Source organism: Mucilaginibacter sp. GW822-FHT03E02, from assembly GCF_058801545.1.
The window spans coordinates 4958281-5188966 of sequence record NZ_JBXANJ010000001.1 but is presented as its reverse complement, the minus strand read 5'-3'; the positions used below and the strand labels follow the sequence as shown (position 1 = coordinate 5188966).

At 46.4% G+C, this 230686-nt stretch carries 191 protein-coding genes and 1 tRNA gene (2 of these 192 running past the window's edge); 125 read left to right on the top strand and 67 right to left on the bottom strand.

The features are described from left to right. From AC1RM2_RS21495 to AC1RM2_RS21470, 6 genes are all read left to right on the top strand, one after another. Positions 1 to 509, top strand: the end of a protein-coding gene (locus AC1RM2_RS21495; protein WP_492987216.1) for a FecR family protein. The gene continues 658 nt to the left of window position 1, outside the view; only the last 509 of its 1167 coding nucleotides appear in the window; its start codon lies beyond the left edge, outside the window; it ends in the stop codon at positions 507 to 509. A gap of 224 nt (positions 510 to 733) precedes the next feature. Continuing rightward, positions 734 to 4207, top strand: coding sequence for a SusC/RagA family TonB-linked outer membrane protein (locus tag AC1RM2_RS21490; protein ID WP_492987215.1), 3474 nt, complete (start codon positions 734 to 736; stop codon positions 4205 to 4207). A 12-nt stretch (positions 4208 to 4219) separates the two neighbouring features. Then, on the top strand, positions 4220 to 5629 hold the full coding sequence (locus AC1RM2_RS21485) for a RagB/SusD family nutrient uptake outer membrane protein (protein WP_492987214.1): 1410 nt from the start codon (positions 4220 to 4222) through the stop codon (positions 5627 to 5629). A gap of 144 nt (positions 5630 to 5773) precedes the next feature. Then, positions 5774 to 8164 carry a zinc-dependent metalloprotease gene (locus AC1RM2_RS21480; RefSeq protein ID WP_492987213.1) on the top strand — a complete coding sequence of 797 codons (2391 nt, stop codon included), beginning with the start codon at positions 5774 to 5776 and terminating at the stop codon, positions 8162 to 8164. A gap of 23 nt (positions 8165 to 8187) precedes the next feature. Further along, positions 8188 to 8784, top strand: coding sequence for a hypothetical protein (locus tag AC1RM2_RS21475; protein ID WP_492987212.1), 597 nt, complete (start codon positions 8188 to 8190; stop codon positions 8782 to 8784). Between the two features lie 28 nt (positions 8785 to 8812). Continuing rightward, positions 8813 to 11260, top strand: a complete 2448-nt coding sequence (locus tag AC1RM2_RS21470; protein ID WP_492987211.1) for a zinc-dependent metalloprotease — start codon at positions 8813 to 8815, stop codon at positions 11258 to 11260. A gap of 376 nt (positions 11261 to 11636) precedes the next feature. Here the strand turns inward: AC1RM2_RS21470 and AC1RM2_RS21465 are convergent, their stop codons facing one another. The 6 genes from AC1RM2_RS21465 to AC1RM2_RS21440 form a co-directional block, all read right to left on the bottom strand. Further along, positions 11637 to 12347 carry a hypothetical protein gene (locus tag AC1RM2_RS21465; RefSeq protein ID WP_492987210.1) on the bottom strand — a complete coding sequence of 237 codons (711 nt, stop codon included), beginning with the start codon at positions 12345 to 12347 and terminating at the stop codon, positions 11637 to 11639. Next, entirely contained in the window at positions 12344 to 12670 is a 327-nt protein-coding gene (locus tag AC1RM2_RS21460) for a hypothetical protein (RefSeq protein WP_492987209.1), read from the bottom strand. Before AC1RM2_RS21460 ends, AC1RM2_RS21465 begins: the two co-directional genes overlap by 4 nt. Positions 12671 to 12893: 223 nt before the next feature. Next, on the bottom strand, positions 12894 to 13556 hold the full coding sequence (locus AC1RM2_RS21455; RefSeq protein ID WP_492987208.1) for an N-acetylmuramoyl-L-alanine amidase: 663 nt from the start codon (positions 13554 to 13556) through the stop codon (positions 12894 to 12896). A gap of 252 nt (positions 13557 to 13808) precedes the next feature. Further along, entirely contained in the window at positions 13809 to 16682 is a 2874-nt protein-coding gene (locus tag AC1RM2_RS21450) for a hypothetical protein (protein WP_492987207.1), read from the bottom strand. 16 nt (positions 16683 to 16698) lie between these two features. Next, the gene (locus tag AC1RM2_RS21445; protein WP_492987205.1) at positions 16699 to 17505 is read right to left on the bottom strand and encodes a S1/P1 nuclease; all 807 of its coding nucleotides are present in this window, start codon (positions 17503 to 17505) and stop codon (positions 16699 to 16701) included. A 225-nt stretch (positions 17506 to 17730) separates the two neighbouring features. Next, on the bottom strand, positions 17731 to 18309 hold the full coding sequence (locus AC1RM2_RS21440) for an N-acetylmuramoyl-L-alanine amidase (RefSeq protein WP_492987204.1): 579 nt from the start codon (positions 18307 to 18309) through the stop codon (positions 17731 to 17733). Between the two features lie 497 nt (positions 18310 to 18806). Here AC1RM2_RS21440 and AC1RM2_RS21435 point away from each other — a divergent pair, with 497 nt between their 5' ends. After that, positions 18807 to 20372, top strand: a complete 1566-nt coding sequence (locus AC1RM2_RS21435; RefSeq protein WP_492987203.1) for an NUMOD1 domain-containing DNA-binding protein — start codon at positions 18807 to 18809, stop codon at positions 20370 to 20372. 394 nt (positions 20373 to 20766) lie between these two features. On the opposite strand, the gene AC1RM2_RS21430 is transcribed toward AC1RM2_RS21435, so the two are convergent. The 3 genes from AC1RM2_RS21430 to AC1RM2_RS21420 form a co-directional block, all read right to left on the bottom strand. After that, complete coding sequence (locus AC1RM2_RS21430) at positions 20767 to 21843, bottom strand: acyltransferase family protein (RefSeq protein WP_492987202.1); 1077 nt, start codon at positions 21841 to 21843, stop codon at positions 20767 to 20769. Positions 21844 to 22071: 228 nt separating this feature from the next. Continuing rightward, positions 22072 to 28047: a DUF2341 domain-containing protein gene (locus AC1RM2_RS21425; RefSeq protein ID WP_492987201.1), complete on the bottom strand. Its 5976-nt coding sequence runs from the start codon at positions 28045 to 28047 to the stop codon at positions 22072 to 22074. Between the two features lie 386 nt (positions 28048 to 28433). Beyond that, complete coding sequence (locus AC1RM2_RS21420) at positions 28434 to 28799, bottom strand: hypothetical protein (RefSeq protein WP_492987200.1); 366 nt, start codon at positions 28797 to 28799, stop codon at positions 28434 to 28436. Between the two features lie 64 nt (positions 28800 to 28863). Here AC1RM2_RS21420 and AC1RM2_RS21415 point away from each other — a divergent pair, with 64 nt between their 5' ends. Beyond that, positions 28864 to 29475, top strand: coding sequence for a SipW-dependent-type signal peptide-containing protein (locus AC1RM2_RS21415; RefSeq protein WP_492987199.1), 612 nt, complete (start codon positions 28864 to 28866; stop codon positions 29473 to 29475). Positions 29476 to 29494: 19 nt separating this feature from the next. Here AC1RM2_RS21415 and AC1RM2_RS21410 read toward each other — a convergent pair whose 3' ends face one another. Together AC1RM2_RS21410 and AC1RM2_RS21405 are read right to left on the bottom strand one after the other, a co-directional pair. Further along, complete coding sequence (locus AC1RM2_RS21410) at positions 29495 to 30751, bottom strand: type II toxin-antitoxin system HipA family toxin (RefSeq protein WP_492987198.1); 1257 nt, start codon at positions 30749 to 30751, stop codon at positions 29495 to 29497. A 1-nt stretch (position 30752) separates the two neighbouring features. Beyond that, entirely contained in the window at positions 30753 to 31073 is a 321-nt protein-coding gene (locus tag AC1RM2_RS21405; protein ID WP_492987197.1) for a helix-turn-helix domain-containing protein, read from the bottom strand. 135 nt (positions 31074 to 31208) lie between these two features. Between AC1RM2_RS21405 and AC1RM2_RS21400 the strand changes: the two genes are divergently transcribed. Together AC1RM2_RS21400 and AC1RM2_RS21395 are read left to right on the top strand one after the other, a co-directional pair. Then, positions 31209 to 31967 (top strand): DKNYY domain-containing protein, encoded by a 759-nt coding sequence (locus AC1RM2_RS21400; RefSeq protein WP_492987196.1) that lies wholly within the window; start codon positions 31209 to 31211, stop codon positions 31965 to 31967. A gap of 191 nt (positions 31968 to 32158) precedes the next feature. Continuing rightward, complete coding sequence (locus AC1RM2_RS21395) at positions 32159 to 34120, top strand: PKD domain-containing protein (RefSeq protein WP_492987195.1); 1962 nt, start codon at positions 32159 to 32161, stop codon at positions 34118 to 34120. A gap of 740 nt (positions 34121 to 34860) precedes the next feature. Here the strand turns inward: AC1RM2_RS21395 and AC1RM2_RS21390 are convergent. From AC1RM2_RS21390 to AC1RM2_RS21355, 8 genes are read right to left on the bottom strand one after another with little or no spacing between them, the layout of a single operon-like run. Further along, positions 34861 to 43794, bottom strand: a complete 8934-nt coding sequence (locus AC1RM2_RS21390; protein WP_492987194.1) for an RHS repeat-associated core domain-containing protein — start codon at positions 43792 to 43794, stop codon at positions 34861 to 34863. Between the two features lie 10 nt (positions 43795 to 43804). After that, positions 43805 to 44596, bottom strand: coding sequence for a hypothetical protein (locus tag AC1RM2_RS21385; protein WP_492987193.1), 792 nt, complete (start codon positions 44594 to 44596; stop codon positions 43805 to 43807). 17 nt (positions 44597 to 44613) lie between these two features. After that, positions 44614 to 51255: a hypothetical protein gene (locus tag AC1RM2_RS21380; RefSeq protein ID WP_492987192.1), complete on the bottom strand. Its 6642-nt coding sequence runs from the start codon at positions 51253 to 51255 to the stop codon at positions 44614 to 44616. After that, a complete protein-coding gene (locus AC1RM2_RS21375) occupies positions 51252 to 51707 on the bottom strand; it encodes a hypothetical protein (RefSeq protein ID WP_492987191.1) in 456 nt (151 codons plus the stop codon). Before AC1RM2_RS21375 ends, AC1RM2_RS21380 begins: the two co-directional genes overlap by 4 nt. Next, positions 51707 to 52789, bottom strand: coding sequence for a DUF928 domain-containing protein (locus AC1RM2_RS21370; RefSeq protein ID WP_492987190.1), 1083 nt, complete (start codon positions 52787 to 52789; stop codon positions 51707 to 51709). The genes AC1RM2_RS21375 and AC1RM2_RS21370 overlap by 1 nt, the downstream gene beginning before the upstream one ends. Before the next feature lie 3 nt (positions 52790 to 52792). Next, positions 52793 to 55309 carry a hypothetical protein gene (locus AC1RM2_RS21365; protein WP_492987189.1) on the bottom strand — a complete coding sequence of 839 codons (2517 nt, stop codon included), beginning with the start codon at positions 55307 to 55309 and terminating at the stop codon, positions 52793 to 52795. Between the two features lie 60 nt (positions 55310 to 55369). Further along, positions 55370 to 56917 (bottom strand): DUF8693 domain-containing protein, encoded by a 1548-nt coding sequence (locus AC1RM2_RS21360; RefSeq protein WP_492987188.1) that lies wholly within the window; start codon positions 56915 to 56917, stop codon positions 55370 to 55372. Between the two features lie 10 nt (positions 56918 to 56927). Beyond that, positions 56928 to 58901 carry a phage tail-like protein gene (locus AC1RM2_RS21355; RefSeq protein ID WP_492987187.1) on the bottom strand — a complete coding sequence of 658 codons (1974 nt, stop codon included), beginning with the start codon at positions 58899 to 58901 and terminating at the stop codon, positions 56928 to 56930. 132 nt (positions 58902 to 59033) lie between these two features. Here AC1RM2_RS21355 and AC1RM2_RS21350 point away from each other — a divergent pair, with 132 nt between their 5' ends. Together AC1RM2_RS21350 and AC1RM2_RS21345 are read left to right on the top strand one after the other, a co-directional pair. After that, entirely contained in the window at positions 59034 to 59264 is a 231-nt protein-coding gene (locus AC1RM2_RS21350; protein ID WP_492987186.1) for a hypothetical protein, read from the top strand. Positions 59265 to 59511: 247 nt separating this feature from the next. Further along, entirely contained in the window at positions 59512 to 60606 is a 1095-nt protein-coding gene (locus tag AC1RM2_RS21345) for an acyltransferase family protein (protein ID WP_492987185.1), read from the top strand. Between the two features lie 33 nt (positions 60607 to 60639). Here the strand turns inward: AC1RM2_RS21345 and AC1RM2_RS21340 are convergent, their stop codons facing one another. Together AC1RM2_RS21340 and AC1RM2_RS21335 are read right to left on the bottom strand one after the other, a co-directional pair. Beyond that, positions 60640 to 61743, bottom strand: a complete 1104-nt coding sequence (locus tag AC1RM2_RS21340; RefSeq protein ID WP_492987183.1) for an MraY family glycosyltransferase — start codon at positions 61741 to 61743, stop codon at positions 60640 to 60642. A gap of 77 nt (positions 61744 to 61820) precedes the next feature. After that, the gene (locus tag AC1RM2_RS21335) at positions 61821 to 62558 is read right to left on the bottom strand and encodes a glycosyltransferase family 2 protein (RefSeq protein WP_492987182.1); all 738 of its coding nucleotides are present in this window, start codon (positions 62556 to 62558) and stop codon (positions 61821 to 61823) included. A gap of 204 nt (positions 62559 to 62762) precedes the next feature. Here AC1RM2_RS21335 and AC1RM2_RS21330 point away from each other — a divergent pair, with 204 nt between their 5' ends. From AC1RM2_RS21330 to AC1RM2_RS21145, 38 genes are all read left to right on the top strand, one after another. Continuing rightward, positions 62763 to 63437 (top strand): polysaccharide biosynthesis/export family protein, encoded by a 675-nt coding sequence (locus AC1RM2_RS21330; RefSeq protein ID WP_492987181.1) that lies wholly within the window; start codon positions 62763 to 62765, stop codon positions 63435 to 63437. Then, a complete protein-coding gene (locus AC1RM2_RS21325) occupies positions 63437 to 65857 on the top strand; it encodes a GumC family protein (RefSeq protein ID WP_492987180.1) in 2421 nt (806 codons plus the stop codon). The genes AC1RM2_RS21330 and AC1RM2_RS21325 overlap by 1 nt, the downstream gene beginning before the upstream one ends. A 21-nt stretch (positions 65858 to 65878) precedes the next feature. Beyond that, positions 65879 to 66391: a UpxY family transcription antiterminator gene (locus AC1RM2_RS21320; protein WP_492987179.1), complete on the top strand. Its 513-nt coding sequence runs from the start codon at positions 65879 to 65881 to the stop codon at positions 66389 to 66391. A 168-nt stretch (positions 66392 to 66559) separates the two neighbouring features. Next, on the top strand, positions 66560 to 68350 hold the full coding sequence (gene asnB, locus AC1RM2_RS21315) for an asparagine synthase (glutamine-hydrolyzing) (RefSeq protein WP_492987178.1): 1791 nt from the start codon (positions 66560 to 66562) through the stop codon (positions 68348 to 68350). After that, the gene (locus AC1RM2_RS21310) at positions 68343 to 69461 is read left to right on the top strand and encodes a glycosyltransferase family 4 protein (RefSeq protein WP_492987177.1); all 1119 of its coding nucleotides are present in this window, start codon (positions 68343 to 68345) and stop codon (positions 69459 to 69461) included. The genes asnB and AC1RM2_RS21310 overlap by 8 nt, the downstream gene beginning before the upstream one ends. Next, on the top strand, positions 69458 to 70321 hold the full coding sequence (locus AC1RM2_RS21305) for an ABC transporter permease (RefSeq protein WP_492987176.1): 864 nt from the start codon (positions 69458 to 69460) through the stop codon (positions 70319 to 70321). The genes AC1RM2_RS21310 and AC1RM2_RS21305 overlap by 4 nt, the downstream gene beginning before the upstream one ends. Beyond that, positions 70321 to 71589 (top strand): ABC transporter ATP-binding protein, encoded by a 1269-nt coding sequence (locus tag AC1RM2_RS21300; protein WP_492987175.1) that lies wholly within the window; start codon positions 70321 to 70323, stop codon positions 71587 to 71589. Before AC1RM2_RS21305 ends, AC1RM2_RS21300 begins: the two co-directional genes overlap by 1 nt. After that, positions 71573 to 72301 (top strand): FkbM family methyltransferase, encoded by a 729-nt coding sequence (locus AC1RM2_RS21295; RefSeq protein WP_492987174.1) that lies wholly within the window; start codon positions 71573 to 71575, stop codon positions 72299 to 72301. The genes AC1RM2_RS21300 and AC1RM2_RS21295 overlap by 17 nt, the downstream gene beginning before the upstream one ends. Before the next feature lie 127 nt (positions 72302 to 72428). Beyond that, positions 72429 to 73181 (top strand): DUF268 domain-containing protein, encoded by a 753-nt coding sequence (locus AC1RM2_RS21290; protein WP_492987173.1) that lies wholly within the window; start codon positions 72429 to 72431, stop codon positions 73179 to 73181. Continuing rightward, complete coding sequence (locus AC1RM2_RS21285) at positions 73178 to 74074, top strand: alpha-1,2-fucosyltransferase (protein ID WP_492987172.1); 897 nt, start codon at positions 73178 to 73180, stop codon at positions 74072 to 74074. The genes AC1RM2_RS21290 and AC1RM2_RS21285 overlap by 4 nt, the downstream gene beginning before the upstream one ends. A gap of 40 nt (positions 74075 to 74114) precedes the next feature. Beyond that, entirely contained in the window at positions 74115 to 74864 is a 750-nt protein-coding gene (locus AC1RM2_RS21280; RefSeq protein ID WP_492987171.1) for a class I SAM-dependent methyltransferase, read from the top strand. Further along, complete coding sequence (locus AC1RM2_RS21275) at positions 74861 to 75847, top strand: glycosyltransferase (protein WP_492987170.1); 987 nt, start codon at positions 74861 to 74863, stop codon at positions 75845 to 75847. The genes AC1RM2_RS21280 and AC1RM2_RS21275 overlap by 4 nt, the downstream gene beginning before the upstream one ends. Before the next feature lie 19 nt (positions 75848 to 75866). Continuing rightward, positions 75867 to 76703: a glycosyltransferase family 2 protein gene (locus AC1RM2_RS21270; RefSeq protein ID WP_492987169.1), complete on the top strand. Its 837-nt coding sequence runs from the start codon at positions 75867 to 75869 to the stop codon at positions 76701 to 76703. A gap of 12 nt (positions 76704 to 76715) precedes the next feature. Then, positions 76716 to 77471 (top strand): FkbM family methyltransferase, encoded by a 756-nt coding sequence (locus AC1RM2_RS21265; RefSeq protein ID WP_492987168.1) that lies wholly within the window; start codon positions 76716 to 76718, stop codon positions 77469 to 77471. A 26-nt stretch (positions 77472 to 77497) separates the two neighbouring features. Further along, positions 77498 to 78430 carry a nucleotide-diphospho-sugar transferase gene (locus tag AC1RM2_RS21260; protein WP_492987167.1) on the top strand — a complete coding sequence of 311 codons (933 nt, stop codon included), beginning with the start codon at positions 77498 to 77500 and terminating at the stop codon, positions 78428 to 78430. After that, positions 78420 to 79199, top strand: a complete 780-nt coding sequence (locus tag AC1RM2_RS21255) for a DUF5672 family protein (RefSeq protein ID WP_492987166.1) — start codon at positions 78420 to 78422, stop codon at positions 79197 to 79199. The genes AC1RM2_RS21260 and AC1RM2_RS21255 overlap by 11 nt, the downstream gene beginning before the upstream one ends. A gap of 30 nt (positions 79200 to 79229) precedes the next feature. Next, on the top strand, positions 79230 to 80168 hold the full coding sequence (locus tag AC1RM2_RS21250) for a glycosyltransferase family 2 protein (RefSeq protein WP_492987164.1): 939 nt from the start codon (positions 79230 to 79232) through the stop codon (positions 80166 to 80168). A gap of 51 nt (positions 80169 to 80219) precedes the next feature. Further along, entirely contained in the window at positions 80220 to 81101 is an 882-nt protein-coding gene (locus tag AC1RM2_RS21245) for an alpha-1,2-fucosyltransferase (protein ID WP_492987163.1), read from the top strand. 31 nt (positions 81102 to 81132) lie between these two features. Continuing rightward, positions 81133 to 82218 (top strand): acyltransferase family protein, encoded by a 1086-nt coding sequence (locus tag AC1RM2_RS21240; protein ID WP_492987162.1) that lies wholly within the window; start codon positions 81133 to 81135, stop codon positions 82216 to 82218. Further along, positions 82202 to 83155, top strand: coding sequence for a glycosyltransferase family 2 protein (locus tag AC1RM2_RS21235; protein WP_492987161.1), 954 nt, complete (start codon positions 82202 to 82204; stop codon positions 83153 to 83155). The genes AC1RM2_RS21240 and AC1RM2_RS21235 overlap by 17 nt, the downstream gene beginning before the upstream one ends. Continuing rightward, positions 83152 to 84312: a glycosyltransferase family 61 protein gene (locus AC1RM2_RS21230; RefSeq protein ID WP_492987160.1), complete on the top strand. Its 1161-nt coding sequence runs from the start codon at positions 83152 to 83154 to the stop codon at positions 84310 to 84312. Before AC1RM2_RS21235 ends, AC1RM2_RS21230 begins: the two co-directional genes overlap by 4 nt. After that, positions 84306 to 84842: an acyltransferase gene (locus AC1RM2_RS21225; protein WP_492987159.1), complete on the top strand. Its 537-nt coding sequence runs from the start codon at positions 84306 to 84308 to the stop codon at positions 84840 to 84842. The genes AC1RM2_RS21230 and AC1RM2_RS21225 overlap by 7 nt, the downstream gene beginning before the upstream one ends. Continuing rightward, complete coding sequence (locus tag AC1RM2_RS21220; protein ID WP_492987158.1) at positions 84835 to 85764, top strand: glycosyltransferase; 930 nt, start codon at positions 84835 to 84837, stop codon at positions 85762 to 85764. Before AC1RM2_RS21225 ends, AC1RM2_RS21220 begins: the two co-directional genes overlap by 8 nt. Further along, the gene (locus AC1RM2_RS21215) at positions 85751 to 86746 is read left to right on the top strand and encodes an acyltransferase family protein (RefSeq protein WP_492987157.1); all 996 of its coding nucleotides are present in this window, start codon (positions 85751 to 85753) and stop codon (positions 86744 to 86746) included. Before AC1RM2_RS21220 ends, AC1RM2_RS21215 begins: the two co-directional genes overlap by 14 nt. Positions 86747 to 86867: 121 nt before the next feature. Next, positions 86868 to 87677, top strand: a complete 810-nt coding sequence (locus AC1RM2_RS21210) for a glycosyltransferase family 2 protein (protein ID WP_492987156.1) — start codon at positions 86868 to 86870, stop codon at positions 87675 to 87677. 23 nt (positions 87678 to 87700) lie between these two features. Further along, on the top strand, positions 87701 to 88630 hold the full coding sequence (locus tag AC1RM2_RS21205) for a glycosyltransferase family 2 protein (RefSeq protein WP_492987155.1): 930 nt from the start codon (positions 87701 to 87703) through the stop codon (positions 88628 to 88630). Next, complete coding sequence (locus AC1RM2_RS21200) at positions 88630 to 89622, top strand: glycosyltransferase family 2 protein (protein WP_492987154.1); 993 nt, start codon at positions 88630 to 88632, stop codon at positions 89620 to 89622. Before AC1RM2_RS21205 ends, AC1RM2_RS21200 begins: the two co-directional genes overlap by 1 nt. Positions 89623 to 89627: 5 nt before the next feature. Further along, on the top strand, positions 89628 to 90656 hold the full coding sequence (locus tag AC1RM2_RS21195) for a glycosyltransferase family 4 protein (protein ID WP_492987153.1): 1029 nt from the start codon (positions 89628 to 89630) through the stop codon (positions 90654 to 90656). Then, the gene (locus AC1RM2_RS21190; RefSeq protein ID WP_492987152.1) at positions 90653 to 91870 is read left to right on the top strand and encodes a glycosyltransferase family protein; all 1218 of its coding nucleotides are present in this window, start codon (positions 90653 to 90655) and stop codon (positions 91868 to 91870) included. The genes AC1RM2_RS21195 and AC1RM2_RS21190 overlap by 4 nt, the downstream gene beginning before the upstream one ends. Before the next feature lie 4 nt (positions 91871 to 91874). Then, the gene (locus tag AC1RM2_RS21185) at positions 91875 to 93158 is read left to right on the top strand and encodes a glycosyltransferase (protein WP_492987151.1); all 1284 of its coding nucleotides are present in this window, start codon (positions 91875 to 91877) and stop codon (positions 93156 to 93158) included. Continuing rightward, positions 93145 to 94038, top strand: a complete 894-nt coding sequence (locus AC1RM2_RS21180; protein ID WP_492987150.1) for an FkbM family methyltransferase — start codon at positions 93145 to 93147, stop codon at positions 94036 to 94038. Before AC1RM2_RS21185 ends, AC1RM2_RS21180 begins: the two co-directional genes overlap by 14 nt. Before the next feature lies 1 nt (position 94039). Beyond that, the gene (locus AC1RM2_RS21175) at positions 94040 to 95194 is read left to right on the top strand and encodes a glycosyltransferase family 4 protein (protein ID WP_492987149.1); all 1155 of its coding nucleotides are present in this window, start codon (positions 94040 to 94042) and stop codon (positions 95192 to 95194) included. Further along, a complete protein-coding gene (locus AC1RM2_RS21170) occupies positions 95184 to 96593 on the top strand; it encodes an exosortase Y-associated Wzy-like protein (RefSeq protein ID WP_492987148.1) in 1410 nt (469 codons plus the stop codon). Before AC1RM2_RS21175 ends, AC1RM2_RS21170 begins: the two co-directional genes overlap by 11 nt. Beyond that, positions 96590 to 97729 carry an XrtY-associated glycosyltransferase XYAG1 gene (locus tag AC1RM2_RS21165; RefSeq protein WP_492987147.1) on the top strand — a complete coding sequence of 380 codons (1140 nt, stop codon included), beginning with the start codon at positions 96590 to 96592 and terminating at the stop codon, positions 97727 to 97729. Before AC1RM2_RS21170 ends, AC1RM2_RS21165 begins: the two co-directional genes overlap by 4 nt. Further along, the gene (gene xrtY / locus AC1RM2_RS21160; protein ID WP_492987146.1) at positions 97726 to 99141 is read left to right on the top strand and encodes an exosortase Y; all 1416 of its coding nucleotides are present in this window, start codon (positions 97726 to 97728) and stop codon (positions 99139 to 99141) included. The genes AC1RM2_RS21165 and xrtY overlap by 4 nt, the downstream gene beginning before the upstream one ends. Beyond that, entirely contained in the window at positions 99134 to 99688 is a 555-nt protein-coding gene (locus AC1RM2_RS21155) for a putative colanic acid biosynthesis acetyltransferase (protein ID WP_492987145.1), read from the top strand. Before xrtY ends, AC1RM2_RS21155 begins: the two co-directional genes overlap by 8 nt. A gap of 17 nt (positions 99689 to 99705) precedes the next feature. After that, complete coding sequence (locus tag AC1RM2_RS21150; RefSeq protein ID WP_492987144.1) at positions 99706 to 101277, top strand: hypothetical protein; 1572 nt, start codon at positions 99706 to 99708, stop codon at positions 101275 to 101277. A 133-nt stretch (positions 101278 to 101410) separates the two neighbouring features. Next, positions 101411 to 101599, top strand: coding sequence for a hypothetical protein (locus tag AC1RM2_RS21145; RefSeq protein WP_492987142.1), 189 nt, complete (start codon positions 101411 to 101413; stop codon positions 101597 to 101599). A gap of 334 nt (positions 101600 to 101933) precedes the next feature. On the opposite strand, the gene obgE is transcribed toward AC1RM2_RS21145, so the two are convergent. The 4 genes from obgE to AC1RM2_RS21125 all read right to left on the bottom strand — a co-directional run bounded on the left by obgE (position 101934) and on the right by AC1RM2_RS21125 (position 105471). Further along, the gene (gene obgE, locus AC1RM2_RS21140) at positions 101934 to 102941 is read right to left on the bottom strand and encodes a GTPase ObgE (protein ID WP_492987141.1); all 1008 of its coding nucleotides are present in this window, start codon (positions 102939 to 102941) and stop codon (positions 101934 to 101936) included. Between the two features lie 191 nt (positions 102942 to 103132). Next, positions 103133 to 103714: an adenylate kinase gene (locus tag AC1RM2_RS21135; RefSeq protein ID WP_492987140.1), complete on the bottom strand. Its 582-nt coding sequence runs from the start codon at positions 103712 to 103714 to the stop codon at positions 103133 to 103135. A gap of 96 nt (positions 103715 to 103810) precedes the next feature. After that, a tRNA-Arg gene (locus AC1RM2_RS21130) sits at positions 103811 to 103884 on the bottom strand. A 510-nt stretch (positions 103885 to 104394) separates the two neighbouring features. After that, the gene (locus AC1RM2_RS21125) at positions 104395 to 105471 is read right to left on the bottom strand and encodes an IS110 family RNA-guided transposase (RefSeq protein WP_492987139.1); all 1077 of its coding nucleotides are present in this window, start codon (positions 105469 to 105471) and stop codon (positions 104395 to 104397) included. A 232-nt stretch (positions 105472 to 105703) separates the two neighbouring features. Between AC1RM2_RS21125 and AC1RM2_RS21120 the strand changes: the two genes are divergently transcribed. The 21 genes from AC1RM2_RS21120 to AC1RM2_RS21020 all read left to right on the top strand — a co-directional run bounded on the left by AC1RM2_RS21120 (position 105704) and on the right by AC1RM2_RS21020 (position 128811). Then, positions 105704 to 106039, top strand: coding sequence for a hypothetical protein (locus AC1RM2_RS21120; RefSeq protein WP_492987138.1), 336 nt, complete (start codon positions 105704 to 105706; stop codon positions 106037 to 106039). Between the two features lie 1096 nt (positions 106040 to 107135). Then, the gene (locus AC1RM2_RS21115) at positions 107136 to 107615 is read left to right on the top strand and encodes a hypothetical protein (protein ID WP_492987137.1); all 480 of its coding nucleotides are present in this window, start codon (positions 107136 to 107138) and stop codon (positions 107613 to 107615) included. A 217-nt stretch (positions 107616 to 107832) separates the two neighbouring features. After that, positions 107833 to 108162 carry a DUF4134 domain-containing protein gene (locus tag AC1RM2_RS21110; RefSeq protein ID WP_492987136.1) on the top strand — a complete coding sequence of 110 codons (330 nt, stop codon included), beginning with the start codon at positions 107833 to 107835 and terminating at the stop codon, positions 108160 to 108162. A 92-nt stretch (positions 108163 to 108254) separates the two neighbouring features. Next, entirely contained in the window at positions 108255 to 108686 is a 432-nt protein-coding gene (locus tag AC1RM2_RS21105) for a hypothetical protein (RefSeq protein ID WP_492987135.1), read from the top strand. A gap of 29 nt (positions 108687 to 108715) precedes the next feature. Next, complete coding sequence (locus AC1RM2_RS21100; RefSeq protein WP_492987134.1) at positions 108716 to 113170, top strand: helicase-like domain-containing protein; 4455 nt, start codon at positions 108716 to 108718, stop codon at positions 113168 to 113170. A 363-nt stretch (positions 113171 to 113533) separates the two neighbouring features. Then, positions 113534 to 115528, top strand: coding sequence for a reverse transcriptase/maturase family protein (locus AC1RM2_RS21095; protein WP_492983872.1), 1995 nt, complete (start codon positions 113534 to 113536; stop codon positions 115526 to 115528). 64 nt (positions 115529 to 115592) lie between these two features. Then, positions 115593 to 116816, top strand: a complete 1224-nt coding sequence (locus AC1RM2_RS21090) for a hypothetical protein (protein ID WP_492987133.1) — start codon at positions 115593 to 115595, stop codon at positions 116814 to 116816. Beyond that, positions 116813 to 117316 carry a hypothetical protein gene (locus AC1RM2_RS21085; protein WP_492987132.1) on the top strand — a complete coding sequence of 168 codons (504 nt, stop codon included), beginning with the start codon at positions 116813 to 116815 and terminating at the stop codon, positions 117314 to 117316. The genes AC1RM2_RS21090 and AC1RM2_RS21085 overlap by 4 nt, the downstream gene beginning before the upstream one ends. Positions 117317 to 117404: 88 nt before the next feature. After that, entirely contained in the window at positions 117405 to 117737 is a 333-nt protein-coding gene (locus AC1RM2_RS21080; protein WP_492987131.1) for a DUF4133 domain-containing protein, read from the top strand. Further along, on the top strand, positions 117734 to 118537 hold the full coding sequence (locus AC1RM2_RS21075; RefSeq protein ID WP_492987130.1) for a hypothetical protein: 804 nt from the start codon (positions 117734 to 117736) through the stop codon (positions 118535 to 118537). The genes AC1RM2_RS21080 and AC1RM2_RS21075 overlap by 4 nt, the downstream gene beginning before the upstream one ends. Before the next feature lie 89 nt (positions 118538 to 118626). Beyond that, positions 118627 to 121080, top strand: a complete 2454-nt coding sequence (locus AC1RM2_RS21070; protein WP_492987129.1) for a TraG family conjugative transposon ATPase — start codon at positions 118627 to 118629, stop codon at positions 121078 to 121080. A gap of 38 nt (positions 121081 to 121118) precedes the next feature. Next, entirely contained in the window at positions 121119 to 121268 is a 150-nt protein-coding gene (locus AC1RM2_RS21065; protein ID WP_492987128.1) for a hypothetical protein, read from the top strand. A gap of 5 nt (positions 121269 to 121273) precedes the next feature. Beyond that, positions 121274 to 121957 (top strand): conjugal transfer protein TraI, encoded by a 684-nt coding sequence (locus AC1RM2_RS21060; protein WP_492987127.1) that lies wholly within the window; start codon positions 121274 to 121276, stop codon positions 121955 to 121957. A gap of 160 nt (positions 121958 to 122117) precedes the next feature. Next, positions 122118 to 122762 carry a hypothetical protein gene (locus AC1RM2_RS21055; RefSeq protein WP_492987126.1) on the top strand — a complete coding sequence of 215 codons (645 nt, stop codon included), beginning with the start codon at positions 122118 to 122120 and terminating at the stop codon, positions 122760 to 122762. Position 122763: 1 nt separating this feature from the next. Then, complete coding sequence (locus AC1RM2_RS21050) at positions 122764 to 123408, top strand: TerB family tellurite resistance protein (RefSeq protein WP_492987125.1); 645 nt, start codon at positions 122764 to 122766, stop codon at positions 123406 to 123408. Positions 123409 to 123418: 10 nt separating this feature from the next. Continuing rightward, positions 123419 to 124558: a conjugative transposon protein TraJ gene (gene traJ / locus AC1RM2_RS21045; protein ID WP_492987124.1), complete on the top strand. Its 1140-nt coding sequence runs from the start codon at positions 123419 to 123421 to the stop codon at positions 124556 to 124558. Between the two features lie 51 nt (positions 124559 to 124609). Then, the gene (gene traK, locus AC1RM2_RS21040; protein ID WP_492987122.1) at positions 124610 to 125227 is read left to right on the top strand and encodes a conjugative transposon protein TraK; all 618 of its coding nucleotides are present in this window, start codon (positions 124610 to 124612) and stop codon (positions 125225 to 125227) included. A gap of 93 nt (positions 125228 to 125320) precedes the next feature. Further along, positions 125321 to 126466, top strand: a complete 1146-nt coding sequence (gene traM, locus AC1RM2_RS21035; protein ID WP_492987121.1) for a conjugative transposon protein TraM — start codon at positions 125321 to 125323, stop codon at positions 126464 to 126466. 4 nt (positions 126467 to 126470) lie between these two features. Continuing rightward, a complete protein-coding gene (locus AC1RM2_RS21030; protein ID WP_492987120.1) occupies positions 126471 to 128228 on the top strand; it encodes a hypothetical protein in 1758 nt (585 codons plus the stop codon). 16 nt (positions 128229 to 128244) lie between these two features. Further along, positions 128245 to 128529: a hypothetical protein gene (locus AC1RM2_RS21025; protein WP_492987119.1), complete on the top strand. Its 285-nt coding sequence runs from the start codon at positions 128245 to 128247 to the stop codon at positions 128527 to 128529. Between the two features lie 30 nt (positions 128530 to 128559). After that, complete coding sequence (locus tag AC1RM2_RS21020) at positions 128560 to 128811, top strand: helix-turn-helix domain-containing protein (RefSeq protein ID WP_492987118.1); 252 nt, start codon at positions 128560 to 128562, stop codon at positions 128809 to 128811. 41 nt (positions 128812 to 128852) lie between these two features. Here the strand turns inward: AC1RM2_RS21020 and AC1RM2_RS21015 are convergent, their stop codons facing one another. Both AC1RM2_RS21015 and AC1RM2_RS21010 read right to left on the bottom strand, forming a co-directional pair. Continuing rightward, positions 128853 to 129959, bottom strand: a complete 1107-nt coding sequence (locus AC1RM2_RS21015) for a Fic family protein (protein WP_492987117.1) — start codon at positions 129957 to 129959, stop codon at positions 128853 to 128855. A gap of 217 nt (positions 129960 to 130176) precedes the next feature. Beyond that, on the bottom strand, positions 130177 to 131433 hold the full coding sequence (locus AC1RM2_RS21010; protein ID WP_492987116.1) for a tyrosine-type recombinase/integrase: 1257 nt from the start codon (positions 131431 to 131433) through the stop codon (positions 130177 to 130179). 293 nt (positions 131434 to 131726) lie between these two features. Here AC1RM2_RS21010 and AC1RM2_RS21005 point away from each other — a divergent pair, with 293 nt between their 5' ends. Beyond that, entirely contained in the window at positions 131727 to 132923 is a 1197-nt protein-coding gene (locus AC1RM2_RS21005) for a tyrosine-type recombinase/integrase (protein ID WP_492987115.1), read from the top strand. Positions 132924 to 132926: 3 nt separating this feature from the next. Here AC1RM2_RS21005 and AC1RM2_RS21000 read toward each other — a convergent pair whose 3' ends face one another. Together AC1RM2_RS21000 and AC1RM2_RS20995 are read right to left on the bottom strand one after the other, a co-directional pair. Then, positions 132927 to 133229, bottom strand: coding sequence for a hypothetical protein (locus AC1RM2_RS21000; protein ID WP_492987114.1), 303 nt, complete (start codon positions 133227 to 133229; stop codon positions 132927 to 132929). Between the two features lie 72 nt (positions 133230 to 133301). Further along, the gene (locus AC1RM2_RS20995) at positions 133302 to 133646 is read right to left on the bottom strand and encodes a hypothetical protein (protein ID WP_492987113.1); all 345 of its coding nucleotides are present in this window, start codon (positions 133644 to 133646) and stop codon (positions 133302 to 133304) included. 193 nt (positions 133647 to 133839) lie between these two features. On the opposite strand from AC1RM2_RS20995, the gene AC1RM2_RS20990 reads away from it, so the two are divergent. From AC1RM2_RS20990 to AC1RM2_RS20925, 14 genes are all read left to right on the top strand, one after another. After that, positions 133840 to 133995: a hypothetical protein gene (locus AC1RM2_RS20990; protein ID WP_492987112.1), complete on the top strand. Its 156-nt coding sequence runs from the start codon at positions 133840 to 133842 to the stop codon at positions 133993 to 133995. A gap of 187 nt (positions 133996 to 134182) precedes the next feature. Then, positions 134183 to 134590 carry a mobilization protein gene (locus AC1RM2_RS20985; protein WP_492987111.1) on the top strand — a complete coding sequence of 136 codons (408 nt, stop codon included), beginning with the start codon at positions 134183 to 134185 and terminating at the stop codon, positions 134588 to 134590. Further along, positions 134575 to 135870, top strand: a complete 1296-nt coding sequence (locus AC1RM2_RS20980) for a relaxase/mobilization nuclease domain-containing protein (RefSeq protein ID WP_492987110.1) — start codon at positions 134575 to 134577, stop codon at positions 135868 to 135870. Before AC1RM2_RS20985 ends, AC1RM2_RS20980 begins: the two co-directional genes overlap by 16 nt. A gap of 31 nt (positions 135871 to 135901) precedes the next feature. Continuing rightward, complete coding sequence (gene mobC / locus AC1RM2_RS20975) at positions 135902 to 137962, top strand: conjugal transfer protein MobC (protein WP_492987109.1); 2061 nt, start codon at positions 135902 to 135904, stop codon at positions 137960 to 137962. Positions 137963 to 138153: 191 nt separating this feature from the next. Then, positions 138154 to 138528 (top strand): hypothetical protein, encoded by a 375-nt coding sequence (locus tag AC1RM2_RS20970; protein ID WP_492987108.1) that lies wholly within the window; start codon positions 138154 to 138156, stop codon positions 138526 to 138528. A gap of 244 nt (positions 138529 to 138772) precedes the next feature. Further along, a complete protein-coding gene (locus AC1RM2_RS20965; RefSeq protein ID WP_492987107.1) occupies positions 138773 to 139342 on the top strand; it encodes an RNA polymerase sigma factor in 570 nt (189 codons plus the stop codon). A gap of 125 nt (positions 139343 to 139467) precedes the next feature. Then, positions 139468 to 140607 carry a FecR domain-containing protein gene (locus tag AC1RM2_RS20960; protein WP_492987106.1) on the top strand — a complete coding sequence of 380 codons (1140 nt, stop codon included), beginning with the start codon at positions 139468 to 139470 and terminating at the stop codon, positions 140605 to 140607. Between the two features lie 200 nt (positions 140608 to 140807). Continuing rightward, the gene (locus AC1RM2_RS20955; RefSeq protein WP_492987105.1) at positions 140808 to 144407 is read left to right on the top strand and encodes a SusC/RagA family TonB-linked outer membrane protein; all 3600 of its coding nucleotides are present in this window, start codon (positions 140808 to 140810) and stop codon (positions 144405 to 144407) included. 20 nt (positions 144408 to 144427) lie between these two features. After that, positions 144428 to 145807 (top strand): RagB/SusD family nutrient uptake outer membrane protein, encoded by a 1380-nt coding sequence (locus AC1RM2_RS20950; protein ID WP_492987104.1) that lies wholly within the window; start codon positions 144428 to 144430, stop codon positions 145805 to 145807. Between the two features lie 36 nt (positions 145808 to 145843). Continuing rightward, the gene (locus AC1RM2_RS20945) at positions 145844 to 147181 is read left to right on the top strand and encodes a TlpA family protein disulfide reductase (protein WP_492987103.1); all 1338 of its coding nucleotides are present in this window, start codon (positions 145844 to 145846) and stop codon (positions 147179 to 147181) included. Next, positions 147181 to 147639 (top strand): protein-disulfide reductase DsbD domain-containing protein, encoded by a 459-nt coding sequence (locus AC1RM2_RS20940; RefSeq protein WP_492987102.1) that lies wholly within the window; start codon positions 147181 to 147183, stop codon positions 147637 to 147639. The genes AC1RM2_RS20945 and AC1RM2_RS20940 overlap by 1 nt, the downstream gene beginning before the upstream one ends. A 328-nt stretch (positions 147640 to 147967) precedes the next feature. After that, positions 147968 to 151096 (top strand): lantibiotic dehydratase, encoded by a 3129-nt coding sequence (locus AC1RM2_RS20935; protein ID WP_492987101.1) that lies wholly within the window; start codon positions 147968 to 147970, stop codon positions 151094 to 151096. 86 nt (positions 151097 to 151182) lie between these two features. Beyond that, positions 151183 to 151329, top strand: a complete 147-nt coding sequence (locus tag AC1RM2_RS20930; protein WP_492987100.1) for a hypothetical protein — start codon at positions 151183 to 151185, stop codon at positions 151327 to 151329. 760 nt (positions 151330 to 152089) lie between these two features. Beyond that, the gene (locus AC1RM2_RS20925; RefSeq protein WP_492987099.1) at positions 152090 to 153259 is read left to right on the top strand and encodes a hypothetical protein; all 1170 of its coding nucleotides are present in this window, start codon (positions 152090 to 152092) and stop codon (positions 153257 to 153259) included. Here AC1RM2_RS20925 and AC1RM2_RS20920 read toward each other — a convergent pair. Continuing rightward, the gene (locus AC1RM2_RS20920) at positions 153249 to 153473 is read right to left on the bottom strand and encodes a hypothetical protein (RefSeq protein ID WP_492987098.1); all 225 of its coding nucleotides are present in this window, start codon (positions 153471 to 153473) and stop codon (positions 153249 to 153251) included. The genes AC1RM2_RS20925 and AC1RM2_RS20920 overlap by 11 nt on opposite strands. A gap of 452 nt (positions 153474 to 153925) precedes the next feature. Between AC1RM2_RS20920 and AC1RM2_RS20915 the strand changes: the two genes are divergently transcribed. From AC1RM2_RS20915 to AC1RM2_RS20835, 17 genes are all read left to right on the top strand, one after another. Further along, entirely contained in the window at positions 153926 to 154828 is a 903-nt protein-coding gene (locus tag AC1RM2_RS20915) for an RteC domain-containing protein (protein ID WP_492987096.1), read from the top strand. Between the two features lie 112 nt (positions 154829 to 154940). After that, positions 154941 to 155459 (top strand): hypothetical protein, encoded by a 519-nt coding sequence (locus AC1RM2_RS20910; RefSeq protein WP_492987095.1) that lies wholly within the window; start codon positions 154941 to 154943, stop codon positions 155457 to 155459. A gap of 62 nt (positions 155460 to 155521) precedes the next feature. Continuing rightward, positions 155522 to 155869: a DUF4134 domain-containing protein gene (locus tag AC1RM2_RS20905; RefSeq protein ID WP_492987094.1), complete on the top strand. Its 348-nt coding sequence runs from the start codon at positions 155522 to 155524 to the stop codon at positions 155867 to 155869. A 106-nt stretch (positions 155870 to 155975) separates the two neighbouring features. Continuing rightward, complete coding sequence (locus AC1RM2_RS20900; protein ID WP_492987093.1) at positions 155976 to 156299, top strand: DUF4133 domain-containing protein; 324 nt, start codon at positions 155976 to 155978, stop codon at positions 156297 to 156299. After that, entirely contained in the window at positions 156299 to 158764 is a 2466-nt protein-coding gene (locus AC1RM2_RS20895) for a TraG family conjugative transposon ATPase (protein WP_492987092.1), read from the top strand. The genes AC1RM2_RS20900 and AC1RM2_RS20895 overlap by 1 nt, the downstream gene beginning before the upstream one ends. Positions 158765 to 158786: 22 nt before the next feature. Further along, positions 158787 to 159167, top strand: a complete 381-nt coding sequence (locus tag AC1RM2_RS20890; protein ID WP_492987091.1) for a lipoprotein — start codon at positions 158787 to 158789, stop codon at positions 159165 to 159167. Between the two features lie 64 nt (positions 159168 to 159231). After that, positions 159232 to 159912, top strand: coding sequence for a conjugal transfer protein TraI (locus tag AC1RM2_RS20885; RefSeq protein WP_492987090.1), 681 nt, complete (start codon positions 159232 to 159234; stop codon positions 159910 to 159912). Further along, the gene (locus tag AC1RM2_RS20880; protein WP_492987089.1) at positions 159899 to 160567 is read left to right on the top strand and encodes a hypothetical protein; all 669 of its coding nucleotides are present in this window, start codon (positions 159899 to 159901) and stop codon (positions 160565 to 160567) included. The genes AC1RM2_RS20885 and AC1RM2_RS20880 overlap by 14 nt, the downstream gene beginning before the upstream one ends. Continuing rightward, on the top strand, positions 160554 to 161195 hold the full coding sequence (locus AC1RM2_RS20875; protein WP_492987088.1) for a TerB family tellurite resistance protein: 642 nt from the start codon (positions 160554 to 160556) through the stop codon (positions 161193 to 161195). The genes AC1RM2_RS20880 and AC1RM2_RS20875 overlap by 14 nt, the downstream gene beginning before the upstream one ends. Further along, positions 161192 to 162385 carry a conjugative transposon protein TraJ gene (gene traJ / locus AC1RM2_RS20870; RefSeq protein WP_492987087.1) on the top strand — a complete coding sequence of 398 codons (1194 nt, stop codon included), beginning with the start codon at positions 161192 to 161194 and terminating at the stop codon, positions 162383 to 162385. Before AC1RM2_RS20875 ends, traJ (AC1RM2_RS20870) begins: the two co-directional genes overlap by 4 nt. Positions 162386 to 162439: 54 nt before the next feature. Then, entirely contained in the window at positions 162440 to 163057 is a 618-nt protein-coding gene (gene traK, locus AC1RM2_RS20865; RefSeq protein ID WP_492987086.1) for a conjugative transposon protein TraK, read from the top strand. Between the two features lie 2 nt (positions 163058 to 163059). Further along, entirely contained in the window at positions 163060 to 163281 is a 222-nt protein-coding gene (locus AC1RM2_RS20860) for a hypothetical protein (protein ID WP_492987085.1), read from the top strand. Positions 163282 to 163322: 41 nt separating this feature from the next. Further along, entirely contained in the window at positions 163323 to 164396 is a 1074-nt protein-coding gene (gene traM, locus AC1RM2_RS20855) for a conjugative transposon protein TraM (RefSeq protein WP_492987084.1), read from the top strand. A gap of 4 nt (positions 164397 to 164400) precedes the next feature. Continuing rightward, complete coding sequence (locus AC1RM2_RS20850) at positions 164401 to 165747, top strand: hypothetical protein (protein ID WP_492987083.1); 1347 nt, start codon at positions 164401 to 164403, stop codon at positions 165745 to 165747. A gap of 62 nt (positions 165748 to 165809) precedes the next feature. Beyond that, positions 165810 to 165986 (top strand): histone H1, encoded by a 177-nt coding sequence (locus AC1RM2_RS20845; protein ID WP_492987082.1) that lies wholly within the window; start codon positions 165810 to 165812, stop codon positions 165984 to 165986. Positions 165987 to 166210: 224 nt separating this feature from the next. Further along, positions 166211 to 166888 (top strand): PP2C family protein-serine/threonine phosphatase, encoded by a 678-nt coding sequence (locus AC1RM2_RS20840; protein ID WP_492987081.1) that lies wholly within the window; start codon positions 166211 to 166213, stop codon positions 166886 to 166888. Then, positions 166866 to 167525: a helix-turn-helix domain-containing protein gene (locus tag AC1RM2_RS20835; RefSeq protein ID WP_492987080.1), complete on the top strand. Its 660-nt coding sequence runs from the start codon at positions 166866 to 166868 to the stop codon at positions 167523 to 167525. The genes AC1RM2_RS20840 and AC1RM2_RS20835 overlap by 23 nt, the downstream gene beginning before the upstream one ends. On the opposite strand, the gene AC1RM2_RS20830 is transcribed toward AC1RM2_RS20835, so the two are convergent. From AC1RM2_RS20830 to AC1RM2_RS20820, 3 genes are all read right to left on the bottom strand, one after another. Then, positions 167507 to 168667 (bottom strand): hypothetical protein, encoded by a 1161-nt coding sequence (locus AC1RM2_RS20830; RefSeq protein ID WP_492987079.1) that lies wholly within the window; start codon positions 168665 to 168667, stop codon positions 167507 to 167509. The genes AC1RM2_RS20835 and AC1RM2_RS20830 overlap by 19 nt on opposite strands. Then, complete coding sequence (locus tag AC1RM2_RS20825) at positions 168664 to 169452, bottom strand: serine/threonine protein kinase (protein ID WP_492987078.1); 789 nt, start codon at positions 169450 to 169452, stop codon at positions 168664 to 168666. Before AC1RM2_RS20825 ends, AC1RM2_RS20830 begins: the two co-directional genes overlap by 4 nt. Before the next feature lie 77 nt (positions 169453 to 169529). After that, entirely contained in the window at positions 169530 to 170408 is an 879-nt protein-coding gene (locus AC1RM2_RS20820) for a hypothetical protein (RefSeq protein ID WP_492987077.1), read from the bottom strand. A gap of 437 nt (positions 170409 to 170845) precedes the next feature. Here AC1RM2_RS20820 and AC1RM2_RS20815 point away from each other — a divergent pair, with 437 nt between their 5' ends. The 6 genes from AC1RM2_RS20815 to AC1RM2_RS20790 all read left to right on the top strand — a co-directional run bounded on the left by AC1RM2_RS20815 (position 170846) and on the right by AC1RM2_RS20790 (position 172849). After that, positions 170846 to 170974, top strand: coding sequence for a hypothetical protein (locus tag AC1RM2_RS20815; RefSeq protein WP_492987076.1), 129 nt, complete (start codon positions 170846 to 170848; stop codon positions 170972 to 170974). After that, a complete protein-coding gene (locus tag AC1RM2_RS20810) occupies positions 170946 to 171503 on the top strand; it encodes a hypothetical protein (RefSeq protein ID WP_492987075.1) in 558 nt (185 codons plus the stop codon). The genes AC1RM2_RS20815 and AC1RM2_RS20810 overlap by 29 nt, the downstream gene beginning before the upstream one ends. Positions 171504 to 171578: 75 nt before the next feature. Further along, the gene (locus AC1RM2_RS20805) at positions 171579 to 171713 is read left to right on the top strand and encodes a hypothetical protein (RefSeq protein ID WP_492987074.1); all 135 of its coding nucleotides are present in this window, start codon (positions 171579 to 171581) and stop codon (positions 171711 to 171713) included. Then, a complete protein-coding gene (locus AC1RM2_RS20800) occupies positions 171703 to 171870 on the top strand; it encodes a hypothetical protein (RefSeq protein ID WP_492987073.1) in 168 nt (55 codons plus the stop codon). The genes AC1RM2_RS20805 and AC1RM2_RS20800 overlap by 11 nt, the downstream gene beginning before the upstream one ends. A gap of 10 nt (positions 171871 to 171880) precedes the next feature. Next, entirely contained in the window at positions 171881 to 172372 is a 492-nt protein-coding gene (locus AC1RM2_RS20795) for a J domain-containing protein (protein WP_492987072.1), read from the top strand. Between the two features lie 39 nt (positions 172373 to 172411). Next, complete coding sequence (locus AC1RM2_RS20790; RefSeq protein ID WP_492987071.1) at positions 172412 to 172849, top strand: DUF6908 domain-containing protein; 438 nt, start codon at positions 172412 to 172414, stop codon at positions 172847 to 172849. Between the two features lie 294 nt (positions 172850 to 173143). Here the strand turns inward: AC1RM2_RS20790 and AC1RM2_RS20785 are convergent, their stop codons facing one another. From AC1RM2_RS20785 to AC1RM2_RS20690, 20 genes are all read right to left on the bottom strand, one after another. Next, positions 173144 to 174457, bottom strand: coding sequence for a nucleotide-binding domain-containing protein (locus tag AC1RM2_RS20785; RefSeq protein WP_492987070.1), 1314 nt, complete (start codon positions 174455 to 174457; stop codon positions 173144 to 173146). After that, positions 174454 to 174975, bottom strand: a complete 522-nt coding sequence (locus AC1RM2_RS20780) for a Pycsar system effector family protein (protein WP_492987069.1) — start codon at positions 174973 to 174975, stop codon at positions 174454 to 174456. The genes AC1RM2_RS20785 and AC1RM2_RS20780 overlap by 4 nt, the downstream gene beginning before the upstream one ends. Positions 174976 to 175005: 30 nt before the next feature. After that, positions 175006 to 176256 (bottom strand): hypothetical protein, encoded by a 1251-nt coding sequence (locus tag AC1RM2_RS20775; protein WP_492987068.1) that lies wholly within the window; start codon positions 176254 to 176256, stop codon positions 175006 to 175008. Between the two features lie 305 nt (positions 176257 to 176561). Continuing rightward, positions 176562 to 177161 (bottom strand): RloB family protein, encoded by a 600-nt coding sequence (locus tag AC1RM2_RS20770; RefSeq protein WP_492987067.1) that lies wholly within the window; start codon positions 177159 to 177161, stop codon positions 176562 to 176564. Then, on the bottom strand, positions 177142 to 178446 hold the full coding sequence (locus AC1RM2_RS20765) for an AAA family ATPase (RefSeq protein ID WP_492987066.1): 1305 nt from the start codon (positions 178444 to 178446) through the stop codon (positions 177142 to 177144). The genes AC1RM2_RS20770 and AC1RM2_RS20765 overlap by 20 nt, the downstream gene beginning before the upstream one ends. Positions 178447 to 179193: 747 nt before the next feature. Next, positions 179194 to 180207 carry a LacI family DNA-binding transcriptional regulator gene (locus tag AC1RM2_RS20760; protein ID WP_492987065.1) on the bottom strand — a complete coding sequence of 338 codons (1014 nt, stop codon included), beginning with the start codon at positions 180205 to 180207 and terminating at the stop codon, positions 179194 to 179196. Positions 180208 to 180356: 149 nt separating this feature from the next. Beyond that, positions 180357 to 183062 (bottom strand): family 78 glycoside hydrolase catalytic domain, encoded by a 2706-nt coding sequence (locus AC1RM2_RS20755; protein WP_492987064.1) that lies wholly within the window; start codon positions 183060 to 183062, stop codon positions 180357 to 180359. A 36-nt stretch (positions 183063 to 183098) separates the two neighbouring features. Beyond that, positions 183099 to 184385 carry an MFS transporter gene (locus AC1RM2_RS20750; RefSeq protein ID WP_492987063.1) on the bottom strand — a complete coding sequence of 429 codons (1287 nt, stop codon included), beginning with the start codon at positions 184383 to 184385 and terminating at the stop codon, positions 183099 to 183101. Between the two features lie 306 nt (positions 184386 to 184691). After that, positions 184692 to 185861, bottom strand: a complete 1170-nt coding sequence (locus AC1RM2_RS20745) for an amidohydrolase family protein (RefSeq protein WP_492987062.1) — start codon at positions 185859 to 185861, stop codon at positions 184692 to 184694. 38 nt (positions 185862 to 185899) lie between these two features. Continuing rightward, positions 185900 to 187012, bottom strand: coding sequence for an acyltransferase family protein (locus AC1RM2_RS20740; RefSeq protein ID WP_492987061.1), 1113 nt, complete (start codon positions 187010 to 187012; stop codon positions 185900 to 185902). 22 nt (positions 187013 to 187034) lie between these two features. Continuing rightward, positions 187035 to 188120: an acyltransferase family protein gene (locus tag AC1RM2_RS20735; RefSeq protein ID WP_492987060.1), complete on the bottom strand. Its 1086-nt coding sequence runs from the start codon at positions 188118 to 188120 to the stop codon at positions 187035 to 187037. A gap of 3 nt (positions 188121 to 188123) precedes the next feature. Beyond that, positions 188124 to 189254 carry an SGNH/GDSL hydrolase family protein gene (locus AC1RM2_RS20730; protein ID WP_492987059.1) on the bottom strand — a complete coding sequence of 377 codons (1131 nt, stop codon included), beginning with the start codon at positions 189252 to 189254 and terminating at the stop codon, positions 188124 to 188126. 10 nt (positions 189255 to 189264) lie between these two features. After that, positions 189265 to 190458 carry a glucuronyl hydrolase gene (locus tag AC1RM2_RS20725; protein ID WP_492987058.1) on the bottom strand — a complete coding sequence of 398 codons (1194 nt, stop codon included), beginning with the start codon at positions 190456 to 190458 and terminating at the stop codon, positions 189265 to 189267. A 104-nt stretch (positions 190459 to 190562) separates the two neighbouring features. After that, positions 190563 to 191984, bottom strand: coding sequence for a RagB/SusD family nutrient uptake outer membrane protein (locus AC1RM2_RS20720; protein ID WP_492987057.1), 1422 nt, complete (start codon positions 191982 to 191984; stop codon positions 190563 to 190565). Between the two features lie 12 nt (positions 191985 to 191996). Beyond that, on the bottom strand, positions 191997 to 195113 hold the full coding sequence (locus tag AC1RM2_RS20715; RefSeq protein ID WP_492987056.1) for a SusC/RagA family TonB-linked outer membrane protein: 3117 nt from the start codon (positions 195111 to 195113) through the stop codon (positions 191997 to 191999). 78 nt (positions 195114 to 195191) lie between these two features. Beyond that, on the bottom strand, positions 195192 to 197300 hold the full coding sequence (locus AC1RM2_RS20710) for a glycoside hydrolase family 20 zincin-like fold domain-containing protein (RefSeq protein WP_492987055.1): 2109 nt from the start codon (positions 197298 to 197300) through the stop codon (positions 195192 to 195194). A gap of 45 nt (positions 197301 to 197345) precedes the next feature. Next, positions 197346 to 198125 carry a glucosamine-6-phosphate deaminase gene (locus tag AC1RM2_RS20705; RefSeq protein ID WP_492987054.1) on the bottom strand — a complete coding sequence of 260 codons (780 nt, stop codon included), beginning with the start codon at positions 198123 to 198125 and terminating at the stop codon, positions 197346 to 197348. Positions 198126 to 198293: 168 nt separating this feature from the next. Next, entirely contained in the window at positions 198294 to 199676 is a 1383-nt protein-coding gene (locus AC1RM2_RS20700; RefSeq protein WP_492987053.1) for a Gfo/Idh/MocA family protein, read from the bottom strand. A 441-nt stretch (positions 199677 to 200117) separates the two neighbouring features. Further along, positions 200118 to 201467, bottom strand: a complete 1350-nt coding sequence (locus tag AC1RM2_RS20695; protein WP_492987052.1) for a Gfo/Idh/MocA family protein — start codon at positions 201465 to 201467, stop codon at positions 200118 to 200120. A gap of 58 nt (positions 201468 to 201525) precedes the next feature. Continuing rightward, entirely contained in the window at positions 201526 to 203445 is a 1920-nt protein-coding gene (locus AC1RM2_RS20690) for a glucosamine-6-phosphate deaminase (RefSeq protein ID WP_492987051.1), read from the bottom strand. Between the two features lie 1009 nt (positions 203446 to 204454). Here AC1RM2_RS20690 and AC1RM2_RS20685 point away from each other — a divergent pair. From AC1RM2_RS20685 to AC1RM2_RS20670, 4 genes are all read left to right on the top strand, one after another. Continuing rightward, entirely contained in the window at positions 204455 to 205678 is a 1224-nt protein-coding gene (locus tag AC1RM2_RS20685; protein WP_492987050.1) for an MFS transporter, read from the top strand. A gap of 188 nt (positions 205679 to 205866) precedes the next feature. Then, on the top strand, positions 205867 to 206040 hold the full coding sequence (locus tag AC1RM2_RS20680; protein ID WP_492987049.1) for a hypothetical protein: 174 nt from the start codon (positions 205867 to 205869) through the stop codon (positions 206038 to 206040). A gap of 36 nt (positions 206041 to 206076) precedes the next feature. Then, the gene (locus AC1RM2_RS20675) at positions 206077 to 206205 is read left to right on the top strand and encodes a hypothetical protein (protein ID WP_492987048.1); all 129 of its coding nucleotides are present in this window, start codon (positions 206077 to 206079) and stop codon (positions 206203 to 206205) included. Between the two features lie 39 nt (positions 206206 to 206244). Then, entirely contained in the window at positions 206245 to 206409 is a 165-nt protein-coding gene (locus tag AC1RM2_RS20670) for a hypothetical protein (RefSeq protein ID WP_492987047.1), read from the top strand. Between the two features lie 78 nt (positions 206410 to 206487). Here the strand turns inward: AC1RM2_RS20670 and lpxB are convergent, their stop codons facing one another. From lpxB to surE, 3 genes are read right to left on the bottom strand one after another with little or no spacing between them, the layout of a single operon-like run. Next, entirely contained in the window at positions 206488 to 207600 is a 1113-nt protein-coding gene (gene lpxB / locus AC1RM2_RS20665) for a lipid-A-disaccharide synthase (protein WP_492987046.1), read from the bottom strand. Continuing rightward, positions 207597 to 207866, bottom strand: a complete 270-nt coding sequence (locus AC1RM2_RS20660) for a hypothetical protein (RefSeq protein ID WP_492987045.1) — start codon at positions 207864 to 207866, stop codon at positions 207597 to 207599. Before AC1RM2_RS20660 ends, lpxB begins: the two co-directional genes overlap by 4 nt. Positions 207867 to 207888: 22 nt before the next feature. Continuing rightward, positions 207889 to 208662, bottom strand: coding sequence for a 5'/3'-nucleotidase SurE (surE, locus tag AC1RM2_RS20655; protein ID WP_492988263.1), 774 nt, complete (start codon positions 208660 to 208662; stop codon positions 207889 to 207891). A 26-nt stretch (positions 208663 to 208688) separates the two neighbouring features. Here surE and AC1RM2_RS20650 point away from each other — a divergent pair, with 26 nt between their 5' ends. Then, positions 208689 to 209234 carry a Uma2 family endonuclease gene (locus AC1RM2_RS20650; RefSeq protein ID WP_492987044.1) on the top strand — a complete coding sequence of 182 codons (546 nt, stop codon included), beginning with the start codon at positions 208689 to 208691 and terminating at the stop codon, positions 209232 to 209234. A gap of 31 nt (positions 209235 to 209265) precedes the next feature. Here AC1RM2_RS20650 and AC1RM2_RS20645 read toward each other — a convergent pair whose 3' ends face one another. The 3 genes from AC1RM2_RS20645 to acs all read right to left on the bottom strand — a co-directional run bounded on the left by AC1RM2_RS20645 (position 209266) and on the right by acs (position 212166). Continuing rightward, positions 209266 to 209451 (bottom strand): CsbD family protein, encoded by a 186-nt coding sequence (locus AC1RM2_RS20645; RefSeq protein ID WP_090641334.1) that lies wholly within the window; start codon positions 209449 to 209451, stop codon positions 209266 to 209268. A 157-nt stretch (positions 209452 to 209608) separates the two neighbouring features. Beyond that, the gene (locus AC1RM2_RS20640; RefSeq protein WP_492987043.1) at positions 209609 to 210178 is read right to left on the bottom strand and encodes a hypothetical protein; all 570 of its coding nucleotides are present in this window, start codon (positions 210176 to 210178) and stop codon (positions 209609 to 209611) included. Between the two features lie 86 nt (positions 210179 to 210264). After that, entirely contained in the window at positions 210265 to 212166 is a 1902-nt protein-coding gene (gene acs / locus AC1RM2_RS20635; RefSeq protein ID WP_492987042.1) for an acetate--CoA ligase, read from the bottom strand. A 215-nt stretch (positions 212167 to 212381) separates the two neighbouring features. Here acs and AC1RM2_RS20630 point away from each other — a divergent pair, with 215 nt between their 5' ends. From AC1RM2_RS20630 to bshC, 7 genes are all read left to right on the top strand, one after another. Further along, on the top strand, positions 212382 to 213104 hold the full coding sequence (locus AC1RM2_RS20630) for a hypothetical protein (RefSeq protein WP_492987041.1): 723 nt from the start codon (positions 212382 to 212384) through the stop codon (positions 213102 to 213104). Positions 213105 to 213227: 123 nt separating this feature from the next. Next, positions 213228 to 213461, top strand: a complete 234-nt coding sequence (gene rpmB, locus AC1RM2_RS20625) for a 50S ribosomal protein L28 (protein ID WP_090641306.1) — start codon at positions 213228 to 213230, stop codon at positions 213459 to 213461. A 106-nt stretch (positions 213462 to 213567) separates the two neighbouring features. Beyond that, the gene (rpmG, locus tag AC1RM2_RS20620) at positions 213568 to 213750 is read left to right on the top strand and encodes a 50S ribosomal protein L33 (RefSeq protein WP_067063463.1); all 183 of its coding nucleotides are present in this window, start codon (positions 213568 to 213570) and stop codon (positions 213748 to 213750) included. 95 nt (positions 213751 to 213845) lie between these two features. Beyond that, a complete protein-coding gene (locus AC1RM2_RS20615) occupies positions 213846 to 214004 on the top strand; it encodes a DUF4295 domain-containing protein (protein ID WP_090641302.1) in 159 nt (52 codons plus the stop codon). 229 nt (positions 214005 to 214233) lie between these two features. Further along, a complete protein-coding gene (ftsY, locus tag AC1RM2_RS20610; RefSeq protein WP_492987040.1) occupies positions 214234 to 215199 on the top strand; it encodes a signal recognition particle-docking protein FtsY in 966 nt (321 codons plus the stop codon). 271 nt (positions 215200 to 215470) lie between these two features. Then, entirely contained in the window at positions 215471 to 216805 is a 1335-nt protein-coding gene (gene rimO, locus AC1RM2_RS20605; protein ID WP_492987039.1) for a 30S ribosomal protein S12 methylthiotransferase RimO, read from the top strand. A gap of 138 nt (positions 216806 to 216943) precedes the next feature. After that, complete coding sequence (gene bshC, locus AC1RM2_RS20600; RefSeq protein WP_492987038.1) at positions 216944 to 218617, top strand: bacillithiol biosynthesis cysteine-adding enzyme BshC; 1674 nt, start codon at positions 216944 to 216946, stop codon at positions 218615 to 218617. Positions 218618 to 218915: 298 nt separating this feature from the next. On the opposite strand, the gene AC1RM2_RS20595 is transcribed toward bshC, so the two are convergent. Further along, positions 218916 to 220919: a M1 family metallopeptidase gene (locus tag AC1RM2_RS20595; protein ID WP_492987037.1), complete on the bottom strand. Its 2004-nt coding sequence runs from the start codon at positions 220917 to 220919 to the stop codon at positions 218916 to 218918. Between the two features lie 212 nt (positions 220920 to 221131). On the opposite strand from AC1RM2_RS20595, the gene AC1RM2_RS20590 reads away from it, so the two are divergent. Further along, positions 221132 to 221293, top strand: coding sequence for a hypothetical protein (locus AC1RM2_RS20590; protein WP_492987036.1), 162 nt, complete (start codon positions 221132 to 221134; stop codon positions 221291 to 221293). Then, positions 221277 to 221774, top strand: a complete 498-nt coding sequence (locus AC1RM2_RS20585; RefSeq protein WP_492987035.1) for a DUF6169 family protein — start codon at positions 221277 to 221279, stop codon at positions 221772 to 221774. Before AC1RM2_RS20590 ends, AC1RM2_RS20585 begins: the two co-directional genes overlap by 17 nt. 37 nt (positions 221775 to 221811) lie before the next feature. Here AC1RM2_RS20585 and AC1RM2_RS20580 read toward each other — a convergent pair whose 3' ends face one another. The 5 genes from AC1RM2_RS20580 to AC1RM2_RS20560 all read right to left on the bottom strand — a co-directional run bounded on the left by AC1RM2_RS20580 (position 221812) and on the right by AC1RM2_RS20560 (position 227313). Then, complete coding sequence (locus AC1RM2_RS20580; protein ID WP_492987034.1) at positions 221812 to 222162, bottom strand: Spx/MgsR family RNA polymerase-binding regulatory protein; 351 nt, start codon at positions 222160 to 222162, stop codon at positions 221812 to 221814. Positions 222163 to 222171: 9 nt separating this feature from the next. Further along, on the bottom strand, positions 222172 to 224610 hold the full coding sequence (locus tag AC1RM2_RS20575) for a TonB-dependent receptor (RefSeq protein WP_492987033.1): 2439 nt from the start codon (positions 224608 to 224610) through the stop codon (positions 222172 to 222174). Between the two features lie 105 nt (positions 224611 to 224715). Continuing rightward, on the bottom strand, positions 224716 to 225276 hold the full coding sequence (pth, locus tag AC1RM2_RS20570; RefSeq protein WP_492987032.1) for an aminoacyl-tRNA hydrolase: 561 nt from the start codon (positions 225274 to 225276) through the stop codon (positions 224716 to 224718). Positions 225277 to 225426: 150 nt separating this feature from the next. Then, the gene (locus tag AC1RM2_RS20565; RefSeq protein ID WP_492987031.1) at positions 225427 to 225879 is read right to left on the bottom strand and encodes a nuclear transport factor 2 family protein; all 453 of its coding nucleotides are present in this window, start codon (positions 225877 to 225879) and stop codon (positions 225427 to 225429) included. A gap of 444 nt (positions 225880 to 226323) precedes the next feature. Further along, positions 226324 to 227313, bottom strand: coding sequence for a glycosyltransferase family protein (locus AC1RM2_RS20560; protein ID WP_492987030.1), 990 nt, complete (start codon positions 227311 to 227313; stop codon positions 226324 to 226326). 199 nt (positions 227314 to 227512) lie between these two features. On the opposite strand from AC1RM2_RS20560, the gene AC1RM2_RS20555 reads away from it, so the two are divergent. Further along, positions 227513 to 228385: an ABC transporter ATP-binding protein gene (locus tag AC1RM2_RS20555; RefSeq protein WP_492987029.1), complete on the top strand. Its 873-nt coding sequence runs from the start codon at positions 227513 to 227515 to the stop codon at positions 228383 to 228385. 5 nt (positions 228386 to 228390) lie between these two features. Further along, positions 228391 to 229968 carry a hypothetical protein gene (locus AC1RM2_RS20550; RefSeq protein ID WP_492987028.1) on the top strand — a complete coding sequence of 526 codons (1578 nt, stop codon included), beginning with the start codon at positions 228391 to 228393 and terminating at the stop codon, positions 229966 to 229968. Between the two features lie 7 nt (positions 229969 to 229975). Here the strand turns inward: AC1RM2_RS20550 and AC1RM2_RS20545 are convergent, their stop codons facing one another. Together AC1RM2_RS20545 and AC1RM2_RS20540 are read right to left on the bottom strand one after the other, a co-directional pair. Beyond that, a complete protein-coding gene (locus AC1RM2_RS20545; protein ID WP_492987027.1) occupies positions 229976 to 230194 on the bottom strand; it encodes a hypothetical protein in 219 nt (72 codons plus the stop codon). A gap of 160 nt (positions 230195 to 230354) precedes the next feature. Further along, positions 230355 to 230686 carry the final stretch of a gliding motility protein RemB gene (locus tag AC1RM2_RS20540; protein WP_492987026.1) on the bottom strand. The gene runs 1255 nt beyond the window's last position, so 332 of the gene's 1587 nt are visible here — the last part of the coding sequence; its start codon lies beyond the right edge, outside the window; its stop codon occupies positions 230355 to 230357.

Below are 230686 nucleotides of genomic sequence, written 5' to 3'. Positions count from 1 at the left end.
TAACAATTACAGGCGAGGCGTATTTTGAAGTGGCCAAGGATAAAGCGAAACCTTTTCATGTAAAATCAGGAGAGCAGAATATTGAAGTTTTAGGAACCCATTTTAACATCAATGCTTACCCTGACGAAGAGGCCATTAAAACAACTTTATTGGAAGGTTCAATCGCTGTATCCCGCGCAGGGAGCGCAGAAGCCAAACGCGTAAGCCCCGGACAGCAATCTGTTATCAGGCCGTTTGAACATGCAATTACCATACAACAGGCAAATGTAGAAGAAGCCGTGGCATGGAAAAACGGCAGCTTTTATTTTAATGGTGCCGATTTGCAAAGTATTATGCGGCAAGTGGCAAGATGGTATGATGTGGAAGTTGTGTATGAAGGAAAGATCCCTGAGGGGCATTATAAAGGAAAGCCATCCCGTAATTTAACTGCGGCCCAAATGCTGAAGGTGCTGGAGTATAGCGGTGTGAAATTTAAGATAGAAGATAAAAAAATTATTTTAATACCCTAAATAAAAATAAATAACTATTAATTAAACTAAAAAGAAGGGAGCCAAACGGAAAAAACTTTACAAAAGGAAAGCTGAATGCAGCAGGTTGACCAATAAGAGAGCACAGAAGCGTTTGCCCCGCTCCTGTGCATATTATTCGGGTTAACCCTTTCGCCGCCATGCTTGCCGGCGAATAAATAATTGGACAATCACTCTTACGTATCAACCCAAACATTGCAAAAGTAATGAAATTTAACTTTGTTGCAGCAGCTATGCTCAAATCATGGCTGCCTCCTAAATTCTTATTGGTTATGAAGCTGATAATGCTCCTTACTACCATAGCCTTCCTGCAGGCCAGCGCTAAAAGCTTTAGCCAAACGGTCTCTGTTTCAGAAAAAAATGCGCCGCTCGAAAAAGTGTTTGGCATTATCGAAAAGCAAACCGGCTATACCTTTTATTATAAAATTGAACTCCTGAAGCGTTCAAAAAATGTAGACCTTTCGCTTAAAAATGCTCCGCTGGAAAAAGCATTGCAAATAGTATTTAAAGACCAGCCTTTAACATATAACATTGTCGAAAAAAACATTGTTGTAATGTCAAAGGAGCCGGCGGCAATTGGTATAAAGGATGCCGATACTCCACCCTCTCCGCCGCCAGGACAAATCAAAGGTAAGGTTTTCGGAGAGAGTGGCCCGCTTTCTGGGGCATCGGTACAGAGTAAAAAAACACGTAAAGGAACAAATACCGATGTGCAAGGTAACTTTATGCTGTCCGGGATTCCGGATGCCGATACGCTGCTGGTTAACTTTATTGGATATGAAGAATATAAAATCCCTGTAAAGGGTGCTGTGAACGGCACTCTGGTTGTAGTTTTGAAAGTTAGCACCATAGCGCTGGATGAATTACAGGTTATCGCCTATGGTACGTCTACCAGGCGTTACTCGATTGGTTCGATGGCTACCGTCAGTTCCAAAGAGATTGAGCAACAGCAGGTGAGTAACCCGCTGGAGACACTTACAGGAAGGGTGGCCGGATTGCAGGTAACAAGTACCAGCGGTGCCCCCGGCTCAATGGTGTTAGCGCAGATTCGTGGGCAGAATACGCTCGCTACTTACGCAATTGGAGGCCTCAGTACCACATTGCGCGATTATAATCAGCCGCTTTACGTTATTGACGGCGTACCGTTTGCAGCGCAGAACAACAGTCTGTCGGGAAGCCAGTCAAGTTTGTCTGCCGGGCCCAACTCAGCTTTTTATAACAACCCATTAGGCGGTGTCAGCCCATTAAATTCTATCAACCCGCTGGATATTGAAAGCATTGCGGTGTTAAAGGACGCAGATGCTACAGCCATTTACGGATCAAGGGGCGCCAATGGCGTAATTCTTATCAATACCAAAAAAGGAAAACCCGGCAGAACTGCCGTGAATGTAGCTATTCGTACGGGCCCAACTACAGCTGCACGGCACGTGGCCATGATGAATACGCAGCAATATTTGCAAATGCGTAAAGAGGCATTAAAAAACGACGGTAAGGTGCCATCCATTATCAATGGAGATTATGACCTGCTCCTTTTGGACAGCACTAAGAATAACGATTGGTATAAGCAATTATTGGGAAAAACTGCGCAAAATACCGATGTGCATGTCGGCTTATCGGGCGGCTCCAACCTCGTTTCCTATTCGCTCGGGGCGGGATTCACTAAAAATGAGTTCAATTATCCTGGCAACTTTGCCGACCACCGCTACTCGTTTAACAACAACGTCACTACCCGGTCGGCCAATAATAAACTAACCCTTTCTCTTTCTTCCATGATAAGTTACGACGATAACAAGAACAGCAGCGGCGTAAACACCTTTGGCCTGGTGAGTCTGCCACCCAATTTTCCGGATCTTGTGGATAAAGCCGGCAACCTGGTATGGTCGTACGGAGGCTATGCCTTGACTAGCATGACAAAGAACAGACTCCCGAATTATTACGCCGGGCTGCGGCAGCCACACCGCGACCAGAGTTATGCATTAAATGAATCATTGCATTTTAGTTATTCGTTATTAAAAGGCCTCAACATGGAAGCGAACATCGGTTATAGCCGCGTACAAGCCGATGGTTATAGCGCCATGCCAATTTCCAGCCAGGCGCCTGCATCATACGCTGTGTACGGTAATGCCAGCTTCCAGACAAATACAAGTCAATCATTTGATATCGACCCGCAACTTTCCTATAATAGTACGTTTGGCCGCGCCAGGTTAAGTGTGCTTGTTGGGGGGACTTACCAAAAAAATGCAAATGCAAAGGGGTATATAACCGGGAGCAACTATTTGAACGATGCTTTACTGAATTCATTGGCAGGTACATCTACAATTTCGGCAACCTCATCTAATGTTGTAGACAAGTATGTGGCCATGTTTGGCAGGGCTACTCTGGCATGGGATAACCGTTACATCCTAAACCTCACCGGAAATATCAACGGTTCGTCCCTATTTGGACCCGATCATCGCTTTGGCAATTTTGGTTCGGTGGGTGCTGGTTGGATTTTCAGTGAAACACAATGGGAAAAAAATGTAACGCCTTGGCTGAGCTTTGGAAAAATAACGGCCAGCTATGGTGTTACCGGCAGCAGCGGTGGAATATCGCCCTACCAATACCAGCCCAATTGGGCGGCATCGGGGTCAGCCACTACATACCAGGGCTCACTAACCTATTATCCGCGTAACCTGCTTTCTCCCGACTTTCATTGGGCCAGCACAACCAATTATAATGCCGGTTTATCGCTTGGTTTTTTTAACGACTGGCTGTTAATAGATCTGGGTGGCTACCTGAACCAGACTGCCGACCAGTTGATGACCATTCAATTACCTTCTCAAACGGGGGATGTTGGCATAACAGCAAATGCGCCCTTTACCGTTCAAAACAAAGGATGGGAAATATCTATATCTCCTGGCCATACCGGCCCGCACGGCGGCAACCCCGACAAGTTTACCTGGTTTGCCCCCAGTTTTAACATAAGCCATAACTATAACAAAATCACAAAAGTTGATCCCAATTCGCCGTATGCCTCCTATTTCCTAAAGGGGTACCCAAGCTCGGCAACCGTGCTGGTAAAATATGCGGGGGTTGATCCTGCTACCGGTTTGTTCCAATACTATAAAGCAGATGGCCATACGCTTACAAATACACCTGTCCCATATTCGATGTATCAAATTAGTACTGGTGATGGCAATCAGATAGTAGATTTTACACCATCTGTCAATTTTGGATTTGGGGACGGCTTTTCATGGAAAGGCATAATGGTAAATTTTCACGGATCTTTTGTTAAACAAAAGGGATTGAGCTATTTATACTCCGTATACGGCGCATTCAATGGAAGCCCGGGCGTACCCTCTACAAATATGCCGGCCATCATAGCTGGCAAAGAATGGCAGAAACCAGGCGATGTAGCTACCTTTCCGCGTTATTCTACCACCTATTCGGGAAGCGCCTTTACCAGATCTACCGGTATTGTAACGGATGCCTCCTACTTGCGCATCAACAACGTCAACATCAGTTATCAGCTTCCCAGCCAGTTGCTACATAGGCTGAACCTGACGAACGGTAGTATAAATATCGGTTGCCAAAATGCGCTGACCATTACGCCTTACAAAGTAGGCGACCCAGCTACACAAAATATTTACAGTATTCCACCGCAACGGGTTTTTACCTGCGGGGTTAACCTAACTCTTTAATTGATAAGCGCCATGAGAAAGAATTTTATATTTACGTTTGCGGTGATAGCCGGTATTGCAATGCTCTCGTTGCAAGCTTGTAAAAAGCTGATTGAAGTCCCGGACAACGTGGCCGGGCAAATTGTTACTTCCCAGGTGTTTACAGATAGCGCCAATGCTACTCAGGGTGTTATCGGTATGTATACCACCTCGGCACTGACCGGTTGGTACCCGGATATTTATATGGGTCTGGGGGCCGACGAACTATTGATAAACGGTGCAGGGGATATATATACCCTACCCGTTTACCAGAATGCGCTTACAGCCGGCAGTGCCGATGTTCCACCCTCCAGCGCTAATTTCTGGAGCCCGTATTATAGCAATGCTGCTATTTATCGGGCCAATGCGGCGCTCGAAGCATTGGACGCCGATAAACTGCTGTCAACATCGGCACGTAACCAACTGGTAGGCGAGTGCAAATTTATCCGGGCATTTTATTATTTCTACCTGGTAAATTTGTTTGGCGATGTACCTTATGTAACGTCAACCGACTACCGTGTAAGCGGGCGTATGCCCCGTACTGCCGTAAATACCGTTTACAACAACCTGGAACAGGATCTGCTGCAAGCAAGCAAGATACTGCGGCCAACTTATCCGTCTGCAGGTCGGCAACGCCCCAACCGTTATACCGCCGATGCCTTGCTGGCCCGGCTGTACCTGTACCGGCAGCAATGGAGCAACGCCCAGGCGCAGGCCGACTCTATCCTGAACAGCGGCTTATATTCGCTGGTGCCTAATCTTGATAATGTTTTCCTCGACAAAAGCAACGAGGCCATTTGGCAGGTGGGAAGCAATTCACCCTCCCGACCAAAAGTTGCTCCAGGCAGTGGGTCGCCTTTCGTATCCTCGTACAGTTTTATCGTGCCCCCGTATTCTATTTCACCATTTGTGTTAAATGCATTTGAACCCGGCGATTTGCGCCGGGCACGTTGGGTAACCAGTTCTAAAGTAGGTACCGTTACATACACCTATCCATACAAGTATAAAAACACTATTTCTGTTAATCCGTTGAACACCACCGAAGATTTGATGGTGTTCCGCCTGGCAGAAATTTACCTGATCAGGGCCGAGGCCCGGGCGCAGCAGGGCAATATTGCAGGGGCCATGCAGGATGTAAACCTTATCCGCAGCCGGGCCGGGCTTGGCGCTGCAACAGCCGGTAGCCTTGCTGAAGCAATGACGGTGATACTGCACGAGAGGCAAACGGAGCTCTTTACAGAATGGGGCCACCGCTGGCTCGATTTGAAGCGGACAGGCACCATCAATGCCGTGCTGGGAAGCGAAAAACCATCGTGGCCTGCGGATGGGCACCAGGCGTTATACCCCATCCCTTATAACGAATTGATCTATAATCCTACGCTAACACAAAACCCAGGTTACTGATGTCGGGTCAATCGTGAAATAACGGATAGTGTTTAATCGGCAGTCTTAAGTTCTAAGTCAGAAATAACAAATCAGACCTGGAACTTAAGACTAAAGACTATGCACTTATAACTTAACACGTATCAGCGACATAATTTATTCATCATGAGATATTTGGTTTTTATTCTCTTGGGCATTGCCTGTGGCAACGCCTGGGGGCAAGCTGCGCCTGTGGCTTCACACAAAGGCCGGCGACCGTACGAAAAAGTGATTACAAAGGATGCTATTGCCTGGCGTGGCCTTTTTACTGTATACCAGGTGAATGATTCATTCTTTTTTGAGATCCCCGATACGCTGCTTAACCGCGATATGGCATTGATTAACCGCTATGTGCAAACGCCGTACTCAAAAAACGAAGGTTTTATAACGCGTAAGTATCCCGGCGAGGAAACAGGTTTGCTTCCCTCGGGCCCGAGCGAGGTTTATTATTTTACACAGGGAAGGGATTCTTCCATCAACCTGTGTAAGGATGATCAAACAACACAAGCGGCCCCGGGGAACCGCCTGGCCGCGGCTGTGGAGCAATCAGAGGCGGGCCACGTTGTTGCCAGTTTCCCGGTTGCGGCTATCGGCCGGTCTGGTAAAAGTTATGTGATAGATGCCGGCGATTTTCTGAAAACGTCCCCTGTTGTCAGTTCTGTCCCGGATCCGTCTGGCAAAAGACCTTTTCATCTGGATTATGTACATACATATCCGATGAATGTGGAGATTGGTATTTACAGGGAGGATAAGGATGGGCATACGGTTATCAATACTTCCTTTATAGCACTGCCAAAAGTACCCATGCAGCAGCGGCTGTTTGACCGCCGCATTGGCTTTTTTACCGAAAAAGCCAACTATTTTTCCGACAGTCAGCAGTCTGTTGAGAAGAGGGAATATATACAGCACTGGCGGCTGGAGCCCCGGCCCGAAGACAGGGAACGGTACCTGCGCGGCGAACTGGTGGAACCGCAAAAACCGATAGTCATCTACATCGATCCGAATACGCCCAAACAGTGGGTAAAATACCTGATTTTGGGCATCAACGACTGGCAAAAGGCTTTTGAAGAGGCCGGGTTTAAAAATGCCATTACGGGCAGGGAGTGGCCATACGCCGACAGTGTGAGTCTTAACGATGCGCGATACTCCCTCGTCTGTTACCTGCCCTCCGAAAAAGCCAATGCCTATGGCCCCAATATACATGACCCGCGCAGCGGCGAGATTATACAAACGCATATTGGCTGGTATCATAACGTGATGTCGCTGGTGGATGCCTGGTACCGGACACAGGCAGGTGCCACTGACCATAATGTGCGCCGCCCTGTGTTAGATGATGAACTGATGGGCCAGCTTATCCGTTTTGTTTCTTCTCACGAGGTGGGGCACACGCTGGGGCTGCGGCACAATTTTGGTTCCAGCAGTCAAACCCCGGTCGAAAAAATGCGCGATAAGGCATGGCTGCAACAGCATGGCCATACTGCATCTATCATGGACTATGCCCGTTTTAACTATGTAGCACAACCCGAAGACAGCATTGCGCAGGAACGCCTTTGGCCGCATATTGGCGAGTATGACCGCTGGGCAATCAAATGGGGATATAAGTATACCGGTTTGAGCGCGGAAGAAGACAAAAAAGTTTTAAGCCACCTGGCTACCGACAGCCTTGCAGCCAACCCGAGGCTTTGGTTTGGCAGCCAGGAAGCCGAGAAGCAGGACCCGAGGGCGTCATCGGATGACCCGCGTTGCCAAAGTGAAGACCTGGGCGACAATAACATGACTGCCAACGCTTATGGTATCAAAAACCTGAAGCGCGTTTTGCCTAACCTGGCCGCATGGACCAAAGAGCAGGGAGGTTTGTATGATAACCTCGGCGTTGCATACGGGGCGTTGCTTGACGAATTTACTCGTTTCGTGAAGCATGTACTGAACAACATAGGGGGAGTGGAACGCACCTATCGCTGCGAGGACACGGGTGGCGACGTATATGCCCCTGTTTCCCGGGTACAGCAGCAGCAGGCCCTGGCTTTCATCAATGAGCAGGTTTTTACCACGCCGGTTTGGTTGCTCAATAACAGTGTAACCAATAAAGTGGCAGATTTGGAGAGTACAGACGCGGTTAGCAAACTTCAGCGAAATACGCTGGAGAAACTGCTGAGCCCTGAGATTTTTAGCCATCTGCGGGCCGGTAGCAGCCAGTTTGGAGATAGCCTGTTCTACCCGCCACAACAATACCTGGCCGACCTGCACCGCTATATCTGGGCCGGGCTGCAAACCGGAAAGCCAATGGATGCGTACCGGCGCAACCTGCAAAAATGCTATATCCATGCACTGGGCCAGCTGATGACAATCCCCGATCCGGCTATAAAGGGAACCGACATCTGGTCGGTTGCAAAGGCCGACCTGGATCAAATTTCCAGGGAGGTAAGGACCACTTTACCAAAATATCGCCCCGGAGCAGATCAGGATCACCTGAAAAGTGTATTGTACCGGATTCGCAGCATCAATAATTTCCATTAAACAATCTTTTTTAATTAATAAACATGCAAAACAAACAATCCCACTTTTTTATTACAGCCAAAATTGCAATGCTTTTGTTGCTGTGCAGCGGCCTGGTTACCGGTTGCATGCCCTCGGCTCCCGGGGGTAAGCAACGCCCCGAGCGAAAAAAAATGTTTACGCTCGATGGAGCAGATGGCAGCTGGGAAGGTTACAGTCTCTCCGCATCCAGCGGCCAAAGCGGTGCCGGCAATCCCGGCGCGGCTAACGTTCCGCAATTGCCCTTTTCGGTTGGCGATACTGTGATGCGTGCCGGGCTGCGGCCTTATATGTTAGTGCGCCTGCCTTCGGCCGATTATGATTTTTTATTGCCCGGAGCAAAAAACTACGAAGCCTTGTTTCCCGGCTGGTTAAAAAACCTGCCGCAAACAGGCAGGGAGGGCCTGGTAATCGATTTGTCGTCTGGTAAGGCTTCCAACCAGAGCGTTTTTCAACTCGGGGCGCCCGGCCTTGGTAATCCGGTTCCGTTGATACTGCTTTGGGATGCCGCCGCAGAAAAGCGCGTTGGCTTTTATAAGCAATTACTGCAAAGCTTCACAACCATACGGTGCGAAAATATCCAATCCGGGAAATACCATTAATTCATTTAAATAAATGCTCAATAAAGCAATGAAGAAGTTATTTTTAATAGTCTTTTTATTAACTGCCTCGTATACGTTGCGGGCGCAGCTGCCGATACCTTTGCCCGGTCAGGACACGAAGAAGCAACAAGAGCAAGCAAACAAGATAGATTCGCTGCAATCGCTGTTGAATAAGAAAAAGAACAAAATACGGCCCTTTAAATCGGTTATTACCAAAAACGCGGAGGCACATATAGGCCTGTTTTCAGTGTATATGGTACGCGACTCTGTGTTTCTTGAAATCCCGGATACCTTACTGAACCGGGATATGCAAATGGTTACGCGTATAGTTCAGGGAAAAATAAGCGCCACCCCGTTAACCGGTGCCAAATACCCTGGCGAGAGCCTTGATGAAACGGCCGTTTATTTCAGGACAGCACCCGACTCCACCATCAACCTGTTGTCTGATCTCCAGGTTAACCAGGCCGCAGCGGGAAGCCGCATTGCAGCCTCGGTTGCAAATGCCAATACAGATCCCATTGTTCAAACATTCCGGATTGTGGCATTGGGAAAAAACAAGTCTTCTTTTGTGGTAGATGCAACAGCTTTTTTTAAAAACCCCGGCCCGATTACCAATATCGGAAAGGCAGTTGCCAAATCTGTTAATGTGGAGTATGTGCATGCATACCCGATCAACGTGGAGATAGGCCTTTACAGGATCTCGGGTGAGATGCCAATGACTACCAACACCTCATTTATTTTGCTGCCTAAAGTACCTATGCAGCAGCGGTTGTTTGACCGTCGCGTGGGTTTCTTTGCCGATTATGTGAATTACTTTTCCGACGATCAGCAAAAAGTAGAAAAGCGTGAGTTTATCCTGCGCTGGCGACTGGAACCCCGGCCTGAGGATGTTGAGCGCTGGAAACGCGGCGAACTGGTGGAGCCGGCAAAGCCTATTGTTATTTATGTTGATCCGCATACGCCGAAGCAATGGGTAAAATACCTTATTTTGGGCATCAACGACTGGCAGAAGGCTTTTGAGCAGGCGGGCTTTAAAAATGCTATTACCGGCAAAGAGTGGACATACCCCGACAGCGTTAATTTAGACGATGCCCGTTACTCGTTTGTACGCTATTTGCCCTCTGAAGAGATGAACGCTTACGGTCCCAATGTGCATGACCTGCGCAGCGGCGAAATTATACAAACCCATGTTGGCTGGTATCATAATGTAATGGCCTTGCTTCATAACTGGTACATGATCCAGGCAGGTGCAACAGACCCACGGGCCCGCAAAGCCAGATTTGACGATGAACTAATGGGGCAGCTTATCCGTTTTGTTTCCTCGCACGAAATTGGACACACGCTGGGCCTGCGGCATAACTTCGGCTCCAGCAGCATGACCCCTGTAGAAAAGCTTCGTGATAAAAACTGGCTGAAAGAGCACGGCCATACCGCCTCTATCATGGATTATGCCCGCTTCAACTACGTAGCACAGCCGGAAGACAATATCCCCGAAGAACAACTTTGGCCGCATATTGGCGAGTATGACCGCTGGGCCATTGAGTGGGGATATAAATATTCGGACGCACAATCGGCAGAAGCGGACCGGAAAATATCCCGAAAGCTGACCACGCAAAGGCTGGCAGCCAACCCACGGCTTTGGTTTGGAAGCCAGGAACAGGAAAAAAGAGGTAAATCGGCACGTATGGATGATCCACGCTGCCAGACGGAAGACCTGGGCGACAACAACATGACGGCTAACGCCTATGGTATCAGGAACTTAAAACGTATTTTACCCAACCTGCCGGCCTGGAGCAAGGAAGAAGGCGGTTTTTATACCAGCCTTGGGGATGCCTATCGGGCGCTTACAGTTCAGTTCAAGGGCTATATGAGCCAGGTGATCACCAATATCGGCGGGGTAAAACGAACATATCAGAACGAGGAGACGAACCTTGACGTATATGCGCCGGTACAGCGCGCCAAACAGAAGCAGGCGCTTGCCTTCCTTAACCAGCAACTCTTTACAACGCCGCTATGGCTGCTTAACCCTTTAGTGACAAGTAAGGTTGTAAACCCGCTGGGCCAGAATTTTGTAAGCGATCTGCAGGTCAGGACATTGAATACTTTGCTGGACACCGGTACGTTTGCGAAACTGGCAGCAAACACCGCCCGGTTCGGACGGACCGCTTCCTATCCCGCCGAAGAATTTCTCTCTGATCTGCACCGCGATATCTGGGGTGATCTGGCTGCCGGCAAGCCCATGGATACTTACCGGCGCGATCTTCAAAAAACGTATATAGGAGCGCTCGCAGATGTAATGGCCTCCCTGGACGCAAATGTTACGGAAACGGAATTCTACGGACTGGCCAGGACTGACCTGGAGCGTGTGCTCAGTAATATGACAACATCCCTGCATAAATTTTCAGGGCTTGACAGGGTGCATTTAAAAAGCCAGATAGCGGTTGTTCGCAAGATACTGACCGCCAGACAGGAATAATTATGCTGAACTTTTGGGCAAATATGATTGCAAAAGCAATGAAATCAAATCAGGATATGGAAGCGCCAAACGTTTGGTTTCCATCGCGCTGAATGCAAAAGCTTCTGCCGGACAATGGTCAGAAGCTTTTGTATTGTAAGTTAGCCCTGCTTTTTTTATTTACAAGGTTTCAAGCCGGTCGTTGGGTTTTTCAATACAATAACCGGCTTTAAGTCCCGTCCAATGGCTGATTATACAAATTCCGGAATTAACCGCAAGCGCCCGCCCGATTCTGATACATCAAAATACCGTATCAATCTTAATTTTCGGCACAAACTGATTAGGGTCCTAAAGTCTTACTTTTATATGACCGCGATCCTGTGCTTTTTTAAGTTACTTAGAACCTGATGGAAGAACTGATCATTGAATTTAAACAAATAATTGGTCTTACTGATTTTGAAGAAAATCTTATCAGATCGGCATTCATACGGCGAAAATTACGCAAGCGGCAATATTTACTACAGGCAGGTGATGTATGCAGATATTTAGCCTTTGCTACCAGGGGCTGCTCACAGGAGAATGGCGTATTCGTGTAGCAGGCTTTGACACGAATTGCTTGCTGGCGTTTGTCCAGATCGAGTAAAGTAAAATAGATATGCCCGACTTGTATGGCATAGCCCTTCTTGAACCATTGTACAGGATAAAAAGTGGCGGCTGATTCTACAGGCTTGTCAGGCACCAGATCTATCCGTTGTTTGACGATACCACTGATACCCGCGCTGGCGTCGGAAGCGGCCTGCAGGGGTGACGGGGCATTTTTCAGCAGGCCGTCCGTTTGCTTGCTGATGGCCAGGGCTTCTTTGCGGCCGGCAGCTGTTTTTGCGTAAGCATCATTTTGTAACCTGGCCTCTTGCTGATCACTTTGGTCCAATGCGGCCAAACGGTTTTTTACCTCTACGCGTGTGGTATCGATTGTTTTGAAATTGCGTTGTGCAGTGGCGCTCTTCTTTTCAATCTGGTCCTGGAACTTTTTGCTGTCTTCACATTTTTTTTCGTAACCCGCTACTGCATTGATAAAGGAAGTGTCGGCTTCTGCCAGCACTTTCAACCGGCTGATCTTGCAGATGATTCCATACTTGGCTTGCTGGGTGATCGAATTATCTTCGAGGGAAAGAACAAGTTTTGCAGCATACTTTCCTGGTCGTCGACTTTTTTTAACCTGCGTTCCGTATTCTTCTGAACGTATGTGCTGCCGAAGGTGATAAATCCGGACAAAACGGCGATGATGAACAGGCGGAGCGTTTCCTGCCGGTAACGTACGCGGTCGCTCTTTTGTTTTTCTTTAAAACCGGCGATATCGAGGATGACCTTTAATTTATCTAATTCGGCTTTATCTTTCGCGAGCAGTTCGTTATCTGAAGGAATTTCCATATGGTTTGGTTATTTCGGCATTACCGGTAAGGATAAATGGCCGATGGTTAACAAAAATCAGGGGGAGCTGACTTGTATTTATTGAGTTGCAAACGGAGAATTTTAGATTTGCCCCCAACTGAAGCTTTTTTATCAGGGAACAGTGGCATGCAACAAAGCACGGGGCTGACTAAGCCCCTGTCCGGCGTACTCCGGCCGTGAAAATGCCCGTTCTGATAAAATATTAAACGTGGTCCAGCGCCTGCAGGAGCGCGATCAGTTCAGGCTGGGGATGGCAGTCCTGCTTATCGCCGGGAATGCGGTAAGAGGTATGTGTCCATATCCCTTTGACGCCGCCTATGGCATCTTTGCTTACATCCCACATACCGGGGTGGTAGGTTTTAGGAATGCCGTATTTACCACAAAGGTATATCAGGAGTTCCTTTACAGCGGTCAGCTGTTCCGGGGAATACTTTTCAAAGGCCGCATATCCCCTGAAGGGCGGATTATATAGCTGTACGTTAGCATCCGGGATGGCACCGCCCAGGTAATTTACCCAGGTACCGTTCTTTTTGGTCAGGCCGCCCCAGCAGGTTATTTCAATGCCGATGCTTTGTTTATGGAGCGTATCGCAACGCGTTGCATAGTCATTGAACCCAAGGCCGTGAATTAGCGCTGCCGGTACCCCGAGGTGGGCAGCATAATACCTGGAGTCGAACGCGTTCTGGATAATACCATCTTTCCCGATAACGAAAGCTGTGGCGACGGCGACGGCGTCAGTTTTCCAATAGTCGATGTTGCCCTTCGCTGATGGGCCGCTGGCGGTATGATGGATGACGATTTGACTCTTGGGGAATACCAGTTTATGGTACTGGTTTTCAGGTAGCGGGTACTGTTGGATGTCCATGATTAGATTTTTTTTATATGTATGATTTTAATTACCTCGTACTCAAAGTGACCATATTGATAATAAGTAACTTTCGTGCTATAAAAAAAGATAATCAGTATTCACTGCTCCGTTGGTTATCATGACCGCACAGGCCTTTCATATTTTAAGCGATACAGGGGCCTTACGCCTGTCGCGTACTTTTTCATTGCCTGCTTTTTGAGCCGGGCTTTTGGATTACCTGTATTCCACCGGCTTACGAGGCCGCTGGTCTTACTTCTTTTTCCGTTTTATCCCGAATTGCTGAAAGACGGGGTCCAAAGCGGAGGGACTAAGCTCGGCGCTGTGTGCCATGGCTTCGAGGGCCACGTCTGAAATTTGCCACCCCAGGGGAAGCACGGGCCAGAATTTTCTGTTGCTGAGTTTATATGGCCGGGGCTCGAACCGGACATAGTTGTAGCCGGCAGCCTTCAGGCGGCTGTTGACCAGGTCGGCCCGTTTGGCGTTGGCACCGCCCAGGTTCAGGGCTCCCAAAGGCGGGCCCAGCGGCTCATAAAAACTTTTGTCATAAACCGGGGTTGCTATTTCCGGGATACTGTTGGGCAGTGACAGGATATTGATGCTGATGTTGGCCAGCGCCGGGTGGCCTGCCAGGAGTTTTTGCCGTACCTTTTCAAATACCCGGATGACCTGCAGGGAGGTTTCCCCGCCGGAGTTTTCAATCGTACCGCCGTCTGTAAAATGCCGGTTATGATTCAATTTGGCGGTCGGGCTGACATAGGGAAACCGGGCGCTCAGGAAACCGGCAGTGCTCAGGCGCATGCCGCCCCTGCCCGGGATTTCCTGTTCCGGGAATATCGCCGACGGAAAATCAAGGCTGTCCAGTAATACCGGTGCAACAATCCCCTTGTTGCCGGAAGTGATGTCATAGGTATTTGAAAACAACAGCGGAAGTTCCGTATGGCTGCCCTTCCACATATCGGCGATTTTATTTTTCAGGTTAACATCATGATCCCCAGCATTCTTTTCCCAATCCATTTCCATTAACCTTGCCCTGTCCGGTATGCCGGACAGCCCGAAACTGGAGTAAACGAGGTCCCGCCCTAACAAGGCGATAATATCTGACGTCAGGTTATCCGTGCTATAAAGACGGAAGGATGCCTGGGGATAGAAGGCGCTGTCCCTGCCGGTATCATCGAGGTGGCGGTAGCGGGTGCCGGATAGTAACATCAGCCCTACTGTACCGCCCGACGCCCCTGAATAGGAAAATGCATAATGCTGAAAACCCAGTTTACTTGCTTTAGCGGTGTCAGCCCTCATTTCTTTGTCCAATTGCCCGATGGCCATGGTCGCCCATATGGAAGCCCTTATGCCTCCGCCGTAAGCGTTGACAAAATAAACCGGGTATTTCCGTTTTCCCGACCCGGCGTAGGCGGCGATCTCCTTTTCCCGACCGAGCAACCATTTTTCGGTGTACGTACGGAGCGAATCCTGGGTCCTGGCACAGGAGGTGTCCCTGCCCGATGCTGTTTTACACCGTGAGGTGTCTGTCAGAACTGCGACGCCATGGTAATTGGTAATGCTGCCGGCCGCGCCCAGGAAGGCAACGGTTAACAGCAGGCTTATCCAGGTAATGCCTGTCTTTTTCCCGATAAACATCAGATAAGAAAAAAAGAGGAGGTAGCCGGCTACCGCGAAGAACACGAAAGGCATTGTATAAAACCGGGACTTATAAATAAACAGGTGCAAAAAGGACGGCCAGTTACAGGCGATAAAAAAGATGAGGCACGCCAGCCCTGTCAGGGTGATGAAGGGCGCAACGGGCCACCGGGCAATGGCGGCGCTGCAGGTCCTTAAGGTAGTGGTGATCAAAAATATAACCGAAAGGATGAACAGGTCCAAAGCGAGATGGATAATGGCATAGGGCTGCGTATTTTCTTTGTCCATACCCCATATGGCGATCGGGACGAGCAGGACTGTGATGGTGATGGCATATCTGGCGATATGGATGCCGCCGCCCGGTTTTTTAAAAAAATGATCTATCCAGTGGTGCTCCAGGATGATCTTGTACAGGATGAGGATGACGGCCATAACGGCGATTGGCGGGATACCGCTAAGCCAATAATCCATGTGGTAATTATCCATTACCTTTAGGATGCCGGTGGCAGGAACGAGAAACCCGGCGGCGCCCAGCAGACGGCTGAGATCTACTTCCGCCTTTTTCCGGTTACCGGTGGCGGGGTCAACCTCGAAATCGACCGACCTGAAAAAAAACTGGGCGTAATTCAGCGCGCCTTTGTATTCCAGTACCTTTGGCAGGTACCAACACAAAAGCGCGATGACCGTCGTGGAAAAAAGAAAAAGGGATACCCCCGTCTTGCTGGCGTTTAGCGATAGCAGCAGGTCCTGCCCCTGGTCGCTGACATACAATACGGCAAAGACGATGAGCAGTGTAAGCAGCATGACGCGGAAGCGCCAGAATAACTGCACGCCTTTACGTAGAAAACCGGTGGCCAGTTCCAGCCACCATAATGCGAGATTGGTTACGATAAACTGCCATAACAATGCACCTGCGACAATAAACAGGACAAGCCATTTCAGACGGCCGGGATAGCCGACGATGGCCGCATCCGGTAAGTTCAGACGATGGTACTGCTCCCAGAGGTTTAATATTTTCGATGTGCCCAAATCTTCTATTACGTCGAGCAGGCCGGCGAGGATCGTCAAAACGGCTGCGACACGATAAAATATGTCCCATTTGGCATTGTAGCCCGCATTCCTAACCAGGCGGGAGATCAGCAGCAACAAAAATGCGACGTAAAATGCGATAAAAGCGTAATCGGCACGATTCTCATCCAGAACGGCCTGTGTTCCCTTAACCCGAACAATATCGGGCTGGTCGTTGTCGCCGTACATAATAAGGTTCTTATACGTAGCGTCCCAGTCCCGTAACATGGCGTTCCTGGCCGTATTATCTATATTCACTTCCCAGTTCAGAATCCCTTTCGGCGCATTCAAAGTGGTGACCAGGAATTTATCTTTCTGGGTCAGCGTCCCGGATATCAGGAGTCCTGCCGTTACCAGTAAAAATACCGGGCGAAAATTAGGGGTCAGCCAGCTGCTGATTTTTTGATAGATCGTTTTCATAAAATGGGGGCTGAATTCAGTTTTTAGCGAATGCTTTTTCAAGGACGCCGGCTAACCTGATGGAGGCGCAGACCAGCTGTTGCCGGACTACGGACACGTTGGTGTCAAGGTAAGCGATGGTTAGCGGGGTTGTTTGGTGCAGGCTGGGATGGCAGGCGTATACTGCAGGCAGGCAGCTGCGTGCCTGGGCAAGCCATGCCTTGGTATCACCCCGGGCAATCATTTGCCGAGCCGGAACGGATAGGGTTTTATAGTAGGCGGTGCAGGTTTGCAGGTTGATTTTTCCTTCCTGTATGATGACGTCATCCCAAACGTGGTGAAGGTTGTTACCGGCAACGTTGAACTTTGGGGTGGTGACGGCATCTGAATTGCCGCCAAGGTCATAACCGTAGCCCACGTGGAGGGGCTGGGTGATATCGCCCATCAGGTGGAACAGGATTCTGAGGTTTTGTTTAAGGCTGTCCGCGCTGTAGGCGTGGATATTGCTGAAGGCCCCGATCACCCGTTTGAGGTTATAGACCGCATCGTTCCTGCCGGCGACCTGGGCATAGGTTTGGTTGGCTTCCATGTTCACAAAATGCCATTTTTTCATATACTTATATTTCAGCACATAGTTAATCCGGACGGAATCCATCCAGACCGCGGCGAGGTCTGCTGTATAGTGAGGGCCTAAGGCGTTTAATACTTTTTGCCTGGCCTGGGGGCTGAGGATGGAGAGGGCGGTTTCTACGACGAGGCGGTGGCCCTGGGCACCCCAGGCGATGGAAGCTGCGGGTTTGATTAAAGTCGAAAGCAATGCGAGGATGACGATGAACTTTTTCATAGCTACTGTTTAGTTTGGTTGAACCGGAGGATTAACGTTTTCCAGTTTCCGGACAAGGAACTGAAACCAATTTTTTCGTCCTAACTTTTAAAGTCCCGGCAAACATTATTTTCCATAATATTTGCCGGTTGAGGGGTTAGCAACTTGTTCTTCATCAAATTTAAGGCATAGCCTGGATCCCCCCTACCGTATTTTTACGGTAATACGTAAGTATTTTTAACTTATTTATACTTCCGCATTGACGGCATGTTCACCGGGTTCTATATGGTGCAGGGCCTCTGTGACTTCCAGGATGACCGCAGCTTTGACGACGTGTTTTCCAGGGCATCCTTTGTGGGTTGTTTTTGGGTCTTCCTTGTGCAGGCGGATGGTCCCGGGGTCAAACCCGAGCGTCCGGCACAGGATGCTCATGGCAGCTACGGCATTCTGCCGTACGGCAAGGCCCCGGCCACTGTCGAAGGCTTCGGTTTCATATTCACCTAACATTTCAATACCGAATGCCATGCTGTTCCAGGAGGGCGAGTGGACGCCGGGTGTCGTCAGGGGCGTAAAGGCCCATATTTGTTTGTCGTCTATAAACAGGTGCGGGCCGGCACTCCAGTGCTGGTCGTCGCGGTAATACGATTGCAGGCCGAGTATGTTGGCTTTGCTAAGGCCGTTCGGGCGCTGGGCAAGGCTTGGCACGCTGGTGTTGTGCAGCACGATGAAGGAAGGTCTCCAGGTGGTCCAGTGGAGTGATTGGCAATAAGTGGCGAATTCTTCCGGTTGGAAGCTTTGTCCTACAATGGGTTTCCAGTTTGGCATAATTGGTAAGGATCAGGAGGTTAATGGTTTGTCTAATTTAACTATTTAAATATTAATAAGTTAAGTATTTTTAATAATTATTTTTCAATATTTATCAGCGATAATTATTTAACTGGGCACGGATTAATTTTTCCGGAGCATCGGGAAATTATTCGTTATTGTTAAAGCGAGCAGAATTTTTGAGGTGGACCCCATGGCCACAGCGGCTGCGGAGCTTGGTGATCGTTAGGTATCAAACCTGCCGGTACCCCGTTTAGCAAGCTGCGGCAAAAGCTTCCTGCCCCGCGCCCCGGGAAGAAATGCCCCTGCCGGCTGTTGGGTTTTGACCACCATTAGCATTTAACATCAAGCTGTTAACTGCCAATAAAACCGGCGAAGCGTGGCCGGCCAGATTATTTTCTCCACCTGACTGCAAAAATCTGGGGCTGTATTGTTTTATTTTTACATGGAACAGGATAATTTCATAGCTTTATTAACAGTGGACCAATTACCGCCAGATGTCTGAAAAACAGTTAACAATCAATATCCCGCATTACCAGAATAAGCAACTGGAAAATATCGGCGGCGAAATATGGAAAGATATTCCGGGACTGGAAGGCTATGGCATGATCTCTGATTTGGGCCGCGTCAAAAGACTGGCCTATGAATCCGTCGATGAATCGGGGCGGCTGATGGTGTATGAAGAACGGATACAGGCCCAAAAGGTCCAGCGAACTTTTAATAACTTCAAGGAGGATTACAAAGTGCGCCTTCAATCGCGGATCCAGGTGGAGAAAGTATCCCATTCCATCTCCGTGGGCCGGATAGTTTATTATTGTTTCGTAGCGGAATTTGATCTTTCAGACCAGGCTATGTACGTATCCTACAAAGATGGTAACGGCCTTAATGTGTTACCGGGCAATCTTTTCCTGACAGACCTCTCCGGCCTTCAGCAGCGGATCATGAAGGCAGAACGGAAAGACCTCCACTTCGGGCACAGCGAGGAAAACCAAAAAGTGTTTACCCAATTGGGCCGGGAGGTTAATATTAAACGGGTGAGCCAGTATGATATGGACGGGAAGTTTGTAGCTGCCCATGAAAGCATGGCAGCTGCGGCAAAAGCTACAGGTATTACTATCTCTGCCATCAGCAACGTGGTTCGCAGGAGAGGAGGCTTGCTTACAGCGGGGGGATTTATATGGCGCCTGGGCAGCAGTAAAAAAATGATCCCGGTAAAAAGAATACACCAGGCGATCAGGGCGGCAAAAGGGTCCCCTGTCAGTCAGTATGACCTCGATGGAAAGAAAATAAACACGTATGACAATATTACACAGGCTGCAAAAGCTGTTTCCATGGATCGGAAAGCGATTAGTGATGCCATCAATGGCGGTGTTCTGGTTACGGCAGGATCGGTCTGGCGGAAAGGAGAAGCGGAGCAGATTGATACCCATAAAGAACGTACCTCTCTTTCTTTACGAAAGGGATATACCATCAGCCGTTACGATCAGGATGGAGCCAAACAGGCTACCTATACCAGCAGTAAGGAAGCCGGTGCTTCCATAGGAGTACCGGTAGAAAGGATCAACGCTATGGCCATACGGGATGACCTGTTGCTGGATGGTTCCATATGGCGGTATGGAGATGCGCCGCATCTGCCACAGGCAGAGGTAGACCAGGTAAGGAAAAATCTCCGGGAGGAAAAGGCCAAAGAAATTACCCAATATGATTTGGAGGGGAAACGGCTTGCTTGTTTTGCCTCTGTAACAGAGGCCTCCCGGTTGACAGCCATTGCTGTATCTGCCATTACCGGCTGCACCAACGGATATAAGGCAACAGGAGCTGGATATCTCTGGAGGAGAGGCTTGGGAGATGTCCGGCTGGTGTTGCCCGGTATGCCCCGCCCCTTAGGCAGTAAACAAAGAAAGGCAATAAGTCAATTTGATCAAAAAGGTATACTGATCCGCCACTTTAAAAGCATTAAGGAGGCTTCCGAAAGCCTGGGTATCCATCATACGACGATCTCATCAGTATTGAGAGGAGATAACAGGACAGCAGGCGGCTTCATATGGAAGAGAAAGCGTTGAGCAAAACAGCGGGCTTGTATACGCCAAAAGGCGCTTTATCAACCTGCCCGGCATAATCGTTTACGTACAAAATCCGCAAATTAAAATTTTGTTCCGCAGCAGGCGATCCCTCGTTAATGGATATCCCGGGAGGCTGTCCATGCCATTCCGTACCAGACAAGTAACGCTTTTGTAGGATGAAATGATGTATCGGCTGTTCCCGGCTTAAGTCCTGAATGTAAAAAAACTGTTACCGTTCTGCTCCCGGGAAATGAAGCCGGCAGAACAGGTACAAATAAAGCATAGAAACCCTATATTTGATCTTCATTGCAGGCATCTGCCTGTAATTGTGATAAGGTTTAGGTTTAAATCCCCGGGCAGCGAGTGCGAGGGGATTTTTCATTTTTGAGCGGGTTTACCTGAATTTTGCTTTCAGCTTTAAGAACCTCAGCTCGAAGTAGTAATAGGATAAAAAGGCCGTCAGGAATAAGGCGGGAACGTTGAACCACGGGGAATCACTGTACTTAAACGTGTTGGCCCAAGGCTGACGGTACAGGAAAATCTGCTGCCAGATATACAGGCTGTACGACAAAACACCCAGCCGGGTCAGTATTTTCGTGTTCAGGATTTTGCACAGGAGGTCGTCCGGGTTACTGACCACCAGGTAAATAGCGGCAGCGATCAGCAGGGCGGAAAGCAGGGACATCGCGTAACCCGTGTCCCCGGCTATCCAGCCGGAGAGCCTGAGGGCTGTGGCGGCGGCCAGCAACGGTAAACTGGCATAACGGTTTAATTTCGCGGACAGCTGCCCTTTAAGCACCAGGATCGACAACACCGAGCCCGCCAGGATGGATGTCGTGCCGTTTTCCAGCAAACCGCGCAGGAAATAAGCGGATTCAAAAAGCAAATGATGAGCCGACAACCCGCGGCCCTGCCGTATCGTCAGGTATTGCAATGCGGGTACAAGCAGGATAACCGCCACGACCAGCCAGGTGTACGTCCGCACATCACGGACAAGCACAAGGGGAAAGATCAGGTAGAACTGCTCTTCAACCGACAGGGTCCAGAAGTGCCCGCTGAACCAGTTGGCAGTATAATGGAAGCGGATATTCCCGATGTACAATGCCGCCGCTGCAAAGGAACCGGCCGAAAGCCGCAGGTCAAACAGGAAATTGCACAAAAGCAATACCGCCAGGAACAGGTAGGCCACCGGCATGATCCGCAGCGCTCGCCTGATATAAAACCGGCGGAGGGAAACGCGCCCGTTTTTTTGCTTTTCCCGGAGCAGGAGCGTCGTGATCAGGAAGCCGCTCAAAACAAAAAAGATATCGACGCCCGCGCTGCCCAGGGCAGGCAATGCCATCCGGGTGTTTAACAGCAGGTGGCCGGCCAATACCATCAGGATCGCTAAACCCCGCAGGCCGTCGAGCCCGGGAATATGAGGCTGGTCCAAAACTCCGGGGACAGCTGTTCGGTCTTTTACAGGAAGCATTTCCAATGATACGCATTTCCGGCTGTTCCGCTATGGACATGGCCGGAGAATAGCTAAAACCAGGCATTTTTTTAGGTGCAGGGCCGGAAATCTTCGCATCAATGAAGCCCGGACCATCCCCGGCAGTGCTCTCTTTTAGTTGAGCAGGTGGCTGTTCAAGAACTAGCCGGCCTGCCAAATCCCCCCCATGCTGTGTACAGGGCATGCTGCTTTACTTGCTATCCGGCCCTATCTTTTGATAAACTTTTTTGTACCGACCAGGTTCCTGGTCGCTTTATCGGTAATTTCTACAATATAACTTCCGGGTACCAGGCCGGTAACCGGTTGCTGTATATTATTTCCATCGGATTCCCTGAAAATTACTGTTTGGCCTATAGCATTAGTTACGCGCAATAAAACTTTGGCCGGTATACCTGTATTTATCTTGATGGTAAATTGCGTTGATACCGGGTTGGGGTACAGGGTAAGCGGATCGCTGTAGCTGTTATTGGACTGGGTATTTATCGCTATCACCTTACTGTAGGTAACAGCGCCGAAAGGATCGGCTTGCTGCAAACGGTAATAGTTGATACCGGCGGCGGGCGACCTGTCCAGATAGGTATACACGCCGCTCCCGTTGCTTTGCATCGATTGTAACGAAACAAAGGCGCCCGAACCGTCCTTTCGTTCGATGTTAAACCCGGTCAGGTTTCCTTCGTTTTCCGTTTTCCAGGTTAGCAGTACCCCTTCTTTTACGATCCTGGCCGAGAATCCAAGCAGGCGGTAGTTATAGGATGCCTTTTTATGAAACACCAGTTCAAACCTGTTCGCGCCAAAACTTGTAGTATCGGTTTTATCAATATTAAACAAATACTGGCGGTACTTGCTGAAAAAGAGCGAATCTTTTTTGTAGTGGTCAATCAGGTAAACATCGTAGCGGGGATCAAGGGAGTCAAAGCCTGTTGCCGACAGGGTATCGGCGTTTTTGGAATTGGTTACGTTCACGTACAGCTTAATCCGCGTTGCCGAATCAACCGCATGCATGCGGTTAATGGAAAGCATAGTTGAACTTAAGCTACCATAACTGGCCAGGGTAGATATATTCCCGATACCTTTTAAACGGTCTACGTCATGAAACGGCTCATATTCATTTTTCGAATCGGGGTCGAAAAGGATCATGATATCGTCGGTATTCACCTGGTCGGCAGCTAGTTTCACCCGCAGGAGCTGTGTTTTGGTTTCCTTAGGGAGCCCCATCAGTAAATACAAGGTGTTGCCCAGCGAATTAGGCTGTACGGTAGTTTTGGCGACTTCGTTAAAGGTTAATGCAGCGCCTGATCCGGTGGCCTGCACAAAAAAGCCCTGGCCGCTGGCGATGTAGCGCGTGGCGTTGTTGGTGCCGATCCCGCCGGATGTTAACGCCGTGTAAGCACCGAAGTTTTTACTGGTATAATTAAACACATACATGGTGGCGGAAACTGATGGACCGTAAATACCATTGGTTGAACTGCTCTGCGAAAACGTATCCCAGTCAATCGATGAGGCGTAAGGGTTGCCAACCAGGTTGTACCCGGTCTGGACTTTGCTCAGGGTGGTGCTGCTGTTCCACCATAGTTTTACGGGTATGCTGCCCTGGTTAAGGGTGCCAACCGCGACTGACGTAGAGGCATCCGGGTCGATAAAGTTGCCGCCGTAGGGATATTGTTTATTCAGTGCGGTGACAGAGCTCACATTACTGACATTGTTCCCAATGTAATATAACAGGTAGCCGTTACCTACCGGGAGGGTTGTGGTCGCGGTCGTGGTGCCGGTTCCGGTGTAATAGGAAAGGGTATTGCCCAGGATATTGGTCAGCCCCTTGTAATTTCCCGAATTGAAGGTCGAATTGCTGGCAGGCAGATCTTCCCGGTATAAATAAACCGAGGGGTTGGTATTGGTCACGGTAAACCCGCCGCCTGTTCCGGTGGGCCCACCGGTCATGACGCCCGAGAATACCCCCGAATTGGTATTCAGGTAAGCCAGGTTATAAACTCCGGTTGCCGTATTGACGGGCGAGGACAAAATCCGGTAGTTCCGGGTATTGGCGGCGATGGTACCTGCCTTAAAATATCGTTCGGCGTAGACGTTGCCGGTAATACTGTAGCCGCTGGGTATCGCATCAACAGACGCGGTTTTCGAGCTGCCGCTTTTAAGTACCATGATGGCCCCGGACGCCACCGCGAGGTTTCCTTTGGTGATTTTGAGCTCGCTGTAAATATCCAGGGTATCGCTGTTGATCGTTACTGTCCCGCCCGCCGAATTATTCAGTTCCATCGTGCCTACGTGGGCGTAACCGGTAGAGGTTGCACCATTATAGCTTTGCGCGGTGCTGCTTCCGTTCCAGGTTATTTTTGAGGTGTTTAAATTATTCCAGTCTATTTTCCCGGTGCCCTGGTTATAAATATTACAGGCAACACTTAAATTGGCGCTCAGGCTTACGGTAGCTGTGCCGCTTAGGGTAAGCCCGTAAACAGCAGCATCGGAATTAATGGCAATGTTCATTCCTGTAGGTATGACCAGGGTAGCTGTACCATCAAAGGCCGGCGCCTGGTTGGTTGTTCCGGCAGTCGTATTATCCCAGTTGCTGGCATCAGTATAGGTACTTGTAACCCCTTTATAGGTATAAGTCAGCGCACCCGGTATCGCCGCGGCGTTGGTGGTATTGGTGATGGTGGTGCCAACCGTCGTAAATGTTGCCGGGCTGTTTTGATTGCCGTATTCCGCTTTCAGCCAGTCGGCGGTTTTGGCCACATTGCATACCCGCGGCTCGTCGATGATACCATTAAAATAAAAGCCGGTCCCCCCTTCGCCAACGCCGATGTACATGTTGGTGTTCCCGGTCGGGTTGGTACTGGTTGTTAAAATTTTATATTGCGTTCCGTCGACATAAGTACTCAGGGTGGAACCGGTATAGACGCTCTGGATATAATGCCACACCCCGGTGGTAAAGGGCGTTGGATTGGGCGTGCTGCTCCTGTTGGCCGCGACGCCCCCTTCAGATTCCGGGATATTCGTTGTAAAAACAGACATCTTGTACCCCCCGCTGGAATAACCGCTGGCATCCTGGTTGGTCATGACTTTCTGATCCAGGCCAGTCGCGCCCAATTTGACCCAGGCCGATAGTGTAAATGGCCCGGTAACCGAAACGGCATTGGTGGTGATTTTTTTACTGGAGCCGTTAAAACTGTAAGCGGTACCGATTTTGCCGGTAACCAGGTCGGCAGAAGTCATCCCGCTGGTCGTGCCGGTATGCCCGCCCGCGGTGCCGTCGGCCACCGAACCGGTATAGCTTGCCTCGTTAAAATGAAATACGGCCAGGTAGTTACTCGCCCAGGTATTGGCAAAGAACGCGGTATTATGGGTAACCGTGGGCGATTTGGACCCGTAATAAAATGTGATGGTATTGTTTGCCGCATAAGTTAAAGAGGGTATCTGTACCCAAACCAGCAGGGTGCCGGTCGTCTGGTTATAACTTTCGACCTGGTAATACAGTTCGCTGCCGCCGCTTACAAAGGCAAAATCATAATTGGGGCCGTTGGGATTTTGAACTTTGTCGGTACAGGTATTGGCAATGATCAGGTTGTTATCCTGGATGCTCAGCAGGGCCGGGAAATTGCTCAGATTGGAGGTAATCCCGAGGGAAGTGGTGTTTAACGTGACGGTTTCCCCGAAAGCGTAATTGCCGTAAGTGGCCAGGCCGACGGTCACATTTTGCGTGGAGGAGGATGTACATCCCGCCGCATTGGTGATATTGAGGGTGACTGTTTTGGTGCCGGTTGTCGTCCATTGTACCGAAAACGGGCCCTGCCCCGTGCCGGTGGAGGGGCTGCCGCCATTGAAATCCCAGCTGTACGTAGAGGTAGAAGGGTCTGTTCCGGTATAGGTAATGGTGGCATTCGAATTCGTATTCACCGACGCCGTTGCCGTAAATGTGGCCGAAGGCAGACTGCTCAATGTTGCGGTTACGTTTAATTGTGATGTGCAGCCATTGGAGCCGGTTACCGTCAGTACATAGGTACCGGCGTTGACTGCGGCGGCATTGGCGATGGTGGGATTTTGCAGGGCTGATGTAAAACTGTTGGGGCCTGTCCAGGCGTAGGTGGCCCCGCTTACCGTGTTGGCCTGAAAAGTCAGCGTGCTGCCGGGGCATACCGGGGCGCAGCCGGCGCCGTATAACGTATACACCTGCGCGGCGGTCAGCTCGGTTTTGTAAACAGCGATATCATCCAGAGAGCCGTTAAAAAAATAACTGGCCGGGGCGCCTGGCCAGCTTGCTAAGTTATCATAAGCAACCCTCCAGTAACCAACATATGATCCGGCTGATGTCATGGTGGCATCGCTTGCTTGTAACGCGCCATCGACATACAGGTTGGCCCCGTTCGTGGACGACAGCGTGACTACGGCATGGTGCCAGGCGCCGTCAGCGTAGGACGCTGTTGTATTGATCGTTTTATAAGTAGTGGAAGGCTTGACGCCAAAGTAGAGCTGCCCGCTGTTGTTCATATAAATATGCCGGTCGTAGGCGGTAACGCTGGAGCCCACCTGCGACGAGCCAAAACCGACCAGCTTCCCCCCTGCCGAGCTGGTTTTGAACCAGACACTGATGGAGAACAGCTGCGGATTCGTGGCGATGGGCAACGATGTGGCGATATACTGGCTGGAGCCGTTAAAAGTATAGGCGCCGCTTGCGGCCGCATACCGGTCAGCAGCCAGCACGGGGGCGTTCTGAAGCACGCCATTGTTAAGGTTACCCGAGATATCATTGGCATTCCCGCTAAAGGAATAGGAAAGGAACAGGTTGGCCGTCGGGCCGGTTGGTGCAGTCGCCATGACCGGCGCGGCATTGACCGTAGCCGTTACCGCCGTACGCGGCGTGCTGGTCGCGCCGTTTTGGGTATAACTGACGTAATAGGTGGTGGTGGCGGTTAGTGTTGGCGTAGTAAACGTGGCAGTCGCCGCCAGTGATGAGCCCCCGGTGAGGGCGGCATACCAGTTATACGTCCCGCCGGAAGGTGAACTTCCTGAAGCGGAAAGCAGTACCGTACCCGTGCCGCAGGTGGAGCCGCCGGCCCCTGTGGGGGCAGTGGGATTCACCGTAATGGTCACCGTCGTGCTGACCACCGTGGCGCCATTATAAGCGGTGACCGTATAGGTCGTTGCCGCCATGGCCGCCACCGGCGTACCGCTGATACTGCCCGTACTGCTGTTAAAACTCAAACCGGCGGGCAAAGCGGCGCTCAGAAAGTAGCCGCCGGTTGGGGTGGTTTTATTCATCACGTTGCTAAAATAGGCCGAGGTAAACAGCACGCCCTTGCTGTCTACGGCCATCCCCTGAGGGTCGTTGATCGCTTTGCTGGTCAGCAGGGTGCCGCCCGGATTATAAACGTAGACGGTATTGGTCGTTGCATTGTCGCTAATGTAGAAATTCCCGGCGCCGTCAATGGTAATGGCCTGCGCGGAAGTATAGCCGCTCAGGAAAGTAGATTGAAATGTCCCAGCAGCGTTGTATTTGGTGACGTTCCCGGAACCGTTGTTTAACACATAAATATTACCCGATGCATCCACCGCTACACCAAGCGGAGTGCTTAAATTAGTAGTAGGTAACGATAGTAAAAGCGCACCGCCGGTGCTGTACTTTTTTACCGTGACAGCGCCCTGATCGGCAACGTAAAGGTTATCTGAATTGTCCATAGTAAGCCCTAAAGCATAATTCAAGCCGCTGAGTATCGTAGACTGGTATGCACCCGCCGAATTGTATTTAAACACGCTGCCGGTACCAGGTGTTGCACCCAAGTTCAACACGTAAGCATTGCCCGAGGAATCAAAAACCAGGTCTTTGGGAAAAGACAGGGTTGCGCCCGTCCCAAAGGTGCCCAGGTAGGTGCCGCCGGCATTGTATTTACTGATGGTATTATTACCGCTGTTGGTTACATAAATATTGCCAGAAGCGTCGATGGCTATACCCCGCGGGTTGTTTAACGTAGCGCCGCTAAGTGCGGCGGCTGTTCCAAAGCTAACGGCGGCAACCGTCCCGCCGGAAACCGTTGGTGTCAGGGTCGTAATCGTCGTACCCGTCGTGTACACATTGGTTGAGGGCGAATAAGAAATAGAAAGGGCCGCGAGAACACGGTTATTCTGCAGCGCCAGGGCAAGTGATAAATAAAGACAAATGAAACGGGCGCTCATAGACTCTGGGTATAAGGTAAGAGGTGGCTTTACATCATAAAGTCTTTATACGAATACCCGCAGTAAAAGGTTTAATTATTATGTATTATTAAGCCATTTTCAGCAACACTGTTTAAACCCGGAGTTAAACAGCACCAGCTGGCTCCCAGCGGGCAGGAGCCGGATAAGCCGGCCCGGAGCCCCGGGGTAAAATCACGCTGTTGAACCGCCCCCTGCCGGCACCGGTATCAGGCCCGGGAGCACAGTTGGTGGCAGGGATGTGAAAAAAAATGACGATACCTGTGGTTTCGCAGGCCGGCCTTTGAACCCGCAGGTCAACGTGAAAATTGGTTTTACCGGCCGGTGGCTGTGTTTGAAGAAGCCGTGGACTTTTGATGCTGCCGGGCTTAAAGCGCCCCGGTAACAGCGGGTGCTGGCTGGGACTGGTCCTGCCCATACAGGCTGGACGCCTTGGGCACCGAAGCCAGGTAGTATTCGGTATCGAGCACCGACCGGAAAAAGAAGCCGATGGCTGCCCTGAAGTCCCCGGCGGAAACCCGGCTGACGGGCCGGTTATCCCGTCCGAGCGCTTCAAACAGGTAGCGGCAATGCTCGACGAACAAGCCTTCCTCCCGGTAAAGCACGGCCTCCATCAAAGCCGTACCCGTTCCGGGCGCGGCCTTCATACCCTTGATGACGCTCATTTTAAACGGCGGTTCAATTACCTCCACGGTCGTGAACCCGATTTCTATATGTACCCTGTATGCTTCCATTCCTGTTTGATCCAGGCATAAAATTACTAATATTATTAGCAAATAAAAATGATTTTTGTTAATTTTGAAAAAATCAACAGCGATGGCAGATTCCCGTACACTTATCGAAGTCAGCGCGTTTTCCGGACTGGCGGGCGCCTTGCTGACGCAAATCATCACGGGGACTTTTGCGTTTTTCACCGACAGGAGAAAGTACCGCAACGAGGCCAGGAGCCTTTACCGTGCAAAAAAGACCGAGATCGGCGAAAACTTCTTTTACATGACCGGTGAGAAAATGGCGGTGATCAAGAAGAATATCGATCACTGGAAGAACTGGAACGATTCGAGGTCGGAATCGAGCCTGGAGTTTCTGAATAAAGAACTGGCCCGGCTGAACGCTTATATTGCAAAGCTGGACGCGGAAAACTGGAAATTTAACCTCATCGGCCTCTACTTCGATGTTACGCTCAGCCATAACGAGGTGATCGAAGCGAATGCCCGTTCACAGCAGCGGTACCTGAAATTTCTGGATATTGCTCACCAGATCAAAAATGCGGCTGAAACCGAAAAGGAAGCCTTATACGGGGATTATGCGCTGGCGCTTTTTGACATGTGCGCGCAGTATGAAGACCTCTATGCCAAAATGGGTAAAGACATGCAGATGGTCAGGACGGCCCTGCTCAGAGATATGGCCTGAGGCGATGGAGCCGGGCTGTTTATACCGTTAAAAATGCGCCCGCCATGAGTTCCTTTTCTTCCTGCGGGATGCCGTACTTATGGGCGGCCTGCCGCCAGGTTTTAACGGCTGCCCGGACCTGCCCGTGGATGGCGTTTGCTTTTTTGGCGGTCAGGCGGTACAGGCCGGCGGTTCGCAGGGCCAGTTCGGGGTCCGGGGTGTTATCATCCCCGGTAATATTCAGGTGCAGTCCCTGACCGCCGCTTTCGGCGTTCAGGTCATAGGCCGGGGACAGGTGCCAACCAAAGGCGTCCAGCAGGAAGCCGTGGTTACCAGGGTGGTCATTGGTATTGCTGATGTAAATACTGAACATGATCCGCCGCCAGAGTTCTTCGAGGTCCCGGTCGGTGCTTCCCCCGTTCCTGGCCAGGAATTCGGCGAGTGCGAGGTAGCTCAGGCGGTCGGTACCACCGGGGAGGCTTCCCGCATAACCGAGCAGTGTCCGGGCGGAGGAAAAATGGAGGCGGCGGCCGACAGGGTTCCGGTCAAAACGTTTGGTCAGAAAAATATGTTTGCCGGAAGCGCAGCACAGGGCCCGCGATTCGGACATCCGGAGGCCCGAGGCGATAGCGAGCTCATAGGCCACCATTTCCCAGGCGCCGATATCCCGCCGGTCGTCCAGGGCCGGGAATTTCGCGATCCAGAGTGCGCCCTTTTCATCGGCAAAACCGGCCTTGGGGCGGGTGCCGCCCAGGGACATGCCGGCTGACAGCAGCAGTTCCGGGGGGGTCCTGCTGCCTTTCTCCAGCAGCAGGCTGGCTTCAGCGAGTACGCTTACCTGGGCAAGGGTAGGAACGGTAGCGCCCTGCATATCATTACAGAACGGTTCTTCGGAACCGGGTTTAAACCGCAGGCCACCGGCGCGTGCGTGGTCGCTCACCCCGAGTAAATAATCAATATCGGTCAGCTGCCGGGCTTGCCGGTCTTCCTTTCCGGCCTGCAGCGCCTCCCTCCTGTCCATCAGGAGCCTGCCCCAGCTCCCCGGGACGGAATCCAGCAACAGGCCGGGGCCCTGGCTGTCCCTGCCGGGCACATGCAGTGCGGCCTGGCAAAGGCGCAGCTCGGGGTCCAGGATTTGGGCAAACAGAACCGGCAGCCAGGTACTGGCATAGGCGAAGGTCAGGCTTTCCAGCCCGGACTCGTTAGCAATGTCCATGGTGCCTACCAGTGCCGGCTTCCGGATTTTCGGCCAGTCAGCGTAGACAAAAACCTTTCGGTTCCGTGTTTCTCCGTCCATATTATCGTTTGATACTGTGTTGCGGAGCCCTTTCTTTCACTTCCATCCCGAGTTCCTGCAGTTGCTGTTCCAGGGTCTCATCCCGCCCGACCAGCAGCAGGTCATTCTCGAGGTTAAGGACGGCGAGCACCTTCAGGTAATTACCGATCGACACGGTGTATTCGCCCTGTTCGATCCGGTAAACAGTGGGGCGGCTGACCCCGGCCCGGTCGGCGACCTGCTCGGAAGTTAATTTCCGCCGGAGCCTGGCCATCTGGACATTTTCGCCGAGTTCAGTGATAATTTTTTCCCAGGAAGGAAATAGCTTGGATGAGGCTGACATAAGGGTTACTCTTTTTTACAATGATAGTATTATTTACTATAAAAACCATAAAGCAGGCAGCCCTGCCCCTTTCGGTTATATGGGGAAAATTCCGCAAATAATGTTAATTTCGTTCATGAATTCAACAGCCGCGATATGGGCAAAGTCAAAATAGCCGCTATACCTGTTATTCTTCTTTTCCTGGTTTTCCTGGGCTGGGATAGTTGTAATAACTACATTAAACGCGGGAACAGTGTTTACTATGTGTACGAAGAGGAACTGACCGGCAGGCGCGACCGTGCTGTTAAAGGTGCAGACCCGCAGAGCTTCCGGGAGCTGAAAGGTAATTCCTACGGTAAGGACCGGCGCCAGGCCTATTTCCAGGGCGTACCGGTCCCCGGCGCTGACGCGGCTTCTTTCGAATCCCTGGGTAATTTTTATGCGCGTGACAAGTTCCGGGGTTACTACGAAGACACGCCCGTTAAAACGGCCAACGGGCGGAATTTCCGGGTCATCTCCACCTATTATACCACGGATGGCAGGGACGTATTTTATAAAACGAATCCACTGCATGTCGCATCCGTTAAAAATTTTCGTTTCGTTTACCCCTCGGGTGAAGATGACTGGGACAGGTGGACAACCGACGGCGTATCCTATTTTAACCAGGATCGCAGAATCCCTTCCAATGACTACCGGCACCTGGTGTTATATCCCAGCAGCGGGGGTATTGCCCGGGACAGCCGCTGGGCCTATTACGGGGACCATAAGCTCAACGATGACGAACAGGGGCGAAAGGTAATCGATACCATTGATATCGCCAGCTTCCGGGTATTGTACGGGGACAGGTGCCAGGACAAATACGGTGTTTTTGAGGCTGGCCTGGGCAGGCTGGCGGCTGACAGCCCGGCAAAGTGAGGGGTACTGTCTATTTAGTATAGCGTACCGCGCTGTCCTCCTGGTGACTTAGGCGAAAAATCACTTTCGTCCGGACAGGCTAAATTCAAAAAAACGGATTTGCGTTCCGGCATATTTTATTATCTTCAAAAAATATGTTGCCGAGGCCAGTCACAACCATCTTATGGGTTATCGTATTCGTTATCACTGCGTTGAAGGCCGGTGCCGATTGCGGTAATGCACGGCTTTTGAGCGAGGTCAGCTCCTATTGTTCCGGCAGTACGGAATTCAGCAATGATAATACCGAAAAAACAAGCTGGTTTAAATTTGTGGCCATTGCCGCGGATATTAACATCAATGTGAGCGGAAAGGGCTCCGGCGGGACGCTGTTAGCCCCGGTTATCCGGATCTACAGCGACTGTAACGGTACGGAACTGGTGGGTACGGGTATATCCGAGAATAACGTGACCAGTCTCTACAAGGGCGGCCTGGTCACCGGGGCCACGTATTTTATCGCCGTTAGCGGGGAGAACAAAACAACGGGCAGTTTCCAGCTCTGCCTCAACAACTATAACCCGGTGCTCAAGGCCGGGCAGGACTGCGCGACGGCCTCCTACCTCTGCTCGACCCAGGCCATTTCGCAAAGTAATGTCAGCGGTGCAGGGACGAACAGTAACGAAGCCGCGGGCACCTGTCTCAACGCCGACGGGCTCACTTCCGAATCCAACAGTGTCTGGTACAAATGGCAGGCGGCCAACAACGGCACGCTGGTCTTTACGATCACCCCCAACAGCATCCATGATGATATCGACTGGGTGCTTTTTGACCTGGGTACCACCGGGGACTGCGCCAATGTGAAAGCGGTCAACGCCATCCGCTGCAAAGCGGGCTATGGGGTTGACAATATCGACTGCCCCGGGGACAGCATTTATTTTAAAACGGGGCTGGATTTCAAAGAGACGGACCTGTCTGAGCCGCCAGGCTGCGGCAAGGGGCAAAACGGTAAAGTAAAATTTATCACGATGCAGGCGGGCCATGTGTATGGCCTGCTGGTCAATAATTTTTCGAGCGGGAACAATGGTTTTACGCTCGCCTTTACAGACCAGGCGGGTAAAGCGGGCACGGGGGAATTCGTGGGCCCGAGGCCGGTGATCGCCTATAGCGGCAGCAATGATTGTACGGCTGCGCAGGCGTATACTTTTAGCAGTCTGTCCACGGGTTACGAAACGCTCCAGTGGTCCTTCGGCGAGGGGGCCAGCATGGCATCGGCCAGCACGCCGGGGCCGCATAGGCTTACTTACGCTACGCCGGGTGTTAAGACGATTACGCTTACGGCGCAGTCCGCAGGCGGCTGCCAGGTTATCGCCACCAAACAGATCACGGTTGGCTTTACCCCTTCTTTGCCGCAGATCCAATTGAGCAAGCCTGCTTATTGCCTGAACGACACCGCGAGGTTAAGCGCCCAACAACCCGCAGGTACAGGCTATCACTGGACGGGGCCCAATAATTTCCGGTCGGATTCGACGGTGGCGGTTATACCGGTTACGGGCAGTGAAGTGGCCGGCACCTATAACCTGTCGGTCACTTACAACCAGTGCAGCAGCGCGGCAGCCAGCATTGAACTTCCCGCTCCCCTACCCAGCCCTGTTGCCGCCTTTGATACCGATCCGTCGAACACGACGGCGCTTTACGGCCCGCTGGCTATACAGTTCAAAAACCGGTCGGTCAATGCAGATAGCTATCTTTGGGATTTCGGTGACGGCAGCACTTCCACGGAAAGCGAGCCGGGGCATACGTACAACAACAAGGGGGAATACACGGTGAAGCTGACTGCAACCAAGAACAATTCCTGCTTTTCTTCGGTCAGCAAAGCGAACCTGGCCATCATCCAGCAGGACAACTATATCTTCATCCCGAACGCCTTCAGCCCAAACGGCGACGGCATTAACGACACCTTTAAAGTGACGATCACGAATATCAAAAGTTATCATATCCGGATCTTCAACCGCTGGGGCCAGGAGTTGTTTGAATCAAATGATATTAATCAAAGCTGGGATGGGATGTATCAGGGGCGGGCGGTGCCGTTTGGTGTATTTTATTATGAAGTTAAAGCCACAAGCACCGTCGGAAAAAAAATTAATCAAGGGGGATACGTCATTATAATAAAGAACTGAGCAATAAAGATATAGATTGACTGAAAATCTATGGATATCTTTATCTCGTTTAATAAATTGTTTTTGTTTTATATAATTAATCATCAAATAAATAAACCACATCTTTGTTTTGTTGTGCGGATTAAGTTTAATATTTGTTTAGTACTGCGCGTTTTTTATCCAGATTTTGATCGGGAATCAATTTTACTTTTTCTTAAACAATTTCATCTTTGAAAATCCCATCACTTATCCATAAATATTTTTGAAATTTTCTATTTTATATTTGTAAGCACAAATAATAACTTCCATTTAATTACTTATCATTCTATCGTATGAAAAACACTTTATCAATAATCATAGCTATCCTATTATTTAGTTGCAATAACATCAACTGGGTTTCTGACGAAAAATTTTACGGAGAATGGGAAATAGATAAAGTTTATTACACTAAGGGCACTAATATTTCCCAACGCTTAATTTTACCGGCATTGCTATTAAACAAGGACCATTCCTGTTTTTTACCCGTTTCGCGACCTATGCTCGAAGATTCGATATACAACAAAGGTATTTGGTCCATTTATATAAAAGAAAATTTTATGTACATAAAGATCGAATCGAAAAATTATATTTTTAATAAAAGCTTCCAAATCATAAACTACGAAGGTGCTCATGAAACATCACATGGTCAGCAAAGTAAAATGACTTTGTTATCCGATAGCCTTAAAATAGACTTTACCAAGAATACTTTTTAATGCTATTCTTTATTCACTAGCAGCAGCTGGTTTGCTTGAAACTTTTTTCTCTGTGTAAGTATGATCTCTCTTTGGTAACGCTGATCGTTTATGTGCACCGTTATATGTTCTTAAATTTTTTGAAACTTGTTTCACAATTTTCATTCCGGTATCATAGATACCTTGGTCATCTGTTAAATTTATACCAGTAAGTACGACATTTGCAATATCGCCGAGACTACTATTATTTTGGTATTTGGATGGTACTAATCCTTTGTTGATTGCTATTCCAATATCACGATACACTTTATTCAGCAATAGTGACTTGTGTTCCTCTATCAATTGGCGGTCTTCGCCCGTTTTATAGTTTGCAAACTGTTCTAGTCCCCAGTTAATTACATCAAATGCTAAAAACCCTTTGGCCGTAGCACGTGACCCTTTCCCGCTTGAAAGCCCGATTGGATCACGCTTAACCGTGTATCTCTGATCTTCCACCCCATAGGAATTAATCGGGTTCTCTATTTTGAATTGTGAGGGATTTACCCATGCATCGATTCCGTAGCTATTTGTAGTCCTATCCATATGTATATAGCCATCTGGGCTAGTCTGAAAAAGTGGAAAAAAGTCCAATTCACCTACATCCTTCGAGAGTCCAACCGTATAGTCCGACCAATTCTTCTGATCTTGAGCAGCAAGGTTCCAAATGTTTTGTGTGACTTGATTAAAATTCGCAAGATTTAGCGAAACCCTGTAACCGTCTATCCTTATCCGAGACTCGTTTAGCCCCAAATATTCCTTTCCATCCAAATCGATACCATCGATCGGCCTATTGGAAGCAAACTGATATGGTGTTAGTTCAGGATAAGATTTTGCAATAGGATCTACACTCAAAAATCTAGCTACTCTCGGATCATATATCCGCATTCCATAATCCTGCTCACCGCCCGTACCCTTTCCTATATCATTATCATTTTCCTTCCCATTAAAGCCATATCGATATACTTTTCCTAAATCGTAGTTTCTGTTTGGTATCAGCGCACCAAAAGCGAAATACTCCTGCGCGGTGGTAACTTCCGGTTCATAATAATCAATGGTGGTTCCGTTGGTGCTATGGGCTAACCGTTTATCGGTTATTGTGGCCAGCACATTCCCCAGGTGATTGGATAGCTCGTACTGTTTGTGCCCGATGGTATCCCAAACGGTTGCAGCGTTGTTGTTGTTGCTGAGGTTCACATTGGGTTCCCAGGTTCCCAGGCGGCTGCTGCCGTACAGGTTCTGTTCGCGCCAGTTGACCTGGCTTTGTTTATTGTCATAAACGGCCATGGCATTACCCTGGGCGTCCCTAACGTACCAGGTGGTGATCCCGTTGACTATTTTGCTGGCGCGCTGGCCGGCAGGGTCGTAGTTATAGGCGATGTTTGGACCCTCGGTTTTGGTGATGGCTTTGATCTTGCCGTAAACGGTCCAGTCTATGTTAGAGATACTGGCCTGCTGGTCTTTGGTCAGGTTGCCGATGAGGTCGTACTGGTAGTTATCGGTGACCTGGTCGTGGAGGTCCTGCGGGTTACCGGCACTGTTGTAAGGTACGGCGTCGCTGACATGCCTTAATTTATTATTGACCAGGTTGCCGTTGCCGTCGCGGTTATAGTTATAGGACAGGTCGTCCATGGCTTTCGGGGCGGCAAAAACGTCGCCCTGGCGGAAGGCGGTTTTGATATTGCCGTTGCCGTCATAGCTGAACCGTTCGTTCATGCCGTCGTAGGCGGTCAGGGTACCCGGCAGCGTGTTCTGGTGCGGGGTATTGGCCGTGATCCTGTTCAGCTGGTCATACCGATAGGTATTCAGCATCGGCGGCTGTCCGATGGCGGGCAGGCTTTGGGCGATACCGGCGATATTGCCGTTATACAGCGGGTAAAAATCGGGCTGGGTCTCCAGTACCTTGTCAAAAGGGTTGACCCCGCCGATGGGTTTGTAATCGTTCGGGTAATAATACAGGTTATAGCTGAAGGCGTCCTGGCCGACGCCGTTGGCCCCATCGTTGCCGATGTCGGTGGTCAGGGCGGGCTGCGCGCCGTTCACGGTCCGGTTTACCCCTTTGACCCAGCCCTGCAGGGTATAAGCATGGTCGATACCCTGCACCTTGTTATTGATATCGCCGAGCTCATACCTGGCCAGCGGACCGTGCAGGTAATACTGATAGGAGGCGTCCATCCGTTTTTTGTCAGGATCGAGCTGGCTGCCCCTGCCGGTGGCGTTGATATCGGCCAGCGGGCTGGTCCAGGCTTCGGTGAGGCGGTTTTCGGCATCGTACCGGTAATCATAATAAAACTGGTCGGGCTGGTTCTTTTGGTAGCTGACAAAATTCACTTTGCCGCTTACCAGGTCGTATTCATAGTCGATCCGTTTAAGTTCGAGGCCGGCAATTTGCTGGTACAGCGTTTTGACGTTACCGTCCAGGTCATAGTTATAATAGGTCGCCTGCTGTACGGGTCCGGCCTGGGTATCCCGGTAGGCGGACGCGGCGACGCGTTTGCGGAGGTTATCCTGGCTGACGGACTGGATGCCGTTGCCCGTTGGGGCAGGCACGTCGTAATAGGTATTGGTGATCTGCACATTGGTACCGGCGGCCAGGAAGGCGTTATAGGTGCTGTCGCTGAGGTAATCCGGGTTCCCCATGTTGACGGCAGTTTGCTTTTTCTGCCCGACCTCGGTGATCTTGCCCAATGGTTCGTAAACGGTATAGCTGTAGTCGTTATTCGGCAGCTGTTTGTCGTTCTGCGAGGTGACCAGGCGGCTGAGCAGGTCGTACCAATAGCGGTTGATGCCGCCATCGGGGCTTTGCTGCTTGTTGACCTGGTTAGTGCTGTTGTAGGCATAGGTCGTCGGCATCCGGTGGTTCGGGAATACCGGGGCATAGGCGAACTCGTCCGTATTCAGGTTATCGATGGAAGTGACGGAGTTCGGGTCCGGGATATTGGCCCGGTACCAGTACATGGCCGTGTCATTGGTCGGCAGGAAGTAGGGGTTGGTTGCATTATGGTAAACCTCTGCCGAATCCATGATCCGGTTATACATTCGCAGGTGCTTCAGCGTGCCGAAATTATCCGGCACATTGGCCGCCAGGCCGCCGGGGCCGATATTCAGACCGCAGCCCGCATAAGGCGCACCGGACACCGCCGGCATCAGCTTACCGTTATAATAGGCTTTAATCGTATCTGTTAAAAAATTGCCACTGGTCAGCACAACATGCTGCCAGTTGGTAAAGGGTGTTTGTTTGGCCACGCTCACGGTATAATGGCTGGCCGCCAAAACAGACACTGAATTGGTAGCGGCTGAATCCAGCTTATACACATCCACGCTCATCAGCGTGTCATGGACGCAGGTCTGGAACAGGATCTTGTGGTCGGGCGTGGTGGCCACCAACTGGTTGCCATTTTGGTGATTATTATAGAACCACATTTCGATACTGCGGCCTGCGGTATCTCTGGCGGCCAGCATGTTGGACAGGGAATCCAGCGCGGCCGGTTTGTCGGTGTGGACCATCGCATGGTCGTACACGTCATAGTCTGCCGCGACGGCGAATTGCTGCCGGTAATTGTCAACCGCCGGAAAAGCGGATTCATCCAGTAAAGAAACGCCTTCGGGCGGTACGGTCCGCACGAGGTTATCCGCCTGGTCGTAGTAATACAGCGTATAGTGGTATACTTTCTGGGCGGCGAACAGGTTCAGGTTGGCCCGGGCCGCGGAGCAGGTACTGATATAGCTGGCCCGGAACAGGTTTTTTTGTTCCTCGATATAGGCCAGGTAATCCCGTTTACCGTTGGCGACTTCGGCGGCCATCTGCCCGGCGATGCAGTCAAAGGTATTGACCGGCTGCGCTGCCGCGGCTCCCACCTGGTTACAAAGCGTTTTGCCGGGATTGGCAGCAAGGGAAGTTTCGTAATCCATGTACTGGTCATAGGTCAACACGAAACCCCAGCGCTGGTTCATAAAATTGGCAAAGATCAGCCGGTAATTGGCGTCGGTTGTGTCCAGCCCGCCTGCAAACCGGGTTTGCAGGTCGGCCTTGGCCGCCGTGTAATCGGTTGACATTACGCAACCGCTGGTACCCGGCTGCATAAACACCGGCAGCGTCATATCGTAGGCCAATAAAAACCGGCATTGCGTACAGGAGTTTTGCAGGGTAGCGAGGTCTGCTGCCGATAAGTTCATGGCTGCGCCATACAGCTGGCTCAGGTAATCAAACAGCGACAGGGAACTACTGTGTGCGGTATTATACGCGTCTTTTTGTCCCTGCAACTGCTGCAGGCGGTCGCAGATATCGCTGCTGCTGGCCGAAATGCTCATCGGGCTGCTTTGCTGTTTCGCGGCATACGGGTAGGGCGAACCGATCAGCCAGGGGTTGAGCCGGCTGCTGAAGCTGCCGATGTGCAGCGTCCCTTTGATCGCATCGCCGAAGCTGGCGTAGCCGGAGGCGGACAGCCGGCCCGGGGGCAGTGTACTGGCGCCGAAAGGATGGTCGAGGTCGCCGCCCGCGGCGCAGATCTCGATCAGTTTCGCCCGAAGGGCGGTGGTATCCGCGGTGGCGTAACCGGTCAGGCCGGGCCGCAAGGCGGCCATCCAGCCGTCGGCATTGGCTTCGCAGGAGCTTTGCACCTGCTGCACCGCCTGGTCTTTGTTCTGCTGTACCTCGCTGGTTACATCGCCGGTAATCATATTACGGTTTATTTCGTTAAACCGGGATTCTTTGACAAGCAGTACCGCAGGACAGCTGTTCGGCGCCGCGTCGTAGACCATGTCGAACAGCCAGACATTCTGCCGGTTGACGGTGGTATTATTGGCCTGGTGGATGCTCAGGCAGGTATAGAACGTGGCGGTCGCGGCGACAGCCTGGCCAAGGGCGTTGGTACCGTTAAAAACAGGCTGGCTGCCTGCAGTTCCCGGTGCCACGGTCAGCAAATGCCGCTGGGGGAAGGTGCCGCTGAAGTACGTGTTATTACCTGCTACCGATACGGCCTCCACCACGACGGGGTTACTGCAGCTGGTCAGGTCCGCCGTGCCGTCGAAATACCAGGTTTCCTCGGTATTACCCTCGCGGTGGCCGAGCACCAGCTGATGATCGGTCACGCTGTACAGCGTATATTTTACGCCGTTGCTGTAGAGGGCGAAACTGCAGTGCGGGTCCATTTCCCAGTTGGCGGAATAGTTATGGATGTTACCGGCTACGTCGTAGGTATTGTCCGGCTTAATCGTGAGCGTACCATAGAAATAGGAGCCGCTGCCTGGCTGCAGGGTCGTGGTCCCGGTCAGCTGGTTATTGCTGTCGTAGGTTTTTTGTACAATATGCGCGTTGTTCCAGGAATTGAACAGCAGCGGGTTGGCCAGGCAGTCCGGGCAAACGATCGACTGGATGCTCAAACCCTGCACAGGGATATGTTCCGGGATACAGAAGGTCTGCTGACCTTGTCCGGCCGCGAACTGGAACACGGTCTGCAGGCCGGAAATATCCGTTCCCGCGGGATAGGCGATGGTTACCGTAACCGCAGTACCGAGTTTGCCGGGTACATAAGACAGGGAAATCGTCTGCTGCGGTGCCGGGCACTGGCTGGTTGGCGGGCCGTCCACGGCGGAATAGGTAGCTATAGTAAAATCAGACGGTACCGGGCAGGGGTTATTCGGCGGCATGGCCAATGGGGTACCGACCGGGCAGGCGCCGGCACAGGTGGTTGTCGCCCGGAGCCTTTCATAATAAACCTCTTTCAGGGAAAAATAAAGTTCTTTATAGCTGCTCCACTCCCGGTCCGGAACGCGGCAGGAGCTCACCGGCGAACAATTGTCCCAGCTGTTGCTGGGGTCGTTCAGCGTGTTGGTGCTGACCTGGCTGCCGCTGCAATACAGGAGGTAGTCGATAAATGCGGTAAGCCCTTTTGTCGTCGAGGCCTGGTTACCGGCTACATTCAGCGAATAGTTCAGCAGGTCGGCCTGCATCGCATTTTTGAGTGCTGCCCCGGGCCCGTCCGCCTGGAAAAAAGGGTCGGCATTCAGCAGCCAGGCCGCGTTGGCATGGTCATATTGAAAATTCGCAGGTGCGCCGGGGATCGTGCTGATGTCGGCCGTTTTGGCGATATTGTCCTGCACCTGCTGGTCCCAGCTTTTATAGGCCGAGTTGGCGATACAAAACTGTAGTTTACAATATTCGGGGTGGTATTGCAGGAACCTGGCCGCCCAGCTGTCTTTCCAGTAGTGTACCAGTTGCGGCAGGGTAAAGGACGCATCGTACGGCGAAGTGACCGTGCCGTCGGGCAGGGTGATCAGTTCATCCTGGTAGCGGCTGTCTGTACCGGCCAGCACGGGGAACTGGGTCCTCCAGTTGGTATAGAGCACATTAGTAACCTGCTCCAGCGCCACGCCGTTTTTATCAAACAACGCATATTGACCGCCGGGCGAAACATCGGCCAGCATCAGGGTCTCGTACTGTTCGCAGGGGGAAACGCTCGGATGCAGGTTACAGGTGGCCGCCAGGGAATCACAATACAACTTCAGGTAATCGTATTTGGCGTTTACCCAGGTTTGAAAAACGGAACCTGCCACGTCGGCCGAATCCACGTCCAGCGCCTTCAAACGGGCGGCAAACAGCCCGGTAAAATCAGTTTTGGCGCCCAGGGTTTGCACACAGGTTTTACAGTCACTCAGGCAGCCTTTAAAATCGATGCTGTCCAGGTAGGGCAGGATAAAGCCGAATTCCTTTTTCAGCGCGCCGTTCTGTTGTCCTTTGATCACAAACTGGTCGACATAATCCTCCATTACGGTCTTACTGAAGGCCAGTTCGAAACTGACATAATACTCGCCGATCGCGGGGAAAGTAACATGCATGGAATCCGTAGCCATGCCCTGCCCGTTACAGTCGGCGGTCTTGGAGCCGATCTGTATAGGCGTGGTGTTGGCATAGATCACGGTATTGCAGTCATTGACGATTTTGATACGGAGATCATAATAGCAATTGCTGCAGATGGCTTTCGCTCCGCCGGGATACTGGTCAACCAGCTTTTGTATGTTGTAATTCAATATTACAGGTCCGTTAACCGGGGCCAGGTAGGTCGTGTTCGCCGAAATTTTAAGCGCCGAATTATCAAACGTGAATTTACTTTGGTCAAGCAGGTTGATCGCCTTGTACTGCGCCGGAACGATAGAGCTCAGCGAATCCATACCGGCAGGCGCCGGGCCGGTCAGGGCGGTGGCGATGGTCTTGCCGCTGGCGTTGACATAACTGATACTGGTCTGCCCGTTCGGGTCGACGGTCATATTCTTGAGGTAATGGCTGGCAAAGCCTACATCGTTGCCAAACAGCTGGTCCAGCTCCCATTGCTCGGGCTTCCCGTAATAGAATTTCGTGGTCTTGCTCGGGTATAAATTGCCCGGCTGGAAGATTTTTCCTACGCCGCCCTGTATCTTGAGCCGGCCGGTATTATCCGCGGTGTATTCATTGACGGACAATGGAAAACCTTCGGCGTCGGGGATATACTTATTATAGTTCTTATCGCCCATAAAAGGGTTCTGGGGCGAATAATACAGCGAAGCGCCGGAGGAGGTCTTCAGCGGGTCGGGGTTGAACTCGCAGGAAGCCGCCGGGACCGCGCCCTTAATATTGGCCGCGTTATACGACGAATCGTTCGCGTTCAGGTTGAAATCTTTGAAATAATGCAGGTAAGGATTGCCGGTCCCGCTCTCTTTGACGGGCGCGGGCAGGATGCTGGCCGCCGGACGGCCGAACTCGTCGTAAATATTCTCCTGTACGACCGCGACATTATCGGAATTGTTGATCGTTACCGTCTGCCGACCGCGGAGCGAGCCGTCGAAATAGCTGACCACTTCTTTTTTCTTGCCTTCCTCGGCAAAACTGGCCGAATACTGCCAGTTCAGGCTATTTTGATACCAGTTGAGCGCCCATGCTGCGTAGCTGTTGTTATCCTGGCGGTAATCCCAGTCACCGAGCAGCCGCGTGCCGTCCGCGGCGTATTGCACCTGCCGCATGCGCACGAGGATATAATCGTCGTTATAAACCAGGGAAAGCAGGTAAGCCTGGTCATGGGTGGTGATCCTGGAGGCATTGTGCAGGAAAAGCTTGCCGAGGATACCCGGGCTGACATTGCCCGCCGTACCGGCGGCCATCTGCTGTACCGTGCTGAAATAAGGGTTGCCGTTATTGACTGTAGTCCATTCGATATCGTATTCCTCTGCACCCGTAATGACGGCCCAGGTCAGCTGCAGCTGGTTACCTCCATTGACTAATCCGGTACCGGTACCTGCTGTAAGCGCGTTCGTTTTCAGGCTCATCAGCAGCTTTGATTTCATGGCAGATGAAAAGCCCGGTGAGGACGAAGCTGAGGAGGTGGATTGGGTTGTATTATCCGCACCGCTAACCAAAACGGCGCTTGGTTTAATAACCTGGTGCGGTTTAAACAGGTACTGGCGGTCAATCACGATATGGCTGCTCAGCAGGAAGGCTGCGGGCAGGTCGTTCCCGTATTCCGGGCTGTAGATATTTTCCACAATCACCCGTACCCAATAAGCATTGGCAAATGAATAGGAATCGGTTATTTTATAATTGCTTCCTTTTTTTACCGAATAATTGACATTTAGCCCGATATTTTTAACCTCGGGTACCAGCTGGTCCGGGGAGCTCAGGTATTCCACCTTCAGTTTAAGCTGGCAGCTGAAATCTTTGGTCAGTAAAGCCTCGTCGGTAATGCGCAGGGCGATAAAGTCCTTCACCGAAATATTGGTGATATCGTTCCAGTTGTATTTGGCATTCTTGAACTTTTCGTCCTTAACGATCAGCGTATCGTTGCGTTTGATCTTGCCCTTGATAAAATTTTCATAGGGCTCGGTACCCGCGGAGGCCGCCAGCCGGAGCAAAAAAATACAAATAAACGTAGCGGTAATAAATTTCAGCGTTCTGGTCATCGGTTCAGGTTTACAGGATGATCAATTCATAATTGGCGTACTTTTCGCGGAGCGCCCATTTTCCGTTTTCTTTCCGCACGATATCACCGGGCAGGGGGTACAGGCCGGATTCCGCCCGGTCCTCCTGCCGGTCAACCCGGATCAACACCTTTTTTTCAGTGGCCTTATTGGGGATATCGGTAATATCCGTAAACCGGCTGTAGATCTGCTGCAGCTTATTGGACAGGGTATCATAGGTCACGGACAACTCCTTGCAGGTCACGTGCCTTTCGTTCCGGATGGAAATCTTTTTTGTACTGCCCTGCGGTACGGCCTGGAGGCTGTAATTTTCCGAACGCAGCTGGGAAATGATCAGCCTGGTACTTTTTACCGGCGGGGCGGCCTCAAACTGCCCGGCGGACAGGGCGATCTTTTTGTTGTCATGATCAATAAAAATGTTCAGGCCGTCCTGGTTGACGGTCTCTGTTCTGCCGAGCAGGTAATAAATGCTTTTGCCCCGTTTGTTAAACAGGAATTTCAGGTCGCGGATATTATTAGCCGAGTCTTTGCCGTCCGTCACATTGATGCTGCCGGCGTACAGGCAGTTGACTTTACTAAAATCCATAGACCGCAGCAGGCTGTTGAACTTTCCGACCGCCAGGGTATCATATACCAGGACGGGCAGGGTACCGGACTGTGCTGTTTTTCGCGGCGCGGCCGACCGGCCGCTGACAGCAAGGCCGACGGCGCGGCCCAGCAGGGCAAGCCCGGTTAAAGCGATGGCAATCAATAGGGTAATTTTAACTTTAGCTATTTTTTTCATAACAAACTCGGAATAAATCAGGAACCGCTTTTTTTATAGGAGGAGCGGGTCTCCTTAATCGTCATGATCCCCCGCTCGGTTTCTTTCTTGACCCGGATCAGCAGGCCTTCATCGTCATACTCGTAAAAGGTCGCGAAGCCGTTTTCATCCAGCTCAGCCATCAGCCGCATCGTTTGATCATCGTAGACATAAGTCTTCATATGCGAATCAAAAGGGTGCATCCGGATATCATCAATGTACACGGTTGCGTCAACGGGACTGATCAGTACATGAAAGCCGTTATCTGCACCAAGGGTTGGTGTGGTAATGGTCCCTTCAACCAGCTTCCAGTCTTCAACCAGTGCTTTACAGGTCAGCGGCACATTCGTTCCGTTTACGGACAAGGTCAGGTTAACCGACTTGTCGGCGGGATGGGTATCCTTCACCCAGGCATTGAAAATATATTTTTTGGAGGGCGCCGGCTCAAATCCATTTGGGTAAATGCCGACATCCTTCCGGGTATTGTATTCGCCATATGCATTGATGGTGAGCAGGCTGTCTATCCCGAGGTTTTTATCATGCACCCGGCTGTTCAGCTGTATCCCGGCTGCGGGCAGCAGCAGGCTGTAATTCCCCGAGTGCGCGGTATCGGCGACGATCAGCGGCTTGATAGAAGCCATCGTGCCAGCCTGCACGAATTCGAAGGACTTCGTACTATCCGGCACGGTGCCCGGGGTAAAGAAACTATCCTCGAAAGCGCCGGCATAGATCTCCCGGTTCATCGCGTTGGAGGCCACCGCCGCGGGCTGCTCGCCGTTAAATACGAATTTCGCCGCGCTGTACCGGTTCAGGGCATCTTTATTTTCGAGCTGCTGGCTGAATTTGTCATACGAGGTAACGGTATTGGCCGTCACCCAGCGGGCCCGGTTCCCAATCTGGTTGCTTTGCCAGCCGGGTGTCTCTCCTTTCGTGATATCCCCGTAGAACCAGTAAGAAGCAAAATTATTGATGTAACCGCCGGACTTGACGTCCACCCCTTTTTCGGGTAAATTGGAACTATACCGGGACTGCTGGAAAACCTTGCTTTGGTAGGTACGCCAGTTGCCCAGGTAACCGCCGATATAGGGGTTGGTGAACCGGCGGTAGGTAAAGCGGTAGGTTTTGACACCGTTAACCGTCCGGAAGCTCTGCAGGTCGGGGTCATTCACGAGGTTTCGGGTAGTAAACAACACCTGGATGCCCGAACCGTCGGCAGGCGCGTTTTCGAGCTGGCTGAGCGTATTGTGGTACAGCTCGATACCGATCCCGCCAGGGTTGGTGGATGGATTATCCGGGTGGCCCGCAGGCAAGGGCTGATTGGTACACTCGGCCGTTAAATAATGCTTCCCTGCGGTCAGGTGCAGCGGCAGTACCGTCCAGTACAGCGAGCTTTGGGCGGGGTTGGGCAGGGGTATGTTGTCCAGGGAATAGTGGAAATCATCATCGCCCGAATAGCCAAGGGTATACATGCCCTCAGTGGCTACGCTGAAGGTAGTTTCAAACCCTAAGCTGACGTTCAGGTATTGGGTATTCGGCGGATTAAGCCAGATACCGGAGCGGTCGAGCCCGCCCTTTAAAAAGGCGTTCTGTACGACCCTGGTGACCGGGGTATCCAGCAGCATGGCGCCGTCCTGGCCATGATTGGAATTGCCTGTCGAAGCGGTAAAGGTAAATACCGCGGAGGTATTTTCCACCCGGGTACTGTCGGAGGGGTTATTGCTCAGTTCCACCGGCCAGTTCTGGTTAAACGTGGCAGCAGATGCATTGATCACCCCCAGGCCTGTCATATCTTCGTTGGCGGTAATACGGAGCTTCCCGTTCTGGATCGGGTTATTGAGCGAAACGATCGCTGCTGCCTCCGCGTCCAGCAGGTTCCGGAAGCCCGAACGTACCAGCTTGACCAGGCCCGCAGCGTTGAAATAGGAAACGAGCTGGCCTTTGCGGTTGATGAGCTTTTTGGAACTACCGGTTGACTGGCCGGCCCGGTTATCGATGACCCAGTACCGGGTACCGGTCGTGAGATCCGCGATCTCGTCGCCCGCCTGTAAAAACCCGCTGTAACCGGCCGGCTCCCCGTTGGCGTTGGTGCTGAAATTTTTCAGCACGATGCCCATATTCTGGTAAGCAGCCCCCATGCCTTTGTAAGCCCAGTAGGCCGGCATGTTCAGCGAATAAATGTTTTTATTGAACTCGTTCTGGGTTTTGGTGACCAGGGCTTTACCGGTCAGCCCGTCATAGGCCAGGTTCTGGGTGGTAATGGCTGACCCGTTCTGGGTCTTCACTACCCGGTCTACGATGCCGTAATAGGTGCTGACCTTGACCGCGCAGACCGAGCGGAACAGCTTGTAGTCGGAATTATCCGCGTTCGGAAAGTGCGGCAAAGGGAAGATGAACCAGCCCAGGCCGACCATGTCAAAACCGAGGTTATAGGAATGGCCCGCGTTCCGGGATTCGTTTTCCCGGAAGTCGGTAAAAAACTCGATATCGCGGCCGATCACCTGGTTGGGAGAAACCGTACCGTCGGGGTTGACGATATTGACCAGGTTTTTCAGCCGCAGCTCCGAGGCTCCTTTTGGCTCCGCATTGTAATAATAAATGGTCGAGGCGATCTCGGAACGGGCCGAATTGTAGGTCTTAACGGCCTTGGCCTTGCCGTGCATATCGTTGAGCTCCACGGCATAACCCTGCGACATGCACAGCTCGTCTATGCTCGTTGCCCCGATGAAGGACAGGTAGTTGACGGGCTTGTTATGTTTGGCTGCGATCGGCAAAACGGTAACCTGTACCGGGAAGTCCTTCGCCGTGTAGAACTCGTTAACGGTATAACCAGTGCGCAGGCCGGGGTCCGGGTCGCCGTAGCGGTCCAGGTCGGTCACCGTGACCTTGCTGTACCCGACCGTCGGGGCCGGGAAGAAGGATTCGCCGAAAGGCTCCTCGAGGTCGAAGAAATTATCGATGGCGCCCTTGATCTTCTGGATATAGGGCACGGGCTGTTTCAGCGGATTCTCATCATTGCCGATGGAAGGCTCATAAGCGGCCACGCCGCTGCTGACCGTGCCGGTGTTATCGGTGGTGGTATAGTCATAGGCCTGGCCGTAGCTGGCGGTAAACCCTTTGGTATTGCCCGACATCTCCTGCCAGTCGTCGCTGATCTGCACTTTTTTGACCCGGACACCGCCGCCCAGCTTAAAGCCATCCTGTTTGACCAGTTTGACGAATGACCTGTCCAAGTGTACCCGGGCGCCGAAATTCCGCTTGAATGATTTCTGGTAAAAATTCTGGGCCAGCTCGCTGAGGTTCCCGAAGGCACTGAAAATGGCCGAAACCGCCTTCGTGACCGAGGACTGCGCGGCTTCGCTGCCCGCCCGTTTATCAAAGCCCGGGTAAGCGAACCTGGGGTACTCGTTCTTCAGGGTCTGCCAGGCGGAAAAGATCATCGGGTTGGCGGTCACCCCTCCGTCGCTCCTGTCCTCCAGCATGACCTTGGCGTACCCGCCGGAAACCGTTACCGAGGCCACCTTCGAGTAACAGGGCACGAAGTCGTAATCCGTTTCCGGCGTACTGAAGCTGTAGGGGGTCGACATTTTGGTAAACACCTTGGTATAAATATAGTCTGCACCGTTCAGGTAGTTCTTTTTGAACCACTGGGTCTGGTTTTCCGTACTGCCCGGGGCCGTCGAAACGCTGACCTTGAACCCTTTGGCATCTTTCAAACAGCTGACGGAGGCGGAGTCCAGGTCGTTGCCTTGTGCGTTAATGAAGGACTGGATGCCCGACATGGCCATCGCCCGCTTGTTTTGCACATAGGCATAATCATCGGATTCGTAATTCACACTGATCGCCCCGCCTGTGGGCAGTTTAATCGTATTCAAATGCCATAAAGCGGCATTCTGGTCCACCCGGTCCTTCACCGAATGACTGCCCGGCTGGTCCTGGTTGGTGTAGGGATATTCGTCGTTTTTGAGGGGCAGGTTATTTTCGTCAGCGGATTTATATACCCCCCAGCGGTCGGTCAGCATATCGCCGTAGCCGATTTCCTGGCCGTTAACCGATTTGTTGTAGGTAAAAACATAAGGGTGGTTCACGCCCCTGGTGCTGTTGCCATATTCGAAATAAACCCGTTTCAGGGTCAGTTTTCCTCCTTTGGCCGGGTCGGCCGACAGGCCTGACTGGTTATCCGCCGAATTGGGCACCCCCCGGCAGAGTTCATAGCTATAGTCAAATTTCACGACCTTGATGGGCCGGCTCCGGTCCGCCTTGGAATACAGCCGGATCTCCCTCAGGCATTTCTGGCGGGTCCCCAGGTCGGTATTCGCCCCAGTATAGTTGGTCACGCCGAGTGCGTCGCTCCGGTCCTGGGTAATAAAATAAGCGATCTTGGTCTTGGTTTCGATGGTATGAATATACCAGAGTTCCTTCTCCCCGTACACGATACTGACTTTATCGTCATCCGGGTCGGCGAGCAGGCCGCGGTTGAGGGTGGCATTATGAAAGGGGGTCCGCCATTTGAAAAGGCCGGGCACCTTGGAGTAATTGAATTTAATGGCTGTTCCCATGTCGTCATCACTGATGCCGTCACCGGTACGGTCGGTATAATCGGGGGAGAGTATCGAGGTCAGCAGGAAACTGGAAGCATAGGCCGGGCTGGTCCTTTTCTGGTAATAGTTATCGATGCCCTTGGTATGGTTGATGCCGGAACCGTCGAGCTGTACAGGCACCTGGTTGTTGGTACCTGCAGCGATCTGGTAAACTTTCCCGTGCGCGCCAACGGCATAGCTGTATTCCGCTTGCGTCGCGTTGTAAACCGGCAGGCCGTACACCAGCCGCTTGCCTTCCGGACTGGTCACCGTAATCTCCGAGAGGTGGTGTTTCCGGTGGTAGTCATTGTCTACCCGCGGCAGGCGCGAGGCCGGAACGGGGTGATGGTTAACCGCCGGCCCGAACCCGGAAATATCATTAAACGCGTAATTGCTGATGTCCTTATCCAGGCCCGTTTTAGCGGCCTCTTCAGCGGTCAGGTAAGAGATCACATCGCTGCTTTTCTGGCGGCTGTGTTTCTGCAGGGGACTCAGCGAGGCATTGGTAAAGGCCGCGTTGGCGGTTTTGCCGCTGATACTGACTTCCAGGGGCTGGGTCCCGTGCAGCTTCGACACCATGTCGTTATCTTCCGCAGTCTTTTCGCCGACCACTTTAAAATAGGCATGCTGTGCATTCGGGTCGGTCAGTGAAGCGTCCTGGAAATCGGCCTTGGCCAGGTAATTGTTATTGTCCACCCATTTGCGCGTGGTGTTTTTCGTGTGTTGCTTAAAGTAGGTCACCCCGGCATGGAAATTCTCGCCGTAGCCGACATCCCCGCCGATCGTGGTCACCCCGTCATCATCCGTGACCTCGTTGTCAAAAAAAGCACCCGAGCCGCCGCGGTACAGCCGGAACTGGCCCGAGCCGCCCTGGCTGGTATAGGAAAAAAGATCGGGTGTGTGCACCGGCAGGGCCAGGTTCGGGATATCCGGGATCACCGGGTTTTCTTTTTCCCGGATAAAATCCATCATCGCGTCTTTCTGGTTCTTGCCGCGTTCGGCGTATAAAAAGCCGTAAGCGGGGTTAAAGAGCTGCTGCTGGGCGATCTCCCGGACGCTTTTATAGCCAGAGCCGCCGAAGCCGACAAAAAACACTTCGGCGGCCGGCCCCAGGTCGATACTGAAGGAACCGTACCTCGATTTATACGGGAACTGGATATTCGGGCTGATCGGCTCGGTATTGAAGGACATAAAGGAACCGGAGGAACTCGTGGAACCGGACAAACCGCCACTCTTCGTTTCCACGTTGGTCACGGATAAAGTGTTGTCAACAGTAACAGTCGTCTGCATCTTGGTTGTTTCCGACACGCTGAAACTGGAGCCTAAGGTCAAACTTTTCATGCCGGACCTGCTGTTAAAGCCCAGCGAAGCACTGAGGCCGGCCCGCTCCGTTACCTTGGTATCGGTGCCCTCCTTAATACCCAGGCTCAGGTAGGGGGTCACGTCAACCCCGCTCGCTGTGCTGGAAGTGATCCCAACGCCCAGGCCGGCGGACATCGGCCCGCTGTTGGGGCCGCCGAAGGAGATCCCGGCGTTGACGCCCACGGTGGCCCCGATCCCGGTATAATTGTCGCTGAAAACGCCCAGGCTAAGGGAGCCTGAACCCGTCAGGTTCTTGCCCAGGCCGACCAGTTCGGCTTTGATGGAAACGCTGCCGCCTACGGTTACCTTCGGCTTGGTATAATGATCGGTTTCCACCTGGTCGCCCGACATGTCGTCCGGTATGCCGCGTACCTGGCGGTTAATCGCGCCAACATTAACATTCCAGCCTAAGCCGGTCCAACTGGCCTCGTCATCCATGCCGCTGCCGGAATCATAGTTCAGGTTAAGGGGATAGCCGTCCACGTCCATCAGCGGGATATTGTATTTAAAATCCCCGGTGAACAGGTCCACCATATCGGAGGTACTGGCGGGGGTAAATGCCGTCGTTTCGGGCTGCGTCGGCCCGGAGGTCAGCGCATAGCTCAGGCAGGGCGTCAGGATATTGGTCACCATCAGGCAAAGCAGGCCTGCCGCGATTTTCTTTTGATATCTTCTGTTCATATTCATCCGGCCGTATGTCATGGCCTGTTTAAATTCATTTCGTATTGTTTCCCGTCAATAAACCGGTCCTGGTACAGGATACTGACCGTTTTCATTTGAATCCGGGGCGTGACGGCGATAGTCACCATATATTCAAAACAGGTTGACATGCCGTTCGCAACGGGCTGCACAAGTTGCGGCTGCATGGTCCGGTTGCCGTATTTGATACTGAACGCGCTGTCCATATGGTAATAGAAATCGGCTGCGCGGCCATTACGGTTATTCTCCGCCAGCCAGGCCTTCGAGGGATAGATCCTGATTTTATAGTTCAGCTCGGCCGTATCGCCCGCGGCCTCCTTCATCCGCATGGCCTGCAGGCTGAGCGTGGCGGAGCGGACCTCCCTGAAATCTTCCATGCCCGCTAACCACCGTTCCCCCGGTGTTTTACAGGCTGCCAGGGACAGCAGCGATAAAAATAAATACAGCTTTCTCATCAGTCTTTATATATAAACCTTAAATTCTTAACCGTTCCGTCGGGCAGCCATACCTTCATGATATAGGAATTGCCGTCGGTAAAGGCATCGGTGTTGGCCAGGTCGATCAGTACCTTATTTTTTCCTTTCAGCAATTTGATCCCGGGCAGGCCTTTGATCTTTTTCCCGGGATTGTTCAGGTTCTCTACCTGGTATTTGAGCGCCTGCGCGTTATAGGGGTTCTGCAGGGCGAACTTGATGGTCTCCACGGCCACATAATAATTGCCCCGGGCCAGGTCCTCGATGTCCCGGTAGCCGCCTTCCTCGGGGACGGGCGCTTTTTTTGTCTCCCTGCAGCCCACGTGGAACGACCATATTTCAGAACGGTTCAATACCGTCTGGTCTTTATAGGCGGTCACCTGCCAGGCATAGTTTTTACCTTCCTCCAGTTCCCGCGCGATAGACGGGTAAGGCAGTACCGGTGAACTGATCATCGACTGGTTCACCACCGGCAGGTTATAGTTCAGCGCTTCCACGGCATTCTGCCCGCTTTTGATTTCGGAGATCACCAGCTGGTAAGCGGAACCGGAGATGCCGGGCAGCAGGGGCTGCCAGCTCGTCAGCGGCCGTTTTTCACAAATGGTGTCCCGGTCGTAGGGCTCCGAAAGGTGCAGCTCCGAAAAAGGGATCAGCTCATAATTGAAACATTGCTCAACGGGGAGATCGGCGCCGCTGCCGGAAAAGCTCAGCGTAAAGCAGTATTCGTAATCGCCGGCCGGGAAATTATGATCATGCCGGGTAATGACCGAAACGGTGTTGTTATAAAACTGGATATTGGAACTCTTCAGGGAGCTCCCCGGTATCGAATTAAGGCCTGGCGACAGGTTAAAATTGGTCGTGGTCAGCGTCACGACACTACCGCTTTTGCGTTCGTTTACCGATACGGTCAGGGTAGCGGACCTGTTGCCCGAGGCATTTAATATCCTGCAGTTCAGCAGGCCGTCGACGCTTCTGCCGTAAATATCCGGCGCGAACTGGAAGGTGACCTGGCCCATGGCCGGTACCGAAAAAAGCAGTGCGATGAGGATAAAGATTTTTTTCATGGCCTAATTGGTTTTCAAATAATACCGGAATAAAAGCTCGCCCCGGGTCGAAGCATACAACGCCGGGTTCTGTGGCGTGACCAGGTTTTTCCGCAGGTCGACTGCCGCGTTCACGTCAAAGTTTTTCCCGGCCAGTAGTTGGAGGCTTTGCCTGATACCCAGCTGCCTGGCGATATCGACATTGTTCAGGTAGGTGACACCGGACGATAACTGGAACTTTTTGAACAGCTGGTACTGGTAGGCGATATCGGTGGTCAGCAGGTTACCGATCAATTTAAACCCGGACAATTCCTTATTGTAAAACAACGTCCCGGTAACCGAGCTGCTTTTGAAGGCTATGCTTTGAATATAGCTGACATTTAACAGGTTACTCCTGAAATCGGAAACATAACTGTTATTCAGGCTCTGGTTACCGATACTGAGGTGGCTGGTGGTATAATATTTACCGATCTTATAAGTGTCGTTGGCATCCAGCTCAAACTTTTGGGTGCTGTATACGGGTACGGAGACACCGTCTGAAACCTTGCCGGTACCGCCGGAAAGGTATTTCAGGCTAAAATTCAGTTTATTGCTGACCTGGTAGCGGCCCGTGAACTGCAGCTGGTAGTTCTTCCATTTGTCATTGGAAATATAACTCAGGGGCATCTGCCTGAAATCGCTGCGCAGGATGAACTGGAGCTTGTTGCGGTACATCGCTTTCCGGACACTGCCGCCGAATTTGATGGTCGAACCCGAATTACCGTTATTGGACGGATTCTGGTACCCCAATCCACCATAATTGAAATAAACATGCTCGGTGGCGTTCAGGCTTGTACTGTTCAGGTCATGGGTAAAACCGACCGCCATGGATTGAAAAAGGTCATTGTTCAGGGTATTGGTAACGCCCGCCTTTTGCTGCAGGATGGCCTCGCTGCCTACCTGGTAATTGTTATTGTATAAAGTCGAAGACTTGGATACATTGACCGCGAGATTTCCCAGGTCGCCGAAATTCAAAAATTTGGTCAGCGTGAACGCTACGGCATTGGACGGAATGGACGGGTTACTGTAACTATAAGCGCTCTGGCCGCTGAACGAGCTGACCACCGAAAATTTAACTCTGCCAAAAACGCTGCGCCTGATCTCGCCGCCGATATAGGTAACATCTTTTGTCGCCGAATAGACCGAGTGCTGGTAGCCGGCATCTTTCAGCGAGCTGATATCGTCCAGTTTACCGTAGCCGAAGGTTAAGGGATAGCCGCTGACCTTGATACCGAGGTTGGCGCCATTGACCAGCCGGCCTTCGTTGTCGGTGGCGCCGGGCAGCTGGCTGCCAAAGGACCCGATCCTGAAATCCCTGATACCGGTCAGCAGGGATTGCAGACCGTTGACGGGCCTTTTATCCATCAGCGCGGTCAGCTGTTCCGAACTGTTAAACGCAGCGCTGCTTTTCCCGCCGAGGTAATTTTCCTCCTGCAGGAGCCGGACCGGGTCTATCCCTTTTTTCTGCAGCTGGGTTTTGATCTCGGTGATGACCAGGGCGATACTATCGGCCTTCCGCTGGTTCTGTTCCCGCAGCGTATTGGCCAGCGCGGTGTCCCCATGGGCCATCCGGCTGGTCTGCCGGTCGGCGACGGCGGCAAGCTTACTGCGCAGCTCCCCCCTGGATGACTGGATCAGTCCCTGGAGGTTAGCGGCATCGCCGAGGTACTGGTGAAAATCGGCGTTCTGCAGTCCCTCCCGCTCGCTGACCGAGCGGACCTGTTCGGAAAGCGTCTGGTGTACATATTCCGTAAAATCAAAGCCGTGAAAGGCGGTGTTCTTCAGATCGGTATATTGCTGGAGCTGGTTCTTGAGCAGGCCGGAAAACATGTCCGGGTTAAGCCCCACCTTATAAAGGTTTGCCGCGGAACGGTTGTCGCCGTTAAAAACAGCCTGGTTATTCGATATACTGATACTGACCGGGAAACCGAAGGCGACCACATTCCCGCGGACGCCGACCACATTTTCTATTTTATTCTGGGTATAAAGACCGGGTACCGGATGGTACCGGAAATCGTTTTCGAGGGACAGCCCTGCGCTGACTGAAGGCATTTTTACATCTCCGAGTTTTTTGGCGATATTGTCGTTTATTGTGGCGGCGTTGACGGGTCCCGTATTTTTAACAGCAGTCATGGCCGCTGCCGGCTGTGCAGTACTGCCCTTCAATATGGCGAGCGGCTTTTGAAAGTTACTTTTGATCAGATTAGTGTCGGGCCGGGGAGTGTTGAGCGCAAAACCGGTCCGGGGAGCACGTATGACCGGGAACGACGGCAGACCCGCGTTATTTCCGGGTACCTGCGCTCCAGAAGACGGCACCGGAAATAACGAACGCAGTATGTTTTTCAAAAAAACCGAATCCGCCTTCCGGTGACGGACGTCCGCCGTGTCCCGGCTGGCCGCACCTGCCGTCCTGCAAAAAAGTACCGCGGGCCTGGCACTCGTTTCGAGGGTGCCACAGGCGAGCAGGATGACGCTAAGAATACCTATACTAAACTTTCTCATTAAAGCACCTGTTTTGCGGGTCAATTATATTTTTAGCGGGAGATTAAGCCCGGTTCTGCATTATTTTACCTTCCGGACAGCTGGTTTGAGCTGGCGGGCCGTTCCTTTCCGTCCTGAAGTACCCACCCGGATGGGAAGACGCCTGCCCTGCGCCGGCGGGACGGCATTGACCTTGATACCGCCGGGCCGCCGGACGGTCTCAATTCCGGGCCTGCTGTTCTGCCCGGAAAATACCAGGCTGGACTGGGCGCCGGCGTCCGAGCGGAGCAGCAGCTCAGCCCCCGGGGAAATGCCGACCATGGTGGAATTGTCGACCGCCCGCCATTCTCCTCCAGGCGGGATAATAAATCCCCCGCTGGCGATCGTTTTGGTCCCGGAAATCAGCCGCACGTTTTTCAGGGCAGTACCGTCTGCCGTCGTATCGCTCAGTACCTGGTCCCCGCCGCGAAAACGGATCGTATCCTCACCGCTGCTTATCATGGCCGTATTACTGAATTTGCCGCCGGTGAAAAGCGCCCTGTTCAAACGGACGGTCCCGGCATTGCTGAAATTGCCGCCGACGCTCAGGTAAGCGTTATTGGTCTGCAGATCGAGGGTACCGGTGTGTACGGTCAGGTAGCCGTCTACATTCAGGCTGTCCCCGCTTAGGGCAGCCGTCTTTTTTAGCCCGCTGCCTGAAATAACCAGGTTCTGGTAGGGTTTGGGCTGGAGATCAAGGCCAGCCAGCGAACGGGTGGCCACAATCTGGTCGCCACCGCCGTATTCCACTACGCCGATGCCGGTACCCACCAGGTTATAAAGGTCCACGGTATCGAAGGCCGGGTTGGCGATGACAAAAGAAATATTACCGAAGAGCTTCAGTCTCGGGTGTTGCCCGGCTGTGATATCGATGTGGAACATCGCCGCAGGCCCGGAGTCCGCAAGCAGGCCCGATAGGAATACAGGGACGGAATTTGTTAGCCTGACCTGTCCGTAGATGTTCATTTGCCCGGCCGCCAGGGAAAAATAGCCGTCGTTATGGGACAACCCGCCGGACAGCAGGAAAGAGGTCACCGAATTAACCAGCAGGTCGCCCGAGACCGTCAGACTGGCGATCATGGAAATGAGTCGGGTAGTTTTAACGGCGACAATTTTGCCCGGAATGCCGTCTCCAACGATCAGCGAGCCGCAGGTCAGGCTCCCGCCACCAGTAAAAATCGTGTAACCGCTGGCATCGTCCCCGCCGTGTCCCTGTTTGATAAAACCGCTCACCGTCATGACGGCGCCGGGGCTGACGGTCAGGGTTACGGGCTGCCGGTTGCCCAGCAGCATACTGGTGCATTGCACTGCCGTGCTGACCAGGGGCTGGTAGCCGAAAGCGCTGATGCCGACCTCCACCTCGTCTGTGGCTCCGGGGACCTGGGCCGGGCTCCAGTTGCCGGCGTTATTCCAGTCGGTACTGAGCGCACCGGTCCAGGTCAGCGTCGTTTTCGCCGTACATGTCCGTACGGAGACCAGTAAAAGAAGCAGGTAAACTGCCAGCCTGCCGCATGCCTGCGCCGCCCGGAACAGTAACCCGGGCCGGGAAATAGCCTCAGGAGCTGCTATTAATATTATTTCCTGGTTCATGATAACCGGTTTAAGGAATGGTTACATAGGCGTTGTTGTCACTATCAAAAGTGACCGTCGCATTGTCGACAAGACGGGAACCGTCATCGCCGACATGTACATACTTCCAGCTGCCGTTTGGTGTCTTAAATATCTCTTTACCATCCGCGGTCATCACCTTGTTGGCGGTAACAATGCAGCCGTTGCCGTCTGCGACTACGATGGTGCCCGAACGGTCGGGAAATACCACGTTCCGCTGCTTGGTGAAATTCGGGGCCTGGATAATGAAATCATGACCACCGTTATTCCAGTTAATGGCAGCTTTGCCATACCTTGAATAACCACCATCCACGTTGGTGTTGTAAACAACATAACCGTTGTAGGTATTATCAGTAAACATCGTACCGTCAAAATTCTTCACCCCCACTGACCCGACACCGGTTATTGTCAGATTTGTTGCAGCTATCCCTCCTGTAATCATCCCAACATCAGCCCTGATCATGCCGCTGACCCAGGCATTCCCTGTCTGTGGCCCCCCGTATTGGTTTTGGATCCCTGCCGGCGGGATAGTACCGTTACTCAGGTCGCTGGTAGTGAGTATCCTCTCCCATTCGCGCCCGGTCTTAACGGTATACAGGCCCTTCCCCCTGTCTCCCGGGTCCTGCTGGTAGACCATCAGACCTGTATTGCCATCATAATTATCCAGGTTGATCGCGTTACGCTGTGCATAGCTCATGCTCGAGGTCTGGAAGCCCTTGGTGGTCGACATCAGCTGTATGCCGGCATTTGCACTCGGTGTTCCGGTGTACGAGTCGGCTATAAGGAGGTTACTACTACCCGTAATCGCGCTGGAAAAGGTTTTCGCACCGGTAATGGTTTCGGTGCCAGCCAGGTGGACGACCAACCCGTCAGCCGCCGGGCTCGCGCCACCCAGGCCGCCCAGGTCGGCAGTGGTCAGTATCCTGTCCCATAGCCGTCCCGACATAACGGTGTACAGGCCCTTACCCTTATCGCCGTCGTCCTGCTGGTAAACCGTCATCCCGGTATTGCCATCGGAATAATCCAGGTAGATCGCGTTACGCTGTGCATAGGTCATGCTGGAGGTCTGGATACCTTTCGTGGTCGATAGCAGCTGGATGCCGGCATTTGGGCTGGGCCAGCCGGTGTACCAATCGGAGATAAGCAGGCTGTTCTTCATCTTCACGACGGTAGAAAAACTTTTCATACCAGTAATCGTCTCCGTACCATCCAGATGGACTACCGTATTGTCGGCGGCAGGTGCCGAGGCGCCGCCGCCGGCCAGGTCTGCGGTGGTCAGTATCCTGTCCCAGACACTTCCCGAAAGCACGGTGTACAATCCTTTCCCTTTATCGCCGGCGTCCTTTTGAAAGACCAATAGGCCGGTATTCGCGTCGTAGGATTCCAGGCCGATGGCGGTACGCTGCGCGTAGGTCATATTGGAGGTTTGGATACCTTTCGTGGTTGAAAACAGCTGGATACCCGCGTTGATGCTCGGCACACCGGTAAAGTCATCTGATACGGCGAAGCCGGACTTTACTTTCGTATATCCCCAGGATGTTAAAAAATGTGCGTCGGATATATTGGCGGAGCCTACACCGAACGCGGCGTAAGCACCGGTTGATACAAAAACCGCGTTACCGATCGGGCCCATACCGCTCAGTCCCGTCAGGTAGTTCAGCCCGGCCACATCGGTATTCAGGCGAAGGCCGCTGGTAAAGGTTGCCTGGCTGGTAAAAGTTTTCGCGCCGGTGATCGTTTCGGTCCCGGCCAGGTGGACGAACAGGCCCTCGTTCGGGACCTGCCCGGTGCTTGATTTTAAGAAATAATTTCCCAGGTTGTCCCGGATATCATTCCCGATGATATTGATCCCCTGCCCGTCTTTGGATATGGACAGCCGGTCGATCATGTTTTTAAAGACAAAGTCCTGGGCAGACGCGCCGCTGAAAATAATGGTCAGTGTAAACAGCAGTAATAATTTTTTCATAATTATTCAAAAAGGGTTTGATCTTGCTTTTATATACGGTATACGCAGCGATGCTGCGGGCAACGTTAGGGCAGCCCTGCAATCCGTTCCTTACCCGTTCCGGTACCGCAAAAAAACGGCAACAGTCCCCGCATGTTCAGCAAACTCGTATTGACGGTGCGCAAATACGGCATAGCGCCTCAGGCGGGTATCCGGGAAATAAGTGGTGTGGGCTTTATAGCGGCTTACCGTTCCGCCAGGGGAATCATCAACCACGGCGAAATCCCCGTTAATGATAACCGGGCGGCCAATGGCACCATAAACGCACTACAGAAAGTCACGCGGCGCAAAAGCCGGAAAAATCCAAAGGGGGTAATAAAGTAAAATTGCTTCATATGGAAAGTGATATTGTTAGATTGATTACAATAATAACACATGCTTTTGAATAATACAAATACTTAATCAAATTAATAATCAACAATTATTGGCTTTTGATTCACATCATGTTAATAATAATTAACCGTAAATGACCCGGCAGGTACCAGCGAAGCGGGATGCCGGGCCGGACAGGTGCTGACCAGGTGCAAAATGATTTGCCGATAAAATCCCGGTTTAATTATATTTGCCCTGCATGGCCAGTATCAAATCTTTGGATTCGGGGAGGAATAATAATTTCGATCTTATCAGGTTCCTTGCAGCCACGATGGTCATCTTCTCCCATTCCTTCTGGCTGACCGGGCATCTGTCGGCTGAGCCGCTGCGGAAGTTTTGCGGGCTGGTTGACTTTGGCAGCCTGGCGCTCAAAATATTTTTTGCCGTCAGCGGTTACCTGATTACCAGAAGCCTGTTCCGGCAGCCGACGCTGAACCGCTTCGTGCTGGCGCGGGCGCTCCGTATATTCCCGGGATTAATCCCGGCCGCTGTCTTTTGCGCCCTGGTAATCGGCCCGCTTTGCACCACGCTGCCCTTACGCCGGTACCTGGCCCACCCTGATGTGCTTCTTTTTGTGTGGCGGATGAGTACCTTACAAGGTAATTTTTACGAATTGCCCGGTGTATTCACATCCAACCCGGGGTCAGGTAGTGTCAATGTGCCGCTCTGGACGTTACCCGCGGAGCTGTTCATGTATTTTTGCATACTGTTGATTGGCGCGGTATTATTGCTGCTGAAAAAGCAGTTCAAAAGCCTGGGTTTGCTGCCGCTGACGGTCATTATTTATGCGGCCTGCTGGGGTATCCCGTATTTGCCACATGTCGGCACTTACCTTTCCAGCTGGGGGGTGTTGTTTTTTGGCGGAATGTGCTGTTATGTATGCAGGGATAAAATCCGGCCCAGTATCCCGCTGCTGGCTGTGATGACGGGCTGTTTCCTGGTTTTATTTCATTACAGGTGCCCTTTTATCGAATCCATCTTTGACCTCGTGCTGCTATACGGCGTGCTGGTGTTCGCCTACCATCCCCGGTTGCAGCTCAAGGGTTTTCATCAGCTGGGGGATTTTTCGTATGGGCTTTATATTTACGCCTTCCCGGTGCAGCAGCTGCTGGCCCTGAAATTTCCGGGGCTGTCGGTCGCCGGGCATTTTTGTTGTTCATTTGCCGTCACCCTGGTATTGGCCGCATTGTCCTGGCATTTTGTGGAAAAGCCGGCGCTTGCCCTGCAATCCGGGAAGCAGGATCCGGCAGGTATACGGCCCGGCGGCACGGTGGGGAAAGAATTGACCGGCTGAATTGCCGGCCGGGCACTTCCAGCAGCCGTCCTGTCAGGCAATAAAGTTCCGGAGACTCAGGTGTTCCCGCTCCTTTGACCGCAGGCTGAAAGTAATAACCCAGTTGGCAATTACCGAAACTGCGAGAATAAGCACGATCAGTAAGGAATTACTCAGGCCGTTAAACAGGAATACCATGCCGATGGACAATAAATTGATTGCAGATAAACACAAGGTGGCCTGCAGGTGATTAAGCCCTAACCGCAATATCCGGTGATGGATATGGTTCCTGTCGGCCTCGAAAGGTGATTTACCGCCCGCTATCCGCAGGGTAAAAACCCGCAGGGTATCAAATACCGGGCCTATCAGTATGGCAATGGTCAATGCGGGGGCGCAGCCGATAGCCGGTACACTGATCCGCGCAATTTTGGTAACCTCTATAAATTTCACGGCCATGACCGCCGATATCAAGCCAATGAGCAGGGCGCCGGTATCGCCCATGAATATTTTGGCAGGCGTAATATTATATTTCAAAAATCCGATAATAGCACCCACCATGGCCAGCGAAACAGCAGCGAGTTCATACTGCCGGATATACATAAATAAAAAAGCAAATGTGCTGTTGACAATGATGCCCGTCGTCGCGGCCAAACCGTCTATTCCGTCAATCAAATTAAAGGAATTGACAATGAGCATGATCAGCAATACGGAGAGGGCGGCGCTGGGTATATAAGGCAATTGCGTAATACCAAATACACCATACATGCTGGTTATGCGGATATCGCCCAGCAATACCAGGATCAGGGCCACCACAAACTGGATAAAAAACTTAGTACTTGAATTGACGCCGGAAAGATCGTCCTTCAGCCCCATGGCAAAAAGAATGATGCAGGAAATCAGCAGGTAACTGACAGGCAGTGCCTTATCAATGATACTAAACAACAGGGTCGTGATGGTAAAGCTTACAAAAATAGCTACGCCGCCCAACCGGGGAATTCCATGATCATGTTGCTTCCTGAAATGGCCAACATCGTCATACAAATGCCTGGACCGGGCTACATGTAAAATGGACGGAATACATAACAGGGTGATCAGTCCTGCAAACACAAGAATTAAAATATCGTAAAGAACATGTGAAGAATGTAAAAATTCAAGCATTGTGTTGGGGCATTTTGATTATTATTATCATTATTAAGCTGTTATACGCAAGCGAAAAAAAAAAGTTTAATTGCAAATTAAAAAAATTGGCCAATTTTCCGCAATGGTTTTAACATAAGGGCAAGCAGGGGAATTAAAATATGATTTTGATGCATTGCTTTTAAATCAAAGGCCCAGGCCTTCAGTCTGTTTTTGAAGCTGCGGTTACTGACGCCGCCATCCTGCATCACCACCAGCACTTTATTTAAATAAGCATTTCTTACCTGGTGGTAGTGCATAAACCTGACCATTAATTCATAATCTGCGGCAGAACCGTACGCAAGATTGTAAAAACCTAATTTGGCAAACAATTCGCGCCTGCAATAAAAGGTGGGATGCGGGGGCATAAAACCCCGGTTAAAGGAATTTACGCCACATGGTTTCGACTGCCATCTGCGTTTAATTCTCCCGTCCGGATGCACATAGATCAGGTTCCCGTATACAGCCTCCGCATCGCTTTCTGTAAATACCTGGGCTACTGCCGATAAAACATCCGCTGCGGCCAAACGGTCGTCGGCATTCAGGGTTCCTATGATTTGCCCGGTAGCGAGCCTGATCCCTTTATTCATGGCATCATATATGCCTTTATCCGGTTCGGAGACCAGGATATCGATGGAAGAACGGTATTGAGTGATTATCTGCAGGGTGTTATCCGTTGATCCGCCATCGATGATGATATATTCAATTCCGGGGTATTTTTGGCTGATGACGGATTCGATACATCTCGCAATGGTATCCTGGGCATTATAAACAACAGTAATCAATGATATTCTCAAACCCTGAAACTGAAAAAATACACTGCGGTTATACCCGCAAATTGTGTAATTTTGAAATTATATACAATTATAACACATTAAATATAAGTTATCGTCGCGATGCGTATAATAATCTATTTTTTTTCTTTCTTTTTAATAACGCTTGTTTTAACCTCCTGTTCGGGTAAACAATACCAGTCCCTTTTCGAACAGAAAAGAGCGGTTATGGATACATCACAAATTACCGCTAAAGATTTACGAAGTTACCAGATCAAACAGCAGGACCTGCTCCAGATCCGGAACCTGCAGAATATCAGGTATGTAGTAGATGAAGCGCCTTCGGCTTCAGGCAGCGGCGGCAGCGGAGGCGGCGGAGCAGCACAAATCTACCAGGTGGAGGAAGACGGAACGGTGGCCCTGCCGGTCATCGGTCATGTTGCCGTATCGGGCCTGACCCGCTCCCAGGCGGCTAAACTTATTGAAGACCTTTACCGTAAAAACCTGTTAAAAGATCCCATCATCGAGTTGAAAATTACAAATCTCAAGGTCACGCTCCTTGGCGAAGTCAGGGGGCAGGGCAGTTTCCCGCTGGTCAAGGACAGGACCACACTGGTTGAAATGATCGGCCAGGCAGGTGGCCTCACCGACCGGGCCAATGAAACCAATATTAAAATTATACGGGGCGACCAGTTAAATCCGCAGGTGACCTATATCAACCTGAGAGATATACAATCGATCAATGATCCCAGGGCCATACTTCAGAATGGCGATATTGTCTATGTATCCCAGAACAAACGCGCGGTACGGAACGATAACCTACAAAATGTATCCACCCTGGTTCAGCCGATATTACTTTTATTTAATACGGCCCTGGTCATTTTATCCCTATCCCGCCACTGATGGAAGAGACAGAAAAAAATCAACGAAAACTACCCAGCCAGGAAATTGATTATATTAAGATCGGCAAGATCATATTAAGCCGCTGGTACTGGATAGCCGCATCAGTGGGCATCGCCGTGTTAATATCCTATACTTATTTATGGTATACGCCAAAAACCTATGCGACATCAGGTACCTTGAAAATCGAAGAAAAGAAATCGGAAGTCTCTGATATTATTGCGGTAATGACCGTTCCTGACCGGGGACCCTCAAAAATACAAAGCATTACCTCCGTGCTGCAAAGCCGCGGCGTGATCCTCAGCGCGGTCAAAGATATGGATTACCGGGTCGGTTTTTATTTGTCCGGGCGGGTACGTACCACCGAAATCTATCCTTCAAAGCCGTTAAACATACTACTGATCAAGTTTGACAGCCTGAATTTTTTCCATGGACTAATGAGTTTCCGCCCGGTAGACAGGAAAACGTTCAGCCTGTCCTATAAGTCCGGCAAGAAAGAAATTAAAAACAATTACACGTATAATGCCCCTGTAACCATCGGCAATACCAGCTTTAGCATCAGGTATCCCGGGATGATTGATAACAATACCATCTATATGTTCAACTTCAACATCCCTGAAGACTATGTGGGCAGGGTCCAGGGAGGTTTAAGAGCAGGCGAAACCGGAAAAAATACCAATATCATTTCTTTACAGGAAACGGACTCCAATCCCCAGTTTGCAGCAGATGTGCTGAACAACATTATGAAGGAATATGTGATCTTCGACCGCAACCAGAAAGCGCAGTCGGCATCGCAAATGATCGAATTTATCGACAGCCAGCTGTCCTTCCTGTCCAACGAGGTTAAAGGATCGGAAACCTCGATCGAGAAATATAAAAACAAGACCAAAATACTTGATGTCAGCGCCGCCTCGACCACCTCGGCTACCAAGGCCGCCGAAATAGAAACGAGCAGGTCCTTACTGAAAATCCAGCTGATTGCGCTTGACCAGCTGAAAGAGCAGATCACCAGGGAAAAGGATAATGTTACCGTCAACTTCAGCGCGGGCGGGACAGATTTACCTGCGTTAAATGCACTGATCAGCAAGCTGGACGCACTGATATCGGAAAGATCGGGCTTGTTAAAAACTTTCACCGCAAACTCACAGCCTTTACAGGAAGTCAACCAGCAGATCCTGCAAACGAAACTTACCGCACTTAACAACATCAAGGGCATCCGCAGCGGCCTGGAAAAAAACCTCTCGTATTTGGACAGCCAGCTGGCACAGGTTAACCAGACGATCATGGCGCTGCCCGCCGCCCAGCGCGACATGGTAAGCTTACAAAGGGATTTTGAAATTAATGACAAAGTTTACTCTTTCTTATCTGAGAAAAAGCTGGAGGCCCAGATCAGCCGCGCCGGAATTTTGCCCGGAGCCACCGTTATAGAATTTGCACAGCCCAATTTTAACGCGGTATCGCCCAATGAGCATGACATCCACCGTTCCGCTATTATTTTCGGCCTGGCTATCGGACTGGGGCTGATCATCCTGATTCGCGTGTTAAACCCCTATATCTATGATAAGGAAACTATTGAAAGCCTGACAGCGATACCCATATTGGGAGTGATCAGGAAATACCCCGAAGCCATTGACGAAAACAGCAGGCAAATTTTAGCGCTCAGCAAACCCCGGTCAATTTTTGCCGAATCTGTGCGCTCGGTACGCACCAACCTGAGTTTCCTGGCTTCCGAAAAATCGAGCAAAATTATCTGCATAACCTCTGAAGTGGCGGGTGAAGGCAAATCGTTTGTGGCGGTTAACTTATCAAGCACCTTATCGCTTATCGACAAAAAAGTAGTCCTTATCGGGGCAGATTTAAGACGCTCCAGGTTGCACAAAACATTCCATGTGCCCAATGACCAGGGTTTAAGTAATTATCTTGCCCACCAGACCGGGATGGAAGAAATTATATTGCATTCCGACCAGTCTAACCTGGATTTTATCGTTTCGGGACCTGTTCCACCTAACCCTTCCGAATTACTGCACAGTGACCGCATGGTCGCGCTGATCGGCCAGCTGAAACTCCGGTATGATATCATTATGATCGACACCGCCCCTATCGGGCTGGTCTCCGATGCCATCCCGCTCATCCGGATCAGCGATATCAATGTTTTTGTAATCCGCTCGGGCAAGTCGAGGTATTATGCAGCCTCGGTACCGCAAAGGGTAGCCCAGGAGTATCACCTGGATAATACGGTCATTGTATTGAATGCTTATGAAGAAGACCTTTTACATTCCAGATATTATACCACCAAATTTACCGGAGACAGCGCCGGGTCCAGGTATTACTACTACTCCGATTACAGCGGTTACTCGGGATCCGGATATTACCTGGATGATAATAAAGAAAAATGGTGGGATATCAGGAAATGGTTTAAATAAAAACACTGTTTAATTAAAAGGATGGATTTGAATGCAGGCTTAACAAAAAAATGGTATCCTGTTTATACGCAGCCACGGGCCGAAAAAAAAGCGTACCAGGCATTGACTGACAAGGGAATTGAAGCCTACCTCCCCCTGCACCGCCAGCTCAGACAATGGAGCGACCGTAAAAAATGGGTAGAAGAACCCTTTCTTAAGTCATACATATTTGTTAACATTGCCCAACATGAGCAGGCTGATATATTGATGACAAAAGGTATATCAAGGTTTTTATATTTCATGGGGGGGCCTGCGTCAATGCCCGGCCGCCAGATAACGGAGTTAAAGTTACTTATGGCCAGCCCCTTTGAATTAGAGGTAACCGAAGAGAACCTTCAACCCGGGGAAAAAATCATCATCAAAGCAGGACCGTTAAAAGGCATGACCGGTGAGATCATCGCACAACGGTCTCAGAAGCAATTGATATTGAGGCTCGAAAGTATCGGATGCTCCATCATCGTACATGTTGCGGCATCATACATTGAACGATTTTAACTGAAATTATTTATTTTTAAACAAAAAGTATATACCGGCCATTACAGGCCGGTATATATATAAGATAACAGAGGCTGATATTTAAAAAAAACAAGCAGCTGTTTTACAATAAGTTACAGACAAACCCTGTGACTTACGGGGCGAAGCTATGAACAGACAAGATTCTATATGTGCCGGATCGCAGGCGTAATTAACACGGGTGCCCCAGCAGCGGTAATTAGCAAACAGGTTAAGGCCATGTGCCGGGTCCTGCAGCACGGCGGCCCTGATGATGAGGGTATTTTTGCTGACGAAGAGCACCACCTTGCTTTTGGCCACCGGCGGCTATCAATTATCGACCTGAGCGCAAACGGACACCAACCCATGTCCGATGTAAGGCAGAAAACATGGATAACTTTTAACGGGGAAATTTATAACTACCTCGAACTTAGGAATGAGCTTATAAAACTTGGGGCGGTATTTACCTCTGTTACGGATACGGAAGTTATCATCGCCGCCTACCTGCAATGGGGGACTGATGCCTTCGCCAGGTTTAGGGGGATGTTTGCCTTTGCCTTATTTGATAGCCTTAAAAAACTCACTTATCTTGTGCGCGATACTGCCGGCATAAAGCCTTTGTATTATTTTACCCGGTCCGGCCAGTTGAGTTTTGCATCAGAAACGAGGGCTTTCCCTGCGGCCGGCATAGCTACGGAGCAGGATGCTGCGTGGCCGGTACGTTTTTTAGCTTTTGGTCATGTACCAGAACCTTATACTACCCTGAAAAATGTTTTCAGTCTTCCCAAAAGCCATTATTTATGCTGGGACCACGTCTCTTCCACCCACATTATAAACGCTTATAAAATAAAAGGGCAACCTAAAGATCAGATAACCGATGCTGAAGAAGCAAAGTACCTGATAAAAGAGGCTTTGACAAAGGGAGTACACTGCCAGCTTATAGCTGATGCACCCTTAGGTGTATTTTTAAGTGGCGGCACGGATTCCAGCCTGATCACCCTCCTGGCCGATAAAGAAAAAAAGGAGCAGCTTAAAACGATATCCATTTTTTTTAATGAAAAAAGCTACGACGAACAAGCCTATCAGCGCCTGGTACTGGATAAAGTAAGTGGTCAGAATTTCCCCCACCTGGTACGGCAACAGGATTTTGAAAACCACCTGCCGCAAATTATCAGCGCGATGGATATGCCAACTACAGATGGCATTAATAGTTGGTTTATCAGTAAATACGCGCATGAGGACGGCTTAAAAGCAGTGCTGTCGGGCGTTGGGGCCGATGAATACTTCGGCGGCTATCCTTCATTCAACCGGATCAGGTACATCAGGCATTTAAAAAGAATTCCGCCACTCCTTTTTTCCGCCGCTCATGATTTACTGCCAGATCCGTACAAAAAACTTACCTTTCTGGCTAATGAGCACCCCATAGCCGATTACCTGCTGTTGCGGGGATTATTTTCGCCGGGCGACATCGCCCGCGCGCTTGATATCAGCGAAAACGAAGTGAGAGATATCCTTTTCAACGGCATCGAAGTACCCCAAAATTATAATTACGATGCCAAACAAGCATCATGGTTTGAAGCAAACATTTATATGCAAAATCAGTTACTAAGGGACACTGATGTAATGAGCATGAACCACGGTCTGGAAGTAAGGGTGCCCTTTTTAGATGAAGATTTTACAAATCTGGCTGAACACATTTCTCCTTCAATACGCTTCAGTCAGCAGCAAGCTAAAAAGGTACTTATAGATAGCTTTAGCGATTTACTGCCGCAAGCAGTTTGGAACAGGCCCAAAATGGGGTTTAGCTTTCCTTTACAACGCTGGATGGGCGAATACAGCCCCATAAGCGACAGCGCCCTGTATAAAGGCAAGCTGGCACAAAACACGATTAAAAAGTTTAAGAACAACCAAATCCACTGGTCTAAAGCTTTTGCACTTTACCAGATACAACCTTATGTCTAAAAAAGTAATCTTATTTACCTTGCAGACGTTTAGCAGTACAGGTGGTATCCAAAAAATGACCCGCACACTGGGGCATTCTTTATATCAGCTGTCACTGAATATTAACTGGCACTTTGAGTTATGGTCGGCATACGATAAACCGGACGACCTGATGCCTCAATACCTGCCAGCCAGTGCGTTTAAAGGCTTTGGTGTAAACCGTATAGGCTTTGTTTTAAAAGCCATAGGCAGGTCTGTAAAACCCGACATCATTATTTTAAGCCATATCAACCTTGCGGTTATCGGCTTATTTATAAAATTAGTTAACCCCCAATGCAAAGTATGGGTAATTGCACATGGCATTGAGGTTTGGCGGCCGCTTTCGCTGGTTAAGGAATATTTGCTGAAACGTTGCGACAAGGTGATATGCGTAAGTAATTTTACCCGTGGGCAAATGATCGTGAGGCATAACCTTAATCCCGCAATTTGCGATGTACTAAATAACGCCATCGATCCTTTTATGAAATTGCCCGCCAGTTTTCAAAAACCGGACTATTTATTGCGGCGCTATAAACTAGATCAAATCCAACCGGTGATTTTTACTTTAACCCGCCTGGCATTCACCGAGCAATACAAGGGTTACGAGCATGTGATACAGTCCGTAAGTAAAATCAAAAGCAGCTATCCCGACATTAAATATATTCTGGCAGGAAAATACGATGACGAGGAGGAGGATCGGATAAAAAAGCTGATAACGCAACATGATGTAGCCGGACAGGTCATATTGACCGGTTTTATTGATGAGCATGAGCTTTCCGACCATTTTTTACTGGCCGATATGTTTGTACTGCCAAGTAAAAAAGAGGGGTTTGGCATTGTGTTTATTGAAGCCCTGGCCTGCGGCTTGCCTGTTATTTGCGGCAATGCCGATGGCAGTATTGACGCCATCAGGAACGGCGAGCTGGGCAAAGCCATTAATCCCGATGACCCGGACCAGTTGTTCGACTGCATTACCGGATATTTAGAGAGCCCCCTGACGCCGGCAATACGTGAGAACCTCCAAAAAAAATGCCTGCTGTATTTTAACGAAACCGATTATATGCAAAAACTACACCTGCTGCTAAACGAATGAGTATGCATGACGACGAAAAGTGGGACATCGAATTGACCCCGCACAGCAGTTTGCTCGACTTAAAGCTGAATGACGTCTGGCATTACCGCGACCTGCTGATACTGCTGGTGCGGCGAGATTTTGTTTCATTTTATAAGCAAACGATCCTCGGGCCACTCTGGTTTTTTATCCAGCCCTTGTTTACCACCATCATTTACACTTTTATTTTTGGCAACCTGGCCAATATATCGGCCGATAACCTGGACAAGCCCCTCTTCTACATGGCCGGTATTACGGCCTGGAATTACTTTGCCGATTGCCTCACCAAAACCTCGACCGTTTTTACAGCGAATGCCGGGCTTTTTGGCAAGGTTTACTTTCCCAGGCTAATTGTTCCGCTCAGTATCGTGGTTTCTAACCTGATCCGTTTTGCGGTGCAGATGGCCCTTTTTTTTATGACGATGGGGTTCTACGCCATCAAGGGATCCAATGTACACCCCAACATTTACCTGTTGTTGTTCCCTTTTTTACTGATCCTGATGGCGATGCTTGGCCTTGGACTTGGCATGATCATTTCTGCAATGACCACCAAATACCGCGATCTGAGCTTCCTGATTACGTTTGGTATCCAGCTGATGATGTATTTAACAACGGTTATCTACCCCTTATCCACGGTAAAGGAGAAATACCCGAAATACGAATGGCTGGTGGAATATAACCCGATGACCCCGATCATCGAGGCCTTCAGGTATGGTTTCCTGGGCAAAGGCACCTTTACGATGCTCTCCTTAGGGGTGACCGCGGTGATCACCACCATCATCCTTTTAGCCGGCATCATCATTTTTAACCGTGTTGAACGCACATTTATTGATACTGTATAATGGCCACGGTAATTAAAGTAGAAAAACTTTCCAAAGCCTACCAACTGGGAGAAATCGGAACGGGGACTATTTCCCGGGACCTGGAGCGCTACTGGGCCAGGGTCCGGGGCAAAGAAGATCCTTTTTTGAAGATCGGCGAGGTTAATGACCGTTCTAAAAAAGGTGAAAGCGATATCGTATGGAGTTTAAAGGATATCAGTTTTGAAATTGGCCAGGGGGACGCTGTTGGCGTTATCGGCCGGAATGGTGCCGGAAAGAGCACCCTGCTCAAAATTTTAAGCCGGGTGACGGCACCGACTTCGGGATCTGTCAAGATACGGGGCCGGATAGCCAGCCTGCTGGAGGTCGGCACAGGCTTTCATCCTGAGCTAAGCGGCAGAGAAAACATTTACCTGAATGGTGCTATCCTGGGTATGAGAAAAGCCGAAATCAAACGAAATTTCGACGAGATCGTCGATTTTTCGGGCGTGGAGAGATATATTGACACCCCGGTAAAACGTTATTCATCCGGCATGTATGTCCGGCTGGCCTTCGCCGTAGCCGCCCACCTTGAAGCCGAGATCCTGATCGTTGATGAAGTTCTGGCCGTCGGTGACGCCGACTTTCAAAAAAAATGCATTGGAAAAATGGGTGAAGTGAGCAAGGGGAAAGGCCGGACCGTGTTGTTCGTCAGTCATAACATGGCCAGTATCAGCCAGCTCTGCCAGCAGGCGATTTTACTGAACAACGGCCAGCTTGAGCGGCTGGGGCCTGCAGCTCCGGTCATCAATGAATATCTGAAAACGGACAACAGCCAGCCAGGTGCCTTATTCAAAGTGAATAAAGGTTTATCCATATCGCTCCTGGCGGCGGATATCATCAATGAGGCCGGCAACCGTACCAATGAGATCAGCATGCAAAGCAATTTCACGATCAAAGTAACCTACCATGTACGTGTACCTCAAAAAGATATCATATGCGCGGTGGGCATTATGCACCAAAGTATCCCGGTCACTACCACCTGGACAACGCCCGCCAGCCTTTCCGAAGGCAGCTACCACAGTTTTTTTCATATGGACACCCTGCGCCTGGCGGTCGGCACCTATACGATCGGGATCGGCCTGTCCATCGCCAAAAACACGATACAATATGTCGGTGACGCCCTGGTATTTACCATCGGGCTGGATCAGTCTTCGAACCCGGAGATCATCAGCTACGAGGTCAATACCGGTATAATTATCAATCAGATGAAATTTGAAACAATCAAGGCCCATGAAGCGCATTTTTAGAACTGCCCGATCGTATTTTCGTGCATTGCTGCGCAAAAAACCGGATACTTTTCAGCGGACTTATGCGCAGTGCGGCGAAGACCGGATACTGCTGGCCATTTTCCAGGCGCTGGGCATTGAAAAACCGTCCTATATTGACGTCGGCGCCAATCACCCGACCAACCTGAGCAATACTTACCTGTTTTACCTCCAGGGATCAACCGGCATCAATGTGGAAGCAGACCCGGATTTAATAGCCGAATTCAACAGATGGCGGCCCGGCGATGTGAACCTCAATGTCGGCGTCGGCCTGGAAGCAGCAGAGACACTGGATTTTTACGTGATGTCCAACAGGGTGCTCAATACGTTTTCAAAAGAAGAAGCCGACCGGATAGCCGCTTACGGAACCTATTCGGTCCAGTCAATCAGAAAAATCAAAGTGATACCGTTACAGGCCATCGTTGAAACCTATTTCACCGGGGCAAACGGGCCGGATTTTATTTCGATCGATGTCGAGGGCCTGGATTACCAGATCCTGAAGACCTTAAATTTAGCGCAATATACCCGAACCGTTTTCTGCGTGGAAACGCTCAGTTACACGGAAGACCTTTCGGCACCAAAAAATGAAGCGATTTTTACGTATTTCGAGGCCAACGGCTTCTTCGTATATGCCGATACCTATATCAACACGATTTTTATCAACAGCACGTATTGGGGCAACAGGGGAAAATAACAGGCGCTTCCAAAACAAAACAGTGCCGGCATTCGTTAAACACTTATGGCCGCTTTCCTGTGTTCCGTCAAAAGCTTCGCTTCAATAAAACCAATCCAGACACCCGAGATCCCAATAAATGATTAGCATGACCATTGTCCTCGACCGGCTGAGGGGTTTTTACCACGCGAAAAAAGACAAAACCGATAAATGGAAGTCCTTTAAAAAAGAGTTTGCCCTGCTGAAGAGTCTCGATAAATCCGGGCGTTTTAAGCAGGACTGGGCGGATATTTACCCTTGCCTTAATGATAAGACGGATTTAACCTATTTTGAAGGCCATTATACCTATCATCCGGCCTGGGCTGCCCGGGTGGTCAAAAAAATCGGGCCGGCAGTACATGTTGATATATCGTCGACGCTGCATTTCTGTACGATGGTTTCGGCCTATCAGCAGGTAGAATTTTATGACTACCGTCCCGCCCCTTTACAGCTGGAAGGCTTGACAACGGGAAAAACGGACCTGACCAACCTCCAGTTTGAGACCGGCAGTATCCATTCGTTGTCCTGTATGCACACGATCGAGCACATCGGACTGGGCAGGTATGGCGAAAAAATTGATCCGGATGCCGATTTGAAGGCGATCAGGGAACTAAAAAGGGTAGTATCCCCCGGCGGAAACCTGATCATCGTCGTGCCGACAGGCATTCCGAAACTGGCTTTCAACGCACACCGGATCTATTCGTACCAGCAGATTTGCAGCTATTTTGATTCATTTACGCTAAAAGAGTTCTCGCTCGTCCCGGATAATTACCTGGAAACGGGCATGATCCTGCATGCATCGCCCGAAGATGCCGATAAACAGCACTGGGGCTGCGGGTGTTTTTGGTTTGTTAAACCATGATAGGGATAAAGATACAAGGTAGGTTAGGGAATCAATTGTTTCAGTATGCCTTCGCCTACGCGGCGGCGAAAAGATTAAGAACCGCTTTCTTTATGGACCAGCGTGAACAGGAACTGATGATACAGGATTATTTTGATATTCCATTCAGTTTCAGTGTTTTTTTCGAAAGCCGGGTATTCCGTATCAGGGGGTACCGCAATTTTTTTTCTGTCTTTCTGCAGCAGCAATTTTACCTGCTGCTGCAACGCTATATGACGTATGGCAAGGCCTCCTTTCCTGCGGATGCCGAAAAATCCGGGGTCATTTCCGGTATACAGAACAAAACCCTGTTCGAAGGCTATTTTCTTTCCGAGGATTACTTCCTGGAGTATAGCGATGACCTGCGAAAATTATTCCAGGTAAAACGGCAGTTCAGTGCCGCATATCATGAACATTACGGGCAGCTATTCAGCGGTAAAAAGATCATTACGGTCCATATCCGCAAATCTGATTACCTGCATCTAGGCCATCTGAATCTCGGCGGCAATGACCTGTCTTTACCAATGAGCTATTATCATCATATCCTTGGGCCACTACGAACTAAAGACGCCCTTTTTGTTTTCGTCAGCGACGACACCACGGACATCGCCCTCGAATTCAGCTATATCCAAAACAAATTAATTTCCGACGGCGATATGATCAGCGATTTTCAACACCTGCTGAACGCCGACGTCTGCGTGATTGCCAACAGTACCTTTAGCTGGTGGGGAGCATGGCTGAACACCCGGCCGCATAAAAAAATTTTCGCCCCCGAACATTTCATGGGGCATATCATCGACAAGCCATGGCCGGACGGTATCTACCCCCCGGACTGGGAACTGGTCAATGTGAACAAAACGATTAAACCATGCTAAATTATCCGCGTTTTACAGATCCGCCAGGGAGCCGCGCCAAATGAAAATTAACTATATCCACACCGAAGCTATCCACAACTCAGCCGCAGCGGCTGAGGTACTGCCCTACCTATTCCAAATATTAAAGCCACGTTCCGTCGCTGATATCGGTTGCGGCACCGGGAGCTGGCTCAAGGTTGCGCGGGAATTAGGCGCCGCGAAAATCCGGGGGATTGACGGGATCCATGTGGACCGCGGGATGCTTTGCATACCCGAAGATACATTTGTACAGCATAACCTGACACTCCCGATACAGGCCGATATGAAATACGACCTTGCGATTTGCCTCGAGGTGGCCGAGCATCTCCCGGAAAAAGACGCGGACCATATCGTCCGTATGCTGACAGACTTCAGCGACATTATTTTGTTCTCCGCCGGCATACCCGGCCAGGGTGGGCAGTTCCATATCAACGAGCAGTGGCCTGCCTACTGGCAGGCTAAATTTAGAGCCATTGATTTTTTACCGGTTGACAACCTGCGGCCCGTTTTTTGGAACAACCCCCGGGTGGACTGGTGGTACAGGCAAAATATGCTCCTGTATGTAAAAAAAGAGCTTATACCGCAGCTGGGTTTCCCGGTTTCAGAACTTGTACCCGCCTATGTCCACCCGGAATTACTCCAGTTAAAGCTGGACGTGCAACTGGAAAGTCAGCGGCACATCTCCTACCTGGAGGACATAATCAACAGGGAACTGAACCATCCCCGGGTGCTGCCGGCACTCCGGCGGCTGATCAAGTCCATTATCAGATGAAAACGGAGGAAGACGGTATTTCTGTCATTGTTTGTTGTTACAACAGCGCTTTGCGCCTGCCGCAAACGTTAAAACACCTGGCCTTGCAGGAAATTCCGCCCCAGGTACCATGGGAGGTTATCCTGGTAGACAATGCCTCAGCTGATCTTACCGCGACGGTGGCCATCCGGGAATGGCAACAATATCAAGTCCCCCGGGTCCGGTTTGAAATCGTCACTGAAACCAGGCCAGGCCTTAGCCATGCAAGGGATAAAGGTATTCAGTCTTCCCGCTTCCCGTACGTTGTCTTTTGCGATGATGACAACTGGCTGGATGCCGCCTATTTAAAAACCGCCTATGCTGCTATGCGCATCTATCCCGGAGTAGCCGCGCTGGGCGGCAGGAGCACTGCGGTGGCAGACATCCCCTTACCCGGGTGGTTTAACGGCTCCGCGAATAATTATGCAGTCGGTCAGCAGGCGGACATTTCGGGAGACGTATCCCGGCGGAAGTATTTATGGGGCAGTGGCCTGGTGGTCAGGAAAGCCTTATATGATAAAGCATTCGAAGAATTCCCTTCGCTGCTGACCGGTCGCAAGGCGGATGAGCTTAGCTCCGGCGAGGATTCCGAAATGTGCATGCGTTTTCTGTTAATGGGCTACCGGCTATACTACCTCGATACGCTCCTTTTTAAACATTTCATCACCGCAGAACGCCTAACGGCGGAATACAATCAAAAACTCATGGAGGGCTTTATCCGGGCACATGATGTATTGAAAACCTACGCTAAAGTCATTGATTTTGGAAACCTGCCTTTTACCCGGAAATTCAGCATCCTGACAAAATCGGCCATCCGGTTATGCATCAAAGCGGCCACGGGGGCAAAACGGTGGAACTCCGCTGAGGAAAAGGAAAACATCTTCCTTACCAGCGGTTACCGGTTTAAATCAATAGCGCCGGGCATTGTCCGCATCAAAGCCCTGACGAGCCGGCGATACCGTTAAACTGCATTTAAAACTACATTTGGCCGGCGATATCTTTTTTTCGATCATTATCCCGACCTATAATTCCGGGCGGACACTCAACCGCTGCCTGGACAGTATCGTCAGCCAGGATTATGGCCGCTTTGAAATATACCTGATAGACGGTGTTTCTACTGATGACACGCTGGAGATTATCGCCGGTTACCGGCAACGATATCCCTTCATTCATTACCGGTCCGAACCGGACCGGGGAATTTATGACGCAATGAACAAGGGCATCGATGAAGCCGGGGGCGACTGGCTGTATTTTTTAGGCAGTGACGATACCCTGTATCATAACGGGGTGCTGGCTGCTGTCGCCGCCAGGATTCGTGAAGGGCATGCAGACGTGATATACGGCAACGTGGTCATGCGTGGCCGGAATAAATGGAACCTGGACAATGTTGTTTTTGACGGAGAGTACACGATGCCGAAATTCATCGACAGGAATATCTGCCACCAGGCCATTTTCTACAAAAAGACACTGGTAAAAGCGGTAGGTTATTTCAGTTTAAAATACGTCACTAACGCTGATTTTGACTACAATCTCCGCTGTTATGCCAGGTCAGCCTTCGTGTATGCCGATTTGATCATGGCCAATTTCCATGTCGGCGGTCAAAGTTCGCATACCGAGGATCATCTTTTTCACATGGACCGCGGAGCGCTGCTGATGAGGTACTTTGGCGGCAGGATCTACAGCGCTGTGTTTGCCGGGGCGAGGTTATACCTGAAGCGGGCAGCGTTGTCCCCCTCCTCTCCCCTGAGCTTTCCGGGACGCATTTATTGCCTGGGGGCTTACCTGGTGCTGAAGCTCCGATCCATGTTTCGCCCCGGCTAGCCTGCTTTTGTTATGCATAAAATCCGACATTTCTACCTGTATTATTTTTTAACCAAGCTTGAAAAAATCATTGCCGCCGGCCTGGGGAAGGGTTACGGCGCGGTAAGTATAATGCAGGAAACCCGGCTGCTCCGGAATTTCCTGGCCAGTCCGGGCCTGGCGATCGATGTCGGTGCCAATATCGGCGAATACACTGCGCAACTCAGGTCACTTTTCCCGGGGACGGAGATACATCTTTTCGAACCTTCGGCACTCAACCAGGAAAAGCTGCGGAATCGTTTTGAGAAAGACGGCAACATCATCCTGAATCGGGTGGCCTTGTCTGATCATCAAGGCGATGCAAGGCTTTATTACGACATCCCGGGCTCCGGCTTAAGCAGTTTGAGCAAAAGAGACCTCAGCCATTTCAATATTCCCTTTGATTTATCCGAACCGGTGCAAACCATACGATTTGAAGATTACTGGACCGTTCAGCTCATGTCCAGGGACATTGACCTGGTGAAAATAGACGTGGAAGGACATGAACTGTCCGTACTGGCGGGCTTTGGCGCTGCTATTCGCCAAACCCGGGTGATCCAGTTTGAATTTGGCGGCTGTAATTTAGACACCCGTACTTTTTTCAGGGACTTCTGGTATTTTTTTAAAAATCATGCATTTAAAATATACCGGGTTACCCCCTTCGGGCTGCAATACCTCGCCAACTATGCGGAAAGCGAGGAAACATTCCTGACAACCAACTACTTATGCATTAACGAGTTTTTAAAATAAGCCCCTTCATTTTAGCAGAAAGCCCATTGAAAACTACGCCTGTACTCCTGCTCATCTTTAACCGCCCGGACACCACCCAGCGGGTATTTGAGGAAATCCGCAAGCAGCAGCCGAAATATTTGTTTATCGCTGCTGACGGCCCGCGGGCGGATAAAGCCGGTGACGTCCTGCTTTGCGCGGAAACGAGAAAGGTTGTTTCAACAATCGACTGGGATTGCGAGGTAAAGACTTTATTCAGGACTGAAAACCTGGGCTGCGGCGCAGCGCCGGCAAACGCCATCAGCTGGTTTTTTGAACAGGTAGAAGAAGGGATCATTTTAGAGGATGACTGCATTCCCAACGCCAGTTTTTTCGGATTTTGCGGGACCCTGCTGGAGCAGTACCGGACCGACCCGCGCATCATGATGATATGCGGCACAAGTTACCAGGTAAAGACGCTGAATTCCGATACCTATTATTTCTCCAGATACCCTCATGCCTGGGGATGGGCCACCTGGAGAAGGGCCTGGGCACATTACAACTTCAAACTTGACGGGGAAAGTGAAACGACAAGGGCTGCGGTCATCAGGCAAACTTTTTCACACTGGCGGGAGCGTAAGCTCTGGATCCATAACCTGGAACATATTATCAACGGGCTTGATGCATGGGATTACCAGTGGATGTACTGGATGTGGAAGAACGGTGGCCTTTGTATAACACCATGGAAAAATATGGTTTCGAATATCGGTTTTGGTCCCCAGGCGACACATACCTATGATGCGGGCTCGGCACAGGCGGGCATGAAGCAGCATGTTATTGCCGCCATCACGCATCCGAAAACCATCCATGTCCACAACGCAGCAGAACGGTACGAGCGGTTTCATATCCTGATCAATTCCGACGGGCAGTACTTCAGGCGGCGCTTTTCAGCGGCAGTTACACGGGTTCTGCGGATGATGTTTAAACGAGATGGGAAATAAGCCGGCCGCCATTATCATACCAGTCTACAAACCGGAGCCCGATGGGAACGAAATGCGCTCTTTAAGGCAGTGCCTCAGCATCCTGAAAGCACACCCCATCATTTTTGTTGCGCCGGAAAGTTTAAATATGGCAGCCTATAACCAGATATGTACCCGTTACCAGGTACCCTTTAAACAGGTCCGTTTCGGCGACCGGTTCTTTGCCGGGATTGCCGGTTATAATCAACTTATGCTTTCCCCCTTTTTTTATAAAACATTTATCGGTTACCCCTTCCTGCTGATCCACCAGCTCGATGCTTTCGTGTTTAAGGACGAACTGGCCTACTGGTGCCGGCAAAACTATGACTTTATCGGGGCCCCGCATCTGCCCCACGAAAACGCACCGGAGGAGATCCGTTTCCTGCAGGGCTATTCCCGGATACTCGGTCGCCTGAACAGGCTCTTCCACACGAACCACCGGATCAGTAATGTCGGTAACGGCGGCTTTTCACTCAGAAAGACCAGGTCCTGCTACTGGCTGCTCCGGATGCTGCCGGGGAAAGTGAAGCGCTGGGGGACCAATAACGAGGATGGCTTTTTTAAATACTGGGGAAACCTGTTGTATCCGCTTTTCAGGCTACCCGCCGACGAGGTCGCCCTGCATTTTTCGGTAGAGGTATCCCCGCTGGAATCACTGAAAAAGCTCCATTTTGTACTCCCCTTCGGCTGTCATGCTTTTGAAAAGCATGAGCCTGAAACCTGGCGGCCTTATATCACTGTTGAGCCATGATTTCCCTCACCACAAACAACATACAATCCATTGAAAATTAAACTGCCGGACCTCGTTGTTTACCGGGCTGAATTTATACAAAAAGGTATCGCTTACCCGCTGCCGGCTGCAGGATACCGCCCGGAAGGGTTACTGCCGCACTTACCCGAACCGGGACTGGGCAAATCAGGCTGGCCCTGGACAGAAGAGGTCAGCCCCGCACAATACAGTAAGGAATTACACTGGCCCAAACTGACCATTGTGACGCCGTCCTACAACCAGGTCGGTTTCCTTGAACAAACCATCCGGGCCGTCCTGTTACAAAATTATCCTAACCTCGAATATATTGTGATAGACGGCGGCAGCACTGATGCGTCTGCCGGTATCATTAAAAAATATGCACCCTGGCTGAGTTACTGGCAAAGCGAAAAAGACGGGGGGCAGGGCAACGCCATCAACCTGGGATTTAGCCTGGCCTCCGGCGATTACCATGCCTGGATCAACAGTGATGATTATTATTTGAAAGGGACCTTTACCAAAGTCATCCGGCGTTTCCGGGCAACCGGGGCCCAGTTTGTCTATGGCTATACCTTAGACCTGGACTCCGCATCGCAGCAATTTAAAAAACTGGCCAAAGTACTCCCTTTTTCAGACTATTTTAACCGGCTCCCGGGGCTTCCGCAACCCTCGTGTTTCTGGGCTGCCGATATCCACCAGCCCATCTGGGAGGAGCTGCATTGCGCGCTGGATTACGAGCTCTGGTTACGTTTGGTCAGGGGCAGGAAAAGAAGTCTGATCAAAGAGCCCTTATCCGTGGCGAATTCGCACGCTGATGCGAAGACCTCTGATCCGAAAATGAAAGAAAAATGGCTGCACGACCATGAGCTGATCTGCAGTCCGGAGGCGCATGGGCCGGTACCGGACTGGAACAGAATTGTATTTATCAACCGCATACGCGTAAAACTATACCAATGGCTGGGTTTAAACTGAGCGCCGAGGCCCGGACCAAATGAAGAACGTTTCAAACCCTAAGATAAGCAGATGATAGGTATCACCATCGATTGCCGGCTGGGCAACCAATTGTTTCAATATGCATTTATTAAAGGCCTGTCGCGGCAGCTGAACGCTTCGTTCTTTGTCAACGAGGCCATGGTGGAATTTACTGCAGCCGGGTACTTTGAGCTCGACGGCTATCACCCGGCCGCGAACTTTTGCAAAAAATGTTATTTCAAGCTGCGGTACGGCAGCCCGTTTACCAGCCTGCAGAGCATACCTGTGGACAATTACTCGGAAGAAGGACCGGATGCATTGCCCGATGGCCGTATCTACCGCGGTTATTTCCAGTCGGAATTGTTTTTTAAAAATATCCGGGCCTCCATTCCGGATTATATCAGGATCAAAACGCAATATGCCGCGCGCTTTAAAAATAAGTACGCCCGGCTATTCAAAGAGGGACCGGTCATAGCGGTACATATCAGGAGGGGCGACTATTTAAGCCTGAATAGCTGGTGGGAGGAAAATCTTGGCAGTAAGGACCTGACGCTGCCCGTCAATTATTACCGGCAGTGCCTGAACCTGATCAGCGACGCCGGCAAATACCGCGTTATCTTTGTCAGCGATGACATCGAATTTGTACGTTTGAATTTTGGAGATATCCCCAATGCGGTATTCGCAGGGGACGACCTGATGACGGATTTTCAGGTCCTGATGAATGCCGATATTTGTATCATCGCCAACAGTTCTTTCGCCTGGTGGGCGGCCTATTTAAACCCAGGGGAACACAAAAGGATTTATTGCCCGCGGTACTGGCTGGGCTTTAAAATCGGTAAAGAATACCCTGCCGATATCATTCCTCCGGAATGGATCCAGGTCGGCGTGACCACGGATCAAACAGCTTACCATGCAGGAGGTACCGAAAAATGATTGTATTCACCTTCATACTACGGATAAACAAATGGGATTTATAAGATTTTTACTGGCCTGTGCTGTGGTTCTCTGCCATACCAGTACGATCATGGGCTATTCGCCGGTATCCGGTAACCTGGCGGTACAGTGTTTCTATATTATTTCGGGCTTTTATATTGCCATGGTACTGACCGAAAAATATGACCGGCCCGGCGGCAATTACCAGTTTTACGTCAACCGTGCGTTGAAGATCTATCCGGCATACTGGCTCATCCTCATATTGCTGATTGGCTGGAGTGTCGCCGTTTACTATTTTCATTACCCGAGCACGCTCGATTTTTATACCCGGTATGCCCACCCTGCGCCGCTGACCCTGTTGTATCTCGTACTGGCCAACCTGCTGATCATCGGGCTCGACTGGACATTCTTTTTCGGGATCCGTCAAAACGGCCAATTGTATTTTACCAATGACTTTAACAAAACACGGCCCTCAGTTTATAATTTCGGTTTCAACAGCATCGCCTGGACCGTCGGTGTGGAGCTGGCCTTTTACCTGTTCGCGCCCTGGCTCAGTAAACGCAAATACCCGATCCTGCTGGTGTTATTTTTGGCGAGTTTGGGGCTGAGGTGCTTACTGGCCTGGCAGTACACAGACCGTATGCCCTGGAACTATATGTTTTTTCCAACCCAGCTGATGTTTTTTATTGCGGGTATCTTCTCTTACCGCTTTTACACCACCTATGTTAAAAACAAAGCGGGTCTTTTGATGCAATTTGGACTGTACGGGCTTTTGATAGCCGTCGTATTATTTTATTACCAGTTTTTCCAGGAAACTTACCTGAAACAATCGCTGTTATTCCTCAGCGTGGCCGTGTTCATGCCATTTGCCTTTGAAGCCACCAGGAAAAGCCGCGCAGACCGTTTTTTAGGGAACCTGTCGTACCCGATTTATATCAGTCAAAGTTTCGTAATCAAATTTGTTTTTGCCCGACGGTTTCCGAAGGTTATCGACCTGGGGTTTACTTCCCTGCTAACCGTGGTCCTGCTGGCCCTGTTGATCAATATTTTGCTGATGGAGCCAATTGAAAAGCTCAAGGCAAAAAGACTAAACCGTTTGCATGCCCCTGCTGCCTAGCCCCAACAACGTTCCGGAACAACTGCCATGCGCCCTGCTCGTGCCCTGCTTTAATGCAGCGCGTTATGTCGACCGGTTCTTACAAGACCTTTCGGCATTGCATACCCCTTTTGATGAAGTTATTTTTTTTGACGATGCCAGTACGGACGACACCGCGGCGTTATTAACAGCCCGGGGCTTCCGTGTCATCGCCGGTAAAGAGAACCGGGGCCCGGGGTATGCCCGTAACCGGCTTGCCGAAGCGGCCTCCTGCCCCTATATTCACTTTCACGATATCGATGACGAATTCAACCCGTCCTTTTTATCACTGACCGGCGGTAAAATGGCAGCGGCCGATGTTGTTTTGGGGTACGCAGACTGGATCGACGCGGTGAGCAGGCAGCCCGTTATTCAATGGCGGTATGATGAGGGCGGGATCTCAGCCGCTCCGCTGGCTTATTTTATAAGCCACCCGCTGGGCGTTATCAATACCGTCTATAAGAAATCGGCGTTCCTGGAAGTGCAGGGTTTCAGCGAACACATCAACTGCTGGGAAGACGCGGATCTGCATATCCGCCTGGCGGCTTCCGGGGCAAGGTTCGCGCTGGTCAGTGAAGTTCTGGCCTATTCCCTGCGACATGAACAGGGCATCAGCCGGGACCAGTCCCGCTGCTGGCATTGCCGGATGCTGTTCCTGGACAGGTACCTGGCCGCTTACCGCAACCAGGTCAGTGACGATATTTTTAACGATGAACTTCAAAGAGCCAAAAACGGTTTGCTGCACAACGGGGCGTACCGGTATCTTGGTGAACTGATCGCCTTAAAAAAACGGTATAACCTGGCCTTAAAAACGGCTAACATCTCGTTCATTTACCTTTTGAGCAGGTGCCTGCCGGCTGCTGCCCTTACGGCGCTGATCCAATCTTCCGTTTACCTGAAAAAAAAGTTCCGGCCTTGATACGCAACATTTTTTATTGGAGCAAAAGGTGGCTGATCGCCTGCCTGACCCGCAATCCTTACCGTGTTGCCGCTTTTAAGCAATTGTATGCCGCAAAACCGGGTACACAGCTGGACCTTCCGGAAACCAGCAACGGCATTTTACTGACCCAACCGGGAGGTCTTACCTGCTATTACCGGGAGCCCAGGTGCCTCAATGGGGAAATCCTTTTACGGTACATAGGCAAAAATCCAAGGTACCTGTCCACAGGCATTTTCAGGGAGCCCGACCGTTATGTTTACAGCCTGGCAGGTGCGGGCATTATCGGGCAGCTGGGATTGGTCTATGACGGGGAAAAAAGGAGTTTTATTGATGAATCTGCACGGGAATGGCTGGACAATATCCGGTTGTCTCCCTATGTAAATGCCTTTCGTTTACCGGTTAAAACGTACCTTGACGGCATAACACTTTCTTTCCTGACCATCGGCGCCGACGGCGGGTTTTATCATTTCCTGCTGGAATCCATGGTGAAAGCAGGCCTGTACGGCTCCCTGCTGGCGCAGGCCGATCACCTGCTGTTCAACGGACCGGCTGTAGATTGGAAACTAAAATGGTTAAAGAGGGCCGGGATCGATACAGCGAAGATCATCTGGATGGATGGCCGCAGTCATTATGAATGCCGGCAGCTCCTGTTTACGAACCGGCTGATCGCCGACCAGCAGATCGGCCGGTGGTGCCTGGATACCTTGAAAAAGCTATTTGACATTCCCGAAGGACATGCCTCCGGGCCGCAGGGACAAAAAATAATCATGATCAGCAGGAAAGGACTGAAAGCCCGGGAACTAGCCTGGGAAAATGAGATCATTACCCGGTTCCCGGGAATCGAAAGTGTTGATTTCTCACGGCTTGATCCTGCTGAAACAATCGCGGTAATGCAAAATGCCACCCATGTGATCGGCCCCCACGGGGCTGGTCTGTGCAATATCTATCTTTGCAGGCCCGGCACAAAAATCCTGGAGATTTATCCCGATGACGTAAGCTATCAGCCTTGCTATCACCGGATCGCCACGATCTGCGGTCTGGACTATGTGCTGATGTACCTCGATTTCAACAATAAACACAACCCGGTAAAGGGATTGACCGCCTTTGCAGAACAGTTTTTAAAATTCACATGCTAAAGCTCCTGTCACAATTGCGCGTAATGGTCCTGAGAAACTTCGGGATCATCATTAAAAAAGAGACGACGCTTTGGCCCCATACCTTTATCAGCAAAGGTTTCGCAAACGGGAAGAAAGGCTGCGTCAGCATCGGCGACCGGTGCGAACTGTCCCAGGGAACGGTCTTAAAAGCTTACGGGGGAAAGATCGAAATAGGTAGCAATACCTTCCTGGGCGAATATGTCATCATTTATGGCCATGGCGGGGTGGAAATCGGGGACAATACGCTGATCGCCATGCATACCTGTATTGTCAGTGCCAACCATACTATTCCGGACAGGAAGACCCTGATCCGTTCGGAAAAGGATATTTTATTGCCCGTAAAAATCGGGAATGATGTGTGGATCGGCGCGGGCGCCAGGATCCTGGGGGGCGTGACGATCGGAGATGGCTGCGTCATCGCTGCCGGCTGCGTTGTATCGAAAAGCTTACCCCCTTACGCTATTGCCGCAGGCGTCCCGGCCAGGATAATCCGTTTCAGAAATGACTGATTTTATCTCGGTAATTCTCCCGACCTATAAACCCGAACCCGACCGGCTCCGGCAAACCATCGCGGGCCTCCGGGAGCAAAGCCTTCCACCCGGGGAATGGGAGCTGATCATCGTGGATAACAATTCACCGGTGCCCGTAACGGCTGATCTGAGCTGGCATCCGCAAAGCATGATCATCAGGGAAAAAAAACAAGGTCTCGCTCATGCCCGGCTGAAAGGGTTTGACCAGGCCAGGGGCAATATCATTATCATGGTGGATGACGACAATATTCTTAACCGGGACTACCTCAGCAATACCCTGGCCATATTCCGGGAAAACAGCGACCTGGGTGCCATCGGGGGAAGAACATTGCCACATTTTGAAGCCCGGCCGCCCCACTGGATCGGTGAATTTTACGGAAATCTTGCCCTCCGGGACCTGGGAACAGCTCCTTTGATCAGCGGCTGGGACTATACCTACCCGGCTTCGGCACCTATCGGTGCCGGGATGGGTATCAGAAAAGCCGCGCTGGGCACCTACCTCAATAACCTACATGCAGGCAGGGATGTTATCCAGGACAGGACCGGTAACGCGCTCAGCTCCGGGGGGGACAATGACCTGGTGCTGGAAATCTTAAAATCGGGCTGGCAGGTTGGTTATTTTCCGTCCCTGTCCCTGGTCCATATCATTCCGCAGCAGCGGGTTCAGGCCGCCTACCTGGCGCGGCTGCTTAACGATACCAACCGGTCCTGGATAGAAGTACTGGAGAAACACCGGATCAATCCCTGGGAAAGCATAATCCCCTGGACGCTGCCTTTCCGGAAAATCAAGGCATGGTTCAGCTACAGGGCCTGGCAGAGCCCGTCCACCTATATCAAATGGCGGGGAGCATGCGGGTTATTTGACGGATTAGCTATCATAAAAAAAAATGCCCAGACATAACCAGGCGATAGACATGCTCAGGTTTTTTGCCGCTTTAGGTGTAGCCCTGTTTCACCTGAACCAGGCGATAGCAACGCAGGACAACTGGTACCGGAACACCGTCAGGCACGGCTCCCTCGGTGTTCCCGTTTTTTTCGTCGTCAGCGGTTATTGTATCATCCTGTCCGCTCAAAACGCCGGTAATACCCGGGATTTCCTTTGCAGGAGATTTTTCCGCATTTACCCGGCTTACTGGGTCAGCCTGGCCGTTGTATTGGCGGCTGCTTTTTTTCAAAAGCTTTATATCGGTGCAAACGCTGTTCATTTCCTGCCCAGAAACCTGGCCGGGGTTGTAGCCGCGATCACGCTGACAACAGCGCCGCTTTCTCCCATCCCGACGATCAACTGGGTCTACTGGTCCTTAAGCTGCGAGCTGCTTTTTTATCTTGTCGTTTCCCTGATTATCCCCTTTGATAAAAAAAGGATGATTTATTTCCTGGCCGGTATTTCCCTATTATCAGCCGTACTGCCCGAACAGCATACCGGGCTGCTGTTTTTTTTAGATCACTGGCCCGCATTCGGGATGGGCATCAGCATTTATTATTTGACCGGTTCTGCAAATTTATTGTCCTGGTCCCAGGCCATCGGGTTAACCCTGATCAGCCTCTTCGGATTATGGAGCAAGTTTGGCCCGCAACCTGAATATATCGCGGTAGCCTTGTTCACTTTTGGCCTGATCATCCTCAGCAATAAAATCCATATCCCCGGGAACCGGTTTGCAGCCTGGGGGCGGTATTCCTATTCGGTATATTTAATCCATGTACCCGTGGGGGTATTCCTTTTAGGACTCTTCGAAGCGAAAGCTATTCAACAAAATCCTTTTTATAACCTGGTGTATGACCTTTCGGTCTTCACCCTGATTACGATCCTGGCCAGGGTCATGTTTAACCGGGTTGAAATGCCCGCGATAGCCTTCGGCAAAAAAACAGTTCAAAAAAAATAAAACGCGCTTGATTCAATCCGTTATTGACACCCTCTACCGCCATCCCCTGTCCGCATTAAAACGATTGGCAAAATTCGGTGGGTACTTCAGCTACAGGCGAATGATGTACAACCGAAGTCTAATGGAAAAAGCAGCGATGTTGTTACCTCCCGTCCATTCGGTAGCGGATGGTTTGCCGGTTTACTTTCTCACCGGCAAAAAGTACCTTTACCAGACTTTGTTTTGTATCCGGTCATTATCCAGCAACAGCACCGAGCATTTCCATTTTATCTTAGTCGATGACGGAAGTTTTGACGCCCCTTTCATCCACCTGATCAACAGGCAGCTTCCGGGCGTAACGGTCATTTCCAGGGATAGCGTCGAACAAAACCTGGAACAATACCTGCCGGAGAGCCGTTATCCCGCCCTGAGAAATAAGCGGGCGGAGTACCCGCATATCAAGAAGCTCACCGATATCCATACGCTGCCCGGCGGAAGCTGGAAACTGGTGATCGATTCTGATATGCTGTTCCTGGACGAACCTGCAGCCATGATCGGCTGGCTGAAAAATCCCGGTATACCCATACACATGCAGGACTGTAAAGAGTCCTATGGTTATTCGCAGGAGCTTATGGAACAATTGACCGGCGCCAGGATACCCCCATTGCTGAATGTAGGGATCATTGGCCTGAACAGCGCACAGGTCAATTGGGACAAGCTGGAGACCTGGGTCAGCATACTGGAAGAAAAAGAAGGAAAAACGTATTACCTGGAGCAGGCGCTGTCCGCGATGCTGGTCAGTGCCGGCCCCGCAGTCATCTTACCTGCGGACCGTTATATCGTTAACCCCGGAACCCCGGAAATCATCCATGGTTCCGGCATTTTACATCATTACGTCGACCTTTCGAAAAAAGGTTATTATAACCTGGCCTGGAGGAGGTTTATGCCGTGAACGAGCGCTTAATCTCTATCTGCATGCCCGCTTATAATGCCGGGGACTACATCCTGCAATCGGTCGGCTCGGTCCTCGGCCAGTCCTACTCCAACTGGGAGCTCATTATTGTCAACGACGGCTCCACGGATCAAACGGCAAAGGTCCTGGAGGGTATTTCAGATCCGCGGGTAAAGGTTTATCACCAGGAAAACCGGGGACAATGCGCAGCGGCAAACCGGGCATTCCGTCTTTCAGGCGGCCAGCTGATCAAGTTCATGGATGCCGATGACCTGCTCTCGCCGGATTTCCTGCATGCGCAAGTGGCAGTTCTGCACAATGCCGACAGCGATATTGCCTATGCCTGCTGGGGCAGGTTTTATCAGGACGACCTGTCAACGTTTAAACCGGATACCGGGACTGTCCGGGGGAATATGCAACCTTTCGCCTGGCTGACGGCATCGATGGCCGGCCGGGAAGTCATGCTGCAATGTGCCCTGTGGCTTATTCCCAGGTCCTTGCTGGACAAAGCCGGGCTGTGGAATGAGGAGCTTTCCCTGATCAATGATTTCGAATTCTTTATCCGCGTACTGCTCAGCGCAAATAAACTGAAGTATGCCGGGACGGCCATATTGTATTACCGCAGCGGCGTATCCGGCTCCTTGTCATCCGGAAATTCGGCCAAAGCAGCCTGCTCTGCTTTCCGGTCTATTGACCTGGGCACAAGCCACCTCCTGCGCTACTCCGGTGCCCCGGAAGTCAAACAAATAGCGGCCGACTGTTTCCGGCGCTTCACTTTTGCTTTTTACCCGGATTACCCGGAACTCATCAACCGGGCGGAGCAGCGGATAAAAGAGCTCGGCGGTTCGGACATCCTTTTTCCCGCGGGCGGCGTTACCTGGGTGCTGGCTGCGCTGCTGGGCTGGAAAAATGCAAAAAAAATCAAAAAACTACTTCAGCAAAAATTTTCCTGATGGCTGCCTGCAGGATATATCTTTTCACTTATAAAAGAAATCATTTGCTGCCCCGTGCGGTAAGCAGTCTGCGCAACCAGACTTTTACAGACTGGGTTTGCGAGCTGCACAATGACGACCCGGCCGACCGGTTCCCCGCGGAGTATATCAGGTCCCTGCAAGACGACAGGTTCATGGTGCACGACCACGCGGTCAATATGGGCGCTGTCCGAAGCTTTAACCTCGCGTTTGCAGGCTGCCGGGAATCTTACGCCAGCATACTGGAAGATGACAACTGGTGGGAACCGGCGTTTTTATCCGTAATGATTGCTTTACTGGACAAAGAATCTGGTATAAATGTCGCCTGGAGCAATATGCGCCTGTGGCGGGAAAAGAGCGGTAACCGCTGGGAAGATCTTAAGCAGACGATCTGGCCCGCCGGAGATCAAACCAGCCTGATTTTATGGCCCTCAGAAAAGCAGGCCATGGCGGCGCTTCATTCCAACAGCGGCCTGCTGTACCGGGGGGCCGGTGCCGCAGCTTATATTGTACCGGAAAATGTGCTGCTAAACGCCGTAGAACTGGTACGGGAACGGTCATTCGAACACCCCCTATGCCTTTGTCACCAGCCGCTGGCAAATTTCGCAGTTACTCTTGAGACCAACCGGACAAATGACCCGTATACCTGGATAGCGACGCAGGTCATGCTGCTGGCCAGTTTTATCGAAGCCGCCGGTGACAGAACGGCGGCATTTCAGGAAAGCTTAAAGTTCCACCGCCGGCTAAAACCAAGCCCGGTAGCTAACTTTTTTTTGGCGAATACGCTTATTATCCGTGATAAAAAACTAAACCGGCTACTGACTTTCTCCGACTGGTTACGAACCGGCAAATGGCTGTTAAGAAATGGGCACCGGTTATCCTATATTAAAAATTACCTCAGCTCCCAGGCAGGCACCTATGATTTTCTTTTGCAGAAAACCAGGATGCGGTACCGGGAATCAAAACCAAAATAATCGCATTGAAAATTGCCATCATCGTTAATCCACTTATTCCTGTTCCCCCGGAGCAATATGGCGGGATAGAGCGTATCGTCTATATGCTGATACAGGAACTGACAAAAAAAGGCCATGCCATTACCCTCTATGCCCACGAAGATTCCAGGCCCAATTGCCGGCTCGTCGGCTACCGGGAGTCTGCGGCCTATGGTATAAAAGATTTCATCCGGGTCAACAGCCTGACAGCTGGAATTGCGCTTCAGCGGTTCGACCTGGTGCACACTTTCGGCCGGATGAGCAATATTGCTTTACTGATGCTGTTCGGGCTGCCCAAAGTGGTATCCTACCAGCTCCCGCCGACGATTGCACAGGTCAAAAAGGCAAATCAGATAGCCCGGAAAAACTCGCTTTATTTTACCGCCTGCAGTAATCATATTGCCCGGCAGCTTGAGGGCATCGCCCACGTGACGACCATCTACAATGGGGTCGGGATGAAAGACTATGCTTTTAACGGCCAGGTTCCCCCGGATGCACCGCTTGTATTTCTGGGCAGGATACAACAGGAAAAAGGAACGGATATTGCCATTCAGGTTGCCTTAAAAACGGGGCGGCAATTAATTATCGCGGGTAATATCCCTGCAGAGCCGCATCACCGGCTGTATTTTGAGGAACAGGTGGCCCCCTTTATTGACCAGCAACAGATCCGGTATATCGGCCCTGTCAATAATGCCCAGAAAAACGATTTGCTCCGGAACGCAGGGGCGATGCTGATGCCGGTGACCTGGGATGAACCTTTTGGCATCGTCATGGCCGAAGCGCTGGCCTGCGGCACGCCGGTTATCGGTTTCAACCGTGGGGCGATACCGGAAGTCATTACCGATGGCATCAACGGTTTTGTATGCGAAACCCTGGAAGAAATGATTGCGGCGGTTGAATGTTCGGGCGAAATAGACCGGCGGAATTGCAGGGCTGTTGCCGAAGAAAGGTTCAGTTCAGGTGTATTGGCCGGGCAGTATCAACAGCTTTACCGCGAAATTACAGCCAGGCATTGACACATATCACCTTAATTACGACAGGCCAGCCAACAACTAACCCCAGGCTGGTTAAGGAAGCTGAAACCTTGCGCGGACTTGGCTACCAGGTAAAAGTCATCTATTGTTTTTACCAGGCCTGGGCACAAAAATTCGACGGGGAAATAACTGCACGCGAACCGGGCATGTACATTTGCTGCGGCGGTGACCCTGTGGAGCAAAAATGGCTTTATTTTAAAACCCGGCTTCGTCAGAAACTTTGCACCTTGCTTTTTAAATACAAAAAGAAAACTTGGATAGCCGAAAACGCGATCAGCCGTACACACGCGGAAGCACTTGCCGAAGCAAAAAAAACCAGGTCTGCTATTTATATAGCACATAACCTGGGCGCCTTGCCGGCTGCCATCCGGGCGGCAACATACTGGCAAGCAAAAGCTGGATATGATGCAGAAGATATGCACTCCGGGCAGTTTAGTTCCATGAAGGATAACCTGTATCTGCTCAATAAATATATTGAAGAAAAATACTTCCCGCAGACAGTCTATTTCAGCGCGGCTAGTCCGCTCATCGCCCGTAATTATTTGCGTTTGTATCCCTACCTGAAGCCAGTCGTTATCAATAATGTATTCCCGAAAACAAAACTTGCTATCCGGGAAAATTATAAGAACGGCGGGCCGCTTAAACTATTTTGGTTTTCGCAAACCATCGGCGGAGACCGGGGCATTGAACTTATCATTAAAGCCATCAGTCAAACCGGAGACTTTGTTGAGTTACATTTATTGGGGAACTGCGCTCCAGCTGACCGGAATTTGCTGCTCATCTTCGCCGGGGAACAGGGCCTCGGTGACAACCAGTTGCACTTTCATGAGCCCGTCGCTGCCGATGAACTTTTTACCTTCGCCGCTCAGTTCGATATCGGAATGGCCAGTGAAACCGGTTCAACGCTGAACCGGGACATTTGTCTTACCAATAAAATATTCACCTACCTGCAATCCGGACTGGCCATCCTGGCGAGCGACACCCAGGGTCAGCAGCTTTTTATGCAGCAACACCCGGCATCAGGTCACATATACGACAAAAACGACGCAGCTGCCTTAACGGGGCTGCTAAAGCATTATGCGGAAAACCCGGCTTTGTTATACCACACGAGGCTGGAGAATTACCGCTTAGGGCAAACGGCATTAAACTGGGAGACCGAAAGCCGGATATTTATCCACCAGATCCGGAACAGCTAGCATATTGAAAAAACGCCTCCTCATCGTCTCCCCATACTTCCCCCCTGTAAATGCAGCGGATATGCAGCGGGTACGTATGAGCCTGCCCTATTTTGAAGCCAGCGGCTGGGAAGCCGAAGTCATCACCGTGGATGATCGGCACAGCGACCTGCCCGCGGATGAATTGCTTTTACAAAGTATCCCAACGGAGGTCGGCATCCATAAAGTTAAAGCGCTGAAAAAAAACCTGACATCCAAACTAGGGCTGGGCAGCATTGCTTTGCGGTCGTTATGGTTTTACAGGCAAAAAATAAAGGAACTTTTAAAAACACAAGCCTACGACCTGATCTATTTTTCGACTACCCAATTCCCGGTTTGCATTTTGGGCGCTTATTTTAAAAAACGCTATGGTATCCCCTACGTCATTGACATGCAGGACCCCTGGTTTTCCGATTATTATGAGGATAAACCCAAAGCTCAAAGGCCACCCAAATACTGGTTCTCCTATCGCCTGAACAAATACCTGGAGCCTGTAGCGATGAAGCATGTGGACGGCCTGATCAGCGTGTCTGATGATTATATCAGCGACCTGAAAAAACGCTACCCGGTAATTAAGGCCATTCCGTCAGCAACCATAACTTTCGGGGCGTTTGAGCCAGATATACAGATAGCAGAACAGAACAGGAATGCCTTCCCCAATCTGCTCGACTCCAAATACACCAATGTCGTATACATCGGTCGCGGCGGTGTCGATATGCATCGCGCAATTATTCCGCTGTTTAAAGCCATCAGATCAGAATTGGATAAAGGCAACGAAGCTTTAAAATTATTACAGTTATATTTTATAGGTACAAGTTATGCCCCCAACGGACAGGGCAAGCCAAGCATTTTACCACTTGCCCGGCAACTGGGCGTTGCAGACAATGTAATTGAAATTACAGACAGGATAAGCTACTATCATACACTGATCACCCTGCAACAGGCCGATGGCTTGTTTATTCCAGGCTCGGACGACCCTAAATACACGGCCTCAAAAATTTATCCGTATCTGCTTACCAAAAAGCCTTTACTGGCTATCTTTAACAAGGCAAGTTCGGCTGTAAATATTATGAAGGAGTACGGTGTTAAATCGGTTTATGACTATGATACCGTTAGCGATGCCAATATCAACCTATTCCTGCTATCTTTAATCAGCGGCCACGTTGAACCGCCTCCATATCATCCCGAAGTTGTAAATAAATATTCGGCAAGGCAAATGACCATACACCAGTGCAAACTTTTTGACAGCGTTATCAGTGGGAAAAATTAAAAGAACATTCGGTTTTATATTAAACCATCCTTTAGGTAAAAGGCATCCGCTTAAAACGTTTATCCGCTTTTTAACCTGGCAGGTTCAAAGCAGTATACAACCGGCTAAGTTTATGGTAAAGCCTTTTATTGCCGGTATCCGTTTTTATGCGCGCAAGGGTTTAACAGGTATTACCGGCAATATTTACACCGGCCTGCACGAGTTTGATGACATGGCGTTTCTGTTGCATTTATTACAGCCCGGCGATGTTTTTTTTGATATTGGCGCCAATGCCGGCTCGTATACTTTATTGGCTTCGGGCGTTTGCAAAGCCAAAACCATTGCCATTGAGGCCTCTGCAAATACGGCAGCGATAACTGCCAAAAACATCAGCCTGAATAAACTGGAGGATAAAGTTACTTTGATAAACGCTGCAGCAGGCGCAACAGCAGGCTTGTTAAACTTCTCCAGAAACGAAGATACGACCAACCACATTATCAGCCCCGGCGAAAGCGCAGAAACCGATGTGGAAACGGTAAATGTCATCAGTATTGATTCCCTGATCTTTGCTGATAAACCCGCCCTCCTGAAAATTGATGTGGAAGGCTTCGAAACTGAAGTGTTAAAAGGGATGATTGACACCTTAAAGCTGCCGATACTTAAAGCCATTATTATTGAACTGAATGGCAGTGGTTTACGCTACGGTTTTAATGAAGATGATATCCACCAAACACTTTTGTCGATCGGTTTTAAGCCATACCAATATGATCCTTTTAAACGGGAACTGCAGTTGATGGATTCATTTGGCAGTTATAATACCATTTATTGCCGCGATGAAGCATTTATAAAATCGCGTGTAAAAGCATCCAAAGGATTTAAAATTATGGGCGAAATTATTTAAGATGCGTTTAGCGATCATTACTACCCATCCCATCCAGTATTATGCCCCGGTATTCAAATTATTGGCCGGGCGAATAGACGTTAAAGTGTTTTATACCTGGGGCAATGGGGCGCAGAAAAAATTTGATCCGGGCTTTGGCAAAACCGTTACCTGGGATATCCCGCTGCTGGATGGCTATACATACGAGTGGGTTAAAAACACAGCCCCGAATCCGGGTTCGCATCATTTTAAGGGGATAATCAATCCAGGCCTTATCCATCAAATACAAGCCTGGCAGGCCGATGCTATTTTGGTTTACGGCTGGGCATATGATAGCCATTTAAAGGCCATCAGGCATTTTAAAAACAAAATACCGGTTTATTTTCGTGGCGACTCGACACTGCTGGATATGAAGACCGGCGCTAGACAGTTATTGCGAGCTGTTTTTTTAAGATGGGTTTACAGCCATGTTGATCATGCTTTTTATGTAGGCAGCAATAATTGCGCTTACTTTAAAAAATATGGGTTGAAGGCCAGCCAGCTTAGCTTTGCGCCACACGCCATTGATAACGACCGGTTTACGGCGAAAAAAAGTGAGGAGGCTTCCAAAATCAGGCCGGGTTTGGGGGTTAAGCCCACTGATGTTTTAATATTGTTTGCCGGTAAATTCGAAGACAAAAAATCACCCCTTTTATTGCTGAATGCTTTTTTAACTTTGAACATGCCAAATACGCATTTATTATTTGTTGGTGACGGTATTTTGGAGGGGGCTTTAAAAACAGCCGCAGGTAAAAACAAGCATGTTCATTTTATACCCTTTCAAAATCAATCAGCAATGCCCGCTTTATACCAGGCCTGTAACCTGTTTTGCCTGCCTTCGAAAGGACCGGGCGAAACCTGGGGGCTTGTTGTAAACGAAGCTATGGCGGCTGGTAAACCGGTGTTGGTATCTGATAGATGCGGCTGCGCAGCGGACCTGGTAATCCCGGGTGTTACGGGCGATATATTCGAAGCGGGTAATATATCATCTCTAACAAAAAAACTAAATTTACTCTTGGCGGATAAAAGCAAGCTGACGATTTTAGGGCACCAAGCAGAAGAGGAAATAGCTAACTGGAGTTTTAGCAAACAGGCAGGTGCGATGCTCAGTGTAATCAAGCATACCCATGCAAACTAACCAGGCCCCTTTAGAACGCATTCTTGTATTGTATATCCCCTGGGCATTGGCTGCTATGCTAAGCAGTGATGCCCAACTGTCGTACATGATCGCCTGGCTTGGGTCGTTCCTTATATTTTTCCTGACCTTAACCGGCTGGGTAAGGGCCATACCGGATGACAGGAGCGTGGCTGAACAGTTGATGCGCCCGGTCTTTTTGGTGCAGATCATTTTTGCCGGTTACATGGCCTGTACTTCCATATTTTATTTTATGGATGTACTGGGCTACCAAAATTTTGAAAAAGTGGGAACGACACTCGTTGACCAGAACCGCCTGCAGTACACCGCACAATGCCAGCGCTATTATTGTTTGGCCCATGCCGCATTCGTATCCGGAATTTTAATGTTTATGGATTATAGCACCAAATCCAAGTACTATATGCCCAAAGATAAGCTGGCCAATTTACTGATGATGTTTGCGGTTGTCAGCTTTCCGGCTTCGATATTGTTTACCACGATACCGGGACTATCGCAGTTTTCAAACCAATTCAGCTCGCTTAGCTTTATTTCCGGAACACTGGCACTGGCATTTGCCATCCCACTTAAAAAAATTGGAAACACGATTATCTGTATCGCCTTTTATTTTTTCAATTTTTACACTGCTTTAACCTCGGGTTTTAAAGAACCTATTATCATCAGTGTACTGGTTTTGGGTGTATTCCTCTATCCGAGTTATAAAAAGCTGGTAGCAGGCATCTTTATCCCGCTGCTGCTGCTTTTATTCATGTTCCTGCCCACCTACAACCGTATTTTCAGGCAAAATGCGTGGTCGGGCGATGCCTCGGCTGACGAAGCAACACAATTGGCGCTTGATGCCGCATTAAACAGCGATTCGGGCGATCAGGACGATTCCAACTGGGGTTTTCTCGCTTACCGTCTGAGCGAAATCGATATGTTTATCAAATTCACCCAGTCGACCCCGAAAAATATCGATTTTTATGGCACAAAACTGCTTAAACAATCGGGAATGGCCATTGTTCCGCGCATTTTCTGGCCGGAAAAACCGAGCACCGAAGACCTGATCATGGAGCGGGTTTATGATGCAGGGGTAGTTAACAGGGCCTCAAGCGTGTCCGCAAAGCCCGCCTTTATTGTCGATGCCTATCTTACCGGAGGAGGCCTGGCTATTTTCGTTATCATGCTGATTTACGGAGCCCTGGCGCAAATTATCTCTGTTAAGGCCGAGCGGCTTTTTGGCGGATATATCCTGGGAACCGCGCTGGTGTTCAGCGGCCTGTTTCAGATTATGTGGCGCGGCTTGAGTTTTGAATTCCTGGTTAATAATATTTTCTGGAGTTACATCAGCATGCTGGTGATCCATAAAATACTTATTGCATCTCATATTTTAAAAGAGGTTTGAAAATTCTGCAAATTTCGGCATCGTACAAACCTGCCTACATTTATGGCGGGCCAACCATGTCGGTAGCCATGTTAAGCGAGCAACTGGTCAATGCAGGCTGTGAAGTGAATGTATTTGCCACCACAGCCAACGGTATTTCCGAACTTGGTGTAACGCCAAACCAAGCTATAACGGTTGACGGCGTAAGCGTTACCTATTTTAAACGCGTTACAAAAGACCATAGCCACTTATCGCCGGCATTATTAACAGCTGTTTGGAGGAATGTTAAAACTTATGATGCTATACATATCCACGCCTGGTGGAACCTTGTTTCGGTACTATCCTGCCTTATCGCCGTTGTGCGTGGCGTGCCTGTAGTCGTATCGGCGAGGGGGACATTAAGCCCCTATTCTTTTCAAAATAAAAACAGGTTTATAAAATTACTCGTCCATAACTTGCTAAGTAAACCTGTTTTAAAACGCTGCCATATCCACGCCACTTCGCTACGGGAAAGTGAAGCCGTCAGTAGCATCATCACGCCTAAAAGCTCAACTACGATACCTAATTTTGTAAAGCTCCCGGTTTACCAACCCTTCGCAAAAAACTCAGTAGCGGCTCCAATTAAACTGTTGTTTTTTTCAAGGATCGAAGAAAAAAAAGGTCTCGATTTGTTGATCAATGCCTTACCATTAATCAAAACTAACTATCATCTCACCATTGCTGGTAGCGGCAGCCAAACCTATGTTGATAGCCTGAAACAGTTAGCTGCCGGTAATGGCGTTAGCGACAAAATAACCTGGGCTGGCTTTATTAATGAGGAGAAATTTGAGGTGCTGCAAAAACACGACCTTTTTGTCTTGCCATCCTATGATGAAAACTTTGGCAATGCAGTAATTGAAAGCCTGAGCGTTGGTACCGCAGTACTCATTAGTAAAGAAGTTGGCCTCGCCGGTTATGTTAGTAAAAACCAGCTTGGCTGGTTATGCGAAACAAGCGCAGTATCTGTTGCTGAAATGATTGACCAGGTATCAGCCCTTCCACTCGAAATGGAACACATCAGGCTACAAGCGCCTGGTATAATCGACATAGATTTTAGTGCCAGCCGCCTGGTTGAAAAATATTTAGGTTTGTATACAAAAATCAGCAAAAAGCATTGATGCCGCCGTATTCATTTATTATTCTTACCTATAACGAAGAACAGCACCTGCCCCGCCTGCTGGAATCTATTGCCGGGTTAAATGCGCCTGTTTTTATTTTAGACTCGGGCAGCGAGGATGATACGATCTCGATAGCACAAAAAGTTGGGGCTACTATTTTGCAGCACGCTTTCGAAAATCACCCTAAACAGTGGGACTTCGCGCTAAAGAACTTTGATATCAAAACTCCCTGGGTTATTTGTTTAGATGCCGACCAGGTAGTTACCCCCGAACTGAAAGAGAAACTGATTGCATTTAAAGTTGAAGACTACGAGGATATCAATGGTATTTACTTTAACCGAAAGAATTTTTTTAAAGGCAGCTGGATAAAACATGGCGGGTATTATCCTTTTTACCTGCTTAAAATGATCCGTTTTGGTGTGGGTTACTCCGATCTGAATGAAAATATGGACCACCGCTTCATCGTACCCGGCAAAACCGAGATTTGGAAAGATAGCCATATCCTGGAGGAAAACCTGAAAGAAAACAACATTAGTTTCTGGATAGCCAAGCACAACCGGTACAGCGATTTGCTGGCACAGGAGGAGGTAGAACGTATGCAGAAAATGCGGCAACAAACCCTCAAGCCTTCATTGTTTGGCTCGCCCGATGAGCGTACGGCCTGGCTTAAGCAGTTGTGGTGGCAATTGCCCCGCTACGTAAGGCCATTGCTTTACTTTACTTACCGGATGATATTCCAATTGGGCATATTAGAAGGGCGTATAGGCGTCATATTCCATTTTTTGCAGGGTTTCTGGTTCAGGCTGATCGTGGATGTTAAAATTGACGAGATCCTTAAAAACAAACAGCCAAACACACCTGCAAACCCGGGTCTACTCTCGCCCGGCAAATTTGTATTCAAGTTCCTGTTTCTGTTCCTGCTTTTCTATTATTTTAACATTTTATTTTTCGGGATAACCAACCCGGGCAGCCATTATTACCCGTTTTTGGCTAATCATTTAAATTACATACAGGGCCTGCGTTGGTTATTATTGAGTATGAGCGCCCAGGTACTCAACTGGCTTGGCTTTGCGGCTATTCATAATGGTAGCGAATTGCTGGTTGCCGGCAAAGGGGCTATTATCCTGGTGTACTCGTGCCTTGGCCTTGGGCTGATGAGCTTTTTTGCGGCATTTGTAATTGCCTATCCTAAAAAAACAAAACAAAAATTGATCTTTTTAACTTCGGGGATTGTAGCCATCCAGCTTTTAAACATTCTGCGTTTTGTACTACTGGCCCTGTTCTGGAATAAAAATGCAAGCCGTATAATTGACCACCACACCATATTTAATATCATTTTGTACACCATTATTATGATAAGCCTGTATTTTTGGGTAAAACAAAATGATAACTGCCCAGATAAACATGCATAAAACCGACCTGTCGACTTATAATAACCACCCTTTTCACCCGGGTGGCAACGCTTTAAAAAGGCTGATATGGTTTTATGTGAATGCTGCTTTTTTCAAAACCAGTTTTATACCTTCAAGTAGTTTCAAAGTATTTTTATTGCGGATGTTTGGCGCCAGGATAGGAAAAAAAGTAACTATAAAACCTTGCGTAAATATCAAGTATCCCTGGTTTTTACAAATTGGCGATAACACCTGGATTGGCGAAAACGTTTGGATAGACAGCCTGGTGATGATTAGCATTGGCGCCAACGTATGTTTATCGCAGGGGGCCGTGTTGCTTACCGGCAGCCACAACTATAAAACGACATCATTTGATTTGATAACCAAAAGCGTAATTTTAGAAGACGGTGTTTGGATAGGCGCTGCTGCAATAGTAAACCTGGGCATAACCGCAGGCAGCCATGCTGTACTTACCGCCGGCTCCATAGCCACAAAAAACCTGGAACCATACAGCATTTACCAGGGTAACCCTGCAGTAAAAATCCGCGACCGCGAAATCGGCCTATAAATAATAAGACTTATATTATGACCGTAAAGCAATCACATACCCACAAAATTACATTAATAGCTTTAAGCCTGCTCACTGTCGTTTTGGGCTTAATGATATTTATAGCCCCCTCAGCCATGTTTCCAGATCCGAGCTGGGGTTTCCAGGTGATGCACAAGATGCAGGCTGGTGGAGCCTTTAACATTACAAACAAGCCAGATCCTGCCGACATTAGTAAAAACTATAGCGAATTTTTGTCATGGTGGTCGCCGGGGCAATATTTGGTTCCTTACTTTTTTAAATCGTTGTTCGGCGTTAATGATGGGCGTGCAGCAGCCCTTACTACCATGGTATGCGGATTATTGGGCATAACCGGGCTGTATACTTTCTTTAAAAAGGCCGGCTTTGCAAAGCATTTGGTTGCTATAAGTGTATTGACTATTGCTATTCAGCAAGCCTTTATCATACCCTACATATTTTATAATGGCGGCGAGGTTTTACTCTTTGGCTTCTTGGGTTGGTTTTTATACGGCTGTATCAGCTTTGATAGAGCTGACTGGAAGCTTGCCTTATTTTTGCTGCTATCCGGGTGGATAGGCTTCTTCTGCAAATCATCCTTTTTATGGATGTACGGGGCTGGCTGCTTGTACCTGTGGCTCAGCCTGTCTCAAAAGAAAACAGCATTGATTGACTGGGTTAAAAATGGTATCTGGATTGGCGCCCCGGCCGCGCTATCATTGGCTGTAGTTTATTTTCAATACATAGCTAAAGGCGCCAACCCGGCAGGCACTTCATTCGGCTTTAAATTTAGCTGGGAAGCATTAAGCTTTCCTTTGGCGTCGCCCATATTAACGGGCTTTTCATTGGATGATATGTTAAACGGCCTTATAACGCATAGTAATGCTCCTATACTTAATCCGGGGTGGTCGTTAATTGTACTGTCATTAACGGCTATATTGAGCGTATTATTAGTAATACGCATTGTTCGTGTTATTCCAGATAAACGTTATGCACTGCTATTGAGTGTTTTTTATTTGCTTTCCATATTGTTTTTTGGATATAGTTTTTTAAAACAGGCCAACATCTCCTACGAGGGAAGGCATTTGCGTATAATCGGCTTACTGATCACACCGGGCGTCGTTTATCTGGTAAGCTTAAGTAAGTTGCCCGTTAAGATTGGTTTTGGCTTAATATGCCTGTTTATTACGGCTTTAACTATCAGGTATTTTGCCCCCAGCTATTATCAAAATGCAACCAAAAATGCCAGGGGAATATCTGGTATAGCACAGCTGTTTATTGATCAGCCGTCCCTATACCAGATTATGGAACTCGACCGCAAAAATACCAATGCTATTTTTGTATTCATCAGCCCCGACCTGGGTTTGGAGATAAACCATAACCGGTATGTGATATTAGACCCCATTGGTCCCGACGTAAAAATTGAGTTTGATGACTACGTGCACTACGGACATGCCGGGCCCATCTTTATCATGTTGCCGGCAAGTTATATGGGGCCAAAATCAAACATTATCCGTAAATGTTTCCCGGGTTATAAGGGTTTTCATATGGATATGCTGAGTGACAAATATGTGCTGTATTCGGCTAAGTAAAAACCACGGCAGGAGCTCAGTTCGGCCCCTTGGGAAACGCTTACTCCCGCTGCGGCTTCGATCTCTGCGTAAAAAGGCCTGATTTATTTTCACGTTTTACAAAAAATACTTATTTTAGAATGCTTTCAATCATATGAAGATGACCATTACCTGGTGTACATTCGGCTTTCATAAATGGGTTTACAACGAGCAGGAAGATAAAAGGCATTGCATTAAATGTCTCAAAAGAATGTTTCTTGATACTGATGAGTACTCTCAGGCACTTTATGAGCATTTCTGGCGGGTCGATGAAGAAGAAAATGACGATAAGGACGCCAATTAACAGCCGGAATTGCTAAAATGACGCATGTCCAATGTGCTCCCGTCAAACCAGCCCAGTCATCGCCTGATCTTCTCGGGGCGAATTTTCAGCACTGGCTTTGTCAACCGAATCAATGCAGCTAACCGGCTGCAGGAACCCCTTTAAATGAACTATGTATTGTTATGGCAGATGTCCTTTGGGCTAATTTACCGGTTGTAACAGGCAGAGCGCAGCTAACCAAAAAAGCATTTATTAATAGCCGGACCAATACTTGAAACTGGTAAAGCAAAGTTAATCCCGGTCCTTTTATAGGTAAGCATCCGCAAATGTCAAAGGCGGTCTATGCGAAGTCCGGCTATATCGATTGTTTATTGATCTCGGCCCAAAGCAGGTCTTTTAAACCTGTCAGGTTTTTTTGAGCAACTGACGAGATGAATATAGATGGTACGCCCTCCGGCAGTTCCTGTTTCATTTCGGCCTGAAGTTCCTCGTCCAGCAGGTCCATTTTTGTTACCGCCAGTACACGCGGTTTGTGCATGAGTTCGGCGTTGTATTCCTGCAGTTCGTTCAGCAATATTTCATATTCTTCTTTGATGGTTCGCGTAGTATCGGCCGGTACCATAAACAGCAGTACCGAGTTACGCTCGATATGCCTCAGGAACCTAAAACCTAATCCCTTGCCCTGCGACGCACCCTCAATGATGCCCGGGATATCGGCCATGACAAAGGAGCGGTTATCACGGTACGATACGATACCCAGGTTGGGTACCAGGGTGGTAAAAGCATAATCGGCAATCTCGGGCTTGGCGGCAGATACTACCGAAAGCAAGGTAGATTTACCCGCATTAGGGAAACCTACCAAACCAACATCGGCCAGGATCTTTAGCTCCAGTATATTCCAGTCTTCCTTACCATCTTCGCCGGGTTGGGCAAAGCGGGGAGTTTGCTGGGTTGGGGTTTTAAAGTGCCAGTTGCCCAGGCCGCCACGGCCGCCGGGGGTCAAAATACGGGTTTCGCCATCCTGGGTTATCTCGAAGATCACCTCGCCGGTTTCGGCATTTTTAACGGTGGTGCCCAGGGGAACCTCCAAAATCTCATCTCTTCCGGTTTTGCCGCTGCGTAACGAGCTGCCGCCCGAATCGCCATCGCCGGCAATAACGTGCTTGCGGTATTTAAGGTGCAGCATGGTCCATAACTGGGCATTGCCTTTCACAATAACATGGCCGCCACGACCGCCGTCGCCACCATCGGGGCCTCCTTTTGAGGTTAATATATCACGGTGTAGATGCGCAGAGCCCGCCCCTCCGTGGCCGCTGCGGCAACAGATTTTCACATAATCAACAAAATTGGAACCTTGCGACATAATTTTTTCTTTTTTTCTTGGAGACGGAAAGTCTGAAAGTCAGTAAAGTCCGAAAGTTTAAGAGTTTTAGCCTTCCTAACTTTCGGACTTTACCGACTTCCCGTCTTCCGGACTTGTATTAAGTTCAGGAATTTGACACTCCCAACTTTCGGACTTTATCAGCTTCCCGTCTTCCGGACTTATATTTATTATTAATCTTTTAACCAGGCTTCAATAATGGCATGTACCTGGCCAAAGATCTCATCTACGGAGCCTATGCCGTTAATGCTTTTAAACTTACCCTGGTTTTTATAAAAACCAGCCACAGGTGCCGTTTTATCATTGTATTCATGGATGCGTTTGCTGATCACTTCCGGGTTGGCATCATCGGGCCTGCCTGAATCTTTACCGCGAAGTAATAAACGGCGCAATAATTCATCATCGTCAACCTCAAGGGCTATCATGCCGGTTATGGCCGAATGCTTGCTGGTTAACAGGCTATCCAGCGCTTCTGCCTGTGCAACTGTACGGGGGAAGCCATCAAAAATGAAGCCTTTACCATCTTTATTGCTGTCCAGCTTATTACTGATCATGCCAATAACAACCGCGTCAGGAACCAGTTTGCCATGATCCATTAGCTTTTTAGCCTCTAACCCAAGTGTTGTTCCTTGCGCAATTTCGCCACGTAAAAGATCGCCGGTTGATAAATGGATCAATCCATATTGTTCAATAAGCTTTTGCGACTGAGTCCCTTTCCCGGCTCCGGGAGGACCAAACAATACCAGGTTTAGCATGCTCGTTATAAATTAAAAGCCTTTCGGTACAACACAGAAAGGCTTAGGATTAAATTGTACCTGTATGGATTAAACCATTTAAAGGCATATTTTATGTGCACTCGAAGGGAGTCGAACCCCTAACCTTCTGATCCGTAGTCAGACGCTCTATCCAATTGAGCTACGAGTGCTTTTCGAAACGGAACGCAAAGATAGGATTTATATTTTTGTTGCAAAGTTTTTTTTCAAAACAACCGAAAATAAATTTAAAAGGTCTCATATTCCGTTCATTTTTTAAGAAAAGACCACAGGCAACTACATCTCTATGTAAGCCTGAAAACTTTGCGTCTGACCTGGTTCGCCTGCAGTCTTTTCAGTTGATTATTCTGATCATTGCGCCTGGGAGCCATTAAATCCCTTACCATTCCCCAAATATCTAAAAAAACAGGCAACTACATCAATCAATAGGTCTCTAAACCTGAGGCATAGATCAGTTCACCTGCTTGATATCTCCCGGCTATATTTACTGTTTTTATCCGGCTCCATTTCTAAATGATTTTAAAAACAGGCAACTACGTCGATCAATAGGTCTCTAAACCTGAGGAATCGATCAGTTCACCTGCTTTATTTCTTCCGGCTATATTTACTGTTTTTATCCGGCTCCATTTCTAAATGATTTTAAAAACAGGCAACACCGTCGATCAATTGGTCTCCAAAACCGAGGAATCGATCAGTTCAGCTGCTAAAATATTATCGCGGTGATAGTCTTTAACAAACGATCTCCCCTGCCGGACACAGGCAAATACCCGCTGGATCAGTTTATACCGGATGGCATTGATCACCACCATCCCATTTTTTCCTTCGCCTGCCGTTTTCCGTACATAATATGACTGCATTTCCTTATCATACCTTAATGACCCCATCGCGCAAATATGTAAAAGCGATTTCATTTTTTTATTGGCGACATGAGAAACCTTCGCCCTTGCTGCAAAACCACCGGATTCATTCTTAAAAGGTGCCACCCCGGCATAGCAAGCGAACTTTTTGGGGTCGGAAATATCCTTGAATTCATTGGTACAAATGATAATCTGTAGAGCGGTAACCGGGCCGATACTGGGCACTGAGCAAATAATTTCCATCAGCACTTTTAAATAACTGTCCTGCTCGATCAGCGACGCAATTTTGAGGTCGATCTGGGCCAGGTCCACAGCGATGGCCTTTAAACTATTCCCGCAGGATTGCCTGTTTTCCAGCTGGGTACCTTTTTTGATGAACTTCTGCTCTTCTTTTAACGGCACCTTTAGGGCTACTGAAACGCCTAATAGCCTGTTCCGTATAGAAAATAAATTAACGAGGCGCAACATTACCGGACGCCTGGGTACCCATAGCCGGAGTTCATCCCGATGCCTTTGCGCATACTGGGCGATCCTTATGGCATCCACCTTATCATTTTTTCCCCGGAGCACACCCAGCGAGCTTTTGATCTGCACTGGATTTGCCACTACAAATGTTGCCTTTAACTTTTGCAGCGCTTCCACTAGCGGGTTGCAGTAATAACCGGTCTGCTCCATACAAAATAAAGCATTCCGGATTCCGAAATTGTCCAGCTTCCCCAATTCCTCCATAAACACAGTTATACCTTCCTGATTATTTTCTGTCGTCCGGTGTAAAAGGAATTGCCTGTCCATCAATACAGCGAAATCAAGCTTGTTTTTGGAAACATCGACCCCGATGAAATAACTGATCTTTTTTTCGGCACTTGTTATTGATGCTTTCATTAGTTAGTTGTCAAATACTTACAAAGGCAATAATACAAAATATTTACACATTGTCAATATTTTATATCAAATTGTATCAAATAGATACATTTCGTCTATATTAACTACATTATGTCAACATTAAATACACATTGTAAAATTTACATACATAGTGTAAATATTACATACACATCGTCAATATATACGACAAAAACACATGAATTATTGACATTTAGTATTACTTTCATACACTATGTCCAATTGGGAGTCCCGCAGAACTATCGACACTGAAGCTTTTCAAACCCTAAAACTGTTTTTGGAAAGCAAATCCGTAAGGAGGCTTTATGATTTAAAGGATATCCATGCCGGGAAAATGGCTTTAGCTTTGGGAATAAATTACAGCAGGTACATAGAGAAGCTCGCTAACCCGGAAAAATTCAACACCTTTGAAATATTGAGGTTTGCTTACCTCACCGATGTGGATCCGGGCATTATCATGGGAATCATCCAAAATGAAAAGGCAGTTTTAGAGCTGGTGCAGGCCAGGGTAAAAACCGATCTGGACAAGTTGAACCCGGGAATTATTTAAATGTTGATGCCCTGGAGTTGTTCGGGTCTACCAGACAGGGATTAATCCATGACAAAAGCTGCAGAACATTATTTTTTAACGGTACAATAGCAAACAGTGAACCCTGGCCGATGCTATACCTATTCTTTAATGATAAGAATGAGCCGGATTTAGCGGTGCTAAAAGTAACTCATTGCTCTTTGCAAGTACACCTCACCACCAATAATTTAAACTTTTCAAAATTCCGGCCAAAGTATATGACCGATTGTAAAGAGACGTTAAGCCCTGTCATTTACCTGCCGGCGGGCTGGTCATCCCTCATTTCACGCGCTATCAAGCACCCCATCAGCTCACCAGCTTTACCGGCAGATGCAACAACCTCCGTCTTCATTACGCCTCGCCAGCGCAGGCGGCAAGGCCGACCCTGCGCTGAGCAAAACCGCGGCAGTTACTGTCTTGCCGGCTCAGCAAATTGCTTTGTCAGCAATCACCGGAACTGTCCGGGGTAGTCCATTCCACAGCTCGATAACATAAAATTTGAAGATTCCAGGGTACCTCCGTTTAAATTCTCTATCCCGGACATACAAACTTTAGTTCAACCGGGATTCATGAGCGGGTCCATTTCCGGGCTTTCGTTAACGGGTCACGAATCACAACAGGTTGCCGGGCTTCAAGCCACCGGCAACTTTACCCGAGTGCCTTCGCGCCTGAGCATTACGGGCTTTGTTTTTTATCATTTGATATTTTTGCCTCGAAATCTCCAAGAGCTTACAAACTATAAATCCCGGCATAGCTGTGGGTTGCCGATTCAAACGCTAATCGTCGTCTTCCTCCAATGATGGCAGCGTTGTACAGGAGGCTTCCAGAGGAGTTTTTTTAGTTTGCGACCGTTTTGTCCCCAATTTATTTTCCAGTATCCGATGTGATTTTTAAGAAAAAAACTCATAAAATTCAATCAAACAGATCATGTAATTCTTTCATTACCAGCAGACTTCAAGAGGTGCAACAAGGGTGCAGTCTAAAGTTGAAGTTTTCCTGTGTTGCTAAACCCGCTTGCTTTGTATCAACAAACGGCAGAAGACCTGCCCATTCAAGAACAACAAAAGCAATGAAAACAATGACCCATCTTCTTCACCAAATCAGCTGGCAACAGTATATAATTGGCGTACTCGCAATCGCCGCTATATACTACATTATCGTGATCCTGCGCTGCTATCGCCCCGAACTAGAAAACCTGCAGCAACGTATAATGAGCAATAAATCAACCAACGGATCAGAGGCCCCGCAATACGAGCACAGAGAAGAAGAGGACTTACCTCCGGTATCTGCCGAGATTCAAAGCGAATACCCAAATCAGGAGCAAACCATCAGCGATACTGATATACTCGCCGGAAAGCTTAAAGCCTGTATTACCGGGGCTGCCGATAAACCCTTTGCTCCGGCCATTTTGCTCCCCCAACTGAAACAGATCCTCCAGGATCATCAAAATAGTACTGCTGAGCGACCCGTGATCAGCCACCTGATTGTCAACGAATGTGAAAAGACCGGCACCGCCCTGCTCACCGAAGAAGAGGTAGATCAGTGGTGGAGCGTGTAGCAGGAGTGCCCATTCCGCCCCGGCTCCCCCGGCATAACCGGGGGGGCCACCAGGCGGAACCCCCAACAAATTTTTGCTGACCGAACGTCCCGGCGCGCCGCGCCCGGCCATAGCCAGGAGGGTAAACGGCGGCAGCAATTTTTCAGTCCCTCCGTCGGTGCGGGCGGAGCGGATATGGAAAAAGTCATACCCAAAGAATTAAATAAGATAAGTGAACATGAAAACGTGGAAAAGAAAATTCAAGGGAATCCCCCCTAAAGCGGGCGCGCTTTGCGCCTCATTAGCCATCACCGGCCTTTATGCCCTCGCCCAGGACGGCAATGCCGGCATCCAGCAGGCCAATACCCAGGTACGCGGGTATTTTGAAAGCGGCACCAATTTAATGTATGCCATCGGCGCGCTCGTCGGGCTGATCGGCGCCGTCAAGGTATATCAGAAATGGAATTCCGGCGACCAGGATACCTCCAAAGTCGCCGCCGCCTGGTTCGGTTCCTGTATCTTCCTGGTCGTGGTAGCCACGATTATCAAGTCATTCTTCGGCCTGTAAAGAGCCCGGTTAGGAAAAAAAATTCAGGTCAGGCCACCACTTTATTTTCTCCCTCACCAGCCCTAATTCATAACTCAAGAAAAACCAAGCTCATGAAAGAACTACTCATCAGCAAACTCTACAGCTACCTGCTGGACAATCACCTTGACCTGCTCATCGCGCTGCAGGAAGACCACCGCCTGACACCCTACCTGGAAACCAAGGTAGGCTCTGTCCGGGAACTCTGGGAAGGGTTGGAATCAGAATGCCGCCCGGCCTACGTAGTCGAGGCCCTGTGCCTGGAAGAACTCACCCGCGACCTGCGGCCCTCGCGCTTCAACTATATGCGCGACTTGCTGGAAACAGAATTCGATACAGCCTACCGCCGCTGGAATAAAAGCGGCATCCTCGCCTACGAGGTCATTAACCTGATCGGCGCCTGCGAGCCGATTTTCGAAATCTTCGGCTTCGGCGGGGAAAGCGAAGACAGCCGCCAGTTGAAATACGCCGTCATGGGCATGGTGGAGGAATACCTGGAACGATAAACAAGATTGAAAACGATTAGTGCGGAACCATGGCTTATAACCAGCTACAACATTTAAGGGACAATATAGCGGCGATCAAAATCGCGCTGGCGCACCGGAACGGGCAAACTACCCGGCCGGAAGACCAGGCGGCTTTGCAGGCTTATTCCGGTTTCGGCGGGTTGAAAGCGGTCTTGTACCCGGCCGGTGAAAAGCAAAGCTGGGTCGACCGCAATGCCTCGCAAAATGACCTGAAACTCTATCCATCCATGATGGAATTGCACGAAGTATTGAAAAACGGGTTGAACGAAGCGGATTATAAAACGGCCGTTCTGTCGATCCGCGACAGTATCCTCACTGCCTATTATACACCTCAGGTCGTTCCTCAAACACTTTATGCCGTTTTAAAGGAACAGGGTATCCACCCCAAACGCCCTTACGAACCCAGCAGCGGGGCGGGAATTTTCATCACCGAACTCATCAAAGCCTTCCCGGAGACCGAACAGGTCACCGCCATTGAAAAAGACCTGGTTACCGGGATGGTCTTGCAGGCCCTGGCGGCCACTTTACCGGTGCCTGTCGAAGTCCAGGTCAAAGGGTTGGAGGAAACCCCGGCCACCGAAAATGGCCTTCATGATCTCATCGTCAGCAATATCCCCTTTGGCAATTTCCAGGTCTTCGACCCGGCTTTCCCCGACAAGGACATCAGTGGTAAGGTCCATAATTACTTTTTTGCCAAGGGGCTGGACAAGCTGGCCGATGGCGGCCTCCTCACCTTTATCACCACGGATGCTTTTTTAAACAGTCCTTCAAACAAAGAGGCCAGGCGTTATTTATTTAACCGCGCAGATTTTATCAGTGTAAGCGTCATGCCCGATAACTTGATGAAGGACACCGGCAATACCGAAGCGCCGAGCCATTTGATCCTTGTGCAAAAGAACAGCGGCAAAACCGACCTGAGCCCCGATGAAGCCCTGCTGCTGGAAACAATGCTACAGGTTAATGAATTTGGCCATTACCACGTCAATGAGTTTATCGTGAGCGAACGCGAGCGGATCACCGCAGCCGACACTACTAAAGTCGGGAAGAACCAATACGGCCTGGCCCACGAAGTCTACTGGCAACAGGGCGATATCAAGGCCATCGAAGTTAAAATCAGGGAGAACATCAGCGACGGTCTACAATCTTTCTTCGATAGGCAGGCCTTTTATCGGGCGCAGCAATTCGCAAGCGAAGAAGAAAGTATAGCGCAGAAACCCAGCCTGAACTATCTGCTTATGCCGGAAAGATCGGCTGTGCAGGTCAGTGTACAATTAGGCTTGTTCGATAGTGCCCCTGCCGAAAACGGCAACAGGGCGATGGACTACATTAGTGTGGATGACGAACATACAGTCCTAAAGAATACTGCCCGGCACATTGGAACGATCCGGACGAAGGACAGGCCTGAACACGAGAACGTCGTCCTCATTACCGCCCGCCATGCCAACCAGAAACACTACCTATACAAACTGTATGTCAATGTTGAAAACGTATCCGTTGCCAATGGCTGGATCAATGGCAACCAGTTGAGCCAGGAACTGACCAGGCTGGTGCCCGAACTGCAGGCATTCAATCATGACTTCTACTTCGAGGGCGACCAAAGCCTGAAGGAGTATTTTAATTTCGGGGAGAATGCTGAAATCTATTACCGGGCGCTGAATGCATTCCACCGGGAAGACAGCCTGGTCAGCCTGAACGGTCAAACCGGTACGATCCACCAGATCAATGAAAGCCGGACACAGGCGATTTTCCAGCCGCTGGCAGACCAGAAGGATGCCTTATTTTATGAGCGCTACACCCGCGTCAGGGACACTTACCTGGCGCTGTTCGAAACCGAGGCTGCGGCGCAAAGTGAATATCCGGCGTTCCGCCGCGAGCTGAACGAAGCTTATGTAAAATTCACCAGCCATTATGGTCAACTCAACCGCCCGGCTAACCGCCGGCTGATCCTGGCCGACGAACAGGAAGGGTTTAAGTTATTATCTTCCATCGAGGTCAAGGACGGCAATAACTTCAAACCTGCTGATATTCTGAGCGGCCCTGTCTTCAGCAACCGGGAGGAATTTAAAACCGATGACCCTTCGAATGCCCTTGCCCGCTGCCTGAATGAAAAAGGCGCCGTCGACCTGGGTTTTATCGGTGCGGCCACCGGGCTGTCGGCTGAGGAAACCATCATCAGCCTGCGCAGCCACATCTGCCTGAACCCGCAAAACCGGCAATGGGAAACGGTTGATCAGTACCTATCCGGGAATGTAGTGCAGAAACTGGCAACCGCGCAGCGGATAGCCGCCCAAAACCCGGGCAACCGGAACCTGCAGTATAGCCTGCAGGAGATCAGCCGGGTGCAACCGGTACAGATCCCCTTTGAACTGCTGGATTTTAACCTCGGTGAACGCTGGTTCCCGCTGGCTTATTACGAGCGCTTTGCGACGGACTTCTTCGAGCTGCCGGTCACCATTGCCTACATGCATTCGGGGGACAGCTTTAAAGTAGCCACTAAGGGCAGCAACCTGAAGATCAGCCGGGAATTTGCGATCACGCCCAAGGAAAGCAACCGGAGAACCTATGGCTATACGTTGCTGGAACATGCACTGGAAAACACCAGCCCCTATTTCAGCTACGAAGTGAACCTGGGCCACGGACATACCAAACGCTACCCGGACAATGAGGCCATCCAGCTGGCCCACCAGAAGATCGAGCAGATCCGCAACGGCTTTACTAACTGGCTATCCGATCTCCCAATAGAAGAAAAGAAAACCATAGAAAAACTGTATAACGATACGTTCAATTGTTACCGCCTGCGCGAATACGACGGCAGCCACCTGAGCTTCCCCGGCCTGAATAAACAGGCATTGGGCATTGAAGACCTATACAGCTCGCAAAAGAATGCCGCCTGGCGCATTATGCAAAACCGCGGTGCGCTGATCGATCACGAAGTCGGCCTGGGCAAAACCCTGACTATGATCGTAGCCGCGCAGGAAATGAAACGGCTGGGCATTGTCCATAAACCGATGATCCTGGCGTTGAAGGCAAACGTAAACCAGATCGCGGAAACCTACCGAAAAGCCTATCCCGCTGCGCGTGTACTCGCGCCATGTGAAAATGACTTTACGCCGGATAAACGTTTACGGCTTTTCCACGAGATCAAGAACAACAACTGGGATTGTATCATCCTGACGCACGACCAATTCGGCAAGATCCCGCAATCGGCGGAGATCCAGCAACGGATATTTCAAACCGAACTGGACAACACCGAGCGCGACCTCGATACCCTGCAAATGGAGGGCGGGGATATTTCCCGCCGGGTGCTCAAGGGGCTTGAGGTACGTAAAAAGAACCTGACTGTTAAGCTCAAAACCCTGCAGCAGGAGATCACCGGCAAAAAGGACAAGGGCATCGATTTTGCGGCCATGGAGATCGACCATCTGTTCGTGGACGAATCCCATAAATTCAAGAACCTGACCTTTACCACCCGCCATGACCGCGTGGCCGGGCTGGGCAATACCGAAGGCAGCCAGAAGGCATTGAATATGCTGTTCGCGGTGCGCACACTCCAGGAGAAATTCGACAGCGACCTTTGTGTCACCTTTCTGAGCGGTACGCCGATCTCCAACAGCCTGACGGAGATGTATTTGATCTTCAAATATCTCCGGCCAAAGGAGATGGCGCGCCAAAGCATCGAAAACTTCGACGGCTGGGCGGCGGTATTCGCCAAGAAAACTACCGACTTCGAGTTTTCGGTCACCAACGAGATTATTGCCAAGGAACGTTTTCGTCATTTTATCAAGGTACCGGAACTGGCGCTATTCTACAACGAGATCACCGATTACAAGACCGCCCGGCATATCGCGCTGGACAAACCCGCGCTGGACGAAAAGTTAGTGAATATCCCGCCGACACCGGAACAGGCGGAATTTATCAAACGCCTGATGCAATTCGCCAAGAACGGCGACGCTACCCTGATCGGGCGTCCACCCCTGACCGAGGACGAGGACAAGGGCCGGATGCTGATCGCCACTAATTACGCCAAGAAGATGGCGGCGGATATGCGGCTGATCGATCCCTACAAATACGAAGATCACCCGGACTTTAAGGTGAATGTCTGCGCGCGCAAACTGGCGGAATTGTACCAGGGCAGCCAGGCGCAGCGTGGAACCCAAATCGTCTTCTGTGATATCGGCACGCCCAAACCGGACAGCTTTAATATTTATGGTGCGCTGAAAGACAAACTGGTACGGGATATGGGTATCCCCGCTGCGCAGATCACTTTTATCCACGACTGGACGGATAAGCAAAAGCCGGAACTCTTTAAAAAAATGAACCGGGGCGAGATCCGTATCCTGATCGGCAGTACGGAGAAAGCCGGCACTGGCCTGAATGTACAGGAGCGGGTGATCGCGATGCATCACCTCGATATTCCCTGGAAACCCAGCGAGCTGGAACGTGCGCCCGTAAAGGCTGCATAATAAATCTACCTATGGCAAGGTAGTAGACGTGTGTTTATAAGTCTATCGTCAGTCATTTGACCTGTGAGGGAAACCAAATATCAGGGAACATAGCACAATGACAAACCCATAAGTCAGCGAGTTACCAACGCTGCGACTGAATGGTGAGACGAAAAGACAGGTATAAGGATAAAATCCATACTGATTGAACGATAGCCTAAGTGGTCTGTCTCGGGACTATGACGTAAGGTAACTGAAATCGTCATACTGTGGTACTGTTGTTCCGCTGTTCAGGAGCATCAGCATAAACAAACCACAGCGCAAGTGCAATAAGCATTAAAAGGTAGAAGTCGTATCCGAGAACCTGTCGCGCCAATAGTTAGTATGCAGCTAAACGGGGATTACCTAAGTCGGAATGCCACTGGCGTGGCTATAAAGCGCAGGCTTTTGAATATCCGATATGGTAACGGAGTCCTCGTAGTAGTCCGAGCAAGGGAAAGCCTTGTACATGGCGAAGGAGGACAGCTAATATTTTTAATACAATTAATGGAAAATGTGAGAGACATTATGAGAAATCCAGAAAGAGTGTTAAACAGTCTGACAGAACACAGTGCTTTAAAAGAGTACAAGTTTGAGAGACTTTACAGGATTATGTTCAACAAAGAGATGTTCTTTATTGCCTATCAAAACATTTATGCGAAAGAAGGCAACATGACAAAAGGGGTCAATGAAGAAACCATTGACCAAATGAGTATCGACAGAATTGAACAGCTTATTGATATGCTGAAAAATGAAGCGTATCAGCCAATGCCCTCGAGGAGAACGTACATTCCCAAAAAAAATGGGAAAAGACGTCCTCTTGGAATTCCGGCTTTCAATGACAAACTGGTACAAGAGGTAATCAGGATGATTTTAGAGGCTATTTATGAAGGCTACTTTGAGAAAACATCTCATGGGTTCAGACCCGAAAGAAGCTGCCATACAGCCTTAAAGATAATCCAAACCACTTTTACCGGCGTGAAATGGTTTGTTGAAGGAGATATAAAAGGCTTTTTTGATAATATCAATCATGAAACCATGATTAGCATACTTCAGGAAAGAATCTCTGACGATAGATTTATACGCCTTATCAGAAAGTTTTTGAACGCTGGGTATGTTGAAGAATGGGTATATCATGGAACCAACAGCGGAACCCCGCAAGGTGGTATCATCAGCCCCATACTGGCAAACATTTATCTGGATAAACTGGATAAACATATGTCCGAATACAAGAAAAAATTCGACAAAGGAGAAGCAAGGCAGAGAAATCCTGTTTACCGAAAACTTGAAGTCCAAAGAGGCAATGCGGTTCGAAAACTTAAAACAGAAACGAATGAGATTAAGAGAGAGGAACTGATTAAAACTATTAGGGACATAGAAAAAGAACGCCCCAATATCCCATTCACGTTAGCGCAAGATAACGAATATAGGAGGATTGTTTACCAGAGATATGCAGATGACTTTCTGATTGGCATAATCGGCAGTAAAGAAGATAGCCAACTTATCAAAAACGAGATAGGCAAGTTCCTGTCAACGGAATTGAAGTTAGAGCTTTCAGAAGAAAAGACGCTGATTACCCATGCCAATAAGCCTGCAAAATTCTTGGGATATGACATCTATGTAAGGAAATCGAACCTGACAAAAAGGGATAAAGCAGGAAAATTAGTAAGGAATTACGGTGGAAGAATTGTTCTCGAAATAACAAACGAGACTATTAAGAAAAAGCTACTGGACTACCGGGTACTGAAAATCGTTAATCATAACGGACATGAAGTATGGAAACCCAAAGGCAGATATTCTTTAAAAGACAATGACGACCTCGAAATCCTGGAACAATACAATGCTGAAATCAGAGGGTTCTATAACTACTACTCAATTGCCAACAACAGTTCTTTAATCAACTCATTCTATTACATCATGAAGTACAGTATGTATAAAACATACGGTACTAAATACCGAACCTCCGTCCACAATGTCATAGAGAAATTTAGACAGGATAAGGACTTTGTGGTGAAATACCGCAATAAAAAAGGTGAAACAAAGACAAGGGTGTTTTATAATGATGGTTTTAAGCGAATAAAAAATTCATGGTACGATAAATCAATTGACATCATCCCTAACTCGGTCATTTATAGAAGCTCAACGAGCCTTATTGACAGGCTTGCCGCCAATAAATGCGAGTTATGTGGAAAGGAAGACTGTAAGTTGGAAATGCATCATGTGCGAAAACTAAAAGATCTCAAAGGCAAAAGCTATTGGGAAACACTAATGATCGCCCGTAATCGCAAAACGATGGCAGTATGCCTTGATTGTCACGGTAAAATTCATCATGGAGGATAGACTGATAATATTAGTGGAGAGCCGTATACATGGAGACATGTACGTACGGTTCGGGGGCGAGTACTTGAAAACCTACCGTAGTAATACGGCAAGGCGTTGGGTGCTTAGCCTACAGCGCAACGGACGCGGCGCGCGCCAGGGTAACATGCTGGCCAAATCCGGTTACGGCAATAAGGTGATGAATTTTATTTATGCCGTCGAGCAGTCGCTGGATAACTACAAATTCAACCTGCTCAAGAACAAGCAAACCTTTATTGCGCAGATGAAAAATTGCGAGTTGAATGTGCGTACCATCGACGAAGGCTCCATCGATGAAAAAAGCGGCATGAACTTCTCGGAATACATCGCCATCCTTTCCGGTGATACGACCTTGCTCGAAAAAACCAAGCTGGAGAAAAAGATCGCGGTCACCGAAAGCCTGAAGACCGCGCATTTCAGGGAGATCGTGCGGGTGCGCTACCAACTGGAGAACCTCGAAAAGGAACAGGCAGATAACAGCCGGACGCTCCGGGCACTGGAGGCCGACCAGTCGCTGTACCATAGCTACCTCAAATTGGAAAAGGACGGCAGCAAATCCAACCCGATCCAGTTGAAGGAGCTGCCGAGCGCTGATACCAAAGCCATCGGCAATTACCTGATCAGGCTATACCGCGCCTGGAAACCTAAAAGCAATGCGGAGAACCCCAAAGACCTGGGCGAACTGTATGGTTTTAAACTCTATATCCGCCATGAAAAGGAATTGGGCAGCCTTGACGGCAAGCTGTTCAATAACGAATACAACAGCCTGTATGCCGAAAGGCCGGACGGCAGTGTCCGCTATACTTTCAGTTCCGGCGCGCCAAATACCGATAACCCGAAGCTGGCCGCGCGCTATTTCCTGAATGCTATTGACAAGGTGGACGGGCTGGTGGAGAAATACCTGAACGAGCTGCGTGACATGGACGAGCAGGTACCGCAGCTCAAAGCCCTGTTGGACAAGCCATTTGAAAAAGAGGCCGAGCTCCAGCAAATGAAATCCGAACTCAGCCGCCTTGAGCGGGAAATTGCGCGGCAAATACTGGAAAAACAGCAGGCACAGCAACAACCGGATGGCGAACAGCTGGCAATCAACCAGCAGACTGGTGAGGAAAAAAACACAACAGTAGGGACAGAGGCGAGAGTGGTCAGCCTGCAGGAACCAGGTCATCAACCGCTTGAGCGCCTGGCCGCTAATGCAGGTGAAGCCGTTTTCCCCCATCTCCAGGAAATCAGTCAGGTACTCAAAAAAGCAAAGGGGGTACGGCTATGAAAACGATCATCATCGAGCATTTCCGCTGCCCGCTGCACCGCTATACCTTTTCCGTCAAAGCGATCCGTGTGTGGGTGGAACAAAGCTGTGAAGGCTGGGTACTGAACCTCTTCGCCGGGCAAACCAAACTGGCCGTCAGCGAAGTGCGCAATGACCTTGATCCCGCTATGCCGGCCGATCATCACCTGGACGCATTGGAATTCCTGCGTGGCCGGACCGGTGAGAAATTCCGCACCATCCTGCTGGACCCGCCCTATGCCTACCGCAAAAGCATGCAGCTCTACAAGGACATGGTGTGCAGTCCCTTCCGGCAATTGAAGGATGCTATCCCGCCCTGCCTTGAACCCGGCGGCCTGTTCATCACCTTCGGCTATCATTCTGTCAGCATGGGCAGGAACCGGGATTTTCACCTGGAACGGCTGGCCATATTCAGCCACGGCGGTGCTATTTATGATACCCTGGCCAGTCTGGAGCGGTATAAACCCACGAACACCTCCTGATTTTTCCTCTCATCAATTGAAATTTCTGCTGGCGACAAAAAAAGCAAGGTCAGCGAACGGTTATCAATAGCTCCTAAAAGCAAGCATCATGAACAACAGCATTTATAACATCAACAAAGGCATTAACAAAAGCATCGAGTTCCGGGGCTTACGCGCACAGTACATCTGGTATTTCGGCGGCCTGGTCATCAGCCTTATGATCCTGTTCGCTGCCCTGTATATCCTAGGCGTGAATACCTGGATCTGCCTGGCGCTGATCGGCGGCGCTGCAGCGGGCGGCACCTTCAAAATATTCGCGCTCAGCCACGAGTACGGGGAGCACGGGCTGATGAAGGCCTTGGCGAAAAAGCGGCTGCCCCGAGTCCTCAAATCTTATACCCGCAGGAATTTCCAGCAATTCAGTGAAAGGAATAAACCATGAAGCAATCAGGTAACCCGGCTATTTTCACCATTGAAGGCACCCCCTTCCTGGTGGATATTGAAAAACAGGTATTACGTCAAACCAATAACCCGGCCAATGAAATATCCTTTATCCATGATATGCAGGATCAGGGCGCTTTTTATCACCTGCTTTACGACCTGGACGAGCAGCACGTTGCAAAGGACTTGTTTGATGAAAAGAGGGTCAAGGTCGTCGAAGTCCCGCAGATGACCGACCTTGACAGGGATGGTATGGCTGCCAAATATGGCCTCCCTCCGGAACAGGTCATGGGCAAGTCCGACTTCGTGCTGATTGTTGACCAGGCTGCGCTCGACAAGCGGCTGAAAGGGGTGCTTCCCCTTATCGATATTGCCGGTGAATCCTTTATAGTCGACCTGCGGCTGCATGAACTGCGGCATCAGCAACATTTCTTTCCGGTGATCAGCCTGAAAAGCTTTGAGCTGACCAATGACGGCTGGAACTATGAAGCATTTTATCACCCGGTCATCAAACAGGTCGTGGAGATCGACCCCAGGCTGACCGAGTTCCCGGAAGGAGTGATCAAGATTCGTATCCCGAACGAGATCGGGCTTGATCCCGTTGCGACTGCCAGGCAATACGGCATGGACGAAAGGGGAATGCTACGGCGCTACCCCATCCAGGCGGCTTTGAAAGCAGAGGTCATCCTGCTCAGCGAAACCAATATCCCGGCGCTGATCCAGCGCAACCGGGAACAGTTGCAGCAGGAACACCAGGAAATCACCAGGCGCATCAAGCCTCGTATGCGACCGAAATTTTAACGCCTGCCGGGGAGGAAAAAAAGAGACTTGAGTTTCTTTTTCCTAACCGGCCCCGACTGAAAATAATAACAGCAAGAGAGATCTGTGAGATGGAAAAAGAACTGAAAAACATACTGCCCATCATGGGCATCGAACACGACTGTATCCTGTCCAAACAGGGCGACGTAACGGTAGTGTTTAAAGTGAGCCTGCCGGAGATATTCACCCTGTCGGATGAGGATTATGAAACCCTGCACCAGGCCTGGGTGAAAGCCATCCGGGTTTTGCCAAAGGAGACCATCCTGCACAAACAGGATTGGTTTATGGAAAAACAATACCGGCCGGAAAACGGGAAGACAGTCCGCGGGTTTTTAAAACAGGCTGCCGACCGTTATTTCAGCGGACGCCCTTACCGCCAGCATGAAGCTTATATCCTGCTGACCAAGAAGCCTGCCGGGCGCAAACCATCCAGTTCGCTGCTCTCCAACCTGCTGCGGTCCACCCTCGCGCCGCAGGACACACTGAAGCCACAGTCCTTACGGAATTTTCTTGACCTGGCGGGGCAGTTCAAACGCCTGCTGGAGGACAGTCGCCTGATCAAGTTGCATCGCCTTAAGGCCAATGACCTGCAAAGCCAGGTCGGCAAAAGTGGCTTGATCGAACGCTACTGCTACCTGTCGGAAAAGGAAGAGCAACTGCTTTACCGCGACATACGATTCGAGGAGGGCGTACAAATCGGCGAGCACAAAGCGACTATCTATACCCTGGGCGATGCCGAAAACCTGCCCGGCCTGTGCGGTTCACGGATTACTTATGATGCCTATTCTACCGACAAAACCAAATTCCCGGTCAGCTTCGCGGCCAACCTGGGCCTGCTCTTACCCTGCAACCATATCTATAACCAGTATATCCTGGTCGGTGATGCACAGGCCACGCTCAAGCAACTGGAGAAGAAAAGGCTGCGCCTGCAATCCTTATCGGCCTATTCCCGTGAAAACGCCATCTCGTTGTCAGCAACCAACGATTTCCTGAACGAGGCCATCAGCCAGGGGCGTTTGCCGGTCAAGGCGCATTTCAATGTCATGGCCTGGTCGGCTGATGCCGAAGAACTGAAAGACATCAAAAACCAGGTCGCCTCGGCGCTGGCCGGAATGGACGCCGCCGCCAAACCCGAAACAACCGGCGCCGCGCAGATCTGGTGGGCGGGTATCCCCGGCAATGCAGCCGACTTTCCCATTAACGATACCTTCGACACCTTCGCCGAACAGGCCTGCTGCTTTCTGAACCTGGAAAGCAATTATAAAAGCGCAGGACCCGACGAAGGGATCCGCTTCTGCGACCGTGCCGGCACCCCGGTATTCGTCGACCTGTTTGACGGGCCGCGCAGCCAGGGTATTGCCTCGAATATGGGCGTACTCGTCTGCGGCACTTCCGGCGGTGGTAAATCCATGACGGTTAACCATATCCTGCGTTCGCTGTACGACCAGGGCGCGCATTGCGTGACCGTAGATATCGGCGGTAGCTATCTCGGTTTGTGCGAACTGGTCAAAGGTTATTACTTTACCTATACCGAAGAAAAACCGATCCGCTTTAACCCATTTTATATCAAAGCCGGGGAAAGTCTCGATACCGAGAAAAAGGAAAGCCTCAAGGCTTTACTAGTCGCGCTCTGGAAACAGGAAGACGAAGCCTATAATCGCAGCGAATACGTCGCGCTATCCAACGCCCTGCAAGGCTATTACCGGCAGCTGGCGGAAGATGCGGCGATATTTCCCTGCTTCAATACTTTTTATGATTACCTGCAAAATCATTACGGGGAGATACTGAAAGACCAGCGGGTAAAGGACCGCGACTTCGACCTGGACAATTTCCTGTATGTGCTGGGGCCGTTCTACCGGGGCGGTGAGTTTGACTACCTGCTCAACGCCACCGAAAACCTCGACCTGCTCGACCAGCCTTTCATTGTGATTGAGTTAGACAATATCAAAGACCACCCGATCCTGTTCCCGGTAGTAACACTCATCATCATGGAGCTGTTTATCTCCAAAATGCGCAAGCTACAGGGCGTCCGCAAAGTGCTGACCATCGACGAAGCCTGGAAAGCTATTGCCAAATCCGGCATGGCTGAGTTCCTGAAATACGCCTTTAAGACCATCCGGAAATTCAACGGGATACCCATCGTCATCACCCAGGAGCTGGAAGATTTGATTTCCTCGCCTATCATCAAGGACGCGATTATCAATAACGCGGATATCAAGATACTGATGGATATGCGCAAGTTCCAGGGCAAGATCGGAAAGCTGCAGGACGTACTCGGGATGAACGAAAAAGGCAAAACCATTCTGCTTTCCGTGAACAAGGATAACCGCGAGATCTTCATCGATATCGGCGGGCAGCTCCATAAGGTCTTTAAAAACGAGCTCTGCCCCGAAGAATATTATGCCTATACCACGGAAGGCAAGGAACGGGTAAAAGTCAGGCAGCTGGCTGAACAATACGGCAGCCTGGAAAAAGGCATTGAAATGCTGGTGAAAGAAAACCAATTGGAAAACATTAAACCATAACCAGTCATGATGACCAGTACAAGGTAACCGAAAGCTGGATGCCCACTTATGGCTGGCATTCGGGCGGCCACCTGATCGGTATCGGTTGCCACCGTTACCTGATCTGCGACCCACTCCGGCAATTAATGTACCTGGAAAACTGGCCGGAGAACGGCGACTGTACCGTAGAAATTTACCATTTAAACTAAAAGCCATGAGTCCAAAAATCAAGATCCTCATCTGCACCCTTGCCACCCTGCTTTTTTCCCTCACCGGGAACCTGGCCTCCGCGCAGATCCCGGTGGTCAATATCGTCTCCGCAATTATCAAAAAGGTGATCATCGCTATTGACCTGAAAGTGCAGCAATTGCAAAATCAGACCATCGCCCTGCAAAATGCAGAGCAAAACCTGGAAAACAGCCTGCACCTGTCCAGCCTCAATGATATCAACAGCTGGCTCGGCAAAGAGCGCAAGCTATACTCGGATTATTACCAGGAACTGGCAACGGTTAAAACGATCATCTCCGATAATGTTGAAGTCAGGACCATTATCAGCCGGCAAAAAAAATTGCTGGCCGAATACCAGTCGGCCAGCAGCCTCTTCCACCAGGACCGGCATTTTTCTCCGTCGGAGCTCCAGGCCATGGAGAATATCTACAGCGGCATTTTACAGGAAAGCTTGCGCAATCTCAATGAAGCGCTGCTGGCCATCAGTTCCTTCAGTACGCAGATGGATGATGCCGAAAGATTTCAGCTCGTGCATCATGCCTCCGCCGCGATGCAGACCAACCTCGACCATTTGCGCCAATACAATAGCCAGAACGTGACCCTCAGCCTTGAACGCGCCAAGGATAACAACGACCGGCAGCAAGTCCGGCAGCTGTACGGACTACCCTGAACCGGCGGTTGATCTTTTTCCCTCACCGAAAATGTGACTGGTTAGGAAAAAAAGCAAAAGGCATGAGAGAGCGGGTAGAACCGCGGAGTGGATTTAACACTTCGTTTTCCCCTCACCTGCAAAGATTTGAAAAATGAAAAATAGTAAAAATCAACGAAATATGAAAAAGTATCTCTTAATTTTTTCCCTCACCGGCCTACTTTCCGGGCAAAGCCGGGCGCAGGGCACTGGTGGTTTTTTTAACCAGCAATCTTCCAAGATCAAAATCATGCTGGTGCAGATCGCGGGTTATGAAACCTACCTGCATGCGATCAAAAGCGGTTATGGTATTGTCAGCAACGGCCTGAACACCGCCCATGAAATGAAGGGTGGCACCTTTGGGCTGCATACCGCTTATTTCAATTCCCTGCAGCAGGTCAACCCGGCGATTACCGGCAATCCAAAAGGCAAGGCGATTAGCGGCCTGCGTAGGCAGATCAATACCCTGTTCGCAGCTGAACTGAGCTGGCAACAGCAGCAAAAAATTTTATCCGGCGATGAGATCGCTTATATCCAAAAGGTTTACCAAAACCTTGATAAAAAATGCCAGGCGGATATGGATGAACTTTTACAAGTGCTGACGCCGGACAAACTGCAACTGACCGATCACCAACGGCTGGAACGGCTCGATAATCTTTATGCAGCCATGCAGGATAAGCAGGCATTTGCCGCATCCTTCATTACCAAATGCCGGAAGCTGGCCACCGACCGTCAGCATGCCCGCCAGCAGAACGACCAGCTCAAAAAACTTTACGGTATCCAGTAAGATGAAAAAGATCATTTCCATTACCCTGATCGTCCTGGCCGTGGGCCTGACGATCCCGAAAGCAGGTAAAGCACAATCCATCGCCGACTGCATCGAACAACTCGCACTGGATTACCAGAAGTTGAGCGGCCTGAAAAGGATTTTATCGCAAATGTACCAGGGTTACGAAATCGTGAGCAAGGGTTACCATGCGGTACAGGACGTGTCTAAGGGCAATTTTACCCTGCATGAAGCCTTTCTTAACGGCTTAATGATCGTCAGCCCGGCCGTGCGGCAATACCCGCGCGTGGCGGATATTATCAATGACCAGGCGACCATACTCAGCGAATACCGTTCCGCCTGGGCGATGTTCCGGGGGAACGGACATTTCAAACCGGATGAGACCGGCTATATGATGGATGTTTACAATAACCTCATTTCGGCCAGCCTCAAAAACATTAACGACCTCACCATGATCCTGACCGACAGCCGGCTGCGGATGAGCGATGCCGAACGGCTGACGGCGATTGACCATATCTACACCGCCGGCCACGGGCAACTCCGTTTCCTGCGCGGCTTTAACGACCGCACGTATCGCCTGGCGGTACAGTTGGCACGGGATGCCAATGACCAGCAAACCCTGAAATCTTTATATGGCATTAACTAACGAAAAACCGATGAAAAGAAAAACAACAACGGGGATTATAGCTGCCCTTGCCTTCCTTTTTGTACCCGCGCTCACTTATGCGCAGGGCGTGACCAGCGACCTGCACAGCTTGCAGGGTATGCTCAATGACCTCTACAATCAAATGATGCCCTTGTGTGCAGGCCTGATCGGTGTGGCGCGCGCGATTGCCGGTTTTGCTACCTTATGGTATATCGGCGCCAGGGTCTGGAAGCACCTGGCGGCTGCTGAACAGGTGGATATTTACCCGCTGCTACGGCCTTTTGCCATCGGCTTTTGCATCCTGGTTTTCCCATCGGTGCTGACGCTGATGAACGGCGTATTGCAGCCCGTCGTGGATGCAACGCATGGCATGGTCACCAATACCAACCAGGCCATTGAAACGATGCTCGCCAACCAGCAAACGCAAAGCACCGCGCAACCAGGTAGTTCGGGGCTGAACAATGACCCGGACAAATGGTACCAGTACAGTCATCCCGATGGTACAGACGGTTCCAGTGGAACTGCTCCCGCGACCAACCTGTCCGACCAGTTTTCCGGCTGGGGCTGGAAGAATATGGTCAAAAAGGCTATTGCCGAGCTGCTCAATGTGCTGTTCGAAGCAGCCGCGCTCTGCATTGACACCATCCGGACCTTTAAGCTCATCGTCCTGGCTATCCTCGGCCCGCTCTGTTTCGGGCTGGGTGTTTTTGACGGATTCCAGCATACGATCAAGCAATGGATCGCACGCTATGTCAATGTCTTTATGTGGCTGCCGGTAGCCAATATCTTCGGGGCGATCATTGCCAGGATACAGGAGAACATGCTCCTGGCGCAGCAGAACGGCACACTCGGCGGCAACGCGTTCGGCAATGAAAACACGGCTTACCTGATCTTTTTGGTCATTGGCATCGTCGGGTATTTCACCGTGCCCAGCATCGCCAACTATATCATGAATGTTGGCGGGCATGCTTTATTCAGCCGCACCAGTGCGCTCGCCTCGATGGCCGTGTCCTATGTCAGCGGCAACCTGATGCAGGGCTTTTTTAACCCGTCACCGCCACCGCCGCAAGCCCCTCAAAATAGCCAGCGCAATGCCCATAACGGCCAATCCGCCGCCCGTGACAAGCTTTCCGGCTCGGGCAAAACCTGATGGCCGGAAATAAATGGTTCGTGAAAATGAAATGTGATAAAGAAGAAAACCATGTTTAAAAAAATGAAAAATATCGAGACCGCTTTCCAGCATGTGCGCGGTTTCACCATCGCCGTAGTTATTACCGCTGCAACGATCAGCTGCTATACCGTTTACCAGTGTAAAACGCTGATCGCCGCGGTTCAAAGCCGGATCTATATCCTTTATAATGGTAAAGTGCTCGAAGCCATGGCGGCAGACCGGAAGGATAATGTCGCCGTAGAAGCGCGCGATCATGTAAAAACTTTCCATGAACTGTTCTTTACGCTCGACCCCGATGATAAAGTCATCCAGGCCAACCTCACCAAAGCGCTTTACCTCGCCGACGAATCCGCCAAAAAGGAATACGATAACCTGAGCGAGAACGGCTACTACGCCAACGTGATCGCCGGTAATATCAGCCAGCAGATCAAAGTCGACAGCGTATCGGTTGACCTCCGCAATTATCCCTACGCTTTTAAGTGCTATGCCACCCAAAGCATCATCCGGACAACCAGCACCGTTGCCCGCAGCCTGGTCACGGAAGGGGAACTCCGGAACGTTTCGCGCAGTGACAATAACCCGCACGGGTTCCTGATCCAGCGCTGGGAGACGATAGAGAACAAGGATATCAAGGTCATTAACCATTAGCGATATTAACCTGACTTACCCCTTTGTTTTTTCCCCTCACTGGGAACCATTTCGAAGCGGAACAACAAGCTCAAAATCAATAACAACCCATAAATGAATATCAAACAGAATACCATGAAACAGCAAACATTGACACCCCAATTGCAGCGCCAGCGCAAAATGCTACTGGCGCTCCCGGTTATCATCCTGCTATTCCTCACACTATTCTTCTGGGCGCTTGGCGGGGGCAAAGGCAACCCGGCGCTGGCACAAACCACCGGGCAGCGGGGATTGAATACCAAACTGCCTGACGCCAAACTCAAGGATAACCGCGCACTGAACAAGATGAGCTACTATGAACAGGCCACACTTGATTCCAACAAGCTGCGCCAGCAGATGAAAAGTGACCCGTATTACCGGAATCCCAGCCGTGGCGATACCTCCGGTCTGCATTTTCCTTTAACGGTCAAAGGCAATAGTGGAGGTAAAAGGAATTTTTACCAACCCCAGCAATCCAATGGTACTTCCGGCGAGAATGCCGATAGGGTGTACCAAAAACTGGCACTACTGCAATCGACGATCAATAAACCGCCGGTTGAACCTAAGCCAGCGATAACCCCGCCAGCCACCGGCACGGAAAGCCCTTTAAAAAATGCGGTGGCGCCTGAAGATCCCCAGCTCAGCCAGATGAACGGCCTGTTAGAAAAGATCCTGGATATCCAGCACCCGGAACGGGTTAAATCCACAGCGGCGCAAAGCGGGAATATAACCCCGGTTAAGAAATTCCGCGCCATCCCGGCCGTGATCGAAGGCACGCAAAAGATAGTCCAGGGTACGGTGATCCGGATGAAGATTTTGGATACGGTGACCATCAGCGGAACATTGTTCAGCAAGGGGCAACTGATCTTTGGCAACGGCACATTGGCCAGCCAGCGCTATACGGTCAATATCAAAAGTATCCATGTGGGTTATAATTTTTACCCAGTTGACCTGACGGTTTTTGATATGACCGATGGCTTGGAAGGGATCAACGTGCCGGAAGCGGTCACCGGCGATGCGCTCCGGGATGGGGCAAACAGCGGCGTGCAAAATATGGATGTCATGAGCTTTGACCCCTCGATGACGGCACAATTGACCACCGCTGGTATCAATACCGCGAAAGGGCTTTTTGGTAAAAAGATCAGGCGGGTCAAAGCTAAGCTCAAAGACGGGCATCAGCTACTCCTGCGGGATAACCTGGAAGTAAAGAACAATCATTAAGGCCATGATCATTCTAAGCTTTGACAGCGAATTGACGCGGAACGCATTGGAGAACGCCCTTCAGGAAAAAAAGCCCTGGGTAGCATTCGATGACCAGCCCGACCAGGAACTGGATCCTAACAGGCTGCATTTCTTTATTTCAGCCGGCGAGGCTGAAAAGTTCTGCGAAGAAGCAAACGGGCCGGATATTTTTTTGGGGCAGGTCTTCAACCAGGCTCACTATACTTACCTGTCGGTGGCCTCTTTAAAGGCCAGCCTGGAGCAAGCCCCTACTGAGCTCATCAAGATCGATATCATGACCATTGCCCGGGAGATGGCAGCGCAAAACCTGTATTTGCCGGCGGGTTATCATATTGAAGACCTGGAATCAAACCTTGCTGCGGGGCTATATCATCCCGTTTTCTGGCAGCGTGAGATCGATCCGCTCAAAGAGATCGCCGATTACCAGGTCGTTGCCCACCGGCATGATGGCGGGCAGATCTACGAGATCGGGCATAGTCACCGGGTACTGGAAACATTTGGCAGCTATAAGGATGCCCGCAGCTTTATGGAGCATGCCGTGCTGTACAACGAATTGTCAGACAAAGGAACAGATTATTTGCTGGCTGGCCGTTTTCACGGGCAACGGCTCGAACTGGATTTGGAGGGTTATACCTTGCCGCACGCCGGTTTGACACTAACAGCGGCGCATCACGACGATCAGCATGGCCACGATTATGACGAGATACATTCGCTTTCCGAGCCAGTTACGCTCAGCCAGTATTTCTTTGCAGGCCTGCGCGACGGGAAACTGGCGCTTTTCAACGATAAACTGGAGCCGACTGCCATCGGCAGTCCCCAGCACCTCCTTTACCTGGCCTATTTTAACCACGATTATTTAACCATTAAAAATTCAAGCATTATGAATGAGCAAAGTTTCGATTATGTAAAGAACCAGTTGTTTTACCTGGGTTTCGGTGAAGAGATCGCCAAACCTTTACGTGAACAAATGGAAAAGAACCTCACCGAGTTTACGATTCCGCATAGCCGCAAATTCGGTCAGGATGAAACCAGTTCCATCCTCCATTTTTCCAAAGGGGATCAAAAGGATAAGGACATGACTTTCTTTAACCGCGCGGATGTAACGCTGAAGCAACCGGGCAAGGACGATTTGACGCAGACGTTCTTCTTCGGAAAGGACTATAACTACACGCTCCAGGAGCGCTACAACATGATGGATGGGCGTGCAGCCTACCGCGAGCAGCCCAAAGTGGCGCCCGTAGAGGAAAACGGCGAGGTGAGGATGAAGCCGACCGGTGAAACTTACTTCGGCTGGCGGGGGCTGGATTTTAAGAACGCTGATCAGTATGGGAACTTCAACCCGAAAGTGATGTTTTGGAACCACCAGAAGGAGGTGAGTAAATACCCGATCAAGGGGATCGAGGAAAACTACGATAAGCAGCGCTTAATCGCCAAACTGGAAAAAGGCAACAAGGTGGATGTGATTTTGCTGCGTGACGGACAGGAAGTGCCGGCTAAAATGGTGGCCAATCCGCGTATGGCGCGTTTGGATTTCTACGATAGCAACGGGCAAACCCTAATGGTTCGTAAAGTAGAAAAACAGGCCATTGATCAAACGCAGCAAGTGGAAATGACCCCGCAGGAAGTGCAGCGGGCTGCGATTTCACACGCAGAGGAACAAAAGCAGGGTCAAAAAACGGGGACTGCTGAAGAACAAAAAAACAACGCGACCCAGCGAAAAAAAAATGGTGTACACATCTAACCAATAGGCGTTTCGCGTGGAAAACTTTAAGCCATTATCGGAATTTTTTGAAGCCGCCAAAAAGGACGGACGCATCACCATCAGCCATATCGGGCTGTATGCCGTGCTGCTCCAGGCCTGGCAGGATAACCAGTTTCAGAATCCGGTAATGGCTTTTAGTCATGAGATCATGGCGCTGGCTAAAATGTCGGCCAGGGCAACCTATTTTAAATGCCTGAATGACTTGAATGACCGGGGATATATCCGTTACGAGCGGTCTTTTAAGCGCAATGTCCGCAGTAAAGTATACCTGCTCTATTGAAAAAAAAATGAATAAATAAATCGTAAAGGGATGGGATTGGAAGTATTAACAGCAAACGATTTAGAAACGTTTCGTGCTAAATTATTAGGCGATATTGAGACGCTGATAAATAGAAAACAGCCCAAAAAGTGGCTCAAAACAAATGAAGTGATGGAGCTGCTGGGTATGTCCGAAGTAACGTTGCAAACCTTGCGTAACCGCAAACAGATACCCTTTAAAAAATTGGGAGGCATCTGTTATTATAATGCAGAAGAATTGGATGATTTCCTGACGAAACTTTGAAAAATGACAAATATTGTCGTGGCAGCTGTTTAAATAAGCGCTTATTCTGAAAGTATCCTGTATAATTCCAGGTTTAAGTAATAAGCGCTACCGGAAATGATCCTTTTTTCCAGGATGTGCATGTCCGTCAATTGATCCAGGTATTTTCTGGCGGTGTTCTCGGCATAAGCGTCCTCGAGATGCTTCACCCTGGTAAATGGTTGGGTAAACAGGGCGTTGACTAAAAGCTCAGGCCTGACGATGTCTGTTTCGGCCGCGATGAATTTCAGGATGGCATCTTTTGCACCAATAATATCATTAATCTTATTATAAGTGATATTAGCGGTTACCTCTACCGTTTTCAACATAAATAACAACCAGTTTTCCCAACTGCCCCGCTGGGTAATACCTGCCAGGCCGGCATAATAATCATCTTTATGTTCCAGGATATAACGGCTTAAAAAAAGGATGGGGTAATCAAGCAAACCTTTGTTAGTCAAATAATGGATATTAAATATACGACCGGTACGTCCATTACCGTCCCGGAAAGGATGGATGGCTTCAAATTGAAAATGCCCGATGGCCATTTTCAGCAGAGGGTCCAAAGGATACCGCTCATCATCATTCAAAAAATCGATCAGGTTGTTCATTTTGGCTTCTACAATACCCGGTCCTCTGGGTGGTGTATAAAAAGCCCTGCCTGCGTTCGGGCCTGTACCTCCTTCTTTAATATTTATCTGGGCGACCGGCGGCCTGATACCATCGCCGAACTCGGTAATTACACGATAGGTTTTTACAAAATAGGCTTCATCAAATCGCCGGCCGCCTTGTAAATGCTGGTAACCTTCCCAAAGGGCTTCCCGGTAATTTAGGATTTCTTTCGCAGGGCTGTTAGCCTGTTGTGTCTGATCCTGGCTATAGGCCTTGTAGAGTTCATCATCTGTAGTAAAGATATTCTCGATGGCGCTGGAAGCTTTTGCTTCCTGTAGACTAATCGAGTTGATCAGCAAGCCTTGATTCGGTATAACGATGCTACGTCCCTGTAGTCGGCCTAGTGCAGCTTTAGCATTACCAAGTTGCTCATAAATGATGACCGACTGGTAAAGCCCGGGATCAATGGGAAGTTCCGGTAGATTATTCCAGGGTATGTTGCGGTCGGGGTAAGCCATATGCAAATATAGAAAAAACAGGCAAACTCGCCTTAAAACACAACACATTTTAAGGCGAGTTAAATATCTCACCTTAAAATATGTTCGTTTCTACGCGCTCACCTTAAAATCAATACATTTTTAAGGTGAGTGTAGGATCTCACCTTAAATTGGCGGTCAATGTATCTTTCCACCTTAACATCTACTCTATTTTAAGGTAAGTTATTGAATAAATGGGCTATATCAAAGCCTCATTGATAGCTTGGGTAATAATGCTATCTTCAATATCATCAAGATAGGTACGTGTTTGTAATTGTGTCTCGTGACCGAGCGCTTCCTGGATAATCCTGGTGTCAACCCCGGCTTCATTTAAATGACTTGCAAAACCGTGACGCAGTGCGTTTGAGGTGAAAGTCTTATTCCAACCGATAGCCTTTGCCATCGCCTTGCTGTCCTCGTTGAAATCTTTTAAAGCGGAATCAATTCGTGCATCCACCTTCATGGCATTATCGTGTTCCTTCATCAGGAAAGGGAAAATATAGCCGGCATCGGATTGAACAGGGTAGTCTTTGAACACGTCCAGCACCTTTGCTGCTTTGGGGTGCAATTCAAAATCATAGGCTCGTTTGTTCTTTGAACGCTTATAAGCAACGCCCCTGTTCTCAATTTGCTCCCACTTTAATTTCAACATATCATTAAAATTCATACCCCTGGCATAGTACATAAATTGCATCATCAGGTGTGACCGGTAAACGCGGGTGTCTTTGGCTGGCTTTAAATTCAAAATACGTTTCCAATACTCCGTTTTGATTGACCGCTTTTTGGTACGTATCCTTTTATAAGCTTTGAACTTGATATACTGTTTTGGATGATGGTCTTTGGTAACCAGCCCATCTGTTATCGCAAGGTTCCATACCCGGTAGTAAGTTCGCAAGTAGGTGCTTTTTGTAGATTCCGAATTCCCGGCCATTTGCTTTTCATAAGCTTCGTGATCGGCCCGGGTAAATGCCAGGAACATTTTATCCTTATTTTTCAATAACTTTTTTAGCGTGAGATTGCAATTATGAAAAATGTTGGCGTAACCGGGGTTTTCATCTGCACGAAGCCCGTCAATGATCGTTTGGGTATAGGCCATAATCTTGTTCGGTTTATCCGGCAGCATATTGATTTTAATATGAGCAGTCAGATTCGTTTTAACTTCTGTCGTAGTGATCATCCTTCCAGCTTTTTCCGCAAACTTGATTTCGAAGTTGATATCCTCAGTAAGTTTTTTAATACGTGCAACCAGGTCGATGTATTTAGGATGGGTGGATAGCGGACAGCCATCCTCACTGTTCCAGTTTTCGACCAAGCTGCTAAAACCGGTGGCCATATATTTAGGAACGCGGTTTTGGATCATTCTGATCCTGACTTCATGCTCGCCGATAACTAATTGTTTTTCATTTTCGCGGACAGTTTGGTATGTCCACAGGATGGGTTTTATTGATATTTCCATGGTCACTTTTCCTTTCACAAGTAAAACACAAGTAAAACAAATTTAGGTAAAAGTGATTAAAAATGCCAAGATTTTGAGCAAAATATTTTACATAAAATACTGATATTTAGATATTTGAATGAAATTTATAACCAATTGAAATTTGCTAAAAAGCCGATGGCATGCAAGAGGTCATCGGTTCGACTCCGATATTCTCCACTCAGACACTTAATGCACCTGGTAATCAGCTATTTAGCTACTCACCAGGTGCTTACTCTGACAAAACTCTGCCACAGCCCCTCAATTTCGGGGCCATGAAAACGGCAGAAATCACCTACACAACCCCCAAATTATTCAAGGGAAAAAAGATTGATCAGGTTCCGAAAGGCTCTACAAAAGCCCGCGAGGAAGCCAAACAAAGCTGGTACATTGAATTTTTCTTTTATGATCCGGCTACCCGTAACATGGAACGGTTCAGGTTCAGTAAAAATCTGAACAGGGTAAAAGACCCTAAAGAAAAACTTACCCTTTTCACTGAACTGTTAGAAACCTACAGCGAAGCTTTAGACGGCGGCTGGAGTCCGATTGACGAAAGGAGTAACGAAAAACTAAAGCGGCAGGTCGTTTCTTTATCTCTCGAAGAAGGCAAAGTTCTTTTTGAAGCCTACCACGAAGCTAAGGGCACCCGGAAAAAATCCATTCAATCCTATCTTTCTAAAGTTAAAATGTTCATTGCCTATTACGGGGAACATAAAAAAGCTACCGAGATCAGCGATTATGAGATCACCCACTTTTTAGACCACCACGAGCGATCCGAAAAATGGATGGGTGTTACCTACAATAACGCCCGGATATCGCTTAATAATTATTTCCGCTATCTTAAAAAGAACAAGTACATCGAAATTAACCCGGTAACGGATACAGAAACAAGGAGAAAGTTAGCGACTGAATCCCACCAGGTATTTTCCGACGACGATTTTAAATTAATTATAGACTGGCTGCAAGTCAATGATCCTTATTGTTTATTATTCGTTAGGATGATCTATTACACCTGTATCCGGCCCAAAGAATTACGATACCTGCAATTAAAGTTCATCAGCTTAGAAAATGATACGATCACTATACCTGCATCTATCGCCAAGAACAAAAAATCATTGCCGGTACATATTGATGTGAGTTTAAGAAAAGAGCTGGATAAACTTAAAATTCCGAAATACCCCAGGGATTATTACCTGTTAGGTTCGCCGGATACTATTATAGCCGAACAGAAAATCGGTGAAAACACACCTTACGAGCGTTTTCAAAAGTGTCTGAAAGCTTTAAACCTCAAAGACAAAAATTACACGCTCTATTCCTTCAAGCACTTTTCCAATGTCAAAAAGTTTAAAGCAGGCTGGACACTCGCAGAAATATGCTCTGCAAACCGGCATAGCAGTTTAGTTGAAACGGAAACTTACCTAAAAGATTTATTAAAATTTGTTCAATCCGATAAGCTGATACCTGCTATATAACAGCTATTTCTTTTTTCTGACTGATCCCAAAAGGATTTCGGCCATAAACCGTTCCTTTTGGGATTTCATTTTTAAGTGCTTTGCCGGGAAGTGCAGCGTATGTATTTCGCTTATCTTTTTGGTAATATCAGAAAGCATAGGAAGCGACTTAATCAAACTGTCTAATTGCTTTTCTTTTTCGTTGAGTTTGATAATAACCTCAATTAACCGTTGAACGATTAATGCTAATGGTATTTCCCCCAACTCTATTTGATTTAGCAACTCTGTGATGTCTAAATCATTTGATTGTGTTTTTTCAGGCAACATAGTTATCGATTAAACTATAAAGTTGCCACTCAAACATAGGAATTTTTGGCAGTCCTGAAAAAAGGCGAAAGATTAACGGTAATCAAAATAAAACGGCCTGCTGAGGTCGTTTACATCACCTCTTTTTTTCAAATAAATTTGAGGGTCGTCTTCAGAAATCCATTTATCCCCATCCCAGGAGTAATGCTGCTGAAAACAATCTTCTTCATTGGTTAGGAATAACGATAGTCGGGTTAAGCTGACAGTCCAATTCCCGCGCATATCCATCGTGTCAATGCCATCATTGCCAACCTCGATTATTGCCCATTCGACCAACAAATCTGGCCCCAATTCAAATGCTTCCGTATGTGTAAGATCGCCCGGAAGACTTTTAACATATACACCGGAATGTTTTATAATCAGCGGATTCGGATACATAGGTAAATGATTAAATAGCTCAAATATACGCCTGTCCGAATTGAATTAACGGTGATATTCTGATATAACATTATACGTGTTTTATAAAACCACTGATAGTCAGCCGGTTATTTTATAATTCTCTCCACATCTGCACACTCCCATTTAACCAATCCCCATCCCCTCACTTTTGGCTTAACAAAAACAACAAGCCATGATACGAAACACAGTCATCCGAAAATTAGCCTATCAAAAGTTTACCCCACGGGTAAACCAAACAACCGTACATAACCGCCGAAAGGTGGGCGCAGCAATGCGCCCGTTTGCACCGTTAGGTGCAAACCCAATGGCCAAAAATCCGAAGGATTAAAGGCGGCCCGAAGGGCAGCAGACAAAAACAGAAAACGAAGTTTTACCGACGACCGTAAGGGAGCAGACCAAACACACCAGTGTTTGGCAAGATGTACGTTTGTCTACACAAACGGATCTTGCCCGCTCCTTTCAGTCGGGGATGACCGCCGCGGAACTTGGCGGTCATGGAATTTAAAGGGATGATTATGGCCAGGCCAAAGACGGAAAACAGGGAGCAACTTTATACGAAGGTGGTGCGGACAAGGGTAACCAAAGCTACCTATGACAGAATGGAAAAACTATTGACCGGCAGCAATTGCAGGTCTATCGGTGAAGTAGCGCGAAAGATCCTTTCCAAAGAAAAGATACTATGCTTATATAAAGATATAACCATGAGCGGGACAATGGAAGAATTGACCCGCATCCGAAAGGAACTCAAAGCCATCGGCATTAATATCAACCAGCTCACCAGGGGATTTAACAGTTCCAGAAATGAACCCGGCAGAGTTTTCTATGCACAGAAAGCCATTGAACGCTCAAAGGATATTGATGCAAAGATCGACCACCTGATGATTTTGGTTACCTCACTCACTCAAAAATGGTTGCAAGAATAAAAAGCGGTAAAAGCATCCGGGGATTGCTGAACTATAACGAGAACAAAGTTACAGCGGGATCGGCGCAACTCATCATGGCCAGCCTGTTTGGTACCGAATTAGAAAAGTTGAATTTTTCTGACAAGCTTAACCGTTTCCAGCACTTGACCGAACTCAACGACCGGGTTAAAACCAATTCGGTACACATCATGCTTAACTTTGATGAAAGCGAAAAGCCGGATACCCTGACCATGCAACAGATCGCGGCGGCTTACATGGACAGGATCGGTTTTGGCGACCAGCCTTATTTAGTTTACAATCATAATGATGCCAAGCATGCACATCTGCATATCGTTACTACGAATATAGAAACGGATGGCAATCGGATCAGTTTGCACAACATTGGTAAAACCCTTTCGGAAACCGCTCGGAAAGAACTGGAGATAGAATTTGGATTGGTTAAAGCTGAAAGCAAAGCCCTCAACCAGGCTAACCGTATCAAACCCATCACACCCGAAAAGGCGGTTTATGGCAAGACACCCACAAAACGGGCAATTACCAATGTGGTGAGCGCAGTGGTCAGCCAATATAAATTCACTTCATTCCCTGAACTAAATGCCGTCCTAAAACAATTTAATGTCATAGCCGACCGTGGCAAAGAGGGTACATTAATGTTTGAAAAGAAAGGGCTGATCTATTCGATACTGGATGAAAAAGGCAACAAAATCGGGATACCATTTAAAGCAAGCAGCTTAAATGATAAACCCACCTTAAAGAATTTGGAAGCCAGGTTTGCACAGAATGAAGAAAAACGCAAACCATTTAAGGAGAACCTGAAAGGCAGGATTGAAAAAGTATTCGGAAACTATATGGGGATCACTAAAGATACCTTTATTAAGGAGCTGCAAAAACAAAATATCCAGGCTATATTCCGGCAGAATGAACAAGGAATAACTTACGGGGTAACATTTATAGACAACTATAATAAAACCGTTTTCAACGGCAGCGACTTGGGCAAAGCGTACACTGCCAAAGGATTAAATGAAAAATTTGGCACTATTGATCAGCCTGTCAAACAAAAGCAGGATAGCTATAGCAGAACAGCGCAACCGAAACCAACCTATCTGCCAAACACACCAAAGACGGATTACCTAAAATCTGATGAACCAACCGAACAATACCTGCAACCGTCGGCATTTGACAAACTGCTTAATAACCTTATGGGCAAAGGTGGTGACGGCGGCGCACCACTCGTTACCCGCAAAAAGAAGAAGAAACAGGAACGGGGCAAGGGTTTATGACACCATAACAATTTTAAAGGAGGATATTATTATGAATACCGGGGAAGATACACAAGGACTACGCAAGATCATTGATTTTACAAGGCTGATCAGCATTTTCATATTAGCAATACATTTTTACATCGCTTGCTTTGCTGCATTTCAACAATGGCATTTCACCGCAGATATTACTACACGCATCGTTAGCAATATTGCCAAGACAGGTTTATTCAATAATATCTGGAAACCTAAACTGACAGCCTTATTAATGCTATTCGTTTCCTTAGTTGGTGCCAAAGGCAGAAAGGACGAGAAGATAGACAAACGGGCGATTGTCGCTTATTCACTTAGCGGGCTGCTGTTCTATTTCGTTAGCCACCTTGCTTTCTACCTGTCCGCGCCGGTAAGTGTTATAACGTTTACCTATATAGCGGTTACGGCTATCGGATACCTGTTGATACTTACCGGCGGTACATTATTGTCGCGACTCATCAAAGTGGCACTAACGAATGACATATTCAATACCGACAACGAAACCTTTCCCCAGGAAGAAAGGCTGCTGGAAAACGAATATTCGGTTAACCTGCCTGCTATTTATAACCTGAAAGGTAAGCAACATAAAAGCTGGGTGAACTTTATAAACCCGTTCAGGGGGCTATTAGTAATCGGCACACCAGGAGCCGGTAAGTCCTACTTTGTGATCCGGCATGTAATTACCCAGCATATCAAAAAGGGTTTTACCATGTTCCTGTATGATTTTAAGTTTGACGACCTGACTAAAATCGCATACAATACGCTTATCAATAATCCCGGCGCTTATAAGGTTAAGCCCAAATTCTACGTCATTAATTTTGACGATCTCAGCCGTACACACCGATGTAACCCGCTCGATCCGCAAAGTATGAACGACATTACGGATGCGACCGAAGCGGCGAGGACTATCATGTTAGGTTTAAACCGGGACTGGATCAAAAAGCAGGGCGATTTCTTTGTTGAAAGCCCGATCAACTTTTTAACAGGCATCATTTGGTATTTACGGAGGTATAAAGATGGCAGGTATTGTACGCTGCCGCATGTGATCGAACTGATGCAGGCAGATTACGACCCCTTATTTGCGGTATTGCAAGAGGAAGAAGAAATCAAGGTATTGATCAACCCGTTTGTATCGGCATTTAAGAACGGGGCAAAAGAACAGTTGGAAGGACAGATTGCCAGTGCGAAGATCAGCCTGGCCCGTTTGTCATCACCGCAGCTTTATTATGTGCTGTCGGGCAATGATTTTACTTTGGATATTAATAATCCCAAGGAGCCGAAAATTGTGTGCATGGGTAATAACCCGCAGAAGACGCAGATCTATGGTGCGATATTATCCTTGTATGTAAACCGGCTGCTGAAACTTACCAATAAAAAACACATGCTGAAAAGCAGTTTAGTGTTTGATGAATTTTCATCGATTTTCGTAAACGGCATTGATTCCCATATTGCCGTAGCGCGTGGTTATCGGTCGGCAACCACTTTGGGTTTACAGGATTTAAGCCAGCTAAAGAAAGATTATGGGCATGATCAGGCCGAGGTGATTATGAATATTGTCGGTAATGTGATCAGCGGTCAGGTGAGCGGTGATACAGCCAAGCAGTTATCCGAACGTTTTGGTAAGATCATGCAGGACAGGACGAGTATAAGTATCACCAGCGAGGATACCTCCACCAGTAAGTCCAAACAGTTGGATTACGCCATACCAGTTTCAAAGATCGCTACATTATCATCGGGTGCTTTTGTGGGCATGGTAGCCGATGACCCAGACAACAAGATCAATTTTAAAATTTTTCACAATGAGATACAGAACGATCATGAGGCGATTAAAAAGGAAGAGGCTAGTTATAAGCCTATTCCGGTGATCAAAAATGTATCGGCAACGGAAATACAGGAAACGTATTCCAGGATTAAGGAGGATATTAATAACCTGTTTTTTGTGGAACTGGCTATGATTAAGGCAAGGAACGAGGCAGCAAATGATGAAGCTGGGGCTTCGATTGTGAAGCAAATAGATGAGTGTACGAATCTTAGTGAAGTAGACGGGCGTTTAGGTAATGAGCGGTCAATGTCAATGTGATTGAATAGATTTACCAATTGATGTTACGAATTAAAATGCCGCAGCCTGTCTAATAATATCGATCAAAAAACGAACTCTAATTTTGACGATGTACATCTATTTTTGTAATTTGAAGGTCTAATTAGAAATATTTAATCAATGGCTAGTATATTGCAAGCTCGTGATTTTTAAACAATAATCATATTAATATTATGGAAAACATAAATTGTTATATTGTTAGTAATCAGCGGCATTTACAAGAACATATTAGGCGTTTTATCGAAATAACAAACGGGCTAAAATTGGAGGGATTATTTGAAGAGGCTTCGATCGCTGTGCATTCAATCGATAATGCGCTTTTGCAAACACTTGTATTAATAGATATCGATATGGGTGGTTTGGAATTTTCACCAATGGATTTATATAAATCAGTGTCGCATTTCGCAAAAGTGATATTTACAACTATACTCCTAAAAGAAGAAGTGGAAGACTATGTCAAATTAGGAGATGATTTAATTTTCGCACCAATCTCATACGAGAGATTTTTGAAATCTATTCAAAATCTATTCCCTGAAACATTTGTCTAATGCCGCCTATTTGCTTAGCTGCTTGTTTCTCTATTTCAATAGCTAGCTTGCTGTCTGTCGGCCCTGCCTAATATTATAACTTTGATCTTTATGACGGCCTCTGCAATCGACTATCTTTTTATATTGACCGGAGGTGCAATTCAAGTGTATTAAATTATATTTAACACTTTCTACCTCCTTATTTACAACCAATTATTTACTTTGCGCTAACTTTTTGTTAAATTCGTTTTAACGAAACACGCATTTGGCCAAGCAAAGCACCCTTTCAGATTCGGAATTGGTTGACTTTTTAAAGTCGGGCGACCATGCTGCGTTCACCGAACTCTATAACCGTTACTGGGGCGTTTTATTCCACCATGCCCGCAAAATGTTGCAGGATGACGATACCGCCGTCGATATCGTTCAGGATGTATTCACTACCATCTGGATCAAAAACACCGAAATAAACATCACCACTTCCATCAAGGCTTACCTTTATGCTGCCGTGCGCAACAGCATTGTCAGCGCCATCCGTCATAGCAAGGTGCATGAGAGTTATCTTGATTCACTGGTAACCATTATCGAAAAAGGCGAAATGGTGACCGACGAGCAGGTGCGTTACCGCGAGTTCTCCGCGCAGGTCGAAATGGAGATCAGCAAACTACCGCCTAAAATGCGCGAGGTGTTTGAACTAAGCCGGAAAGAAGGTTTATCTCACAGCCAGATCGCCCAGGAATTGAACATTGCAGACGAAACGGTAAAAAAGCAAATCTACAAGGCCATGAAGACGCTTCGCCTGAAGCTGGATGCCTTTCTATTTACGTTGCTGCTCTGATTTCCAGACGCAAACTTCCTATTGTAAATTCCACCTTAAATTTTTATTAATTTTTTTTCTAAAGCGCGTACCACTTTGGGCTCAGCTCTGCGTCATCACACAAAAGGGGATAGCTAATACCGAAAATGGATCAAAAAATCGCAAAATCGCTGATCGACAAATATCTGGCAGGGCAATGTACACCCGAGGAACAGGCGCAGGTAGAAACCTGGTATAACCAATTGGCTGCCCAGCAAAAGGATAAGCCGGAGCTGCCCGATTACGAAGCTCGTAATGCGCAGATCAAAGCCGGTTTACCGCCTGATCCTGCGGTTCCGCCTAAAGTTGTTCGTCTTTGGCCGCGTATCGCTGCTGCCGCGTCGATCCTGTTGTGCCTGGGATTAGGACTATACTATTATAATCAAAAGGGACAGCCAAAACCGGCAGCACAAATGGCACATAACGATATTAAGCCGGGTAGTAATAAAGCCGTCCTAATATTGGCAAATGGGCAGCGGATTATTTTGACAGGTGCCAGGAATGGAACTTTAGCGGCGCAGGGTAACACGGCTATTATGAAAAAGGCCGATGGTGAGGTGATCTATGATGCCCAAGCTGGTACAAGTAAAACTTCTGCTGAACTGGTGTACAATACTATTAGTACCCCGCGAGGCGGTCAATACCAGGTGGTTTTGCCTGATGGTAGCCATGTGTGGCTAAATGCGGCTTCTTCGATCCGTTTTCCAACTGCCTTTACGGGTAAAGATCGCGAAGTAGCGATCACAGGAGAAGCTTATTTTGAGGTGGCGCATAATAAGGCCAAGCCATTCCGGGTGAGTTCCAACGGGCAAACCGTGGAAGTATTGGGTACGCATTTCAATATCAATGCTTACAGCGATGAACCTGCCATGAAAACAACACTACTGGAAGGAAGTGTGAGGGTAACCAAAGATAACCGGGCAGCATTGTTAAAACCGGGTGAGCAGGCGACGATTGCAGATGCGAGCAACATTGGTGTAAAGAATGTAGATACAGAAGAAGTAGTAGCCTGGAAGGATGGTTTGTTCCAGTTCAAGGATACGGATTTACCGGTTGTAATGCGCCAGTTATCGCGTTGGTATGATGTACAGGTGGAATACGAAGGTAAACTGCCGCAAACAGTATTCAATGGTAAGCTGCACCGGAATGTGAATGCTTCGCAGGTGCTGGATATTTTGAAATACTTTAATGTGAATTTCAGGATAGAAGGTACAGGCGCTCAAAAGAAAATTATTGTAACACCCTGATAGATTGTTAACCCTTAACAAAAACTTGCCTATGGCTTAAGCTTACAAACGACAAAAGAGACAATCGGTTACAAAAGAAAAAACCGCAGAAGTGGTCGAAGACTTCTGCGGAAATATCCGGGTTAACCCTTCCCGACGGATCGGGATAAAAAACAATTGCTGAACTATTTTTCTGTATTAACCCAAACTGTACAAAAGTAATGAATTTAAACGCTATTACGATGGCAAAGCCGGGGGTATGGCCCCCTCCTAAGCATCCACTGCCAGTTGGCCATGTTTCTACCCGGATCAGTCCGGCTTTAAAAAGCATCCTTATGCGGATCAACTTAATTACCCTTCTTTTAATTATAGGCTTATTTCAGGCCAGTGCGTCGGTGGTTTATGGCCAAGTAACGCTGAAGGAGAGCCATGCACCTTTAGAAAAAGTTTTGCATGCCATTGAAAAACAAACCGGTTATGTTTTCCTCTACACAGGTAAGGATGTGCAGAGTTTAACCGTTAGTGTCGAAGTGAATAATGTGCCGGTTACCGAGGCCTTGGATAAATGTCTGAAGTACCTGCCGCTGAGTTATAAGGTGGTGGATAAGAATATTTTGTTGAAGCGAAAGGTGGTTGCGCCTGTGGCGGTTAAGCCTGCTGCTCCGGTGAAGGTTTCGGGGCGGGTGGTTGATACTTTAAGCAAGCCTTTGGTTGGCGCTACGGTACTGGATAAGAATAGTCAAAAGGCGGTTTTGACGAATGATAATGGTGAGTTTACACTGATCGCAAATACCGGGGATCAGATCGCTGTAAGTTTTATTGGTTATAATCTTTATACGTTTTCAGTTACGGAAGGGATGACTTTTCAGAATGTGATATTGCGTGAGCAGGTTAGTAAATTGAATGAGGTGTTGGTATCTAATGGTTACCAGTCCCTGCCTTTAGAGAAGGCAACAGGCTCTTACGAGCAGGTGGGAAAGGATTTATTAAACAGGTCGGTTAGTACAAATGTACTTGGTCGGCTGGAGGGCGTCAGCAGTATCCTCTTTGACAAAAGAATTGGGCATGATGGCGAACTGGCAATCCGCGGTAGAAGTACGTTTTTCGCCAATGCCGCGCCTTTGGTAATCCTTGATAATTTCCCCTATAACGGAGATCTGGCCAATTTAAATCCCAATGATGTGGAAAGCATAACCATTCTTAAAGATGCTTCCGCTGCGGCAATCTGGGGTGTGAGGGCTAGTAACGGGGTGATTGTAATCGCCACGAAAAAGGGGGCGAGGAACAAGTCGCTCGCAATCGGTTTTAATGCGAATGTGACCGTTGCTGCTAAACCTGATGCCTTTTACTTGCCGCAAATGTCTTCCGCCGATTTTATCAGCGTAGAAAAGCAATTGTTTGCACAGGGTTTTTATAACAGCGATGAACAATCGGTGACAAATACAAATTTATCACCGGCAGTCGAGCTAATGATTAAAGGACGCGACGGACTTTTGAGCACAACCGAGGTGGACCGGCAACTGACGTTATTGGGCACTCAGGACGCGCGGAACGATATTCAAAAATACTGGTACCATAACGCTATCAACCAGCAATACGCTCTAAACCTTAGTGGTGGTTCAGAAAAGGCTACTTATTATTTCTCAGGTGGCTATGACCATAACTTAGACGCCCTTCAGGCTGGCTACCGCAGGTTAAACTTGCATTCAGAGAATAGCTATTCCCTTGGGGAAAGGTTAAAACTTGATGCAGGTGTATATTTTACGGAGAGTAAAACAACAGCCGGGCGTAACGATCCTTCCTCGCTGGTCAGCGCTGATGGCAAGCAGTTGTATCCCTACGCTCGGCTGGCGGATGACAAGGGCAATCCCCTGCCAGTAGCGCTGGATTATCGGCAGTCATTTACCGATGCAGCCAAAGCGAGGGGTTTTTTGGATTGGAACTTCACTCCGCTAAATGATTATCAAAATATTGATAATCATACCGGTAAAATGGATCTGTTGCTGAATACCGCGCTCCGTTATCAGCTGTTGCCGGGCTTGGATGCTGAATTTCGCTACCAGCTGGAAGCCGCGCAAAGCAACGGTACGCTACTCTATGGTAAGGATAGCTATTACGCGAGGAATGTGGTAAACCGGTATACACAGACCGCTGCCAACGGCAGCCTGACACTGCCGGTACCGGCAGGTGGGATCATGAACAGCTCGGATAGTCGCTTTAGCTCGAACAGCATCCGGGCGCAGCTGAATTACCGGAAGGCCTGGGGGCAGCAAGAGCTGACCGCCCTCGCCGGTTACGAGTACCGGAACGATCATACCAGCACCCGCAGCTTCCAGGATTATGGCTTCAATGCCAATATCGGGCAGGGCCAGCCCGTCGACTATGCCACCACCTTCCTCTTAGCCGACCAGTCCTACCTGGGCAGCAGCCGCATCCCTTACGGTAACAGTAACGGCAGTCGGGACAATTATAATCTGTCTTGGTACGGCAACCTGGCTTATGCCTATGCTAACCGGTACAGCCTGTCGGCCAGCGCGCGCAAAGACGAATCGAACTTGTTTGGGGTAGATGCCAACCACAAGGGCGTGCCGCTGTATTCGGTAGGTGCTGCCTGGACGGTAAATAACGAAGCTTTTTATCACCTGGGCTGGCTGCCTTACCTGAAAGTACGGCTCACCTACGGCTACAGCGGGAACGTGGACAATACCCTGTCGGCACTGGCTGCGATCCGTTACTCCTCCGGTACGAGTGGGATCGGCCATCTGACTTATGCAATGGTGGCCAACCCGCCGAACCCGGACCTGGGTTGGGAGAAAACAGGGATACTGAACGCGGGGATTGATTTTGGTACCGCTGGCGGCCTATTGTCCGGTTCACTGGAGGTTTACAGCAAGCGGGGGCACGACCTGATTGGCTACCGGCAGCTGGACCAGACGACAGGAGTGCTGAACCCCGCAACGAATTTATTTCAGTATAAAGGCAATGTAGCTTCGATGAAAGGCAGCGGTCTGGAGGTGAACCTGCACGCGAATTTCATTGGCGGAACGGCCACCAATACATTGGGCTGGCAGACGGACATGCTGTTCAACTATGCCCGGAATACAGTGACCGCTTACGACCAGACCAGCGACCGGGGCTACAACTACGCGGCTAATGGACTTGGCGTATCGCCGTTGGTGGGCAAGCCCTTATATTCCATCCTAACCTATAAATGGGCCGGGCTGGACCCGCAAACAGGAGACCCAAGGGGCTACCTGCATGGCGTGGTGAGCAGTGACGCGGCTACGATCATTGATGAAACTACGATCGGTGAACTGCAATACAGCGGGCCGGCGGTGCCGCCATTTTACGGCAACCTGCGCAATACATTTAGCTACAAAGGATGGTCGGTATCGGCCAGCCTGGCTTACCGTTTCGGGTATTACTGGATGCGTTACGGCATCGCCTACGACGCGCTGGCATTTAACCGCGCCAACGAAAGTGACGATTATGCCAGGCGCTGGCAAAAGCCTGGGGACGAGCAGCATACCAATGTGCCGTCCTTTACTTATCCCACAGACAGTTCACGCGACCAGTTTTACAATCAGTCTTCCGTGAACGTGGAGAAAGGGGACAATATTCGCCTACAGGATGCCCGGCTCGCTTATGACCTTGGTGCTCGGCAGCTAAAGCGCCTGGCGCTTAAACATGTGCAGGTGTATGTATACGCGGCAAACCTAGGCCTAATCTGGAAGGCCACCAAAACGCCCCTCGATCCGGACTATCCCTACAGTATCAAGCCGGCCAGGACTGTTGCCATGGGTTTAAGCGCCAATTTTTAAACGATTTGATGATGAAAAAAATGACAATCAATATACAAACAAAGTTGCGGAACGGTTTATCGCAAAGCGTACTGCTGGGATTTGCCTGCCTGTGCCTGCTTTTATTTTCGTGTAAAAAGCAGCTGGAAGTTAAACCCTCGCTCAGCTTACAGGTCCCGGTGACGCTGGCGGATTTCCAGGCTCTAATGGACAATAACAATGTCATGACGCAAACCTGGCCATACGCAGGTACAGATGGCGCGGATGATGGTTTTATTACGGACGCAACCTGGGCGTCGGTATCGGTAACCAACAGGAACGCCTATACCTGGGACCGGGAGGTGTTTAACGATCTGCCGAGGAACGATTGGTCATATCCCTATACCGTCGTGTTTTATGCCAACATCGTGCTGGAAGGAACGGCCAAATACGGCGATGGCAGCGCAGCCTGGCGGAATGTGCAGGGCCAGGCAGAATTTTTTCGTGGTTATGCCTATTACGCGCTGGCGCAGGAGTTTTGTAAAGCCTACGACCCGGCGACAGCGGATAAGGACCCGGGACTGGTTTTGCGGGCTTCATCAGATTTGAACGCGAAGTCGGTCCGGTCCACGGTGGCACAGACTTACGGGCAGATGCTAAGCGATTTTACGCTGGCGGCGGCGGCTTTACCGGTTGACGTGGTGGCGAAAACCCGGCCAGGGAAGGCAGCCGCATTCGCTATGCTGGCCCGGACGTACCTGGCGGCAGGAGATTACACGAAAGCTTACACCTATGCCGATTCGTGCCTTAGGCTGAACGGGAAGCTGATGGATTACAACCAGCTAACGGCGGGGAGCACGGTCGCGTTTAAACGTTTTAACGACGAAGTGATCTTTCATACTGTACTGTCCTCCGCGCCCGTCTTACTTGCACCCCGGTATTTGATAGATACCGTACTCTATACTTCCTATGATGCAAATGACCTGCGCAAAGCACTCTTTTTTAAAAAGGCCGCAACAAAACCATACTATAATTTTAACGGGAGTTATGACGGAACGACGGCTTTGTTTAACGGACCTACAGTGGATGAGTTGTATTTGATCCGTGCTGAATCGGCGGCTAGGACTGGTAAGGTGGAAACTGCCCTGGCTGACCTGAACTTATTACGCAAGAACCGATACTCGGCGGCTACTTATGTGCCGTTAGTTTCAGCGAACGGGTCGGAGGTGCTGGCTTGGACGCTGCAAGAGCGACGGAAGGAGCTGGTTTTACGGGGTCAGCGCTGGACGGATCTCAGGAGGTTGAATAAAGAGGATGCATTTAAGAAAACGGTGGTAAAAATAGTGAACGGTCAGCGGTACGAGTTGCAGCCGGGAGATGCGAGGTATGTTTTCCCGATCCCGCAGGCGGTGATTACGGAAACGGGAGTTGCGCAAAACTAATTAATGTTTCGAAACCATTTACAAAACATCTGCAATATGAATCGTGTAAAAAATAAAATTCTTTACTTTTTACCTATACTGGTATTAGGCAATGTCGTATTTGCTCAAAATTTTCTACCAATAAAATCAAAAACCGTTCAATCCCCATCAACAACAAAACTACTTGTTGGCGAAAAATTACCTAATGTTTATCTAAATCATATTATCAATTATAGAAAAGGGGAATGCCTGTTGGATGATTTAAAAGGTAAACTTACCATATTGGATTTTTGGTCGTCATCATGCAGTTCATGTATTGACCTATTTCCACATATGCAACAATTGCAAGATCTATTTAAAGGACAGCTAAAGATTATTCTTGTTAACGGAAACAGCAAGAAATATAATGATGACAAAGTTAAGATAACGGGTATTCTTTCAAAAGTTAAAGATAGGACTAATGTCGACATCGATTTGCCTGTAGTTTATAATTGCGATGCTTTAGATAGTTATTTTCCCCATAGAGTTTTACCTCATGAAGTATGGATAAATGATAAAGGGATAATAATAGGGATCACAGGAGGGGCTGAGGTAAATTCGGCCAATATTGAGGTTGCTTTGAATGGGAAGGATGTACGGATGCATTATAAAACAGATCATTACCTCGATTTAGGAAAACATTCCCTAAATGAATTATTGTATAGCAATGATAGGATAGCAAATAAACCCTTGCTTACGTCTACCTTAGTGAAGGGCATGATCGACGGTTTGAATTCATCGGGAATCAAGCAAGATGAAAATGGCAACATTTACGGTTTATTTGTCATAAATCAGCCATTGAGAGCACTTTATCGCTCGGCCTATAGAAATTTGATCCATTTCCCAGATAATCAAATTTCGTTTGAAAATAAAGATACAGCATTGTTCAATAGGCTCGATTTGTCAGACCCTAGCTCCTTTTCAGAATTATACTCCTATGATTTAAATACCGCTCCGGGAAAGATCGACGATTTGATTAAGTATATGCAATCTGACCTTGAAAAGTTTTTTCACCTTTCAGTAACAAGCGAGAAAAGAGAGTTGATTTGTTATATCATAAAAGCACCTATTGACTCCAACAGGCTAATGACTTCCGGTAAAGAAACTGATTGGGTAAATAAAAATCACTTCATAAATATAATCAACTCTCGGACCGACGAGGTTTTGGCCGAATTGAATAGACTATCTCCGGTTCCATTTATTGATGGGACTGGTATGACGAAAAGTATCGATATGAAGTTACCAGAAAAATTGGATGACACTGCTGGGATTGTTAGAGCGCTGACGGAAACAGGGTTTGAGGTAAAAAAGGAAAAACGTTTAATGGAAATCGTAGTCATCAAAGATAAAAATTAATGAAATCAACAATGAAGGCCTTTTTTATAATTATTATGATTTGTTGTTTAAATGCAAATCTACACGCCCAAATTTTGACACCGGTAAAATGGAGTTATGCCTCAAAAGTGATAGACAAAACTTCAGCAATCTTATATTTTAAAGCAGACATAGAAGATGGCTGGCACATTTACTCAGTAAACCAAAGTAGCGGAGGTCCTATTAAAACATCTTTTACCTATGTGAAATCTAAGGCCTATACTTTAATCGGTACTCCGCAAGAGGGTACCCCATTAACCCATTTCGACCAAACATTCGGGATGAATGTATCGTATTTCACCAATACAGTAACATTTCGGCAAAAGGTAAAAATCATTAATAAAAATGCAATTATTAAGGGAACGTTGAAATATATGGCATGTAATGACCATCAATGTTTAGCACCCGACGATCTTGCTTTCAATATTGAATTAAGATAAATAGAGATGAATATTTTGGAAGTATTAATGTGTAATCGAAATGATCAATACGATGCAACATGCGGTTGCAGACTTAATTATCGAACACAACGATACATATATAGATGTGGTTGCATCTGTTTATCTGCTAATAGTCCTATTGCTTTTGTACATAATAATACGCATGTTTTATAATCGTCTCAAAGGTCGTGATGAATTAGATGGACTGTTTTGAATATCCATCGTTCTCAGCATTTAGTGATTGTAAAATTGGTCGTTTCATCGTTAAAGGGCAGCTAATTAAGTGTGTGTGTTTAATAAATCACTTTAAAAAAATTCTATTTTTCAAATGGATCATAGTGTAAAATACCAATTCCTGCCGGAACTATTTTTAAGGACACCATTTTATAGTTTTGACGATTATAGCTTAAAAAAGCTGCCTGAAGTCCTGAAAAATGAAAAGTTTAGGAATGCTATCTATTTGGCAAGTCCTGATTTTTACAATCACCTGGAAAAAAAAGCATTTGATTTTGACAAGTTGGATGAAAAAGAAAAGTTCAGTATTTCAAAATACTATAATCGTATGTCGTTTAGGCCTACTCCATTTGGCAGTTTCTCATCAATCACCAATTTAGAATGGACGAAAGATGCAACTGTTGACTTGGTAGGTGAAGATGAAGCAATTCTTAATTTATTACCTGATCAGAAATTGCGTGTTAAATTCTTAACCTGCTTGCAGAAAAGCAGCGATGATTATGAATTAATAACAAATCCAACATTATATCGTCTGGCGAATGAGTTTCGTTTTATCCGTTCTATTGAAGATGATGAAGGTAATTATACATATACCTTGAATTCGATTTCCACTGAAAATTTAAATATCAAAATTATAAATTTTTTAAAAAGGGGGGCAACTGCCGTCAAAACGTTGCTTTCTTGGGTAATTAATAAAGCAGAATGTTCTGAAAATGACGCGAAGGATTACCTGAATTTCTTAATAGCTGAGCAAGTGCTATATACCGAATTCGCCGGAAATATCATTGAGACAAATGTTCAGAACGGGCACTATAATGCCAAGGGTGATCAAATTGAAACGATTCCGCACCTCGAAAATTTTTGGAATGATTGGAAAGCGAAACCTTTAAAGGAAGTCCACAAAATAAAACCTTTTTCAGAATTTGTTGAGAGCTTAATACCTGAAATTTGCGAAGGAGCCAAGAGTCAATATTTCTATTCTAACGTTGAACGCCCAGTAAGAGATGGCGGACTAAACAACGACTGTCAACAGCAACTTTCTGACGTTGTTATTGCATTGCAAAAATTAGCATTGCCAACTAAATCGGAAAACCTGGAAAACTTTGTCAAAGAATTTCAGCAACGATTTGACAGAGAAAAAGTGCCATTATTGCTGGCGTTAGATCCAGATTCCGGGATACCTTATGGTAACTTGCAAAGGGACAATCAAGATAATGGAATCTTCGAGAATATATATTTTCTGCAAAAAAAACAGGAAAATAAACAGTTAAACTGGACATCAGTTCACCAACTAATATTTAAATTATGGGTAATGAATTCTGACAGGCAACTCCATAGCCCAATTGTAATTAAATCAAGTGACCTGCAGGCTTTTAGTGAACCCGAAAATAAATCTTTTCCATCTACATTGTCTGTATTATTTCGTAAGGCCGAGGGAAAACTTTTTATTGAAAGTATTGGCGGGGCTACTGCTGCCTCCCTAATAGGACGCTTTTCAGTATTTAACAAAGATTGTGCTGATTTATGCAGAAAACTAGTAATTGCAGAATCCACTGCCCAGCCAGAAGTGCTGTTCGCAGATATTGGCCAGCTTTCTGATACACATGTGGATAATATTAATCGCAGGCTACAGGTCTATGATTATGAAATACCGCTGAATGTGTATTCGGAATTACCCTTAAAAAACCAGATCAGGCCTGATGATATTTTAATTTATGTTGAAAACGGTAAATTGATACTGGAGTCAATAAAAATGAAGAAGAGAGTCATCCCCAGATTATCTACAGTTTATAATTATAATAACAATGACCTGGCTATCTTCCGTTTGCTTTGCGATGTGCAGCATCAAGGTTTGAAATCTGTTTTATCGCTTGATCTGGATAGACTTTTTCCGGATATGGATTTTTACCCAAGGGTTGAATTTGACAATACTATAATTAGTCCAGCTATTTGGCGTATTACTGGTGAGGACCTAGAAATGCTAAAAAATTGTCCCAGTAGTCAGATTGCTGAAACATTGTTTTTTTTACGTGAAAGGCATTGTATTCCATCTAAAATTACGATTGGTACAACCGATCAACAATTGATTTTTGATCTCGACCAGGAAGAAGATAGATCTTTTTTTTTGCAGTGTGTAGAAGAATCGAAAAGAAATGCAAAAAACAACCCCCGAAAAAAATTTTCAAGGTTAACAATAAAAGAATTCATCGCATCCGATCAATCTGTAATAACTAACGATAAACCGTTGATTGGACAATTTGTCGCTTTTTTATCCCACAATGATAATGTTTACGAGAAGCTGATGACAAATAAGATAAATGTAAAAGTGAACGAAACCCGAAATTTCATACTTGGAAGTAAATGGCTCTACGTTAAAATTTACTGTACCCCTAAAACTTCGGATAGCCTCCTAATCAATGTGGTTGCACCAATATTGCAAAAGAACAGGAAAAGAATTGCCTGTTGGTTTTTCATACGCTATAAAGACGAAAAAGGGTATCATCTGCGATTAAGAATACAAGTAGATGAGATAGATTTAGGCTTTGTAATAAGGGCTTTACAGCAACAAATACTAATTAATAAACAACATCAATTGATCAAAGATTATGAAGGAGGAGTTTATAACCGGGAATTGGAAAGATACGGGGCAGATATTATCAATGAGGTAGAGGATTTCTTTTGTTTAGGAAGTGATCTGGCCCTGGCGTTTATTAAAATTATTAAATCAGGATGTTTTGTCATATCCGCCTTTCAATTTGCAATTTGCAATGTGTATCTAATGGTGAGCAATGCTCTGCATGACGCAAATACCCAATTAGCATTTCTAAAACACAATTCAGAAAGTTTCTTAAAAGAATTTGTTGCAGATAAACAGCTAAAAGTCGATCTAGATAAAAAGTATAGGGGGTTGTTACCAGATATAAATAGAGTGTTGGGTAGTGAGGGTTTGACAATAGCGCGCGCAACCAATTTACAACCAAGCATTGATCAATTGTTGGATAAATGGACTTTAATTACTGATGTAGTGGAAGATAAAGATAGGCTTATTGTTCTGCTTACGGACGTTATCCATATGCAAGTTAACCGTTTGTTTACTTCAGATCAGCGGAAGTATGAAATGTTAATCTACTATAGCCTGTATAAATATATATCGTCTCAGGTAGCCAGAGCCAAGAAGCAAGCGGTGTCGGATTTATATATAGATAAAGCGATTAAATTTTAAAAGTGACTTTAACAAATAATAAAAACCCACTATTACAGCAACACATGTCATTATTAATTAAATGTTAAACAATAAATAAAAAAATCATGAAAACTTCAAAAATTAAATTACCACAAAAGAACAAAACGACTTTGTATTATTTTGGAAAAAAAGGGATGTATGGACCAAGCTCAGATAGCACTGACAATACTACCACTTGCACTACTGTAGTTACAACTACTCATATTTTTTAAACTTAATACAGAAACTTAAGCAACAAAGGCACATCTCACGCCTTTGTTGCTTCTTGTATAATTACGACAACGCGCGTCTTTTATTAACTATAATAATCAACAAAAATATGAAAACTTCAAAAATCAAATTGCCATTAAAACAAACACAAACGATGTATTATTACAAAAAGGCAGGCTTCCAATCGCTACAGTCCTATAGTACAGATCCCACCGGAACGTGTACATTAACTACGACAACCACACATATTATCATAAACTAAATAATCAACAAATCGTGAAAACTTCAAAAATTAAATTACCTGTAAAGCAAACTCAAACATTGTATCACTACAAAAAGACAGGCTCCTCAAAAATTCAATCCAATGGAACGGATGTAACAACGACATGTACAACTGTCGTTACTACCACTCATATTTAAATCAATTTTAAACTGCAAATCCTTTTGAAGGCCCATTTTTTATGGGCCTTTTAGATTATTTAGCTGTGCTTGCCATTAAACATTTCTTATGTTTTGCATTTTTAACTACAAATGTAAAACCTGAAGATTCTGATGAATTAGACCATCTGATCTGGTGCAGAATAGAGTTAATAGTCAAAGATTCTGTCGATGAAGGGGTTGACAATCTGGTCTAAGTAAAATGAATTTCAGTTAATTGTTTTACCCCCTTAAACTGCTGTGCCTATGTGTGATGTTTACCCATTTTAAATTATATCTATATACTGGCCGTTGCCTATGAGTGACGTCCCAAAAACTACGCTTATGAAATACGAATTAGAAACACTGGAAACATTGGTGAATAGTGCCGTTACCGGGGAATTAACTGTGGAGAAAGAAGGTGCCACTTTGTTAAAGAAGGAGGCCTGGCGAACGGAAAAAGCAATTATTCATAATTTGCTTTTGCAACGGAATACTAATTTGCTGCGGACCTATTTTACCATTCATGTGCAGAAGCTAGTTGATCTTTGCGACCGGCTGTTTGACGCGCCGGATGTGATGGTGAACCATCCCGGCATTACTGCGATCCTGGAATTATTGGGCGCTTTGAAAAAGGCAGTACCTAACCTGATTGACAGGGATATTGCATTGCCAAAAGCTTTTCGGGTAATCCAACGCGAAGCTATGTACTCCGATTGGAAATCTTTGTTGCCTACTTTCAAGGAGTTGGGTTTTTCAGATGAACTGTTGGAAATTGCGTCTTTACCTTTTGAGGAGTTCGGCTCATTGAACCGCAAGCTGTCGTGGTTTCATTTTATTTGGCTGAAGCAATACTTGTCTGAATTGCGGGACACCAACTTTAATAGTTTTGACCCATACCCTTCTGCGGATCATTTGCTGACGGAGCTCCTGATCCGAATGGATTTCAATCACCCGCGCTTGGTTGTGTATAGCAGCCGGGTGGTCAAAGAAAGCGCGGATAGTTTTGAAAGCGTTAAAGAACAGTTGCTGGTATTTAGTAAAGCAAAGAAGATTGTTAAGCAGTTTACGATGCTGTCTGCGGAGCCTTTTTACCAAAAACAACTTAGTATAGTTAGCGGCTTGTGTAATTGGATAGATCAGGAAGCCGATTTTGTTAACGAATATGACCAGGGCGTATTCGCAGCTATCGGTCAGAAGGTGCCGGTTAATCCTTATAAATTCATTTATGATATGAATATCGAACAACTGGCTTTCTGGAAGAAACTGCAATATGACCACCGGGTTTATATGGAAAAGGATTTGGACAGTTTCAGTATCAAGATCGCCTATAATTCTTCGACAAAGAATAAGGCCGAATTATCGGTAGGCAGCATCACTTCCAAAATGTACACTAAAGATTACCGGGTGATTAGTCCGGTGTACGAGATGGTCATGTCGATGATGGCGACCATTCGACCCATTTTAGAATTGTTACAGAAGATGTCTGATGACCTCCGGCCTTTTATGGCTTAACGTAATGACCCAGCTTCACTTTTTCAAGGAAGCTGATATATTCATGCCACAACCGGTGATCAAAGCCGGGTAGCTTTAATAGGTCATAAGCGGACTGATCCACGAGGTCAGCCAGTTTATGAAAACCGAGCTGCCCGGTTTTTTCTTTAAATGCAGGTGTCAGTTCAAGGTCGTCAATTGGCTGGTTTAATACGGGTTCAATGTAAGCTGTCATGCTAAGTAATAATATACTGCTATCCCGATTGCAGTAGCCTTAAAACAATATAGCGCGGGAAACGACCATATCCGTCTTAGAGGCACCGCAAAGAGCCCAGTAAACAAGATAAGCCGCACCCGCGCTATAGCGCGGGCGAGCAGCCTATTTTTCCTTGTTTACTTTGAAGTTTTGCGGTTTTCTAAGACAAGTAAAATAGCAGTCGCTATAATATTTTATACGTTGTAAATATAGTAAAATCCTCCCTTTGAGGAGTAGCCTAATTGCTTGCTTTTAGGCCTGCCTTTTGACTTCCCACCCTTTTCCCACTTGACACCTATGGGAGATAATCCTTTTTTTGAAAAAATATTTACCAATAATTAAGCCTATGAAAAGATGATACCCATCGTTGCTTTGTTGAAACTACCGCTCGTTGCGGAAGGCAAAGCGCAATTATCTAAATGTGTTTGTTTATGTTTAAATCGTATGCAAAGCAGGAACTCCTGCTAATGGAAGATGAATTAACAACAATTGTAACCGTAAACCCTGAACCCTTAGACCGGATGAAAGCCGCGCTGGTCTGTATCAGGAAATTCCTGCAACGCCAGTTGCAGTATATTACCAATAATCCTTTCAAGGATACTAAAGAAGAAGCTTCATTCTTCAAAACCATCAAACCCCAATTTTACTGTCAATACATTTTTGAAGTGGCTTTGTACAACCTGGTTACTTGCTTGCCTTGTGGTGACGATGAACTGAAACGCGCTTACTACCTGGATGAGTTGCGCTTTACACAAAGAGTATTTAAAGAGCATCCTTTTTTGTACCAGTATTACCGGCTGGGTGGTGATGAACTGGATGAACTATATTTTGTGCGTGGTGTCGCTGTCCAAAGCATGCTGATTCCCGAGGTGCCGGAACTGGATAGTTCATTTTCGACGAGTGGTGATTACCTCTTTGCCAAATTCAAAGCTTATGAAATGTTGCAGGAATATATCGCTCATGAACTTTCCAATGTCGGTAAAGCTAACAGGGTGGCTTTTGCCCGTCCCGGCAAAATGAATGAGCCTTTAAAATGGACAGGCGACCAGGTGAATGCGATTGAGTTGGGTTATGGTATCTGGTTGTCGGGCCAGTTGAATAAAGGTGATGCTTCCTTAGCTGATATTATGTATTGGTTAGGCCAGAGTTTGGATATTGATTTGGCCCGGCATACCCGGCGGTTTGATGAGATCAAGGCAAGAAAGCTGGTCAGCCAGACTCGTTTCACCGACAATATGCGGGATGCGATCCGGCAGCATATAGACAATGCCAACGCCTTTAGGCCGAATGTGCTACGTAAGGCTAATAGAACCGGCTCAAAATCAGACCGATAATCGGAAACTTTCGCCACTTTTTTGGACTGCCCGATTAGGGTTCGCCATCCCAACAATTTTGCTGTAACAAAAGCCTGCCGCAATGGAGCGGCAGGCTTAAACAAACCATTTTATGTTACATCAAATCACCTGGCAGCAGTACACGGTATTTATTGTTGCGTTTTTATTGATCTGGTATGCGGTCGTCTGGCTGAAGTATTTTAAGAAACCGGCTGACGATGGGGTTCAGCATCAAGAGCCTTTGGCGGACCGGAATTTCGAGGACGATGAACCGGACGACCTATTGGGCAGGCCTGCCGAAGAATACGGGGTAAGCACCGTAAGCAGTGAAGATTTAGGCTTTCACCCGGATGCGGACGTTGACTTTGAGGCTGAAACAGCGAGGGTTGACGAAACGGAAGAACTGCAAGGTTTGGTGCCGGATGTTCTGGAAGAGATCAAAACGGTTATCCAAACGGTAGAATCCGGCGAAGGAACTAAGGAGGATTTTATCAGCTTGTTTAAACTGGTTTCCTCGAAGTACCCGCAGATCGCAGAAAGCCGTCACCTGGAGGCTATTAATGAATGGATCACCAGCAATGTGCCTTTTGAATTAACTGAAGAAGAATTGTACCAACTCTGGATCAGCTAAAGCAAGCTTATCCCCACAAGAAAACGGTAATCAATTAAATCAGTGAACTCAAAAAAGCAACAATGAAGAACCAATTCATCAGTCCAAAAAAACAAAATGCGGCGAAATTATTACTGGCATTATTTGTCGCCAATGCCTTAGACCTGTTCTTTAACGCGACAAAAGCGCTGGCCCAGGATGGTAATGCCGGTATCTCACAAGCGACCACGATGGTCAAGGGATACTTTGATACCGGCTGCAATTTGATGTATGCCATCGGTGCCGTTGTTGGTATCATCGGTGCCATCAAAGTCTATTCAAAATGGAACGCCGGAGAGCCGGATACCAACCGTGTGGCAGCGGCCTGGTTCGGCTCCTGTATCTTCTTAGTGGTCGTGGCAACGGTGATCAAATCGTTCTTCGGCTTATAGGCCATGGGGCAATGTAAACATAAATAATAACCCAATAAAAGGCATTTCAGTATCCTTCCCCCGTTGGGGAAGGTGCCGAAGGCCATGGTTAAATAAGGAGGCAAATATGAGTTCAGTATATGAAATTAATAAAGGGATAAACAAACCTTTAATGTTCAAGGGGCTGAAAGCGCAGTATATCGGCTATTTGGGAGGCGGCTTGCTTTGCCTGCTTATCCTGTATGCGGTGCTGTATATCAGCGGCGTGAACAACTATATCTGCCTGGTGATTATCGGTGGTTTAGGAACAGGTTTGATGATGACCATATTCCGGTTTAGCCACAAATATGGTCAGTACGGATTACTGAAGAAAAGCGCCAAACGGAGCATCCCCACCTACCTGAAGTTCAGGACAAGGAAATCATTTATTAATCTTAAAAAAGGAAATTAATGGTCAATATTGAAAACATATTACCGGTGTATAAAGTGGAGAACGGCTGTATCGTATCGGTACAGGGTGACATTACCGTTGTTTTTAAAGTAACCCACAAGGATATTTTTACGGCCTCCGCTGATGATTATGAAGGCGCGCACCATGTCATTGTAAAAGGGCTTAAAGTATTGCCTAAAAATACGGTCTTTCATAAGCAGGATATTTTCCTCAAAGCAAAACACCGGGCCAAATCTGATGCGGATGCAGGTTATCTGGCCCAAACAGGCGAAGCTCATTTTGAGGGCCGTCCTTACCTGGAGCATACCTGTTATATCATGCTGACTAAAAAGCCGGACGACCGCAAGGCGGCCAGCAGCGGTTATTCCGGTCTGATGCGTAGAAGGGTTGTTCCCAAGCAAACCATCGATGAAAAACTGTTCCTGGACTTTATGGAAAAGGTCGGTGCCTTTGAACAGATCCTTTCAGATAGCGGTTACCTCAACTTAAAACGCCTGACCGATGATGAACTGGCCGGAACGAGAACCAAAGCCGGGATCATTGAATCTTATTGTTTCCTGCTTTCACAGGATGAGAAACCGATGCTGAAGGATGTACACCTGAAAGACGAGATCAGGATCGGTGATAACCATTGCCAATTATTTACATTATCAGATGTTGAGGATTTGCCATCACTTTGCGGCAGCCGGGTCAATTATGACAAGTACAGTACGGACAAAAGTAATTTCAGTATCGGCTTTGCCTCTCCTATCGGTTTACTATTGGACTGCAACCATTTATACAATCAATACATTTTTATAGGTGATGCGCAGGCCACGCTAAAAGGAATGGAGAAAAAGCGCTTGCGTTTACAATCCTTATCTGCTTACAGCCGGGAGAATGCAATCGCCAGGGATGCGACATCGGACTTTCTGAATGAGGCGATCAGCGAACAAAGGCTGCCGGTAAAGGCGCACTTTAATGTGATGGCCTGGACGGATGATGTCAGCCAGTTACAGCCGATCAGGAATAAGGTTGGTTCAGCAATGGCGCAAATGGATGCGGTTGCCCGGCAGGAAACGGACGGAGCCGCGCAGATCTGGTGGGCAGGCTTACCGGGGAACGCGGCGGACTTTCCGATGAATGACACGTTTGATACGTTCGTGGAACAAGCTACCTGTTTTATGAACATGGAGGGCAATTGCAGTTCCGATGGCAAGGGTATCCGTTTTGGTGAACGCAGCCACGGTAGGCCGGTATACGTTGATCTGTTCGACAAGCCTATGAAAACAGGTTTGATCACCAACCGTAATATGTTTATATGCGGTGGTTCAGGTGGTGGTAAATCCATGACCATGAACCACATATTACGAACGCTTTACGATGAGGGTACGCATTGTGTAACGATTGATATAGGTGGCAGCTACAAAGGTTTATGTACACTGGTTAAGGGCTATTACTTTACTTATACTGAAGAAAACCCGATCAAATTCAATCCTTTCTATATCGGTAAAGGCGAGGTATTGGATATTGAAAAAAAGGAAAGCCTGAAAACGCTGTTGCTTGCATTGTGGAAGCGGGAGGATGAGCGTTATAACCGTTCGGAATATGTAGCCATATCCGGTGCCATTACCCTATATTATGAACACCTGAAAAAGAACCCGCTACTATTTCCCTGCTTTAACACCTTTTATGACTTCCTGATGCTGGAATACCTCGAAGTCATGAAGCATGGCAAGGTGAAGGAAAAGGACGTTGATATCAGTAACCTGCTGTATGTACTTAATCCCTACTACAAAGGTGGTGAATTTGACTATCTGTTAAACGCTACTGAAAACCTCGACCTGCTGAATGAGCGCTTTATTGTATTTGAACTGGACGCGATTAAGGGGCACGAGGTTTTGTTCCCAGTTGTTACGATCATAGTTATGGAGATGTTCATCTCGAAGATGCGGAAGCTGAAAGGCAAGCGTAAGATTCTGGCCATCGATGAGGCATGGATCGCGATAGCGAAGTCGGGTATGGCCAGTTTTATAAAGTATCTTTTTAAGACCATCCGTAAGTTCAACGGGATAGCCGCGCTCATCACACAGGAGGTGGACGACCTGTTAAGTTCACCTATTATCAAAGAAACGGTGATCAATATGTCCGATACCAAACTGTTGCTGGATATGCGCAAGTTCATGAACAAGTTTGACAAGCTACAGGATGCTTTAGGTTTATCGGGAAAAGCCAAAACGCTTTTATTGTCAGTCAACAAAGCCAACGAAAAAGGCCGGATGTACCGCGAGGTATTTATTGACCAGGGCGGGCAGGAACTGAAAGTGTACCGTAATGAGCTATCCGTTGCTGAATATCTGGCCTACACGACCGAAGAATCCGAAAAAATGCTGGTCGAGGAATATACCGCGCGTTGCAACGGTGATATGGAGCAGGGAATCGCCCTGCTGATCCGGGAAAAGTACAGTAAATCAATTAAACATTAACATTTACCAATTAACAAAAATCATGAAAAGGATTATTTTATTAATCAGTATAGCTATTGGCTTAACCGCCTGCAACAATGGCAATAACAACAATGTAATAACCGGGTTTATCCCAGGTACTTATGTGAACCAGGCGCAGAGCGGTTACAGTGTGGCCAATGATACGCTAATTATTGACAAGGCTAAAAACACGGATAATATTTACCTCATTACCCGCAAGACGGGTTATCGCCGGATAACCGACGGCAAGCTGCAACCCTTGCAGCACCAGGTCAAACGCTGGTCGGGGACATGGGATAACCAAAAACAGATCCTGGAGGTGATGCAAACCCATACTTTCCTCCTATTTCAGCCGGACAAACGGAACCTGCTTAACGGGGTAAGCGAATACTGGAAACTTTAGTCACTATCTAATCAACAAATTCTTTAACTATTTAAACGCCCCTTCAGGGGGGTAAGGGGGGCTTATGAAGAAATTTATGGTGATTCTGCCATTATCCGCAATGACACTATTCGTGGCATTGCCCAAGGGTGCAGATGCACAATTTATTATTGCCGATGTGATTAAAGCGGCCATTACTAAAGTGATCAAAGCGATTGACCTGAAAGTACAGCGGCTGCAAAATCAAACGATCTGGCTGCAAAATGCCCAAAAGACGGTAGAAAACCAGTTGCACAAACTGAAGCTCAATGAAATTTCTGAATGGTCACAGAAGCAAAAAGACCTGTATGGCAAGTACTATAAGGAGTTGCAAACGGTGAAATCCGTGATCGCTTATTACGAGCGCATCAAAGATATGACGAACAAGCAAACCAACTTATTGAACGAGTATAACCATGCCTGGGGTCTGCTGCGGAACGACAAACATTTTAGCGGGGATGAACTGACTTATATGCAAAAAGTTTACCGTGGTATTCTGGAAGAAAGCGTGGAGAATTTAGATGAACTCATGCTGGTCATCAAGTCCTTTCAAACAGAAATGAGCGATGCCAAAAGGCTGGAACTGATCAACGCCGCCGCTGACCGTATGGATACCAATTACAGCGACCTGCACCAGTTCAACAACCAAAACTATATGCTCAGTATCCAGCGGGCACGAAGCGAAAACGAAACACTCACCTTAAAACGCTACTATGGAATTCAATAAAATAGTTTTTAGCTCCCCCTTCAGGGGGCTGGGGGGCTTCTGCTTTTTGCTTTGTGCTTTCGGCTTTCAGCCGGTTAAAGCGCAGACGTTTTCCGAGTGGTGGTCACAGAAAAGCACCCAGATCAGTTACCTGGAGCAGCAGATCGTTGCCTCACAGGTTTACAGCGTGTATCTGAAAAACGGTTATAATATTTCACAACACGGTTTGGGTGTCATCGGTGGCTGGAAAGACGGCGAACTGACTTTGCATAAGGATTATTATAATTCCTTAAAAACGGTCAACCCTGTTATCAGAAATAATCCCAAGCTAAACGCTATTGCTGAATATGCTGGGGCCATTCCGGGCCAGTTTGACCACCTGCAAAACTTATCCGGTTTAACCACTGGTAACCGAACCTATATTAATGCAGTACGGCAAAAGGTATTAACCGAATGTAACCGGGATTTGCAGGAACTGGAATTGGTAGTGGTGAACGGCAAGGCCGAAATGACCGATGATGAGCGGATCAAAAGGCTGGATCAGCTATACGACAGCATGAAGGATAAGTTTGCTTTTACGGTATCCTATTGCAACCAGGTCAAAACGCTATTGCTGCAAAAGCAGCAGCAATTACAACAAAACAACACAGAAAGGAGGTTTTATGAGATCAATTAAAGTTATGGTGGCGGGCGCTTTTTGCTTTCTGCTTTCAGCATTAAGCTTTACACCTGCCAAAGCGCAATCTTACGAGATACAGCAACTTTTACTGGATGTGGCTAAACTGGCGCAGTTCAAAAGTATTTTGAAAGAAATGTACGATGGCTATACCATCCTGACCAAAGGCTACGGTACGGTTAAAAACCTGACCCAAGGCAATTTCAATCTGCACGAGGTGTTTTTAGATGGTTTATTGCAGGTTAGCCCGGAAGTAAGAAAGTATGCGCGGGTTGCCGATATTATAGCCGATGAAAGCAGTATCCTATCGGAATACAAAAAGGCATACAGCCGTTTTCAGAATAGTGGCAGGTTCAGTGTCAATGAACTGGATTACATCAGTAATATCTACGAACGGCTGACCAGTGCCGCTTTGCACAATGCCGCTGACCTGGCTGATGTGCTGACCGAATCGAAATTTCGCATGTCGGATGATGAACGGTTAAGCGCGATTGACCGCATTTATTTGGACACCAACGACAAACTGCAATTCCTCCGCAGCTTCAACAACCGGACAAGTATTTTACAGGCCCAGCGGCAAAAACAAACCAACGAAACGCAAACCCTTCAAAATTTGTACAAGCCATGAAAAAACTAAAAATGTTATCGGGCCTTGTGCTCCTATTGTTAATACCCTGTTTATCCCATGCCGAAGGCATCAACGATACCCTGACAGGTATGCAGCCGGTATTGGATCATGTGTATCAGCAAATGCTGCCTTTATGTGCGAAATTAATTGATGTTGCCCAGGGTATTGCAGGTTTTGCGGCTTTATGGTATATCGGTTCAAGGGTTTGGAAGCAGATCGCCCAGGCGGAACCCATAGAGTTTTATCCCCTTATGCGCCCGTTCGCTTTGGGTATTGCGATTGCACTTTTTCAAACTTTGGTGATCCCTGTGATGAACGGCGTTTTACAGCCGGTAGTAGCGGTTACCAACGGAATGGTGAAGGATAGCAATTCTGCCATCACTCAATTGCTGAAGCAAAAGCAGGATGCCGTAAAGAACAGTACATTATATCAAATTTATGTAGGGGATGATGGTAACGGTTCCCAGGAAAAATGGTACAAATACACCCACCCGGATGATCCTAATGGTAACAATGAGGGGATTATTGACGGTTTGGGTAATGATGTGAAATTCTTTTTAGATAAACAGAGTTATAATTTCCGCAACAGTATCAAGCAATGGCTATCTGAAGTGTTGGAGGTTGTTTATGCAGCATCATCCTTATGTATCAATACCTTGCGGGTTTTCTTTTTGATCGTACTGGCCATATTGGGGCCGCTTGTGTTTGGCCTATCGGTTTTCGATGGGTTTCAGCACAGTTTAACGCAATGGTTCGCGCGGTATATCAATATATTCCTATGGCTGCCTATCGCCAATATCTTCGGCAGTATCATTGGGCAGATCCAACAGGAAATGTTGAAGATGGACATTGCCCAGATCCAAAGCGCGGGGGATACTTTCTTTAACCAGACCGATACGGCGTATTTGCTATTTCTTTTGATTGGTATCGTCGGTTATTTCTCGGTACCGACCGTAGCCAACTTTGTGGTACATGCCCATGGTCATAACGGGATGCTGCAAAGGGTCAGTTCCGTAGCCAGTACGACGGTAAGCACATCTGCTGCTATGGCCGGAAGCGGTGGCGGCGCAGCCGGTTCACGAATGGCAAACGGAGCGGGTAATATCCTTAAAACGCCGGGTTACATCAAAGAAGGGTATCAAAGCGGTGGAAAGGACAGCTACCAAAAACACAAACTATCCGGTAAGTAATTAACAGATTTTTTAACCATTTAAAATTCTCCCTTTAGGGGGTTAGGGGGCCTTATGTTTACACAACTCAGAAATATTGACAGTGCTTTTAAGCACATTAAACTCTTCAGCTACCTGCTGATCGGCGCTTGTATCCTTATATCCTGCTTTGCGATCTTTAAAAGCTACCAGAGTTCAGATAATTACAAGAACCATATTTATATCCTGGCTAACGGTAAGGCTTTAGAAGCGTTCGCGGCAGATCGTAAGGACAACATACCTGTGGAGATCCGGGATCATATTAAAATGTTCCACCATAACTTTTTTACGCTTGACCCTGACGACAAGGTGATCGAGGCCAATATCACCAAAGCTTTGTATATGGCTGACGGTTCGGCAAAGACAGCTTACAGCAATTTGAAAGAAAACGGCTATTACGCCAATTTGATTTCCGGTAACATCAGCCAGCAGGTCGAAGTGGACAGTATCGCGCTGGACATCAATCAGTATCCCTATTACTTCAAATGCTTTGCCACGGAAAAGCTGATCCGTTCCACTTCAACGGTCAACCGTAGCTTGGTCACGCAGGGTTACTTGCGGAATGTATCGCGGAGCGATAATAATCCGCATGGCTTCCTGATCGAAAAATGGGAAACGCTGGAAAATAAAGACCTGTCCATTCAAAGTAAATAGCGATGAAAGTATTGCGAAAAAACAGGCAGGCCGTGTCGGACATGCGGCAAAGGGCGGGGTGGCAACTCAATAAAGTGATTGTCAAGCGGCAAAAGCAATTTGCAGATTATCTCAACCGTAAAACACAGCACTGGAATACGGCATCAAAATATTTGTTCCTTTTACTCGTATGCCTGCTTTTGGGAGCCATCAGCCTTAGCCTCATCATCGGGGCATTTTATTAATAGATTTTTTAACCGCTGCCATGCAGCACAAAACAAAACCAATGAAACAAACAACGGAAGTAAACACAGCGCAACAGGCAAAACAGCGGAAATTCCTGCTGGTATTGCCCCTATTGATCCTGCCATTCTTAACCCTGGGCTTTTATGCTTTAGGCGGCGGCAAGGGAGAAGTAAGTGGGTCGATTCACGAGCAAGGTATCAACACCCAATTACCCGAAGCACAGTTTAAGAACGAAAAGCAGCAGACCAAAATGGGCCTGTATGACCAGGCGGCAAGGGATTCTGTATCGGCATCCAATAACACGGCTAGCCCATCTTTTGGGTTTAAGGATGAAAAGACCAACCAGTCATCAACTGTGAGCCAATCAGGATTAACAACAGACGACCACGAGCAGGCGATAAAACAAAAACTGGCTCAGATCAGGCAGGAGGTCAACAGGCCGGAGCCGGTGGTTAAGCCCATAGCCGTTCAGCAGGGAACAGACCCTAATACCGAAAAGCTGGAAAAATTACTAAAATCTGTACAGCAGGGTAAAACTGAAGATCCGGAAATGCAGCAATTGGGGGCTTTACTGGACAAAATACAGGCTATCCAAAATCCAGGCATGGCGTTGAATAATCTGAAAGCCGTTTTACCACCGGTTAAGGATACCGCATTCAAGGCAATTCCGGCAGTGATTGACGGATCACAAAAAGTATTGCAAGGTGGTGTCGTCAAATTGCGCTTAACGGATACGATGCACCTTAAAGGTATGGTATTCAATAAAGGGCAATTGCTTTTTGGTAACTGTACCATTGTTAACCAGCGTTTATTGCTGGACATTAAAAACATCAGGATAGGCACCGCTATCGTACCCGTTGACCTAACCGTGTATTCGCTCGATGGTATCATCGGCCTGAACGCGCCGGAAGCGGAATTTGCGGAAGCCGCAGGCAGCGGAACGGATGATGCTTTACAAAGTATGCAGTTTCTTTCGATGGATCAATCGCTGGCCACACAAGCCGCTGGGGCGGGTATCAGTGCCGCTAAATCTTTGCTCGGTAAAAAGGTCAAGCGGGTAAAAGTAAAGCTGGAAGCTGACCGGCAGGTATTGCTACGTAAAAACAAATCATAACAGCATGAACCTGGAAACAAAATACGCGCCGGAGATCATTCAGATACTCGAAAAAGAACAAGAGAACGGGTCGCAGTATGTAGTATTTGAAATGCGCCCGATGGATATGGCTTTGCAACCACATCAGCTGGATTTTTTCAAAACGCTCGACGGAGCATTAGACCACTTGGATGCCAAAGCTGGTTATGGCTATCTGCCGGGAGGCGAGGAAAATCCCGTTTTTTACCGTCCGGTTGAACAATTGCTACAGGAAATAAAACAAGCCAATCCGGTGACACCGGACTTGATGGTCACAAAATTAAGCGAGGCCGAATACGCAATTAAACAAGGTATTAATCAAAATAACAACACGATGAACTTAAATAATTTGCAGGATCTCCAACAGGAGGTCAGAAAGCTGGGGTTTAACCCCAAAATAGCCGATGAACTGGAAAAGAACATGAAACCATTACCGGGCTATTTCACATTGAAAGACCAGTTTCCCGGCGATAAAGGCACGGTTGACATGACCCTGCACTTTAAAAAGTCGGGCCAGTCGGATAATTATTCCTTTAACAAGTTTGAGGTGACTGCCGGTAAAGTACCTCCAACTGTAGAAAACCAGCATTATATGGTTATCTCTGCCGATAAAGACAAACCCGATAAGTTTTTGGTTAAAAACTTTGACAGTCCGAATGAGGCGCTGGATTTCTTTAAAAAGCAAAAAGGCACCAGCGAATTGGCCGTAGGTGAAAGCATTGATGCTAAACAGAATTTAGCTTCCATGAAAGATGGCAAGGTGAATTTTATCAATCCCGATTTCAGGCAGGCGTATTTCAGCCCGGCGGTAAGCCAAACCTTTTACATCAAAGATGATAAAAGCTTCTCCGCAAGCCAGGCCGCTAATTTAGTGCAGGACAGGACGGTGCTGCGAAATGACTTGGTTACCAGGGACAGCCAGCCCTATCAGGCATGGATCAGGTTGGACTTTGATCAAAAAAAAGATGATTACGGCAACCATAAGTTTAAACAGTTCCATCACCCCACTTATGGCTTTGACTTGGATAAAACGCTGGGCAATTACAAAATAAAAGAACTATCCGACCCGGAAAAGAAAGCCGAGATCATCAAAGCCATGAGCAACGGCGACCGTGTGGTGGTAACCGCTACCGGTAAAGACGGCAAAGAGGCAAAAGTCATGGCTGAGGCCGTTCCCCGCTATGGTAAACTTGATTTTTTCAGCGAAAAAGGCGCTGGCCTGAAAAGGGAGCAGTTTACCAAACCCGCAGCAGTTATCAATACGCAAAGCCAAAGTAAAAGCCAATCGCAGGATAAAACACAGCAGCAAAGCCAAAGCAGGGGTATCCGATAAACGGTATGCCTTTTTACTTTTTGAATTAATAACAGATTAAATAACCTTTTAAATTTAACACCATGAAAAAGTTCCAGGAATTAAAAAGCATCATTGCCAACGCAGAAATTGATGCCATCAAATTTTATGAAAAAGGCAACAACGCTGCGGGGGTTCGGCTCCGCAAAGCATTTCAAAAAATTAAAGGGGTTGCTCAAGAAGGGCGTTTAGAGGTTACAAAACTAAAAGTAGTGAGGTAACCTAAATTTATATTTGATTAGTAGCCCGGCTGTAATAAGTTTGGGCTACTTTTAAAAACGATTTCAAATTACTAATTTTATTAGTAATTTTGTAGTGTAAAAGAACACTCAACTTTTATTTTTAATAAGTTGTTTATTTTGAATTGACCTGTGACTAAATTGTATAAATTTATAGGACGGTTTAAGAGAGAACAACAATTTCGGCTTTTAATCATTAACCTATTATGAAAACCTTGTTAAAATATGTCAGTAATTCCAAAAAGGGCCTCAAAAGGGACAGGAACCAGGACAAGATTTTAATTGTAGACAAAGATCAATACTACCTTTTTTTTGTTTTTGACGGCGTTAGTTCACTTTCGACAAGTCACATATTCATTAGCCAATACACAAAGAAACTGAAATCAAAACTCGATGATTTAAGCCCTACGGGCAATAATCTTGGACAAGTTTTATTTGAAACGCATAGCCAGGTTTTATCCGACGGCGGAAATTCGGGTATGAGTACGCTATCGGCACTGTTTTATGATAAGATTTTAAATAAGGCCCAATATGTAAATATTGGTGATTCACGGATTTATCAGTTCACCAATCAATTCATTGAAAAGATAACAGATGATGATTCGCTATCCGAAAGGTCAAATATTTTGACTAAGTGTTTGGGTTTAGCCGACTTATCGCTTGATGATTTTATGCCAACAGAAATCGTTAGTGAATATAATTATTTAATATGCACTGATGGGTTTTATAAGTTAATGATGGATAACCTTAAAGTATATTTTGAAGCGTACAATTTCAAAAACTTTCGAAATATTGAAAAGAAATTGTCACTTTTACAGCGAAGGAAGAATAATGATGATTCATCATATATCTTGATAAAAAATGAAATTTCAAGCGGAAGTTGATCTTGTGGAGGCTTTGAAGACTTCAATACGAAGTTTTTATAACCGAAACTACGTTCAGATTTTTGAAGAGGTGTCATTAGGCTACGGTATCGCTGATATAGTTATCAGCGACCTGAAAAACGCCGCTTATCAGCAAACAAGCTCTGAGGATTCGCTCGATCTTCTGGATATTAATATTTACTCACTTCTTCTAAAATCTGGCAGCCTCACAGTAAATGATATTATTAGTATAACCCGTTGTTCAAAATCTACGATTTCAAAATCATTGATTAAGCTTTTAAGCAACGGGTATATACTAAATACAGACGATAAATTTATAACGAATAAATCTTATGAGTTACCTTTTCGCAATAATTATGCGATAGAGGCTAAGTTAAAGGATTGGAAAAGAGCATTAAAACAAGCTTACCGATACAGGTGGTTTGCAGAATATTCTTTTGTGGTTTTAGACACCCATCACTGCAAGGCGGCATTAAAAAACCTCGATGCCTTTATGAAATATAATGTTGGTTTGGCATCAATCTCTCCTGATGGCATCTTACAACGACATTTTAATCCTACCCGGCAGGTGCCATTTGATCCGAAAATGCAAATCCTTTTTTCCGAAAAGGTAAAAAGTCAGGCATTACGCAAATAGGTTTTCCAGCTATTCAAATGATAATTGCTGCTTTCATTATCTAAATAAATATGATTCTTTTCCAGGTTATTGTATCGTTTAATAGCCTCTTCTATTAAATTAAGCACGTATTCCTTTCGCTCTGCTAAATCATTTATACTGCTAACTTTTTTTAGTAAACGTTCAATTGACAGCAAGTAGTTTTTGTTAACGTCAGGCTTATGTATATTCCATAAAAACGCTGGCTGTAATATTATATCCGAGAATATGTTCCTATCGTTCTCCACAAAAGGCAGGTTTCCTGTATCCCTTATAATAGTCATATCATCCGCGCGGATCATATTTAACAGTTTCTCTGAAAAGTAATAACCTTTTGAACCACCACCTGACTGATCTTCTGTAAAGCGCCTTATATCGAATTTTCTTAAATTTTCGTAGGTGCCTATTGTTATGTAATCAATATCGGTTTGAGCAAGTATCACCAGTGCATCCCAATTAGCGTAAGCATAAATTGTCTCAAATTCCTGCTGTTTCAAGGTTTTAAAAACTTTTGATAAGTTTTTTAGAACCTTTATATCAGTAGTCAACTTCCTTTTAAATTCAGGTTTGTTTTCGCAAGTCACGAAATAGCCATCAAATGCGATGTCCATATCTGTACAGGCAAAAAGTATTTCCTCAACTTTCGTTTTGTCAATGATAACGTGGTTTGCAAAGGCAAGGGTCATGAAATATTTTACGCCATCTACCTTATTTTTCACAACGTATTTATTGATTTTTTTTATGGTTTCAATGATGTCTTTAACCTCTTCATTTTCGTAAAAATGGGGGATGATTACATTCTTAAATCCTTTATCTATCTGAAATTTAATTGCTTGCTTTAAACAATTATCAAAGTAAATATTAGTAACCTCATCATCACCGCAGTTCGCCGGGTGAAAAGGAAACTCAGATAACTTTCCGGCAGTTATATCACCACTGCTTTTCTTTCCATAAAATTGCAGATCGATCATGGATTTATCTAAAATGCCTTTAAGCGATTTTTTCTTATCAAAGTCGATACCATGTGTAAATGCTGTAATTAAAAAATAGTCACCAATGTTTTGTTGTAAATGACTTTCAATGCTCCAGTTAGAGTTGTGGCCTAGTACGTGGGTTATTTTCATATTTGTGCAAGCTTTAGGAAAGTTTCTATTTTACGAGGACGATCAGATGGCGAAGTGTAAAACACACCGTTACAAAGCCCATTAATATGTTTATTACCTGAATCTATTTGTATAGTAGGGTTGGCAAAAGCTTGGGCAATTAAATCTTTAGTATTGCCAAAGGGTAACTGGTTTGTGTAAAGGTAATAAGCTACTATCCCAAGGCAAAAAAAATCGGTTCTATAAGAAATTAAGTTTTTTTGACCCGCGTACTGTTCCGGACTGGCGTAATACCATGATAAAGGTTGGCCTCCGGTTGCAGTGATGCTTTCTTCATCTAAGGCTCTGGCAATCCCAAAATCCAATACTACAGGTTCTCCATTTGCTCTTATCCTAATATTCTGTGGCTTTAAGTCACGATGAACATATTTATCGTCCCAAACCGGGGTTAAAATTGTTCCAACTTTAAAAATCAAATCCATGATTTTTTTATCGTCGCCTTTATATTGATCTAAAATATCAGATAAATCATTGCCTTCAATGTATTCCTCCAATATGATCGTATCGTTCAAGTACTTTTCAATCCTTAAAATGGATGGTATCCCGGCGATATGATTATACTTTTGACAAATCTTGACCTCTCTTTCAAAACGCTCGTCCGCAATGTGGATTATTTTTAGGGCATATTGAACACCTTCAATTTTTACTATAAAAACTGTTTTTTGCCCACTTGGGGTAGTTGCTTGTCTATATTCTGATATTTTAAAATGGTTGACTAAGCCTTGTGATAATGCAATTGAGGTCATGGTTTAAATTGTAGCACAAATATATTTAATTCATATATATAAGCCTGATAATATTTTATGGATACCAGTTTATTATATTAATCGTCAGCATGTTCCGCCCCAACATAAGGATACCATTGAAAATCCTTTTGCTCTTCACCAAGATCGGTGGCGACTTGTATGCTATCTATTGGTATATACAATCCGTTCTTTTTTTCAAATTTAAACATTCCAACACCTTCAAGCCTCAAACTTTTTTCGACAACTTCAGGTAAAAGAGCAACATTTTGCCCTAAATAACCGGTTTGTACACTTGGAAAAGTTATTCCTTTTAAATGGGACTTTTCCCAAATGTAGTTGATATAAGCCGACGAAATTTTATACTTATAATCTTCTCCTTTTCCGATATCGTTTCTTGAGAACTCATTGCTAAAAAAGCGAGCTTGTTCTTCCATTTCGGCAGCTTGTGGTAAGTGCTGATAGTTTTTTCTCTGATTGTCCAAGGATGCCTGAACATACTCGCTTTGATGTATTGCATCATCACTGAATATCATTTCAAGTACCTCAATATCTTCTAAAATTCTCCATCGGCTTAGCGTAAAGACTTCATCGATATTTGGCAATGTTCCTCTGATTTTATAATTGTAAGAGGTTTCCTTAAAAGCAACCTCACGGGGACGTTGCATTTTTTCAGAAATAATCGAACCATAAAAAACTGCTTGCCCTGGTACGTTGGCTCTTCCGTACCCAACATGTTTTTCTAATATAGTCTTGTCATGTATATATGAAACATCATCAATACTTCTGAAAATTTCTTTTGGTTGATTAATTCTTACTCGATCAATAAAATGCCCTTTTTTCAACCTCGCGGATGGCAACATTTTATTACGTATTGCAGCTATTTGCTTATAAATAACTTCATAAGACGTAATTTGAAGATTGTTACGAACTTCTTCTAAAAAATTTAGTGGTGTCATGGAATTGGCTCTTATACAATATAAGAAAAATAATTGATTTAAAATACTTTAAGTCAGCACCTCCAGCCGCTTCATTTCGTTCCTCAATTCAGCCGCTTCGCTGGTTTTAAAGACCTGGCTTTGTACCTGCGCCAGCCCTTTTTTCTTTTTACGGCTTCGCTTTTTTAGGTTTTTCTAAACTGATTTTTTAGGCGCTTACCCGACATTTTATTAAACAAATTTCTGGAAAGCCTGCTGCACATCAAGACCGAGCCTCCGGTTTTGTAAAAAAAATCTTCCTCGCTTTTTTTCATCGGTTGCCTCCGGCGGGTTTGTTTCCGAGCGTATTTTTTTTCCAAAAGTCTTGCCTTTGCAGCCGGCTTATTCAGGTGAGGTGCTTAATAAAAAGCGAGCGAGCGTAGCGAGCCACTTTAAAAACGAACATAAAAAGCACCTGTATGAAAAACTTTAAAGGAAGAGCGCCACCGGACGGCAACACAGCAACCACAGACCTGTCACGCCAACAATTTAAAATCATAAACATTAAAAATAGAAATCATGAAAATCAACGAAGCAAAAAACAATAACAGTGCATCAAATAACGGAGCAGCAAACACCGCTAACCCTGTAACCGCCGATAAAAACAAAGTGGCTTTTGTAAACAGTAATCCTGTTAATAAGGACAGCACAGAGGTAAAACCCAAAGAGGAAAAGGTTGCACCGCAAGCAGAACAGCCAAAGGGCGAAGCCCCTCAAACGGAAGCCCCAAAAGCAGAGCAGGAGCCCACAGCGGCTAAACCACAACCCGTTAAACCAGTAATGAATTTAGACAGCACGGTAAAGGTAGTTTTAGACCTTAATCGCAAAATTCAACACCGCAACAGGATGCAAACCATTGTTGCCAATCTGGACGAGTTTGTAGTAAAACAGGAAGAAGTTGGCGAGGAAACAGGCGCAAACAGTTTACAAGGTTGCGAACTGATTATAAGAGACGACCAGGGGCGTACTTTCAGCACCAAGAACGCAAACCTTATTCAGCAATCAGCACAATTCATTAACAGTTTGTGTGTCGGGAAAATTGCGGAGATAGAAGCCGAAATTATCATACCCGCTTAAAAAATAGTAAAGCCCCCTTTCCCAAAACACTAAAGGGGGCTTACTTAAAATTCACCTACAGTAAATCCAAAGCAAATGTACGAACTATTTATAGAGCTGACCGACCAACTTTTTTGGGTTGGGTACGCCGAAGATTTGGCAATCAGCAATCCCGCAGTTTTTACGTCCGAGTATAATAACTTCTTAAACAGCTATAGCCATGCAGGATAAAATATTGCTGATTGTACGGCTGATTGTAGAAACCAGCCACACACAAATTAACGATGCGATAAAGGAGATTGAAAAGAACACGGTTTTAAATATCCCAAGCACGGCAAATGTAAAAGTGCTGAAAACCGAAATCCTTAAAACTCATAACGACAACTAAAATCAAGCTTATGAAATGGTTTAACGATTGTAAGACAATAGAGGAAGTCAAAGCCGAATATAAAAGGCTTGCCAAACAGTATCACCCCGATTTACGAGGCGATACGGCGACTATGCAACAGGTGAATACCGCTTACGCTTTTGCCTCTGCCAAAGCGATCAAAGGGGCTAACCTTTCCGAAGAAGAAACAGAAAACGAAATTCTGTCATCGGAAGCCTACCGCAAAGCGATTGAAGCAATCATTCACATAGACGGCATATTGATAGAGTTGGTGGGTGCGTGGATATGGGTAACGGGTAACACCCGACCCAATAAAGAAACCCTGAAAACCGCAGGATTTTTATTTGCATCTAAAAAAGTAGCGTGGTATTTCCGCACAGCAGAGTACAAAGTGAGTAAAGGCGGTAAAAAAAGCCTTGATGAAATTCGGGACAAGTACGGTAGCGAGGTATTAAACGGTAATAACACCTATCGCCCCAAGCATCAATTTTTAAGAAACTAATTAAAGCGGAGGCGCAACCGTTCAAAGGGCGCATCTTTTATGAAAACATTAAGCCAAAATAGCACCGCCATATTTTGCCGTCTTATCGAAATGATGAACGGTAACGAACACCTGAAAATTACCAATGAACCCTTTATGCCCCTGACCATTGAAAAAATTGGCGAGGATATGATTACCCCGATGGGCGTAGGTTGTACTTTTAGCCTTTGCCACTATTACGAGCAGAACGGCGACCTCATGCAAGACCCTGAAATGTGTTTTTTAATTTTGGATAACCGAATAGATGATGCTGCCGATTTTACAAAGATTAAAATAGCACCCTTTATGTTCCAACAAGCCAATTTGGGTATCTATCAGGAAAGCATAGCGTTTTATAACCAGGTTATGGGCGAAGTACACACCGACCTGCAAGCAGACCACGCAGAGTTTGCGGATATGTGGTTAGGCAATATTAACCTACAAGGTTTCTTAAAATAAAATTGATAGTATATTAAAAAATAATAGCCCGGCGTTTACTCAAACACCGGGCATTCTTAAAAATTTTTTTTTAATGTGAAGTAAGGTAAGCTAAATCATCTTAAAGCACTTTTCACACCTTATATAATAGTCCAGTTTAATAAATTCGCTTAAAGGCGTTGTAACGGCGGGCCTCCTTATACCACCTCTTAAATTAGTTTGCCTGCATAATGGATAAATACTATTGTCAGTAGCAGGTAAATGAATTTTAATATTTCCTGTTTTAAATTTTACCATAACCTACATTTAAAAGATTTAACGGACATATACAGGGAAACTTAAATTAATATTCGGTTGGTGTTCTCTTATAATTTTACAGCTTACGTAATGATGACCCAAGTAACCTGCATCGGCTATACACACGGTTTGATCTTTATAATAACCTAAAAAATCATGGTGTAGCTGGTTATGGTTTTTGGCTTCATTACCTCTATTGACAGCCTCCCAGGTGATGTGTTCAAAGGATTGTTTATTATACGGCTGGTTCCTGTAATACAAGGTGAATTTTATTTTTTTGAATTTTTCGATTGACCTTGAATTTTGATGGTAATCTTCGATGTTTTGACCATCGGCATCATAGATTACACATTTAATCTTAAAGTCTTTTTCTACTATATCCAGCGTCTTTCCATCACTTGAACGGGTAATAAAATCGTAAGATTGCAGGTATTTCTTCCACAAGAAATCTTGTTGACGGTAGGAAATATCCCTGATAATATACCGCTCCGGTTCATCAATGTTATTTTGATTAGCTCTATATACCCAGTCGTAATATTCATCCGGCAGATCAAGTTCGTCAATAACGTTTCCACCAATAATAATGGAATTTGATTTCGCTTTGGCTTGCAATTTGGCCGCTAAATCTGTGTGTAAACTGGTGGTGGTTAATTCGGCACAGCCTGGTACACCGTAATGCGACCAAAGCACTTCCTCATCCTTACCGAAGTCTATACCAATACGAATCTTGATTGGGTTTAATCCATTACGTGTAAACACTTCACTCAGGTCTTTTTCCACGAATTGGCAAAGTACAGAAGCCGCATTTAGGGCGTTTATAATTGCATCGTTTTTGTAATTATTCCGTCTAACAAATTGTACAAAAACCGCATCACCTTGCAGTCTATGTATGTGGCCGCCAAAGAAGTTGGCAACATGAATACATAGGGTTAACATTGAATCTTTAATAAGACGAACTTTTTCCAAAGAATGATTTAATCCTAGGCGGGTTGACCCTTTAATATCTACAAACATAGAAACACAATGATGATAACAGCACCCGTCATGTGGCACGTCATTAAAATCAGGATGTGATCCAATAACTATATTTTGAAACGATGATTTATTAGGGCCGAATAATCTTTCAAGACCACTTTTATCGAAGTCCAGAAGTACCTTATCGCCGGTAAGCTGTAAGTGAGAATTTTGGGCCGCAAATAGTTTAACAGATGCGTTTCCTTTAAGTATGTCTGACGACAATGCCCTTTTATGCGTTGCGCCAGTAAAATTGCTGATTTGGCCCTCCGTTAAAATACTCTCAATATCTTGGGCGTAATTTCCAAATAATTTCATAAGCTGTGAATGATAATAAGGGCAATACTGTAAACTACTACTGCCAGTTGAAAAAATATGATTTTGGTTGCCCATTCCAGTTGCCTGTATTTTTTACGCAAGGCTTTGGATAACTGATGTATCTGCTTGGATAAATCAGCGTAAACGTCTGCTTCTTCCTGTTTTTTCAGCGCTTCAATGTATTTCTCGGATGTGTCAAATGCAGACACTGAACCGAAATAGATCAGTGAGTGGTATTGTTCTGTTGAGGAATTTCCGGATTTTAGAAAGGGATAGACGGCTAAAAGTACAATCACTAAACTGGCTATACCAGCAGCTATTAGCAGAAATATACCAACCTTAAGGTAGGTAGCCAAGCATAGTCCAACTAAGCCTGTAAGTGTTGCGTAATTAGTAAGTAAACCTCCACATAAAAATGTGTTAAAGGCCAAGAGGAAAGCTCCTTTAGTGTTCGCACCGCTAATGTAAGTGTCGAACCGTTGCATGATGAATTTTAATTGTTCCTGACTGACTGCCATAAAATATCTGTTATTTAAAAACTTTGTTAATTATTTTCTACCGGAAAGAATGATGTCTGAGATGATATAGCGTAGTTTATCTTTCAAATCATAATCAATCTCCAACTCCTCTGCCTTATTGCACATTTCGAGTAATTTGGCAAACGCTTTAATTTCATTGTCAATTTTCATTTTGAAAATATCTCTTAGCTCATGAATATCTTTGAATGCGCTGCGAGGGTTGCTAAGTTTGTTAACAATACGTGCGCGTAATTCATCAGGGGCTTTAATTCCGTTAACTTCATGAAGATCTTTGATGTATTCATCGGTATCATTTAGCAAAGTATAAACTTCGTTCAGGTTACTTAGCGCTCTTTTAGGCCCGGTTGAATGTGAGATTATAAGCTTGTTTTGTTTGGCTTCTTCTGTGGCCGGAAATAGGTAGATGCCATGATGCAACCTTCCACCCACCCGGATAATCTTTGTGAAATTTAAAGAACCCTGGCCCAGATCGTTGGTGGTGACTATCATTGCTGAACTTACCTTGCCAAACTCTTTCGCATCTTTCAATTGCTTTTCCGATATAATCAGTTCCAGTTTGGATTCCGAAACAGCTGCGCTTGTTATGGCATATTGATTGCCTTTATTAGCCTTCATGTCTTTGTGAAGCGAAAGCATGGCAACTACAAACGTGAAATCTATGCCGTATTCAAAATAACGGTCAGTAGAAGTGATACCTCGCAGGAACAGTTCATTGTTGTTAGCGACGAGCCTGTAGCTTCGATGCTTGTTAAATCTTTTGTCTGTTGTAGCCAGCGTTTTGAAGAAATCGATATTATATTCTGCCAGTCCACCCAAGCCGTTTTTGTATAAACGATTGGCGTACTTTGCCATATCATATTCATCGAAGAATGTGTTTTTGGAATCATAAATGGCGTAACAATCCAAACCTGTTTTTACCTCATCAATTTCCACATATTCTCCAAAATTGAATATCAGCGGGTGATGTCCTGTTACATCTGCCACTGGCTTAGCACCCTCCCGTATGGTGATATCCTTGCTATGAGCTAAAATTGAAAAACGCTCGAACTGGTTAATGATGAGTTTTATCTTGTTGTGAACGGTATCAATATGATCAACCACGATAAATTCATCTTTGATATCATCCGTTTTGAATGACTCAATTACATCCTTTTGGTAGGGATGCTCGTTTAATAATGCTAATAGCGTACTTACTTTTAGTTTTCCGCTGCTCAACGCATCATCGAATACGATGCGCTTTTGGGTAAATCTCTCTCCCATAATTAATCCTCCTTTTTTAATGATTTTTTATAATTACAGCCGGTACTTAGTTAGACCGGTGGCACATCACAAGGAGAAAAGAAAAGAATTTGCGGATTTACTTGCGCTAAAAGTAACTTTTTTTACTTTTGTGCGTTGAAAACAAATCCGAGGACGCGAAACCTCATTCATTCGTATCGATTCAACTTGTGCGAGTGATCTATTAAATCTTAAAGGCTCAGACGTCACCACACGTTCTGGGCTTTTTAAGCTTTTAGACCACACCTAATATTTTTATTGCTCTGTTGTCATATATCGTATTTTTTCTAATCGTTAACCTGTTTTAACTCTTCAAAAAAGCTGATTAAGTCCTGAACCGTAAAGTAAGGGTTGCGTTCATGTATAGGCGCTTCACCGTTACCTTGATTCCTATTAATCAGATTTGCCCGTTCTATAGCCGTAGCTAAACGGTCTTTTAGTGCTGCAAAGGCATTTATTTTAGTTTTATGATATTGAGGCCATAACCTGTTTAAATACCGAATAGCTTCCTCCCCGTTGTTAAACGCCCGTCCACAATGCTCAAAATGTAAAATGAACCAATGCTCAATACAAATTGAAGTATAGGCGATACGGAAGCCGTATTTGTTGACGAGAGCAAAAGCCTCACCTAATTGCGGCCAGTTATCGTTATCAAAAAAGAGCCAAACAGTATCGTAAGCATTTCGCTCTTTGTTAGCATTCCGTTCTCTTTTATGGGCCTCCTGAACCAGGCTTTTAGGATCATTTTGGGTTTGATAAAATATTTCAATAGCAACAGACCGCTGCAATTCACGCGGCAGTTCCATTTGAAGTGATTTGGCGTAGATATATTCTGTGGCCCCTTCACATAAGATTAAAATCCTTTTATTAATCCTCAGTTTCGCCATTCGCCTGCATTTCAATTAAAAAATCTACATCGTTAATGATCGGCGTCGCGCCGAACCTTCCACTGGCATACCATTTATCCAATGGTGTACCTAAGCGAATACCTTGAATGTCTGAACACCTGTATAAGGATGTAGCACCGTACTCATTTTTTTCAGTGAACCAAACCTGGTCACGTCTAAAGTGATCATTAGATAACTGCGTAATATCGTGTGTTGCAAAGATCAATTGCGCATTGTTTTGGTTAACCACAGGATTATGAAAAAGCTGTATCAAAAACTGTGTAATGCTGGGATGCAGGTTTTTTTCAAATTCATCTACGACCAGTACTCTGCCATTATCCAGCGCATCTAAAATAATACCACCGATAACAAATAGACTTTTGGTTCCCGCTGATTCATCACTTACGTCAAACGAAGCAAAACCCGCAGCTTTTCCTCCATCAAATACCGGATGCTGCGTTTTAATATCATATTTATAGTCTTCCTGGACTTGTTTTTTCAGGTCTTCCGGGAGATTGCCGGGAAATTTATAGCCATCCCAGTCCACTTCCTCGGCAGCAACCGCACAAATTCCGGTATCCAATGCGCAGATCAAAGCATTGAAACGTTTTGAAAATCTCGAATCTTTATCTTCTGCTAAACGTTTAGCATAAAGCCTGGCCAAATTATTTTCATGGTAATCTTCCATCATCGGATACACGGTTAGCCCTTTTGTGAAGAACCGGTATGCATCTAATAGCGCATCCACATTATTTTCGGCTGCCTTAGACAGAAATAGTTGGTTGGGGAGCAATAATTTTTCAAGCGTTTTTTTTGGCCCTTTGTAATAATCCCCAAACTTCATTTCCTTACCGGCAGTCCTCGAATAAAGCAGAGTTCTAGTACTTGTTGGATAATAATAAAGTTCCTCTGATTCAATATCCTTAGACTTAATAGACACGATATAATCGTACTGAACTTTTTTAGCAATAAAACTTACTTCAAAAGTCACAGGTAATCCGGCACACGCTTTTTCCAGGCGATGAGGTTCAAAAGGGGCAATACTATCATCAGGTCTAAGGCTCGCTGATTTTTTTACCAGATATTCCAGCGCTTTGATCGCCCTTAAAAACCCACTCTTACCGGAGGCGTTAGGTCCGTAAATTACCGCTGATTTCAGTAATTGCTTTTTATTATTCCCTTTAAAATAGTTCGATGAAAGCCCCTTTAATCCTGTTTTTAACATGCTTAATTCCACACGGTCACGAACTGATCTGAAGTTGGTTGTTGCAAATGATAATAACATGGTTTTGCTTTAAATACGAAGGCAAAGTTAAACATTTATCCGAAATAAAATAATTATTTGCATAAAAATAGTAAATTATGTCAATATATCGGAAATTTTAGCGATTTTATGCATTTAAATCGATTTTAAGCGGCTTGCTTTTTTAAGAACTCTATTAATGAATAGCAACTTTTGCAACTCAGCAAAGTGGAGAATATTCCGTTCACTTCTTATTAATATATTGAATATCAATTATTTACTAACGCACTTTTCTTGGATTTAAGCGCAATTTGAGGGATGGAAAAACTCTGCCAAAACTCTGCCAAAATAAAAAAAATAGAGAGTGGTGGTGTAACTTTTGGAGATGGTTGAAACGAAATCTGGAACTACTATTGGGAGTGGAGAACACATAATTTAACCATAAAAAAGGTTGTGGAGAATAATTAAAAAAGTAGCAAAAATCGGGAAAAAGTCGCTATTTTTACGATAAGCAATTTTTGGAAAGAGTTTAAAAACCGCATTTCCGATATCTTAAACAAAGATTTTAACCACGATTTTCGGTCGAAAACTCTGTCAAAACTCTGCCAAAACCACTAAAAAACTGCAAAATGAAAAATCAAAAACCGCTCTCAGAGCATCAAAAACGCAGTTTGAGTAATGCAATAACGGCGCTTTCCACTCCGATATTCTCCACATTGATAAAACAGGGCTTTATGAATTCTCATAAAGCCCTGTTTTATTTCAGTCAACACACTTTATTGCTGATTATTATCGTTGAGTGGATTCTCTTACGATGAGTTTTGTTGGCAAAATCACCTCTTCGGCAATAAAATATTTTTTAAAAATATGCTTCATCAGTAGCTCACAACTTCTTCTTCCTATTTCCTTTGCCGGTTCTTCTACTGTAGTTAGGGTAGGAGAAATAATTTCAGACATCGGATCATTTGTAAACCCCACAATTCCTATTTGCTTCCCTATTTTTATGTTCTTTTTTTTGAGGGTGAGCATTGCTCCAATCGCTTTTCTGTCGTTAACGGCGAAAACGGCATCTGGTTTTTCTTTGCACTTTAGTAACTGCATCATATCTGCGGTGCCGCAATCCTGGGTAAAGCCAGAATGAATGATCCATTCTTTTTTAACGGGGAAGTTATGCTCTTTTAGCGCCAAAAGGTAGCCTTCCATCCGTCTTTCTGTAAACAACAGCCCGGGCGGCCCTGTAATATGTGCAATTTTTTTATAGCCATTTGTTATTAAATGATCTACTGCCGCATATGCACCATTGAAATCATCCTGCATTACTTTTGAAGTATCTATATTGGATGCTACCCTGTCAAAAAAAACGATGGGTATTCCCATATTTATGATTTTGGTAAAGTGTTCGTCCTGGTCCGATTCGGATGATACGCAAAGTAAGAGTCCGTCAATATTCCCTGGCGAAATATCATATAAAATATCCCTTTCGCGTTCGGCGGAATCATTAGTTACATAAAGCACAATGTTATATCCGTTTTTGTACGCCACTTCCTGAATACCGGAAATAACAGTAGAGAAATAATAATTTACAACTGCCGGTAAAACAATACCAATGTTGTGAGAGCTGTTTGTTACCAGGCCAATCGCATTATAATTAGGCTTATAATTCATCTCGAGGGCTTTATTCAGCACCTGCCGCCTTGTTTCCTGATTTACATCATAAGTATCTCTTAACGCCCTTGAAACAGTAGCAACCGATATATTTAACTCTTTTGCGATATCTTTTATAGTAACAGCATGCGGCTTCATTGTTAAAAGTGATTAAAGAGATACAATTTAATCTTTTAAAACACTAATATTCAATTTTAGTGGGAAATGATTTGAATTATATTATTAACCCTACTGACCCTCAGCCTATTGGTATTTTACAATGAATTACAAGTAATGAACATCGGCAGCTACTTTTTTGACACCACAAAATGATAAATACCCGAACCCAAAGTAAGTGCCACATAACCACCTTCAGTTTCAATTTTGGTAGATGATGTTAACGCTGCACCACTTTCTGTCACTTCATCGGGATTGTTTGCAGGAACAAAAACTGTTGCTGTGGTATTTGCAGGAATTTCAACATCCATCAAAACCTTGCCATTCTCAAGCATCCAACTGCTGCTCAGTTTGCCATAATAGGTTTCTAAAGCAGCCGAAACGTTGGTAAATCCTCCACCAATATGAGGCTGTATTTTAATGTGCTTATATCCCGGCCCGTCATCATAATTATCCAGCCCGGCCATAACCCGGTACATCCAGTCGCCTATAGCGCCATAGGAATAATGGTTAAATGAATTCATGGCAGGCGACTCAAAAGTACTATCCGGTTTTATACCATCCCATCTTTCCCAAACGGTAGTTGCCCCCATTTTTACCGGGTACAACCACGACGGATAATCTTGCTGCAATAAAAGCTTATAAGCTATATCTGTATAACCAAACCGGCTTAAAACATGGCACAGATAAGGCGTCCCTAAAAAACCGGTAGTGAGGTGGTTACCGTAACTTTTGATGTTTTCAACCAGGCGCACGGCGGCTTGCTGCCTGAGTTCTTCAGGAAGCATATCAAAATTCAAGGTAAGTACGTATGCCGTTTGCGTACCGGATACCAGCCGCCCGTTGGCGGTTACATATTCCTTTACAAATGCCTGTTTTACTTTTGCCAGCAAGGCCTCATAAACAGGAACATCTTCAGTGTTTCCTAAAACCCTGGCGGCATTTGTTAGCAATTGGACGGAATTGGCGTAAAAGCATTGCGCAATCAGGAACTTATCCGTTACGGCCGCTTTTCCGTCCCTATCATCATCCGGGCTGTAAAATAGCCAATCGCCATAATGAATACCGGTATTCCATAAATAATTGCGGCTGCTATTCCGGATAAATTCAACCCATTTTTTCATACCGGGATATTGCTGTTCAAGGACTCTTTTGTCGCTGTAAGCCACGTATAAATCCCAGGGCACAATACAGGCGGCATCGTCCCAGCCGGCCGATCCGGATCTGCGCTGGCCCAACACATCCGGTATAACAAAAGGAACGCTGCCATTGGGCAATTGGTCTGCGCTAACATCTTTTAGCCACTTGGTAAAGAAATTATCGACATTCATGTTAAAGGCGGCGGTTCGGAAAAAAACCTGGGTGTCGCCGGTCCAGCCCAAACGCTCGTCGCGTTGCGGGCAATCGGTAGGTACATCTATAAAGTTACTTTTTTGCCCCCACTGAATATTATGCTGCAACTGGTTAATCAAAGCGTTTGACGAACTGAAAGTGCCTGTAGGTGGTATATCTGAATATAAGGCAGTTGCCGTAAAGTTTTCCGGCCGCAACTCACCAGTATAGCCTTCAACTTTGATATACCGAAAACCGTGCCACGTGAAATGTGGTTTAAATACCTCTTCTTCGCCCCCTTTTAAAATATATGTATCCTGTGCTTTTGCCGCGCGCAGGTTAGCGGTGTAAAAATTCCCGTCCTTGTCCAAAACTTCGGCATGCGATACGACAATCTTATCTCCTTTTTTGCCATTTACTTTAAGCGTTACCCAACCCGCCAGGTTCTGGCCAAAGTCAATTACGTGCTCACCGGCAGGGGTTGTGAATATTTTTGCGGGCTTAAAGCGTTCTTTCTCTCTTATCGGTTCATTAATGGTGGCAACCAATATATTCATAGGATGATGGGTAACCTTTACACTGTCCCAGCGGGTATCATCATATCCAGGTAACATCCACCCTTTTTTCTCACGTCCTGCGTCAATTGTTTCGCCGTTGTAAATCTGCGCGTAAAGAATTGCGCCGGTAGATGATTTCCAGCTATCATCAGAGGTAATGGTTGAGGTAGTTCCGTCGGCATACGTAATTTCCAATTGAAAAAGCAGGGCAATGTCTTTTCCATACATGTTCTCTTTATTCTTAAAACCAATAATGCCACGGTACCAGCCATTGCCAAGTGTTGCCGTTATAGCATTATTACCCTTTGTTATCATATTGGTTACATCATACGCCTGGTACTGCAACCGTTTATTGTATGATGTCCATCCGGGCGTAAAATAAGCATCGCCAATTTTAACGCCGTTTATTTGGGCTTCATATAACCCATGGGCTGTTATATAAGCTATGGCAGACAAGATCTTTTTATTGGCAGAAAATACTTTTCTGAATAGTGGGCTGGGGCGCATTATGTTATCTTCTGTAAAGCCAGGTTCTATCCATTTAGCTTTCCAATCGCTTGAGTTCAAAAACGCCATCCGGAAGAATGCCGTGTCGCTAACCGCAGGTTTCTTGTTATAGTTATCCCAAACCTTTACTACCCAAAAGTATTGCTTACCGCTTTGAAGCGGACTGCCCGCGTACGGCACAAATACAGATTCGGCGGCGCGTACTTTACCCGAATCCCAAAAAGCTTTCCCTTTTGCCGAAGTGAATACCTGTATCTGATAAGCTGCCTGGAAAACATTCCTTTTGCTGCTTGCCAGTTGCCAGCTAAAACGTGGCACCATCTCACCTAACCCAATTGGATTGATTCGATTTTCTGTCAGGAGCTTATGAACCGACACTTGTGCAAACGAACAGGTAACTATAAGCAGCATATTTATAAGCAGGCATACAATCTTTTTCATGGGGGGCATCATTCTATTAAAAAGAATTTTAGGAGGCTAAAGGACTGCTTTTTGCATTTTGGGTATTATAAAATGAATAATTACCCAGGCCATCATAAACGAGCTTCCACATACGATAAAGATAATATTGTATCCGGCCACAATGTTGCCTGCATTTTTATAGAAATCAAGAATATAACCAATAAACAATGGAAAAAGCACGCTACCTATGGCTCCGGCCATGCCGCCTAAACCAACAACCGAACTAATGGCTTTTTTGGGGAACATATCCGGAACTATGGCAAAAATATTGGCACTCCACGCCTGGTTTGCTGCAACTGAAATACTTATCAATGTTACCACAACCCACATATTGGTTGTATACCTTGAAAATATGATGAGAATAACACAGATTGCCGATATAAACAGCGCAATTTTCCGGGCCTTGTAAACGGGATACCCTTTTTTTATCAGCCAGGATGAAAGATAGCCCCCGCCAAGGCTGCCTAACATAGCCCCGGAATAAATGATGGCCAACGGCAAACTTGGCTTTTTAAGATCGAGATGAAAATAGGAGCTAAAGTAAGATGGAAGCCAGAACAGGAAAAAAAACCAGATAGGATCGGTAAAAAACTTGCCCGCTATAAACGCCCACGTTTGCTTCAATTTAAGCAGCCCGCCCCAGGTTACGTTGCCGGTTGTAACATCTGTATTATATTCGTCGTCGCTGTGGATATAGTCAAATTCGGGCTTTGTAAGGCGCTTTTGTTTTGAGGGTATTTCATAAAAGATGAGCCATAAAGCAAGCCAGATAAAACCCAATGATCCGGTTATCAGAAAAGCCGCCTGCCAGCCGTAAACTGCCAATAACCACGGCACCAAAATAGGACCAACACAGGCCCCGATATTAGAGCCTGAATCAAGTATACCAATTGCCAGCGCACTTTCTTTTTTGGGAAACCACTCTGCAGTAGTTTTAACCCCCGCCGGGTAATTTCCGGATTCACCTAAACCAAGAAAGCCTCTCACCAGTCCAAATCCAAGGGTGCTTTTAACCACGGTATGCAGCATTGCAGCAATACTCCATAGGGTTATAGATATGGTGTACCCCATTTTTGTACCAATTCTATCAATTATCCGCCCGTAAACTAATTGGCCAAACGCATAACAAGCGGTAAATGCCATCACAATCCGGCTGTAGTCCATTTCAGTCCAGCTGAATACTTTCTCCAGCTCCGGTTTTAGCAATCCGAATATTTGCCTGTCGATATAGTTTATTGTGGTAGCCGCAAAAAGAAAGACACATACAATCCACCGGTAATTCTTGATCTTTGATCCTGACATTATTATTGATTTATAGTTAATTGTATTCTTTTACGCTATCCTTAATTCAAGATAGCTTGTTATTCAATTCCCAATATATATCCCTCCCCCTCAGCGCAAATGCATCTAATTGGGTTAACATAACTTAACACATTTCAGATAAAACATTCATAACGTATTAACATTCAATATTTTATATTTTATCATGGTTAACACTAAACTGACGGCGCAATTTAATCGCATCCGATATTTATGCCTTATTCCGTTAGCTATTATTAAATAACATCTTTTCGCCGTTAACTATTTAAATGCGCTTGCACTGGCTTATCACTTTGGAATTCCGGGAATCCATTTTTGAGCATTTTTATAATATATTTTATCAACCACGCTGCGCGGGAGTTTTAAACCATAAAACTCTCCCTCAACTTTAGGCACCCGCATTTTTTGGTTGGTTGTAAAAAATCGCCAGTGCCTTAGCCAAACTTCATGCACGTGTTTTCTTAACCCTTCGGGCGTTTTTATATGTTCATTTACAATATCCATTGCATCATGCCGCATATCTGTGCCGTATAGTATTCTGTCCTGGTATTTGATAAAAAAGTCGTGCACGCCCTGCCAGTTCGTTTTTGCCTGGTATTGCAAATGCGATACCCGCTCGGCCATATCCACTGCCATATTGGGATATTTATCCAGTGTTTTGCCAAGTTCGGCCACGCTCCATTCCAAAGCCCCTAAATGCGCCCCGATAAACTGCAGCTTTGGATTTTTATCCAGCATATGGTCCCTTACCTTCAGGTAATACTCATACGATGGACGGTCGGGGTGTAAGTACATATACTCCTCGCTATGTGCTGCAGCATAGTCGCGGTTACCTTTTACCGTCATTTTATCCAGCGGAAGCCATGAATTCTTATGTTCGCCTAAATGGCCGATAAGCGGAATGTGATTAATAGCAAGGTAGTTAAATATGGTATCGAACCTTGCATTATCAACAAAAACCAGTTTATTATTTTTATCCCTCAGCTGCATGCCCACATTTTTCCACACTTTAACAGCAACGGCACCTTTGGCAAATGAATTCTTTAAATAGGCGATAACTTCACTTTGCCAGCCCGGTTCATTATAGTTTTTTAAAGAGAAGGTAGTAGCATAGGCAACAAGCCGGGGATGGGCCTTTACCAGCTTGATGGCATAATCCTGCTGCTCTTCAATGGGTGTACCAGATGAGCTATATACGTTTATAGTCAGCATCCTAAAATTGTCGGTCTCCGCCTGGTTAATAAATGCGGTATCTATATCCGCCGTTAAGTGCACATGCGAGTCGATCTTTTTAACCTTTTTAAAATCATAAAGGGTATAGTACTGCCCGCGCGAAATCTCATTTGCTGGTTTGACCATTTTTTTCTGCGGATAATTTTGAGACGACATTAAAATTACCGGCAAACCCAGGCAGGTAAGCCTTGTGATCATTTTAAGCATTGATGTACCTTTAATCATATGTTAAACTTGTTTTATTAAATACGACGCCGTTAAACCTATATTTTGATAAATACCTTTTTCCTGAACATGTACCAGCACAAAAACCACTCAAGCAAAAAGGTGAGTGCAGACGCAATTATCCCGATGAGCAATACCGGCAGATGGGTTGGGTTGAGGAAAGCCGCTGTTATACCATTAACATATTCGTTAATTCCGCCGGAAATGGTTTCGATAAAAAGGTAAATGAACAACGAATTCATTCCAACTACAGTAACAATCCACGCATATCGGGTATGCCCTTTAATATCATTCCACCAGTACAAGACGGCCAAAGCAAGCAGGCACCATCCACCCGAAACCAGTACAAATGAACTTGTGGCAATTCTTTTAATAATAGGGGAAAAAGTGGCTCCTTCGATGTATCCGGCAGCCAGCAAAATTATTCCGGCCACCATTAACCACTTTAATTTTAAACCGGCTGGTTTATTTGACAACAAGAGCGACCCGGCCATCATCCCCCAAATGGTATGGCACGCCGTTGGAATAAAACTGATAGTAACCCAGCCCCCTTTGCTGATCTTATGCACCAATAAAAGGTCGACATAGTTCCCGAAGTTATGCTGATTGATAAAGGGCTGATTAAAGCCGCTTACGTTGGTAAAGCGATATAGAATTTCGGTTAAAACCAGTAAAAAGAGACTAAAAAGAACCTGGTTTTTAATTGACCAGCGAAAAACAAGAAAGGCTATCAGCGTTGTAAATGAAAGCTGAGCTAAAACATTCCACAGCTCAAAATTAAGGCCTTCGGGCTTTACAATCCTTGTCCACACCCCCCAAAACAACAAAAGAGCCGACCGTTTCAATGTTTTTATAAACGATTGCCTCCAGGGCACAGCCTGCTCCTGCTGCCGGTGCAATGAATAGGACATTGCTGCACCGGCGATAAACATAAAGCCGGGCTGAATAAGATCCCAAAACCGGAGCCCATTCCAGGGATGATGGAAAAATTGCTGCACAACAGCATTGAAACCTGTGCCGGCTGTAACAGCGTCTAATTTTTCAAATAATCCCGTACCCTCCAATATCAGCAAAATCATGATAAACCCGCGCATAAAATCGAGGGATAGCAACCGTTGCCGGGGCTCAACAAAATGAGTTGGATTAGCCATGATTTTTTTCGATTTGATACTTTTAAATCTTGATGAATATTTTTCGCTTGTACAGAAAATAGCAGATATACCACATCATGCCAGATACAACAAGTATTGTGGCGGTAGTAATTGCGTCAGGACTTATCCAGCCAAAAAGCCTGTTGGTAACCGGTTTAGCAAGGTTCATGAGCACAAGCCTGCCTCCTGAATGCCAGAACAGGTAAATAAATAGGGGGTTCATGCCCACAATTGCAAAAAAAGTAGCCCCCTTTTTTAAATGAAGCACATCAATCAGCAAGTAGCAAACGGCAAGGCCGACAAATGCATATCCCCCGCTTATTATGATAAATGAGCTTGTGCAAGTACGTTTGATAACAGGAATATACATACCAAGGGCATACCCCGCTATAATACCGGCAATACCTATGGCAAGCAGTATCCCCACTTTTTTTGGGGGCGTATAATCTTTCATTAGTATCATCCCGGCAATTACTCCCCAAATGGTGTGGGCCGTTGTAGGGATAGCGTTAAAAGCAACCCATCTATCTTCGCTTAGCCCCCCGGTTAGGAAGACATCGAACCATGAGCCGAAATTATGGTCGGCAATAAAGGGCTGATTGAAGCCCTGAACAGGCCAGGCCCGGTAGATTACATCCGTTAAAACAATCAATATAACCGAAACCAACACCTGCCATTTGATAGCTTTGCGCATTACCAAAAAGGCAATAAGATAGGTAAATGATAACTGAGCGAGAACATTGGTAAAAGATGATTTTGTTTCGGAAGATAAAAGCCAGCCAAGGAAGAGCAATAAAAGCGAACGTTGTAAAACGCCCCGTAACGACTTATTCCAGCGCTCGCCTTTAGCCCATTTTCTTGAAAACGAAAATGGCATTGCAACGCCGACTATAAACATAAAAAAAGGCTGAATGAGGTCCCAAGCGGTAAGCCCCTGCCAGTTGGCGTGGTCCATTTGCCGGCCCAGGAGCGAAACAAACGGGTTACTGCTGGCAGGATTAAACAACTGCCCATAACCCGATACCAGCATAAACATGGTAAAGCCACGAAAAAAATCAACAGAAAGAATGCGGTCCTGCCCGGGGTTCAGTTTATCCTGTTTTATCATTTTTTACTGATTTCCTTTTTTTAAAACAGACTTAATAACGGGTAACATTTGTTCAGAAAACCTTACCATACCAACATCGTTAGGGTGCACTCCATCTGCAGTCCCTTCATGGTCATATCCAATTAAGCCATCTCCTGTTTTGTAGTACAGTCCCTTAACGCCCGATTCCTTAAGCAAACTAAAGGCCCGCCTTAATTCACTTCGTTTAGCGTCAATGTTAGCCCGGCCTTCCTTATTAAAATAACTATCCTCATAATAAAACGTTTCTACCAGCAAAATCGGGATCAATGGCCTTTTCGCTTTTAATAGCCTCACTACCTTTATAGCACTGTCACAGATAATCTCCTTTTTTGAATTGGGGGTACAATCAATAATATATAAAGCCGCATCAACCTCACTCATTGCCAACGCCACCGACAGATCAAATTTCCCCTCGCCGCTAAACCCAAAATTGATAAATGGCATATCTAATTTTCGCGAAAGGATGTTGGTAAAAGCCATGCCCGGCCGGGAGGCTGCGGCGCCCTGGGCAATGCTGCTGCCATAGTATATAACCGGCTTTTTTTCAAGCAGGTATTTTTCAACCGGCTTCGAAATTTCTGCGCCCACATTTACCCCGATGGCAAGTGAATCTACCCCATTATACAAAGGGAGGTTTAGCAAGTACTCTTTGTATGCTCCCTCGCCACTACGCAGCAGTATAAACTCATTTGTTTTGTGTTTGGGTTTTCCGGTATTTACATATTGCCAGCCGGCGCCTGTATTGCAATACAAATCAACCCCATCGGTTCCGATAGATCCTGCTTCTTTCGATAGCGGGTCAACTTCCCTTAAAGACCATCTTACTGCTATACGTGTTGCATTTGTCCGAAACCGGATAGCAATACCTGCCGAACTCAAACTCTCTTCCCATACCGCGGCCCTCAAAATCTGTTCATACCGGCCAGGAAAACGCCGGTAGCTTTCTTCATTATGAAACCTGCCTATCACGGTGAACCGGCGGGCATCATAAAAAGACAGCGAATCTGCGGCAATATGATTTCCGGGCAAACACCATGCATCGAACGCAAACAAGGTTATTACTAAAATTGGCAATACAAGTTTTAAATAAACAAGGTGTATTTTTTTCATCATCTCCGGTGTGTTATAAGTACCACTTTTTATACCTTATCAAAGCCTCAACAAAATAGTAATCGGCATAGGTCAATGGCATATCCACTTCGGCATTAAAAGGGATAGCTCCAACACTATGCTTAAGCAAAAAGCCGCCGTTTGTGCCCGGTTTAGCCCGGTATAAAGGCGAGGAGAGCGTTTTAATTATTTTTTCTGCCGCGGTTACATACAATATTTTGCTGTGCCCCCTGGCATACCTGCTTAATTCAAGAAAGGCCGACGCCATTACTGCCGCCGCCGAGGCATCGCGATAGGCGTTAGGGATACCTGGTGCATCAAAATCCCAATAGGGCATCATATCGGCCGGGAGGTGCGGGTTGGTCAATATAAACCGGGCAATATGTTTTGCCTGTGCCAGGTACCGGCTATCGTTGGTAAACCGGTACATCATGGTATAACCATATAAGCCCCATGCCTGTCCCCGGCTCCATGCAGATGAATCGGCGGCACCCTGCCTGGTAATTTTACGCATTACCTTACTTGTTGATAAGTCATAATCAATTAAATGATAGGAACTGTAATCGGGCCGAAAATGATTTTTTAAAGTTGTGTTGGCATGGTTTACGGCAATATCGTCAAATTGCTTGTCCCCGCCGTTTTTACTGCTCCATTCCAACAATTCAAGGTTCATTAAATTATCAATAATTACAGGGCACTTATACATTGCAGATGAGTCCCAGGATTGAATTGACTTAATGGAAGGGCGATACCGCGTTGCTAATGATTTTGCAGCCGTTAATACAAGTTGTTTATATTCCTGTTGCCCTGTTACGCGGTATGCATTACCAAAACTGCAAAATATTTTAAACCCAAGATCATGATTGCCCGCATTAAAAACCTCTTGCTTTATGATTGCCATCCGCTGCTCTGCTTCTCGTTTTAATACGGTATCGGCCGAATATTCATATAAATACCATAGCGTACCCGGGTAAAATCCGCTACACCACCAGTCCGAATCGCTTGTAAGCAGTTTATCTGTTGCTGCATCATAAGTTTTAGGCATTTTACCAGCTGGTAAAATGTTCATCAGCGATTTATATTGCTGTACGGAAAACACCAAATCACTGGTCACTAACTTCCGCATGGATTCCCGGGGTGTTCTTTTTTGTGCAAACAGCACAGCGCAAAAAGATATTAATATCCCGGATAGTATAATTTTTTTCATTTGAGCTTTTTGCCAAACAATTAGACTGATGTCCCTTACGCCGACCTTATTAATTTAATTTATGAAAATTTATCATTACCGCGCAAACAATCCACCATAATAAATTAATAGCCAGGATTTTGCGTAAGCAATGGATCTACCTGGATATCATTTGTGGGGATAGGCCAAAGGTAATCGTCGTTGCTAAAATTGATTTGTACATCCGGAAGGCTTTCTTGTTTAAGTATATGCTTTCTTATCAAATCAAACCATCTGTCTATTTCAAAACATAGTTCATAATTTCTTTCCTGTATCACTTTGGTATCAAATGCTGCCATCGTGAGGCTGGTAGTGGCCAATGGGTCCTCGTTATTTATTACATAGCCATTTGCGCGGTTTATAACCTTGTTAATAGCATCAACTGCATTTTGTGTGGGCCCTCCTTTTGACATATTCTCGGCCTCGGCAAAAATCAATAGTACATCGGCAAAACGGATAACAGGCATATTTATAATAGAACGGCCGGCAGCAAAATCTGCAGGTGAGTCATATTGAAACTTTTTAACCCCCGGCCAGTAATCGCCAAGATCGTAGTAGAGTACCCCATTTAATGTTGTTTCAATAAAGGCATCCTTCCTTGGTTGTTTTGGATAGGCTTGCTCCCAGGTAGGTTCGGCGCAAATATCGCCGAAGCCCCTCATATCAGACCATATACGGGGATCAGGGCCCAGGTTTTGGTAATTTGAATTCAGGCTCCACATCACTTCCGGTCCGTATTGGGTGGCAACACTAAACAAATCCTTAATGTTGGGTACCAATGAATAGCGGGCGCTGTCAATTACTTCTTTGGCCATTGCTGCAGCTTTCGCATAGTTAGCAGGTAAATTCAAGGGGTAAGTGGCCATTGTAAGATAGGCTTTTGCCAATAAACCCTTTGCTGCATCCCTCGTTGGCAATCCGCGCATATCAGTCGAACGGGTTGCCGGAAGTTTGGCAATGGCATCGGTAAAATCGCTTACAATCTGATCATACACCTGCTGTACCGATGCACGTGCTAATTTAGTAGTAACCGGATCGGGCGTAGTTTCAACTATGAGCGGCACCCCACCAAATATCCTGACAAGCATAAAGTAATTATAGGCTCTTAAAAACTTGCCCTCGCCTATTAAAACATCTGTCTGAGACTTGTCTACACCCGGTAATCCTTTTTTTAATGCTTTAATTGCCGTGTTGATGTTTAACAGCGCATTATAGTGGGCGGCCCATAATTCGGCGCCATAATTCTCGGGTATATTCAAATCTCCCCGTACTATCTGATCATCCTGGTTAAACTCATCCATATACCCCTGGTAGCCTATGTTATGTCCCCATAAAGCATTTAAAGATGCCGTATAGGCCGACTGTACCTGGGTTACCGTAGTGTAAAAATTATCAGGAACGATAACGCTTGAAGGCTTTTCCACTAATTTTTTACACGATGATAAAAGTATGAGGGCAGCTACTAACTGGTAGCGTGTGGTCCTGGTAAATAATTTAAAATTTTTCATTGCCATGATTGTTTATAATGAAACATTTAATCCAATGTTGTATATTTTAGATTGCGGGTAGGTGCCAAAATCCGACCCGAACTGGGCATCGTTTCCTGTATATGAACTTACTTCCGGATCGCTGCCTTTATATTTTGTGATGGTTATTAAGTTGGTACCGCTTACATATATCCTCAGGTTGCTTACATGGATGCGTTGCGCTATGCCTGCCGGCAAATTATAACCCAGGGTGATATTTTTTAAGCGCACATACGAGCCATCTTCAACCCAACGGGAATTTCTGTTGGCCGAAGCCCCTGGTATCTTTACCTTGTTTACTAAACCTGCGCTGGCCCGTGTTGCCTGGTCAATAATGGCGGGGATAGAGGAGTTTTCATTACCTGGCGACCACCTGTTTAACAGATCGGCACTGGTTCCGCCCGGCGATTCGAGAGCGATTCTTGATATATCAAAAATATTGTTGCCATGCGCTCCTTGTACCAGGAAATTCAAATCGAAATGGGCATAGCTGAACTTGTTAGTCCATCCAAAAATAAATTTCGGCATCGAGTTGCCTATTACCTTTTCGTCGCTTGCATTGATAACACCATCGCTGTTTACATCGTCATAATGCGGATCGCCCGGCAATTGGCCATATTTGGCTGCTGCTGCCGCTTCAGTTGTTTTCCATACGCCTTTGTATCCGTAGCCAATCATTTCGCCGTAAGGCTGGCCTTTTACCAAATACATAAATGAACTGCCAACCCCTTGGCCGCCTGATCCCCCCGAAGCAAAGGCGATGCGGCTAATACCTCCAAGATCTACTACCGTAGCCCGGTTGGCCGAGAATGTAACGCCCGTATTCCAGGAGAACTTCCCTACAAACGGATCGCCCGAAATTCCAAATTCAATACCGCGGTTGCGGATAGAGCCCACGTTATCCAGAATGGTAGATAGTCCTGAATAAGTTGGCAGTACCCTTGGCAGCAATAGGTCTGTTGTGAGTTTGTTATAGTAATCAAAAGTAAGCTCCAACCTTCGGTTTAATATGGCTATATCCACACCCGCATCGGTTTGGGCTGTTTTTTCCCATTTAAGCTTTGGGTTGGCAGTTGAAGTAATGGAATACCCCAGGTTGTTTACATCGGTACCAAAGTAAGGGTAATTATAGCCCGATGTAATGTGTGCCAACGTTTGGTAAGGATTTATGGCCTGATTACCCGTAACGCCATAACTAACCCTGAATTTGAGGTCAGAAAAAATATTAAGATTCTTGATAAACTGCTCTTCGGATGCCTTCCAGGCGACGGATCCCGAGGGGAAATACCCCCATTTATTATCGTTCCCAAAAACTGATGAACCATCGGCCCTTACACTGGCGGTTAAGAGGTACTTATTGTCAAAAATATAATTTACCCTGGCAAGGTATGAGTTGATAACCCTTTCATAAGTGTTTGAGGCAGTAGTTACCGTTTTTGCACCGCCCACGTCAAAAATACCGGTCTGCTGTACTGCAAAATCGTTGGCATTAATAGTCGAGTTAAGGTCTTTGGTATATTTTTGTTCGGCTACCGCGGTAATTGTAAAATGGCTTTTGTGTATGGTTTTATCATAGGTAAGTATATTGGAGTTTTGGAAATAGCTGTTATTATCAGTAAAAATATTTCCGCTTCCGTTCAGCAAAAAGCCGCTGAAGGTTTTGTTATTATAAAAGCTGTAATTGTTTACGTTGGTTAGTATAGCGCCACCGGTAACTTTGAGCGTTAAACCTTCCAGCAGCTTAAATTCCAGGAAGGCATTAATATTGTTGCGGATAACACCGTTGTTAATAATAGGCTCTTTGGCGCTGGCAACGGGGTTCCAAAGCGTTGGATTGGCATACCTTAAAGCCGCCGCGCTGTAGTTACCACTGGCATCATATACAGGTATGGTAGGCGAAAACCTTGGCGCTGCAATTACAGGATTTGCCGGGTAATTAATGCTCCCGCCAAACAGCGCCGAGTTTGATTTTTCTTTGGATGTAGATAAATTTACCCCAAAACCAACCCATTTAGTAATATCGCCTTTAAAGTTTGCCCTTATGGAATAGCGGTCATAAGCGGAGTTGATGAGGATGCCCTGCTGGTTTAAATAAGCGCCCGATAATAAATAACTAATCTTCTCGCCGGCGCCGCTAACAGATATCTGGTGATTTTGGGTATACGCTGTTCTGTACACCTGGTCAACCCAGTCTGTTCCGCCATTTTTTTGGAATGCCTGGATTTCTGTGTCCGAAAAAATTGGCTGGGGTTGTGCCCCGTTACCATTTTGCGCTAAACGCACCTTGTTTATTTCCCTTGCATAATCGGCTGCGTTTAACAGTTTGGGTTTGTTATTAAGGTTGGCAACGCTGCCATCAAACGTGTAATTGATAATTGCCTTGCCGGGCTTGCCCAGTTTGGTGGTTACCAATATAACACCATTGGCACCCTGCGACCCGTATATGGCAGTAGCCGAAGCATCCTTGAGGATCTCGATAGACGCAATGTCATTAGGGTTTAATGAGTTAAGATTGCCCCCCTGTAATCCATCTATCACAACCAGGGCACTGTTATCCCCATTTATAGAGTTTGATCCCCTGATACGTATCACGGTGTTGCCGCCCGGAGAGCCATCCGTGTTTTGTACAGATACACCTGGTGCGCGCCCCTGCAAAGCCTGGTCAACCCGCTGTGTGGGCAATAGTTTAAGGTCTTCGCCTTTTACACGACTTACCGATCCGGTAAGATCACTCTTTTTCTGGGTGCCATAGCCAACCACCATCACTTCGCCCAGTTGGCCCGTCAGCGAGTTAAGCACAATAACGTACTGGTTTTTTGAACCGATGGTAACCTGGTTTTTTTCATAACCAACAGCCGAAAAAACAAGCACCGAACCGGGTGCCACAGCTATTGAAAACCTGCCCGACGAATCTGTCTGGGTTGCCTGGCCGCCACCTTTCAATGTTACAGTAGCGTATGCCAAATTATGCCCGCTTTCGTCTTTTACAATGCCCGAAATGGGTTTCGTTTGCGCAAAGAGCAGGATAGGTGCTATAACAAGCAATATACTTGCTATAATTTTCCATTGCAAAGTGCCTTTTTTTAATGGAGGATAAGTAAAGTGTTGCATAGTCAAAAGTTTACAGTTAAATACTAAAGTTGATTTGTAGTATAAGTTATTGGGGTACCGTTTTCTTCATTCAAAATTTTATTGTTCAACGCTGTCGGACTTCACCCAATCCGACACTTTCCTGTTCATGGCCAGTTCATACCAATACATCCAATCGGTATTATAGGTGCTGCTTGCCAAATGGGCGTGAAGGTTTGAGTCTAATTTGTAGCCGGCAGGCCTGGTCATGATGCGGGTTACCGAAAACACTTTTTCCAGCCGCGAGCGTATCACCGCAAATTGACTTTCATAATCATCAATTTTGTGGAGTACCAGCTTCTTGTTAGCCAATGACCGGGCATCATCGTATTGCTTAAGCAGGATCAATAATTTTGACGAATAGGCCTGTAGCTCATTTATCTGCCTTAATACCTCCAGGCTGTACCTGTTTCTTCTCGCCAGTATCATGGCTTCTGCTATCCTGCTTTTCACGGTATCGTACATAGACACCGCTTTGGCGGCTTGTTTTAACCGGTCTTTATACAATGCGCTCCACTGCCCGCTTCTGGATTTGTCGGGCATATCAACCAGCTTAAAAGCCTGGTGATAATTTTCCCTGTCGCCATTAACTATAAAGGCTGTATCCCAAACGCTTACCGCTCTTTCTAAAATATCCTGGAACTCATACTGTTCACCGGCCAATTTGGCCGAATAAAACCGGTGCCTGAACGTGGCATGAACAACCTTTTCGCTACAATCTTTATCATTCCAGCTAAACCATGCAAAATCGTGAATGCCGCGCCAGGTGGTCTCGAAATGAGGCGAACTATCGTCCCATACCGTGCATAGTATCCCTTTTAATTTTTTACGGGCAGTAAGCCGGCAAAAATCTTTAATTGACTGAAAGTTTGATTGGTTGCGCTGCAGCATGGCATAAGACATTTGTGCCGATGTTGCAGCCATTACATCCAGGTTGTGCGCCTTATACCAATCAAGCGCCAATATGTTGCCGGCAGCGGCCGGTGCCTCATAATTCCAACGCATGTAAATGCAATTTCGGGGGAACAAGGGGATGTTTTTATCCAGTGTGCTCTTGTTTTTGTCCCAAAGCTTATTAACCTCTTTTGCACTTAAGGTTGAATCCCAGGTTGTTTGGTACAAATTGCCCAATTTGAAAACCATATCGTCCCAAAAAATAGGGATGCGGTGATGCTCAACAGCAAAATCGGTCACTTTTTTGAGCCAGTACATTTGCAGCTCCAATGGAGTTTTCCCCGACGCTTTGGATAGTTCCGATTTGCCCAGGGCGCCAACCTCGTCTCCGCCTATATGCAGGTATTTTCCATAGGGTGTAGCTTCTATGGCATCTTCGTACATTGAAAATTGCAGGTCGTACGTTTTTGGGTTAAGCGGATCAAATGCCCAATCCGATGCGGGGTTATCGCGTAACTCCTTATAAGCATCGTGTTTTAAAATAAAGGATGCATGCCCCAGCCCCTGAACAAGAGGGCTTATTTCGATAAAACGATCTTTTGCATATTTGCTTAGGGCAGCAAATTCACCTATGGATATTGCATCGGCCGCGCCTACATCCCTGGCCTTTTTGTACCGCAGCTTATCTTCAAATTCAAAAATGATATTGTTTACCTTGATTGCTGCTAAACGGTCTATAGTTCTGTAGTAGTAATTGCCTGCATCCAGGTGATTTTTCAGATCGATATGAACAGCCCTCACCGGGATAGCCGGATAGTCGGTTATCCTGCAGGCCGGAATCAGCACATTTTGATCGTGTGCATCCTCCAACAATTGATTAAGCGTTTGCATGCCGTAAAATAACCCGCTGTTGCTTGCTGCTTCAATAATAACCCTTTTGTTTTTTATTAATAGAATGTAGCCTTCATCTGATGGCAGCGCCAGGTCTTTTTTAAGTATCAGCAAAAGGGAACCCTTTGTTTGAGTACTTAAGTGTGGAAGTGTGTTTAGCAAACCCGGAATAACCAGGCTCGCATCAACATTATTCAAACAAATGCTATGTAAATCTGTAAATAACAACCCTTCGCCGTTCAACGGCTGAACATTTTGAGGTCTGGGCAGAAGCTTAAAGTAACGATCGAAAGTACCGGTATCTTTCGCTGCGCATGCAGAACACAACAATACAAACATTGTCAATATCATGATGTAGCGGGCATGTTTTACTTTTTTGAGCATGTTACTTACGTTTATAAAGCCGGGATTAAAATTTTTATGCTGAAATCAGCCTTCATAGTTTGCCGTCATTTTGTAATGAGAGGCATCGTTTGAAAGCAATGAGGCAGAGAGCGTTTCCAGGAACAAATCGCAACTTTGGTGCGAGGATAAAATACTGGCCGGGTACAAATTGCTTATGGGTTCTTCCAGGCAATTTTTAACTGCTTTTGCTTTTCGCAAATCCGGGACAGAACAAATAATGTGTTTGGATTTCATGATTTGCTGAACCGACATACTGATTGCCTGTGTAGGAACTTCATCCAAAGACAAGAACCAGCCTTCATTCATTTGTTGTTTTTTACAATCCTCATCTAATTTATCAATAATGATGTAAGGTGCAGTGGTTTCAAAATCAGCAGGAGGGTCATTGAATGCCAAATGGCTGTTTTCGCCAATACCAATTAAGGCAACATCTATCGGATGCTCTTCGATAAGCTTATTCAGCCGTTCACATTCTGCCTTGGGGTCGGCTTCGCCGTTAATAAGGTGCGCAGCTTTTAACGGGGGTAATTTGTCAAGGAACAACTCTGTCAGGTATTTCCGAAAGCTTGCTTTATGCGATATAGAGATATTAATATATTCATCTAAATGAAACATAACCACCTTGTCCCATGCTATTCCGGGCGCCTTAACCAACTGCTTTAACGTTTCGAATTGACTTGTGCCTGTTGCCAGGATGATGTTGGCTGTGCCCTGCCCTGCTATTGCTTCGCGAATGTGTTGTGCAGCTGCATCGCCAGCAATAGCGCCTAAATCCTGTGCGTTTTTTTCGATGTAAATTCTCATAAAGGTGACTCGTGTTTTTTTATTTATAAACTGTTATGCATAACCCTGCCGGTAGCCTGGTTTTTAGCCTGCTTTACCTGTGATGGTATTAAGTCTTCGGTGCCTTTTCAGGCGCCATTAATACCACCTGTATTAACGCTGTTTTAGTTGTCAGACATTCCGGTTGGTTTACGAAATGTTGAAAGGTGTATTATTTTGCCATGCCCCGCGTGTAAAATCCGGAACCTCTATCGGTTTTGAGCCATTGGCAACAGACCACTCACTCAAAGGGGCTATCGAACTCCAAAGAGCGGCATCGTAAACATCATGATCAACCGGAAGACCGTTACGTAAACAATCAATTAACCGCCAGTCTGTTAAAAAATCCATACCTCCGTGTCCGCCAACTTTTTTTGCCAGTTCGCCTACTTTTGCAATGAATGGCAGCGTGTATTTTGCCTCTATTTCTGCAAAAACTTCCGGCGAAACCCACCCATCATGACTGGTAGAAATTTTGGCCGGTCCGGCATCGCACTGAATAGTTGCTTTTGTGCCACTAATGAGGTACCTGGATGACTTAGGCCGGGGTGAAGAAGTATCATGCTGCAGCATAATAGTTCTTCCTTTTGTTGTGCGTATGGTTGATGTATTCATATTACCCCTAAAATGCTTGTCGAGATACTTGGAATACATAGCATCTTTGGCAGCCAGTTCTACGGCTATATCATGTAAAGTGAAATCATTGGTACTTACTGAGGTTAAAAAATCCATTTTATCGCCGCAATTGATATTCATGATCTGGCAAATTGGGCCCAGGCCATGTGTTGGATACAAGTTACCATTGCGATGGGCGTTTTCATCAAGCCGCCATAAGCCCGGCCGCTGTATCGGGTCAAAAAGCGACCGGCCGATACTATGAATGTAAGCGCCTTCTCCATGAAGTACTTCGCCGAAAAAGCCCTGGCGTGCCATATTAAGTGTCAGCAATTCAAAAAAATCGTAACATTCGTTTTCCAGCATTACGCAATGCAGCTTTGTTTTTTCCGAAGTCTCAACCATTTGCCAGCATTCGTCTATGGTTTGCGCGGCCGGCACTTCAACGGCGACATGCTTGCCATGCTCCATTGCGTAAACGGCCATTTGCGCATGCCAATTCCACGGGGTGCAGATGTAAACCAAATCAATATCGCTGCGCTCGCATAACTTTTTCCATTCGTAGTCATTGCCCGAATATAAAGCCGGGTTGTTTGGCGTTCCCTTAAGACTTTCCTTTGCTAACTCCACCTGCTTTGGTTTAGTGTCGCACAGGGCCCTCACCTCTACTCCTTCGATATTAAGGATACGCGGAACTGCTTCTGATCCCCTGCTTCCTAACCCGATATACCCTATCCTTACTTTATCAATTTTTGGGGCAGCATAACCATGCATATTAAAACGCTGGCTGCCCTTAATCGTGTTAAACGGTTTACTATTGGCATCATCGGCAACTGCAAGTAGTGGCAATGCTGCACCCACCAATGCCGAGGCAGCGATGCCGGTATACTTTATAAAATCTCTCCGGTTATTTTTCATGTATTAGTTATATGTTGTATTTGAAAAAGCCTTAAAATAGTGTGTACTTCTATTAATTTATTGCTGCTTTTATGGTCAATAAAAACAGCTGCATGTTAGTTTAATAATTGGCCAATAAGGTGTTGTTTAATACTATCTTAACACTTGCCTGAAGTAAAACTAACGAAAACAGAAGCACTTAGAGAGGGTTTGCCCGAATAAATCAGCGAGAACGTTATCGAAAATAATGTATCCGGTTGCCCGTTATTTCAGGACCGTTAAATACTGTAATATAAACCGTTAGCTGTTACAATACAGCCATTTTTTTCTCCTTCCATTTATAACAAAAACAGCCCCGCAGCCCGGAGTATTTTGTTCCGTATCGGCTACAGGGCTGTTTTTTTATGAATATGTGCTATTGTATGCTGTACAATGCTTAACCACCTGTTGAATTAGTATCCTTTAAAATCCGCTATCGTCCAGGGCGAAGTTATTCTTTCGCTCTTTCCATTTGCCTTTTGTAAAATCAGGAAAATCCTGTAATGCATTTCCTGATTTTAGGGAATTTACGGATAGCGGAGCTATCACACTCATCGTAACAGAATCATAAACATCTATCGGGGTTTGTCTCTTGTGTTTAACCGATTCGATAAATGCATTAAATACAAACCAATCCATACCTCCATGGCCGGCACCTTCGGCCAGTTTTTCATATTTTTTCCAAAGCGGATGATCATACTTGTCAAACCATAACTTTGCCGGATCCCATGCATCATCTTCTTTTGCCTGGTGGTCGATATATATGCTGTCGGCCACATCCATCCAAATCCCTTTTGTGCCCTGAACACGGAAACCCAACGAGTAGGGCCTTGGTAAGTGCGTATCGTGACTTAGCACTACTGTTTCGCCGTTTGCGCAATTAATCATTGTTGTTGTTACATCGCCGTTTTTATAATTGATCTTTGAATTTTTATGCCCGGGCGATAATTCCTGTACATAAGCCGCTAAACCACGCGATTTGGAGCTGAATGATACCAAATTGGTAAAGCGGTTGCCCGCATTAATATTTGCATAATGCATACAAGGGCCGGCCCCGTGGGTTGGATAAATATCGCCGTCTACATCTATATTAAACTGGGTGCGCCACTGGGCTTCACTTATAGCGTTGGGCCCAAATTCAACCCCGCCGCCATGAAATTGCTTACCATTATTGAACAGCACCGCCCTTAAGTTATGTTGGTAACCGCCCTCTACGTGAATCAACTCACCAAAAAGGCCCTGCCTTACCATGTTTAGTGCAGCCATTACATCACGGCGATAGCATACGTTTTCGAGGGTCATATAAGGCATACCTGTTAACTCCGAGGTTTTTACGATATCCCAATGCTCCTCAACCGTTAGCCCTGCTATAACTTCGCAGCCAACATATTTGCCTGCTTTCATGGCATCTACCGATTGTTGGTAATGGAATTGCCAGGGGGTAGCAATAATTACGGCATCTATATCTTTATCATCAAGTAACCGCTTATAGGCATCCAGGCCGCCGGTATATTCTTTTACCTTAGGGTGCCCATTTTTAGCTATAAATTCCCTGCAAATTTTTAACGAACGTTCTTGCGTATCGCATATGGCAACAATTTCCACATCGTCCCGAAGCAGCCCTTCGCCGATATGGCTCATTCCGCGTACCCCAACTCCAATATATCCTAATTTTACTTTTTGGGGTGCAGCGGCAAACAGGCTACTGGTAGGCAGCATGGCTATACCGGCAGCGGCAACTGCACTTTGCCTTATAAATGTTCTTCTTTTCATGTTGTTTAATAAGTGTTAAATCGGTTATCCGTTTATCTTGGAGTGGCGCTGTTTTTTATCAAAATTTAAATCTCACAAAAGCTTCTATAGCCTCATATTCTGCAAGGCCCAGTTGGTTATATATCCTGGCGGTTTCGCCGGTACGGTGTTCTGCCCGCACCCAAAATTCCCGGGCATCATCACCCGGAAAAACCGGGATGTCTTTTTGTGATTGATGTTTAAAAATTGCCAAACGTTTTCGCATAACCTCGTCGGGCGAAAGCGGGACCGCCATTTCTATTTCATGAATTTCAAACTCATGCCATGCACCCCTGTATAACCACAGCCAACAATCTTTTATCCACTCTTCGGTACCTTTTAAACGAATTAAGGCCTGAAGAATAATATCGAAACATATTTGATGGGTGCCATGCGGGTCGGCAAAGTCACCGGCCGCAAATACCTGTTGAGGTTTAATTGCCTTTAACAATGCCATCGTTTGTAAAATATCATCTTCATAGCTTACAAGCTTTTGATTTTTAGCCCTGTCATAAAACGGGAGATTCATAAATTGGATACAAAACTCCGGCAAGCCAACAAAACGGACGCCTGCTGTCGCCTCGCCTTTTCTAATTAATCCCTTTATCGTCCGTATTTCGGGCAAATCTGCCTGGTTAGGTTGTTTTGTTTGAAAAAACTGCCACATTTTTTCGTAAAGCGTCTCAAGCTGATATGTGCTATGACTCTGGCTTTTAGCAAAATCAATAGCAAACTCCATATAACGTAGGGTATCATCGTCCCACACAGCGGTATTGCCAGATGTTTGATAAGCCACATGTACATCATGGTTTTGATCGGCTAATCGTATAAATGTGCCACCCATCGAGATTACATCATCGTCCGGGTGAGGCGAGAAGATGATAACGCTTTTTTTAACGGGCAATGCACGCTCCGGCCGTTTGCTATCGTCTGCACCTGGCTTACCACCGGGCCATCCGGTTATGGTATGCTGCAGCTTATTAAAAACCTGTATGTTGATGTCATATACCGGGCCTTTTGCTGTTGCCAGTTGTGCCATGCCATGGTTATTATAATCATCTTCGGTAAGTTTCAATATTGGTTTATGGAGCAACTGCGCCAGCCATATTACCGCTTTCCTGATCAATGGCTCGTCCCAGTTACAGTCTTTTACCAGCCAGGGCGTGTTATAGCGCGTAAGTAACGATGCGGCATCATTGTCCAGAACAAATTCTACATTATTTGAAAGCTGAAGGTATGTCGCCGGTATCTCGGCAGAGATTTCGCCCTCAATGGCTTTTCTGACTATTTCTGCCTTTTTTTCACTCCAGGCCATTAAAATTATTTTGCGCGCCGCCAATATTGTCCCAATACCCATGGTAATTGCTTTTAATGGCACGTTTGCTTTGCCACCAAAGTCACGTGCGGCATCGCTCCGGGTAAGTTCATCCAAAGAAACCAAACGGGTGCCCGAATTAGGGGCCGACCCCGGTTCATTAAACCCGATATGCCCGGTACGCCCTATGCCTAATATTTGCAAATCAAGACCACCACTGGCAATTATTTTTCTTTCATAATCAATGGAAAACAAGGCAACATCTTCCTTTCTAATCGTGCCGTCGGGTATGTGAACGTTATTGACATCGATATCTACATGATCAAACAAGTGCTTTTGCATAAACACTTTATAGCTTTGAACAGAAGATGCTTCTATTGGAAAATACTCATCAAGATTGAAGGTGATCACATTTTTAAAACTCAGGCCTTCTTCTTTATGCAGGCGCACCAACTCCTGGTAAACCATAATTGGCGTTGCCCCGGTAGCCAAACCCAATACCGCTTTTTTCCCTTCGGCCGCTTTTTGTCGTATCAAGGCTTCAATACGTTTAGCTACTTCTTTTGAAGCAGCCGGCATACCCGGAAAAACTGAAACGGGAACTTTCTCAAATCTTGTTTCTTCTAAAAGATTTAAACGTCGCATACTTTATGTAATATGTATTTATTGGATTGCTGACAACCCGCCGGGATAAGTACTAATTTGTTTCTTGTATAACTTGCACTTGCTTGAGGTAAAACTAATTAAAAACGAAGCTCTTGTATCGGATATTGGGGTATAAATCAACGAGAACGTTATCGAAAAAAAAGTGATTTATTACTTTTAATTAAGGAGTTATGGTTATGCGAATTGTAAGTTTACCTTCTGGTAAAATTAAACGGACGAGGGTTTCGTATGCAGTTGACAAGGGTATTCGCATTTGTTATACCTATTCCAAAACAAATACCTTTTTTATTCCCCCACAAGAATTCTGCTTGATCCTGAACTACTGCTTTTTTACAAAAAAAACTCCCGATTCAAAATTAAATAACAATTTAATCCAAAACCCACTAAAACAAGTAAAGCCCCTGATGGGCAGGGGCCTTTACTAACCAATTATAAACCTAAATTATGAGAAGACTTTTTTGTGTTTGTATTACGGTGTAAAAGTAACACTAAGTTTTTATATTCTTTTAAATTATTTTGTAATTTTATTGTAACTTTTATCAAAACAAGTATATCCTGCTGTTTGATTATCAAAAATACAAATATTTCGTTATTAATGTGATAATTTTTTAAAAAATTAATTAGTGCGTCTTACAAAACTAATAAGACAAAAATAATACGATACTTTTCTTCATTTTTTTTCATTAAAAATTAAAATAAGGCAAAATAAACAGCATAAAAAGCCATAATTCAATGAAAAATTATCTTAAAAATAATTTTTCATTGAATTCATGTCAAATTTTATTCCAAAAAATCATTTTTAAATAAAAAAAGAACATAAAATTTATCTTTTCAATCTCGCCCATCAAAAAAATCAGATTTTTTATTGATAAACTAAACTCCCTACATTTGAAGATATTGTGAACAAGGGGATAAAATTTACTTTAAATAAGCACAATTTAAAAACTGCTTCTTCATTTTTGCAGCGCGTTTTACCGTTTTTTTATTTATGACAGTTACCCCGCCTACAAAAACACACCCGCAATTAACGTCTTTCACTTTATGGATCATGACCATTGCCACTTGCCTGGTAGTGGCCAATATTTACTACAACCAGCCCCTGCTGGCTGATATTGCACACACTTTTAAAATATCTGATAAAAAAGCCCAGCAGGTTTCACTATTTACCCAAATTGGATATGCCACCGGCTTATTGTTTATTATACCGCTGGCCGATATGCTTAAACGCAAACGATTAATACTGATAGATTTTGCCCTTGTCATTATCTCGCTATTAATAAGCGCCGCGGCGCCGTCGGTGCTTGTGTTAACCGTAGCCGGTTTTTTACTGGGTGTTTCTTCGGTAATACCGCAGTTACTGATACCTATGGCCGCACACCTGGCTAAACCGGCAGAGCGCGGTAAAAAAATAGGCTTTGTAATGAGCGGCTTGTTGATAGGCATACTACTATCGCGTACGCTGAGCGGTTTTATTGGCGAACATTTTGGCTGGCGTACCATGTACTATATAGCTACAGGATTAATGCTGGCCATGTGGCTAATGATATTTTTCTTTTTGCCCGAAGTTGAGCCCGACTACAAAGGCAGCTATAAAAACCTGATGAAATCGCTTATCCACCTGGTTAAAACCCAGCCAAAACTCAGGATGGCCGCCTTTAGGGGCGCCTTATGCTTTGCCTGTTTTAGTGCTTTTTGGACAACGCTTGTGTTTTTACTAAGACAGCCTCAGTTTAATGCAGGCAGTTCTGTGACCGGTCTGTTTGGATTAGTGGGCGCGTTTGGCGCATTGGCAGCCGGCTTAATGGGCAGGTTAAGCGACAAAATGGACTCGTACAAGCTATCAGGGTATACGTTATTATTAGTACTCATTTCTTTTATCATCTTTTACTTCTCAAACAGCAGCCTTATTGGTTTGGTTATAGGGGTAATTGTGCTGGATATGGGTGTGCAGGCTACGCACATTTCAAACCAATCTATCATATTCGGTTTGATACCCGAGGCACGTAACAGGTTAAATACGGTATATATGGTGTCTTATTTTATAGGCGGCGCATCGGGTACATTTTTAGCCAGCCTGGTTTGGAAAAGCTACCAGTGGACCGGCGTATGTGCTATCGGCATTACATTAGCTGTCATCGCGCTTGTTGCGCACTTCATCAACTACAAAAAAAACGTTCGGAATCAAAGCAAGTGTTCGGTTATTGAATACTAAGCGAACACTTGCTTTGATGTGATTACTCCACCAACAGAAAAAACAAAAAATATTTTCAAACTAAAAACCACTTAAAAACAACCTTTTACACAGCATTTCACAAAAAACCATGAGATTAAGATAACTTTTTTTCGTGATAATGATTTTTTGGCACAGGATTGGAACTGTACCTACCAAACATAACTGTTATGGCAACCAAAAAGAAAACGGTTAAGGAAGAAGAGAAGGAATGGGCTAACCCTGTAGAGCCTACAAAAATAACAGACGCACGCGATGAAGAGCAAATTTTAAGGCAATACAAAGAAGCAAAACGCCGCAAAGACAACCTTACCGAAAATCAGGAAACTGAAAAGAAAGATTAAACTAAAAACATTTTAAACATAAAAAGCTAAAAAACTATGAAGGCTAACAGAAAACTATCAACCAACAAATTAGTAACGCGCTTTGATAATGAATTGAAAACATTGTTGATGAATGACCTGAAATCAATTAAAACTAAAGCAGCCAGGTTGGCAAAAGCAGCTTAACTTATACTGTCACATACTTAACTATAAAAATATCTAACTATGAAAGCCACTAAAACAACCCCGAACATAAATGAATTGGTTGCCCGTTTTGAAGACGAATTGCTAAATATTTTATTGGATGATTTTAGGAATTTCAGAATGAGAAGTCAATTCATAAACAACAACAAGAAGGTAGCAGCACCATCAACACGTAAAGCTGCCTGATCATCATATATCTACATCTACCTATTAAAGTACAACATCACACCTATGAAAACGATAGAGCTCTGCTAAAACAGGGCTTTATTTTTTTGCGGCATATTTAACAATCAGGCTTGCGGTTTTGGCCGATGCGCCGGGTTGGCCCATTCTTTGATCAAGCGTATCATAATCTGCCAGCATCTGTTCCCGGCAGGTACCTTCGTTAGCAATAGCGCTGAGTTCGGCAGCTATTTTCAGCTCATTGCAGTCTTCCTGGATAAGCTCCCTTACTATCCCCTTATCTACAATGAGGTTAACCAACGATATAAATTTAATTTTTACCAGCATGCGGGCTATGGCGATGGTTAACGCATTGCCCTTATATACCACCACCTGTGGGATGTTGAACAAAGCAGTCTCTAAAGTTGCGGTTCCGGAGGCAACAATGGCGGCATGCGCGTTGGTTAACAAATCGTATGTTGCATTAAATATTACAGGAATATTGGTATCCTTCACAAACTGGCTGTAAAACTCAGGCTTAAATGAAGGCGCACCTGCTATAACAAACTGGTAGTCTTTAAACTGCCCGGCAACGGCAATCATATCCGGTAATAAATAATTTATTTCCTGTTTGCGGCTTCCCGGCAACAGCGCTATGATCTTTTTACCGGATACATTATTTTGCTTCAAAAATTCGGGATTAGGCTCAAATGCAGTTATTGCATCCAGCAACGGATTGCCTACATAATCAACATCCATTCCCCAGCTTTTATAAAAATCAACTTCAAAAGGCAATATGCAAAACAAGTGATCAACTATCCGCTTGATTTTTAACACCCGTTTTTGGTTCCAGGCCCATACTTTGGGCGAAATGTAGTAGTTAACCCGCAGGCCAATGGATTTAGCGTATTCTGCTATTTTTAAATTAAAGCCCGGAAAATCAATCAACACCAAAACATCGGGTTGGTATGCCGCAATATCATCTTTACAGGCTTTCATGTTTTTCAAGATAGCGCGCAAATTAATTACAACCTCTACAAAACCCATAAAGGCCATATCGGCATAGTGCTTCACCAGGGCTCCGCCCTCGGCCTGCATCAGGTCGCCACCAAAAAAACGAAATTCAGCCGCCGGGTCAAGTTCCTTTAAAGCTTTCATCAGGTTAGCTCCGTGCAAATCGCCCGAAGCTTCGCCGGCTACCAGGTAATACTTCATCTGATGGGTTGTAGTTTGAGTAAAAACACCGCTGCAGTAAATACGAAGGTGATCAATATCATTCCCGTACCTATATTGTCTTTTCCCTCCTTAAAACAATACCTTATGACAAAAAGATTCAGCGCTATCGCAATCAGATAAGGGATACCTGGCTTATTAAATATCAAAAAGTTGCCCTTAAGCAGATACAAAAAGATGAACAGGCTAATGCCCGGCAGTACAGAACCGTAAAGAAAGCCTGTTAATATGTTATTGTTTTTAAGCATGTATTTTATTTAGCACAGCAATTTACACATTAAATTTCCAGCCATTCAAAAGCGGGATGGCGTGATGCGCCGTCATATCAAACTGAACAGGCACTACCGATGCGTAATTGTGCTCCAAGGCCCAAACATCGGTATCCTCGCCACCATCGTTTAACTGAAAAACCCCGGTGAGCCAGTAATAAGGCCGTTTATGCGGATCAACCCTTTCATCAAACTCTTCGGCCCATTTGGCGTTAGCCTGGCGGCAAATTTTTATCCCTTTGATATCGTGAGTATTTGGAAAATTTACATTGAGTAAGGTATTTGCCGGCAAACCATTGGCTAAAACCTGCTTTGCAAGTTCCTTAACATATTTAACACAATGGCTAAAGTTGGCATCCAGGTTATAATCATCTAAAGAAAAACCAATAGATGGAATACTTTCAATAGCCCCCTCAACTGCTGCCGACATGGTGCCGGAGTACAATACGTTAATGGAATTATTTAAGCCATGGTTAATGCCCGATACGCATAAATCGGGCTTAAGCCCTTTAAATACTTTATTTACGGCAAGCTTCACACAATCAACCGGCGTACCAGAACAGCGGTACATTTCGATACCTTCATAAATATCCACCTTATCTAAACGCAAGGGTTTGCCTATCGTAATGGCATGCCCCATGCCCGATTGCGGGCTATCAGGCGCAACAACCACTACCCTGCCTATCTCGCTCATGGCCTCAATTAAAACTTTGATGCCGGGGGCGGTTATGCCATCATCGTTAACAACAAGAATATTAGGTTGAGTAGATTTCATCATGCGAAATTAATTATATTTGATTTATGCTGACGACTGAAAAGAAATTAACTCTTGATGAATATATGCAGATGCCCATTGGTGCACCTTACCAATACATCAACGGGTGCTTGATTGATTGGCCATCCCGAACAGTAAATCATCACCTTACCCTTGCAGCGGTAGCTACAGCGTTTATAACTTATGAAGACAGGGTTAAAAACAAAGGCACTTATTTAATGGGGCCAATTGAAGTAATACTCGACAATCAAAACTCCTTTCAGCCAGATTTTGTTTACGTTGCCGAAGAAAGGCGCGATATCATTAGGGATTATATTTATGGTCCGCCCGATTTGGTTGTCGAGGTTCTATGGGAAAAGAACGCCTATTATGACCTTCGCCCTAAAAAAGACACCTACGAAAAATACGGCGTAAAGGAATATATAATTATCGACCCCATAGCGCAGAACGCAGACCTTTATGCGTTAACAGATGGTGCATATTACCTTCATCAAAAATCGCAGAAAAATGAGACACTCCATTCTTTAATCTTGCCTGGCTTTGCAATTGACCTTGCAAAGGTTTTCAAATAAAAAGGCCCCGTTCCCGGAGCCTTTTTCCTTATTATAAACTGTTTATCCATTTCACCAGTTCATCGCGCGTTTTACCCGTTTTTTGCTGGAGTTTTCCTAATGTTTCATCGTCCTTACCTTCCTCGTAAGTTAAATCATCGTCGGTAAGATCGCCGTAGGCTTGTTTAATTTTACCCTTCAATTCATTCCAGCCGCCTTTAATTTGTAATTTATCCATGATGTTTTTTAGTTAGATGTATTTGTATAACACCCGGTAAACGATATGGTTTTTGAGGAAAAGAATCAAGAGATTAGAATTAAGACAAAAGCGCACATGGCTGGTTAAAAATCAGCAAACAGAAAAAATCTTGACTCTCGATTCTTGCATCTTGACTCTATTGTTCAACAAACTGCTTTAGCACTTTACGCTCAAAATTGCTGGAGGGCCATAGCTCTATTTTGTAATGATCTGTACCCTCATCCGCTTCAGGATCATTGTTGGCCAAATCGTACGAATAAACCCTGATGCGGTAGTAACCCGGCGTCACGATGGCCTTCAGTTGAATTTTGCTATCCGGATAATCAAGCACTTCCAGTATTCCCGAGCTTATCCTTACTCCGGCCTCAACCACATGGTCGTATTTTTTAAAATCTTTTTCCCTGCTTGCAGCATCCAGTATATCAAGCTGTGCCTTTACATGGCCAAAACTTTCAATGCTGATGCCAACTATATCCCTGTCTTTTGCCGTCGCCATTCTATCGTTATAAGCCGAGGATGTCCAAAAACCGGGATCGCCGGTTTCGCCGGTAAACGCCGAATCGCAGAGGTAAAACTGGTTTTCTTTGGTAAAAAAATCGAGCCGGTATCGTGCAGATGGATTTGGGCGGCTTTTAAATGAAAACAGGGAAAGTAAGACCGCAAAACAGGTAAATAATATTAAACGACATAAATTTCGTTTATGCATACAGTTAGATATGTGCTGCAAGTTACAAAAAAAGAGGCAAGACCTTGTTTGTCTTGCCTCTTGATTCATAATTCTTGATTCTTACCCTACAACGCTCCTGCTTTAATTTCTTCAACCACGGCCGGGTCAAGCAAGGTAGATGTATCGCCTAAGTTGGATGTTTCCCCCTCGGCTATTTTGCGCAAAATACGGCGCATAATTTTGCCCGACCTGGTTTTTGGCAACCCGGTCACAAACTGGATTTTATCCGGCTTGGCTATAGCACCTATAATACGGGCAACAGTCATGGTGATATCCTTACGCGCAAGCTCCGCATCGCCATGCTGGTTAGGGCATACCACAAAGGCATAAACGCCCTGCCCTTTAATATCATGCGGATAACCAACAACCGCCGATTCAACCACACTGCTATGCATGTTGATAGCATTTTCTACTTCGGCGGTGCCAATGCGGTGGCCGGAAACGTTCAATACATCATCAACCCGGCCTGTAATGCGGTAGTAGCCATCGTCGTCGCGTAAACATCCGTCGCCGGTAAAGTACATGTTTTCGTAAGTGGCAAAATATGTTGTGCGGCAGCGCTCGTGGTCGCCATAAGTAGTGCGCAGCATACCCGGCCACGGGAATTTAATACAAAGGTTGCCGCTTACGCCATTACCTTCTATTACTTTGCCATTTTCATCAACCAAAACCGGTTGTACACCTGGCAACGGCAGGGTTGCATACCCTGGTTTAGTTGGGGTAACGTTACAAATTGGCGATATCATTAACCCGCCATTTTCTGTTTGCCACCAGGTATCGGCAATAGGGCATTTGCCGTGGCCAATCTTTTCATCGTACCAGTGCCATGCTTCTTCGTTTATCGGCTCCCCTACCGAACCCAATTTGGTTAACGAACTTAGGTCTTTACCTTTCAAAGGCTCCTCGCCAAAGCTCATTAATGAACGGATAGCGGTTGGTGCGGTATATAATATATTTACTTTAAACTTATCTACAATATCCCAAAAACGGCCGGCATCGGGATAGGTTGGCACACCTTCAAACATCAAGGTTGTTGCACCCTGCGATAAGGGGCCATAAACAATGTACGAGTGCCCGGTTATCCAGCCGATATCAGCGGTACAAAAATAAACCTCGCCTTTGTTGTACTGAAATACATTGGCAAAAGTATAGCCTGTATAAACCATGTAGCCGCCTGTGGTATGCACCACACCTTTGGGCTTACCTGTTGAACCGGAGGTATACAAAATGAACAGCATATCCTCGGCATCCATTACCTCGGCAGGGCAATCGGGGTTACCCTGGGTTTCTACTTTTTTAACTTCATCTTCCCACCAAACATCGCGGCCTTTTATCATAGATACCGGTGTACGGCTACGGGTTAATACAATTACTCTTTTAACCGACCGGCATTGCACCAACGCATCGTCAATAACGCTTTTTAATGGTATGGCTTTATTGCCGCGGAAACCACCATCGGCAGTAATAACAACATTACACTCGGCATCGTTTATCCTATCGGCAATAGATTGCGCCGAAAACCCACCGAATACTACCGAATGGATAGCTCCAATACGGGCACAGGCCAAAACGGCTATAGCCAGTTCGGGAATCATCGGCATGTAAATACAAATACGGTCGCCTTTTTTTGCGCCATTGTTTTTTAAAACATTGGCAAACTGGCAAACTTTATCGTGCAGCTGGCGATAGGTTAATATCCGGTGATCTTCCTGCGGATCATTAGGCTCCCAGATAATGGCCGGCTTATCGCCAATAGTATCGAGGTGACGGTCGAGGCAGTTTTCGGTTATATTGAGCTTAGCACCCTGGAACCATTTTATTTTAGGCTCTTTAAAGTTCCAATCCAGCACTTTATCCCACTTTTTTTGCCACAAAAAGTTTTCGGCTATACCGGCCCAAAATTCTTCGGGCTGCTCAATACTTTGTTGGTATACCTGCTTGTATTCGTCAAATGATGTAATCTTCATAGTGTTTATAATGGAGGGCCTAATTTAATAATTTATATATGATGTAAATATTAATTCTGTTACTTTTTAAAATTATTTAAAAAGTACATAAAAGATCAACCTCTATATTTTTCTGTATTCAATAAAAAGGCTATTTTTATAAGCGCAGCTGACTACACAAAACGAAGTATTAAAGAATTTCTTTCGTTTTAGATAATGCTTAACAAACCTGAATCATGACATCCAAAATAACACTACCAATAATAGCAGTTAGCCTACTAATATTTGCTTGCAAAAAACCAGCACCAACACAAGTAAAGATTTACAGCAGCAGCGGGATAGAGACTTTGAACGGCCACGTGAAAGTAATATATTCCTCATCGTCATATTCAAAACACAATTTCTCCAGGTTAACTTTTGATAGAAAAGGCCAAATGGTTGCTTTGACATATAGTTGGTTAAATATTAATACCACGGCCGACAAAACTGATTCAATTGTTAATGAAGAAAGCACTGTTTATAGTTACAAGTACGAAAAAGAGAAATTGACATCGATAATTTGTGAATTAGGTTCCACGGGGTCGAATTTTTCATCAACATTGAAAATCGATGCATTGGGCCGGTTAATGAATAACAAGGGAGATACAACAGCAGAGAGTTATGACGTTAACAGTTACAAATATGATAAGAAAAATAATCTAACAGAGTATGCAAACTATCAATCAGGAATAAAAGTTGAACCTACTATATTTAGATTTAAGTATGACAACCAGGGTCGCGTTATTGAAGAGAGCTTATGCCCATCTAACGGAGGCATTTATCAAAAAAGAACTTATGAATTTAAAGCGACAGACCCGAAGGGAAACTGGATTAAGGCAATAGTTCGCTTTAAAAACTACATGACCTCAGAAGCTGATTCAAGAACGGATACCATAACCCGCAAAATCAGCTATTATTGAGGTGTTTAAGCTATCTAAAATCTTTTTGAATTATTTTTAATACCGCTATTGAATATTTGATTAAAAAGTCTGATATTTGCAAACTCTTTTTGAATAAAGGGTTGATAATTAAAAATATTTGTCATGTCAAGAATTTGTGATCTAACAGGAAAAGCATCTATAGTTGGTAACAACGTTTCTAACTCAAACGTTAAAACTAAACGCAGATTTCATCCTAACTTAAAACTTAAAAAGTTTTATATCCCTGAAGAGGATAAATGGATTACCTTAAAGGTATCTACTTCGGCTGTAAAAACCATCACTAAAAATGGTATTACTGCATGTATCAATAAATTTGTAAAAAAAGGATACATTTAGTAGTTGTACGTTAACGGTTTTACAAATTGTAAAATTGAAAGCGTACAAAGTATAATTTGAAAAATTACGTAAGCCGTGACGGTGATGCGTACAACATAAAAAGAAAATGGCAAAAAAAGGCAACAGGGTTCAGGTTATATTAGAGTGTACTGAACACAAAACAAGCGGTATGCCAGGCATGTCTCGCTATATTACCACCAAGAACAAAAAAAATACCACTGAAAGACTGGAAATGAAAAAATTCAACCCGGTTTTAAGGAAAGTAACTGTTCATAAAGAGATTAAGTAATTGGTTGATTAAGTTGATTGGTTGATTAGGTTTAGATCCCTGACCATCAGTTAACTCACTAATTCAATGATTCACTAATTCAATAATTAAAAGAAATGGCAAAGAAAGTAGTTGCAACACTGAAAGTAGCAGGTAAAGGCAAAGAATATTCAAAAGTTATCACAATGAACAAATCACCAAAAACAGGTGCTTATTCATTCAAAGAGCAAATTGTTCCTAACGACGCTGTTAAGGACATCATTGCAGGCAAATAATATTTGCTTAAACTTTTGATCAAAATATCGAAGCCGTCTTGTTTTTACGAGAGGGCTTTTTTGTTTTGATATGCAAATTATACAGATGTGCAAATTTCAAATGTGCAAATATGCAGATGAGAAAAACATATCACTTATTACAGCGTAGTGATTAATCTGCACATCTAAAATCTGCACATTTGCATATCAATTATCTGCACATCTGTAATCTAAAATCTGCACATCTAAAATGGGATTATTTGATTTTTTTAAGAAAAAGGAAAATACACAGCAGGAGCAGCAAGCCCTTGATACCGGTTTAGAAAAAACCAAGGATAATTTTTTTTCAAAGATAACCAAGGCCGTCGCAGGTAAATCAACCGTTGATGATGATGTGCTGGATGATTTGGAAGAGATCCTGGTAACATCAGACGTAGGTGTAAAAACCACGCTCAAGATCATCGAACGCATTCAGGAACGTGTAGCCCGCGATAAATACATTGGCACAGGCGAGTTGAATGTGTTGCTGAAAGACGAAATTCAAAAACTCCTGGCCGAAAATAACAGTAACGATTTCCGCAATTTTGAATACGGCGATCATAAGCCCTATGTAATTATGGTGGTTGGCGTTAACGGCGTGGGTAAAACTACTACTATTGGCAAATTGGCCCACAAGCTAAAGCAGGCCGGCAATAAAGTAGTGCTTGGCGCTGCCGATACCTTCCGCGCCGCAGCTGTTGATCAGTTGCAGCTTTGGGGCAAACGGGTTGATGTAAAAGTGGTGGCCCAGCCAATGGGTTCAGATCCTGCCTCTGTAGCTTATGATACCCTACGCTCGGCTGTCGCCAACGGTGATGACGTAGCGATAATAGATACTGCCGGCCGCCTGCACAATAAAGTAGGCCTGATGAACGAGCTTACCAAAATTAAAAATGTGATGCAAAAGGTAATTCCCGGCGCACCACACGAAATATTATTGATACTGGATGCATCAACAGGCCAAAATGCTATTGAGCAATGCAAGCAGTTTACCGAGGCCACCAACGTAAATGCCCTGGCTTTAACCAAGCTTGATGGCACGGCCAAAGGTGGTGTGGTGATAGGAATATCAGATCAGTTTAAAATCCCGGTAAAATATATAGGCGTAGGTGAAGGGGTAGAACATTTGCAGCTATTTGACAGGCAGGCATTTGTAGATTCCTTATTCAAGCAATAAATAATTAAAAATACCGTCATTGCGAGGAACGAAGCAATCTCCCGACATGCAAATCCCCTTAGCAAATCGGGACATTGTTTCTTACTTACCTATGATGTATTAAAAAATACTGTCATTCTGAGGAACGAAGAATCTACTCGTCGACATGCATAGCAGACAGACAAGTTTGCGAATAGATGCTTCGTTCCTCAGCATGACAGGGTCTATTTGACGTCATTTCCTCCTTTTCAGAGGCCGTGGCTTGTAACACTGGCAATGATGCTTTCATATTATGAAAACTAAAGAAGTAATTCGAGAACCCAAAATAGCTAAACCCCGTGTTAACGTGGTTACTTTAGGCTGTTCAAAAAACATATACGATTCTGAGATATTGATGGGCCAGCTGAAAGGCAATCATTTTGATGTGGTGCACGAGGCCGAAAAAGTAGGTAAAAACGACATCATCGTTATCAATACCTGCGGCTTTATCGATAACGCTAAACAGGAATCTATTGATACCATCCTCCAATATAGTGAACTTAAGGAGCAAGGCAAAGTTGGCAAAGTAATAGTTACCGGTTGCTTAAGCGAGCGTTACAAACCTGAGCTGGAAGCCGAGATAACTAACGTTGACGCCTATTTTGGAACCAATGACCTGCAAAACCTGCTGGCTTCTGTAGGGGCCAACTACAAACACGAACTGATTGGCGAACGTTTATTAACCACTCCGTCGCATTTTGCTTATTTTAAAATAGCCGAAGGTTGTAACCGCCCTTGCTCTTTTTGCGCCATTCCGTTGATGCGCGGCAAGCATTTGAGCACACCTATTGACCAATTGGTTAAGGACGCTCAAAACCTGGTTAAAAACGGCACCAAAGAATTAATACTCATTGCCCAGGATTTAACTTATTACGGTTTAGATTTGTACGGCAAACGTAACCTGGACGAATTATTACGCCGCCTGAGCGATGTTAACGGTGTAGAGTGGATCAGGCTGCAATACGCTTACCCATCCGGCTTCCCGATGGAGGTTTTGGATGTGATGAACGAGCGTGACAACATTTGCAAGTACATGGATATGCCATTACAGCACATCAGCGATGATATGCTTAAATCTATGCGCCGTGGCATCACCAAACAAAAAACAATCGACCTGGTAAACCAGATTCGTGATAAGGTACCCGGCATTGCCATGCGTACCACCCTCATCACCGGCTACCCGGGCGAAACCCAACAAGATTTTGAAGAAATGGCTCAATGGGTTGAGGATACCAAATTTGATCGCCTTGGCTGCTTCACCTACTCGCACGAAGAAAAAACACATGCCCACTCATTGGTTGATGATGTACCCGACGAAGTAAAACAAGAACGTGCTGACGCCATTATGGAGATTCAGCAGGGAATTTCTTTTGATAAGAACCAGGAAAAAATTGGCCACGCATTTAAGGTTTTGGTTGATAAAAAAGACGGCAATTACTTTGTTGGCCGCACAGAATTTGATTCGCCCGAGGTTGACAACGAGGTTTTAATTGATGCCAGCATTGATTATGCAACCGTTGGCAGCTTTGTTAACGTGAAGATAGACAGCGCCGAAGACTTTGACCTTTATGGACAAATTGTAAAATAATATTAATTTGCGGCTTGCTGTTGAGTGAATTGAGATTAAAAATCTAATTTCGACACCAGCATTTAATATTTTGATGCCAGCGATGTTATATATCTGATTAAAAAATCCGAAATCGAACATCCGAAATCCCAAATCGAAATGGAAGCCTCCTGTATAAGTTATAAAGAAACCGGATTTTTTTCGCCCACCGTTATTGACTACATCGAAAACCGGGCCGACTTGCAACCTTTTTACGGCTACCGCCCGGATATGGACGGATTTGCCGAACTGCTGAAAAACAAAATAGTTGTTGCCGATCGTGAAATTCTGCACCGCGTTTTATCCAAACAATACGCGGAGAAGTCCGAAGGTCAGGAAGTCCGGAAGTCGGGAAGTCCGGAAGTCGGGAAGTCTGAAGGTGAAGCTAACGTAAAACGTATAACCTATAACGTACAACCACTTACGGCGCAAAACTTAGAACTCTTAAAGCTCGAGAACACCTATACCATTACAACCGGGCATCAACTTAATATTTTTGCCGGTCCGCTGTATTTTCTTTATAAAATAGCTACAGCTATTAAATTAGCCCAACAATTAAAAACTGCTCATCCCGATAAAAACTTTGTACCTGTTTATTGGATGGCCAGCGAAGACCACGATTTTGCCGAGATCAACTATACCAACATCGGCGGCAAAAAAGTGCATTGGTGGTATGAAGCTTCGGGAGCAACCGGCCGTATCAATCCCGATACTATGCGGCAGGCGCTAAACCAGTATAAAGGTGTGTTAGGGATGGAGGGCCACGCCGTAGAGGTTGCCGAAATTGTAGAAACCGCCTATACCAAATTTGATAAGCTGGCCGATGCTACCCGCTACCTGGTGAACGCGCTGTTTGGCCAATATGGTTTAGTAATCATCGATGCCGACGACCATGAGTTTAAAAAGCAGTTTGCCCCAATTATGGAGCAGGATATCATCAATCAAAACAGCTTTAAAAACATCACGGCCACTAACGAGCAATTGCACAAACTGGGTGTGCACATCCAGGTTAATCCCCGCGAGATAAACTTTTTTTACCTGAAGGATAGCCTGCGCGACCGCATAATATTTGAGCACGACAGTTACCAGGTAATGAATACCGAAATTCGTTTTACTGAGGCGGAATTGAAGGAGGAAATAGCCACTTATCCCGAACGCTTTAGCCCTAACGTAGTAATGCGCCCGCTGTACCAGGAATGCATTTTACCCAATATAGCCTACATTGGCGGCGGCGCCGAGGTGGTTTACTGGCTGGAACTGAAAGCTAACTTTGATTTTTATAAGGTTGATTTTCCCATACTCATCCTGCGTAACTCGGCACTGGTTGTAAAGAAGGACCAGGCGGCAAAAGTTAAACACATGGACCTTACAGCTGCCGATTTGTTTAAACCAAACGATACGCTTAAAACCGACTGGGTAAAAAATCATAGCAACCACAACCTGAGCCTGGAAGGTGAATGGCGCGAAATGAGTGCTCTGTTCGAAAAGATAAAACTGCGTTCCTATAAAATAGACCCTACCCTATCGCCTTCAGCATCTGCTGTACAGGCAAGGTTAAAACACGCTATAGATAACCTCGAGAAAAAACTGATCAAAGCAGAAAAACGCAACTATGCTACCAGGCTTGAACAATTAGCTGTAGTTAAAGCCGAGCTTTTCCCTAAAGACAGCCTGCAGGAACGCACCGAAAATTTCGGTTTAATGTATGTACGCTGGGGCCAAACGTTTATTGACGAATTGGTTCGTCATTTTGAACCGCTTGCGTTTGAGTTTACGGTGCTGACGGAGGAATAAATACTAAAGCATAAAATTTAAATGTCATTGCGAGTATCCACCAGGTGAAACCTGAAAAAAGTCGTTATGACGTGCAACGAAATATAGTTAAACCAATGTCCTAAACTACCGTCATTGCGAGGTGCGAAGCAATCCCGAACTATTTGGGACTTAGCATGTAGGGGATTGCTTCGTACCTCGCAATGACGGACATTATATACTGACAATCAATAACTTACAAAAATTTCATTATAAGCGTAGCGCGGCAATGACATAGTTTTCAAACAAAAAACCCGGCGTAAACCGGGTTTTTGTGTTTTTATTTCTTTGTCCAAACGTTATTGTCGGGGTTGTAATCCGGTAATACTTTGTCAGGGTCGTAGGTAACAGATTCAATTTCTTCTGTTGATGGATATTTAAATGTCCAGGTGGCGTTGCGCTCCCAAACTTCAACAGGTAGTTTCAGCCTGTCCACTTTGCCGCTTTTGGTTTTAATTTCCAGGGTAACCGGCATAGCCAATTTACCCAGATTATCAATGGTGATCATGGCGCCTTTAGTAGCATCATTATCAACATATTTAACATCGCTTACGGCAACATCCAAACGCCAGTTGTTCAGGAACCAACCTCTCCAGAACCATTGCAGGCTTTCGCCGGATGCATTTTCCATGGTGCGGAAAAAGTCATCAGGTGTTGGGTGTTTAAATGCCCAGCGCTTGATATAGGTCTGGAATGCAAAATCAAAACGCTCGGGGCCTAAAATTTGCTCACGCAGCAAAGTAAGGCCAACGCCAGGTTTAAAGTATAAAAGAATACCGGTATTCCTTTCTTTAAGGTTGGCTGGCTGACTCAATACCGGCTCTAAATCGGATCTTGTAAGCGTTAACGCCGTTTTATGCATGTCACCGGGCTTGCGATCGTATTCTCCATGATTAAAATCGGCGGTTGACAGCGTGTTGATAAAAGTATTAAAACCTTCGTCCATCCAGCCGTATAAACGCTCGTTTGAACCTACGATCATCGGGAACCAGGTGTGGCCAAATTCATGGTCATTAACACCCCAAAGACCGCCTTTTTTTGCAGTGTATCCGCAAAAAACTATGCCTGGATATTCCATACCACCCACAATACCGGCAACGGCAGTAGCAGCAGGGTAAGGGAATTCAAACCATTTTGCCGAGTTGTACTCGATAGATTTTTTCACATACTCAGTTGAACGCGACCAGGCATCCTGTCCGTCACTTTCAACCGGATAGGCCGAAATTGCGATAGATTTTTTTCCGCTTGGCAAGTCCATTTTAGCTGCATCGATAATAAACGCCGCAGACGAAGCCCATGAAGCATCACGCGCGTTCTTTATTTTAAAGCGCCAGGTAAGTGTAGCTTTACCAGCCGGGCGCGATTTAGGATCGGTAACCTCGGCAGCCGAACGGATAACTACCGTTTTTTCACTTGTGGCAGCCTGTGCCCAGCGTTTTTGCTGCTCAGGCGTATATACTTCGGTTGGATTCAATAATTCGCCAGATGCCACTACAATGTGGTTTGCAGGAGCAGTAATGCTCAGGTCAAAATCGCCATACTCCAGGTAAAACTCACCCGGGCCGGTGTAAGGTTGGGTATTCCATCCCATTACATCGTCATATACACACATGCGTGGGTACCACTGGGCCACGGTATATATTTTTCCGTTTTTCGATTTTTTATCATCCAGGTATCCCATACGGTCTGATCCGTAATTGGGCGATACAAATGAATATTCTATCTTCAGCTTAACGTTACCGCCATTGGCAGTTACCTGTTTTGGCAAAAATACCTGCATGCGGGTATCGCTAATCAGGAATTTAACATCGGTAGTGCCGCCTTTTGCATCAACCGCCTTAACCGATTTTATTTTGTAACCCGCATCAAATGCTTCGCCGCGGCCCCAGTTACGGCTGCCGGTTGGCGGAACAATTGCTGTACCGCGGGAGTCTAACTTAAATAAATTCTGATCCAGCTGCATCCATAAAAAACTCAGGTTTTGCGGGCTGTTATTGGTATAGGTTAAAACTTCCGACCCTGTAATCAGGTTGCTTTTATCGTCAAGGGTTGCGGCCAGGCTATAGTCGGCGCGGTTTTGCCAGTATTTTGCGCCTGGCTGCCCGTCGGCTGCACGAAACTCGGTACCATTTTTAGTATAAAACGGCGGGCCAAAAGCTTCATGATAACTGTAATCAGATGCCGGTGCGGCGGCTGGAGGAGGGGTTGGTGCCTGTTGCGCGTTAACAGCAGCAATAGCCATCATAAAGGCCGTACTTAAACCGGCCATTAGTTTTAAATTCATTTCAGTCAATTTTGAGAATACAAAGCAAGTATACACAAAAAAGCTTTTTTAAATAGCCCGTAAAATGATTGTTACGCGTTTGTTAATTAGTGAATGCCTGAATTAGTGAATTATTGATTTGTTTTGTATTTTGCTACTAATCAGGTTAATTGAGTTAATTCCTTAATATCATCGACATTTGCTTTCAAAAAACTTTTTCTTTATTTTTGAGTGTGGACAATATCAAACCCGACACCGCTCCAAAGAAGCAAAAGGCATCATCTATAAACCCTTTCATTAAAATGATTGAGGATAAGAAAAATATTGCACAGGCTATTGAAGAGGGAAAACCACTTTCTACTCTTAAAGATATTAAGTTTGTCAAACCTTTATGATTTAACTCCCGTATCCGAGGGGTATCAATTCATCAACAATTCCGGCGATCAGTATTATGTTTATTTAACAGCATATAGCCTATTAGATCCTTTACTTCAGGGTGAAGAGGCTTACGTTAATGTTTATATGCTTGGTTTTAATTGCAAAAGGGCAAAACCTGAAGATTCATTTAGTTACGATGCCAATACAAAGCATACCATCATTTCGATATTTAAAAGTTTATTGGACCAATTCAATGAAGAAGCATTTCTGTATATCTGCGATAACAAGGATGGCCGGGCCCGTAATCGCAGAATAACTTTTGGGCGATGGTTTAATGAAGCGAATGATGGATATGAGCACCATCATTCGCACTTTAAATATGGAAGCGAAGATTGGTACAGTGCTATGATAGTCAAAAAGGATAAGCCGGATAAGCAATTTTATATTGATGCTTACCATTTTACTTTAGCGCAAATATTGAACGGTAATGATGAATAACAAAGCTTTAGCGCCGCATAAACTTACAGGAGTAATATTACTTCCTCAAAAAATGATCGGCATATACCTTTTCGTCAAAACCAAAAAACAGGAAACCGCCGTCTTCAATAACCGGGCGTTTTATCATGCTGGTTTTTTGCTGCAGCAATTGCAGGGCATCTGTATTTGTTTTTACGCTTTCTTTAACCGCCGGGTCAAGCTGTTTCCAGGTTAGGCCCTGCTTGTTCATGAATTTTTCGTATCCGGCTTTTGTGTCCCACTCCTGTAGCTTTTCGGCGCTAACACCCAGTTTTTTAAAATCCTGGAAATCGTAATCTACTTTGTTTGCTTTAAGCCAGTCGAGGGCTTTTTTTACTGTATTGCAATTGGTAATTCCGTAAACTTTCATACCGCAAAGCTATTGATTTCCGCCTCCACTTTTACTACCGCCGCCCTTGGTATCATCATTATTGATACCACGCTGGTTCTTTTTAATATCACTGTTAAGCTTGCCAAATTTATAATTAAGCCTTATGGCAAAGTTGCGGTACGGGTTGGTGCCGCTGTAAGTATTATAAAAATCATTAGTGCGGGTATAGCCATGGTAAGTACGGTATTTACTGTAGGGGTTATTGGCAACCAGCGATACCGTAAATGTTTTCTTGAAAAACTCCTTTGAGGCTACGTACGAGTTAAATATAAAACTGCTTGATTTTCCCTGCAGCGTTACATCGCCGCTAAAGAAACCTGCATCCAGCGCCAGGCGGTAGCCGCCGTCAAACTTATAGGCCAGGTTTCCAAAAGCACGGCCGGTGTAGCCGTCGTTGGTATAAAAGCTCCCGTTATAAGTTCCCTTGAGCCAAATGTGCGAAATTCCGCCATTGATGCTAACGGTAAACTTTTTGGTAATAGTTAAATTGGTATTCAGGTTTAAACCAAGGGTGCGGTTGCTGCCCAAATTTTGATACGTGGTGTAAGTAACGGTATCAATCAGCGTGCTCACATTCTGGATAGAGTTATTGGAGAAGGCGTAGCTTAACCCGGCGTTGATAGAACCCTTTTTAAAATTGCTGTACGTAAGCTCAAATGTATTGTTAAGCTCGGGCCGCAACTGCGGGTTACCGGTGGTTACAAACTTAGGGTTTGAATTATCAACAAATGGATTTAGCTGGTATATACCTGGGCGCTGAATACGCTGGGTGAAGCCAAAATTAAAGCTGCTTGTTTTAAAGCTTCGCTGTATGGATATTGACGGGATTAAGTTATTGTATCCCCTATCCAGCGGTGTACCGGCAAAATCGGCGTTTACCTGGGTATGTTCCAGGCGTAAGCCGCCCTTGGCTGTCCATTTGGTGAATTTTACCTGGTACGAATTATAGGCGCTGTATACATCCTGGTGATAATCAAACGTATTGGTCTGGTTGGCATCTACCATATAATCGCCGGTATTGGCGTCCTGGTTTTCGCGCCTGTAATCGCTAAAATTATTGCGCAGTATCACCTTACCGCCCATTTCAAGGTTTACTTTCTTAAATGGGTACACATAATCTAACTGAAAGGTATGCGCCTTGTCGCCTGCCTTATTATACTGCCTGAAATTGGGATTGTTAACTTCATCAAAATTCACCCTATCGGTAAAATTATTGCTGTTATACTGGTTACCTGGCGAATAGCTGTATTTATAGGATGCGGTAAGCAATTCATCCTTTTTATTTTTGAACCCAAGCTGGTAATTAACAGAAATATCAGTTCCCTTATCGTGGTTTGTCCCATCGTTCAGGCTCCGGTAAGCCTCGGCAATGGTACCGTCTTTTTTTATCTGTGTTGATGTTTGGTCGCTGTTCTGGTTAAAATTTCCCTGGAAAAGCTCGAACGAACCGGTTACCAGGTTTAAACTATCCAACTCGTAACTTAACTCGGCGTTGGCGTATTTGTACTTTCCCTCAAACCAGCCATTACCATTTTGATTTAATACCGACTGCGAAACATTTTGTGTTTGCGAACTTTGGTTACTGTTGTTAACCCTGTTTTGATTACCAAAACCGGCGTAGCCCGACAGACCAAATTTACCTTGCTTTACCGTAGCGTTTAAATTGTAGCCCGGCCCCCAAATGCTGTTAAAACGCGAGTTGATACTGCCGTTGTAGCCCTGGTCGGCATTTTTTTTGGTAACGATATTGATAATGCCCGATAAACCCTCCGCATCATACTTTGCGGGTGGTGTGGTAATTACCTCTATCCTTTCAATATTGGTTGCCGGCATGGCCTTCAGCACATCCGACGGATTTTTGGCCATCAGGGCCGATTCTTTACCGTTTACCAGTATCTTATAATTGCCGCTTCCTTTCAGCCTTATTTTATCGTCGCCATCTACCGATAGCAAGGGTACCTTACGCATCATATCCAGGGCCGATATCGCTTTACTTTCCGGGTCGGCCTGTACATCATAAGTAAGCCTGTCAACCTCCTGTTTCATTACCGGCCTTACGGCGGTAACACTCACCTCGCCCAGTTGCTTGCTGGCGGCCGACATGTATATTTTACCGGCATCAACTGCAGATGCGGCAACTTTAACAGGAAATGTTTTTGATGCAAAGCCAACAAATGCAACAGCCAGCCGGTAAGTTTTACCTTCGGGCGCTTTAAGCTCAAAGCTGCCATCGTCTTTGGTAAGGGTACTTTTTACCGATGCCTTTGTACCCGCATCCTGCAAAACAACGGTAACATAGCCCAAAGGCTTATTTGCCGCCGAATCAATAACTACGCCTTTAACGGTAATATTTGAAGGGCTGGGGTTTTGCGCTATCGCCAGTATGGAGAAACAACAGCAAATTACTGTTAGTACAAATTTTTGCATAAGGAATTTAGGTGATATGACGCAGCAAGATACCTATGTGTTGCAACATGGGGCAACTATTTAACACTTTTTAACTAATTAGTTAGTTATCAGCCGGTAAATTTTTTATTTGTTAAACCTGGTCATGGTTAGTTCGGTGCCGATGGTGCAAAAACTCTTCACCATTTCTATCGACCGATCAATCAGCGCGGGCAGTTCGGGTTTCTCATCATCATCAAAACCACTCAACACATAATCAACCTGGCGGCCTTTAGGGAAGTTATCCCCCACTCCAAAGCGCAGGCGCGCGTAATTGTTATGGCCAAGTGTAGCTTCAATATGTTTTAAACCGTTATGCCCGGCGGCACTGCCTTTAGGTTTTAGGCGCAGGGTACCCAGGGGCAGTGCAATGTCATCAACAATAACCAGTACATTTTCCAGCGGAATCTTTAAATCTTTCATCCAATGGTTAAGCGCTTTACCGCTCAGGTTCATAAAAGTGGTAGGTTTGATAAGGCAAAGCGTGCGCCCTTTAACAGATACTTCGGTATAATAAGCCAGGCGCATATTGTAAAATTTGGCGCCATCCTGTTTAGCCAGTTCATCCAAAACCATAAAGCCTATATTATGCCGGGTATCAGCATATTCGGGGCCTATATTCCCAAGTCCTACTATTAGATATTTCATTTAGGGAAGCAAAGATAAAAGTTTTTTGGATTAAGGATTTTAAGACCATAACTGCTTTTAAAATTGATAAGATTTTTTTCGCGCTAAGACGCCAAGGTGCAAAGCGATTTGCTCAACAATATTTGACGAGAATGATAAACTCCGCAAAATTTACTGCACAGCTTTTCTGTCGGCTATAACCTGGTGTGCCTGTTTAGGCAGGTTTACATTACCGCTCTGGCTTTCAAAATCAATTTTATGGTAAGTAATAAGCCAGGTATCTTCATGCTTTGCCAGTTTGGTATGATAATTTGCTGTAACAACCCAAACCTGGTCGCCCAGGAAATGACTGGCAACCGCACTGTAAAAAACATCGGCCATTTTACCGTTAAGCTGTACCTTAAATGCCGAAACACAATGGTCTGTTTTATCAAAACCCGGTAAAAACGAAGCCCAGTTATCTGCTATCTGCGCCGGGCTAAGTTCTGCCGGCCCAAAGCCATTCATTGAAGAGTAATCAAGTGTAACCACCGGTGCCAGTATACTTTCTATAAGGGGCCAGTCGCGGTCGTCGGCGCCCCTAAATAAATTAGTAACTGTGTTAATTATTTTATTGCCTTCCATGGTATTTAGATGTAAAGCTATTGAATTTGTTTCAAACCAACATATAAATCGGTAATTGCGCTGAAAACAAACTGCATAAGATGATTTTCTATCGGTCATGCACAGCCCATAGATGCTTCGTACTAAAGATGGCAAGTCGAACAACGAAAGTCATCCCGAACTTGTTTCGGGATCTCACAGGATAGGTGACCCGCATGAAGTACACTTAGCATGTGGGGTGCCGAAACAAGTTCGGCATGACATTGGCGATTAAATCGTTGTCATTTTCCCTTCAGAATTTCGCGAAATTTTACCACTCAGCATGACAACGCTCTTACCCATTACTTCCCTTTTTCAAAATGCTATGGCCAGGTACAAAACAACGCCGGTTTGTTTTTCAGTAAGTTTTACGTCAAAACAAAAAACTCCACTTTATACTTACAACTTAGTACTGTTGACTTAACACTACCTCCCGTATTGCTTCACCAGTTTATCAACTATCTGCGCGGTTTCATCCGGGAAATCAACAATAATTTTTTTATCGTCATTAATCCATTTAGTTAAATGGCCGCCGAAGGAGTCGTTAATCTCGGGCACTACAGGCACACCCAGTTTTGAGGCCGACAGGGCGTTGCATTGCTGCTCATATTGGCCTTTCATGGGTATCATCATCACCTTCTTTTTAAGGAACAATGCCTCGGCAGGGCCTTCAAATCCACCGCCGGTTAGCAGCCCCTCGCAACTGGCCAGGCTTTTATTAAAGGCTTCGTTATTTACGGGGAATATCTGCACGTTACCTGTTTGCATAGGTGTTTTTTGGCGTTTTGAAAATACCTGCCATTGTACATCTTTTACCGCGCCTAAGTGTTTCAATAGTGTTTTATCATCATATGCAGGCAGGTAAACGCTGTAATGCCCCAGGTTGCTGGTTTCCATCTGCCGTATTTCGCTGCGGATAACAGGTGTATTTATAAAAGTATCGTAACGTTCAAAATGAAAGCCCACATGATAGGTGGTAGGCGAATAATTTTTTAATAAGCACTGCGCAAAAGGATCTTTTTTTTCGGGCCGGGGTGTATTGGGCGATACAAAGGAGCACTGATGACTTAGCGATACCGAGGGCACACGCTGAAACTTACAGGCCCAGGCACTTACCGGCTCAAAATCGTTAATTACCAAATCGTACTGTTTTAAGGGAAGGTGCCGCAAATCGTGCTGAAACCGGCGCAGGTTCATGATTTTCCAGGTGGCCCAGTTATCAACCCCGCCATCGGTTCCAAAAACGAAACTAACGCCATGGAACTTATACTTCAGAGGCTGTGATAAAGTCACCTCGGCTTCGGTGCCGCTCACCAGCAGGTCAACTTCGCCATACTGTTGTAATAAAGGAACAATTTCGCGGGCCCGGCTTATATGCCCGTTGCCGGTTCCCTGTATGGCAAACAAAATTTTCATGTATATAGAATTGGGGGCAATTTAGCAAAAGGAAATGTTTTGGTGATATTTAAATAGCTAAAGATTGTTATTGAGCATGGGTACATCGAAGGAGATTGATGAGGAGGCGGTAAATTGAACCGATAACCTGATGTAAATTCGCCAACCTGTGTAACTTAAACCTGTAACATGCATCTTACAGGGCATAAAAAGCACACCGATGTCCTTAGTCATAAAAAATCTGACCAAACAATATAACCAGCATAAAAGCGGCCTTACCGATTACTCCATCACCATTGAAAAAGGCGTATTGGGGCTGCTTGGCCCAAACGGCGCGGGCAAATCAACACTGATGAAAATTATTGCCACCATCAGCAAACCAACAAAGGGTACGTTATTTTTAGATGGTGAGGATATTGTTGCCAATCCTGATAAAATCCGTAAAATATTGGGTTACCTGCCGCAGGATTTTGGGGTTTATCCCAACCTTAATGCATATGAGTTTTTAGAATACATAGCCGCCATGAAAGGCGTGGGCGGCAGCGGCTTACGCAAGCGGATAGACCTGCTGTTAGAAGGCGTTAATTTAACCGCCGATGTCAAACGCCCTATTGGCACCTACTCCGGCGGAATGAAACAACGTATTGGCATAGCACAAGCGTTGTTGAATGATCCCAAAGTGTTGATATTTGATGAACCCACCGTCGGCCTTGATCCTGAAGAACGGGTAAGGTTTCGGCAGCTGATATCTGACCTGGCCGACGATTGCATCATCATCCTGTCATCGCACATCGTTTCGGATATTGAAACCATAGCCGATGAAGTTGCTATCATGAAAAACGGCATGCTGCTTAATAAAGCTACCCAGCCGGATATTATAAAACTGGTTGATGGTAAAGTATTTGAAGTACTGGTGAGTAATGATGAAATTGCCGGCATCCGTGCCAAACACCAGGTTATTGATACCAGCAGGCAAAAGGATAAAACCAGGGTCAGGTTTATTAACAGGACCGGGCAGCCCGAAATGGGGGCAATAGCTGTAAATGCCGGTTTAGAAGATGCTTATTTGTTTTTAACGCAAAATAACAACTAAGCGCCGTGAAATACATTTACAGCATTATTAAAGCCGACTACCTGCAGCGCACGCGCAGCTACGCTTTCCTGATTACCCTGGCTATTACTTTTTATGCGGCTTATTCATTTGTGCCTCCGCCTACGGCATCATATACCACCTTAAATGTTGTGGGTTTTAAAGGTGTTTATAATTCGGCCTGGGTAGGTTATGTTTCGGGGATGATGACCGCCATTATGCTGTCGCTTTATGGCTTCTTTTTGGTAAATGGCGGCATTAAAAAAGATATTAATACCGAGGTTGGCTTAATTATAGCTACCACACCCATTACCAATTTTGGTTACCTGCTTAGCAAAATGCTTAGTAATTTACTGGTGTTGCTCACTATTGCCGGCTGCACTTTTGTGGTTAGCATTATTATGTTTTTTGTGCGCACCAATGGCTCACCGTTTATTATCAACAATTTTATTATCCCTTATTTATTGTTTGTAGTGCCTGCCATGGTTTTTATATCATCGCTGGCGGTAGTGGCCGAAGTGTTTTTGGGCCGAAAAAGCATCCTGCAATACATCGCGTTCTTTTTCTTTTTTGGCGCGTTGATGGCCAACGTTAACGGCCAAAAAAACGAAACACTTGCTGTTATTATTGATCCGTATGGTGTACGCACCATGACAACCAGTATCAAAAACCAGGTAAATACTCAATATCACCAGCATATTGAAGGGGTTAACCTCGGTTTCACATTTGGCGGTAAACGCAGCTTCCGGATATTTGAGTGGAATGGCATAACTATAACCAGCCTGTTTTTAGTAAGCCGCTTATTATGGCTTATGATATCCATAGGCCTGGTTTACCTGTCGTCATTCTTTTTTCACCGGTTTGATTTTAAGCAAGCCATAAGTAAAAAGAAAAAAGTGGCTGCTGACGGGCAGAAACCTACAACGCCGGCATTTGCCGCAACCGGCATCAACCGCGCGCTTATGCCACCCCTGGTTACCGATTACGGTATCTTCCCCTTCATCAAAACCGAGTTGCTTTTACTGTTACGCAAAGGATCGAAATGGTTATGGCTTATTATCGGCGCTGCATCTTTAAGTATGTTATTTGCTCCTTTAGCTATTTCGCACCTGTATATATTGCCTGTACTTTGGTTTTTCCAGGTAACGCGCCTATCGGAACTGGCTACCAAGGAAGAAACCTATCGCCTGCATTATTTTACTTATGCATCCTACAAGCCTTTACAACGTATGCTGCCAGCCCAAATGCTGGCGGGAGTGATATTGGGTATCGTTTTAGCATTTCCGTTGATATTCCGTTATGTAATTGCCGGCAACGGTTACGCCATCTTCAATATCATCAGCGGGGCAATTTGCATTGTTTTATTAGCTGTTTGCATTGGAATTATAAGTAAGGGTAAAAAGCTGTTCGAGATCATCTTTTTTTTACTTACTTACGCCCTTACCCAGGCCATACCCGTTGTTGACTACCTGGGTGCCATACCGCATGATAGCCACATCATTTATATAGCTGTTATTTTGGGATTGAACGTATTTTTGGCGGTGGTTAGTTTCGTGGTGAGGGGATATCAGTCGAGGCATTTGTAAGACCCTTTTACAAATCTTGCCACGCTAAATTTTCTTCAGGAGTTAACCAGTCTTTTGACAGCACTTTTTCGCTTGCAAAATGAGTTGTAATCTCGTCTGTTATTTCAGTCTCCTTATGTGCCTCTTTAATACTAAATGCAATTACTTCTACTTGCTTACCAACAAATTCGTCTGGTAAGCTGATAGAAATATTTCTATTGGAGGGTTTTATGACTTTTCTGATCATCTTTAACAGGCACAAAAATTTGGATACGTTAATTGCGTAAAACATCAATTTAGTGTTAATCATGAAAAAATACAATTCATTGATTATTAACTATTTATAAACAAAACGCCTGAAATGTGTTAAGTTATGTTAACCCAGTTTAGATGCATTTACCCTATTTTTAATGCGCCTTATAGCTTGCTAAATCATTATACATGCTTCTGAACGAACTGCGGATACCAAAACTCAGCATAGCGGTTTTGTCATGAAACTGATCATTTTTCTCAGTGCGGTAAAGGCCACCAAGCTCGATGCGCAGGTTATATTTGGGGTTTAGTAAATAAGCTATTTTCCCCTCCAGGAAAACCATGTTGGTGGTTAAGCCCTGGCCGGTGTAGTTGCCAAACTCTTTTGCGGGGGCAATATATCCTTTGTAAAAATCTTTTCCATAGTTAAGCCCGTTAATATCTAAACCATAGTGCCCGTAGTCGGCCTCGCCACTAAAATCAAATC

Coding starts and splice junctions, on each gene's coding strand:
- AC1RM2_RS21350 (WP_492987186.1), top strand. CDS start 59,034: ATGTTCAGCAAACTCGTATTGACGGTGCGCAAATACGGCATAGCGCCT.
- AC1RM2_RS21485 (WP_492987214.1), top strand. CDS start 4,220: ATGAGAAAGAATTTTATATTTACGTTTGCGGTGATAGCCGGTATTGCA.
- AC1RM2_RS21205 (WP_492987155.1), top strand. CDS start 87,701: ATGCCCGCTTATAATGCCGGGGACTACATCCTGCAATCGGTCGGCTCG.
- AC1RM2_RS21125 (WP_492987139.1), bottom strand. CDS start 105,471: ATGAAAGCATCAATAACAAGTGCCGAAAAAAAGATCAGTTATTTCATC.
- AC1RM2_RS20860 (WP_492987085.1), top strand. CDS start 163,060: ATGAAAGTATTGCGAAAAAACAGGCAGGCCGTGTCGGACATGCGGCAA.
- AC1RM2_RS21300 (WP_492987175.1), top strand. CDS start 70,321: ATGGCCACGGTAATTAAAGTAGAAAAACTTTCCAAAGCCTACCAACTG.
- AC1RM2_RS20775 (WP_492987068.1), bottom strand. CDS start 176,256: ATGGGAGAGAGATTTACCCAAAAGCGCATCGTATTCGATGATGCGTTG.
- AC1RM2_RS21310 (WP_492987177.1), top strand. CDS start 68,343: ATGTCTAAAAAAGTAATCTTATTTACCTTGCAGACGTTTAGCAGTACA.
- AC1RM2_RS20755 (WP_492987064.1), bottom strand. CDS start 183,062: ATGAAAAAGATTGTATGCCTGCTTATAAATATGCTGCTTATAGTTACC.
- AC1RM2_RS21380 (WP_492987192.1), bottom strand. CDS start 51,255: ATGACATACGGCCGGATGAATATGAACAGAAGATATCAAAAGAAAATC.
- AC1RM2_RS21210 (WP_492987156.1), top strand. CDS start 86,868: ATGGAAAAAGCAGCGATGTTGTTACCTCCCGTCCATTCGGTAGCGGAT.
- AC1RM2_RS20885 (WP_492987090.1), top strand. CDS start 159,232: ATGAAGAAATTTATGGTGATTCTGCCATTATCCGCAATGACACTATTC.
- AC1RM2_RS21120 (WP_492987138.1), top strand. CDS start 105,704: ATGTCCAATTGGGAGTCCCGCAGAACTATCGACACTGAAGCTTTTCAA.
- AC1RM2_RS21470 (WP_492987211.1), top strand. CDS start 8,813: ATGAAGAAGTTATTTTTAATAGTCTTTTTATTAACTGCCTCGTATACG.
- mobC (WP_492987109.1), top strand. CDS start 135,902: ATGAATACCGGGGAAGATACACAAGGACTACGCAAGATCATTGATTTT.
- AC1RM2_RS20575 (WP_492987033.1), bottom strand. CDS start 224,610: ATGCAAAAATTTGTACTAACAGTAATTTGCTGTTGTTTCTCCATACTG.
- bshC (WP_492987038.1), top strand. CDS start 216,944: ATGGAAGCCTCCTGTATAAGTTATAAAGAAACCGGATTTTTTTCGCCC.
- AC1RM2_RS20680 (WP_492987049.1), top strand. CDS start 205,867: ATGGCAACCAAAAAGAAAACGGTTAAGGAAGAAGAGAAGGAATGGGCT.
- AC1RM2_RS20705 (WP_492987054.1), bottom strand. CDS start 198,125: ATGAGAATTTACATCGAAAAAAACGCACAGGATTTAGGCGCTATTGCT.
- AC1RM2_RS21450 (WP_492987207.1), bottom strand. CDS start 16,682: ATGAAAACGATCTATCAAAAAATCAGCAGCTGGCTGACCCCTAATTTT.
- AC1RM2_RS20800 (WP_492987073.1), top strand. CDS start 171,703: ATGCAGGATAAAATATTGCTGATTGTACGGCTGATTGTAGAAACCAGC.
- AC1RM2_RS21105 (WP_492987135.1), top strand. CDS start 108,255: ATGAAAGAACTACTCATCAGCAAACTCTACAGCTACCTGCTGGACAAT.
- rpmG (WP_067063463.1), top strand. CDS start 213,568: ATGGCAAAAAAAGGCAACAGGGTTCAGGTTATATTAGAGTGTACTGAA.
- AC1RM2_RS21220 (WP_492987158.1), top strand. CDS start 84,835: ATGACTGATTTTATCTCGGTAATTCTCCCGACCTATAAACCCGAACCC.
- AC1RM2_RS20670 (WP_492987047.1), top strand. CDS start 206,245: ATGAAAGCCACTAAAACAACCCCGAACATAAATGAATTGGTTGCCCGT.
- AC1RM2_RS20810 (WP_492987075.1), top strand. CDS start 170,946: ATGAAAATCAACGAAGCAAAAAACAATAACAGTGCATCAAATAACGGA.
- AC1RM2_RS21005 (WP_492987115.1), top strand. CDS start 131,727: ATGAAAACGGCAGAAATCACCTACACAACCCCCAAATTATTCAAGGGA.
- AC1RM2_RS20640 (WP_492987043.1), bottom strand. CDS start 210,178: ATGCATAAACGAAATTTATGTCGTTTAATATTATTTACCTGTTTTGCG.
- AC1RM2_RS20955 (WP_492987105.1), top strand. CDS start 140,808: ATGAATTTAAACGCTATTACGATGGCAAAGCCGGGGGTATGGCCCCCT.
- AC1RM2_RS21475 (WP_492987212.1), top strand. CDS start 8,188: ATGCAAAACAAACAATCCCACTTTTTTATTACAGCCAAAATTGCAATG.
- AC1RM2_RS20765 (WP_492987066.1), bottom strand. CDS start 178,446: ATGTTATTATCATTTGCAACAACCAACTTCAGATCAGTTCGTGACCGT.
- AC1RM2_RS20790 (WP_492987071.1), top strand. CDS start 172,412: ATGAAAACATTAAGCCAAAATAGCACCGCCATATTTTGCCGTCTTATC.
- AC1RM2_RS21425 (WP_492987201.1), bottom strand. CDS start 28,047: ATGAGCGCCCGTTTCATTTGTCTTTATTTATCACTTGCCCTGGCGCTG.
- AC1RM2_RS20925 (WP_492987099.1), top strand. CDS start 152,090: ATGAAATACGAATTAGAAACACTGGAAACATTGGTGAATAGTGCCGTT.
- AC1RM2_RS21015 (WP_492987117.1), bottom strand. CDS start 129,959: ATGGCTTACCCCGACCGCAACATACCCTGGAATAATCTACCGGAACTT.
- AC1RM2_RS21215 (WP_492987157.1), top strand. CDS start 85,751: ATGCCCAGACATAACCAGGCGATAGACATGCTCAGGTTTTTTGCCGCT.
- AC1RM2_RS20780 (WP_492987069.1), bottom strand. CDS start 174,975: ATGGCAGTCAGTCAGGAACAATTAAAATTCATCATGCAACGGTTCGAC.
- AC1RM2_RS21340 (WP_492987183.1), bottom strand. CDS start 61,743: ATGCTTGAATTTTTACATTCTTCACATGTTCTTTACGATATTTTAATT.
- traK (WP_492987086.1), top strand. CDS start 162,440: ATGTTTACACAACTCAGAAATATTGACAGTGCTTTTAAGCACATTAAA.
- AC1RM2_RS21285 (WP_492987172.1), top strand. CDS start 73,178: ATGATAGGGATAAAGATACAAGGTAGGTTAGGGAATCAATTGTTTCAG.
- AC1RM2_RS21460 (WP_492987209.1), bottom strand. CDS start 12,670: ATGGAAATTCCTTCAGATAACGAACTGCTCGCGAAAGATAAAGCCGAA.
- AC1RM2_RS21490 (WP_492987215.1), top strand. CDS start 734: ATGAAATTTAACTTTGTTGCAGCAGCTATGCTCAAATCATGGCTGCCT.
- AC1RM2_RS21155 (WP_492987145.1), top strand. CDS start 99,134: ATGCATAAAACCGACCTGTCGACTTATAATAACCACCCTTTTCACCCG.
- acs (WP_492987042.1), bottom strand. CDS start 212,166: ATGAAGATTACATCATTTGACGAATACAAGCAGGTATACCAACAAAGT.
- AC1RM2_RS20890 (WP_492987091.1), top strand. CDS start 158,787: ATGAAAAGGATTATTTTATTAATCAGTATAGCTATTGGCTTAACCGCC.
- AC1RM2_RS21030 (WP_492987120.1), top strand. CDS start 126,471: ATGATCATTCTAAGCTTTGACAGCGAATTGACGCGGAACGCATTGGAG.
- AC1RM2_RS20645 (WP_090641334.1), bottom strand. CDS start 209,451: ATGGATAAATTACAAATTAAAGGCGGCTGGAATGAATTGAAGGGTAAA.
- AC1RM2_RS20960 (WP_492987106.1), top strand. CDS start 139,468: ATGGATCAAAAAATCGCAAAATCGCTGATCGACAAATATCTGGCAGGG.
- AC1RM2_RS20580 (WP_492987034.1), bottom strand. CDS start 222,162: ATGAAAGTTTACGGAATTACCAATTGCAATACAGTAAAAAAAGCCCTC.
- traJ (WP_492987124.1), top strand. CDS start 123,419: ATGAAAAGAAAAACAACAACGGGGATTATAGCTGCCCTTGCCTTCCTT.
- AC1RM2_RS21170 (WP_492987148.1), top strand. CDS start 95,184: ATGCAAACTAACCAGGCCCCTTTAGAACGCATTCTTGTATTGTATATC.
- AC1RM2_RS21095 (WP_492983872.1), top strand. CDS start 113,534: ATGCAGCTAAACGGGGATTACCTAAGTCGGAATGCCACTGGCGTGGCT.
- AC1RM2_RS20880 (WP_492987089.1), top strand. CDS start 159,899: ATGGAATTCAATAAAATAGTTTTTAGCTCCCCCTTCAGGGGGCTGGGG.
- AC1RM2_RS20560 (WP_492987030.1), bottom strand. CDS start 227,313: ATGAAAATTTTGTTTGCCATACAGGGAACCGGCAACGGGCATATAAGC.
- AC1RM2_RS21010 (WP_492987116.1), bottom strand. CDS start 131,433: ATGGAAATATCAATAAAACCCATCCTGTGGACATACCAAACTGTCCGC.
- AC1RM2_RS21445 (WP_492987205.1), bottom strand. CDS start 17,505: ATGAAAAAGTTCATCGTCATCCTCGCATTGCTTTCGACTTTAATCAAA.
- AC1RM2_RS20685 (WP_492987050.1), top strand. CDS start 204,455: ATGACAGTTACCCCGCCTACAAAAACACACCCGCAATTAACGTCTTTC.
- AC1RM2_RS21200 (WP_492987154.1), top strand. CDS start 88,630: ATGGCTGCCTGCAGGATATATCTTTTCACTTATAAAAGAAATCATTTG.
- AC1RM2_RS20715 (WP_492987056.1), bottom strand. CDS start 195,113: ATGCAACACTTTACTTATCCTCCATTAAAAAAAGGCACTTTGCAATGG.
- AC1RM2_RS20945 (WP_492987103.1), top strand. CDS start 145,844: ATGAATCGTGTAAAAAATAAAATTCTTTACTTTTTACCTATACTGGTA.
- AC1RM2_RS21070 (WP_492987129.1), top strand. CDS start 118,627: ATGGAAAAAGAACTGAAAAACATACTGCCCATCATGGGCATCGAACAC.
- AC1RM2_RS21455 (WP_492987208.1), bottom strand. CDS start 13,556: ATGGACATCCAACAGTACCCGCTACCTGAAAACCAGTACCATAAACTG.
- AC1RM2_RS21410 (WP_492987198.1), bottom strand. CDS start 30,751: ATGGACGGAGAAACACGGAACCGAAAGGTTTTTGTCTACGCTGACTGG.
- AC1RM2_RS20630 (WP_492987041.1), top strand. CDS start 212,382: ATGACATCCAAAATAACACTACCAATAATAGCAGTTAGCCTACTAATA.
- AC1RM2_RS21060 (WP_492987127.1), top strand. CDS start 121,274: ATGAGTCCAAAAATCAAGATCCTCATCTGCACCCTTGCCACCCTGCTT.
- AC1RM2_RS21325 (WP_492987180.1), top strand. CDS start 63,437: ATGGAAGAGACAGAAAAAAATCAACGAAAACTACCCAGCCAGGAAATT.
- AC1RM2_RS20930 (WP_492987100.1), top strand. CDS start 151,183: ATGAAAACTTCAAAAATTAAATTACCACAAAAGAACAAAACGACTTTG.
- pth (WP_492987032.1), bottom strand. CDS start 225,276: ATGAAATATCTAATAGTAGGACTTGGGAATATAGGCCCCGAATATGCT.
- AC1RM2_RS20845 (WP_492987082.1), top strand. CDS start 165,810: ATGAAAAAGTTCCAGGAATTAAAAAGCATCATTGCCAACGCAGAAATT.
- AC1RM2_RS21245 (WP_492987163.1), top strand. CDS start 80,220: ATGATAGGTATCACCATCGATTGCCGGCTGGGCAACCAATTGTTTCAA.
- traJ (WP_492987087.1), top strand. CDS start 161,192: ATGAAAAAACTAAAAATGTTATCGGGCCTTGTGCTCCTATTGTTAATA.
- lpxB (WP_492987046.1), bottom strand. CDS start 207,600: ATGAAGTATTACCTGGTAGCCGGCGAAGCTTCGGGCGATTTGCACGGA.
- AC1RM2_RS21055 (WP_492987126.1), top strand. CDS start 122,118: ATGAAAAAGTATCTCTTAATTTTTTCCCTCACCGGCCTACTTTCCGGG.
- AC1RM2_RS21360 (WP_492987188.1), bottom strand. CDS start 56,917: ATGAACCAGGAAATAATATTAATAGCAGCTCCTGAGGCTATTTCCCGG.
- AC1RM2_RS20805 (WP_492987074.1), top strand. CDS start 171,579: ATGTACGAACTATTTATAGAGCTGACCGACCAACTTTTTTGGGTTGGG.
- ftsY (WP_492987040.1), top strand. CDS start 214,234: ATGGGATTATTTGATTTTTTTAAGAAAAAGGAAAATACACAGCAGGAG.
- AC1RM2_RS21420 (WP_492987200.1), bottom strand. CDS start 28,799: ATGGAAGCATACAGGGTACATATAGAAATCGGGTTCACGACCGTGGAG.
- AC1RM2_RS20985 (WP_492987111.1), top strand. CDS start 134,183: ATGGCCAGGCCAAAGACGGAAAACAGGGAGCAACTTTATACGAAGGTG.
- AC1RM2_RS21080 (WP_492987131.1), top strand. CDS start 117,405: ATGAACAACAGCATTTATAACATCAACAAAGGCATTAACAAAAGCATC.
- AC1RM2_RS20935 (WP_492987101.1), top strand. CDS start 147,968: ATGGATCATAGTGTAAAATACCAATTCCTGCCGGAACTATTTTTAAGG.
- AC1RM2_RS21280 (WP_492987171.1), top strand. CDS start 74,115: ATGAAAATTAACTATATCCACACCGAAGCTATCCACAACTCAGCCGCA.
- AC1RM2_RS21400 (WP_492987196.1), top strand. CDS start 31,209: ATGGGCAAAGTCAAAATAGCCGCTATACCTGTTATTCTTCTTTTCCTG.
- AC1RM2_RS20690 (WP_492987051.1), bottom strand. CDS start 203,445: ATGCGACGTTTAAATCTTTTAGAAGAAACAAGATTTGAGAAAGTTCCC.
- AC1RM2_RS21295 (WP_492987174.1), top strand. CDS start 71,573: ATGAAGCGCATTTTTAGAACTGCCCGATCGTATTTTCGTGCATTGCTG.
- AC1RM2_RS21020 (WP_492987118.1), top strand. CDS start 128,560: ATGGGATTGGAAGTATTAACAGCAAACGATTTAGAAACGTTTCGTGCT.
- AC1RM2_RS21435 (WP_492987203.1), top strand. CDS start 18,807: ATGTCTGAAAAACAGTTAACAATCAATATCCCGCATTACCAGAATAAG.
- AC1RM2_RS21440 (WP_492987204.1), bottom strand. CDS start 18,309: ATGCCAAACTGGAAACCCATTGTAGGACAAAGCTTCCAACCGGAAGAA.
- AC1RM2_RS20710 (WP_492987055.1), bottom strand. CDS start 197,300: ATGCTCAAAAAAGTAAAACATGCCCGCTACATCATGATATTGACAATG.
- AC1RM2_RS20940 (WP_492987102.1), top strand. CDS start 147,181: ATGAAATCAACAATGAAGGCCTTTTTTATAATTATTATGATTTGTTGT.
- AC1RM2_RS21365 (WP_492987189.1), bottom strand. CDS start 55,309: ATGAGAAAGTTTAGTATAGGTATTCTTAGCGTCATCCTGCTCGCCTGT.
- traM (WP_492987121.1), top strand. CDS start 125,321: ATGAATATCAAACAGAATACCATGAAACAGCAAACATTGACACCCCAA.
- AC1RM2_RS21355 (WP_492987187.1), bottom strand. CDS start 58,901: ATGAAAAAATTATTACTGCTGTTTACACTGACCATTATTTTCAGCGGC.
- AC1RM2_RS21110 (WP_492987136.1), top strand. CDS start 107,833: ATGAAAACGTGGAAAAGAAAATTCAAGGGAATCCCCCCTAAAGCGGGC.
- AC1RM2_RS20720 (WP_492987057.1), bottom strand. CDS start 191,984: ATGAAAAATTTTAAATTATTTACCAGGACCACACGCTACCAGTTAGTA.
- AC1RM2_RS21065 (WP_492987128.1), top strand. CDS start 121,119: ATGCCCACTTATGGCTGGCATTCGGGCGGCCACCTGATCGGTATCGGT.
- AC1RM2_RS20745 (WP_492987062.1), bottom strand. CDS start 185,861: ATGATTAAAGGTACATCAATGCTTAAAATGATCACAAGGCTTACCTGC.
- AC1RM2_RS21000 (WP_492987114.1), bottom strand. CDS start 133,229: ATGTTGCCTGAAAAAACACAATCAAATGATTTAGACATCACAGAGTTG.
- AC1RM2_RS20990 (WP_492987112.1), top strand. CDS start 133,840: ATGATACGAAACACAGTCATCCGAAAATTAGCCTATCAAAAGTTTACC.
- AC1RM2_RS21135 (WP_492987140.1), bottom strand. CDS start 103,714: ATGCTAAACCTGGTATTGTTTGGTCCTCCCGGAGCCGGGAAAGGGACT.
- AC1RM2_RS20770 (WP_492987067.1), bottom strand. CDS start 177,161: ATGGCGAAACTGAGGATTAATAAAAGGATTTTAATCTTATGTGAAGGG.
- AC1RM2_RS20545 (WP_492987027.1), bottom strand. CDS start 230,194: ATGATCAGAAAAGTCATAAAACCCTCCAATAGAAATATTTCTATCAGC.
- AC1RM2_RS20915 (WP_492987096.1), top strand. CDS start 153,926: ATGTTTAAATCGTATGCAAAGCAGGAACTCCTGCTAATGGAAGATGAA.
- AC1RM2_RS20850 (WP_492987083.1), top strand. CDS start 164,401: ATGAACCTGGAAACAAAATACGCGCCGGAGATCATTCAGATACTCGAA.
- AC1RM2_RS21235 (WP_492987161.1), top strand. CDS start 82,202: ATGCCCCTGCTGCCTAGCCCCAACAACGTTCCGGAACAACTGCCATGC.
- AC1RM2_RS20910 (WP_492987095.1), top strand. CDS start 154,941: ATGTTACATCAAATCACCTGGCAGCAGTACACGGTATTTATTGTTGCG.
- AC1RM2_RS21255 (WP_492987166.1), top strand. CDS start 78,420: ATGGGAAATAAGCCGGCCGCCATTATCATACCAGTCTACAAACCGGAG.
- AC1RM2_RS21100 (WP_492987134.1), top strand. CDS start 108,716: ATGGCTTATAACCAGCTACAACATTTAAGGGACAATATAGCGGCGATC.
- AC1RM2_RS21370 (WP_492987190.1), bottom strand. CDS start 52,789: ATGAAAAAAATCTTTATCCTCATCGCACTGCTTTTTTCGGTACCGGCC.
- AC1RM2_RS20555 (WP_492987029.1), top strand. CDS start 227,513: ATGTCCTTAGTCATAAAAAATCTGACCAAACAATATAACCAGCATAAA.
- AC1RM2_RS20650 (WP_492987044.1), top strand. CDS start 208,689: ATGCTGACGACTGAAAAGAAATTAACTCTTGATGAATATATGCAGATG.
- AC1RM2_RS20840 (WP_492987081.1), top strand. CDS start 166,211: ATGAAAACCTTGTTAAAATATGTCAGTAATTCCAAAAAGGGCCTCAAA.
- AC1RM2_RS20825 (WP_492987078.1), bottom strand. CDS start 169,452: ATGACCTCAATTGCATTATCACAAGGCTTAGTCAACCATTTTAAAATA.
- AC1RM2_RS20920 (WP_492987098.1), bottom strand. CDS start 153,473: ATGACAGCTTACATTGAACCCGTATTAAACCAGCCAATTGACGACCTT.
- AC1RM2_RS21330 (WP_492987181.1), top strand. CDS start 62,763: ATGGATACATCACAAATTACCGCTAAAGATTTACGAAGTTACCAGATC.
- AC1RM2_RS21405 (WP_492987197.1), bottom strand. CDS start 31,073: ATGTCAGCCTCATCCAAGCTATTTCCTTCCTGGGAAAAAATTATCACT.
- AC1RM2_RS21290 (WP_492987173.1), top strand. CDS start 72,429: ATGACCATTGTCCTCGACCGGCTGAGGGGTTTTTACCACGCGAAAAAA.
- AC1RM2_RS20900 (WP_492987093.1), top strand. CDS start 155,976: ATGAGTTCAGTATATGAAATTAATAAAGGGATAAACAAACCTTTAATG.
- AC1RM2_RS20760 (WP_492987065.1), bottom strand. CDS start 180,207: ATGAAGCCGCATGCTGTTACTATAAAAGATATCGCAAAAGAGTTAAAT.
- AC1RM2_RS21375 (WP_492987191.1), bottom strand. CDS start 51,707: ATGAGAAAGCTGTATTTATTTTTATCGCTGCTGTCCCTGGCAGCCTGT.
- traM (WP_492987084.1), top strand. CDS start 163,323: ATGAAACAAACAACGGAAGTAAACACAGCGCAACAGGCAAAACAGCGG.
- AC1RM2_RS21430 (WP_492987202.1), bottom strand. CDS start 21,843: ATGCTTCCTGTAAAAGACCGAACAGCTGTCCCCGGAGTTTTGGACCAG.
- AC1RM2_RS21150 (WP_492987144.1), top strand. CDS start 99,706: ATGACCGTAAAGCAATCACATACCCACAAAATTACATTAATAGCTTTA.
- AC1RM2_RS21480 (WP_492987213.1), top strand. CDS start 5,774: ATGAGATATTTGGTTTTTATTCTCTTGGGCATTGCCTGTGGCAACGCC.
- AC1RM2_RS21175 (WP_492987149.1), top strand. CDS start 94,040: ATGCGTTTAGCGATCATTACTACCCATCCCATCCAGTATTATGCCCCG.
- AC1RM2_RS20820 (WP_492987077.1), bottom strand. CDS start 170,408: ATGACACCACTAAATTTTTTAGAAGAAGTTCGTAACAATCTTCAAATT.
- traK (WP_492987122.1), top strand. CDS start 124,610: ATGTTTAAAAAAATGAAAAATATCGAGACCGCTTTCCAGCATGTGCGC.
- AC1RM2_RS20875 (WP_492987088.1), top strand. CDS start 160,554: ATGAGATCAATTAAAGTTATGGTGGCGGGCGCTTTTTGCTTTCTGCTT.
- AC1RM2_RS20725 (WP_492987058.1), bottom strand. CDS start 190,458: ATGAAAAAAATTATACTATCCGGGATATTAATATCTTTTTGCGCTGTG.
- AC1RM2_RS21115 (WP_492987137.1), top strand. CDS start 107,136: ATGACCCATCTTCTTCACCAAATCAGCTGGCAACAGTATATAATTGGC.
- AC1RM2_RS20565 (WP_492987031.1), bottom strand. CDS start 225,879: ATGGAAGGCAATAAAATAATTAACACAGTTACTAATTTATTTAGGGGC.
- surE (WP_492988263.1), bottom strand. CDS start 208,662: ATGAAATCTACTCAACCTAATATTCTTGTTGTTAACGATGATGGCATA.
- AC1RM2_RS20660 (WP_492987045.1), bottom strand. CDS start 207,866: ATGCTTAAAAACAATAACATATTAACAGGCTTTCTTTACGGTTCTGTA.
- AC1RM2_RS20830 (WP_492987079.1), bottom strand. CDS start 168,667: ATGAAAATAACCCACGTACTAGGCCACAACTCTAACTGGAGCATTGAA.
- AC1RM2_RS21345 (WP_492987185.1), top strand. CDS start 59,512: ATGGCCAGTATCAAATCTTTGGATTCGGGGAGGAATAATAATTTCGAT.
- AC1RM2_RS20895 (WP_492987092.1), top strand. CDS start 156,299: ATGGTCAATATTGAAAACATATTACCGGTGTATAAAGTGGAGAACGGC.
- AC1RM2_RS21240 (WP_492987162.1), top strand. CDS start 81,133: ATGGGATTTATAAGATTTTTACTGGCCTGTGCTGTGGTTCTCTGCCAT.
- AC1RM2_RS20815 (WP_492987076.1), top strand. CDS start 170,846: ATGAAAAACTTTAAAGGAAGAGCGCCACCGGACGGCAACACAGCAACC.
- AC1RM2_RS21085 (WP_492987132.1), top strand. CDS start 116,813: ATGAAAACGATCATCATCGAGCATTTCCGCTGCCCGCTGCACCGCTAT.
- AC1RM2_RS20675 (WP_492987048.1), top strand. CDS start 206,077: ATGAAGGCTAACAGAAAACTATCAACCAACAAATTAGTAACGCGCTTT.
- AC1RM2_RS20615 (WP_090641302.1), top strand. CDS start 213,846: ATGGCAAAGAAAGTAGTTGCAACACTGAAAGTAGCAGGTAAAGGCAAA.
- AC1RM2_RS20980 (WP_492987110.1), top strand. CDS start 134,575: ATGGTTGCAAGAATAAAAAGCGGTAAAAGCATCCGGGGATTGCTGAAC.
- AC1RM2_RS21275 (WP_492987170.1), top strand. CDS start 74,861: ATGAAAACGGAGGAAGACGGTATTTCTGTCATTGTTTGTTGTTACAAC.
- AC1RM2_RS20700 (WP_492987053.1), bottom strand. CDS start 199,676: ATGAAAAATAACCGGAGAGATTTTATAAAGTATACCGGCATCGCTGCC.
- obgE (WP_492987141.1), bottom strand. CDS start 102,941: ATGTCGCAAGGTTCCAATTTTGTTGATTATGTGAAAATCTGTTGCCGC.
- AC1RM2_RS20835 (WP_492987080.1), top strand. CDS start 166,866: ATGAAATTTCAAGCGGAAGTTGATCTTGTGGAGGCTTTGAAGACTTCA.
- AC1RM2_RS20950 (WP_492987104.1), top strand. CDS start 144,428: ATGACAATCAATATACAAACAAAGTTGCGGAACGGTTTATCGCAAAGC.
- AC1RM2_RS20970 (WP_492987108.1), top strand. CDS start 138,154: ATGGAAAACATAAATTGTTATATTGTTAGTAATCAGCGGCATTTACAA.
- rimO (WP_492987039.1), top strand. CDS start 215,471: ATGAAAACTAAAGAAGTAATTCGAGAACCCAAAATAGCTAAACCCCGT.
- AC1RM2_RS21390 (WP_492987194.1), bottom strand. CDS start 43,794: ATGACCAGAACGCTGAAATTTATTACCGCTACGTTTATTTGTATTTTT.
- AC1RM2_RS20735 (WP_492987060.1), bottom strand. CDS start 188,120: ATGATAAAACAGGATAAACTGAACCCCGGGCAGGACCGCATTCTTTCT.
- AC1RM2_RS21050 (WP_492987125.1), top strand. CDS start 122,764: ATGAAAAAGATCATTTCCATTACCCTGATCGTCCTGGCCGTGGGCCTG.
- AC1RM2_RS20905 (WP_492987094.1), top strand. CDS start 155,522: ATGAAGAACCAATTCATCAGTCCAAAAAAACAAAATGCGGCGAAATTA.
- AC1RM2_RS21145 (WP_492987142.1), top strand. CDS start 101,411: ATGAAGATGACCATTACCTGGTGTACATTCGGCTTTCATAAATGGGTT.
- rpmB (WP_090641306.1), top strand. CDS start 213,228: ATGTCAAGAATTTGTGATCTAACAGGAAAAGCATCTATAGTTGGTAAC.
- AC1RM2_RS20795 (WP_492987072.1), top strand. CDS start 171,881: ATGAAATGGTTTAACGATTGTAAGACAATAGAGGAAGTCAAAGCCGAA.
- AC1RM2_RS20595 (WP_492987037.1), bottom strand. CDS start 220,919: ATGAATTTAAAACTAATGGCCGGTTTAAGTACGGCCTTTATGATGGCT.
- AC1RM2_RS21265 (WP_492987168.1), top strand. CDS start 76,716: ATGCATAAAATCCGACATTTCTACCTGTATTATTTTTTAACCAAGCTT.
- AC1RM2_RS20695 (WP_492987052.1), bottom strand. CDS start 201,467: ATGAAAAGAAGAACATTTATAAGGCAAAGTGCAGTTGCCGCTGCCGGT.
- AC1RM2_RS20740 (WP_492987061.1), bottom strand. CDS start 187,012: ATGGCTAATCCAACTCATTTTGTTGAGCCCCGGCAACGGTTGCTATCC.
- AC1RM2_RS20750 (WP_492987063.1), bottom strand. CDS start 184,385: ATGTCAGGATCAAAGATCAAGAATTACCGGTGGATTGTATGTGTCTTT.
- AC1RM2_RS20785 (WP_492987070.1), bottom strand. CDS start 174,457: ATGAAATTATTTGGAAATTACGCCCAAGATATTGAGAGTATTTTAACG.
- AC1RM2_RS20730 (WP_492987059.1), bottom strand. CDS start 189,254: ATGATGAAAAAAATACACCTTGTTTATTTAAAACTTGTATTGCCAATT.
- asnB (WP_492987178.1), top strand. CDS start 66,560: ATGTGCCGGATCGCAGGCGTAATTAACACGGGTGCCCCAGCAGCGGTA.
- AC1RM2_RS21225 (WP_492987159.1), top strand. CDS start 84,306: ATGCTAAAGCTCCTGTCACAATTGCGCGTAATGGTCCTGAGAAACTTC.
- AC1RM2_RS21385 (WP_492987193.1), bottom strand. CDS start 44,596: ATGAAAAAAATAGCTAAAGTTAAAATTACCCTATTGATTGCCATCGCT.
- AC1RM2_RS21320 (WP_492987179.1), top strand. CDS start 65,879: ATGGATTTGAATGCAGGCTTAACAAAAAAATGGTATCCTGTTTATACG.
- AC1RM2_RS21075 (WP_492987130.1), top strand. CDS start 117,734: ATGAAGCAATCAGGTAACCCGGCTATTTTCACCATTGAAGGCACCCCC.
- AC1RM2_RS21305 (WP_492987176.1), top strand. CDS start 69,458: ATGAGTATGCATGACGACGAAAAGTGGGACATCGAATTGACCCCGCAC.
- AC1RM2_RS20995 (WP_492987113.1), bottom strand. CDS start 133,646: ATGTATCCGAATCCGCTGATTATAAAACATTCCGGTGTATATGTTAAA.